Source organism: Paenibacillus sp. MMO-177 (genome assembly GCF_037147795.1).
GTDB lineage: Bacteria > Bacillota > Bacilli > Paenibacillales > Paenibacillaceae > Pristimantibacillus.
Genome location: NZ_JBBCUR010000002.1, coordinates 288,358 through 519,043 on the forward strand (window position 1 = coordinate 288,358; position 230,686 = coordinate 519,043).

A 230,686-nucleotide genomic window follows, 5' to 3' on the forward strand; every position below is an offset into this window, starting at 1 on the left:
CGGCGCCTTTAAACGGTTCAAGCATGAGCATCGCTTTGAAGCGCGTGATGGCGGAACGCTTATGACGGATATTTTCGACTATACATCACCGCTGGGACCGCTTGGAAGAATAGCGGATGTCCTTTTTTTGCGCTCCTATATGAAACGATTTCTAATGAAACGGAACGAATGTATCAAGCTGCAAGCCGAAAAACATATGGCCTAATAATAACTTGAATAGCCTCAACACAGGCTAAATAAGTTACAGAATATATATTATGTAAACTAATTGAGTGGCAGACTTATCTAGATCCAAAAAGGGAGCTAAACAACATGACATCTCATGACCGGATTAAGATCCCGCCAGGATTCTGGATCGGATTACGCGAAATAGGCTTTTCCATGGAAGAGATTGCTGCTAAGTCACAGATGAATTTAGCCGAAATCGAGAGGCCGGAGGGAGTTACGACTTCGCAATATTTTACCATATGGCAGGCGTACTCCGAGCTTGTTGGAAATATATCCGAAGCTGTCGTTAAGCTTTCAACCGCTTACGATCCAAGACAATACCCGCCGTCCATGTTGGCGACATACCATGCCCGAGACTATCGCGATGCATTAAACCGCATGGCGAAGTATAAGCGGCTTTGTCCTCCGGAGAATTTGCGAAAAACGGAAACCGGAGAGAACTGCCACATAGAACTAAGCTGGACAGATCCTGCGCAATCCGGTCCGGCGATGCTTGTCGCCATTACATTTGCAGCGCTTTTGGAGCTTGGCCGCAGAGGTACGGGTCAGCCAATCAAGGCGAAGCTTGTTGAATTTGTCGAACCGCTTGGTGATGGCCAACTGCTTCAAGACTATTTTGGGTGCCCCATCCGGTACGGCGCGGATAATAACCGATTGACGATGAAACGCAGCGACTTGGACCGGCCTTTCCTTTCGCATAACGAAGAATTGCTCGAGATTCTGACGCCTGCGCTGGAGCACGCGTTAGATGAACGGCAAAGCAAATTCTCCATTGTTCAAACCGTCGAAAGGATAATGAAACGTAACCTGGCAGGCAGTCGTCCCGAGATGCTGATTGTCGCTAGGGATCTGGGCATGAGCGAACGGACGCTTCAGCGCAGGCTAACGGAAGAAGGGACAAGCTTTAAGAAAATTTTGTCGCGTGTCAGACATGAGACGGCGCTTGCTTATTTGATGGATCCTTCACTTGAGATACACGAGGTAGCCTTTCTAACCGGATACGAAGATCAGAACTCGTTCTATCGGGCATTCCGTTTATGGGAAGGGGAGACACCGTCGAATTGGCGGATCCGGCAAAAAAGCACGTCTACTTTGGCGCGTTAAGCAAGAAGATTGGCGCTGAGGGCTAGTTACCAACCGAAATAGACAAGGTAGTATATTCTCTATCCCAAGCAACAAAGGAGACAGAGAATATTATGGATATGCGATTAACGAACAAGACTGCCTTAGTGACCGGCTCAACGAGAGGAATCGGCAAAGCCATTGCTATAGAGCTGGCCCGGGAGGGCGTTCATGTGTTGATTAACGGCCGTGACCGGGAGGAGACAGATCGAACCGTACGGGAGATTAAAGCGTTATTCCCGGCGACCTATCCACAAAATGCGGCGGCCGATCTCACGGATAAGAAGCAGCTTGAGGTCCTGTTTGAGACGTACCCCGAAGTAGATATCGTGGTGAACAATGCGGGCATTTATGAAATCATGGCTTATGAAGACGTCGGGCATGAAGTCTGGGAGCGATACTTCCGTATGAATGTGCTTGCAGCCAATGATTTATGCAAACATTATTTGCCCAAAATGCGGAGCAACGGATACGGCCGCATTCTCTTCATTGCAAGCGAAGAAGCATTAATGCCATCAGGCCAAATGCCGCAATACGCGATGACCAAATCCATGCTGCTATCCTTAACCAAGAGCTTATCCAAATTAACGGCAGGTACGGAAGTGACGGTTAATTCCATTTTGCCGGGGCCAACGCTCTCCGAAAACGTTCATCAGATTATCGATCGACTTTATTCGGATGAGGCCATCCCTTTTGCTGAAAAAGAGAAAAGATTTATGGCCGCAAATCTTCCTCAATCGGAAATTCAAAGATTTATCAGGCCAAGCGAGATTGGCAGATTAGCTGCTTTTGTATGCAGCCCGGATGCTTCTGCATTTAAAGGCTCGCCAATCCGGATGGACGGGGGAATGGTGCCAACGATTTTTTAAAATAGCATAAAAAAAGGCTGCCCAAGCGGATGCTTGGGCAGCCTTTTTTTATGCTTTTGGCTCGCTTATATTGTACTTTACCTTCTCTTCATCGCTTAACGTATAGAAATGCGTCACGCTTCGGAGAAACGTTGTCCCGTCTGCAATTTTGACCATATCGTCATTGTAGGCAATGATCGGAAGAGGCGGCCTTAGACGCATTCGGTCCTGGTATACGATAACAGGCTCTTTGGAAGCCATCACCTTCCGGATATCCTCATCCGTTTTTAGCTCATTTGCAGCTGTAATATGAGGGGTTTCGATCATGATTTATCCTCCTGTATAAGTTTGCTTCGTACGCATTCTTCGCAACATTCGCTAAACAGACTTGAATACTAGCATGTCCCTTAGAAGACCGGAACATTCCCGAAGAAGCAAAAAAATGTGAACGAGGGGGGAGGATCAGGAATGGGGACTCTATACTCTATTAGTGAACCGGCCCAAAATGGTATAATAGAGAAATAATTCCTATCTTACTGAGGAGCCTATGAACTGATGCCTAATCTTACAAAGCTATTTATCAGCTCCGTTGCTCAGGATGCGCTGACACCGCTAAGAAACCGGACATTTGAGGAATTTACTCTACTGGGTCATCAACCGGAGATGTATGAGCGAACATTTGGGCCGTGGCCAATGGATGTAAGCGGGGTAGAGCACTGCTTGAACAAGGTCAGGGAATCCGATATCTTTTGTCTGTTCCTCTATAATAAAGGCGGCAGCATGACGGACACCGGATATACAGTCACTCATCGCGAGTTCTTAACCGCCCTGAACGCGGGGAAAACGCTGTTTCTCTATGCCGAGCCAACCATTACGAAGAAATACTTTACGTCGGTTCGCCGGGTTATGCACAGCTTTATTGAGAGGTACAAGCAGAGTCATCGCAGGGAGCCGTCCAATCGCGAGTTAATGGATCATCTCGAGCTGACCGCGGAAGCTCAGCCCTCCGAAATTCCAAGCAAATACGAAACCGACCCGTATGTTTGGGTCATGCTCTATGACATTATCGACCGACACGGCAAATATCTGCTGGACATGCCTATCGGGGTAGGTATTGATTGGAAGCCTGTCCTTAGCGATATTCTAAGGGAAGGGGCTTCGTATTTTCCGAAAAAAGCGGAGTACATGGAAAGCATTGATACCCTTGCGGCTTTAGTGGAGTTCTCCGAATTTGTTCAGAAGGTTGTAAAGGATCATCTGATAATCCGTGAGCTGTCGCAGCTAAGGCTGTTATTGGCGCGTCTCCAAGGCATTATTAAAGGGGCGGAGATCAAGCAGCTGCGCATCCATGACCTTACTCTCGGCAAGCTTAAGAACTGTACGGCGATCTGCCTGTTTCGGCACAGCAACGACGTGTTGACTTGCATCGAGGCGGCAGGAGATACGGCCGGCGGCTATTCGTTTCATGTGAACGATCCTAACTCCTACGTCTCATTTACATACATGACAAGAGAGGAAGGGGAGCCGGTGCTGTTCTATACGGAGGCCAAACGCATGTTTTACCTGCTGTACAAACAGGGAGAGTACGTGATCTCTTATCATTTCCCCGAAGAAACAAAATGGAACCAAAATTTGTACGTGGACTACACGGATGATATAAAAAATGGTATACTGATGGCACATTCCAATGTTATGATTTTTGATTTCATCCATTCCGCCTTGAGGGGGTTGCAAAAATGAGCTTGAATAAAATTAAGATGCGGCGGGTTCAAAATACGAACCATCCCAAATATTCGATTCATCCTGATTTTGCCCCTGCTACCAAGGTCGTTATCGTGAACAAAGGGATTACGATTGGCCTTACGGGAAGCAAATTGCCAGAGCTGCCTAAGGATTCCGTCTTGTTTGTCGATACCAACCGTACAAACACCTACACGTCCCGCAACAAGCTGCAGCGGATGAAAGAACTTAACCAATCCTTAAAGAGCTCAATCCTCGTATCTGAGGCTTAATAGAAGATTTGTCAAAGGACCCGCAGCTTGCGGGTCTTTTGCGTAAAAATCGGAAACAACAATCTGAACAAGGAGGCGGCTAATGATGGCAGAAGTAACCTTTAACCAACAAAACATGTTCGCGCATGTTTTTAATTATGCTCCGATCGGAATCGCATTGATCTCGCTGGATCGCAGGTGGATTGACGTCAATCCGGCCGCATGCAAGATCCTCGGATATAAGCGGGCGGAGTTGATGACGATGGATCCTGCCGAATTGATTTTCTCCTCCAGAGGCGAGCAGCTGGGCGAAAAGTTTAATCAGCTGCTCGAAGGGAAAATTTCCACTTTAAATTTGGAAAAAAAGTATATGCTAATGAACGATGCTACTGTATGGGTGTCCCTTCATATTTCGCTTGTCAGAGACGGTTCTGACGGAGAGCCCTGGTATTATATCGCTCAGATCGTGGATATAACCGCAACCAAGATGACCGAGCAAAAGCTGCAGGAATCGGTGGAACGATATACATCGCTTAAGAAATACAATCATGATACGATCATCTCTTTCGACCTGCAGGGCAGGATTATCGGCGGCAACGTGATGGCCGAGAAGTTAACCGGGCGGCAGGTATCGGAATTAATCGGGACAAGCATTGCCAGCGTAATTGGGGAAGACAATCTGGCCCGCATATTAGCGGACAATGAACCGTATACCGAAATTGAAAGCTCCATTAATCATGTCCCCCATGCGGACGGCTCCTATTTAGAAGTATTGGTTACGATCGCGCCTATTATCGTAAATAACAGAAGCATAGGCTTTTATCTGCTGATCAAGGACATCACCGAGCAGAAAAAGCTATTGATCGAGAAAGAAACGGCCGTTCGCACGAACGAGGTAAAGAGCGAATTTATGGCCATGATGAGCCACGAAATCCGGACTCCGATGAACGGAGTGATCGGGATGACCGATCTGCTTCTTGATACACAGCTAGACGAGGAGCAGAAGGAGTATGTATCGATTATCCGCAAGAGCGGAGATACGCTGCTTGGCATTATTAACGATATTCTCGATTTTTCTAAAGTGGAATCGGGCAATGCGGAATTGACGGAAGAACCGTTTAATTTAAACGAAGCCATTGCGGAAACGTTTGATACGTTGATGCCCAAGGCGATGGAGAAAAATCTGGAGATCAAAATATGCATCAGTCCCGGCATTCCGCAAAATGTGATCGGCGATTCGCTCAAGATTCGCCAGATCATGCTGAACCTGATCGGCAACGCTATTAAATTTACGCCAAGAGGCTCCATAAGCGTCTCCGTAGACAGAGCCGAAGTCGAAGGCGAGAAGGTAAGACTTCATTTTGCGGTTAAGGATACGGGGATCGGAGTTGCCGCGGATAAGCTCCCTTATTTATTTGACCCTTTTTATCAAGCGGATCATTTTATGGTGAGGCAGGAGGGCGGTACCGGATTAGGGCTCGCCATCACGCGCAAGCTGGTTGAACTGATGGATGGCGAGATCTATTGCGAGCCCAACCCTGGCGGCGGAACGATATTCCGCTTTCATATCTTGATTCAATCCGAGTCGCTGCCATCCATTGCCTTACCTGATTTCATTACGGAAAAAGCGCCGCAGCCGGAGGAAGAGCTCTCCATTCTGATCGCCGAAGATAACGATGTGAACCGGCTTGTGCTGATGCGTATGATAGAGAAGCTAGGCTATCGTCCAAAGGCGGTATCCAATGGTGCCGAAGTCGTGGAAGAGGTTTGCAAGAGGAAATACGATATCGTATTTATGGATATTCAGATGCCGGTTATGAACGGAATGGAAGCATCGAGAATTTTGCGTCAGACGCTTAAGCCCGGCGATCTCCCGTATATCGTAGCCGTCACGGCAAACGCGCTTGTAGGAGACCGCGAGCGCTACATGAGCGCGGGGATGAACGAGTATATCAGCAAGCCCCTGCACAGCTCGGCCGTCTTAGCCGTTATTCAGAAATGTCTGGAAGGGAAATTCCTGCGGAAAATAGGAACGAGATAAAGGATAGCTAAGAATGAAGAACCGCGCTGCAGCGCGGTTTTTTGCTGTCTCGTTTAGGAGAGGGGCATCCGCTGAATATTTTCGGTGTAAATCCGCTATGAAAACGTTACTAATTATTGCGGTATTTTAGGCAGACTCCTTGTGCTATAGTTGTCGCATTCAAGCAGATAGGTATGGAGGATGTATAACGATGATCGCAAAAATTAACTTGGAAGGCATTTGGCAGCTTCAACTGGATGAAGAAAAAACAGGCTTGCAGAAGCCGCTTAACGATACCATTGCTTTACCCGGCACTACTTCGTACGCAAGAAAAGGAAAGCGTAATCAATGCGTGAATGTAGACTGCCTTACCGATGAGTATGGATTTGAAGGCTGGGCTTGGTACTCCCGTAAATTCGATATTCCGGCAAATCTGGCCGGAGCTGGAGTCAAGCTGTACCTTGAGCGCACGCGCGTAACGACGGTCTGGATCGACGGAGAAAAGCTGGGAACGCAGAACAGCTTAAGCGCGCCACATCTCTATGAATTAATGAGTCCGCTGACGGAAGGCAGCCATACGATTACGGTCCGGGTCGATAATACCGGTTATCCGACCAAAGGCGGGCATATGACGTCTCGGGATACGCAGACGAATTGGAATGGTATAACAGGACGCATGGAACTGCAGTTTTACGGTGCGGCATTCTTGGAGGATGTGCGGACATATCCCAATATCGCGGACCGCTCGATAACGGTTAAGGCAAGTCTTGTTGGCGCCTCGGCAGGAACGGTCAGGGTTTCGGCGGAAAGCGCAAACGGAACTAGCCGGCATAAAGCGGAAGTCAAAGCTTACGACGTGCCAGGCGGAGAATTCGAGTTTTGTTATCCGGTGGGGGAAGAAGCGCTTCTTTGGAGCGAATGGTCACCGAATCTGTATAAACTGAAGCTGGAATTACAGCAGAATGACGGTAAGATTGACGTGCATGAGTCGACCTTTGGTTTGCGGGCTTTCCGGGCAGAGGGCAGTTCCTTTACGATTAACGGCGCAAAAACCTTTTTGCGAGGCAAGCATGACGGGTTGATATTCCCGCTGACCGGCTTTGCTCCAACCACGGTGGAAGAATGGCTGCAAGTGCTTGATACAGCCAAGTCATATGGGATTAACCATTATCGTTTCCACACGGCCTGTCCTCCTGAAGCAGCCTTTGAAGCCGCGGATTTACTGGGTATTTACATGGAACCGGAGCTGCCGTTCTGGGGTACCGTAACGGATGAGACATACGACAATCACAATGCGGAGGAACAGCAGTACCTGATCGAAGAAGGCTACCGGATGCTGAAGGCGTTCGGCAATCATCCTTCCTTTGTTATGCTGTCGCTTGGCAATGAGCTATGGGGCAGCAAGGAACGCATTGACGAAATCTTGAAAAATTACAAGACGTTTGACAGCCGTCCGTTGTATACGCAAGGTTCGAATAATTTTCAGTTTGTTCCCGTTATCCTGGAGCATGAAGATTTCTATTGCGGCGTGCGCTTCTCGCGCGACCGTCTAATCCGGGGTTCGTACGCGATGTGTGATGCTCCGCAAGGACATGTTCAGCTTGGACTGAAAGGCACGTTGACCGATTATGATGATGCAATCTTGCCGCAAGCAGACAAGGGGATCACACGGAATGTCTCCGGACAGGGAGGCACCATCCAGATCCAATACGGAACGGAAGCGAGAACCGTTGAAGTAGATGCTGCCGAAGGAGAATTCGCATCTCATATTCCGGTCGTCTCCCATGAAATCGGGCAGTACCAAACGTACCCCGATTTTAAGGAGATTGCCAAGTATACCGGCTCTCTTAAAGCACGCAACTTCGAGGTATTCAAGCAACGGCTAGAAGAGAAGGGATTGGACCATCTCGCGGCGAAATACCATGCGGCCTCCGGCAGGCTTGCGGTCGACAGCTACAAGGAAGAGCTGGAGGCCGCATTCCGTACTAAGCAGCTGGCTGGCTTTCAGCTGCTGGACCTTCAGGATTTCAGCGGACAAGGAACCGCGCTTGTTGGCGTGCTGGATGCTTTTATGGAATCCAAAGGACTTGTATCGCCAGAGGAATGGCGGACCTTCTGTTCGGATGCCGTGCTTCTGGCTAGGTTTGCGAAGTATAATTACAAGACGAAGGAATCCTTCGATGCTTCGATTCAGCTTCGTTACCTGAGACCGGAACCGCTCGCCGGCTTCAAGCTGGAATGGACACTGGAAGCCGGGAAAGTTCAATTGACCAGCGGCGAAGCAACCGCTTCGGCAAATGCTTCAGGGGACTATGTGGATATTGGCCGGATCTCGTTCAGCATGCCGGAAGTACGGACGATGACAAAGGTATCTCTCCAGCTTCGTATCGCCGGCACCGATATCCGGAAATCTTATGATCTGTGGATTTACCCGGACGGAATTGAAGCCGACAAGAGCGGATTAAACCTATTTAATGAGTTGACTGCCGAAGCTGCCGCGCTGCTCGAGAAGGGTGAACGCGTTGTCGTTATGCCCAATCCGAAGCAGCTGAAGAATGCCATTAAAGGAACCTATTGCGTGGATTTCTGGTGTTACCCGATGTTCCGGTCTATCTCGGAGAGCATGAATAAGCCGGTGCCCGTTGGCACGATGGGATTGCTGATCGATCATGAGCATCCGCTGTTTAAGCTGTTCCCGTCCGAGATGCATTCCACGGAGCCATGGCGTCAGATTGTGGAAAACTCCCGCTCCATCATTTTGGATGGTACGGACCGGGCTTTGCAGCCTATGGTACAAACGATCGATAACTTCGAGCGCAACCATAAGCTTGGAATGGCGTTCGAATGCAAGGTCGGAGAGGGAAGTTTGCTTGTCTGCGCCGTAGATGCCGAGCAAGCGGGACAAACGGTGGAGGGACGCCAGTTCCTGTTCAGCTTGTACCAGTATGTTAAATCCGAAGACTTTAAGCCGCAAGCAAGCCTCGAGTTGTGTAAACTTCGCGAGCTGCTGCGTTAAAAGAATAGCAAACGTCAAATAAGCCTGCTCTCGGTTATGCCGAGGCAGGCGTATTTAGTATGTCAAAGGCAATGGGTCCTCCGAAATCGGTTCAACGATTATTAGACATACGGATCTATCCATTACCCGGACGAAATGCGGAGAGGATTACTGGCGTGGGGCAAGTAATCCCGGTGGCGCTAAGTAAAATTTGGGAAGAAAGTCCAGTTTTTATTAATCTCTTCTTATTCATGATTCATGGACCAGATTATCGAGTATGATTTGGAAAGAGGATCAGCCGGCTTTCTTGAGGAAGGCAGGGAAAGAAGGCGGCCTTGTTTATGCTGCTTGGAATCTTCCTCGTTATTCCGGTTACGGCCTGGACACTGATGGGCGTACATGCGGTGGCTTGACGGAGATACGCCGGAGCTGTGCGCCGCAGCGGAAAACAGCTTGAACCGGCTGCGTCAGGAGTTTCCGGATTTTACATTCTCAATAAGATTTGGAGTGAAATAGACATGTCGATCAGCGCATTTATACTCGATCCTGAAGATGAATTTGAACGTGCATTTATGCTGCCGGTTGCCACGGAAGCATTTTACAAGCAGTACTGGGAGCCAGCATCGGAGGAGCTGGGGCTCCATTGGACGGCATTATTCCAAGGCGGGACGGATGTTGAGCAAGAGGATGTTCCCGCCATCCTGGAGGAGATCGATAAGTTGAAGGAATGGGTGATGGCCAATATGAACGGAGAAGCACAGGAGCATATGCTGCGCAGGCTAAGGCTGCTGGAGACGGGTCTGCCGAGTGCTTTCCGGCGCGGAGACACGGTTGTGCATATCGGTTAATACGAGAGGGAGAAATCATGGACCCGAAGATAAAAGCTATGTTTTTGGACGAATATGCGGAGGAGGGTGCCGCAAGGTTTGGTGTAGACCCAGAAGAGCTGACGTTTATTGGAGGCTTTCAAAATTTTATTTATTCCTATCAGCGTGAGGAAAGGAAGTACATTCTTCGCTTCACGCCAAGCACGCTTCGCACCAGGGAAGGCGTATCCGCTGAGCTGGATTGGATTCTTAATCTGGCACAGCATGAACTGTCCGTTTCCGTTCCGGTGCTCTCGATAGAAGGGAACCAGATTGAACAAATCGATGGAAACGGAATTACGTTTTACGCAACGTCATTTACTTATGCGCCAGGTCGTAAGATTGGATACCCCGAATGTCTGGGAAATCCCTTTCTGTATGAACAATGCGGGCGTGCTACGGGTCGTCTTCATGAACTGTCCAGATCGTTCAAGCCAACTGCGGCAAGCAAACGGCATACATGGGAAAAGAATGAATATCTGCTGCGAGCAGAGTGCTATTTGCCGCAAGACCATCTACCGATTGTACAGGCGCTTCATGAAATTAAATTAGAGCTAGCAAGATGGCCTGTAACCCCAGAGCAATTCGGTCTTATCCATGGTGATATCCATGTAGGCAATTTTACAGTAGATGAGTCAGGCGAACTGACGCTTTTTGACTTCGACGAATGCCAATATAGCTGGTATACCGAGGATATTGCTATCCAGCTTTATTACTTGCTGTATGTGTTTGGAGAAGATTCGAGGGCGGAGCGAAAGACGCAATACGAGTTGTTTATGATACATTTTGAACGGGGCTATACAGAAGACGGCCGCCAAATGCCGCGCAATTGGAAGGAGCAGCTCGAGCTTTTCCTCCGGCTTCGGGACATTATCGTCCTGGTAGGCATGCATAGAAGCTGGGATTTAAGTCAACCCGATGACTGGACACGGGATTTTCTGCAGGATAGCTGGACGCGGATTACGAGCGGCAAATCGTTGATTGACGGGTTTTGATGAGAGGGTGGGTTCGGGGTTTATTAGAAGAACAAGAAAGACAGTCGGTAGATGCTGACTGTCTCTTTTTTTGTTTTATGAGGTGACCTAAAAATGCCATGGATACATAATACAATACATAATTTTTCAACATAAGTCTATTACTTTTTTGGTATTAATTGTATCGTAATAAGGCGGCCGCAATAAATGGAAGGGAGAAGCCCTGCATGATTACTCTTCGAAAAATTACGTTGGATAACCGTCGTGACATTTTTAATCTGGAGGTATCCGAGGATCAGAAACGTTATGTTGCTTCTAATCTCTCAAGCGTTGCTTCCTGTTATGTACTTGCCACGAATGGGGGAGCTCCGTTTCCGTTTGCTATTTATGCGGATGAGTTGCCTGTTGGTTTCGTCATGATTACGTATAAAATAACCAGCTATGATCTTCCGTCCTTTGCTGAGGACAGCTATTGCATCTTGCGTCTGATGATCGACAAGAAGCATCAAAACAAAGGATACGGGCGGGAAGCCATGGTGAAAATACTGGAGTTTATCCGCACCTTCCCGGCAGGCCCCGCTCGCTATTGCTGGATTCCTTACAAGAAAGAAAACACGCCAGCCAGGAAGCTTTATGAACGCTTTGGCTTCCGCGACAGCGAAGAGGTTCTCTATGACGAGGAGATAACCGTTTTGCAGCTCTAAATGAGGAGGAATACTCGATGGACTACAAGAAGTGTTTGGAAGAAGCTTTACGAGCCTACTCTTTTGATGAACCGGCGTTTGAATTCATTCGTCATAACGAGAATATGACATACAAGATAACGGATAAGCGATCCAGTTACTTGCTCCGGATTCATAAGCCGATTGCCCGCAACATGGAAGGTATTCAGACCACTCCTGAAGCAATCCGCTCGGAGTTGGATTTTCTTCAGGCATGGTCTGTTCATGCGGATCTGCCTGTTCAGACTCCGGTTGCTAACTGTAATGGGGAACTGGTCACGATGATTCGTATCGGTCAAGAAGTGATCCCCTGTACCGTCTTGAAATGGATTGATGGCGATGTCTTGTCAAAGCAAGAGATGAACAGCGAGGAAGAAGCCCGTACCCTGGGTACTCGAATCGCGATGCTCCATCAATTCTCGCAAAGCTATCAGAAGGGTCCGGCTTGTATCCGGCCGGAATACGGAAGGGAATGGATTCATTCAATGATCTTCAAATTGCGACACGGGGAAGAACAGGGGATTCTTTCTGATAGAGACTTTCAAATTCTCGAACAGACGATGCGGAAGATGATCGAATGGATGACTTTATGGGAAGCGACTCCTGAAACCTGGGGATTCATTCATGCGGATATGAACTACAGCAACTTGATACGTTCTCCCAAAGGAATATCAATGATTGATTTCGGTTTGTCGGGATACGGGTATTATGCTATGGATCTCGCGATGGGAGCTTTACTGGTTGAGAGCAAGCATCGGGATGCCTTGCTCGCCGGCTACGGCCGCTGCATGACAGGAAGCATGGACGACCTCGCTCAGCTAGAAGCTTTTATGTTTCTTGCGATCGTTGGCTACTACACCTTTGTATTAAGCCAGCCCGATAAGTTAACTTGGATTGAAGATCATATTTCCGGGCTAATTGATCATATCTGTCTGCCGTTGCTAAGCGGTCAAAGAGTGTTCTACACGATCTAAAATAAAATTACTGATGGGCAAAGCTGTCGAATCCGAATTCGGCAGCTTTGAATTATAGGTATAGCATAGCTATAAATGATTTTTACCAAACAGTATTTGGCTATAAATGGTAGACTATTTAGGAGATTATAAACCTAGGAGCGGATTTATTGTGAATAGAATAACTGACCAAAAATTATTAGAAGCCGATATCTCATCGTTGCAAGCAGCTATGGAAGCGGGCGAGCTAACGTCCGAGGCATGCGTTCGCTGGTATTTGGAACGGATTGAAAAGATAAATCCGACATTAAGAGCCGTGCTTGAAGTCAATCCTGACGCCATTACCATTGCGCGGGAACTAGATAAGGAGAGAGCGGAATTTGGCGCGCGAGGACCGCTTCACGGTATACCGATTTTGCTGAAAGATAATATCGATACGGGAGACGGGATGCATACCAGTGCGGGCTCTGTAGCACTCGCGGAGCATTTTGCCCCTGCAGACTCCGCTGTGGCAGAGCAATTAAGAGCAGCGGGAGCCGTATTTCTCGGGAAGGCAAATATGACGGAATGGGCGAACTTTATGTCTAACTCGATGTGGGCGGGATACAGTTCCAGAGGGGGGCTCACCCTGAATCCTTATGGACCAGGCGAGTTGTTCGTGGGCGGTTCGAGCTCCGGGTCCGGCGTGGCTGCAGCGGCTAATTTGTGTGCGGCTGCAATCGGAACGGAAACTTCAGGCTCCATTATTAGTCCGTCCTCGCAAAACGGCATTGTTGGCATGAAACCGACGATAGGTCTTGTCAGTCGAAGAGGGATCATCCCGATCACCCAAAGCCAAGATTCGGCTGGACCAATGACCCGAACGGTTAGAGATGCCGCGATTCTGTTAGGGGCTATGACAGCCTCTGATCCGGAAGATTCGGCTATGCGCGATGGTGGGCGAACGGCGCATACGGACTATACAAGCTTCCTGGATGTTAACGGCTTGCAAGGCGCGAGGATTGGCATACCGCGGCATTATTATCAGGGACTTGATGCGGCAAGAGCCGAAATTATTGAGCGGGCAATTGCCTTATGTGCCGAACGGGGGGCCGTTATCGTGGATCCCGTGACAATGCCTTGCGAGAATGCCAAGTGGGATTGGGATGTTATGCGCTATGAGTTTAAAAAAGGGCTGCATGATTATTTAGCCAGAGCCGGCAACGGCGCATTTATCCGGACTTTAGACGAGCTTATCGCATACAACGAAGCCCATCGCGATACAGCGCTCAAATATGGGCAGGACGTGTTGATCTGGTCGAATGAAACAAGCGGAACTTTAACCGAGCCGGAATATCTTGAAAGCCTCAGGCTTAACCATGAAATCGCGCGGAAGCAAGGAATCGACCATGCTATAGAGGCGCATAAGCTAGACGCTTTGCTGTTCCTCGGGAACGAAGAAGGGCTCGATATTTCCGCGCGTGCGGGTTATCCGGCCATTACCGTCCCGGGAGGCTACGCAGAGACGGGGATTATCGCCGAAGGAGGCTACACGACCAAAGGTCCGCAGGGAATCACCTTTGTCGGAACCGCCTACAGCGAGCCGGTGCTTCTCAAGTTAGCGTACGCCTATGAGCAGGCAAGCAAGTACCGCCGTGCACCTGTCGATCCGGTCTAACCTTTAGGCCTTCGATTCCTTTAATTGCGCGGAGCGGGCTCGCCGCCAGCTCATCAGTACAAGAGTTACGGCAATCACCGTTAGAATAATCCCGAGTATACGAAACCCGGTGAAGCTGAATTCTCCACCCATAACAATGCCGGTCAATAAGGACGAAATGATGGTGCCGAGATATCGGGAGGTATTAAACAAGCCGGAAGCGACCCCTATGATTTCTTTTGGCGAGCTGTCGAACAAAGCCGTTTGCATGCCCACGCTGTTCAGTCCGTTGCTTATTCCGAAGGCAGCTAAGGCAATACAGACGCTTATAACAGGTGAGCTCTCATTTAATGTCACGATCCATACGGAACCAAACACCATCAAAATTGCGGACACAAACAAAGCGGGCCTCGGGCCGGATTTATCGATCCATTTGCCTGCAAGCGGGGAAGCCGCAAGTGAACACAGGCCTAAACTAAGCATCAGCATGCCGGTGTGGAATTCGCTGACATGCCGAACGATCTGCAAGTAAGACGGTAATCCAAAAAATAATGAGTAGAACAAAATGTTCACAAGTATGAATTGAACATTAACCCAAGTCATCGCAGGGTATTTGCCTATGGTCCGTAACGGGATAAAAGGCGATTTTGCTTTTAGCTCATGTCTGATGAAAGCTCCAAGCGATAAAAGTCCCATCAACCCGATAACGACGTAGCTGAGCGAGACTTGGCCGGAAGACTTTGCGGACAATAATCCAACAAGCAGGGCAACCAGGCCCGCTGTAAATAACAGGATTCCTGTTGCATCGATCAGATCAAGCCATTTGCGGATGGTAAGGCCGCGAACAGGGGATGTCTCCGGTTTATCCTTGGGAATAGTTCTCCACGCCAACAAGTAGCTGGCAATGGCAAACGGGATGTTGACGAAGAAGATCGCCGGCCAATCCCACCAGTGGATAAGCACACCGCCAACAAAAGGACCGATAGCTGCCGCGCCGGATAAAAAGATAGACAAAACGGACAGCGCGGCACCCTGCTTCTCCGTAATATAGATACGGACAATTGCCATGCCTACGGCAACCATCATGCTTGTGCCTATCGATTGGATAATGCGGAACACGATCAGCCAGCCAAAGCTTGGCGATAACGGCGCTAATAGCGACGCTAGAAATGCTATAACAAGACCGTACAGAAAGATATTTCTTCGGCCGAATAAGTCGCTGGCTCTGCCCATCACGGGCTGGGCAACAGCGCTGGCAATATAGAAAGAAAATATAATCCAGGAAACGCCGGTGTAATCAAGTTTGTAATCGTCTTGAAGCCTTGCGATTGCCACGGATATCATCGATGAATTTAAAGGGTTAAGCAGGATCCCTAATCCGACCGCTATCATTAGCCACCTGTTGCGAATATTCAAGCGAGGTCACTCCTCTATTTGTCTTTGAACTCATCGTACGGGAAATGCGTCATTTATTCCAACGCATTTCATGTTATAATTTCATGGACTTGAAGGAATATACGGATGGTGAATTTCATGGAGCTTTTGCAATTGCAATATTTCTTGACGGTAGCCCGGCTGGAGCATGTCACCGAAGCCGCGCGGCATCTGCACGTTACGCAGTCTTCGCTAAGCAAGACGATTCAACGGTTGGAAGAAGACTTAGGCGTGCCTTTGTTTGACCGGATAGGAAGAAAGTTGCGTCTTAACGAGTCGGGAAGCCGATTCCTGCTGCGTGCCGAGAGGGCTTTGTTCGAGCTGGATCAGGGAAAGCAGGAGCTGAATGATATATCGAGCTCGGAACAAGGAACGATAGAGCTCGCGGTGAATACGGCAAGCATGCTGCCTAATATTCTGCGAGAATTCCGTAAGAAGAAGCCCAATATTCAGTTCCACGTGCAGATGCTGACGACGCAGGAGATGGTATCGCATCTTCATCGGGGAGATATTGATTTCTGCCTGTCTTCTCCTCCCCTTGAGGGAGAAGATATCGAATGCCAGATCATGTACAGAGATCCTATCCTTGTAGCGGTTCCGAAGACGCATCGTCTAGCAGGGCGGAGCAGCGTATCCTTACCCGAGCTGAAAGAGGAATGGTTTGTAGGAGTTAAGAAGGGTTACGGTACGCGTGACCTGGTAGACTCCATATGCAAAAAGGCAGGCTTTGAGCCCAAGTTTGTATATGAGGGCGATGAGCCTGCGAGAATTAACGCGCTTGTGGAAGCCGAAATTGGCATTGCGTTTATACCGGGCACGGCCAGAAATTCAAACGGACATCTTGCTTATCTACAGGTAGAAAAAAACGAGCTTGTGCGGGAAATCGCATTGTTATGGCATAAAAGCCGATATGTATCGCGGGCTGCTCAATCATTCCGCGAGGTTGTCGTTAATTACTTTGAGACGATATCGAAAGTAGATAATTAATGCGGCTAATTATTGATTTTTTAGGAGGACAACAAATGCTGAAATTATTCGAATACAACTGGCAAGTACGAAAAGATTGGTTTGAGTGGTGCCGGGACGTTTCCCAAGAAGAGCTGCTGAAGAAGCGGATAGGCGGAGTGGGGGGCATTTTACATACCTTGTTTCATGTCGCGGACGTGGAATACAGTTGGATCTGCGGTCTGCAAGGGAAGCCCGATTTCACGGAACCGTTCGAGTCTTATGCCAGTCTTGAGCAGGTAATCGAGCTATCGGATAGATTCCGCGAAGAAGTCCGGTCATTTGTAACAAATTGGACCGATGACATGGAGATGAAGGTGTTATCCGATGTACACCCGAATGGAGAGCCAATCAACTTCAAGTACGGGGAAATCATGAGGCATGTCATTGCTCATGAAATTCACCATATCGGCCAATTGTCCGTATGGTCGAGAGAACTAGGGAAGGTCCCCGTAACCGCTAATTTTATTCGCCGGGGATTGTTCGGACAGGCAAGAGAAGTATGATCGTCCCGGACCGCCATTCGCTGCAACTAATGGATTTCTTTGGCGTGTTGCCGGAATAACGTCGGTGCCATGCCTGTCTTTTGCTTGAAGAGATTCGAGAAATACTGCGGGTCGTCATAGCCAAGATGTATGGCTATTTCGCCGACTGGCAGTTCCGTGTCTTGAAGCATCATTCTCGCAATGTCCATTTTGCGTGCCAGCACGTATTGATAAATGGTGCTCCCGGTATGCTGCTTGAAGATACGGTTCAGCTGCTTGAAGGATAGGTCCATTTGATGGGCAAAGTCTTCCGAATGGAAAGTCTCGCCGACCAGCTGATCCAGATAAAGCTTCATTCGTCCCATTATTGGCGAGGTATATTCGGCGGCCTGCTTCACGGCTTTGTGCAGAGTAAATATAATCTCCGTACAGCTGAGGATTAACGCCGTCTGCGTGTCCGTGCCGTCTTCGGTTTTATGTTTTACGGCAGCAAAGCCTTTCAAGAACAAAGCTTCGATGCCGGCGTTTGGGATATATGGGGTATGAAGCAAATGGAAGGTTTCAAGAAGCGGCAGGCTATTGCCGTGAAGATTATACCAGTAATATGTCCATGGATCGCTTGAATCCGACAAGGCCGTTACTTCATGCCTGCTGTCTTTCCTCAGAATAAAAGCATCGCCTCTGCCCAGGCGGTGCTTCTCCGAATTAACCCGAATTTCTCCATGTCCGTTTACCACATATCCGAGTACGGTAATATCTGATTTTTTACGGATGTTTTTATAGGTTGGCGCACAAATATTCATACCAATCATCGGAACATATACCGATAGATCAGGGGAATGCGGCAGTGCATGGATATCGCCATGCTTATGCAGCGCCCGGTTTCCATCCCGATAAGCCATGTCCATTTTCCTCACTTAACCTTCCTTTTCCTCTATGTTCATTTCCTTACGAAAACACTATCATGGATATGAAAACTAGTCCATATCCGCCAGGGAAAAATAGGCGGAAGTTGGAAAGCTGAAGGAGAGAATGGCATGAATCAGAGGGCATTTATTACCGTTAATACCGAAGAACCTTCCAAGCACCGCTTAAATCCTTATATTTTCGGCCATTTCGTTGAAGATATCCGCGATCATATGGACGCCATGTTAGCTTTTGCGCTGAAGGACATGGACTTTGAGGACGAAGCCGATACGCGAGGCGTATCCTCAGGGTGGTATGCCGTAACCAATGGCAAGAATACGGAATATGCCCTGGAGCCTGCCGCACCGCGGCATTCCGGCCATAGCCAGCATATCCGGATTTTCAGCGCGGACCGCTGCTACGGCGGAATTGGACAAAAGGTGAGCGTCGAAGGCGGCCTTACTTATCGAGTGAGCATCGTAGCGCGTGCCGCTATGGATCTTCGGGCTGCCGTCTGCGAGATTGCCGATCGCGAGACTGGTGAGGTACTGAGCCGCAAAGAAATCGGGCTTCGGGGACATAAGTGGAATGAATATCAGATTGAGCTGACTCCTAATCGTTCCTGCGAGAGGGCGGAGTTCCGGATTCTGCTCTCCTCGGAGACTGAAACCTGGCGTGACGGCATGGGATCGGGCATGCTCTGGCTGGACCATGTGTCGATGCTTCCTTCGGACAGCATTGGCTATGTAAAACGGGAAGTCGTAGAACTGACCATGCAGCTAAAGCCGGGAATGATGCGTCTGGCGGGTAATTATATCAGCGCGTATCATTTTGAGGACGCCATTGGCCCCGTGCTGGAACGGCCCAACATGATTAACGAAGCTTGGGGCGGCTGGACGAATAAATATTTCGGTACGGATGAATTCTTAGCGTTCTGCCGGGATACGCAAACGGAGCCTTTAATCTGCGTCAATGCGGGAACCGGTTCGCCGGAAGAAGCAGCAGCTTGGCTGGAATACTGCAACGGCAGCGTAGACTCGGAATATGGCGCGCTGCGGGCACGAAATGGCCATCCGGAGCCTTATGGCGTCAAGTATTGGGAAATCGGGAACGAAATTTACGGACCTTGGCAGCATGGGCATTGCACGGCGGAACAATTCGCGCACCGGTATAATCGTTTTGCGGATGCAATGAAAGCGGTAGATCCGGATATTGTGCTTCTGGCATGCGGCGATTGCGATCCTGAATGGAACCGTACGATGCTTAGCATCTCGGCGGGCAAGATGGACATGTTGACTTTGCATATTTATCATGGGTTTGGGACCGTGGGAATTACGCCTAATATGCCAAAAGAAGAACGGTACCCTGCAGTTATGTCGTTCCCTGAGGTAAGCCGTGCCGCTATCCGCAAGACGGAAGAGATCATTACGGGTAATGCTGCTTATTCGCATGTGAAGCTCGCCATCACGGAATACAACACGATGTATTATCCAAATACCATTCGCGAAGGGCGCCCGATGGAGCATACGCTCGAGGCTGCGGTAGCAAATGCCGCGAATCTGAACGAATTTATCCGGCAATCCCATCTGATTGAAATTGGAAGCTACTCGGACCTGGTCAACGGCTGGCTTGGCGGATGTATCCGGGTTGGAGATTGCTATGCGGATCAGTACCGGGGGAAAGAAACAGGCTGGAGCGGCCGCAGCAGAGCAGTATACGGCACGCCAACCTTCCATGTTATGAAGGCCTATGCGAATCGCGATATTTCCCGCGTATTGAAGGCGCAAACAGACTGCCCAACTTTTGATTGGCCATCCGGCTCGAAGCGGTTTGATCTGGAGCCGGGAGCTTTGCCGGTACTTGACGTGGCGGCTGCGCTTGATGAAGCCGGCAGCGCATTAACCTTGTTTGTCGTTAACCGCGGACTTGCGGCGGTTGAGGCTGAGCTTGCTATCGGTTCGTTTGCGGACGATGGAGTTGCAGCAGTATGGCAGTTGTCCGGAGAAGATTGTGAGATAATCAACGATGTCTTTGAGCCGGAAGCCGTAACAGCGGAAGAGTACCTTCTGAAATTCCATGGCGGCAAGCCGATGCTGGCTTTGAAGCCACATTCGGTGTACGTTATTGAAGTACGCAAGTAAATAACGAGTGTTGGGAAGAACCTCCGGTTAATCCGGGGGTTCTTTCATCATTTATTTAGCTGCATTAACGATTCGCTGTCATGCTACAATATTTGGTAATGACAAGCCATTTTCGAGGAGGCCGTATACCGATATGAATGTTCAATTAGCAGAACGAAAAATCGCGGAGTGGGCGGCAGCAAATGCAACAGCGATTGGAATCGGCCCGGATCACATACAGGCAAGCTATATTTATAACCCGGGAGGCTTTGGCAACTTATCTATCCGGTTAACGGATGGACGCTCGCGTCTTCACGTCAAGCTTGCTCCGCCTCCCAAACGCGCCAGGCTCAAGCAATGGGCGAAAGTAAGCGAATATTTAGCCAAGCACTATTCTGCACCTAAGCTTATTCATGAAATCGATGAAGAAATAATGCCGGGTTATCCGTATGGACTTGTATTCGAATACGTGGAAGACGCGGTTACGCTTGCGGAGGTACATAAAGCTGAGGAGACTCGGACAGGTGTACTGAAGATCATTGCAGAGCTTCATCGGGACAAGGAGCTTCGCGGGCTGCTTCCTGTGGCGGCGACCCGGACCTACGCAGAAGCATTCGAAGAGGAATATCTGTCCCGCTTTTCGGAAGATCTAGACGGAATTCGGGAAGCTCGGGAGCTTCTGAAGGATTTTGTGACCGATGAGACGCTATTATGGTTTGGGGAAGAGATCGAGAGACTGAGGGAGATCATTCGTCGGGTTCCCGCTTTTCAACAAGCGGCTATCGATGTTGTTCATAACGATCTGAATGGCAATAACGTATTGGTACGGGAAGATGACTCGTTCCGGATCATCGATTGGGATGATCTATCGGGACAAGGCGACGCAGCGATGGATTATTCCGTGCTCCTCTGGCCGCTTGCCGATGATCCTTCATGGCCGATCTGGAGAGAGAAGGTGCTTTCTGCAGCCGGAGATGCCGTTGTCGAACGGCTTGAGATTTATTTTCGAGCTAAGCTTCTTGATGATGTTATTGATGTTCTTGCCGATTATGTTGAAGCAGAGCAAGTGCCGGAATATAGAGAGGAAGCGCAGCGTAAGTCTAAAGCGATCCATCTGGCCTCTTATCCCAAGTATCTTGCTAAATATGAAGCTAACTCGTAGAAGTCGCGTTTTCGCGGCTTTTTCTTTATTTACTCCAAGAATCCATTTCAAATACACACGTTGGACACACGAACTCCCTATACTTCAACTTGTAGAGCAAATGGAGGTGCAAATGGATGATAAGAATGCCGAATTTCGGGTAAACCTGTGATAGCATAGGGTTAGCGGTTCCAAGCGAAAAGCCGGAAAGAGGCGGGATTCAAATGAAACGAACCATTTTATTAGTGGAAGACGATACGCTCATGCGGGAATTTATAACGGATTATTTCAAAAAAGAGCAGTGGGATGTCCACGAGGCGGAGAACGGAAAGGTTGCGCTTGAGTTGTTCGAGCGAGTCTCCGTCGACCTGGTTGTCTTAGACATTATGATGCCGGAGATGGACGGCTGGTCCGTATGCAGGCGGTTCCGCGAGAAATCGGATGTTCCTATAATTATGATCACAGCAAGAGCCGAGGACGAGGATCAATTGATGGGCTTCGAGCTGGGAGCCGACGAATACGTAACGAAGCCGCTAAGTCCAAGGGTGCTGGTCGCCCGGGCAAACGCCTTAATGAAGAGAACGGAAAGAACGGTGGGGCGGGAAGCGGAGCTGCTTCAATACGGAGAATTGTCGGTGAACCGCGAGGCCCATACGGTTACGGTGGCTGGGGAACTCATTAATCTGTCGCCCAAAGAATACGATCTGCTGCTATTCCTGATCAAGCATGACGGTAAGGTATTGTCCCGAGACTATATTCTGAATGTGGTATGGGGATACGAGTACCTTGGAGATTTGCGAACCGTGGACACTCATATCAAGAAGTTAAGGGCCAAACTCGGGGACGCCGGCAAGCTGATTGCGACCGTCATCCGATCCGGTTACAGGTTTGAATCGGAAGCATGAGAAGACATGGCGTCGTACTCAAGCTGTTTGTCATCACGTCTGCTTTGATCTTGTTTATTTTTACGCTGGTGATGCTGGCCGAAGGGTTGTTCTTTGAACGGTTTTACCGGATGTCCCGGATTCATCAGCTGGAATCGGCTATTAACGGGTTTAGCAATCAGTATAACGAGGTGAAGGGGAATGAACGTGAGCTTTCCAGTCTGCTCGGGACGTTTATGAACCGGAATGATACCAGCTCGGCGGTGCTGAATAAAAGCTTTAATAAGGCCAACCTCAATCCGTATTATGTAAAGCTTCAATCAGGCGGTAAGAGCATTACCGTTCCAATCCCAACCGCAGGTGCTACGATCAATAGCATTCCACGAGGAGTATCAATTGATAGCAACATGATTGTGGACGGGATTTTTATGGACGAGAAGGATACGGTGCTTCACCCGATTACCTTCTGGTCCGATAATGCGGCTCCTCTTGATGAAGGTTTAGTACGGATTGAAGGAAAGGTAACGGAGTTTTTGCTGCCAGAGCAGCGGTCGTTCAACCCGCTTTACCAGGATGCTCTTGTTGATGAAGCCTTACAGGAATGGACGACATCGGCGGAGTCGCGCCTGTCCCGCTTGCATGCGGGAGAGACGGTACGGAGCGAATGGAAGGATCCTTGGAGCGGAGTCGAGTACGCCGTACTCGTAAAATCCCTTACCGGTACAGCTGAGGATGAGCATTATTTTTTCTGCATGGCTTCACTCCAGCCGGTGGGAGAAGCTGTTGATATTTTGAAAAAATACGTCATTTACTTGGCGCCGGTAATACTTGCTCTCGTACTAGCGTTATCGCTGATCTATTCGAGAATTGTATCGCGGCCGCTGCTGACCCTTAATCGATCTGCCGCACGGCTCGCCAAACTTGATTTCACCGATCATCCGGAGATTCGTTCCAAGGACGAATTCGGGGAGTTATCGAGGAATATGAACGCCTTATCCCAAAATCTTGACTCGGCACTTCATGAGCTTAGGCTTGCTAACGAGCAGCTGCAGGAGGATATGAGAGAGAAGCAAAGGTCCGAGCAGCTGCGCAAAGAACTGGTGGCGAATATATCCCACGAGCTCAAAACTCCGCTTGGCATTGTAAAAGGCTTTGCGGAGGGGCTTCAAGATGAGGTGGCAGACGACAAAAGAGAACGCTACCTCGCCTTGATCGTGAACGAGACGGACCGGATGAACGCTCTTATTATGGATATGCTGGAGCTGTCCAAATTCGAGGTGAAAGCCGTCAAGCTAAATATCGAACGGTTCTCCCTGACCAATCTAGTTAGAGAGGTTGCAAGCTCCTTCACGCAGCAGCTGGAGAGCAAGCAGCTGCGGCTAAGAGTTCGGCAGGATGGAGAACGGGAGCTGTTCGTTTATGGGGACCGTAGACGGATCGAACAGGTTCTGCTTAATCTGCTTAGTAATGCGATTCGTCACGCCATTGAGGATAGTGCGATTGTTATTGAAATGGAAAGGGCAGAAGGAGAAACGATAAAAACCATCGTGGAGAATACCGGTCCTTCTATAGCAGAGAAAGACCTGAGCCGGATTTGGGATCAGTTCTACAGGGCAGAACGTTCCCGTGATCGCAAATCCGGTGGAACCGGCTTAGGGCTGGCTATAGTTAAACATATTTTAGAGCTGCACGGCAGTCATTACGGAGCAGCCAATATAGAGAACGGTGTCGCTTTTTCATTCACTTTACAAGAAAACAAGGGAGAGATTTATGATGAATAAAAAATCTTTTAGCGTATTGGCTGCGTCTTTGGCCATTCTGGTTGTAATGAGCGCATGCGGAAATAAAGCGGAAACAGGAAATGCGAATTCGGCCAACGAAGGGACCGTAACGGAAGCTCCGGCATCCAATTCGCCTAGCAGCAATGCCGGAAGTGCGGAGGGGTCCGCATCGCCTGACACCACCTCGTCGTCAGCACCTAACGAAGAATCTGCTGCACCGGACGCAACAAAGTCGTCTGACGCAGCGGGTAACAATGCTAATGAAGAGATTCTGATTATCATCGATCAGACCGAAAAACCAATCGAAGGCAACAGCTTTGACTTCGTAGTCAACAAGCGCCCGGAAGGCTACATGCTGTCCAAGATGGAATGGAAATCCGGCAAAACAAGCATTGTAAACACGACACAAGAAGCGATTGAGCATGGCGGCAACGGAAAAGACGGCTTCTACATCAGCGGGGACGGACAGTTTATGGGCTTCTTCTACCCGGACGACTTGAAGGGGCAAAAAGGTGATGTAAGCTTTACTTTCGTAAACGATGCGGGCAAAGAGCTTACTTGGAAGAAGACGATTACTTTGAAATAATCGCATAAATTGAAGGAAAGCCGCAAGAAGTGCTCGCGGCTTTTTTGCGTTGTATCCTATTCAGAATGATATTGGAACTGTGCGGGAGACTATGTTTGTTATGTTGACACGACACCGTTTGGTGTCTTATAATTTTACTGGACACCAAACGGTGTCGTATAAATTGAAGTTAGTAAAAAGTTACCTTAAATTCTATTGTAACGAAATGAATGGAGCAGCTGCAACCCATGGATCCGAACACCAAATATCATTTTATGAAGTTGAACTCTAGGAGGGGGTGTTGTGAACGATAATCATCCGTCACGGGATGTCTTTGACGCGATTGCGGATCCAACCAGGCGCCGGTTGATTCAGCTATTGTCCGAGACAGCGGAAATCCCGCTTCACGAGTTAACCTCGCAATTCGATATGGGGCGCACGGCCGTATCCAAGCATTTGACCATCCTGAAAGAAGCAGGACTGGTTACGGACCGGAAGGTTGGCAGGGAAACGCGCTTTCGGCTGAATGCCGCTCCGTTGAAAGAAATTCAGGACTGGGTCTCTTACTACGGGAAATTCTGGACGGTTAATATGCTGCGCCTGCAGCAACTATTAGAGGAGGAAGAGGAATGAGTTTGAAATTAGAACTGGATTTTCAATACAATACTTCGGTTGAAAAGGCCTGGGCTGCGTTAACCACTTCCGAAATGCTTGCCAAATGGGTGCTCCCGAACGATTTTAAACCGGAGGTTGGACACAAGTTTCAGTTCCGGGCAGAGCCTAACCAATATTGGGACGGCATTATTGACGGGGAAGTGCTTGCCGTAGACGAAGCAAACCGTTTGTTGTCCTACTCTTGGGCAGTTGGTCCGGAGAAGCATACGGTTACTTGGACGGTGCAGGAGTTGGGAGAAGGCAAGGTTAACCTTCACCTCGAACAAACCGGCTTCTCGAGCGTACCAGCGCTTGAAGGAGCTAGATACGGCTGGACGAATTGGCACAACGAGCTTGCCAAGCTGCTGGCGCAATAATCGCATATTTGAGCCTACTACTCAAAACCACATAAACCGGTTGCAACTGTTTGCAACCGGTTTATGTCTGGTTCGTACAATTGGAAGGATATAAATCTACGACCCGAAAGGATGTAAGGAATGAGCGAAACGGGCCAGGAGTACATCGTCATTACGAATGCCAGGGAAAACAACCTTAAGAACGTTTCTTTGCGTATCCCGAAGCGGAAAATTACGATTTTTACGGGAGTATCGGGATCGGGAAAGTCATCCATCGTCTTCGATACGATTGCTGCTGAATCTACAAGACTGCTAAACGAGAACTTCAGCACGTTCGTTCGGACTTTCCTGCCGAGCTTTCCACAGCCGGATACGGACGGAATCGAAAACCTCAGCATGGCCGTTGTTGTCGACCAGAAAAGGCTTGGCGGCGGCTCCCATTCCACTATGGGCACCATCACCGATATTTCTCCGATTCTCCGCGTGTTGTTCTCGCGGGTGGGGCAGCCGTTTGTTGGATCTGCCAATATGTTTTCCTTTAATGATCCGCAAGGCATGTGTCCGGAATGCAACGGCATCGGCCGCAGACTTGGAGTGGATATGAGCAAAGCCATTGACATGTCCAAGTCGCTTAATGAAGGTGCCATCATGCTTCCGGATTATACGGTAAACGGCTGGGAGATGAATATGCTCTTGCAGTCGGGTGACTTTGATCCGGACAAAAAGTTGCAGGATTATTCGCCGGAAGAGCTGGACCAGCTGCTGTATGCCAAGGCGCGGAAGGTGCAGATGGACTTTGCCGGCAAGGCAACAAACATTACCGTGGAAGGCGTTATCGAGAAGTTCACGAACAAATATATTAAGCAGGACGTAAAGCTCAAATCCGAACGCACGCAAAAAGCGGTTATGCCTTTTATCACGGAAGGCAAATGCGGCAGCTGTCACGGTTCGAGACTCAGTCAAGCTGCGCTGAACTGCCGGATTAACGGGAAAAACATCGCAGAGCTATCCTCAATGGAGGTTGGACACCTCATCCGGGTTATTCAAGAAATCAGCGACGCCAAAGCAGCGCCAATCGTCAAATCGTTGACGGAACGTTTGCAGCATCTGGTGGATATCGGGCTTGACTATTTAACGCTGGACCGGGAGACCGATACGTTATCCGGGGGCGAGTCGCAGCGCGTCAAGATGGTCAAGCATCTGAGCGGCAGCCTGGTCGATGTCACTTATATTTTCGACGAGCCTAGCGTTGGTCTTCATCCCCGGGATGTACACCGGTTGAACGACTTGCTAGTGAAACTGCGGGATAAGGGTAATACCGTTATTGTCGTAGAGCATGACCCGGATGTTATTAAGGTCGCCGATCATATCGTTGACGTTGGTCCGCATGCAGGCAGCCGCGGAGGGAACATCGTGTTCGAAGGCAGCTTCCATGGGTTATTGGAGTCGGGCACCTTAACCGGAACGCACATGAAGAGACCCCTTGAGTTGAAGAAGGATTGCAGGAAGGCTTCCGGCAAGCTGCCCATCCGCAATGCGAATTTGCACAACCTGCAGAACGTGAGCGTAGACATCCCAGCAGGAATATTAACCGTTGTTACAGGCGTTGCGGGTTCGGGGAAAAGCTCGCTTATTAACGATGTATTCCTCAGCCAGCATCCTGACGCAGTCGTCATTGATCAATCGGCGGTTGGCGTATCAACCCGTTCGAATCCGGCAACCTATACGGGGATTATGGATGATGTGCGTAAGGCGTTTGCATCCGCCAATAAGGTTAATCAGGGATTGTTCAGCTTTAACTCCAAAGGGGCTTGCGAGAACTGCCAAGGGCTTGGCGTCGTCTATACGGACCTTTCCTTCTTCGAAAGCGTAAAGATGCCATGCGAGGTGTGCGAAGGCAAACGCTTCAAGGAAGAGGTTCTCGAATATAAGCTGAATGGCAAAAATATCGCGGAAGTGCTGGAGATGACTGTCGAGCAGGCATTGGAGTTTCTCGATCTGAAAGAAGTGAAGAAGAAGCTCCAAGCAATGAGCGACGTCGGCTTGAACTACATTACGCTTGGCCAGCCGCTCAGCACGTTATCCGGCGGGGAATGCCAACGGATCAAGCTGGCAAGCGAGCTTCATAAGAAGGGCAGCATTTACGTCATGGACGAGCCAACAACCGGTCTGCATATGTCGGATATCGGGCATCTCCTGGAGATTATGAACCGGCTCGTGGATACCGGCAATACGGTTATTGTCATTGAACACAACCTCGAGGTTATCAGCCAGGCGGATTGGATTATTGATATGGGACCGGATGGAGGCAGCAGAGGCGGCCAGGTTGTGTTCGAAGGTACTCCATGGCAGATCATTAATGAAGAACAGTCGATAACAGGGAAGTTTTTGAAGTAAGCGATTCGGATCACGCAAAAAGCGAAAGCTGCCGAACTAAGAGGTCGGCAGCTTTTTACGTTAAGGAATTTTGATTTTATCCGTTTGGGAAGTATGCTGTTTCACAAAGGCAGTTCTGACGAGGGTACAATGAAGAGGATAAAGAAGTTTTAGGAGGAGACGATATGGAAGTGTTTGCCGAATTTCTAGCGGGAATTGATAACCTCACACACCGGGAACGAACGGAGGAAGTGTTGAGCTGGGTCACTGATACGTTCCCGGCTTTGACTCCCAAGATCGGATGGAATCAGCCTATGTTCACCGATCACGATACCTATATCATCGGATTTAGCGTAGCCAAACAGCATCTGGCCGTTGCGCCCGAACGGGCAGGGATGATTCGGTTTACGGATGACATAGAGAAGGCCGGTTATGATCAGACCAATCTCTTGCTGCGGATTCGGTGGGAAAGACCGGTGGATTACAGCCTTCTTAAGAAGATGATTGAATTTAATATCACCGACAAAGCGGAATGCACAACGTTCTGGAGGAAATAGTCGTCTCAATAGGCAGGATATTGCATACCCAAGTAGAATAATAGGAATATAATTGCCATGCGGGAGGGCTGCGCATGATCTCATTATTCGAGTATAACTGGCAGGTTCGCAGGGACTGGTTCAGTTGGTGCGGTGAGGTAGACCCGGATGAGTTGTTGAAAAAGCGTACCGGCGGATTAGGATACATACTGCCCACGCTTTATCATTGTCGCCGTCGAATACGGATGGATCGTAATTGATTTTTCAACCCGCTGCCATGATGAAGTTGCGCCATTCGTCTATGGTTGGAATGACAGCATGGAGAACCGCGTGATGATTGATATCACGGATGACGGGAAAGAAGAAGCCCATAAATGCGGCGAAGTGATGAGGCATGTTATTGCGCACGAGATTCATCACAAGGGTCAATTGTCCGTGTGGGCACGCGAGCTCGAAAAGGTACCGGTTAACGCAAATCTGTTCGGCAGAGGGCTATTCGGTTAAGAGGATATGAATCTAAGAGAAAAGGAGTTTGAATAGCATGGATTTAGGAATTAAAGGGAAACGGGCAATCATTACAGGCGGAAGTAAAGGCATTGGGCTTGAAACTGCGATGCTGCTTGCAGCCGAAGGCGCGCAGGTTGCCATTGTAGCCAGAAGCGTAGAGCCGTTAAAGGCTGCAGCAGAAAAAATCGTCGCAAAAACCGGCGTAGAGCCGCTTATTATCTCCGCTGACGTTTCGGTGGAAGCGGATGTGCAGCGTGCGGTTGAGGCAGCAGCAGATCGGTTTGGCGGGATTGACATACTCGTGAATAATGCGGGCACTTCGGCAGCAAAGCCGTTTGAAGCAGTGGATGCTGCGGCTTGGTCGGCCGATCTGGATTTAAAGCTGTTTGGAGCGATCCATTTCACGCGGGCAGCGCTGCCGTTCCTGCGTAAAAGCGAGGGAGGTGCGATCGTTAATGTGACGGCTATAGGCGGCAAGACGCCTTCAGGTTCTTCGCTGCCAACCTCGGTAAGCCGGGCAGCCGGTCTTGCGCTCACGAAAGCAATGAGCAAGGATCTGGCGGCTGACGGGATTCGAGTAAATGCGGTCTGCATCGGCTTAATCCGAAGCGATCAGATCGAGCGGATGTGGCAGGCAACAGCCCCGAATTTAACGTGGGACGAATTTGCCGCGGATCCGCGGCACGATATCCCTCTAAGACGCATTGGCCGTACGGAGGAAGCGGCGAACGTAATCGCGTTTCTCGTATCGGATGCCGCTTCTTACGTGACGGGTACATCCGTTAACATTGATGGCGGCAAAGCAGCTGTACTCTAACCGAACAGATCTATAGGATTGGAAAAGTCGCGTAACCCGCGGCTTTTTTGATTTAATCGCATTAAATAAAAAGGATTTGCCGATTAACCGATTGAGGACTGCATCATACTAACAGTTAATGGCTTGCAAAAATTCTTTACTGTTCGTTCTTAAACCGCTATGATGGGACATAAGGGAGGTATGAACAATGGCTAGACCAAGAGAATTTGACCAAGACGCCGTCCTGCAGAAGGCGATGGAATTATTCTGGGAAAAAGGATACGAACGGACTTCGATTCAAGATTTGGTTGAGCGGACCGGTGTGCACAGAGGCAGCTTATACGATACGTTTGGAGATAAGAGTCAGCTTTTTCTGACTTGTCTCGACCGATTCCGTGAAGGAAACCGGGGCCATGCCTCTAGTATCCTTGAAGAGGACGGACCTGCCAAAGACGTATTATGGCGTTACTTTCAACGGCTGATCGATGTGGCAATGAGCGAGGAGAACGGCCGCCGGGGCTGCATGATCGCCAATACCGCTATGGACATGGGGAAGGTAGACCCTGTTGTTTCATTCCGCATTGAGGCGTACACGCTGGATATGGAAACGAACTTCAAGAATTTTCTCATGCGTGCTCAACAGCAAGGCGAGTTAAAAACGAAGCATACCGTGCAGGAAGCAGCGCGATTCTTGCTAAATACGCGAAACGGGCTTTATGTACTCGCCAAAATTGCAACGGACCGTCAAGTACTGGAAGATGCAGCGAAGGTAGCGATGTCAATCCTTGTCTGACGCGAATTTCACATTATTGTTGACTAATCGTTCTTAAATAAGTATATTAAGACATGTGGAAATCATGTCTTGATGCTAATTAAAGAATGATCATTCCGAAATACATGCGATAGGGAATATCAGTCTCATGTTAGTATGAAACGAAAGGAAATAGGATATTTTTTTTGATAGTTAAAGAACGAACATTCTTTAATTGAATTTTTCAATCCTTGCCATTCGAAAAAAACGAAAAGAGGGATTTCATGATTACGATTTCTTCAAAAGCATCCTTTTGAATTGTGGCTTGGGTACTAACAGTGAGCTTGTGGTCAAGTACGGCGCCATCCATAGAATTTCCGGTGTATGCCTCGCAGTGGCATCTTTCCAAATCGGTAACAACAGGTGTTTTCTCGGTGTATCCAATCGTCCTCATCCTTGTTCTATTCCTGCTGGGCAATCTATCCAACTACATTGGCCGCAGAAATACGTTAATTACCGGACTTCTTTTTCTTCTTGTCAGTGCATTGGTATTCGCGACAGCGCAGAACGTTATCTGGCTGTTTGTCGGCCGGATATTCCAAGGCCTTGGGGTAGGATTAACGGCCGGATCCGGAGCGGCTGCGCTTGTGGAGTTCAATCCGACCTCGAATAAAAAGCTGCCGGGGTCCATTAACACGATCACCCAGGCAGTTGGTCTGTTCCTTGCTACAATTGTAGGAGCGGCATTGATCAAATATGCGCCGGCACCGCTTCATTTCAGCTATTGGGTATTGGCCGTCCTTCTATTGGCCAGCATCATTGTTTGCTTCTTTCTGCCTAAGCAGACCAAAACGCAATCTGCGGCAAGACCAGTCTTCAAGCTTCAGCTTCAAGGGGTAAAAGTTCCAAAAGGACAATGGGGAATCTACTTATTGGCAGCCCTGGCGATTGGAACGGGATTTGCAAACGGGGCGGTATTGCTGTCGCTTGGCGCTCAGATTGCCCGCGACGTCATTGGTACGCAAGATATTCTTGTCATTGGTACCGTATTGTCCGTCTCCTATCTGCTGGCTTCGGTCAGCGCAACAATCGCAGGTCGCTTAAAACCGGTCTTATCCATTCGAATCGGCATGGCTTCAATCGTCGTGGCAGCCGCATTGCTCTTTACCGCGGCGGAGGTTCATTCGTTCCTGCTGTTCATGAGTTCATCCGTTCTGGGGGGACTTGCATACGGGTTCTCCGCATCGGGAGGCATTGGCTTAGCGGCAATCAACTCTCAAGCCCACAACCGCGTTCAATTTTTGTCGGCTGTACTAGTAGCCGCCTATTTGTTCCAAGGGTCCAGCGCATATGGCGGTGGGGTTGCCTCCAGCACGCTTGGCTTTAGCACTTCGATTGGAGTGATGTCGGTCATAATTGCCGCTCTAGCGATATCCACGTTCTTGCTCGCCATAAAGAAGCGCAAAACAACGGAAGCTATAGCCGCAGAGCCTGCAACACCGTAATGGACAATAGGGATACCCTTTCCTGAGGGTATCCTTTTTTTGTTCTGAATAGAGCTCAAGTTTATTAGCCATGATCAATTTTATGAAACGTCAACACGCTTACGACAGTATGTAAGGTAGGTATTTATGCGGCGAGGGGGCACGGACAAGATGACAAATAGAGAAGATCTTCAATACCTAAATCAAGAATTACGGCAAATCGAGCAGTGGGAAAAGGATCAGAAGGATCTGTTCTTTTGGGAAAAGTTAGGCCGCTTGCCATTTGTCATTCTGGACCGGTTAACGCCAAAGTTCATTCAGGACAAAATTGGAGTCGTTCTCGACGAGCTTGGAAGCTACGTGCAGAGCGGCGGCCGTTATTTAATCAGCAAGGAGCAAATGTACCGGAGGATGCTGCCGCATGAAGAACCCGATGCCGATACGGCATTGGAGAGGATTGCGCAGCTTCCGCTTGGCAAAATGGATGAAGTCGCCGAGAACATAAGCAAATCAAGCAGCAACACGGCAACCGTTCAAGGCGCAACGACGGGAATCGGCGGAATCTTTACGCTAGCCATCGATATTCCGCTCCTGCTTGGGATCTCCATTAAAGCGCTGCAGGAAATTGCAATCAGCTACGGTTATGACCCCTCAGAGAAATCCGAGCGTATTTTTATCGTAAAATGCCTGCAGTTTTCCTCCTCCGACATTGTAGGGAAGAAGGCAATTCTTGAGGATCTTGCCGCTTTCCGCTCAGGCGAGCAGAGCAAGCAGGTATTATCTCAGCTGCAAGGCTGGCGCGAGGTCATGTTGTCGTACAGGGATAATTTCGGATGGAAAAAGCTCTTTCAGATGATTCCGATCGCGGGTATTTTGTTTGGCGCTTATCTGAATCGCTCCACCCTGCAGGATGTGACCGAGACTGGCAGGATCATGTACCGGAAGCGCAGAATTATCGAGAAGCTGGAATCTATATCCTGAATAGAGGAGCATCAACAAGGCAATTGTAAATGAAGCGGAAGACTCGAGTATGGACAAAAAGGAGTATATCTTAGTGGAAAATATGGAATGGTACGAGAAGCTGCATGACTATTTTCCGGAGCATGAGATGAAGGATCCTCATCAACTTGTTGACTTGCTTGAAGAGACGGACGTATATCACATTAAAGAAACCGACAGCTATATCGTTTTGTATGCCGAGTTCACAACCTTTATTTTTATCGATTATCTGTTGGTCACGCCGCATTCGAGAAGCAGAGGGATCGGTTCCAGAGTACTTAACTCGTTAAAAACAAAGGGGAAAATGATTCTGCTTGAAGCCGAGCCTAACGATCCCGATAATGAGGATACTCGCAGGCGGCTTGCTTTCTACAAAAAGAATGGATTCAAAAAAGCCGATCGGATCATGTATGCTCCCGAGGATTTCGATGGCCATCCGTATCCCATGCATATTTTATACTGGTCGCCAGTTGAACTGGAGGAAGAGATCATTATGGGCCGCATGGAAAAGGCATGCAAAGAAATTCATAACTTTAAATCAAAGCAATACTATGGACGTGTTTTAGTTGATCCCGATAAAGCTTTGAAATTATTGCACTAGAATGTGGCGGAGATGATAGAGGCAGCCAAAGCAATGGCTGCTTTTTTTGATATCCAGTTTTTTGGTATTGCAAAGGTTTGATAAAATGCTATCCGCTTCTCGTTTCGGGAAAGCGATAGCATTTTTTTTGTATTATTCGCGAAGACCAGATAGATGTATACTTGAAGTTATCAAAAGTAAAGAAATAAAGAAGGAGTGAATCCCGATGCAAGTTACCTTGCACACGGCTATATGCGAACAATTCGGAATCCGGTATCCTCTCTTCTTGGCCGGTATGGCAGGCGGGCCTACAACCCCGGAATTGGTAGCAGCAGTCTCCGAGGCTGGCGGGCTTGGCACTTTAGGGGCAGCTTATATGGCGCCGGAGGATATCCGGATAGCTATCCGCCGCATCAGAGCATTAACCTCGGCACCTTTTGGAGTAAATTTGTTTGTCAATCAGCCCACCGATAATAACACGAGGACGCAAGAGGTACAGAGCAAGCTGAACGCTTTCCGTGCTGGGAATTCCCGATTCGGAAGGAAGCGATATTCATTCCCCTGATTGGTTCGAAAAGCAGTTCGCGGTGCTGCTGGAGGAGAAGGTGCCCGTTATTAGCACGGCATTTGGAGTGCTGCCGGAACCGCAAATGCAGGCGGCAATATCGTCCGGCATCAAGATTATAGCCATGGTGACAACTGTACGGGAAGCGCTGCATGCCGAAGAGACGGGCTGTGATGCAATCGTAGCGCAAGGAAGCGAAGCGGGAGGTCATCGCGGCACCTTTGACGTAGACGTCCATCCGATGGGAGCGAATATTGGTACGATGGCTCTTGTTCCACAGATTGCGGACCGCGTATCTATCCCCGTTATCGCTGCAGGCGGCATTATGGATGGACGCGGGCTTGTAGCCGCTCTGGTGCTTGGTGCGCAAGGCGTACAACTGGGAACCCGCTTTCTGACATCGCTCGAAGCCGGAACAAATGAGACATACCGTACTGCTCTTCTTGACAGCAACGAGGAGAGCACGGTTATTACCAATGCGTTCTCCGGAAGGCCGGCACGCGGCATTAAAAATGGCTTTATCAAGCAATGGGAAGCTAGCGGTACAACGCCACTGCCATTCCCGACACAAAATACCGCCACACGCGATATCCGCAATGCGGCAAGCAAGCAGCAGAAGGCGGATTACTTGTCCTTATGGGCAGGACAGGGAACACGGATGCTGACTGTCGGTCAGTCAGCCGGGCAAATCGTAGAGGAGATCATTAATCAGGCTGCTGCATTAACGAAGTGAAAAAAACGTTCAACAGTAATAGGCTCGAATTTCCGTCCTCTTGATAATATTACCGAGAGAAGAAAGGAACGTAGCGATGATACGAACCAACAAACAGGCTCTTAGGCGATTTTTATTGGAAAAGCAGCTTCTTCTCAAACCGCGAAGCAACCTGGAAGCAAGCAGTGATCTGGTATTGGACTTTATCCGCAAGCTGGAATGCCTGCAAATCGATCCGGTAGCTGCCGTCCGGGCGAATCAGCATTTGGTGATGTCAGCCCGGTTGGCGGGTTACGAACCTAGTCTTCTCAATGACTTATTAAGCGATCATAAGGTATTCGAATATTTTGCTAATGCAGCCTGCATCATTCCGATGGAGGATTACCCGATATTCGAGCCTACCCGGACAAGAATCCGCGAGCGTACCGCTTCTGCGATTGCCGCCTTGCAGCCAGTCCCGGAGCAGGTGATGGACAAGCTTCGCCATGAGGGACCATTGCCGGCTAGAGCGTTCGAATCGGATATTCGGGTGCACGGGTATTGGGAAAATACGAATGCGGCTGCCAAAACAAAAGCAACCTCGCATGCCATCAACCTGTTAACGGATGCAGCGCACATTCGGATTGTCGGCAGGGAAGGCAATCAGAGACTGTTTGATTTGACGGGCAACAGCGTTCCAGCCGATCTCCTTAGAGCTGCCGGCGAGCTCGGGAGAGAAGAAGCGGAGCGGTCCATGCTGTTTAAATATTTCCGCGCTTATCGCGTCTTTGAGCCTTCCGATGCCAGATTTGGCTGGCTGAGGTATACTGCAGCCCAGCGCCGTGACGCGGTTAAGCGGTTGATCCAGTCTGATATCCTAACCGAGGTCGAGGTAGAAGGCCTTAAGCATCCTTATTATGTGCTAACTTCCGATGCGGAGCAGCTGCTGGTACACCATGATTCGGCTGCTGAGGAGCAAGAGCAAGCTAAGGAAGCGGAAGCTTCGGACATTACGTTCTTGCCGCCGCTGGATAATTTGCTTTGGAGCCGAAAGCGTCTGGAGGATTTATTTCATTTCGAATACCGTTGGGAGATTTATACGCCTGCAGTTAAACGGAAGTATGGTTATTATGCGATGCCGATTCTAGCAGGGGACAGACTGATTGGCAGAATGGACCCTCGGCTCGACAGGAAAGAAAATGCACTGAAGGTAGAACTGCTGCATTTTGAACCGGATGTTAAAGTATCTGCCCAGCTGCGCAAAAATGTGAAGAAAGCGGTCAAGGAGTTTGCAAAAGCAAACGGTGTAGTAAAGGTCATTTATAATTAATGACATTAACGAACTATGTCATGTATTTGGACACATTTTGTTGACATCTCCCGAGACTACTTGGACGCAACTTTTAGACGGGGTGCGCGTTAGAAAGTAACAAGAAAAAAGCCGCGATTTCCGCGGCTTATTCTTGTTACTTCATTAATTTAAAGATCAAGTCCAATCATCGATTGAGCAAGAGAAGGGGTATCCGTAATTAAGCCGTCGACTTGATATTTAAGCATTTCCTTCAGGTTGTGACGGCCGTTCACCGTCCAAACCCATACCTCCCGTCCTGAGGCGTGCGCACGATTGACAAGCTGCTTCGTTACCATAACCTGCTCAACCGTATAGAAATCCACGTCCAAAGAGGAAAGATCGCCAACGGCGAAATACATGATCTGCCCGATGCGGATATCCGGGGACAATGCCCGAATTTGCCTCAGCATGCTGCTGTCGAACGACTGGATATACACGTCATTTTCCATCTCATAGGCATGGATCAGACGGATTACTTCGCGCACGAGTGGTTCGCTTGCTCCATGCGGCTTCAAATCAAGCAGCAGCTTGATTCGTCCCTTTGCCTCCATCAATACCTGCTCAAGCGTAGCGACAGGAATCTTTGCACCCTCTGCATCCCGACCGATGGACAGCTTGTTTATTTCCTCATAGGTCAGCTCATTGACGGATTTGTTCAGACCGGCCATCCGGTTAAGAGTAGCGTCGTGATTCAATACGGCAACATTGTCTTTCGTCAGCTGGATGTCGATTTCAACTGACTGGATGCCCTTACTGATCGCGCTCTGAACGCCCGGCAACGAATTTTCTGGAGCATTCTCCGTGTCGCCGCGATGCGCGGAGATAAGGACGCTCCACTTGGCATAAACCAGATGACTGCTTGCTTTTAGACCAACAAATAAGGCAAGGCTAACATAAATAACGGCTAATAAGGCGAACAAGATCCGTTTATGGGCGAAACGCTTTATCATACCGGACAGAGCGTCTTCAAATCGTCCAAGGGAACTGCGGTACAGCCTCAGGTTATCCTGCAAATGCTGTCCGTTTTCCCGTTTGAGCACATAGAATAACCGGGTCAGTACGATTATGTTGAGAGGCATAATCGCCAGCGTCAACATGTACGTAAGAATGGTGGTCAGCGTCAAGGAATAATGATCGGAGAAAGCCTTCAGTATATTATGATTGAGCCAATGCGGCAAAAAGGAAATGGACGATAGCGTCGCAAAGCCCGTACCAATAACAAGCGCATTAATTAGAAATAACGAGGTCAGCACCTTGAAATGCTTGCCTCTCGTCAGATCGAGGCTGCTCCGGATTGCCCGACCGATGGTATGCCCTTCGAGGACGATATAATGCAGCACAAAAATCCATCTCAGTACCAAGTAAATGGCTGCGATCAAGATAAGCAGGTAGACAACCGACATCAGGACGGACAGGTGCATGACGCTGCGCTCCAGCACGATCGGGAGATTAAATAACGCATAGAACGACTCCGACATCGGAGAGTCGACGAACGGGATCAGCACGAGCAGCAATACTAGCAGCTGGACGGTACCAAAGCCTAATAGACTTGGCGTCTGGCGAAGCGCGGTAAAGAGGGCGTCCATGATCGCGATCCGTTTGCCGAAATAGCGCTGCTGAACCAGGATAATAAGAACGCAGAGCTCGATAAATATCGCAAAGGAAGCGACAAGCGCTATTACGGTAAGACCAAACATGCTTTGCCAGCTTATGCCAAGCTGAACGATATCATCGTTCATAAGCGAACCGGATCCAAGAACGGTCAGGATACGGCTGAAGATCAAGGTAATAATAGGGATAATGATAACGCTGGTTACCAGCATAAATAAATATTCAAACAATAATAGCTGCGGATACGCTGCGCGGAAGTCGCGAATGCTTCTACTGAGCAGCTTGAACATGAGATTCATCCTTTCTTGGCGGATCAGCCTAGTTGCTTATCTCGGGTAGCTGTATTAACTTACCATACCGTAACATTAGTGACAATACTAGACGATCTTACGGGGAATGATTGACAAATTTAGACCGGGGGGATGTCAATGGATCGGGGCAATCGCTCAGTGCCATTTGGCCACGTTGAAGAGCTGGACACCCGAAAGGGAACGCTGGTCTTCTACGACACGTTTCAGGACGTATCGGAACAGCAGCTGGAACAAGCGGCAGTACTCGCAAAGGCAAGATCCTTTGTCAAGCTTGTCCTTTACCCGCTCCATGAAGAAACGGCAAGACGCATGTGGAAGCGTCCCATTGAGCCGTATTACAAGCGGGAGGATTTCCTGTTTGACTGGAGAAGGGAACACGGAGACGAAGGTATGATCGCGATTGAAAATTGGGAAGGGAAGCGTAAAAAATATACGCCTATCGAAGCGGCTATCCGTCACTTGATGGAGGCGTATCCGCAGCCGCTCTTCTTGTACGTCTCACCGGAGACGGCTAACGCGTTTGCTTCGTATAGTTCGTTCGAGGAATGGATCGGCAAGATTCGCCTCATCATCACCGAACCGCCGCCGGATGCGCATCCGAATCTGACAAAGTTTAGACATCGTTGGGATGTGGGCTAGAATGGCTCTTCAAAGCAGCTGCCAAGTATTGGCGGCTGCTTTTGCTATATGCACGGTTCCGCATGGGGATACGCATAATTCCCACCATATTGGTAAAACCTGAGAAAGCAAAAAGTCAGATTATGGTGATCAGCAGGTGATGGAATGCCTACAAGAAAAATCAGAAGATTAAATGCGAAGCTGCTTATGCCAAGTCCAAGCAAAACGATGGATAAATACAAAGGACAGCAAGTTTCCGGCAGCATGGCGGACACGATTGCTTTTATAGACGGAATTTTGGGCATGAATGAAGATCTTACGGTACGAAAATTCAACATATTTGGTCAGTTTCCTGCCGCCATCATGTTTTTCTCCTGTATGGTCAATCAAGACAGCGTCAATGCAGACATCATGAGAGCGTTGATGTATACGCCGCCGCATCTCATTGGGAGATCTATCGAGACTGCTCATTTATCCGACGTTATCATGAACGACGCTCTTTATCATAGCAAGAGCAGCCTGCAAGGCGAGCTCACGGCACTCGTGGAGTGTATTTTGCGAGGCGATACGGTCATTGCCGTTGACGGGATGGAGCAATCCATTGTCATTACGACTCGGTCCGTGGAAAAACGTTCCATCGAACAGCCTGCAACCGAACAGGTCATTAGAGGTCCCCGCGAAGGCTTCATTGAGCCAATAGGCACAAATATCTCATTAATCCGGTATCGCCTTCAGTCTCCCGATCTTCGCATACAAACGATGGAGATCGGCCGGAGAACCAAATCGAAGGTAGCCGTCTGTTATATCGAAGGCATAACGAATCCCGCGTTGGTGGAAGAAGTCCATAAACGTCTATCCAAAATCGATACCGATACGGTTCTGGATTCCGGCTATCTGGAGCAGTTTATCGAAGACAATCATTATTCACCGTTCCCGCAAGTTCAATATACCGAGCGTCCCGACAAAGTGGTTGCCAATCTGGCTGAAGGAAGGGTCTCTATTCTTGTAGACGGTTCCCCTCTGGCCTTGGTTGTGCCTACGGTGTTCAGCCAGTTTTATCAGACGGTGGAGGATTATACGGAACGATTCCTTCTGATGAGCTCGATCCGGCTTGCCAGGATGATCGCTCTTGTCTTCTCGTTGGTTTTTCCTGCAATATACGTCTCGATAATCTCCTACAATCCGGAGCTTATTCCAACCGATTTTGCGGTTGCCGTAGCCGGAGGAAGGGCGGGTGTACCATTCCCGGCTGTTATCGAGGTCATTATTATCGAAGTCTCCATGGAAGTTCTCAGGGAGGCTACGATCCGCTTGCCGCAGCAAGTTGGCGGAGCGCTCTCGATTGTAGGCGTATTGGTTATTGGTCAAGCAGCCGTGGCGGCCGGGTTTGCAAGTCCTATTACGGTTGTAATTATTGCCTTAACGACAATTGGATCATTTGCAACTCCGGCCTACAATGCGGCGCTTGCGCTGCGGCTGCTTCGTTTTCCGCTCATTATTTTAGCCGGAACCTTTGGGCTTTACGGAGTTATGATAGGATTGATTTTTATTGCGAATCATCTTCTGTCCCTGAAGTCTTTTGGCGTTCCGTACCTTAGCCCGTTTATTCCGCTTGACTTTCAAGGTTTGAAGGATCTACTGGTCAGAGGGCCGTTATGGCTGATGAACAAAAGACCTGCGTTTCTGGATCCGGTCGAAGAAACAAGGGTATCGAAATCGAAGTTTGAAGAGCTCAAAAAAACGTCAAAAAACGTGTTGGATCCTTTAAATGATAAGAGTCAGTAGGAGGAATCGATAGATGGAGACCCGTCAGATTACAGTCATACAGGCAGCCGCCGTTCTTGTTAGCACCATAATTGGAGTAGGCGTGCTCGCACTGCCTCTGTTTGCGGTACGCGCTGCCGATTCTGGTGGGCCTTTTGTAACCTTTCTGGCTATGCTGCTTGCATTTGTTGGGCTATTTCTGATTACCCGGCTCGGCATACGGTTTCCGGACGAGACGATTATCCATTACAGCGAGAAGATTATAGGCAAATGGCTGGCCTGGATTGGCAGCCTGTTTATCATCCTGTTTTTTGCTGTACTCACCTCGTTAACTGCCCGGGAATTCGGCGAAGTCGTCGTTACATCGGTCTTAAAGTCGACTCCGGTTGAAGTTACGGTAATCGCCATGCTGCTTCTCGCCGCTATCTCTACGCGCCACGGAATTACCACCTTCGCGCATATTCATACGTTTTACTTTCCGTTTTTGTTAATCCCTGCTCTTGTCATTGTCGCCTTGTCTTTAAAAAATGCGGAAGCGATTAATCTGCTGCCCATTATGGGCAATGAACCGGGCGGAATGCTGAAAGGTACGCTAACCATTGCCGCACTCTTCCAAGGAGCATTCGTATTGACCGCCGTAATTCCGAATATGAAGCATCCGGAGAAGGCCATGAAGGCTAGCTTCTGGGGGATGATGATAGCCGGAGGCCTCTATGTTATTATCGTTGCGGCTACAATAAGCGTGTTTGGATCAGAGGAGATTAAACAGCTGCTCTGGCCGACTTTGGAGCTGGCTAAAGCAACATCCCTGCCTGCCAACATATTGGAACGGCTGGACGCTTCCTTTCTCGCTGTATGGGTGACTGCCGTATTTACAACGCTCTTCTCCAGTTACTTCTTTACGATTTATTCGATGAGTCATCTATTTCGATTGCAAGAGCATAAGCTGTTTTCCTATTTTATTTTGCCGTTTGTTTTCGTAATGGCCATGCTGCCTAAAAGCATTATTCAAATGTATGAAATCATTGAAAACGTCGGCCGCATCGGATTAGTCCTTACAATCGCCTATCCTGGCTTATTGCTTATCGTTTCGATTCTTCGCAAGAAGAGAGGGAACCCTGTTGCAGACAATAAGAAAGTGGATCAAACTCATTAAAATGGTTTGCGTGCTTATAATGGTCACGCCATTTCTCACCGGCTGTTGGGACAGGCTGGAGATTGAGGAACGGGCAGTTGTGCTCGGGGTATCTATTGATAAGGCAAATACGGAAAAAGCGGAAAAGGAAGAAGATGAAATCTCCCATTTGCACGGAACCTTTCCAACTCCTGATAAAGGTATGATCCGTGTTGCCGTGCAGATTGCTCTTCCTGGAAGAATTCCGTTAGGTCCAGGTGAAAGCGGAGGAGGAGGAGGAGGCTCCGTTGGAAAAACGGTTTGGGTGATTGACGTTGTTGGCCATAGCTTGAATGACGCTTTTATGAATTTGCAGCAGCAGGTATCCAGCAAGCTTTTTTTTGGACATCTGCGCGTCATTGTCATTTCTGAAGCCGTGGCAAGAAACGGCCTCGATAACATTAATGATTACTTCCGTCGCAACTCTGAAGTCCGGCGAATGGCATGGATGATGGTTGCGAAAGGACAAGCACGGAAACTTATGCTGGCTGCTCCGCCTCTGGAACGGGTTCCTACGCTTTATTTGATGTCAACGCTGGATCAAGGCATACGGATGGGGAAATTCCCGAAAGACTACATCGGCATTTTCTGGAGCAATGTATCTAAAAAAGGGCAGGAAGGCTTCTTACCGTATGTTGATATAAAGAAAGAACAAAATGTGGAAATCAAAGGTCTGGCTTACTTTGTCGGTGACCAAATGGTTGGAGTGACCAAGCCGTTAGAAATTGCGGGTTATTTGGGGATTAAAGGGATTAATCCCGCAGGCTACAGAGTATTCGTACAATTGGGCAATAAAGGACAGACCGTTATGACAACCGCAACGCATCGCCGGGCAAAAATACGAGTGCAAATCAAGGACGATATTCCTCATTTCACCATTGATATGGGAATTGAGCTTAACGTAGAAGGAAAGTTTAGCGACGAAGTTCAGATCAATAATCCGGATGTTTTGAGAATGATTGAGGAGAAGCAAAGAGAAGATGCCGTCAAATCTTATTCCAAGGTCATTAAGGATTCACAAGCAAAAGGCTCGGATTATTTCGGATTTGGCGAAATCGTACGGGCAAAAAAACCCCATTATTGGAATAAACGAATCAAGACGGCGGAGGAATGGAGCAAAATGTATCAGAACTGTACCTTTGAAGTCAAAGTAGCATTGAAGGTACGCAGGGTCGGAATGAAGGCAGTATAGTATCCTGATTTGTTAAGGATGGGATTGCGAATGTTTGGCGGTTATACGATGGGATACCTGTATTACGCGATTACATTGTTTATTGTAAGCGGGTTGCTTGTCATTTACATCGATGTCAGAGATCTAGGCAAAGATAAAAAACAAAAGAAAGAATGGAAGGTTTCACGGTTTATGGGATGGTTCAATATCGCTACGGGCGTACTCTTGTGGATTGGCGATTTGATTTTACGTTAGTCCAAATTTAGGTTTATAGCAGCAAAGACCATTTGATTTCGGAGGAATACACTCCGGATTCGGATGGTCTTTTTTTTTAGCAAAAGAAGCTAAGATTCATGGAGAGAGAATTGCGTCTCTAGCTGGCTTGAGCTATTCAGACTGATTGATATCTACGGTGGAACCTTTTATATTAAGTAATGTTCTGTTTATATTGATTTGGTTATAATTAGATATAAAAGAAGTGGAGGAGAAAGTTGATTAGCGCTCATGATTTTTGGCTTCCTATCCGATTATCCTTATTAGTAGCCCTGTTCTCAAGCCTAATTGTGCTATTTCTTGGAGTAGCTGCAGCATGGTGGATATCCCGTACAAAACGAAAAGGCAAAGTTCTTATTGAAACCGTATTTATGCTGCCGCTGGTCCTTCCGCCAACAGTAGTTGGTTTTTTATTGCTCGTGTTATTGGGAAGGAGAAGCTGGATCGGTCAGGCTATCGAATGGCTGTTCTCCGCTCCGGTTATATTTACATGGTGGGCTGCGGTTATTGCTGCAGTCGTAGTATCTTTTCCGCTGGTGTACCAGACCATGAAAGTTGGCTTTCAATCCGTTGATAAAAGATTAGAAGAGGCTGGGCGGTCAATCGGAGCGAGCGAACGGCAGGTTTTCTGGTACATTACGCTGCCGTTGACCTTCCGTTCGCTTATTTCGGCGTATATTCTAGGCTTTGCACGCGGACTGGGCGAATTTGGTGCCACGCTGATGATCGCGGGCAACATTCCGGGCAAGACGCAAACGATACCCACCGCCATCTATGTAGCCGTTGATTCCGGCAATACCACGCTGGCCTGGGCATGGACAGGCTCCATTATCGTGATTTCTTTTATCTTGCTTTTGATAAGCAGGCGATAACGCGAAGCAGCTCTGGCAGCTGCTTTTTTTTGTAATGAAATATTCACTATTCCTTCAATGAACAGCCACATGGTTGGCAATAATAATGGATACGAAGGTGTATAATCATCCTAAGGAAAGGAGTACATCCTATGAAAACCAGCATATTCAAATCCCCAACCATGTGGCTTGTTTCTGCAATTATACTTATATGCGCTTTATTTTTTGCTTTCTTCTCCTCGCCGAACACGAAGACCAATGCGGAAGCACCCGCGGTTACGATGCAGGATGGTTACCAGGTGGTTACGATCCAAGCCAAGAAAGACGGTTTTTACCCTTCTAAAGTGGAAGTTAAAGCCGGAGTTCCCGTAAAGCTGAACTTTGTTAAGAATACGTCTTTTACCTGCATAACAAGCGTAGATTCGGATGATCTCGGGTTTGATCTTTATTTGAAAAAAGGGGAGAATGTGACGACACTGGACAATTTAAAGCCCGGTTCATATCAATTTGATTGCGGAATGTACATGTACCACGGAACGATAACGGTTGTTGCCTGAGTGAAAATAAAATGAATCATCGTCAAAAATCTGCAGAACAATGATCTGCGGATTCTTTGCGTTATTCTTCTCCATATCCCCTACATAATGACTTTATTTCGGGTAACGATATAGGATGGCAGCGCATTGCGACATCTATGGTTAGGAGAATAAACATTATGAACAGCGAAAATGTAGTGAAACAAATAAAAGAATCCTCCATTCCGTTGAATAGCATGGATGATCTTGACGCATTAGTCCAAGCCATTGGAGATGCGGATTTTGTATTATTGGGCGAGGCTTCTCACGGTACATCCGAGTTTTATGTCTGGAGAGCGGAGTTATCCAAAAAGCTGATTGCCAAGAAAGGTTTTTCCTTTATAGCGGTAGAAGGGGATTGGCCTTCCTGTTATACGCTGAATCGCTTTGTCAAACAATATGACGGCGCTGCTCCCAATCCGAGAGAAGCACTCCGCGACTATAACCGTTGGCCAACCTGGATGTGGGCTAACGATGAGATTTTGCAGTTTACGGAATGGCTTCATGATTACAATCGTTCTCAAGCCTTGAATACGAAGGTTGGCTTTTACGGCATCGACGTATACAGCTTATGGGAATCCATGGATGAGATATTGAAGCATTTGGAGAAGACGGGCTCGCCTGAACTGGAGACCGCACGCAAAGCGTTTGCCTGCTTTGATCCTTATAACCGCGAACCGCAAAACTACGGTGTTTCCGCTGCGTTTTTATCCGAAAGCTGCGAAGGAGAAGTGCTGCAGCTGTTGAAAGACCTTCAAAACAAAAGACAGGAAAGCGATAACCGGGATGAAGCGCTCCTCAGCGATGAGCTGAACGCGCTCGTAGCCGTAAACGCCGAACGTTACTACCAGTCAATGGTGCGGGGAGGACCCGAATCCTGGAATATCCGGGATCAGCACATGGTAGAAGCGCTGGATAGAATTAAGACCTATCACGGCCAAGGAGCCAAGGCAATTGTGTGGGAGCATAATACTCATATAGGTGATGCGCGGGCAACGGATATGGCCGAGGACGGAATGGTAAACGTCGGTCAGCTTGTCCGCGAGAAATACGGGGAGGACCGGGTATTTGCAATTGGTTTCGGAACGCACAGGGGAACCGTTATTGCTTCGGATCAATGGGGCGGCGAGATTAAGTCAATGACCGTTCCGGAAGCGCAGAAGAATAGCTGGGAGGATCTGATGCACCGCGCGGGCGCCTTTGATAAGATCCTGATATTCGATGGGCAAGTCGATTCGTTTGCGGAACCGATTGGCCACCGGGCGATTGGCGTTGTCTACAACCCTCGGCGAGAGCGGGGGAACTACGTTCCTTCTGTTCTGCCGCAAAGATACGATGCGTTTGTTCATATCGAGGAGTCGAATGCGCTGTCGCCGTTGAAACAGGAAGTTCTGCACATTTAAATAGGAAAAAAGGGATATTCCTTATCAGGAACATCCCTTTTCTGCTCTTTATACAAGGGCGCCAGCTTTCTCTATGATCGCCATCGCCTTGGCAAAATCATCTTCCTCAATAACTACCGTCAGAAGGATATCGCGCCCTGCAGTTTCATCTTTTTCTGCTCCTGCGCTCATACCGCTCGCGTCAACGCTTGTCGCGGCAAGGATGGCGGCATCCCGATCCGGGAAATCCCCGCCTAAAGTCAAATAGCCAAGTCCGGGGAAATCACTTGTTATCGGGTTGAGGATTCGGTCCGATCCGTCACCCGGATAGCCGTCGAATCGGTTTATTGAGCTGTCAATAAGCTTTAACGGCTTTAATTGCTCGAGTGCTTTCTCAGCTTGCTCGGGACTCTTGAAATATGCGAGAATATTCTTTTCCTCCATGGCAATCCCCCCGGTTCTACGAATATCATTAGTCAGTTTCCAAGGTGTATGTTGCACGTATAGCCGGAGATCTATTCACAACGGCTTTCGTATGAAATTGATGATTTCGTCCACCCTAAAGTTGATGCGAAATAAATTCTATAAGCGGGGTGAGCCGATTTGTCAAATTCCACCGGGTTATTGACTCCACCGGCGCGAGATACGAAGGTATTCGTTCCGGAGCTCGTTTATTTTGAACCGGATGCGCTGAATTATCCGAAAGGCAAACGAATACATGAATGGGCTATGGAGCAGGGGCTTCCGATTCATATGACGACCTCCCATAACCGGATTACCAATCTTCCGGGAGAAAGCGATCTGGAGAAGTACAGGATTGCCAAGAGAACTCTGGTTGTCGGTATCCGCAAAACATTAAAATTCGACCAATCAAAGCCTTCGGCCGAGTATGCCATTCCTATTGCGACGGGCTGTATGGGACATTGCCATTATTGCTATCTGCAAACAACGCTTGGTGCTAAACCGTACATCCGCGTCTACGTAAATACCGACGATATTCTTAACCAGGCTAAACAATATATCGAGGAACGCGCTCCGGAGATTACTCGATTCGAAGCAGCTTGTACCTCGGATCCCGTTGGCCTTGAGCATATTTCCGGTTCACTGAAAGAGTACATTGAATTTATGGGGCAGCAGCCTCTTGGACGGCTCCGTTTTGTCACGAAGTATCACCATGTTGAGCCGCTCCTGGATGCGAAGCATAACAAGCACACCCGTTTCCGCTTCAGTGTTAATGCCGATTACGTCATCAAGCATTTCGAACCCGGTACGTCGAAGTTTTACGAGCGAATTACTGCAGCCGGCAAAGTGGCTCATGCGGGTTATCCACTTGGATTTATTATTGCTCCAATCATTTGGCATGAAGGATGGGAAGACGGTTACGCCGAACTTATTAGTCAATTGAAAAAAGCGCTTCCGCCTGAAGCGTGCGCCGATCTGACTTTCGAGTTGATTCAACATCGGTTCACGAAAACAGCGAAAAATATAATCCAGCAACGCTATCCCAAATCCAAGCTGGAGATGGACGAGGAGAACCGGAAATACAAATGGGGGCGCTGGGGGCAGGGGAAATATGTATACCCTGATGAGCAAGCTAACGCATTGAAGGAATTTATTTATAAGCAGATCAATGATTATTTCCCTGAAGCCAAGATCGAATATTTTACTTGAAGGATAGCGGGAGAACTCGTGCCCGGCAAACGGCTATGATCTAATCGGGTGAGGCTAAGTTGTACGTATCGTGTCAACTTAGCTTTTCTCTTTTATCCATACACTGTACATAATTGAAATCCTTCAAGAAGGAGGTTTCCATGCGATATCTTCGAAACTTTACGGTTTACGCGTCAATTCTCGTACTCCTTGTGCTAACCGGATGCGGAACGGCGGAGCAGCAGCAACCGGTGATCAGCGAGACGCCAAAGCCCGTCGATCCGATAGCCGATCTTGTTGGATCCATGAGCTTGCCGGAAAAAATCGGGCAAATGATACTGGTTGGGATGGACGGCACGGAAGTGCAGCCTGAAATAAGCAAGCTTATAAGAGATAGCCATGTAGGCGGAGTTATTTTATACAGCGATAATATCGCATCCGCGTCGCAGACAATTAAGCTGGTTAATGATCTCAAGCAAATCAATCAAGATAATGGCGCAAAGCTTCCGCTTCTCTTAAGTACGGATCAGGAGGGAGGCCGAGTTTCCCGTTTGCCGAAGCAAATCAAAGCATTCCCGGCCAGCAGGATAATCGGCAACACCAATAATCCCCAATATGCTTATCAGGTGGGCACAGCTCTTGGCGAAGCCATGAAAGCGATTGGGTTGAATACCGACTTTGCACCGGTGCTTGATATCAATACAAACCCCAAAAACCCGGTGATCGGCAATCGCGCCTTTGGTACCACAGCGGAATTGGTCAGCAGCATGGGGGTACAGGAGATGCTTGGCATTAGTTCACAAGGGGTTATCCCGGTGGTTAAGCATTTTCCCGGACATGGCGATACCTCCGTCGACTCCCATCTCGGGCTGCCTGTTGTCGATCATGATCTGAACCGGCTCCGCTCCATTGAGTTTGTGCCATTCAGCTCGGCAATAAAGGAAGGAGCGCCTATGGTGATGGTGGCGCATATCTTGATGACCAAGCTTGACCCGGACGTGCCTTCCTCGATGTCAAGCAAAGTGATCCAGAACTATTTGAGAGGGGAGCTTAAGTTCAGCGGGGTTGTGATTACGGATGACATGACTATGGGGGCCGTAGGAAAGGTTAAAGCCATTGGGCCTGCAACGGTTCAATCCGTACTGGCCGGTGCGGATATCATCCTTGTCGGTCATGATCCGGTGCAGCAGCAAACCGTTATCGATGCTCTTACCGCAGCGGCGCAAAGCGGTGATATCCCTTCCTCTGTTCTGGATGCCAGCGTGTATCGCATCATCAAGCTCAAGCAAAGCTTCAAGTTATCGGATCAACCAACCTCTTCTATCGATATTGCAACACTGAACCAACATATTCAAGCAGCACTGAATAGAGAGTAAACAACGTAAAAAACCATCGGCAGGATAAACATCCCGTTTGATGGTTTTTTTAGTTGCACGGATTGTTATTCGTTTTTCCGCCGGATTAATCGTCAACTTAGAGGACGCATATGCAAATACGAATAGAATCTTCAATGATACGATAAACGAAAGGGCTGCTCATGCCCGTGACAATGAAGTGCGCGGAAAAGGTATTTATAGGATAATGGACAGTAGTGCGTGTAAGCGCTGCCAACAAATAAGGAAGGGGGGCGCGGATGAAGAAGTTTTCCAGCGTATTCAGGAGATTCCTCGTGTCGTACATCGTTATTCTGATTATTCCAAGCATAGCCGGCTTCCTTTCCTATCATACTTCCATTTCGGTTACGGAGAAGCTGTCCATCGAGAACAGCGTGATGCAGCTGCAGAAGAGCAAGGAGCTGCTGGAGCGCAGAATGGCTGAGGTTGAAGGGTTTACGAGACAGCTTGCGATCAATCCGGATTTAAATGTACTGATGAACGAGAAGAGCTCCGGAGAGCAGACGAATGTATACGGCATCTGGCGGATATTGCGCAGTGTGCTGACGTTTGGACAAACCAATGACTTTCTGCAGCAATTTTATATCTATCTGGGCAATTACAACGTTATTCTAACACCGGGCTCCGCTTACGTAAGACCCGAGCATTTCTACGAAAGCTTCCGCTATGAAGACCAGTCCTTAGCAGAATGGAGGCAGTCCATTCTCGGGCAAACGCACCGGAGCGAAATTATGCCGCTGCGCCAATACAATAACAGGGGAACCCTTACATCGGTCGTCACCTACATGCAGTCTTTTCCGCTGGACAGCTTCAGCGGTTCTTCTCCGGCCGTAGTGGTTGTTACGATCGACGAGAAGACGATTACCAATCTATTAACGGGCATTACGGACAAATACGGCGGCTGGACGCAAATCAGCGATGCCAGCGGCCGCACGATCGCTTCGCTTGGTAACGGCGTGCCGGATATGCAAGCGTTAGCCAAGGATGCGGGTTTTGACGCAGACAAAACCAGCCAATTCTACAAGGACGATCTTGTCATCACGATTCATTCCGATACGAACGGCTGGGTATACCGCTCCGGCATTCCGAGACACGCATTGCTTGAGTATGCAAACCAGATCAAATTCATCACCTGGACGATTACCGGCATTGCCATCGCGGTTGGTCTATTCGTTGGTTTGATGCTGGCTTACCGCAACAGCATGCCAATTCATAGGCTGGTGTCTGTCGTCAAGGAACAGTTCGGAAAAGACGAGACGACGGAAAGGAACGAATACGACTTCCTGCACGGGAACATCGCGGAGATGATTCGCAGCAGCAATCAGCTGGAGTCCGAACTGAGGAGGCAGCTTCCGCTCATTCGAGATGCGTTCCTGAAAAGGCTCCTTTCCGGAGAACTGCAGACGCGCGAAGAAATATTCGCGGCCGCGTCACAGGCGAATACGGGCATTTACGGGCATTCCGGATTCGTCTGCATTTTGCAGGTGCAAGGCTATACGGGCATGGACAGCGTGGAGGTGCTGAATGAGCTTCACGCCGCAAGGCTGCTGCTGAAGCAGGCGCTTCTCGACATCGCCGGTTTTACGTTGACCACCGATTGGGGATCCGACCGGATTGTGATTGTATTCGCGTCCAAGGAAGCGGAAACAGGCAATGCGATTGGACGGGGCGAGATCTCCAGCCTGCTCGATCAGTTGTCTAGGCATGCGTTCGCCGAATACCGGATTACCTTTATCGCTGCGCTTGGCGAAGCGTTCGCTTCGGAAACGGAAGTTAGCGCCTCTTATGAGCAGGCAAAGCAGACGATGGATCATGCGCTGCATGCCGACCGCAAAGGCATTGTCTGGTTTGAGGAAACCAGGCTCGAGAGCGCAACTTATTATTATCCGCTTGAGATGGAGCTGCGGTTGATCGGTACGATTCGGGCAGGAGAATTGGAGGAAACCAGAAGAATCGTCCGTACCGTAATGTCGCTCAACACCGAGCAGCGCGAGCTGTCCGTGGAAATGTGGCAGCAGCTGGCGGGAGAGTTAAAGGGAACCCTGCTCAAGCTGCTCGATCAGAAGTCCTTTACGGAATCCGGCATGTTCGAACAGTTAAAAGACCGGATTATTGCGCTCCACGCTTCTGACAAACGATCCTTCCAAGCTGAAATCGAAGATATCACGGGCGTGATGTGCTCTATTGTCGTCAGCCGCAAGAATGACGGACATATAAGGATTATTGAAGCTATTAAAACGTATATATCCGGTCATTACTCGGATTCCGACCTGACCTTATACAGGGTAGCCGAAGCCGTCGAGAGGCCTGAAAAATATATTTCCCAGCTATTTAAGGAAGTGACGGGCTCGAATTTGTCCGATTATTTGGAGCAGGTACGGATGGAGAACGCTATTGCGCTGCTGTGCGAAAATCGCTATACGGTTGACGAAATATCGTCCCGAGTCGGCTACAACAGCTCCCATTCATTCCGTCGGGCATTCAAACGCGTGACCGGCGTCTCGCCGAGCTCTTATAGGCAAACGGTGGAAGGATGAAGGGAGGAAATGCGTTGAACAAGCTTATTCGAGTGGCCTGCACCGTTCTCTGCGTTTGCTCGGTTCTGCTGGCACTCTCCTCTTGCAATAAGGCGGAGCAGCACGGTGCCGAAGCGGATAAACCGCTTCGGATCAGCATATTTGCGCAGCAAGACGCCGGCCAGAACCTGAAAACCAACGAATTCTCGCGATTGCTGGAGCAGAAGTTTAACGTAACCTTTGACTGGCAGACGATTCCGTACGAAGGAGCCAAGGAGAAACGGCAAATCTCGCTGGCTAACGGTCATTATCCCGACGCTTATATTCTGACGAGCTACATTGACCAATTCTCGCAAGCAGACGTTATCCGCTATGGCAAGGAAGGGATCTTTTATCCGCTTAACGATCTTATTGAACAGTACGCGCCTCATATTAAGGCGGCATTCGAACAAGAGCCCGGACTGCGCGCGCTTAATACGGCTCCGGACGGCAATATTTACGGCCTTGGAGCATTTAGCGACTGCTTCCATTGCTCGTATCCGTACAAGCTGTGGATGAACGACAAGTGGCTTAAGAAGCTTGGACTCGAGATGCCAACAACGACGGAGCAATTGCGCGAGGTGCTTCAAGCATTCAAGAATGGCGATCCGAATGGCAACGGTTTGCCGGATGAAATACCGCTCAGCGGTTCAACCGAGGAGTTTGGCGTACGCGTGCTTCCGTACTTGATGAACGGATTCGTGTATGATGACGACCGGACCTATTTAAACGTAGCGGACGGCAAAGTCAGTTTGGCGGCAGTCAAGCCCGAATGGCGGGAGGGACTAAAGTACGTGAAGTCCTTGTATGATCAAGGGCTTATCGATATAGGCGCCTTTACGCAAAATTCCGACGCGTTCTACAAGCTTGGCGAGAATGCAGAAGCTCAGATCTTAGGAGCGGGCACGGCCATGCATCCCGCGATATTCGTTAATACAGGGCCGGGCAATAAGAGAGGGAGCGATTACGTGCCGGTTCCGCCTTTAGAGGGGCCACATGCTTCCTATGCGGTTTATTATCCGTCGGGCATCATGCCCGGCGTCAAATTCGTCATTACGGACAAAGCCAGCCCCGAAGCACGGATCGCGCTCATCCGCATGGCCGACTATCTCTTCACGCCGGAAGGTCAGGCAAATGCGGAGATTGGCAAGGAAGGCGTCGATTGGAGAAAACCCGTGCAAGGGGAGCAGGCGCTGGATCCGGATACCCCGGCTGCGTTCGCCAGTATTGCGCCCAAAGAAGGGGATCCCCCGCATAATACGAGATGGAGCGGGATGGGGCATTTCTATATGCCGAAGTCCTACCGGAACAGTTGGGTGCAGGACATGGACATTTACGCTCCCGGCGGGTATGAGAGAAGACTGTTTCAAGCTACGAAATTATACGAAGGGCATGAACCTAAGGAATACTTCCCGATGTGGTCCGTCTGGATGGACCCGGGCAGCGCGGATGAAGCAAGTCTCTTGCAATCCAATCTTAAAAACGAGATCGACGAGAGCGCCATGGAGTTCATCACCGGCCAGATTGATCTGGACAAAGACTGGACATCCTACGTAACCCGATTGGAATCACTCGGATCTGACCGTTATGTCGAGATTATGCAGCAAGCGTACAATAGATGGCTGCAAGAGAAAAATACAAAATAGAGCTTGAGGCCGGCCGCGGCATACGCGGCCGGCCTTTTTGCTGGAGATGTACGGCGCCGCAGGGCCAAAATGGCCGTTCCATGCGGAATTGTCCCTATTATTTCGGGAGATTTGTACGTTGAAAGACGCAATTGTACCTATTCCGGCACCCTTGAAATCCCCTATGATCGAACCTGTAGAAAGCGCTGTCATTCATCAAGACGCGGTTTACTCAATTTCATAGGGGGGATTCGTTTGGAAGCCGCTGGCAAACGTCTCAGCGCAAGAAAGAGCTTCGCTAGACATTGGCAATTGTATCTTATCGTAGCACCGCCGCTGTTGTTTTTTATCATTTTCAAATACTATCCGATGCTGAACGCGGTGCTGGCCTTCAAAGACTATTATGTCACGAAAGGCATATGGGGGAGCCCCTGGGTCGGATTCCACAACTTCAGGTTGTTCTTCGAGAATCCGATATTCGGCTCGCTCGTGAAAAACACGCTGATGCTCAGCTTCTATCTGCTGCTAGCCGGATTTCCGATTCCGATTCTGCTCGCTTTGATGCTGAACGAAGTACGGGCGCAGAAATTCAAGCGCTTCGTACAGCTCGTGACCTTCGCGCCGTACTTTATCTCTACGGTAGTCATGGTGTCGATTATCATGCTGTTCCTGGCGCCCAGGCTCGGATTCGTAAACGTGCTTATGAATCATCTGGGAATGGAATCGGTTAATTTTCTTGGCAGTCCCGGCATGTTCTCATCGATTTATGTATGGTCCGACATCTGGCAGACGGCCGGCTATTCTGCCGTCATTTATTTGGCCGCTCTGTCGGGGATTGATCCAACCCTGTATGAAGCCGCAAGAGTGGACGGCGCTTCGCGTTACCAGAAGATTTGGAATGTGGATCTGCCGGGTATTCTGCCTACGATCTCCATCATTCTTATTCTGAACGTCGGGAACGTCATGGCGATCGGCTTTGAGAAAGTGTATTTGCTCCAGAACAAGCTGAATATCGCGAACTCCGAGATTATCGCTACTTACGTGTACAAGATCGGCTTGCTGAACGCTAACTACAGCTTCGCAACGGCAGTTGGCTTGTTCAATTCGGTTATCAATCTTGTTCTCCTTTTTACGGTTAACGCACTGGCACGTCGTTTTTTGAAATCCAGCATCTGGTAATGAAGAGGTGTTTGCATGGCTAATGTGGCGAAAGTAAGGAATAAAATCAGAGAATCATCGGGCGATAAAGTATTTCTTGTCACTATCTATATCATTCTTGCGCTTGTGCTTGTCGCCGTACTCTATCCGCTGATCTATATCTTAAGCAGCTCGTTCAGCAGTCCGTCCGCCGTTTCGGCAGGCAAGGTCTGGTTGTGGCCGGTTGACGTCTCGCTGAAGGGTTACGAAGCGTTGTTCAAAAACTCGCAGGTGCTTACCGGTTACGGCAACTCGCTGCTGTATACGGTATCGGGCACGCTCGTCAGCGTCACGTTAACTATCATGCTGGCATACCCGCTGTCACGGTCAACCTTCTTTGGCCGAAACGTCATTATGATGATCATCACGTTCACGATGCTGTTCAGCGGAGGTTTGATTCCAACCTACATGGTTGTGAAGAGCCTGGGCCTCATTGATACAAGATGGGCGCTTATTATCCCGAATGCGGTCTGGGTGTGGCAGGTTATTATCGCAAGGTCGTTCTTCCAGCAATCGATTCCGTCCGAGCTTGTTGAGGCAAGCGAAATCGACGGCTGCAGCGATCTGCGCTTCATGCGCAGCGTCGTGTTGTCGCTGTCCAAGCCGATTATCGCGGTACTTATCATCATGTACGCGGTAGGGCAGTGGAACGCTTACTTTGACGCCTTGATTTATTTGAAGTCGGACAGCAAGTACCCGCTGCAGCTCATTTTGCGCAGCATCATTATCCAGAACAACAGCGGCAGTGCCAATATGGACGCCCTGAAGCAGGTTGAGCGCCAGCAGCTGGCGGAGCTTCTTAAATACTCGCTGATTGTAGTGGCAACGCTGCCCGTGCTCATTATCTATCCGTTTGTGCAGCGGTATTTCGTGCAAGGGATGCTTGTAGGTTCCGTCAAGGGCTAAACCGATGGAGACAAGGTGAAAGGGGGAATGCCGTTTAAAGCGCAGCATGAAGCACGAATTCAATACAGCTAAGCAATATCTAATGGAATTCATTAAAAGGGAGCGATTGCACGTGTTAAAACAGAGAATGGTCATTCTGCTCGTGACAGTCTTAATGGTCAGCTTGGTCGTGTCGGCTTGCTCGAAAAACAATGCAGGCAGCAATGCGTCAGCCAGCAACAAACCCGCTAACAGCGCTTCAACAAACACCGAAACCGAAAAACCGGCCGCGCCGGTAGATATTAAGCTGTTCGCGGTACAAGAGCCTAACATCGACCTGGCAACCAACAAATTTACGAAGTTTGTAGAAGAGAAATTCAACATCAAATTCAATTTTGAAGCCATCCCTTCGGACGGCGCCAAGGAAAAACGCCAAATTTCCCTCGCGAGCGGCGATTTCCCGGATGCCTATATGCTGACAGCCTATATCGATCAGTTCTCGCAAGCGGACCTGATCAAATACGGCAAGCAAGGCGTACTTATTCCGCTTAACGACTTGATCGATAAATATGCGCCAAACATCAAGCAAGCCCTTGAAACCAACGCGGACTTCAAAGCATTCAGCGTAGCGCCGGACGGCAATATTTACGGTCTTCCAGCTTACTCGCAATGCTTCCACTGTTCGTATCCGAACAAATTGTGGATGAATACGGGCTGGCTGGAAAAGCTGAACCTAGAAATGCCCAAAACAACCGAAGATTTCAAAAAAGTGCTCGAAGCGTTTAAAAACCAGGATCCAAACGGCAACGGCAAAAAAGACGAAGTTCCTCTGAGCGGTTCGACCGAAGAGTTCGGCGTGCATGTCGTTCCTTACCTGATGAACGCTTTCGTCTACGACGACGACCGCAACCATCTGATGATGCAAGACGGCAAAGTCAGCTCCGCCGCGGTAACGGACGAATGGAAGCAAGGCCTGGCCTACATTAAATCGTTGTATGACGAAGGCTTGATTGATCCGGGCGCGTTTACGCAAAATGCCGAAGCGTTCAAAAAAATCGGCGAGAACGGAGATGCCCAAATTCTTGGCGCCGGTGCAGGCATGCACCCTGCGATCTTCCTGAACATTGACCATGGCAACAAAAACTCGAAGGACTACAACCCGGTTCCTCCGCTTACCGGTCCTAACGGCGTATCGCTGGCAACGCATGACGGAGGCGGCGTAGCTCCCGGAGCCAAGTTCGCGATCACTAGCAAAGCAAGCGAAGAAAAACAAATCGCACTCATTAAGCTGGTTGACTACATGTTTACGCCTGAAGGTCAAACGAACGGCGCATCCGGCATGAAAGGCATTGACTGGACAGATCCGAAGGAAGGCGATCTTGCTCTTGGAGAGAACGTCAAGCCAATGGTAGCCCCAATTCCGACGACGGAAGGCGAAGCACCGCGCAACGCGGGCTGGAGCGGCATGGCTCACTTCTATATGCCGAAGGAATACCGCGACAGCTGGGTACAAGGCTCGGACATCTACGATTCCGCGAACTACGAACGCCGTCTGTATCAAGCAACGCTGCTCTACCAAGGCCATGAGCCAAAAGAATTGTTCCCGCTGTGGGCGATCTGGCTTGATCCAGCTGAAGTAGACGAAGCAACGATGCTTCAAACCAACATCAAAACCTACATTGACGAGAACGAGCTTCAATTCATCACCGGACATAAGAGCCTCGACAAGGACTGGGACAGCTACTTGAAAGGTCTCAAAGACTTGAAGCTCGACCGTTACCTGGAAATTTTGCAGAAAGCATTCGACGCTTCGACGTTCAAGAAATAAGAAGTTTATGTTAAGAAAAAGCGGTTCTCCCGGGGAGACCGCTTTTCTAAATTTTAGGCAAAACCCGGTAGTTCCAGAGACTCATTTCTTCTGTTCATTGCTTTGACTATAATGAGCTTGCAGGTGACTGGATAACGTTACCAGCCAATCCAATTCCGAAAAGGGGTTATTTATGTTATTAAGAGAGCCGACAGTCAGAAATCTCAATGTCCATTATGATCTCCGTTTTTTGGGTGACCACAATCAAGACGAGCCTCTCCTTCTAAGGGCAGGAGGACAATCGTATCCGCTTGTACGGCATAACGCAGATTCTTTAAGCACCCACGGTTTTTTAACGGATTCTTATCCCACGCATTATTGCGCCTCCGTTCCCCAAGACAGCTCAAAGGTTCAATTCATCCGAGTCTTTGGTCCCCCGGACCATCAAGGCATTCCCACTCTTATGGCAGCCGCAATTTCCACAGCTGCAGACGGGAAAGTGTTCACTGCGGCCGATACCGCCAAATCCATCCTGTTCCTCAACCCAAGCATTACCGTTCTAACTCCCGACCACTCCGATACCGTATTAAATCACATGGAAGATTCCGATGAGCTCCGCCAAATGGTTTATATGATCGAACAGCTTCAGGACGGCTGGAATACGCCAACGATCATCACAGACGAGAAGGGACAGCCCGTTCTGGACAAAGAAGGAAAGCCATTCTACACCTATGAGCTTCATCCGATCCTGCTTAATCTTGCCGCATCCGCCGCAGCTGGAATAAAGAGCGGGATTTACAGCGACGCGACCTTGCGAGGCGTCCGCTATAATGTCCAGCCGGGCATCAGCCACATTGCAGTAAATCAAGGGAACACAGCCCTGACGGCCGTTAACCAAGGCGGGTACCACTATAATCTGAAGGATGGCGGGCCTCAGTTTGGGGTTTCCGTAGCGGTTGAGAAGCTGACTAATGCATTCGAGCTTGATCTGAAGGTGACCAATTCCTACATCCGGCACATGTCCGTCTTTGCGACCTTCTATAAAGGCGATGGCGTAACCCCCATTGAAATGGATACCGACGCTTTGCTTTCCTTGCTGCGGGGAGAGAATCTTCTTGACGTGAAAGAATGGATGGAAGCATTGGAAGAGTCGGAGCAGCTGTTGCTAGGCACCAAATCGCTCAAATTCATCGGTACCGTAAGCGCGGAAGGGACCTTCCTCGGCGTACCTGTAACGGATACGTCTTCCTTGTTCTCGTTCCAATTGCCAACGGGTGATCCAATCGGCAAGCTTCGTTTATCCGTAGGCAGCCTGGGCAACGGCAACTCGCATACCGAAGCGGATCCCACTGCGGCATGGATCGGAATTGGGGCAACGTCTCTGATGGATTTGGTCATTCCGACTGTTGCGTTAATCATGACGGTTGGCACCGAGAGCAGCAAGATGTTCGACACCCTCTTCAAAAAAGTGAAATTTATCGCCCCAACCGTCTACTCGATCTATACAGTCGTTAAAGATATCATTAATGATTCCAGCAATACAGGCAACGACGTCAAGAACATGATCGCCTCGCTTGCGGACCGGATTGTCTCCAAGCTGCTTACCGGATCGGAATTTATAGAAGAACTTGCTGCGATATTGGCAGCCGAAGAGGTGGAGGAAGCCATTCCTGTCGTAGGATGGGGACTCAAAGCCATAGCGCTGGAAGGGACTGTCGCTCAATTGGCTCAAACGGTTGCTGAGGTTATTGCTTCTCCGCGGGTGGTCGATTTTGAGATGACCGTTACGATGGATGCTTCCATCTCGCTTCTTGCCGAAGCAAACAGCGGGGAACAGCCGGAATTTGCGGCTACCGCGGCCTACTATATCGTTACGGCGCAATATAGCGACAACACAACACGCACTTATAGAGATGTCATACCCGATCCCAAGGTAAGCCGTCTGACGTTCGAGCTAAAAGACGTGCCGGTTGGCGGAAAAGTGACTTTCCTTGCTGCCATTTACTCCAAAGAGGGCTGGCTTGTTGGCGGCGGCAAATCGGAAATGCTGGATAATCTGCTCACGCCGGGCAAAGACCGTTTGGTTGCCTCCGTAAATGTGAAGCAAATGCTGTATCCGCTGAACGAACAGACGACCTACCAGCATAGCCAACTCCTGGTCCAGCAAGGCGGCCAATACGAGTGGAAGCATACGGCCGTACCTCCTGCGGAAACGGCAGAAGACCTGGGAACAGGCGGAGGAGGACATGTGCTGGAAAGTCTGGCGGGAATAACTTTGAATTCGAATAGGGGACTGCTAGGCTATGCATGGCAGGCATCCGGTTTGAACATTCCGCCAGTTGACGGAGAAAACGGAGACAATCTCGAGCTCTACGCTTTCAAAAATATTTCCTATGGCCCAAATCCGAATGCCGGAGTAATGAATACGCCAAAAGGCTACAACAAAGCCCCGCTGCTCGCTTACCCGCAGCTTGGCGCGGAAAGCGGAGAAGCGGACTATTTTTACCTGGATCCAACTGGGGATGAAACAAACGGGTTTCTCCTTCGCCGAATCAAACCCGTCAATGACGCTTCGATTCCGCAGAGCAGCCCGGAGCGTCAATTCGATCTATCCGCGGGGGAGAGCTGGGGAAGGTTCAACCTGCTTCCGGCCTCGATGGCTTACCACTCCAACGGGTATGTGATTGCAGTCAATCCTGAGTATCCCGTTATGCAGATTCTGCAGATCCCTTCAAGCAGCAAACCGGATGATCAAGCACCTTGGGCATTGATCACGCTTGGTCCCGGTACGAGGGAGGGTCTGGTACAGCAGCCCGAGCTGGTAGCTGTCGCACCTAATCAGACGGTGTACGTATTAGAGAAAGGCAACCAGCGGATCCAGGCCTTTAGCCGCGGAGGCCACCCCGTAGCGGCTTTTGCCGATCCGGATTCTCCGTATTGGATAAACCTGGTCAACCACGATGCCACTCAGGATGTGAAGTACCTTGCCATGAGCGTGGAAATTCAAGGCCACATTTATGTGCTTAGCCAATATGGCAACGGTTATGAGGCAGATCAATATTTCCTCGATATTTACACGCCTGCCGGAAGCCACCTCGTTGCGCAGAGAGGACTGGTTGCCGCCTCGATGGCCGTCGATCTCTGGAGGAACCTATACACCTTGAATTTCCAGCAAATCCTCTCTCCTGAGGGACGTACGGAGCCTTCGGTCAGTGAATGGACGCCAAGCACGCCAAGAAAGGATGGATTTCAATGAATCCAATTACAAAATGGTCTTTCAACTCCAAGACGCTCGGTTATGCGGAATCTTTTTATTATGAGTATTACTATGCCGGGGGATTGGCAGTCGTTTGCGTTGGCGGAGGCGGTCAAACGTCAGATTTTAATGTTTATAATCTGGGCGGCGGTTTGGTTGCCATCCAGGATCCATTCGCGAATTGGTATTGGAGCAGCCGTTATGAAGACAACCTGATGCTCTGGGATTATAACGATCATAACTATGTTTCCGATCACATCGGTGACGAACAAAAATTTCGGCTTATCAACCGCGGTTACGGACAGATTTCCTTACAAGCGGCAGCGGGGCCGCATAACGGCAAATACTTGCAAGCCGTCAGCGGCGGCTGGTATCCCGTTAACTTTGGTTTTGGGAACGGTACTCTAAAATGGACGGGGGAAGGCTCCTTATTTAAAGTAGGGGGCGATTTACTGCCCATTCTAATCATTACCAATTCGGCGCGGGATCTCGACCTATCCGGTGCTGATTTATCCGGTTTGAATTTGGATAACGCTGATCTTACGAACGCCATCTTCAAGAACGCAAATTTTACCAAAGTACAATCCTTCCATAATGCGCAATTCGTTAATGCCAATCTGCAGCAAGCCAAGTTTGACGGACAGTGCCTGAGCGGCGCTAACTTCACGCAGGCTGATTTCACAGGTACGGATCTCACGAGGATTCTGACGTCTCCAGCGCAGTTCTCCCATGCCAAACTCATTAAAGCCAATCTAAAAGGCGTTGATCTATCCAAGTCCAATTTGACGTACGCAAACCTGACGGGCGCGATATTGGACGGAGCCAATCTAAGCGGGGCGGACCTGACGGGAGCGGTATTTACCGGCGCATCGCTTGCGGGCACCAAGCTTGATGGCGCAATTATGCATAACACGGTGTTCGACCAATGCGATTTGACGCATGCATCTTTTGCGTATCCTCCTGATTTCTCGAGAACGGAGCAAGCCCGCACTTCCTTCGTTCAGGCTGTTGTGCCCTTCAAGGTACTTGGTTCCAACTGGTCTTATTTGGAGCTCTCCGAAGCTAGAATCACTGATATCCCGGATGCCGTAACCGCCTTGAATGCGAATTATGCGCTTTTGCCGGATGGATTGGATTTAAGCAAAAAGGATCTTCGCAGCGCTACGTTTGTCGGCACCCGGATGTATGAAATACAGCTCCAGAACGCGAACCTGGAGAAGGCGCAGCTTGCGCATGCCAGATTAAAAGGTGCCAAGTTGACCGGCGCGAACCTGGCGATGGCTAATTTGGACAGTGCCTACCTCATATCCGAGAACGCCCTAACGTCGGGAGATCCGGTTAAGCATGAATCGGCAGTCGCAGACGATGCTTTCCTCATCAATACGAATCTTACCGGTTCGTTTTGCGATGGAGTGGACTTCTCGGGATCGCTCTTCATGAGTTACGCAGGTCTTGATCCGGATGGCAAAGCAAGCGCGAACGGAGCTGCGATGAATTTGGCTAAATTCAATAATGCCGTGCTGATCCAAGCTGTCTTCGACAATGCTCAATTAGGGGGCAGTGACTTCAGCGATGCAAACATGGTAGGGGCAAGCTTTAAGCAAGCGCAGCTGATTCCGTCCACGCAGCCGCCTAACCCGGATGCCAGCTTCCATGGAGCGGACATACGCGGGACGGACTGCACCGGAGCCAATATGGATGGTCTGGATATGCGGTCAGCTAAGGTATCTACGGATCAGGGCGAATTTTCGCAAGTGTACAAGGATTATTATGGAAATCCTATTCCTGTTATGCTGTCATATTCGGCTACCATACTGGGGAACACAACTTCCGGCACGACATGTCCGGACGGTTCCAGAGGACCTTGCCATCTGAAGCTTCAGTAACTTGGGAAGAAATCTAATCAGCGATAGTAAAGAACAGACCAAACAGGATGGATCGCGAGTTCCTGTACGGTCTGTTCTTTTTTGTCTACTACCTGCACTTTTTAGCAGAGTTGTTCCTTCCGGTGCTTTACGACCCCGTCGAGCGGTAATGCCGAACGCCAATTTGCCATAGAAGCAGGCAGGGGAGGATAAAAAACACGCCGGCGAGCGGAGACAGCATATATAGGAGATGATGCCCGTCCGTTCGGCCAAGCACGTAGAGCAGCGGCAAATAATTGACGCACCCAAGCGGGATGACAAAGGTGAAAAAATTCGTTACCCATTTCTCGTAGATCGACAAGGGGTATTTGGCCATTTCTCGGCCACCGTCGGTAAAGACGTTGGCTACCTCGAGACCTTGAATCGTCCAGAAGCTGAGCGAGGCGGTGGCGACGAACAGCCCCGTGAAGATCAGCACCCCGCAAACAATCATCAGCATTAGCGTAAAAAGCTTCGGCAGAGTCAGCTCAACCGGCAGCTTGCTCAGCGACCAGACCAAGACGATCAAGCTCTGCAGCATGCGGCCCACCCTGGCGAATTCGAATTTGGATCCAAGCACCTGCAGGATGGTGCTTCTGGGCCGGACAAGCAGACGGTCGAAGTCACCGCTGCCGACCAGGCTTGAGAACATATCGAAACCGCGGGCGAACGTCTCGCTAAGGGCATAGCTAAGCCCGATAATCGCATAACATAAGGCCGCTTCGTAGAAGGTCCAGCCTTTTACCTGTCCAAACTGCGCGAACATAAAGTATAACCCGGCGAGCACGGTTAGCGGAGTAAGCGCCTGCCCCAAAGTCAACAGCCAGAAGGAGAGGCGATATTGCGCCTGCGATTTGAACAAGATGGATATATATTTCAGATAAAGATACATGCGGGTTAACCTCCTTGAACAACGACTTGGCGAAGCGCATGCTTCAAGCACCATCGGCCAAACAGGACTAATACAGCCAGCCATATGAATTGAACGAGAATGCCCCAAACCGCATCGGATTGCGGGATTTGCCCGGAATAGACGCGAAACGGAAAATCGGCAGTCCAGCGGAAGGGCAGCGCATAAGTAACAGTCTGCATCCACTTCGGCATCAGGGGAACCGGAATAATCATCCCAGCCAGGAACTCTCCCAGCACTGCGATAACAAGGGTGGAGCCAACTGGGGACATCGTCCAAAAGACGGAAATGTAGATAAACATGGAGATGGCGATATTGACGGCGAGTCCTAACAGCAGCGTCACCGCAAACAGGGCAAAGGTTGTTCCCGAGGGCGGCACGGATAAATTATAGGGTTTAGGCAGCAGGATTGCGACGAGTAAAATAGGGACGCAACGCAAAATAGCGCTCGATAAACGCTGGGCAAGCAGCTTGGCATACCAGAAGGAGTAGATCCCGCATGGCCTGCACAATTCATAAGCGATATTGCCGCTTGTGATAAGGTTAAAGATCTCGTTCTCTCTGAACCAGAGCATGACAAAGGCTAGGAAAATTTGCTGCAGCCATATATAAGTAGCTAACTGCTCCAGCGACATAGGGGGCTGAGCCGAGCTGTGTTGATAGAAAGCGACATACACCATGATAAAGATAAAGCCAAAGAACAATTGGGTAGCCATGCCTGCGATTGCGGCAGTCCGATACTGAAGGCCGCTTACAAAACGCAGCTTCCAGACCGATAAGTAAGTATTCATATCCGGTGCTCCTTATAGAGCTCGAGCACAAGCTCCTCTACAGGCGTTGTGCCAACCTCGAGGTCTACGACTTCAACTTGCTCGGATAGTCTGGCAATAACGCTGGCGACCGGCGTGGCGTCGATATCCATGCTGTAAACGGCACGCTCCGGCGACCACGATAGACAACGAACCCCGTCGATATGTACCGGCTCGTTATGCTCGCGGTAATCGACCGTAACAATCCGATTCGATCCGAATCGGCCGCGTAGATCGTTAAGCGTGCCGTCATAGAGGAGGGTGCCTTTACCGATCATAAGGATCCGGTCGGCTAACGCTTCGATATCGTTCATGTCATGCGTGGTTAAGATAACAGTAACGCCACGTTCCTTATTGATTCGTTTGATAAACTGGCGGACGGCGATTTTGCTGGCGGCATCGAGGCCAATCGTTGGTTCGTCGAGGAATAGTATCTTAGGATCGTGAAGAAGGGAAGCGGCGATTTCGCATCGCATTCGCTGGCCTAGACTAAGCTGCCTGACAGGCGTCTGAAGAATGTCCGTTAGCGATAGCGATTCGGTCAGCATGTCAAGGTTCGTTCTGTATGCATCGGCGGGAATTTTATAAATATCTCGCAGGAGCCCGAAGGAATCGATAACGGGAACGTCCCACCACAGTTGAGTTCGCTGGCCGAAGACAACGCCGATATTCCGGACATAAGCTGCGCGGTCTTGCCAAGGCGTGTAGCCTAGAATCTTGCAACTTCCGTTGTCAGGTACAAGAATGCCGCTCATGACTTTAATGGTAGTCGATTTTCCCGCTCCGTTTGGACCGATATAGCCAACGATCTCGCCGGGGGAGATGTCAAACGAGATATTGTGGAGCGCCTCGACAATCGTATGCTCCCGGGTGAAGAGGGCTTTTACCGCTTGCCGGACCCCGGCCGTCCGCCGAGCAACCTTAAATGACTTATTAATACCTTGCAGCGCAATCATGGAATGATGCCTCCTTATGAATCGTTTTTAGTCCAGAAAAAAAATATACCGATATTTTCTAATAAAGTATAGACTTATAATAAAAGCCGGGTTATAATACTATTATAGAGCTCGAGGATATCTACGAATTGGAAAATATTAATTTTTATTTTTTTAGGGACGAAAGTTGTTGTTTTGTTTCTTAATTTAAATACATTGACCGTACATAAGACTTGCATATTGCCCCGCGCAAATGCAGGCTTTTTTTATTACACCCTCATACTCATCAAAAAGGGCGCTTCCTCTTTAGGAATGTGCCCTTTTGACTTTCCATGAAATTATTTCCTGAATTTATCGTCTATATAGGGCTTCCAGGGGTAGGAAAATCCATTGTTGCCAATCCATATAAAACTTTTAGAGAAGTTAACAAGGATTTCGAACGTTCGCATAGTATTCATTTACGCAGTAGGTTTTTTTGGCAAGAAGGAAGGCAATAGCAAGTCTACGGGGCGCAGGTGATTCTTAATTGTTAATTTATGATTATATCGTGAATCTGTCGATTTTTTCTCTGATGGTCAGTATACCGTTCGTGCTCCGTTCCTTTATAAATCTCAAGCCGCTGAAGCATCCGCTTTGGGTTGGCCTCTATGCGGGCGTTGTTTCGGTCATCCTCGTACTATTAGCCGTGAAGCAGGAAGGTTATGTATACGATATCCGGTATTCTCCCGTCATTTTGATGTTTGCCTATCTTGGCCCCATTCCAGGCTTAATCACCGGGTTATTCGCGTTGTCCGTCCGATTGCTCTCAGGCAGCAATTGGTTGCCCGCCATCGAAGGCTGGGCTTTCATTATGCTGGTCTTTTCCATTCTTCACGTTTACTTCTCCCGCAGGCAGCTGCCGCCTTTCAAGAGGAGCATTATTTTTTCTGGTGCCTATGTTGTGCTATATGCTTGCGTGGTATTTACCTTCCGTATTTTGATGAACGAACCTCTCTTTCATTTGCAATATGTCTGTTTTGTCCTGTTAGGAGTCTTTGCAGGCTCATTGTTGATTGAATCTCATGAACGTCTGCGCCGCACCATTGACGAACGCAACGAAATGGAAATGTCCTTGCACGAAAGCGAATATCAGTACCGGCTGATTGCCGAAAATACGTCCGATCTCATTGTGGTGATGGATCCCGATCACTCGATCAGATATTTTTCGCCTTCGCATGCGTTCGTCCTCGGATATTCAAGTCTGTCTCTGAACCGCGCGGAGCTGGACCGGATCATAAGTCCCGATGATGCGAAGGTATTCAACCAGACCGTACGGACGATAATGGAGCAGAAAAAATCGCTCTCCATGGAAATTCGGTTCCGGCATCTGGACGGCCGATTGATACCGTTTGATTCCCTCTGTAAGCCGGTCGAGGGGGCGAGAGGCCAGATCGAGCATATTGTCATTATCAGCAGGGATATTTCCGAGCGCAAAAAAGCGGAGGAGTTTCTTTTGCAATCCGAAAAGCTCTCGATTGTCGGAGAATTGGCTGCAGGCGTAGCCCATGAAATTCGCAATCCGCTGACTACTATCAAAGGTTTTCTCCAATTATATAAGTTAGAAAATCCTACAATGAAGTACGGCGATCTGCTTCAAGATGAACTGGAACGCATCGAAATCATTACAAGCGAGCTCCTGTCGATGGCTAAGCCGCAGGCCGCCATGTATACCATCGCAAACGTAAAAGACGTCATCGAGCAAACGCTGGATTTTTTGACGCCGCAGTCATTGATGAACAATATCGAATTCAAACGCGAGTACGAAGGAGATTATTTTCCGGTTACATGCGCCAAGCATCAATTAAAGCAAGTGTTTCTCAACATTATTAAAAATGCCGTAGAATCCATGTCTGCAGGAGGAGAAATTCGCATCAGCCTTCAAATGAACGCTCTCGGGGAATGTCTCATTATCATTCAAGACCAAGGCTGCGGGATTCCGGAAGAGCATCTTCACCGTTTGGGACAGCCCTTTTACAGCTTGAAAGAGAAGGGGACGGGACTTGGGCTCATGATCAGTCATAAAATCATTAAGCAATACCATGGCCGTATTGTTTATCACAGCAAGGTTGACGAAGGCACGCGGATTGAAATCAGGCTGCCGGTTCATGACGGCGCAAGTAATGAGGGGCTTAGTAGCGATTAAGAATCAGAAGAGAGGTTTATTATGATAATGGAAGTCATTGCCACCTGCATGGACGATGCCTTGACGGCGGAGGCGAATGGAGCGGACCGTCTCGAACTAATAACAGCCATTACCGAAGGCGGATTAACCCCTGGAATCGGTCTGATCGAACAAGCGGTACAAGCCGTGCGGATACCGGTATTTGTTATGGTGCGTCCGCATAGCCGTTCATTCGCATACGCAAAGCATGATATCGATACAATGGCTTTAGACATCCAAGCGATTGTAAAAGCCGGGGCCTCAGGCATCGTGCTTGGCGCTTTAACGCCGGAGGGGAAAATCGACGAGCAGGCGCTGGAGCGGCTCCTGCCGCTGACTGGCGGTTTGCAAGTGACCTTTCACCGCGCTTTTGACGAGCTTGAGGATCAACAGGAAGGTCTCCAGACCTTGTTGAAGTACCCGCAAATTACGCGCGTATTAACGTCCGCCGGGCGTAGACCGGCGATTGAATCGGTGCGGGAGATGGCAGGGCTGGTTGCTGCGGCAGGAGATAAGAGATTGACGATTCTGGCTGGAAGCGGACTTATGACGGAAGGCATAACGGATTTTATTGCGGACACCGGCGTAAAAGAAGTACATTTCGGATCAGCCGTTCGTTATGGCAAATCCAACCTGTCGCCGATTGATCCCTCAGCGCTTCGAACGCTCGCTGACAAGGTACACCAAATGAAGTGAGATAAAAAAAGAACCTGGGCAAATGGCTCAGGTTCTTTATATTGCTTATAAATAAACACGATGATATAATCGGTTTACGACTGGTTACAAGTAAATGGACATAATTATCTTATCTTACAATTTAATTGTAGCATGTCGATTGAAACCCTGTCAACTGTTTTCTCAAATTTATGATCAGGAGAGATGCGGAATGAATTCATTGGTTCTTGGTTTTAAGGAAATGGATAATAAGCAGCTTTCCCTCGTTGGCGGAAAAGGATTAAATCTTGGCGAATTATCAAAAATGAATGGCATACGCGTACCCGATGGATTTTGCGTGACCACCGAAGGATTTCGAAAAGCGATGGAACCAAACCAATCGTTTCATGCTCTGGTGAACCGGCTAGCGGTACTTACGCCTGGGGATCGAGAACTAATCGCCGAGATCAGTAGCGAGATACGCCAGACCATTAGGCGGACCGAAATTCCCGCGGATGTTGTGACAGCCGTTACTCATTTCCTTTCGCAGTATGGCGAGGAGGCTGCCTTTGCCGTACGATCCAGCGCAACAGCGGAAGATCTGCCTCATGCCTCTTTTGCCGGTCAACAGGACACCTATCTCAATATTGTCGGAAGAGAAGCGGTCTTAACGCATATCGGCAAATGCTGGGCGTCTTTATTTACGGACCGCGCGGTTATCTACCGGATGCAAAATGGTTTCGACCACAGTCAGGTTTATTTATCTGTTATCGTGCAGAAAATGGTTTTCCCATACGCATCGGGGATCTTATTTACCGCCGATCCCGTTACGTCGAGCCGCAAGCTGTTGTCCATTGATGCCGGGTTTGGACTCGGTGAAGCTCTGGTCTCCGGTTTGGTATCTGCCGATTGTTATAAAGTGCAAGATGGTATCGTTGTCGACAAGAGAATATCAGCCAAAAAAATCGCGATCCATGCGCAGGAAAATGGCGGAACCGTAACGCAGGAAGTTGCGCCTGATGAACAGAAAAAACAAGTCCTCGCGGAGGAGCAAATTTTGCAATTAGCTCGGATCGGAAGACAGATTGAAGCTTATTTCGGCTGTCCGCAAGATATCGAATGGTGTCTGGCGCAGGATACATTCTATATCGTTCAGAGCCGGCCAATCACAACCTTGTACCCGATTCCCGAAGCGAATGATCAAGAAAACCATGTTTACGTCTCTGTTGGCCATCAACAAATGATGACCGATCCGATCAAACCGCTGGGGCTGTCTTTCTACCTGTTAACGACTCCTGCGCCAATGCGGAGGGCGGGCGGAAGGTTGTTTGTTGACGTTACCCGAATGCTTGCTTCAGCGGATAGCAGAGAAAGGCTTTTAAATACAATCGGACAATCCGAACCGCTGATCAAGGACGCCTTAACAACCGTAATCAAACGAGGAGATTATATCCGGCCCATATCCATGGATGCTTGTGAACCCCATCCCGGCCAAAGCCAAAAAGCTGCTCCGCCTGCAAATGCTCAAGGAGAACCAAAGCTTGATCCCGGCATCGTAGCTGAGCTGATTAAAAACAGTGAAGCGTCGATCGAAGAATTAAAACAAACGATCCAAACGAAATCCGGCGCGGAGCTATTTGATTTTATTAAGGAAGACATTCAGCAGTTGAAGAAGGTGTTATTTAACCCGCAGAGCATTCAGGTGATTATGGCTTCCATGAACGCTTTGACCTGGATTAATGAGAACCTATATAAATGGTTAGGCGAAAAGAATGCAGCGGATACGCTTTCCCAATCGGTTCCGAACAATATTACTTCGGAAATGGGTCTGGCGCTTATGGATGTCGCGGATGTTATTCGTCCTTATCCGCAAGTCATCGAATACTTACAGACGGCTAAAGATGATTTGGAAGGATTGGTTAAGGTTGAGGGAGGACGGGAAGCTCAAGCGGCCATTGACAATTATCTCGCCAAATACGGCATGCGGTGTCCCGGAGAAATCGATCTAACGAGAACCCGTTGGAGCGAGAATCCGGCAGCGCTTATTCCCATCATTCTGACGAACATTAAAAACTTCGAGCCAAATGCCAGCAGCCGTAAATTTGAGCAAGGAAGGCAGGAAGCTTTAAGGAAGGAACATGAGATATTAGAACGATTGAGGCAATTGCCGGATGGCGAGTTTAAAGCGAACGAAACCAAGCTGAGGATTGATCTGATCCGGAATTATGCCGGTTACCGGGAATATCCGAAATACGGAATGGTCAGCCGTTATTTTGTATATAAGCAGGCCATTCTGAAGGAAGCGGCACAACTCGCGCAAAAGAATGTCATCCAACAAAAAGAAGATGTCTACTATCTCGCTTTTGAAGAGCTTATAGAGGTTATACGCACAAATCAACTGGATGATCAGCTCATCAGCAAACGGAAAGACGATTATAAGCTGTACGAAAAGCTAACTCCGCCGCGCGTGATTACCTCTGACGGCGAAATCATTGCGGGTGAATACAAACGCGAAAATCTGCCGGCAGGCGCTATTGCAGGTTTAGCTGTCTCCTCCGGCGTTATAGAGGGCCGGGCACGCGTCATCCTGAACATGGAGGAAGCGGAGCTCGAGGACGGGGATATATTGGTTACTTCTTTCACGGACCCTAGCTGGACCCCTTTATTTGTATCCATCAAAGGTCTGGTCACTGAAGTGGGCGGACTTATGACGCATGGAGCGGTTATCGCGCGCGAATACGGTTTACCCGCGGTAGTAGCCGTTGAGAATGCCACTTCTTTGATTAAGGACGGGCAACGAATACGCGTGCATGGAACGGAAGGGTATATCGAAATATTGTGATGACCAGCGAACCGCATAAATCTGATCGGAAATACACATTCTAGGTTTAGCTTTTGCAGAAAGGATGAGCCCTGAAATGTCAAATAACAAAAATTACAACCATAACCAGCATGATCATACCGATAATAATGATCAGCGGCAAAATAGCGTTCATGGCGGCGAATACCGCAATGGACGTCTAAGCCAAATTAAAAATAGCAATCCGAAAGGCGAAGAAGTACAAAATGAGTTCTTGAGCGATAAAGAATTATAGGCAACGAGAAAATACGAGGAATAGCAGCCAGTTGGCTGCTGTTTTTTGTTGCAGGCAGCTTTGTTGCTGCACCCGAACGGAATAGGCGCGTAAATTATTCCATTTTACTTGAGATCTTGCATCAGGAACGTATGTTTGGTATATATTAATAAGAACAAATGTTCCTGGTGGGGTGAAGGCGGATGGAAAGGTTTATCGGCAAAGTGGTTCAGCTGATCTATATTGATCGGAAGCGCGAGGTAAGCATACGCGATGTTCGCGTTATATCGGTTAAAGCTGGACGGCTGAAGGCGTATTGTTTCCAGGCGCAAGCCATTCGTATTTTCACTCTCGATGGAATCGTTGATGTGGAGATCGCGCGAAAGAAAGAAGGGGCTTAACCTGTTAAACGATACGGAACGGAAGCTGCTCAGGATTCTTTATAATCGAAACGGCCATCAGAACACGCATATTTTTATTCCGGAATTAGCGCGTTTCGCTCAAAGGGAAGTTGGCCAAATCCGAAAGGCTCTTGAGAATTTGCGCGAGGAACGCTTCATCGAATGGGAAGATTCGATGGATTACGTAAGGGTTATTCCCGGATGGCTGCAATTTCGTTAAATCTAAAGAGCCCGCTTGTATTGAAGCGGGCTCTTGTTATTTGGGCAAACTTCTTATTTACCGTTAAACGCGCTAAGCATCCAAACATGCTTTTCGAGCTTGGTATGGATGGCAAGCAGCATGTCCGCCGTTGTTTCGTCGCCGGCTTCCTCTGCATCCTCCATTCCTTCCTTAAGCTCATCTATCACTAACGAGAAATCTTTAATCAACTGGTCTACCATCTGTTCGGCTGTCTCCTTGCCGCTTGCTTCCTTAAGGGTGGACTCTTTCAGATGTTCGGTCATTGTGGCGATCGGCTGGCCTTTTACCGCAAGCAGGCGTTCCGCGATCTCGTCGACATGCAGCGCCGCTTCTTCATAGAGCTCCTGGAACTTAATGTGCAGCGTAAAGAACTGCGAACCTTTGACATACCAGTGATAGTTGTGAAGCTTCGTATAGAGAACACTCCAGTTGGCGATCTGGCGGTTCAAGTGTTGTTGGACGGTTTTGGTTGTTTTTGTAGTCATATTCGATTCATTCCTCTCGAGATTAATAAAGAACTCTGGTTAATAAATAAACAGGAAAACAATCGTTGAAACAGATACGCTCTATTTACTCCCGAACATCCGTTTGGTATAGTCGATTCAATAAGGTATCGTGAACGGTGAAGAGCGAGGAGAACGTTATGACAAATACTGTGCAATTATCCGTGCGTGCGCTCGTTGAATACGCTTATAGGAGCGGGGATATCGATACGGCTTTCCGATCTGCCGTTGCGCTTACGGAAGGAACGAAGGCGCATCAGCAAATTCAGCGGCAATATGGCGAGCTGGATGCCAAAGAGGTATATGTATCGACAGAAATGGCTTTCCAAGATCTGCTGTTTGTCGTTGACGGACGTTGCGACGGTCTACTTCAGACGGAAAGTAGGCTAACGATCGACGAGATCAAATCCACCTCCGGCAGGCTGCCCGCACATATGGAAGAGACGTACGCCGTTCATTGGGCGCAAGCATATTGTTATGCCTATATGGTGGCAAAGGAGCGGGAGCTTGATACGATCAACGTTCAGCTCACTTACCTGCATATAGAGAGCGATGAATGCCGCCGTTTCGTGCGTCCGATGACCTTTACGGAACTCGAACGGTTTATTCTCGATACGGTTAGCCGGTATTATCCGTTTGCCTCAATGAAACATCATCATGCTACAAACCGTGATGCAAGCATCAAGAAACTGGCTTTCCCGTTTCCTTCGTATCGTGCTGGCCAGCGAAAACTGGCGGCTTCCGTGTACCAGACGATTGCGGATGGGCGTAAATTATTTGCGAAGGCGCCAACCGGAACAGGCAAGACCATGTCGACACTGTTTCCGGCAGTGAAAGCAATCGGGGAAGAACGGCTGCAGCGGCTCTTTTATTTGACAGCCCGTACGACTACGCGCACGGCTGCGGAAGAGGCGCTTAAGATGCTGAGCGAAGGCGGGCTGCATTTGCATGCCGTTACGCTGACCGCAAAGGAAAAGGTTTGCTTGAAAGATGAAGTTCGGTGTGATCCCGAGTACTGCGAATTTGCAAAAGGGTATTACGATCGCGTAAATGGCGCTATTCTTGACATGTTAGGAAACGAAACAGGTATGACGCGCGAAGTTATTGAACGGTACGCTTATAAACACCGGGTCTGCCCGTTCGAATTTTCGCTGGATGCCGCTTATGCGGCGGATGCGGTCATTTGCGATTACAACTATATCTTTGATCCCCGCGTAAACCTGAAGAGGCTGTTCGAGGAGCAGAAGCGGAAGACGGCCTTGCTGGTGGACGAAGCGCATAACCTTGTCGACCGGGCACGCGAAATGTATTCCGCTGAGCTTCGAAAAGCCGATTTTCTTGCTTTGCAGCGAGCAAGCAAAACTATTCGTCCGCATGTGTACCAATCGGCGAAAGCGGTAAACCAATATTTTATCGCTTTGCGCAAATCGATCGAGGAAGGCGGCAATGAAGCAACCGGCAAAAACATGGAGCGTTACCTGCCGGAGCAATTGCTTGAACAACTGGAATCGCTTGTCCAAGCGGCAGAAGAGCAATTGGCACAAGGGGACCAAGATCCGTTATTGCTGGATGTCTATTTCGGTTGCCAGCAGTTCTTGCGCATAGCCAAGCTGTATGACGAGCGATTCGTTACCTATGCGGAGAAGGAAAGGAATGACGTACGCATTAAGCTGTTCTGCCTCGATCCATCGAATCTGCTTCGACAATATGCAAAAGGCTACAAGGCGCAGATTCTGTTTTCCGCTACGTTGTCTCCTCTTCATTACTTTATGGACATGCTTGGCGGAGACGCAGAAACGGATTACGCCGTCGCCATTCCCTCGCCATTCTCGTCCGAACAGCTTGATGTCCGGATCGAACGGCTGTCAACCCGTTATCAGGACCGCGAAAGGACAATGGGCAGGGTTGCCGGATTGCTGTTTACGATGGCTGAGCGGCATCAAGGCAATATTCTGGTATTTTTCCCGTCCTATGCCTATCTGAATGGCGTGTATGAAAGGTTTGCGGAACTTCCACGATCATCGGAAGAGGCTGCAGCTTTTACAGCGATGGTCCAAAGACCAAATATGTCCGAGGAGGAGCGGGATTCCTTTTTGGCTGCTTTTGCACCGGATAATGACGGCAAGCTGGTCGGCTTCGCCGTTATGGGGGGCATTTTCTCGGAAGGGATCGATTTGGTGGGGGATCGGCTTACCGGCGTGGCCATCGTTGGAGTAGGATTGCCTCAGGTCGGGCTGGAGAGGAACATTATCAAAGACTACTTTGATCGCCAAGGGAAAAACGGCTTTGAATATGCTTACGTCTTTCCCGGCATGAACAAGGTGCTGCAGGCTGGCGGCCGGCTTATCCGTTCGGAAAGCGATCGCGGAACACTATTGTTGATCGACGACCGATATACGCATCCCCAATATGCCAGGCTTCTGCCGCCGGAATGGAGTACGAACGCAATTAAGGTGGACTGAATTGTGCTGTATTAAAAGGACGAACCTCAAGTACAAGTGGGGGACGTCCTTTTTTTGATGGAAACAGTTCCCTATAAAACTCTTGCAATAAATATATGTATGCGATATATTGCATATAAGATTAATAATCGATAATAAAGAGTAAGGATGATTAAAACCATGCCCGTACCTAAAAATTTCGTCTCGCCTGTGCGGATGTCCGCAAAAGAAAGAGCTTTCTCCCAAATTCAACGATGGATTATCGACGGTACCTTGCAGCCCGGGGAAAAACTGATCGACGCCGAACTGGCTGAGTCGCTTGGCGTAAGCCGCACGCCAATTCGAGAGGCTTTTCAATTGCTCGAAGTACAAGGGCTTGTGTCCACGCATCCGGGCAAAGAAACAAAAGTAACGGAGATCGAGAAGGAAGATATTTTCAAGATGTATTCCACAATGGCCGTTCTTCAGGCATTAGCAGCCGAAGTTACAGCAAAAAACATTGTTCCCGATCAAATCGAGCAGCTGCGGGCGATTAATCTGGATTTCGCAAATTCCATTAAGAGCGGTCAAGCTTATCAGGCCATGGAGGCGGATGAACAGTTCCACAATCTGATCGTGGAGCTTTCGGACAATCCTTATATCGCTTCCTTCAGCGCATCCCTTCAGATTCATATCCGTCGATTTAAGTATGTGTTTCTCAAGCAGCCGAATACCGCGACGCATACTTCAGTCGAAGAACATGAGCAAATTATTTCGGCCTTTGAGAAAAATGACGGTGAGCTTGCCCATACCCTGATGAAGCAAAATTTCATTCGTCCCATGCAGGAATTGCATCAGTTACTTTAGGAGATAGGAGCGAGGAACATGGCAAATGGAAAAGATCTTCGAATTCGCAGCAAGGTAATTAGTGAAGGAGTTAATCGGGTACCCAACAGGGCGATGCTGCGCGCCGTAGGTTTTACCGATGAGGATTTCAAGAAACCGATGATTGGCGTAGCCAGTACCTGGAGTGAAGTCACCCCGTGCAATATGCATATCAACGACTTGGCAGCTGAGGCTAAGCAAGGAGTTCGCAATCATGGCGGCGCTCCGCTGATTTTTAATACGATTACGGTATCAGACGGCATATCCATGGGACATGGAGGCATGCTGTTCTCGCTGCCAAGCCGGGAAGTTATTGCGGATTCGATTGAAATTGTAACCGGAGCCGAGCGGTTTGACGGTATAGTGGCAATTGGCGGCTGCGATAAAAACACACCGGCTTGTCTGATGGCCATCGGACGTATGAATCTTCCAGCCGTTTACGTGTATGGAGGTACCATTCAACCCGGTAATCTGGATGGGAAGAAAGTCGATATTGTTACGGCTTTTGAAGCGGTAGGTCAATATCATGACGGAAGAATGACGGATGAGCAGCTCCATAAGGTGGAATGCAGCGTGTGTCCGGGACCGGGTTCATGCGGCGGTATGTATACCGCCAATACAATGGCTGCGGCGGCGGAAGCAATGGGCATGTGTCTTCCGGGTTCTTCATCCACGCCAGCTATTTCGCCTGACAAAGCTGCGGAATGCGCTGCAGCCGGTAAACAGGTTATTTCATTGTTGGAACAGGAGATTTACCCTAAGGACATTATGACAAGGAAAGCGTTCGAGAATGCGATCACGGTTGTTATGGCCTTGGGAGGTTCAACCAATGCATTTCTGCATTTACTCGCTATTGCGCATTCGGTAGGCGTTGATCTAACATTGGATGATTTTGAGCAGATTCGCCTACGCGTACCTCATTTGGCCGATCTGAAACCTAGCGGCCGATACGCCATGCAGGATTTAAACGATATTGGCGGAGTTCCGGGCGTTATGAAGTTATTGCTTGCCGAAGGTCTTCTTCATGGGGATTGCCTAACCGTTACCGGAAAGACGCTGGCTGAAAATCTTGCCGAAATAGCTCCGCTGCAACAGGACCAGGACGTTATTCGTCCATTGGACAATCCGCTGAAGCCAAACGGACCACTTGTCGTACTTAAAGGAAACCTTGCTCCGGAAGGGGCCGTTGCCAAAATGTCAGGCATGAAAAATCTGCGGTTTGTTGGACCAGCAAAGGTGTATGACAGCGAGGAAGAAGCAACTGAAGCCATCTTGAGGAATGAAATTCACAAAGGGGACGTATTGGTAATTCGTTATTGCGGACCTAAGGGTGGACCGGGCATGCCGGAGATGTTATCCGTTACCGCGCTAATTGTAGGCAAAGGTCTTGGCGGGGAGGTTGCTCTGCTAACGGACGGACGGTTCTCTGGCGGTTCGCACGGATTTGTAGTTGGCCATGTGTCGCCGGAAGCGCAGGTAGGCGGACCAATCGCGCTGCTAAGGAATGGGGATATCGTCACGATTGACAGTGAAACCCAACAGATCATGTTCCAAGTGACAGAAGAGGAATTGGCCGCTCGGACACAAGCATGGGTGCAGCCTCCGCTCAAAGTAAGTTCAGGTGTATTGGTCAAGTATGCCAGATTGGTTTCCTCCGCTTCTAAAGGCGCGGTTACTGATCTTTAATGCTTCAATATCGGCTTAAGCTTGAGAGCGTGTTTCATATCCGCTTTAGTGGTCTAAGAGAAGATAGCGACGCTAAAGGAGGAATAGACATGCCCTGGAATAAAGACAACTATCCGGATTCTCTTAAAAACTTCATGGCGCCAGTCCGCAACAAAGCAATTGATATAGCCAACGAGCTGCTGAAGGAAGGCTATTCAGAAGGCCGCGCGATTTCCATCGCAACCGCCAAAGCCAAAGAATGGGGAGAACATCACGATAAGCAGATCCGGAAGAAAGGCCATTGAGGAAATAAAGCTTCATTCGTTAATCACATTAATTAATGTGTTCCTTAATTGAATATCTGATGCCGCGTAAATCGCGGCTTTTTTTTATTTTGGGGAACCGCGCTTCATAATCGTAGGAGCTGGGTATATATCATAAAATTCACATGGAGTAGAATGCGAGTGTGATTTTCTATGGATTACGAAATGATAACGGTTAAGCTGATCACTGGTTTCTTTGGTCTCTGGCTCATGACCAAGCTGCTCGGCAAGAAGGAAATTTCCCAATTAACACCGTTCGACTTCGTCTCATCGCTTATGTTAAGCGAGCTTGTAGGAAATACGGTCTATGACCGCGATGCGCACTACTCGATGCTCCTATACGCCCTCGCTTTATGGATGGCGCTATCGCTTACTCTTGAAAAGGCGATACAGCTTATGCCATGGCTCTCGGTCCCGCTAAATGGCAGACCGGATATCGTAATCCGCAACGGCGTGATCGATGTCAAGGCGATGAAACGGAATCGGTTGGATATGCATCAGGTCGGAATGCTGCTGAGGGAACAGGGGGTATTCACCGTTAAGGAAGTCGCGTTTGCGGTATTTGAACCAAACGGCAGCCTTAGCGTGATGAAAAAGCCGGACCAAGAGCCTCCGACTCGGGCAGAGTTGCAAATGAAGGAGCCGGTGGCCGGTCTTTCGCGAATTCTTATCGAGCAAGGTCAAATGCAGCGCGGCGAACTTATAGATATTGGCCGCAACGAGGAATGGCTGCTATCTCAGCTGGAGAAACAAGGCATTGATCGCATTCAGGCCGTCTATTACGCCGAATGGTCGGAGGAGGAGGGTCTGCATATTCAACTCAAGAAGAGTAGTGGATAAGGGGTGGCTTTTATTAAAACGAAGAAGGCATTTGTACGATAACAAAGAATAGTATTATCGTATGGACAAGTTAACGGACAAGGGGAGCGAAGACATGAGGATTGATCTATCCGGAAAAGTAGCCTTGGTAACGGGAGCGACGGGCGAACTGGGCCGCGTCATCGCACGTACGCTCGCGGAGTGCGGAGCAGATGTAGCATTGCATTATCATAGCAATGAAGCCAAAGCTGTCGAATTAATGGGCGCAATCGAAGCGCTCGGAAGACGAGCTATCTCTATTAAAGCAGATGTGACGAAGCAAGATTCCGTCGCAGCGCTGCAGAAATCCGTCGAATCGAGCTTGGGTCACGCGGATATCGTTGTAGCGAATGCGGTCGTGCAGTACAAGTGGACTTCCGTACTGGAGCAGCCGGCCGAGGACTATGCGAGCCAATTTGAGTCCTGCGTCATGCAAAGCGTATATCTGGCAAAAGCCTTCATTCCTTCCATGATCGAGAAAAAGTCCGGACGATTCATCGGCATTAACACGGAGTGTTCTATGCAGAACTTCCCGACGCAATCGGCTTATGTAGCAGGCAAAAGGGGCATGGATGGCGTATACCGGGTGCTCGCGAAGGAAGTCGGCGAACATCAAATTACGGTCAATCAAGTCGCTCCGGGCTGGACGATCAGTGAGCGCGAGCGCGCGAATGGCATGGATGAGAGTGACAATTATATCAAGAACGTTCCGCTTAAGAGACGCGGTACTGACCAGGAGATTGCTAATGCGGTCGCGTTCCTTGCTTCGGATTTGGCCAGCTTCATCACGGGGGCTTATATCCCGGTCAGCGGCGGCAATGTGATGCCAACGATATAAATTCGGATTCCCAAATAAAGATGAGACTTAAACAAACCGGCCGTACATATTGTACGGCCGGTTTGTTTAAGTAATATATATTATGCTTGCTGAGTCAACGGCAGCGTGATGAAATACGTCGTGCCCGCGCCTTTTTTGCTGGTGACCTCGATCTTGCCGTTCATGCCCCGAAAGACGCTGAAGATAACCATGGTCCCGAGGCCGGTACCCTTATCTTTGGTTGTATAATAGGGCGCTCCTAGCCGGTTAATCTGTTCCTGGCTCATGCCAATGCCGGTATCGGCAATCGAGATAATGACGGTTTGGTTAGGCTCGTTGACCGTGTAAGTCAAGGTGAGTAACCCGCCTTCGGGCATTGCCTCGATGCCGTTCTTGCCGATATTAATGATGGCCTGCATGAACTTTGACTTGCTGCCGTATACCGTTGCCGGGAGCATAATGTCCGTGATGATCTCGACGTTTTGCATATTCGCGTAGGAACTCAGGATTTGAGATGCTTTCGCGAGAGCCTCCTCCAGAACGATAGGTTCTAGCCTCTCGACCTGAGGCTTGGCGAGCGATAAGTAATCGGAAATGATCGATTCCGCCCGGTCCAGCTCTTCGAGCGTAATGGCGGAAAATTCTCGACGCTTCCGTTCGTCTAATGCCGGATCGGACAACAGCTGGATGAAGCCGCGCACGGACGTTAACGGGTTGCGGACTTCATGCGCAACGGACGCCGCGATTTCGCTGACGATCTTCATTTTTTCCGCTTGAATGATTTCCTCTTGCATCCGATTTTGCGAGCGGATCATTTCTATCATGAACACCAGCATTACCGCCATGATGCACTGCATAATGATGACAGGAAGACTCGGAACGAATGAAGATATAAAAAAGGTATCTTCGCCTTCGAACATAGCGTATAAATTGACGACCGTGACGCGCAAAAAGAAACACATTCCGCAAACAAGCAGCATTCTTTTCCTGGCGCTGGCTTTCTCATAGATTTTGAAGAGAAACAACAAGAGAACGATCGTTGGCACCAGCGAGAGGAGGTAATGAAATAGATCGATACCTCCCAAGATCTGCCTGTACGCTAGCATGCTGCCAAATAAGAGCAACGTAGTATAAATGCCGCCGTAGAGAGAACCGATCACGAGAGGAATTGCTCTGAGGTCGAGCACCGAATCGAAGAGTTTGACCGGAAAGGTCATTGTAATGATCAGGGGAATCAAAAATGAAACGTAAACGAAGAGCGGATTCTTGCTTTTATGGAAAGGCCGGTAAAAAATCAAAGGCAGGAAAATGATGAATGCATTGAGGATGAAGTCGGAATGAGGGATCATGTGATGTTCCTTTCGTGAGAGCTTGCCTTTATTTTCGAGAAAGAACCTTCATTTCCTTCAAACCTGGAGAGTTAATTTTATATGAACGATAGGAACATGCGGAGGAGAGAAAGGACTTTACGTCTTCTGTATAGAATCTTTCGTTTAAGACATAACATACTAATATAAATTCGAAAAGAGGTAATTCCCTGTGATTACGGTAACAACTGAAAACATTCAAGGCTATAAAGTGGTTGAAGTAAAAGGACCTGTATTTGGTCTTATTGTTAGAAGCAGAGGAATTGGCGGTGACATCATGGCTGGTTTGAAATCCCTTGTTGGCGGGGAAATCAAACAATACACGGCAATGCTTGAAGATTCCAGGAAAGAAGCCATGGACCGCATGATTAAAAATGCCGCTCAAATGGGCGCGAACGCCATAGTCATGATGAGATACGATTCTGGAGAGATTGGCAAGAACATGAGTGAAATCGTGGCTTACGGAACGGCTGTCGTTGTGGAGAAGATCTAATGAAATGGGTAGTTGGTTACTATGTAATAGAAGGTATAATTGTTCTAATATGCATTTTGCTAGGTTACTTTATCTATGACAAACGATTTAATCGCAACCATGGCACAAGGGTTCCCAATGGGTATCATGAGACGGATGAAATCAATATCGATCCTGTCACAAATGAAAAAACCAGGGTTTATTATAATCCGGACACGGGAGATCGTTTTTATCGAAAGTTATAACGAAAGGGGACCCGCGTCATGCGCGTGCTTTATGAAGCAGCTTCCGAAGAAGGTCGCGACGGATTTGTCGTGGGCGACGTCAACGAACTCTTCGGCAAGAAGGGGAACTTTCGGGTACTGCAATTTTCGGATACGCTCGTGCAGGGAGCGCTCGATCTAGACGATCCGCAGCGGATCGTGTTCGAATACCCTCGCGCGATCATTCATCTTCTGGAGCACAACCATTCGAGGCTGGAACGCGTTTTCCAGATTGGACACGGGATTGGAACAATCGCCCGGCATTTCCCTGGCGCGCGGTTCAAGACGGCAGAGCTCGATAAGCGGATCGTCCTAGCTAGCGAACGATATTTTGAATCCGCCGTTTAATCCGTCGCAATTGGCGACGGCCGCAAAATTTTGGAGGACGAGGAAGCGGAAACATACGATGGCATCATTGTGGACGCCTTCACGGACAGCGGCGTACCCCGGCATTTGACCACGGACCGTTTCTTTGCGGCAGCGGCGGACAAGCTCGAAGCCGGAGGGACGATTGTGCTGAACGTGACAGGCAAAGGACCAAGCGACCGGCTGATCGGTGCCCTTCATGCGACGCTGCGAGAGTCTTTCTCTCACGTATCGGCCTCCATGCTGCCAGCGGACCGGGCTTCCGAGGCACGGAACGTGCTTCTTGCAGGTAGGAATGGACGAATCGATTACCGGGTCCGGGATATGGCCGGCTTTGTTTCGTTTGATCCTGCCCCGGGCCATGTCATCATGGATAACGGTTGACCATAAAATTATAGAGGGCACCCAATCGGGTGCCCTTGATTTTATTAGACAACAGAAGATTGTTTATTCATTTCTTGGCATAAGATGTGCGGCCCGCCACTCGCTGGGAGTAATGCCGGTAACTTTTTTAAACACGGTGCTGAAATGCTGGCTTGTCTTGAAGTCAAGACTTAAAGCAAGGCTGGTAATGGGAGTATCGGTATGCATTAACAGCTGTGCGGCATATTCTACACGCAAACGTTCCACGAATGAAGAAGGCGACTGACCGAAACATTGCCGGAACAAGCGGTAAAAATGGGACTCGCTTACCCCAATTGAGGCAGCAATGTCCCTGTTGCTCCAATGCTTCTCAGGGTTTCGCCTTATGTTTTCTACAATAGAACGCAAACCGGCTTGCAGATCTTCTGGAACATGCAAATCAGGAGGAGGCTCGGTCATGTTTAGTATCAGGTCTAGCACAAAATGACGGACTTTCAGCTTAAGCCAAGGCTGCGCCTCCGTTTGAAGAGCATGCTGAAGCCTTCGGAAGCTTATTTTCAATTGAGCATTGGCCCGCAAAACCCTAGGCAGACTATGCAGTTTCCCTATAACAGCATCGGCTTCGTTTTCGCTTAGACCAAGCCAAGAGGAATCCGCTGAAGGCATTTTTACAATCATCCACCAGATCGAGCAGGGCTCCATGTAGTCCATACGCGCACGGTGAGGCTCATTCGGTCGGGTATGGAACATCTCTCCAGCCCTTGTTTCATAATGTTGACCGTTAACCTCCCAAGTTACTTTACCGCTTTCTATTAACACAAATTCAAAGGCTCCGTCATGCTCATGATGAGACAATCTAAGCGCTTCGGTGAAATGATCATAGCCAAGCATAAGAAGCTCTGGAACCTGTACGACATTGGGATTGGCTTTGGCCTCTTCATATTCCCAGCGTCCCGAACGGTCTTTCCCGGTTGTCATGGGCAAGTCTCCTTGTATCAAATCATATCCATGTATAAAATCCTATTCGATAGTTTCCGGGACGTCAAAGCCTAAAAAAGTTGATATCTTAAATGGGAATCAACATTATAGGCGAAGAGGTGGAATGATGGGTTTTATTCCTTATGAAGTGACTGCGCAAGACAAACAGGATTTCGAACGTGACGGGTATTGGATCAGCCCTAAGCTTATTGACGACGAGACGATTGAAAAGCTTCGACTGGCACATGAACGGATATGGGCATCCGATTTCGACGGTGATGGTTACCCCATGCATGATATTCGTATTCCGGAGAATAATACGGCGCTGCGAAAACACGATAACGGCTGGTGGATTAATGACGAGGTTAAAAACCTTGTAACTCATCCGGATTTAGGACGTATGTCCGCTGATTTAATCGGTGAAACCTCTATTAGACTATGGCATGATCAGATCATCTACAAACCTAGTGCCTCGGGCCAAGAAACGATGCTGGGCAATGTAGGATGGCATCAGGACTATGGCTTTTGGAGATGCAGCAGTACAACTAATATGGTAACGGTCTGGATTGCCTTGCAAGATACCGATCTAAGCAATGGGGGAATGAGAACGATATTGGGTTCTCACAAGTGGGGAGTCGTAGAAGGCAGTGCTGCTTTTTTTGACCAGGATTTGGATGGTCTTAAACAGAAATTTTCCAAACTGGGGGAATGGAAGGATGAGCCGTGCATTTTGAAAGCCGGCCAGGCAAGCTTCCACCATGGATTAACGTTCCACGGCTCCGGTCCAAATCTGTCAGAGCAACCGCGGCTTTCCATTGTCGCGCATTTGATGCCCGGGGATACGGTTTATAAATCAGGCAGGGGTAGACATGACAACGTTCGTCTAATTGGTCCTCGTCCGTACGACGGCCAGCCTTTCGACAATGAATACTTTCCTTTGCTTTACAGTAAATAAAGCACTGCAAGTAACGATGCTAGAGGATGCATCGATGAGCTAATGAACGGGAGTTTACCTAGGGAAGATAATAGCTAGAATGCTCGTTGCAGCCGGTCAATTCGATCGGCTGTTTTTATTCAAATAATAATTTCGATAAAAATAGTAGGAATATGATTGTACTCCTGAATATTCCATGTTATTATCTCATTGTGATAATAACTTACTTATATATGATATTAACAAAGGAGGCTTAAAGCATGAGCACAAACACGAAGAAGGTTATCAAAATCGACGCAAATCCGAGACGGGTCCGCGTAAAGTTTGCCGGAGAAACGATTGCCGACAGCAAACGGGTTCTGACGCTGCATGAACGCGGTCATTTGCCAGTCTATTATTTCCCGATCGAGGACGTTAGAACTGACTTGCTCGTCGCAACCGATCATACGACCTATTGTCCATTTAAAGGCGATGCGTCGTACTGGACTATCGAGGCCAACGGCCGCGTCTCCGAAAATGCGGTGTGGGGGTATCAAGAAGCCATTTCTCCATCCGAAGCGATTAAAGGTTATGTATCTTTCTATTGGAACAAGGTCGACGCCTGGTTTGAGGAAGAAGAAGAAATCTTCGTGCACCCTCGCGATCCATACAAACGCGTGGATGCCCTGCAAAGCTCCCGTCATATTCGCATCGTTATCGACGGTATTACCGTCGCGGAGAGCCAGCGTCCTGTCATCGTATTTGAGACCGGCCTTCCGGTGCGTTATTATTTGCCAGTGGAAGATGTTCGGCAGGATTTGCTTACGGGAACGGAACATCGGACACGCTGCCCTTACAAAGGGGAAGCTTCTTATTGGACTGCGAGTATCGGCAATAAAACGCATGAGAATATCGTATGGAGTTATGAGAACCCGATTCCCGAAATCCCGAAAATCAAAGGGCTCCTGTCCTTCTATAATGAACGCGTTGAGACGTATATTGACGGCGAACGGGAAGGCGATATAACGTGGCATCTCTCGGCCCTCGATTTTTTTAACGCGAACGAAATTAAACCGGTGCTTGCTTAAAGCAAGTGAATAGAACAGTTGAAAGAAGGTTTACGGGACTGACCTGATTGCAGGAAGTCTTTTTTTTATTTTGAGGGCATGTACCTACTATCGTACTGGAACAAGGGGGTTCATCATGAACGGAACGCAGACATTGAATAGAGCGCTTGATATTTTGTTTGCATTATCGGAGGCAAACGATACGCTGACGGTAAGCGAGATTGCCGAGAAAGTATCCATACCAGAGAGCACAACGTATCGTTTTTTACAGACGCTTGAACAGAACGGCATCGTAGAACGGCGCGGGAAGAGCCAAGTTGGCCTTGGCTTAAGGATCTTAGACTTGGCACGGAGTCTCAGCCAGCAGATGCATCGTGAGTTATTGCCGCTCGCTCTGCCAATTATGGAGGAATTGACTGCACAAACCCAGGAAACGTCCGTACTGTTTGTGCGGACAGGACTGAACTGCGTATGTATTCAAAACGTGAGGAGTCAAGGCCTGCTGCAATTCGCTGTGGAAAATGGCCGCGTATTGCCGCTCGCTTCAGGCGCGTCGGGAAAAAGTATACTTGCCTATGAGAACGAAAGAACGATTGGACGTGTATTTGACACACTTGGTTCCAAGGCGGAACAGTCAAAGCTTGCTGCGGATCTTGAAATCATCAGAACCAATGGTTTCTGTATCACGCACGGTGAAGTCGATCCCGACATCTTCGCTATAGCAGCACCGATTTTCGATGCGCATGGGCTTATTGTCGCGAGTTTATCCATAGCGGGTCCAAACTTTCGCAGTAATGCCGAATACGATAAGGAAATGTCAGGCTATTTGCTCGATGCATCCGATCGGTTGTCGCGCAGGCTAGGGAGTGGATAGCTTTTAATCCCGATAAGTTTACTAGAAAATATTTCATTGACAGGACCATAATTCCATAATAATATTGAATTATAAGATGTGCTTATCACATTGTAATAATTAAGAGGCTCACCTGGCGATAGGAGGTCTCATTTTCCCGGTAGGGAAGATGAGGCCTTTTTTGTTTACTGGGAGCGGAAGAATTATTTCTTGCAATCCTAATCGGGCACTTCAAAAAGGAGGGAAAGGGACTCATTTTTCAATTTTAAATCTGACTAAAAAGATAAGTTTAATATGCAATCCAAGAAGGGAGAACGCCATGAACAACGGTAAGGCGGTGGAATTCAGGAAAGTGACGAAAAACTACGGCTCGGGCAATGTGCTAGACGAGTTCGATCTAATTATACCGGCCGGCAAAATTGTTACGATCATTGGCCCGTCAGGCTGCGGAAAGACGACGCTTCTTAAGATGATCAACCGGTTGATCGAGCCAGAGTCGGGCAGCGTATTCGTGGAAGGGGAAGATATCTCCAAGCTGGACCCCGTCTCCCTGCGGCGCAAAATCGGCTATGTCATTCAACAAATCGGACTGTTCCCGCATATGACAATCGCGGAGAATATATCTATCGTGCCACGGTTAAAAGGGGAAAAGAAGCAGCGATACAATGTTCGTTCGGACGAACTGCTTGAGCTGATCGGACTTGATCCTATGCGTTTCCGGGGCCGATATCCGCACGAACTAAGCGGCGGGCAGCAGCAGCGTGTAGGAGTTGCTCGCGCCCTCGCCGCCGATCCCTCCATTATTCTTATGGATGAGCCTTTCAGTGCACTGGATCCAATCAGCCGCGTGCAGCTGCAGAAGGAGCTGATCAAGCTGAACGAACGGGTTCAGAAAACAATCGTATTCGTGACACACGATATCGACGAGGCTCTGAAGATTGCTGACTTGGTCGTGCTCCTCCGGGAAGGACGCATTATCCAAATGGGGACGCCGGCCCAATTGCTAGATCAGCCAGCGGGGCAATTCGTTCGCGAATTTCTGGGTACCGAACGGTATGGCGAATACAGTATTTAAGTATTTGAAAGGAGCAATCCGCTTATGGATCAAGTATGGAACACCTTGCAAGCCGATTGGCCGCTTATCGTGCAGAAAACCGGCGAACATTTTCGGCTATCGTTCCTATCGGTACTAATTGCGTGCCTTATCGCCATTCCGGCCGGCATTACATTGACCGCGTATCGAAGAGTGGCAAACGCCGTTATTACTGTTGTCTCGGTTATTCAGACAATCCCGAGTCTGGCACTGTTCGGTTTCATGATCCCGTTTGTTGGCATCGGAACGAAACCGGCGATTATCGCGTTGACGTTATATTCGCTTCTGCCCATTTTGCAAAATACCTACGTCGGCATTGGCGGAGTTAATCCTGCTCTCATCGAGGCGGGAACGGGGATGGGGATGACGCGCTGGCAAATTTTATGGATGGTTCAGCTGCCCATAGCGCGCAGCGTCATCATGGCGGGCGTCAGGCTTGTGGCCGTGCAGACGATTAGTTTGGCGACCATCGCCACCTACATCGCTGCCGGCGGACTCGGCGATATCATTACACGGGGTATTTCCATGATTAATACGACTACCATCATGGAAGGCGCAATACCGGTATCGCTGCTCGTCATCGTTGTTAATGTCTTGCTGCTGGGGTTAAATCGGGTTTTAACGCCGAAGGGCTTGCGTCACTATACCAAACAATAAGCAGGAAAAATCGAGAGGAGATATGAAATGGTGAACATGAATGAGAACGGAAAAGGAAGATCTTGGCGCAATATTGCATTCACTGGAGGGCTGGCACTCCTTGTAGTCTTTGGAACAGCGGGTTGCGGGAAGTCGGAGTCCGCTTCGTCTTCGGCAAAGGATACGATTACCATCGCAACCAAAGGCTTCGCGGAATCCGATATCCTGGCCAATGCGATTAAGTTGCTGATCGAGGATAATACGAAGCTGAAAACGAACGTGACGACTCTAGACAATAACCTGCTGTGGAAAGCGATCGATGCGGGGGACGTCGATACCTATGTTGAATATACCGGCACGGCGCTGCTGAATATTCTGAAGGCCAAGCCCGAATATGATCCGCAGAAAGCCTACGACGTCGTCAAGCAGCAACTTAAAGAGAAGAACCACATTGATGTGCTTGACCAAATTGGCTTTAACGATACGTATGCACTTGTGCTTCGCAAAGAGATCGCGAATAAGCTGAACATCAAAACCACTTCGGAACTGGCGGCGCACGCGGGTGAAATCGTCTTCGGCACGAGCCAGGAATTTTTGAAGCGCGAAGATACTTGGCCTCTCTTAGAGAAGGTATACGATCTAAAATTCAAAGAGATCAAAACGATTCAAAACAATTCACTTGGCTACAAGGCGATTGAGCAAGGGATTATCGACGTCACGGACGTATATACGACCGACAGCAAGATTCCTACAGCAGATTTCATCGTACTCGATGACGATAAGCATGTTTTCGTGCCGTATTATGCCATTCCGGTCATTCGCGAGGCGACTTTGGAGAAACATCCCGAATTGAAGGACATTATTAATAAGCTTGCTGGAACGATCGATGATGCAAAGATGCAGAAGCTGAACGGTGAAGTGGAGCTGAAGAAGCGTCCAGCCAATGATGTAGCGAAGGAATGGCTGCAGAGCGAAGGTTTGCTCAAAAAATAAAAGGGGGGCAGAATGCATGAGCAAGAAACAACGTCAAATGGCGCTTGGCGCCATGATGTATTTCCCGGCTGGCGAGCATATCTCCAGCTGGCGACATCCGGAAGCGGACGCCGCCGGCCTGATGGATTTCAACTATTATAAACACATCGTACAGACGGCGGAGCGCGGCAAATTCGATATGTTCTTTTACGCGGATGAGTTATACGTGTGGGATCGTTTCGAATCCGGCGTTGCGCAATCGAACAGCATTCGGCCGGAACCGTTTACGCTGCTCTCGGCACTAGCAGCGGTCACAAGCCGGATTGGGCTGGCTGCAACGGTATCGACGACCTACAACGAACCTTATCATGTTGCCAGAAAGCTGGCTACGCTGGACCACTTGAGCGGAGGCCGTGCGGGATGGAATATCGTCACCTCGCAAACTGACGAAGAAGCTCGTAATTTTGGGAGGGAACAGCATCCGCAGCATCAAGATCGTTATGGACGTGCCGGGGAATTTGTGGACGTAACCCAAGGATTATGGGACAGCTGGGACGACGATGCGCTGCTATTCGACAAGGCAGGAGGAACATTCGCTGATCCAGCCAAGCTGCACACGCTTCACCATCAATCGGCGAATTTCGCAGTGCGCGGTCCTTTGAATGTATCTCGTCCACCGCAGGGTTATCCGGTTCTGATTCAAGCCGGCGCGTCGGAAGCAGGCAAAGAACTGGCAGCCGCTTCGGCTGAGGTCGTCTTTGCGCCGGGCTCCGCCTTTGGACCGTTCGGCACGGTCGAAGACGGAAAAGCCCTGTATGACGACATCAAGGGCCGCATGGCTAAATATGGACGTTCACGGGATGATCTAAAGATTTTACCGGGTGTGCTGCCGATTATCGGCAGAACGGAAGAAGAAGCAAAAGAAAGACTCGCTGCCGTTGACGAGTTGACGCCGGAGCGCCTTGGTGTGGATCTGCTCTCGCACTACTTAGGACGCGATATCTCCGGCTATCCGCTGGACGAACCGCTCCCTTACGTACCCCAATTGGAAGGCTTTAATCAAAGCAAGAGTAATTTGACACGTATCCTGCAGCTGCTGGAACGCGAAGAGCTGACGATCCGCCAGCTTTATAAGCGGGTTAACTCCCGCGGCATAGCAGGCACGCCTTCGCAGATTGCCGATCAACTTGAAGCCTGGTTCCTTGCCGGGGCAGCTGACGGCTTTAACGTCATGTTCCCGCACCTGCCAGGCGGCTTGGACGATTTCGTCGATCTCGTCGTGCCGGAACTTCAGCGGCGTGGCCTGTACCGACTTGACTATACGGGCACGACGCTCCGTGACCATCTTGGGCTGAAGCGTCCCGAAAGCCGATACGCCAATGTCCGATCCCAATCAAAGAGGTGAACCCCCAATGACGGTACATGCAAACGAGAATCGAATCGAGGCTGCACGAGGAAATAAACTGCGCTGCAAAGGATGGCGCCAAGAGGCGCTGTTGCGCATGCTTGAGAACGTGCTGGAAAATGGGGAGAACCAGAGGGAGTTGATCGTGTATGCTTCGCTTGGCAAAGCGGCCCGCGACTGGCCGGCTTACCATGCGATTGTGGACACGCTGAAGCAACTGGAGGAGGGGGAAACTCTCGTCATCCAATCCGGCAAGCCAATCGGCATCTTTCGCACGCACAAACTGGCGCCGCTCGTCGTTATGGCCAACTGCAACCTAGTCGGCCGCTGGGCGACAAGCGAGCATTTTTATGAACTGCAGGAGAAGGGCTTGATCGTCTGGGGAGGCCTTACCGCAGCCGCCTGGCAGTATATCGGGTCGCAAGGTGTTATACAGGGCACTTATGAAATCTTTCAAAGCATTGCCAGGCTGCATTTCGACGGCAGCTTGCGCGGCAAGTTTATCTTGACGGCGGGACTAGGAGGCATGGGCGGTGCACAGCCGCTAGCAGGAACAATGGCCGAAGCTGCCATTCTATGCGTGGAAGCGGACGAAGCGCGTATCGACAAACGCCTTGCGAGCGGATATTTGCAGCGCAAAACGTCCAATCTCGATGAGGCGCTGCTCTGGATCGGCGAAGCGGTGACTCATGGCGTCAGCCTGTCGGTCGGCTTGCTTGGCAATGCCGCTGACGTTTATCCGGAACTGCTTCATAGAGGCATTGTGCCGGATATTGCGTCGGATCAAACCTCTGCGCATGATTTGCTTTACGGATATATTCCGAGCGGTTATACACCTGAGCAGACGGCGACCGTTCGAACTAATAACCCCGAAAGACTGAAGGACGACGCTGGCCGGTCCATTGCCGCGGAAGTCCGCGCTTTGCTGGGATTTAAGGAACGGGGGGCCATTGTTTTCGATAACGGCAACAACCTTCGTACCCAGGCAAAGCTGTACGGCGTCGAAAATGCCTTTGACATTGATATTTTCACGGAAGCATTCCTGCGCCCGTTGTTCGCGCGAGCGATCGGGCCTTTCCGTTGGATTGCCTTAAGCGGTGATCAGGGCGATATCGCAAAAATTGATGATTATATTCTTCAAGCCTTCGGCAACAACGAAATCGTTGCAAATTGGATCCGGTTGGCGAAAGTCCATGTTCCAGTGGAGGGATTGCCCGCCCGCATCGGTTGGTTCGGCCACGGGGACCGGACGAAGCTTGCCCTTGCTGTAAATACGATGGTTCGGGAAGGCAAGCTATCGGGCCAGTCGCTTTCTCGCGTGATCATTTGGACGCCGGGGCGATGGCGCATCCCAATATTATGACGGAACGAATGAAGGACGGCAGTGACGCAATCGCTGATTGGCCGCTGCTAAATGCCATGATGAGCTGTTCATCCATGGCTGATCTGGTCGCGATTCATTCCGGCGGCGGTGGATACGCTGGTTATATGACGAGCGCGGGCATCACGGTCGTCGCTGACGGTTCCGAATTCGCGGACGAGCGGCTTCGTACTTCGTTGACTAACGATACGACTCTTGGGGTGCTTCGATACGCGGACGCCGGCTACTCGGAATCCAATGACGAAATTCAAAACAAAGGCATCCGTCGCATCGCGACGGAGCAATATGGAGGTTATCTGAATGCGTGAATTGACACATGAAGACGTCGTGGCGGCGGTAAGAGGCGGTTCCGTCTTTGCCTCCGGCGGCGGAGGTTGGGTGGATCATGGTCTTGAAATTGGCGGGGCTGCCGTCGCCCTTGGCAGGCCTAAGCTTGTATCGGTCGACGAGCTGCCGGAGGACGCCATCGTGCTGACCTGCACGGCAATCGGCGCTCCGGCCGGCACGGATTGGCAGATGCTCGGAAAGGATTATATTAAAGCCGTTCAACTGGTTCAGGAGCGTTACGAAGGCAAAATCGTCGGCGTCATGACTCCGCAAAACGGCATGTCCAGCAGCATTAACGGATGGCTCCCCGCAGCGGCGCTTGGCCTCGTCGTTGTCGACGCGACCGGTGACATCCGTGCCCATCCTACGGGTAAGATGGGTTCTCTCGGACTTGCGTCCCGAATCGACTTCGAAACGATTCAAGCCGTAGCTGGCGGTAAGCCGGATAGCGGGACGTACATCGAGCTGGTGACGACCGGAACCCCGGCTAAAACCTCCAATATCCTGCGAACGGCAGCTGATATGGCAGGCGGGTTCATCGCCGCAGCCCGTCATCCGTTGCCGGCTAGCTATATTAAGGAACACGCGGCTATCGGCGGCATTTCCATCGCAATCGAATTGGGCCGCAGGATTCTGGATGCCGAAGCAAGCGGCGCGGATGCCGACGGCATCCTGAAGACGATTGAAACGCATACGGGCGGCTTGTTCATTGGCCGGGGTAAGGTATCCCGGAAGAACGTCCGCTATTCAGGCGCGTTCGATATAGGCACGATCGAGATCGACGTGCAGAATGAGGGCGGATTGACGCTGCATGTCATGAACGAATATATGGCAGTCGTCGATAACCAAGGGATTCGAAAGAGCACGTTCCCCGATGTTATCACGACCTTCTCACTGGAGACCGGCAGACCTGTCAGCGTCGGCCATATTGAAGAAGGCAAGGATATCGGCGTCTTCGTTATCGACAAGTCGCTCATCCCGCTAAGCTCCAGTGTCAAAGACCCTAGCGTCTATCCAGAAGTAGAACTGGCGCTTGGTATCGAGCTGTACCGCCATGCATTCCCGGAGACGGAGAAGGCGCATGTCTGACGTACTGCGCCTGGATGGTAGCAGCCTTTCGATAGCAGACGTTTATCAGGTTGCATACGGCGGGAGGAAAATCGACATCGCCGCGTCTGCTTGGGAACGAGTGAGCGCGGCGCGTCGACTAATCTTTGAATTAGCCGATCGGGATGTCCCCGTGTACGGATTGAACCGAGGCGTGGGCTGGAACAAAGATAAAACCATCGAAGCGGTTTTCTTCGAGCGCTTCAACCGCAATTTAATTCGTTCCCACTCCGCGGGAATCGCGCCTTATGCTTCCGAGCCCGAGGTCCGGGCAGTTCTGCTCGCAAGATTGAATGCTTTATTGGTTGGTTGCTCTGGCGCGGATCCAACCGTCGTGTTACGGTATGCGGAATGTCTGAATCGACGCATTCATCCGGTACTCCCGCTGCGCGGATCCGTTGGTGCAGCGGATATCACGACGCTTGCCCATATCGGGCTTGCATTCATAGGGGAAGGGGAAGCCGATTACGAAGGCCGCCGACTTCCCGCGTTGGAGGCGCTGTCTGCTGCGGGATTGACGCCGCTTACACTCGGGCCGAGGGACGGGCTCGCTATCGTCAGTTCCAATGCGCACGCGGCTGGAACGGGGGCACTCGTCTTGCATGAGATCGGCGAATTGTTGGAGCTGGCGGATATCGTATATGCCTTATCGCTAGAAGGTTTACGCGGTAATGTCAGTCCTCTGGAGGAAGGCGTTCATCGCGTTCGACCGTATCCCGGTCAGCTGCGAAGCGTCGCCCGCTTGCGGTCGGCACTGCAAGAAAGCGATATATGGCAGCACTATAATCCCGAATCGCTGCAGGATCCGCTGAGCTTCCGCGATGCTTGCCATATCCATGGCGCAGCATACGATGCGCTTGACTACACATCCAAGCAGTTGGAAATCCAGTTAAACGGCTCGGATGATAATCCGTGCGTGCTTGTGGACGAGGGCCGCATCGTCTCCTGCGCGAATTTCGAAGCGGTCTCATGGACGCTCGGCTTCGAGATGCTTGGCAGTGCCCTGCATCATGTATCCCGGGCCGCGTGTTATCGGATCATCAAGCTCGGTACGCCTTCCTTTACCGGCTTAACCCGGTTTCTGACACCAAACGAAGCTTCCTCAATCGGCTATTGCACCGCGCAAAAAACCGCAACATCCCTCGACGCGGAAATCCGACATCTATCCAATCCGGCATCTGCCGATTATTTTGCGCTTGCAGGCGAAATCGAAGATCACGCGGCCAATTCGCCTTTCGTCGTGGCAAAGACGAGGGAGATCCTCGACCGGATGCGTTGGATTATCAGCATCGAGGTGCTGCATGCCGCGCAGGCGGTTGATCTGCGCAATGCCGCCTCCGGTAAGTCTGTGCTTGGCAGGGGGACACGCGCGATTCATGCAGCTCTTCGAGAACAAGTATCGTTTCTCGCGGAAGACCGCAACATCAGTAAAGATATAGAAACCGCCTACGCTATGATTAAAAACGGAGAAATGCTTGAAGCGGCAAGAGAGGCATTCGCTGCTAGTATATAAAGGAGATGTGAACAATGGTACATTTTGATCCGCAATGGTCGCTTCGGGATATCGGAGGCGAAGATTGGCAAATTCGGGCGGAGCGGAGCCCACGTTGGATCCGTGTGAAGTTCGGCGATATTTTTATCGCCGATAGTAAGCGTGTACTGGTCGTAACGGAAACCGGCAAGCTGCCGGTCTATTATTTCCCGAAATCCGACGTGCGAACGGATCTGCTGCTGGAATCGCCGGAGCGCGAATTGGACCCCAATAAAGGAGAAGCGACGTATTTGCATGTTGATACGGGTCATGACTTCATCGAACGGGCTGCCTGGACATATTCGACACCGACAACGAAAAGCTTGCTGCTGGCCGACTATATCGCTTTTGTTTGGAAGAAAGCCGACGCCTGGTATGAGGAAGAAGAGGAGATATTCGTCCACGCTAGGGATCCGTATACACGTATTGATGCTTTACCGAGCTCTCGCCATGTGCAAGTATGGGTGGGAGGGCAAATCATTGCGGATAGCCGTAATTCGGTCATTCTCCTAGAGACTGGACTGACGCCACGCTATTATTTGCCCAAGGAGGACATCGCCTTCGAATATCTTATCCCGTCAGAGACGATCACACGATGTCCATACAAAGGTCTCGCCACCTACCACACAGTAAGCGTCGGCGACAATGTCTACAAGGACGTTGTCTGGCAATACGAGAATCCACTGCCCGAAGTGCATGAAATTGCCGGCAGGTACAGCTTCTATAATGAGGCCGTCGATGCGATCATCATCGATGGCGAGACATGGGTTCTGCGTGGAGAAGATCGTCTTGCTTACGGAAACATTGGCAAGACCAATGCGTAACCGTTTATCACGAGGGATGGCGGAATGATGAGAAATGAGCGTCGTTCGGCAGTACTGGCATTGCTCGGCACATCCATCTCGTGGGGGTTCAGTTACGTAATTAGTGCCCAACTACTTCAATCCTTCTCTCCGATGGGGCTGTCTTTCCTTCGAATGGCGCTAACCTGGTTTTGGATCGTGATGATCCTCTACCGTAAAGACGGAGCAACGCGATTATCTCTTCAAACAGGGCTGCTCTTGCTGATGTCTTCGGCATTCGGAACGTTGCTTCAACAGCCGCTCTATTTTGAGGGACTTCGTTTGTCCACGGCTGCAAATGCTTCATTGATCTATGCTGCGGCTCCTCTAGCTGCTATTTTCCTTGAGAGACTGACGCTGAAGACGCGTCTGACTTCTATTAAGCTGATTGGCGGAATCATCGGCTTGGCGGGGGTTGCGATCATTGTTGGTATCGGGGATGATCGTCTACGTCTTACCGCTGGAGACGGGCTGTTATTTTTTGCAATGCTAGGGATGACCGCCGGCATGATGTTTACGCCTGTTCTAGCAAAAAAGATGTCGCTAAGCACCATAAACCTGTATTCGGGTGGTATCGGCATGCTTATGATGGCTCCTGTTGCGGGGAGCGAAGCCTATGCGGGAAGATTGTTCGTTTCAAGCCAATCGACATCTTGGATACTATTGATTCTGCTTGCCTTTATTACAGCCATTTCCGGCATTTGGTGGACAAAGGGAGTGGCGGAGGCTGACCGGGAACAGCTGCAATATTTATGAATTTACCTCCATTTATCTCGCTCATCGCGGGCCATTGGATTATCGGTGATCCGATCCGACACGTCCAACTGTGGGGAGGGGCTTTGGTCTTGCTAGGAGTATTCACTTCAACTGGCTTGCCGCTGCTTAAGCCGGATTTGAGTAAAACCACTGATCTGTAAATAGAGATCCTAATCGCGAACATTTGTAATCTGCCGGTGAAAATATACATCGGCAGATTTTTTGCTTTAGGCATTGTTCTTGGAAAAGAGAATCGAAAGTCGCACAGAACACTTTACAAAATAAGGAATTGACATTAATATCTCAAGAATAAGGAAATCAAAGATATAAGTGAATGAGGAGGTACTACCGATGATCGAAGAAGAAACGCTGCTCTGTGCAAAGTCTACACTATAAACAACGGCGGTTGTTTGTATAGAGCAAGAGATATGAATTTAATAAACCGCCAATGTATTAGGTAGCAAGAACGTTTATAGTGATAGGCTTTGCCCCTTGTGTAATGAAATCTATTACGAAGGAGTGCAGCGACTATCATGAAATATGTTAAAGCAGAAACGGTCTTGCCGGAGCAGCTGCTGCGGGAAGTTCAGAAATATATGAATGGCGTCATGATGTATGTACCAAAGCCAGAGGGCGACCGTATAGGCTGGGGCGTCAAATCCGGCGGAAAGCGGAAGCTTGATCAACGTAATGGTAAGATTCGGGAGTTATTCTCGCAAGGAGTGACGATTGACCAGCTCACCGAGCGTTTTTATCTATCCTGCGACACGATTAAGAAAATCGTATATGCAAGAACGAAATAGAAGATAACGTTAAGCCGCATTGGACCTGCTCCGAAGCGGCTTTCATTTTAGGTCAAGAATGGGTTGAACGGTTTGTTGCCTATTCTTAGGCGGGAACGGTCGGTAGAATAACAAATGTTCCCCGTTAATTCGTTGAACTTCAGTGTAAAAAGGAGGGGAGAAGGATCAAACAACATGAATTTAAACGGAGCAATCGTCAACGTGCCGGGGTTGTCTGGTTTACCGGTTTGTCCGGTTCTGGCAAGACAACAGTTTGTCATCATGTGGAGAAGTTATTAATAGATCGCGGGTATCATTGCGCTCTGCTCGATGGAGATAAACTGCGGGCAGGACTAAATACTGATCTTGGTTATACGGAAGCGGATCGCACTGAAAACTTGCGACGTGCAGCAGAGGTAACCGCGATGTTCTTAGATGTTGGCTTTATCGTGCTGGTGCCGATGATTACTCCGACAGAGGCAATGCGAACGCGAATTCGTAAGCGTTTCCATGCGGAGTCTTACGCTGAAGTGTATGTGCGATGCTCGCTTGATACATGTGAACAGCGGGATCCGAAAGGGCTGTACCGTAAAGCTCGGGAAGGACTAATCCATGATTTTACGGGGATTGATTCACGTTATGAACCGCCGAAGAAGCCGGAGCTAATCCTTGATACTGAGCATTGGTCAATCGAGCAATGCGCACAGCAGCTCGTCGAATTTATTGAACGAAAGTATTCCATTTACAAGAAGGAGTAAAGAATCCGATGAAAAAACCAACGCAAAGCTATACGATTTGGTTCTCACAGCGTACGGGCAGTACGCTTCTTAATAATGCGCTTGCTTCGACAGGCGTAGCGGGTAATCCGGCAGAATGGCTGCATTATGAATGGAATGATCCTGCATCGTATAATCGAGAAAAGCTAGAGAATATATGGCAGCATGGTATGACGCCAAATGGTATCTTCGGTATCAAAATCGGCTATGAACAGCCATGGATCGATGCGTTCCGTAAAATGTTCAACTTGTCATCCGAAGCATCAAGCGCAGAGGTGTGGAGTGCTGCTTTCCCGAACTGCAGCAAACATATTTTCATGACCCGCCGCAACAAAGTAAGGCTTGCCGTATCATGGTGGAGAGCCATCGTTTCCGATGAATGGCATCGAAGCGCTGGCACACAGCCGAAGGAATGTAACCTGGCAGACCAATATAATTATGACGCGATTCATCATCTCATTCAGGAAAGTGTCATGCTGGAAGCCGCACTTGAAGACTTCTTCACGAAGAACGGGATCTCGCCAATGACAGTTGTATACGAGGACTTCATTCAGGATTATGAAGGTACGGTCTTGAAAGTGCTTGCGTATCTCGGAGTTCAGACTGAAGGCGTAAAGGTAGTGCCGCCAGCTTTGGATAAGCTCGCGGATGAGTATGCAGAGCAGTGGGTACAGCGTTACCGTTCAGAAAGCCAGAAGGGTTGGACGAATATAAGATGGTAGTTGGCAAAGGGAAATGTTCGTTTCAATGATTGACTTGGTTAGAGCGCTAACGTAAAATTTTAATATGTTAATTTCAGGGAATACACTTCCTTCAAAGTAAGGGGATGATTTATCAATGAATCATCAGCTTGAATGTCCAGTTGAGACACTTATTCATGTTTTAGGCGGTAAATGGAAGCCCTTGATTTTATGGCATTTGATTGAATCCAAGAAGAGATTCAATGATCTGGAAAAACTTATACCCGATGCTTCCCAAAAAATGCTCTCGCAACATCTCCGTGACTTGGAACAAGAAGGCATAGTCGATAGAACGGTCTACCCAGCCGTCCCTCCAAAAGTAGAATATTCCCTTAGTGAATATGGCAAAACATTGATTCCTGTAGCAGAAGTTATGTGTGCTTGGGGAGAAAATCATAATAAGCGGAAATATGAAGAGTCCGCGTCATAAAGCTGTTTACATCCAAACAAAAGCTGCCACAGGATTCCGGGCGGCTTTTTTGTCTGCTTTCAGTCGTACTCCTCATGCTTACTTTTATGTAAGTACCCTACTTTAAAGTGGGTTCTTAACATCATTTTGAATCGATGCTAAGCTTGAGTTATCCAAATATTGGGCCTATTCAAGAGGAGGAACGAACAATGAAAATTATTGTTTTTGGTGCGACAGGGAATACAGGGAAGAGATTGTTGGCACAAGGGATAAAAATGGGGCATGAAATGACAGCGTTTGTGCGAAATTCTGAGAAGCTCTATGCTCAACTAAGTGAACATTCCGCAATGCATGTGAAAGTGATCGTGGACGATATTATGGATCCGGTGAGCGTCGCTAAGGCGCTTGCGCATCAAGACGCGGCTATTATTGCAGCCGGCCATGCTGGCCAGGGAGATGAGTTTGTTCGTATCGTTGATAACATTATAAGCCAATGTGAAATCCAGCCTAGTTTCTCTGGGCGGGTATGGATAATGGGAGGAGCTGGCCTCTTGGATATTCCATATACAGAATTTATCGGCAACAATTTACCCGGTTTTCCACCTGAGTATAGGAATCACAACCGGAATTTCGAAAGGCTGCAACAGACTCATCTCGACTGGTCCATTATGTGCCCGGGAACAATGATTAATTCGATAGAGCAACCGGATGAGGTTCGTCTATATGCAACGGCGGAAACTTTGCCCATCCCAATTCCGGAGACGATCAAGGACTTTTCCGAAGCAGATATAGCCGGTTACTTGTTCAGCCGGTTCCAGGAGCTCAATGTTGCTTATGAAGATGTTGCAGCATTCATGCTGGACCATCTTGAGCTCGAAGGAGCTTTTGCAAGGAAAAGGGTCGGTCTAGCCTATGATCATGATCATAAAGATCGTTAAACCCTATTAGAAAGATATAATGTATGCACTAAATTGCAGGTTTATAATAATAGCTATACAATGGAAGTCGCATGCAATGCGGCTTTTTTGTTTTGTGTAGAAGTTCTTAAATCTACAGTTAAACTACAGATTACTTTGTTATCTTTTTCAGGAGGAAGATTTATGGACATAAGAATTCTACTCGTCGAGGATAATGAGCACTCGGACGGCGTTCTGTTTTGGTTGAACTTGTCAAAGATGTAATAAAGGAGACTTTTATGATTACGCGAAAACGAATAGAAACCGTATTTTTCCACGGTGTTTTCATCTGTTACATCATTTTATTAATGAAAATATTGTTCTTATCGAGAGTTTCGATTTGGGAGATATTTAATAGCCAAAGGACTATAGTTAGGTCAGTCAATCTCATTCCTTTCTATAGCATAAGTGAATTCATCTCGGGCAGTACTGCCAATTTAAAAAGATTTGCTTTTGCTAATGTGGTTGGCAATATACTTCTTTTCATTCCGCTTGGCGTATATTTGCCATTATTCAAGAGCAACAAAAGAGGGACAATCATTCTGTTGTTTATATTTTTAATCAGTTTATTTGCCGAAATCATTCAGGGGCTGCTAGGCATTGGAATTGCAGATATAGATGATATCATTCTAAATACTTTAGGCGGATGGATTGGTATTCTGTGGTTCAAGTTGTTACTACTTCTATTACGAGATAAAAAGAGAGTTCGAACTGTAATCGCAGTGCTAGCCGCCATCGTAGGAATACCGGTCACATACTATTTATTGTTCATGATAAAAATTAAACTTTGAATGATTTCGCTTTGGAATCATTATACGGAAGGTTGCAAATATATTTTTTTTCAAGAAGAAGCCGGCAGCTAGCGCTTTAGCTGCGGGCTTCTTCTTGCAATAATCGAGTTAAGCGCGCTTACGCGCTGATCTTTCTTGCGCGAGCCTCCTTAGCTGCCCGGGAAGCCGCGCCGATGCGGAAGTAACCAAAGGCCGCAGCCGACATAAGCGCGGCGATGGCGACGCCGGCGGCGCCGATCCAGGTGACGGCAGTCAGCGAAGCGCCTTCTACGACAACGCCGCCGATACCCGCTCCGGCAGCCATGGCCAGCTGCACGACGGAGCTGTTTAGGCTAAGCATGATGCTGGTTGCTTCGGGAGCGAGCGAGATCAGGTGATACTGCTGCGTAGGGCCCGACGACCAGGCAGAAAAGGACCAGAGCATAAGCAGCGGGAACATCAGCAACGGCGAATGCGCGGCGAACGAAATCACGACCAGCCAGGCTGCGTGGAACAGCATGCCAGTCACAAGAGTGCGTTTGAATCCCCAACGGTCGGTGCCGAAGCCGCCCAGCTTGGATCCAATCAGACTGGCGATACCGAATGCGAGCAAAGCGATGCTGACATATTTCTCGCTCATGCCCGTAATATCAAGCAGGAAGGGGGAAATATACGTGTAGGTGATGGAATAGCCTCCGAGCCAGAAGAACGTAATGCCAAGCGCGATGACGATTTTCGGATTCTTAAGCAGCTTCAGCTGATCGCGCAGCGGTACCGGCTGTTCGCCATCCGTTTGCGGAATCGCGAAGGCGATGAGCAGCAGCGCCAGCAGTCCGAGCAGTCCAATGCCTCCGAAAACCACCTTCCAGTCATAGGCCGAAGCAACCAGCCGACCAAGCGGTACTCCGACGATCAAGGCCGTACTAAAGCCCATGACAAGCGTCGCGATGGCACTGCCCCGCTTCTCCTCGGGTGCGAGCTTCGCGGCGACCGTTAGCGCCGTGACGACGAATACGCCGCTGCTGAGCGCTACGATAACGCGGGAAACAATGAGGGCGCCGAATCCGGAGAACAAGTAGGCCGCGACGTTGCCAACGATAAATACCGAGAGCGCATAGAGCATCAGCCTTTTGCGGTCGACTTTGGCGGCGGCTGCCATCAGGAATGGCGTCCCGAACCCGTAAGCCAGGGAGAACACGGTAATCAGCTGGCCTGCTGCTGCGACCGAGACGCCGATATCGTCGGATACTTTATCTAGAATGCCGGCAATGATGAATTCGGATGTACCGACAAGAAAGCTGACTAAAGCCAGCATATATATTTTCAAATTATAAGACAAACGTTCCAGCTCCTTATCCGTATCTCTCTATATAATAATTTTATATTTCTAAATATATCGAAACAATGGGCAAAAAAATACTACCCCAGAAGATACGGGGCGTACTTCAGCGCGACTTCTTTATTAATACTGTAATAAATGTAAGTGCCGTCTTTGCGCAACGTGAGCAGGCCGCATTCCGTAAGCTGCTTCAAGTGATGAGACAACGTGGAACCGGCAACGGACTCCAGTTTGCTGCTGATATCGGAGCAGCAGAGATTCATCTCTTCCGTAAGAAGCATCGCTATTTTGATCCGGGTCGGCTCTCCGAGTGCTTTGTAGACTTTCACTGCCTGTTTGACTTCCTCGTTATCCTCGACCATGGGTTTTCACCGCCTTTGCAAATGTATTTCGAAAACTATGGAAACAACAATAACATAATCCGGCATCCGTTGTAAATGGCCGATTCGAGTTTCCGTCATCTTTTTTTATTCCGATTCGCGCAAAAACTGTTCAAATTTTGGACATCGCTTTGTTCATTTAGCTCTTTCTAGGAGATTGTCCCCGTGCTAGACTGAAATACTAGAAGAGAGGAGCTAACGTCACGATGAAGTATAAACGAATGAAACGATACGCAGCGGCGATCATCGCTATGTTGGTCATCCTGTTGGCAGGCTGCAGTCTTGGAACAAAGCCATCATCAAGTCCATTCCTGAATGATCTGACTGTCTCGATTGAGGACACTCCAAACAGCGGCGACACCACCGCCCACGAATACAAATTGGAGATTAAAAATTCGGACGGCAACTTGGTAGATGTCGACCGTGTTCGAATTCATCTTTCCATGTCGATGCAAGGCATGAATCATAAAATGAAAGAGCAAATGGAGAGAAGCGGATTAGGAGAATACCATACCAAGGTTTATCTCCCAATGAACGGAGAGTGGAAGGCGATTATTTCGCTGAAGAAAGACAACCATGAGAGAAAGATTGGCCTACAGCTATAAAGTCCATTACTGATGATCGGATGAACATAATAGAATAACATCAAAAAAAACCGCATAGATTGCGGTTTTTTTGATGTCGGATGACAAGAATCGTCCTGCCCGCCGAAAAACATAAATTCCAGTTTTGCTGGTCAAGCTATCAGAAAAGTTAAAAAAGGTGGATAGCAATGACTCGATACCGATTTCAAGTTTGGGTCGCACTGATCATTTTAATTTTCGCCCAAACATTCATGCCGATACATATCCAAGCAAGCCCAGCGCTGCCAATCGTCAAAGAGATCGGTCTTATTACGATTGAAGTATTCCCGCAGCGACATCGGCTTGTCGTTTATTTGGACCATATACCTTACAAAAGCTTTCAAGTGGCAGTTGGCAATCCTTCCACGCCAACTCCCGTAGGAGAATATATCGTCACCTATAAAGGAAAAAATTGGGGACCTTCATTTGGTACCCGTTGGATCGGATTGAATGTACCTTGGGGAGCGTACGGAATCCATGGCACCAACAAGCCATATTCCATAGGCCAACATGCCAGCCACGGCTGTATTCGAATGCGAAACCGGGATGTCGAGGAATTATATGAAATAGTCCCTGTCGGTACGAAAGTAACCATATTCGGCCATGTGCTTGGAGAAGCCAATGAGGAACCGAGATGGATAAGCGAAGGGGACGTTGGTGCTGACGTACAGCTCGTTCAAAACAGATTGCAAAGCGCGGGATATTTCCACGGTCAATGTGACGGAAAGTTCCGAGCTTCGACCACATCAGCGCTTAAAAAATTTCAACGCGAGAACGGTCTAATCCCGAATGGTGTCGTAACTCCGAAAGAGTACGAAAAACTCGGCCTGTTAGAATGAAGTTAACCCGCATTTATTTGCTAGTATCCTGACTAAAGCTTAATCGAGCGCGGCTTCTGCTTGCCGCTGCCGTTCGGCTGCGAGCTTGCAACAGAGGGCTGCGCTTGCCCGCCTGCAAGCGCAGCGTTAACCTCTCCGCCTAAAATGATAATATTGGAGCTAATGTACAGCCAGATCAACAGGATGATTATACCGCCGATGCTTCCGTACGTTTTGGAATAGTTGCCAAAGTTGTTAATATAAAATTGGAATAGCAGCGAGGATGCAATCCAGCCAAAGGTCGCAAACAGAGCTCCCGGAACGGCGGTTTTGAAACGAATTTTGCGGTTGGGCACAATCCAGTAGAGCAGCGAGAAAACAACAATCATGAAGGAAATGGGGACGACGTATTTCAATATACCCCAGATGAGCTCGAAGCCTACGGGAGAATCGAACCAATCGAATAGAAATTCACCGATTACCTCTCCGAAAATAAGCAAAACGATCGCCAGCAAAATGGTAAGGGCTAACAGAACCGTCGCCGCGAGCGAGATCGCTCTCAACTTCCAGAAGGGGCGGTTCTCTTCGACATCATAGGCTTTATTAATACCTTTGATGACCGCATTAACACCATTGGACGCTGACCAAAGCGTTGTGATCATACCGATTGATAACAGCGTGCCCCTGCTGTTGTTCGTTACCTCCTGCAAAATGCCTTGAATCGCTTCTTTCGTTTGCTCCGGCATCAGGCGAATTAGCTCAAGGGCGACACTGTCTCCGGACAACTGGACAAAACTCATCAAGCTCACCACAAATATAAGAAACGGAAAAAATGACAAAATAAAATAATACGTAAGCTGCGCTCCTAGAGCAGGAACATCGTCATCACGAAAACGGCTGTACACATTTTTGAAAAATGGGATAATAGTCGAAACTCGCTTCATTGTTCTCACTCCTCTTATTTAGAAGGTAAACAAGAGAAGCCTACCTTTAAACAGGAGTTAGTGCCTAAAGCATGGCCAGAGAATGCTCGAGGATACGCTTGTGATATTTGCCAGATGACGTCGTTATGAGGTCTCTGGTTTTTTGTCGTTGGCGAAAAAGTCGAAATATTTTATAAAACCCCTTGAAGATGGAAATAATTAGATGGTCCAAGATTTCTGCACAAACCGGACGAAAGATCATGATCGCTGCATAACCTTAATTTCTCCGGAGGAACCATTTATGCCTACCACAACCGAACAACTTAGAGAGCGCGCGCACGAGCTAGCGCTCCAGCAACAGATCAAGGCCACAGCCGGCAGGTCCGGTTATATAAAAAAACAATTCGATGCCGACATCGCAAGTATCCGAGCTTTCGTCGCTTTGCTGCAGGACGAACCGGCCGGCTGCGGCCAGCAAGCCGAGGAATGGCTGCTCGACAATGCGGAGTTTATCGAGGAACAAGCACTTAACATGAAGATGCATTTGTCCGAGTCATCTCTTATCCATTTGCCAGGGCTGCGCGGAAAAGAACGATTGCGTATCCACGCGCTCTGTTTGGCGTATCTAGATCAAGTGGATGGTATCCTCGACGAGGGAACGCTTCTGGCTTTCCTAGGAGCTTACCAGGAAATATCCGTGCTGACGCTGGCTGAGACCCGATTGATACCGATCATGCTCAAGGTCTCGCTTATTGGGAAAATTGCCGAAACCATGGCATTGGTACGGGAAAGGCGGGAAGTGTGCAGTCAGGTTCTACAGCTGCTGAGGCAGATAGAACCGGCTGGACTAAGTGCCGAAACGATTGGCACGACGATGGAGCAAGCAGGCCAAACCATCCCATTGTCCGGCCCATGGGTTGCGCATCTCATCTGCCATTTAAGGGAATGGTCAGGCGATTCGGCTGTTGTACGGGAATGGCTCGTTTGTACGTACGAGAACGGGTCGGACGATCTTGACCGAATCGTCACGTACGAAGCCAAGCTCCAAGCCGCCTATCAGTTAAGGGCAGGCAACCTTATTACGAGCCTGCGCAGCAACGAGCGCAAGGACTGGGTGGAGCTGTTCGAGGCGATCAGTCTGCTCGATCGCACGATGCGAGAGGATGCGACGGGGCTTTATCCCCGCCTGGATACATCCAGCAGGAATGAGATCTTGAACCGCATTGAGGATATCGCAAGACGCCTGCGAGTGCCTGAGAGTCTAGTCGCGCAGCAATCGCTCGAGCTTGCCAAGCAAGCGTATGAAAGCGGCCATGCGAATCCGTCACTTATAACGGAGAATACGTCTCCGGGAAGCGAGCATCCGAACGAAGGACTGACGCGTCAAGCGTTTGCCGCGTTTTACGTCTTCGAACCGGCAGGAGTAAAGCGCTTGGTTCAAGCGTTAAAGCATTGCAGCAAGCCGCGGAATATACCGTTCAACGGCGTAACCAGAAATGCGCCCAGGAACTATGTTTCCACCATGCTGGCACTGTTCGTTCTGTTTCTGGTCGCCGCTGCGGCTTGGGTCATCGATTGGCATTCGATAACGAACATCGGCGTTGCTGCGGTATTTCTTGCCCTACTATTTCCGGTAAGCGAGTGGGTCATGACCAGCCTGAATTTCGGAATCGAGCGTATCTGCCGGACCAAGCCGCTGCTGCGTTTCGACTATTCGAGCGGGATTGAGGCCGAAGCTGCGACAATGGTTGTCATACCGGCCATATGGTCTACGGTCCAAGAGGTGGAGGAGCTTGCCGACCGGCTCGAGATTCACTTTTTAGGAAATCGGGACCCGAATATTCATTACGCATTGTTGGGCGATTTCGCCGATGCCAGAGAAGAACGCCTCCCCTCGGACGAGTTGCTTATCGCCGCGGCCAAAGCCCGTATCGACCGTCTGAATCGCATGTACGGGGATAACGGCACGACCTTCCATTACTACCAGCGAGTAAGACAGTGGAACCCCGGCGAAAGCAGGTTCATGGGCTGGGAGAGAAAACGGGGCAAGCTGGTCGAATTCGTTGAATTGCTGCGGGGCAGCGGAAATACCAGCTACGAAATCGCGCACGGCGACCAAAAGGTGCTGCCCGATATTCGGTATATCATTACCTTAGACGCCGACACCCAGCTACCGCTCGGAAGCGCGCAGCGGCTGATCGGTACGCTTCATTTTCCATATAACCGGCCTCGCTTAAACAAGGAGGGCACAAGGGTCGTGGAAGGCTATGGCGTCCTGCAACCGCGGATTGGCACCAGCCACGAATCTGCCATGCGTTCCCGGCTAGCCCATTTCTGGTCCGATCCGGGCATCGATCCTTATGCGTTCACCGTCTCCGATCCTTACCAAGACGTGTTCGATACCGGCATCTTTACGGGGAAAGGGATTTTCGACATCAATGTATTCGCACAATTGCTTGGCGAACGCATCCCGGACAATACCGTGCTTAGCCACGATTTGCTTGAAGGCGGATTTCTGCGGGCAGGGCTCGTATCCGACATTGAGCTCATTGAAGAGCATCCGTCCACATTTCTGTCTTTCCAAAAACGGATGCATCGATGGGTACGGGGGGACTGGCAGCTGCTGTGCTGGCTCCGGGTCAAGCTGTGCGACCGGCGCGGAGAGCTGCGGCCAATCGATCTGTCTCTGCTCACCCGGTGGCAGATCATAGATAACCTGCGGCGCAGCCTTCTGCCTATCGCGCTGTTCGTGCTGTTTGCGCTGGCCGTGACCGTTTTGCCCGGATATCCGGTACGCTGGATGGTTTTCTTGTTTCTTACCATGCTGCTTCCCTTAATCAGGCAGCTAGCCAACATGAATCCGGAAGGTACGCAGCCAAAGCACGTGTTGTCGACATTGGTGATTGCCGGCATTGGATTCTGGACGCTTCCGTTTCAGACGGCCGTGTTGATGGATGCGGTCTTCAAAACGTTATATCGCATGACCATAAGCAAGCGCGGGATGCTGGAATGGACCAGCTTCTCGCAGACGGAACGCAGCCAAGACCAGACGCAGCGCAGCATGATTCTCGGCGGCAGGGGAGGCTTCTTATTAATTCTGCTATTCGCGGCCTTGGCCGTCGTCCAGCCGAGCAGACCTCTTATGTGGTTCGGACTGGCCCTTTGCCTCTTCTGGGCGCTTGCTCCGCTAGCCGTGCGCTGGCTGGATCAACCCGTGTTCAAACCGGAGCTGCCGCTTGAAGCGGCCGACTCGGAAAAGCTTCGCAGCCTGGCGAAGGAAATCTGGCAGTTCTACGAGGACTTTGCGGGGAAAGAAGATCACTTCCTTCCGCCGGACAACGTGCAGATCGAGCCTCCGAATGGCGTTGCTCACCGAACGTCACCTACCAATATCGGTTTCCTTTTAACCGCAGCCTTAGCAGCGAGAGAGCTCGGTTTCATCACAACGACAATGCTCGTGGAACGGCTGGAACGTACGGTCGGGGTGATTGAGCGGATGGAGAAGTGGAACGGCCATTTATACAATTGGTACGACACCTCGACGCTGGAGCTGCTTCGTCCGGCTTATGTCTCTACGGTAGATTCCGGCAATTTCGTGGCCAGCCTGATGACCGTCAAGCAGGGGCTGATTCGCTGGCTCCAAGAGGACGGGTGGGGCAAAGGTTCCCGACGGCGGGCGCCAGCCCAAGCAGCTGCCGGTGGGACGGAGTTCGCCATGGAACTGGATCGCATCCAACCGGAGGACATTTACGATGCGCGGCAAGAAGCGCAGCATGCCAAGCAGGATGAACCAGCGACGGCGATGAACGCTTGGATCGGCCAAGGTTATGAGCTTGTCGATCGTTTGGAACGGCTAATCGTTTCAACGGATTTTAGGCAGCTTTACGACGACAAGGCTAAACTGTTCGTGCTAGGCTTTCATGCAGATTCGGGTCAACGGGAAAAGATTCTCTACGATTTGCTCGCATCGGAAGCCAGGCAGACGAGCTTCGTCGCCATTGCGCTCGGTCAAATTTCGGTCTCCCACTGGCTGGCGCTTGGCCGCACGGCCAAGAAGCAGGGCGGCCAAGCCACGCTGATCTCCTGGTCCGGCACCATGTTTGAATACATGATGCCTTGGCTGATCATGCGAACGTATCCGGGCACGGTCTGGGACAGTACCTACCGCGGTGTCGTGCAGCGTCAGATCGAATTCGCCGAAGGACGCAGCGTGCCATTCGGCATCTCGGAATCAGGGTATTACGCGTTCGACTATCAGTTGAATTACCAATATCGCGCCTTTGGCGTGCCGGGGCTAGGTTTTAAACGCGGGCTCGAGGAGGACACGGTCGTGGCGCCATATGCGACAATCATGGCGCTTCCGTTCGCGCTGCGCCAAGGCTTGCAAAACTTGGCGCGTTTGGATCAGCTCGGCATGCGAGGGCAATACGGTTATTACGAGGCGATCGACTTCACCGCAAGACGCATGCCGCAAGGAGAATCCCACAAGATTATCCGCAGTTTCATGGCGCATCACCAAGGCATGAGCCTGCTGACGCTGGCGAACATGCTGGTACCGTCTTGCATGATCAACTATTTTCACGCGGATAAACGCATTCAGGCTGCCGAATTGCTGCTAATCGAACGGATTCCTCCCAAGTCGGCGATCCTGAGTCGAGAGCTGCCGGGCAAGTCGCGCAGCGGCAGCGAAACCAAATCGTCCCAAAACGACCCGCTCCGCGAATTCGCGGCCGTGCCGGCGCCATTGCCTGAGGCGAATGTCCACGGGAACGGTTCGCTAACGACGGTACTGACCGAAACCGGCGGCGGCTTTATCCGGTATAACGGGCTGGATCTGACTCGCTGGCGGGAAGACCCGGTGACGGATCCCTGGGGCAGCTTCATCTATGTTCGCGACGTGGAGAAGAATGTCAGCTGGTCCCCGTCTTATCTGCCATGCCGCAAAAAGACGGAACGCGCAAGCGTGCAGTTTCGGAAAGAGCGCACGACGTTCCTCCGGGAGGATGACGGTCTGTCGACGAAGCTAGAAGTGACGGTATCGGCCGAACATAATGCGGAGCTCCGCCGATTAACGTTAACCAACGCGACGCAGGAAGCGCGAATTATCGAAATAACGACGTATATGGAGCTTGCTATGGCCGCGCACAACGCGGATAAGGCGCATCCCTCGTTCACCAAGCTTTTCGTCCAAACGGAATTTGCCGCGGAAGCACAATGCCTGCTCGCCCGCAAACGCCCGCGCAATGATGGCGAGTCGGCCTTATGGGCATTTCACACGCTTCGGGTTGACGAGGATCAAGGAGAAGCTGAATTTGAGACCGACCGTGCTGCCTTCATTGGCAGGGGACATACGCTTGCCAATCCACGCGGGCTGGATGCCCGGCTAGGAGGCACCTACGGTGCCGTTGCGGATCCGGCGTTTATTATGCGCAGGCGAGTGCATCTAGAGCCTGGAAGGCAGATCAGCCTGATAGCCGTAACGGGTGCGGCCGAGAGCAAAGAACAGGCGCTTGAAATGGTCCGGCAGCTGTCGTCGGCCCATCAAGCAGAACGTACTTTCCAGATGGCATGGACGCGAAGCCAAATCGATCTGCAGCATTTTCACATGAACGAACAGGATGCGTCCGCTTACCAGCTGCTGGCTGGACGGATCCTGATTGCATCGCCGCTGCAACCAGAGCAGGAAGTAAGCATCGCCGCGAACAAAAAAGGCCAGCCGGGATTATGGGCGCATGGCGTCTCCGGCGACAGGCCGATCGTACTTGTGAGCATCGCGGACACGTCGAGCCTGCCGTTCATGAATAAGCTTCTGGTCGGCTATGAATATTTGAGCCGGAAAGGATTGAGCTTCGATCTCGTAATTTGGAACGAGTCCCCAGGGGGCTATCAGCAGGAGCTTCGCGATGCGCTGCAGCGGATTATCGAACGGTACGTGCATAACGGTGGCGCCGGCGTACATATCGTCGCGGCATCCGAGCAATCCAATGAGGACAGGCATCTGTTGTTCGCGGCGGCGCGGCTGCTGCTGCATGCGGAAGGACCAAGCCTGAGAGCCCAACTCCTGCCTCGCGAACCGGAAAGCGCCGAGCTATTACCGAAACTGGCCCCCATTGCTCAACCAAGCAGCTTTTCCGACAAGCCTGCGCGGAACGAGAGCGCGGGTCTGTTCTTCAACGGGTATGGTGAATTTTCGCCGGATGGCAGCGAATACCGGATTGCGCTGCGTAACGGACAGCATCTGCCCGCGCCATGGATCAATGTGATTGCGAACCCGAATTTCGGCTTCCTGGCTTCGGAGCTGTATACCGGACAAACCTGGTGGAGAAACAGCCGGGAATGCAAATTGACGCCGTGGTCCAACGATCCCGCCCTGGATCCGCCAGGCGAAGCTGTCTATATACGGGATGAAAGGAGCGGCGAATATTGGGGCATGACGCCTTCACGGAAGTTGGAATCGAAGACGGTGTATAACGTATCGCACGGACAAGGCTATTCCCGCTACGAGCACGAGAGTCATGGTCTATCGCATGAGATGACGGTGTTTGTTCCTCTGGACGATCCCGTTAAGATTATTCGGCTGCGCTTGACTAATGATACGCACGACGTACGGAAACTGTCCGTAACCTACTACGCCGAGTGGGTTATCGGCGTGAATCGCGAAGAGAATGCCTCCAATATCGTTACGGAATGGGACCCGCAGCATCGTATCCTGCTTGCTCGCAACTCCTATCAGGACACGTTCCGTAACGCGACACCGTTCCTTGCCATGCATCCGCGGGTCTCAGAGCCGACCCAGTCTTGGACGGGAAGCCGTTTATCATTCATCGGGAGGGAAGGCGACCTCGAAGATCCGGCCGCCATGCGCAAAGCCCATCTTTCGGGAGAAACGGGACCGGTGCATGATGCATGCGGAGCCGTTCAAAGCGTTATTTCGCTCGAACCCGGCGAGGATCGAGTCGTCTATATCCTGCTTGGCTGCGGCGATTCCCGCGATTCCGCCACTCGGCTGGCCGGAAAGTACGGAGAGGCGGATGCATGCGAACAGGCTTATCAGGACGCTCGCGCCTTCTGGAAAGACGTGAACGGCACGATCAAAGTGGCAACGCCTTCTGCCGAAACGGATATTATGTTGAACAACTGGCTGCTCTATCAATCGTTGTCCTGCCGAATGTGGGCGCGTACGGCGTTCTATCAGGCGGGAGGCGCATTCGGGTTCCGCGATCAGCTTCAGGATTCGCTGTCCATGCTTCATGCCCGGCCGGACATGACGAGGGCGCAGATCATTCTCCATGCGTCGCACCAGTACCGAGAAGGGGATGTGCAGCATTGGTGGCACGAAGAGACGCACCGCGGTATCCGCACGCGATTTTCGGACGATCTGCTCTGGCTGCCGTATGCGGTTATCCGTTATCTGGAGCATACGGAGGATGAGAGCATTTTAGCGGAAATTGCCCCTTATCTGCAGAGTGAGCCATTGAATGAAGACGAGCATGAACGCTATGAGGAGACGGTGCTGTCGCAGGAGAACGGTTCGATACTCGAGCATTGCTTCCGTGCGATTGATCGCGCGCTTCGCTTCGGCGAACATGGGCTGCCGCTTATGGGCATCGGAGATTGGAACGACGGAATGAGCAATATCGGACCGAAAGGACGCGGCGAGAGCGTATGGCTTGGTTGGTTTCTGGGCGAAGTGCTGCGCGGCGTTGCCGGAATCTGCGAGAGGCATGGCGAACGGGAACGCGCGGAACTTTATCGGATCGCGCGAAGCAAACTGGAGACGGACATTCAGGAAGCAGCCTGGGACGGAAATTGGTACCGCCGTGCGTTCACCGACGACGGCGAGTGGCTCGGTTCCGTACGCAACGCGGAATGCCGGATCGATGCCATCGCCCAATCCTGGTCGGTCATCTCCGGCATGGCGCCGAAGGAGTCCGCGCAGCAGGCGATGAGATCCTTCGACCGGGAGCTGGTCGACCGGCATCTTGCCGTCGCGCATATTTTGACGCCGCCATTTGACAAGACCAAGCCCAGCCCGGGTTATATCCAGGCCTATCCGCCGGGCATTCGGGAGAATGGGGGCCAATACACGCATGGCGTCATCTGGAGCATTGTAGCATGGAGCATACTCGGGGACGGGGACAAGGCATTCGAGCTATTCCATATGTTTAACCCGATCACGCATACCAAATCCTCATTTGACGCCCGCACTTACGTAGGGGAGCCTTACGCTATGACGGCTGACGTCTATACGGAACAGCCGCACCGCGGACATGCGGGTTGGACGTGGTATACCGGTGCTGCGGGCTGGATGTATCAAGCGGGTATCGAGTGGATATTAGGACTGAAGAGAAGGGGACGCAAGCTTCTTATTCAGCCCTGCATCCCTGCGGAATGGCCGGAGTTTACCGTTACGTATACGTACAAGCGCACAGCCTACCGGATCATCGTCCGCAATCCGTTGCACAAATCCGGCGGCTGCACAGCATTATGGATCGACGGAAAACAAGCCGATCTCAGCAAGAATCTTTTGGACGAAAGTCCGTTTATCATGCTGGAGGACGACCAATTGGAACACGTGGTCGAACTGACTCTATAGTCCGCTGCAGGGAACATGCGCATTGCGCATCCGTAACGAATGATGTCCCGAAGAGGCCGTAAACTTGCGGCCTTTTCGGTATTTCTTTTGTTAATCCAGCCTTATTATTTAAACGAGGAGAGACCACCCAGATGAGATCGTTATCCTCTCGAAACTTATGGAAAATAATCGGCATTTCCGCCGTTTTGTCGACTCTGCTGCTTATCGCGGGGTTTGGTATCGCCGTAAAGGACATGCTTTATCCTAAAGGAGAGGCGTTCACGGGGAGCACGAACATGCCGTCGCTGCCGGCGGGAGGCAGGCTGAGCGAAGGCAAGGAAATTGCGATCACCTCCATCGGAGACTCGCTGACGAAAGGAACCGGCGACGCGTCTGGCGAGGGTTACGTCAAACAGATGGTCGCGCTGCTGAAGCAGAAATACCCGGATACTTCCGTCCGGCTCAACAACAATTTGGCCGTCAACGGGTTGAAGGCTTATCGGCTGGAGCAGCTTCTGAAAACCGATAGCGGCTATAGCTTCGCGCTCAAACAGGCGGACGTAATCGTGTTTACCATCGGCGGAAACGATCTGTTCCAGATCGCCTCGGGCACAAGTTCGAGCAAGGCGGCGGGCGAATTAAACCTCGATAAGCTGAAGGCCGAATTGCCGCAGGGCTTGAACCGGCTGTCGAATGTCGTGAAGCGGCTGCATGCGATCAATCCCAATGCGCAGGTCGTGTATGTCGGCTTGTACAATCCGTTCTACGATATCCCGGAATATCGGAGCGGCTCGCTTCAGATTCAGCAGTGGAACGAACGGGCATATGCGCTTCTTCACCAATACCCCAATATGACAATGGTCCCCACGTTTGATTTGTTCGAGAACGCAATCGGCAGGTACCTGTCGTCGGATCATTTTCATCCCAATCATAACGGGTACGCTCAAATCGCTGCCCGCATCGTTCAAACATTGGAATAGGAGGGAACGTTCATGCAACACGCGAGACAGGAGGAGAGGCAGACGGCCCATCAGGACGTCGTGCTGTTCGTCCGCAACGTCAAGAAACAAATCGGCGGCAAGCCGATCATCAAAGACGTAACTTTCGAGGTTCGCGCCGGCGAAATCTTCGGGTTTCTAGGGCCGAACGGCGCCGGAAAAACGACGATGATCCGCATGCTCGTCGATCTGATCAAGCCGTCATCGGGAGAAATTCTAATCTGCGGCGATGACATCGGCCGCCATCCCGAAGCCGCGCTGCGCCACGTCGGCTGCATCGTCGAAAATCCCGAAGCCTATTCCTACCTGACGGGCTGGGAAAATCTCGAGCATTTCGCGCGCATGCAGCGCGGCATCGATAACGCGCGCATTCGCGAGGTCGTTGCTATAGTCGGCCTCGACGCTCGCATCCACGATAAAGTAAAAACGTATTCGCTCGGCATGCGGCAGCGGCTCGGCATCGCGCAGGCGCTGCTCGGCCGGCCGAAGCTGCTCATCCTGGACGAACCGACAAACGGGCTTGATCCGAAGGGTATCAAGGAGCTGCGGGAATTCGTCCGCATGCTTGCGAATCAGGGCATGAGCCTGTTCATTTCAAGCCACCTGCTGAGCGAGATTCAGCTGATGTGCGACCGCGTCGCGATCATTAGCCACGGCAAGGTGCTGGCCGTCGGCACGGTGGACGAGCTTATCCACGGCGCGGACAATTACGTGGTCTGGCAATTCGAACAGCCGGACGCGGGGCGGCGCCTGCTCGCGGGCGAGAGCGACGTTGAACTCGTTCCGGAGCACGAGCACCGGATCGACGAGAGCTTGCTCGCGGGAATGAGAGAGGCGCTCATCACGGCGATGAACCCGGATCGGATCGCTACGCTGGTCGAGAAGGCTGTGGGCGCAGGCATCGGCATCTTGTCGGTGCACAGCGTCGCGCCGACGCTGGAGCAGTTATTTTTACGAATGACGGAAGGTGAAAGCATTGGATAGACTACTGCCGCTCATTCAAAACGAGACGCTCAAAGTCTGGAAAAAAAAGCGGTTTTTCGTCATCGTGCTCGTGCTGCTGATCCTCATTCCGATCTTTACGTACGCGCAGCTTCGCATTACCGAGACGAACAAGAAAAATTTTAAGGATTGGCGCAATCAGCTCATCCAACAAATCAACGAGTACCAGAATATGCTTTCGAGCGACAGAATCCCGGACGAATGGAAAAATTCGCGGCGGGTTGCCGTGCAGCAGCTACAGTATTACCTGGATCACGACGTCAATCCGAACTCGCCGGACGGCGTTACGTTCACTCGAAGCTTCCTGTCGAACGCGGTAACGCTTTTCTTCCCATTGCTCGTACTTGCCCTCGCTTCCGATCTCGTATCGGGCGAACGTACCACGGGCACGATCAAGATGTTGTTGACACGGCCCGTGCGCCGATGGAAGATCCTGTTCAGCAAACTCGTGGCGCTCAGCCTCTACGTATCGTTAATCATTGTGGTCAGCGCCATCCTTTGTTATCTTATTTCTGGCGCGGTATTCGGTTATAATGGGTGGGGCATTCCTGTATTTACAGGCTTTGTAATCAAGGGATCTTCGGTCGATAGCAGCTTCGCGCACGCGATTCCTCAATGGCTATATCTGCTGATGGAAGCAGGTTTAATCTGGGTGTCGTCCATGACGGTGGCCTTGCTTGCGTTAATGGTGTCCGTGCTCGTGCGCAGCACGGCCGCGAGTATCGTGACAATGATGGCGGCCGTCATTTCCGGAACGCTCTTATCGAACATGTCTTCTTCCTGGCACAGCGCCAAATTCATCTTCTCCGTGAATCTGCAGCTGACGGATTACTTGGCGGGTTCGCCTCCGCCGATCACGGGCATGACGCTAGGCTTTTCTCTTGTCATATTGGCCTGCTGGGGGATTGCTTCCTTGGCTGTTTCATTCTCCGTCTTCATGAAACAGGACATCTTGAATTAGAATAGTGCGTCAATAACCGTTATACTGAATAAATTAAATTACGGAGGTGATCTAATGGATATGTTGAAAGGCATTGGAAAGCTGGCGGGCGATTTTACGGGCAGAGTGCTTGGTGGTACGGTGCGCGTTGCCGGGGAACTTGTTCATAGCGATTACATTAAGGAGATCGGTAATGATGTGGAAAGAGTGACGGCAAAGACAGGCGAACTTGCCGGCCAAGCGGCGAGCGGCGTATGGGATGTTGGCGCAGGTCTAATAACGGCAGATAATCAGCAGGCCAAGAGTGGAATCGATGATCTTGGAGATGCGGTTGCGACTGCGGTCAGAGGGGCTGGCCAAGGAATCGAATACGTTGTCGAAAGCGGAAAAGACGTTGTGACAGGCATTAAGGAAAATGATAAGCAGCTGATTAAAGATGGCGCCAAGAAACTGGGTAAAGCGGCTGCAGTATCCATAATCGCTGTCGGTGTAATCGACATAGTGGATGGTCCGGATGGCATGGAGACATAAGAGACAGCCTAATAACCTATATAACATCAAAACGACAGCTGACGGCTGCCGTTTTTTTATTTAATCGAATGTAGGACATGTAACGATCGGCGAAAGACGGCCGGCTTGCGCTTGGGAGCTTTCTTTTTTGGCCATACTGGCTAGTAGTGTGAGACAAACAGCGGGAGGCGCAAAGAGCATGACAATTTTGCCGATACATGAACGACTAGCGGAGTTGTGGATCATTCGCGGTAGCCGCCATCTGACCGGGGAAGAGCAGGCTGACTTCGACCATTGTCTAGCCGTAAATGCTATGCATATTAGACAAATGGCCAATTTGTACAATCTATCGCTGGCCGCGTCCATGTCCGGGGATGTTGAATGGCAGCACGAGATATGCCAAAGGCTGGAGAAGCTGGGCGGCCGGCTGCCGGGCTCTCCCCATTTATAGCGGATGCCCGTCGCTCCGCCAACGGACAGAGTTATTTCAAATTCACTAAAAGCCGCGAATTTCGCGGTTTTTAGTTTTTTAATTTCTACATGGTGTTTCAAACTTCCTTATAGAGGTTATATCTTGAAAAGAAGCAGCATTCATCTTTTAATGCCAGCCTCCATATAGGTCTTGTTGAACACTTGCTCCTTTTGTTGGCCCATGGAGCAAGTGTTTATTTTGTTGGGATACACTAATTAACATAAGGGGGAATTTTCGATGAATAAACAATCGTTGGATTTCATAAAACAAACACTTGAAGGGTTAAAGCATAGGACAGCTTCTGTACTGGAGGAGGGACTGATCGAGCATGTTATTCTGATGCTGGACAGAAAGTACCCAGCGCATCTGTTGGAAGACAAATCAAATCTTCATACATAATTGCGCATTCTTTAATCCAGCCTAATATGAAGGATGGTGAAATGGAATGGAATCAAAATTAAACAATGAACCGACCCACTTCAATAATAATATCGAATTGGATTCGGATGCGAATGAGGACCCTGGGCGTGAGCGGCAATTGGATTCTTCTTTCGAAGAGTGGTACCGGAATATCGGGCATTGGGAAAAACAAAAATTAGAAATAACACAGGTTCCGAAATCTAATGTATTTGATGTCGCAGCCAATATGGATCAAGAAGATGAATAAAAACAGCGCGCTGCCTGCGAAGGAGGGGGACCATGAAGGAACAAGAAGCATCTTCGCAACAAGAACAGAATCAGAAACTCAATGGTAAATTCACCGAAAACTACGAATTTAACCACCGGAATAATGAAGTTGCCAAAGCTCAAAAACAAATCGCATCCCAAGAAACTGCGGGAGTAATAGAACAACCCTAAAATCCTTGTGGGATGACAGAGCATGGAAAGCGAGGAACGTAATTTATGTCCAATAAAAAGAACTACTATTCATTCGAAGATCCATCCGGAACTACTATTGAGTATCGGGCCACCAGTCTACAGCAAGCTATGGTGATCAAGAAAAAGTTGGCCTTAGATTTGGGTATTTCCAAGGATGACTTTGAATTAACGAATATTAGCAAAAAACGAAGTGCGAATAGCGATCATTCAAACGAATGACAAAGAAGTAATGTAATCCGACAAGCACATAGATGCATTCCAAACCGCGTTTTACGCGGTTTTTTTATTATATGGATACAACTGATCGTCCTTTCCAAAAGACAAGATAAGGATTATTTTTCGAACACAAACCTATCATTCGTTCTCTGCTTTCTAACGTTTTTTGACTATTTTACAGAACGGGCTTGAAGTAAAATATTCCTGCACATCAGTAAGATTGTTATAAATTAAAAAACCGAGGACGGGAGGGTTGCGGAGCGTTTGTGAACCGGCAGTTGAACAAAGCAGGCATAAGCAAGAAGCTTATGCGAATAAATGAAAGCGTTTTATTAATCGAGGATGGAAAGGACGGATGAGATTGTATTTAATACGAAGAATGTTCGCTTTAGTGGCCGTATTTATTGCCTCCTGCATGTTTTGGCACGCGTCCGCGCATGCGGAGCAGCCATATTCCTCTTACTGGTTTCCGAAGGACCTGCTGAAATGGTCTCCCGAGACGGACAAGGACGCCGCGTTCAACAAGTCGGGAATACCGCTGGCCAGCCGGTATACGGGCTATCAGGTAAATCCGAACGTTACTTTAAATCCTAAGCTGGTAGCGCTTTCATCAATGGCCGATCATACGAGCGGGACGCCATCGCAAGGCTCGGATCAATTTAATGCGTACGCTTTTCAATATTGGCAGTATACCGACATGCTCGTCGATTGGGCAGGCTCCTCAGGAGAGGGGATTATCGTGCCTCCGAGCGCCGACGCGACAGACGCCGCGCACAAGAACGGCGTTCCGATTCTTGGCACGATTTTCTATCCTCCGACCGCATACGGCGGAACAATCAATTGGGTGAACGACTCCTTGGTGCAAAATCCGGACGGCTCGTTCCCTTTTGCGGACAAACTGATCGAAGTTGCGAATTATTACGGGTTCGACGGCTGGTTCATCAATCAGGAGACGGCCGGAGGGAATACGGCAACCGCAACCAAAATGCAGCAAATGCTCAAATACTTGCAGGCCAAAAAGCCCGAAAACATGAAAATCATGTGGTACGACGCCATGATCAACAGCGGATCCGTTTCGTGGCAAGGCGCGCTTAACGCAAGCAACAAAATGTTTTTCCAGGATAACGAAAAAGTTTCCGACAGCATGTTTCTCGATTTCAGATGGAGTACGAACAGTTTGAGTTCTTCGAACTTGGCGGCGACGAGCCTGGGCAGAAGTCCGTACGACTTGTATGCCGGCATCGATGTGGAAGCAAACGGATACAATTCCTCCCCTAGATGGAGCTCCATCTTCCCATCAGGAGGTCCGGCAGTTACTTCACTCGGCTTGTATCGCCCCGATTGGGCATACAAATCGTCAACCGGGCAGGCGGACTACTATGCAAGAGAGAACCGGTTCTGGGTCGGACCGAACGGAGATCCGCGGCGTACGGCTCCCGGAACATCATGGCCGGGAATCGCGAATTATATCTCGGACAAAACACCTGTTACGAGTCTGCCGTTCGTAACGAATTTCAATACGGGGCAGGGGCATATGTTTGCGGTTAACGGCGAAGTGCTGCGAAGCACGGACTGGAACAACCGCAGCCTGCAGGACGTAATGCCGACTTGGCGCTGGATCGCGGACAGCGCGGGCACGGCGCTGAAGCCGGATATCGATTTCGCAACCGCTTATTACGGCGGAAGCTCCCTTAAGGTATCGGGCAACCTTAGCCCGGCAAACGCCACGCAGATCAAGCTGTACAAGACCGATCTGCCGGTAGATTCAAACACGAAGCTGGGCATTGCGTTCAAATTGGCGGACCCGAGCCTTACCGCATCGCATATGCAAGTTGGAATATCTTTTTCGGATGATCCGAATCAGTTCGTATACCTAGATGCGGGAGACGCTCCGGGAGGAGCGTGGACCACGACGTCGATACCAATCGGACAATATGCCGGTAAACGGATTGCCGGCATCGGGCTCGGCTTCGCGAGCGACATGGTTATCAGCGGCTACGCCGTCAATATCGGGCAGCTGTCCGTATCGGGCGAAGCCGGGCAGCCTTCGCAAGCTCCCAAGCCGAGTGCGCCTGCGATGGAGAACGAGTTTACCGGAGGCATTATCGCGGATGCCCGGTTGACATGGACAAAGTCGGACCCGGATGCCGCGTTGTACGAAATCTATCGTCTGAAGCCGGACGGTACGCGCGAATTTCTCGGCGCAACGCCAAACGACGCTTATTACGTATCCAAAATTAATCGGATCGGCAAAGAAATGCAAACGACGCTGCAAATCGTCGGGATCGATCGCGAATACAGGCACGGCGCTCCGGCGACCGTCACTCTGAACTGGCCGGAATATCCGAAGCCGGTGGCGGACTTCACCGTAAGCCAGCGGTATGCCGCTCCGGGTCAGCCGATCGACTTGATCAATCAATCGTCGGAAACGGCTGAATCGGTCAGCTGGGATGTACCGGGAGGCCATGTAGATAACAGCTCGGGACATCCGGTAGTCACCTATGACCAAGAGGGGACTTATACGATTACACTGACCGCCTCGAACAGCTCGGGCGAAGACGTGCATTCGGAGCAAGTTCACGTGACATGGGCGGTATCGGGCGGCTTGTCCAATCTCGCGCTGAACAAGACGGCAACTGCCAGTTCAACGTGCGCATCGTCCGAAGCCGCGAAATTCGCTTTTGACGGCAATTTGAAAACCAAATGGTGCGCCAACGTCGGCAGCGGGCCGCACTGGGTAGTGAGCGATTTAGGCGCCAATTTTGCAATAACCGACTTTGCGCTCTCACATGCCGAGCTTGGCGGCGAAGCGGTCAGTATGAATACGTACGATTATAAAATCCAGCTCAGCGACGACAAAGTGAAATGGAGGGACGTCGTCGACGTACACGGGAATACGAAGGGGCTGACCAAGCATTCGATTGACCTGTCGGGAGCAAGGTATATCCGGCTGTGGGTGACGAAACCGACCAGCACGAGCGACATTGCGGCCAGGATCTACGAATTTGAGATCGACGGGTATTCGATCAATCCAGCGTTTTTAAGCCTCAATAATGCGTCAAATGCCGGGGATGTGCTGAGTCTGCTCAGCTCTCCTGCATCACCGGGGCTCCATTTGGATTTGACAAAGATGAATCTGCTAAGCAGCGACGGCAAACTCGCCGTTGCCGAGGCGATCGTGAGCGGCAAGCCGGTAAACGGTTATTTCAGCAGCGCCGCGATTCAGCGGGTAATCAATCAAGCGGTGGCAGGACTGGATAAGACGGCTCCCGTAACGAAGGTTACAACGGTTCCTTCCGATCCGGACGGGCAAAACGGCTGGTATGTACACCCGGTCGAGCTACAATTGACGGCTTTGGACGATTTGTCGGGCGTAGTAAAAATGGAATACAGCGTTGACGGCGGGGTGACCTGGTTGACTTATTACAGACCGGTCAAGCTCAATGAAGACGCGGCGACCACCATCGTCTACCGCTCAACGGACGCCGCGGGAAACATTGAAACAGCCAAAGAAAGCCTTATTAAATTGGATATGACAGCGCCAGCGGTAACCGCTTCGATTAATGACGGAGAAGTGTTCACGGATGACCAAGTGATTATACCGCAAGTTATCGTCGCGGATGCGGGTTCCGGCGTGGATGCGAACAAAACGATCGTTACGCTGGACGGCGTGCAGCTTCAGCCGGGAGAAACGTTGGAGCTCAGCAGGCTCAAGCTCGGAACCCACGTCCTGATTGTGGAGGCAAGAGACATTGCGGGTAATGTCGGTACTTTTACAGTTCATTTTCAAACGAAGGCAAGCATCGATTCCTTGCATGCTCTGGTAGACAGATTCAGAGCGGACGGATCGATTGACAACGAGGGTATCGCAAACAGCTTGCTGAAGAAGCTTGAGAATGGGAAATTAAACAGCTTCGTGAACGAGGTAAGCGCACAAAGCGGAAAGCATATTTCAAGTGAAGCGGCGGCATGCTTGCTTCGGGATGCTGCTTTCCTCATCAATCAGCAGCAGTAAGTTCAAAATGGAACCGGCTCTATGCTTCATCGCCGGTTCCTTTTTCATCATGATCAGCTTCCTTTTCCCAAATAACTTGCAGGAAAGCGAAACAATAATTTCCAGACAGCGTCTATATCTTCGACTATACAAACTGTGATGGGGTAACCAGTTTGACGGTTTTCTCAATCCAATCGAAAGAGGTGCCGCATGAAGACAATCCGTAACCCGTGGTTGAAACTTAGAGAGGGAATCTACCCCGAAGACTATGAGTTGATTAACAGACTTCAAGAACGATACATTCGCGAAGATAAGACGACGCTGAAGCTCGAGTTGGATTACAAGCTTGGCGTATATTCAGGGACAAACTGCGAGGGGATCCGCCATATCAATGAATTCATGTACTTTGATGGCCATGAGTTAGTTGGCTATATGGGGATTTGCGATTTCGGCGGCGCAGATACACCGCTCGAAGTGAATGGCATGGTGCATCCGGAATACAGGCGGCAAGGGGTTTTTGGAACGCTGAGCAGGCTAGTTATGGCAGAGTGGAAGCGCAGAACTTCCAAACGTATGCTTTTCTTAAGCGATCGGAAATCAGAAGCCGGACAAGCGTTCATTCAAGGAACCGGCGCACAGTACCATCATTATGAGCATGAGATGTATCTTCGGGTGCCTCGACGGGAGATACACGTTGACTCAGAGCACATTATATTTCGGAAGGCGACAAATGCCGATGCGCGGGAGATTCACCGGCAGAATTCGATTTACTTTGGCGGCAATCTGGCAGAAGAGGAGACAAGCGCATTTACGGAAGGGATGATCCTTCCTGAGGAGGAAGAAAAGAGGGGCATGACCATTTATCTTGCAGAAGCCGACCAACAGGTCATCGGGAAAGTCCATATTCAGTTATCACCAGGTATCGGGGGCATCTATGGTCTGGGCGTTCTTCCCGAGTATCGTGGTAAGGGATACGGAAGAGCGATTCTCTTGAAAGCGATAGATAAGTTGAATGAAGCGAACGCAGGGGATATAATGCTGCAAGTTGCCGTGGAGAACGCCAATGCACTCCGGCTCTATCAATCCTGCGGTTTCGAGGAAACCTCGACGATGGATTATTATGAGTTAAAATAACGTTATTTGAAAGATACGCAAATCTTATATGTGAGGATGATTCGTTTGAAGCAAGGACTAATAGTGTTCTTGAACGGAACTTCAAGTGCAGGAAAGACGAGTATTTCCATGGAACTGATCAAACAGAAAGAGATTCTTTTTCATCATTTAGCCATAGATGATTTTTTTTATAATTTCAATGATCTTATTAATAACAAATTTCCGGATTTAAAACCTGTTAAAGAATTGGATGATGGAGTTATCGGACAAATAATATTTGATCCCTTAATCTCCATGTACTACGCGACAATTAAACTGTTCTTAGAAATGGGTTTGAATGTTATCGTCGATACCGTAATCGATAACGACAAGTGGTTTAACGATTATCTCGATGTACTTTCTGATTACCTTACAATATTTATAGGTGTACGATGCTCGAAAGAAGAACTCGCAAGAAGAGAGCAAATAAGAGGAGACCGAAAGATTGGACTAGCAAATTCCCAGTTCGACATAGTATATGGCTTTAATGAATATGATCTTGAAGTCAATACCGAAGAGTTGAATCCATCAGAATGCGCCGAAAAGATATTAAGTTTTATTAAATCCGACAAGGATTATTCGGCATTCAAGAAATTAAGCAAAAGAGATATTAATAGCGTTTGATTAAAAGGCGTATCCGTCAGATAGCACCATATTCTTATGCCTAAAATGAAGTCCCCCGTGTAATTGCCAATGCACGGAGGACGATGCCGGGCTACCTTCTTTAAAAGTAATCATGCACAGGAAATTCAAAGCAAATTCAACGCTCTTCTGACTTTTCTGGCGAAAATGAGCGGATTTTTTACCGCTTCGATGTTGACATAGATCAATCTGGGGCGATCGAACAACCATTCGTTATGAATGGACGACACGATGATACCCTGTTTAATAAGGCTTGCAATAAACCGTTCCGTTTCCTCTTGCAACAAGGCAACCCTTCCCAAACAAAGCGCTTTGCCGGTCGCAGCATTTAACGATTCAAACGAGAAAGAAGAGGTTACCATAAACCTTTTCCTTAAAATGGTTGCCTTTACTCGATTCCGCGAAATGGTCGTGACACATTTTCCGCCTGCAAATCCGGGTGTTCCGCCTATGATTTCGGCAAACCTTCGACAAAGGCGTTCATTGTGGCTCATGATTCGGCGATCTCCTTTTTTAAAAGTGAAGAAGCACTGATTTAGTCTAATGCCGCATCAGAGGAATGCGATACGTACAGCTGCCCACAGATTCCCATTATTTTATTCCTTCCTTTTTTCAAATGTCGGACTGAAGAATTTTAGATTTAAAAACCCCAGAATGCCTAGGAAAGTCGCTGCAGCTGCCAAGTAGAATGAATGGCGTGAGCCTATCCATATATCATGAGCGGGGGATCGTAGAAATCCGGCTGTAACTACAGTGAACAATGAAATTCCAATGTTCTGCGCAAGTCTTTGTACAGAGCCAATCGTTGCTTGATGCGAGGGCCCAACGGCTTCCATGATAGCCGCAATGTTTGACGGTTGGAATAGCCCGGCACCTACGCCATAAACAAAAAGCAATGAGCAAACGATAGGTAATTGCCCGTTCGGAAGCAAAAAAGAAAGAATCAGAAGTGGCACTAACATACAGCAAAGTCCGACTGTCATTAATCGGAACGTGCCCCAACTCCTGATCAGTCGGCCGGCTATATTAGAGGTCAATACAAGGCCCAAGGGTAATATTAAATTTACCAACCCGGATTTCCAAGGGGCATAATAGCGTGCATGTTCCAAATAGAAAGGTACGACAACCATACAAAGGCGTGTAACACCTCCATATGCAAAAATTGTATATAAAGAGACTGTGAAGAAACCATTCTGAAATAACGATAATGGAACAATGGGATTAGCCGTCCTTTTTTCTCTTCGGATAAACAGGAATATAAGGATTGTAAAAATCAGAATATTGATATACATTCCGGAACGAGTAGAACCTAGACGAGAGCAGCCATAGACTAATGAAAATATAGAGGCTGAAAGCAAAAGGCTGCCGGACAAATTTAAAGGCGGTTTTTTGCTTACCGGTACTACTTTTCCTTTTAAGACATAGTGGCATGCAAGTAAACAAAGGAGACAAATAGGGATATTAATTATAAATAGCCAATTCCAGCCTATTGTGGATAAGATGATTCCGCTCGCCACAGGTCCGAGGACATGCCCGAGTCCAAAGAATGCGGCTAAAGCCCCCAGTGCTTCTCCTTTTTTGACAGGGGACACTAAGGTTGTTATTAGAGCAGCAGATGTTGCCTGAAGCATGGCAGCTCCTATCCCTTGTAAGATTCGAAAAGAAATTAGCTGTGTCACAGTTTCTGATAACGCACAAAACAGGGAGGCAAGCGCAAATAACGTTAATCCCATTGAATAAATTTTTAAACGTCCATAACGGTCACTTAGCCTACCGAAGACTACAATACAGCTGCATATGACAATGGTATAAAGAGATATGGTCCAGGCTACAGTCGTGACAGAGGAATGGAACTCTTGAACAAGAGAAGAGATCGCAACGTTAAGAATTCCTGAGTCTAAGGTCGTGAGAAACATACCTACCCCAGCAACAAGTACTATGGCGAGATAAGAGTCAGCTTGATCTAAGCGTTTATTTGCCGAAATCTTCATACTTCTCCCCCCATTCGGATGTATGGCACCATTCAAGATCTATTGTTAGCTGTATTTTAAAGCAGAAGGATTTATAGTTCTAATATATAAAATTTATTATGATTATAGGCTGTAACTATAAATTTCGAGTGTTGTTACCTTACGTGGAACTTTAGTTCATCAATCGAGGAGCAGTTTGCCGCCGGCTTAAACAAAAGGGAGTTTAGCTTAATTATATATATTCTTTACGTCCCAAAATCTGGGGTTTAATGGTAAACTCAAGTTACTATCTATAGCATGGTTGAGAGAGTGATCAGCGTGGAATTACATAGCGGAGCAGAGCATGTAATTAATAAATATTCTGCTCAGAAAGGAAAACACTTTCGATGATAATACATAGTTATGACTACAAAAACCATGACGAGTACCGAGCAAGCTTCAATAGACTTGCCAAACTAGTATTTGGGATTGATTTCGAAGCTTGGTACCAAAAGGGAGCCTGGGGAGAACGCTATATTTGCCATTCAATTATTACAGATGACCAAATAATCGCTAATGTTTCGGTAAGTAAAATGAATTTGGTTATTAATGGTGAAATCAAAAGCGCACTACAAATTGGAACGGTAATGACTCATCCCGAGCATCGGGGTAAGGGATTGTCCAGACAACTGATGGAGTATGTATTGGAAACCTACGAAGGGACAAGCGATTTGCTTTTCTTATTTGCGAACAGCTCCGTGCTTGAATTTTACACCAAGTTTGGATTTACGGCCTTACCTGAACATCAATTTTATTTAAACATAGCTGTTCAGCCCGATAGTGAACCAATTTTACTGGAAAAACTGGATGTTTTGAAGGAAGAGCATTGGGATTTAATTAAACAAATGCTTATCTCCCGTAGACCCATTTCAGGACATGTTGGTGTCACAGACAGCGAAGGTTTATTTCAATTTTATGCTTTGAACATCTTTCACGAATGCCTATACTACTCGCCAACTGACAATGCCATTATCGTTTTTGAGCATGAAGGCGATTTGCTGCATTTGTATGAGGTGATCAGCGATAAACAGGTGAACATGGAAACGTTGGTTTCGCGGATTACAACGAAACAAACAAGGAAAGTTCGGTTTCACTTCACTCCCGATCAACTCCTCAACAAAGTTTATGTAGAACCCTATGGTGAGCATGAAGATGTCTTGTTTATTAGACCGCTTTCTGATTTGGGAGAGCTGCCCGTGTTTTGTATACCTACGCTGGCTCATGCTTAAAGTAAACAAATAAACCAAACTAGCGATAGTTCGGTAGTGTGTTACGCTAACGCCGTAAGGAATTAAGAGGAGAGAAACCTGGTACTATTATTGAAGATGAACGTATGGTTACAATGGAAGTCGCATAAACTGCGGCTTTTTTATTTTTGTATAGAAGTTCTTTCGTAAGCTTCAGGATGAAACTGAACAGGGGAGCAATACCCGTTTTTTACCGTATCCGCAATATCTGCAATGACATGAGCATCTTTATGATCGCTTTTAGACGGTGTGGAAAGTTCCTATTAATGACAATATTTATCAATATTTCAAATCCTACTATAGGAATTATTGATAAGGATTGCGATTGACACCCCGAGAGAGTCAATGCTACGATATGTTAAATTAAAGCATGTCAGTTGGAATTATCGGATTTATAATCAACCAGATAACTCGACGGATTGAACGAGTGGAGGGTGTTCTTCTCCATAGCGCTTCCGCTGATGTAGCCGGCACTAGCGATGAATCATTCAAGGCATCGCTTTAAGCGGGATGAAGTGAAGGAGGGGCAATCGTATGATCCCATTTTTGAAAAAATATGACGTTATCGTGGTAGGCGCCGGTTCGATGGGAATGAGCTCGGGGTACGAGCTGGCCCGTCGAGGGGTTGAAACGCTGCTGATCGATGCTTTCGACCCGCCGCACGGGGAAGGGAGCCATCATGGAGAGCCGAGGCTTATTCGGCATGCGTACAGCGGAGGCCCCGCTTACATCAACCTTGCTATCCGAGCCGACGAGAAATGGCTGCAACTGGAGGAAACCACCGGGCTGAAGCTGCTTGAGAGAGCGGGCGTGTTGAACATAGCGGATACGGACGTCTATGATTTTCGGGAGCGTCAGAATGATGCCGAAAGCCAAGGAGTGACGGTGGAATGGCTGACCGGGGAGCAAATCCGAAAGCGATGGCCTAACGTAAAGGTATCAGATAACTTCCACGGAATGTATGAACCTTACGCCGGATACTTATACAGCGAAAAAGTCGTTGCGGCCTACAAACAAGAAGCGTTAAGAGCCGGCGCGCAATTCATCGCAAACACCTTCGTCACGGGACTTCGGACGGAAAAGGATGGAAGTGTGACAGTACATACGAAAGGAGGAAGCTACCATGCCGAACGAGTGATCCTAAGCGCGGGTGCCTGGTTCAAGATGCTTCAGTCGTTCCTGTCCCTTCCGATTCGTTCCGTACGTAAAGTCGTCGGATGGTTCGAAACGACCGATTCGACATTCGACAGCAACGTCTTTCCTGGATTTACGATAGGCACCAAGAACGGCGGCTTCTACGGGTTCCCGAGCATCGACGGCGCTGGCGTTAAGATCGGGCGCCACGATGGCGGCGTTCCATGGGAGCCGGGCAAACCGCTGGCACCGTTCGGAGCCTATCCGGAAGACGAAGAGGATCTTCGGCAAGCGTTGGAGACTTATTTGCCCGGCGCGGCAGGCAAGCTGCTTCGCGGCGCGGTATGCAAGTACGAATTGACGCCGGACGAAGACTTTATCATCGACCACCATCCGCTTTACAAGAACGTTGTCATCGCCGGCGGGTTCTCGGGCCACGGTTTCAAGTTCGCCAGCGCGATCGGCGAGGTCTTGGCAGACTTGGCTCTGAACGAGAGCACTTCATGGGATATCTCTCCGTTTCGCCTATCCCGTTTTGCCAGATAAGAAATAGAATCGAAAAATTTAAGAGTAGCTTAAAAAAACGAATAGAGGCCAATTCCTAAACGGAAGCATTTGGTCCTATAAATAATAAAACGTAGAGGAGTGTTTCATTTGAGCAAGTCCCTTCTGGTGATTGTAGGCGCTGGTCCGGGTGTTAGCGCAGCCGTCGCACGTAAATTCGGTGCCAATTCGTTTAAGGTCGTTCTCGTTGCACGTAATCAAACTTCGCTCGATGTACTGGCCAGAGAGCTCAGAGACCAATCTATCGAAGTGTTCACCGTCTCGGCGGATGCTTCGAAATCAGAGTCGGTCGCCCAAGCTTTCCGGGTCATTCGCGAGCAATACGGCACGCCGGATGTCCTGCTCTACAATGCGGCTGTCATCTCCAGATCGACGGTATCCGTTTTGGATGAGGAACAATTGATCGAGGATTTCAAAGTGAATGTCGTGGGCGCCCTCTCAAGCGTCAAACAAGTCGTGCCGGACTTCATTAAACGGAGGGAAGGGGCCATTCTAATCACGGGCGGAGGCTTGGCCATCTATCCGAACTCAGAATACTCCTCGTTATCGATCGGCAAGGCAGGTGTCCGTTCGCTTGCCTATTCATTAGCACAGGAGTTAAAGCCCCATAACGTTTATGTAGGAACCGTCACTATCGGCGGTTATGTATCCAAGGGGACATTCTACGATCCGGACGATATCGCGGAGAAGTATTGGCAGTTGTATCAGGCTCGTGATGAAGTGGAATATATCTTCGCGGAATCTTGATCGATAAGCATGAGGGAGCGTAGATGAAAGTTACACATTTATTGAGAAACAAATTGGAAAAGATTTAAAAAGACCAGGATACCAGGCTGTATTGAAGCAAGGAGCAAGAATAGGAGAAGGCGCCCGCACCGGGCGCCTTTTTTCATGACAAATCTGTTATTGTCGGAATACTTAAGTTATCACGAGGAGAGAGACCGGTTACGTCCGGCTACAATTAAGGAAGAAGTTATATTGGTCATCGCATGTGACACAATAATCACCCTAATAATCCATCAAACCATAAGGGATCCGTCAGCTCAAGACAAGAACTTCTTTACAGCCCCGAGCCCCCTGAAAAATGCACGATTTTTTTAAGCTAACTATAGTTCAACCAGAACAGGGAGCAGGTCGCCGCGGCGCTGCTCCCTGTTCCATTGAAGTAAAGGGCAGTTTAGCGTAACGTATGCCACGAAATAAATAGTGAGAAATATTCCTTTTTGAACAAGATACCAAAAAGAAGTACTGTTCCATTTTGGAGGTGCGTAACAACGCTAAAGCAGCCGACGTATGCCGTTCGGTTGTTTTTTTGTTGAGCTTAAGGGATTATTGACTACAATAGAGTGTCAAATATATTCATTAGGGTATGCCCTTTAATAATTTCCTGTAGGCAAGAGGACTGAGACGCGTCTTCTTTTTGAAAGATTTAATAAAATAGCTCTGGCTGCTGAATCCAACTGTTTCAGAGATTTCAGAGATGGATATATCTGTGGATTTAAGAAGTTCAATTGCTTTTGAAACCCGATATTCCATGAGATAATCAGAGATTGTCATGTGCATCATTTTCTTAAAGTAGCGGCAGCACTCCCCTCGGCTTACATTGGATTGTGTCGCCATATCAGTTAACGAGAACTTTGAAGAGTAATTAGTATGTAAGTATTCGATCATCTTCAAGATTCGCGCATTGTGTTGCTTGCGTTCCCCTTCTTCTTCCTTGAACAAAAGATTGTTCCATAAAATAATCCAAATGTCCTGTAAGATTCGCTGCACGTTTAATTGGAACGCAGGGCTATCTTCAACTTCTTGGTCATAGACCCATTTCATCTGCTCATATATTGGGTGTGTCCATTTATCCTGAATATTGAACTTATAAAAGGCTTTTTTCTTACTTAATGCTGGAGAATAAAAGGCATGTTCAAAAAAACTGCCCTTAAATCCGGTTAATAAGACGGGTTCAAAAATGAAGGTAAAGTATCTTGCAGCTTTAGCATCTTTGCTAGGCTTTAAGGTGTGCAAACGTTCGGGCAAGATTAGAAATCCATCCCCAACTTCCATTGTTTCTTCGCGTTCTAGGACTGTCACATTTATACTTCCCTCTAAGACAATAGCAATCTCTAAAGCAGTTTGCTTATGCCAGTTCACGAATCCGCCTACATAGTCACTTAAATCATCTCGGGAAAGTACAAAAGGAAATACCGGATTCAATTTAAAGGTGCTGTTCAGATCCTTATCAACAGGAACAATACGATTCTTCATTAGACTCACCACTTCAGTGAATATATTTATGCTTTCAATCAATAATTATATATATACTGTCAACTCACATCAATAAAATAGAATTTAACGAAAGGTGGTTTTTCAAATGACACAGCGGGAAAATATAAAGAATGGCTTGTTGTTCACGGATATGGGAGAAGGCTTGCCCGAAGAACGACTTAGAGGAAAAGAGCTCGTCTTTGATTTTAACAAAACAAGACCATCCGAGGAGGCCAAAAGAGAAGAACTTGCTAAACAGCTTTTCGGAAGTTGGGGCAACAATTGCTGGATCGAACCTCCGATTCACTTTGCCTATGGCTCGAATACGTTTATTGGTAATAATGTCTACGCGAATTTCAATCTTACAATCGTGGATGACACAACGGTCAAAATCGGGAATGGAGTCTTATTTGCTCCTAATGTTACGATTTCGACTACTGGACATCCCATTGACGCTGAATTGCGTGCAACTGGCCAAATGTATGCATTCCCAGTTGTCATTGAGGACAATGTATGGATTGGGAGCGGCGCTGTCATTAATCCCGGCGTTACCATAGGCAAGAACAGTGTAATAGGTGCAGGAAGTATTGTCACAAAGGATATTCCACCAAATGTGGTCGCTGTGGGCAATCCTTGTAAAGTGCTGCGGGAAATTACGGAAGAAGATAAAGTTTACTACTATAAGAACCGGAAGGTGCAACCCTAATTCCAATTAGAAGGAGCCATTCTTAATGTATCCACATCATAAAACAGCCATTGATAGGATTACAAACAAGCTCAAGGAAAAGGAAGAAATTTTGGCTGTCATTGTCGGGGGTTCCGTTGCGCATGGATTTGCAAAAGAAGATTCGGATATCGACCTTATGCTTGTCGTATCGGATGAGGTTTATCTTTCTTTATTAGAGAGCGGGGATATTCATTACCATGAAACGGAGTCCACGCCTTATGAGGGCGGGTATGTGGATGGAAAATATACCTCGGTTTCGTACATTAAAAAAGTAGCCGAATACGGCAGCGAGCCCGCTAGGTTTGCCTTCAAGGACGCAATAGTAAGTTATAGTGAAATATATGGTCTGCAAGAGATGGTGCAAGCGGCATCATGCTATCCCACTGAACGGAAAAATGAGACATTGGAAAAATTTCATGCTCAATTTGAAGGTTGGCGTTGGATGTTCTATGAAGGCTTAAAGAAGAACGAGCGCTACGTTATTGAATTCTCTACGACTAATTTCGTTTTATTCGCAGGGCGGCTTATTTTGGCATATAATGAAGTTCTTTATCCCTATCATAAATGGTTTATGAAAGTGCTGGAAGGGGTTACTTGCAAACCGAATAATCTTGTTCTGATGATGAATAATGTATTGCAAAATAAATCGAAGGAAAGCGTTGAAGCTCTGTATGAATGCGTGACGCAATTTCATCAGTGGCCTAAGTCAGAGAAAGGATGGCACGTTCGATTCATGCTTGATAGTGAATTGAACTGGATGACAGGCCATGTGCCAGTAGCTGATTTATAATTAGTACTACAGGAATTCGACGGGAAACGCACTGAGATCAAGGGTGGATCTGTTGCCTACATCTATAGTGAACCGAAGAGTTTGGGCACTTGGAAATGATTTCTACAAAGGTACAAAAGACGCCACGCCAATAAAGTATTCAAGGTGTAAGGTAGAAATTAATATCACCTAGGAATAGTAAACGGCAGCCGATATCGGCTGCTTTTTTTGTTACGGGATACGTTTGTTGAGAATATAAAATATCGCCTGATCTGAGTTCAGTGCCATTTCGAAGTATATGGCAGTTTCAACAATCGAAGGAGTGTTCAAATAAAGGAATCGCATTGCACATAAAATCAATCAGCCGGCGTAAGTCAGAGCGGAGATTCTGGCCGGCCGCGAGAACTGGTTTCGTTCAATTTCATCAAGCAGCTCGAGCCAGGTTTGCTCCAGCATCGTGAAATCATTCATATACCATATGGACGGTTCGCGAAATCCTCTCTCCAGCAAAAAATCTGCGAGTCCTTTTCCGTTAAACTGCAGCCAATAGATTTCCCAACGATCGTCTTCGGAGGTGTAGTAGCGCATTTTCTGCTGCGGACAATGGAGGAAGACGTCGCCCTTTTTCAATGCATGGACAGTGTCGTCCAGCTCGATTGTCAAACGGGAGCTTTTAGATCACGAGGGGAGGGTCTGTGACTGGCAGTTGTAATTTAGGTTCATAGTTATTTATGGACTGCTGAAAGAACTCTTGATCTCTCCATTGCGTGGGAGTCATATTAAAGTATTTTTTAAACAGCTTCGAGAATTCCATCTGATTTCCGTATCCGACACTATTGGCAACCTCTTTAACGGTCATACTGCTTTTTTTGAGTAATTGTGAAGCCATCTCCATTTTAAGAGAAATAATAAACTGCTGTGTGCTTATGCCACAAATGCTTTTGAAGATACGTGCCAGATGACTGCGGTCTATGTTTAAAAAATGTGCAATTTCAGAAACGGATATTCTTTTGTGAATATTACTCCTTATAAAGTTTTTTGCATTAGAGACATAGGTTTCTGCTGTATTCTCATCTTTCTTTAATAATTTGCCCTTCGTAAGAGCCGCAATAAATGACCAAAAATGGCTCATGATGGTTTCAAAGTCAGACCAGCCTAAATCTATTATATTTTTAAGTGCGTTTCCAACGCCATGATCATCATTTATAACGTGGTTATCGTGCGAGAAGCCTGTCACAGTCATAAGCTTTTCCGAAAAACTGCCGTCAAACTCAATCCAGCGATAAAGCCACGGCTCATTGTCATCTGCCTTATAGTACGCTGTTTGTTTCGGATAAATCAGAAAAAACTGTCCAGCATGTACTTTATAAGTTTTTTTATTAATATGCAGTTCGCCTTGCCCGCTATAAACGTAATGGATTAAATAGAAGTTGCGCACTGCAGGTCCGAAGGAATATCCGTGATCGCACTGCTGTTCACCATATTGCATGGGATAAATATCAGACGACATAAAAGGGCTTTTTGCATAATATAGTTTCATTGAATTCAGCTCCTGAAATCAATATATCACATTTCCCCATAATCACTCGATAAAAACACATTTATATCCCCATTTATTTGTCCTATCATAACAATGTAAATGCAAGTTTAAGCGAATGCTTACGAAGTAAAAATTATCACAAGCGGCCAAAATTATGGCCACTAGTGGTGACAATTTTTTTGAGGAGGATTTCTTATGGACAAGTTTATGAATTTAAATTCACTATCTACCCCTGTACCGGCTAGAGTTACATCAAGGACTGCGCCTGACGAGATCACGGATCCTGACTATATGTTTCCGGCTTTCTCAAACGGCAAGGTTCTTTTGGATAAAAAGCAGGGACGCCTTCCTGCAATGGGCTGGAACAGCTGGAATGCCTTTGGCAGTAAGAACAACGAGGTACTCACAAAGGCAATGGCAGACGCGATTGTTGATTTGGGACTTGTGGATATGGGATATAAGTATGTAGTGCTCGATGACGGTTGTTATAAGTCCGAACGCGTAAACGGCTTACTTTCAAATGAAACGATAAAATTTCCAAGCGGCTTTAAGGCATTGTCTGATTATATACACAGCAAGCAACTTAAATTCGGTATGTACAATGATATAGGTACGAATCTTTGTGCAGGCTCTGCTGTAGGAACGTGTGGCTTTGAGGATGTCGACACAAGGTCTTATATGGACTGGGGGGTTGACTTTATTAAGGTAGATAACTGCTACTATCTATGGGACAATGCAACGTTCTCAGACTCAACAAATTCAAAATACTCCTATGCTCCGAATATTAGAAGCATAACGGTTACGGGTGAAAGCCTGAAAATAACTTTAAATGCAGTTAACGACGGAGTGCTATTAGGACAAGGTGCTTCAAAAAACAGTGGCGACTACGTAACAAATATCGGTACATTCGATGGAACAAACGTGGGTACAACGCCTGTGGGCGACCGCTGGAGCGAGCTACAGTTCACTGTGAACGCGCCGGCTAGCGGAAAATACGCCATAACCATAAATTTTGCAAGCGGCGAGGAGGATGGCACTGGACGCTGGCTTCAGCTTGCAGTAGGAAACGCAGATCATGAAACTAGATATTTTGATAATTTGCTTCCTCTTACCCAAAGTACAGCTGCCTTTGAAGATTCGGAAGAAATTACAGTATCCTTAAATGAAGGAGAAAATATCATTCGTCTAATGAATCACAGAAGGCAGGAAAACACCCTTAATTCATATGCGGCTCTGCTTGAAGGTTTGAACAAGGCCGATCCTGACCATGATGTTGTATTCTCTATCTGTGAATGGGGTAAAACACAACCGCATAACTGGGGATATAAGGTTGGAGACTCATGGCGTATTCTTAATGATATAACCTTCTCTGTCGGCTCTGAAGGCAATCCGGGCTCCGCCGAATGGAGTTCAAACAATACCGCAAGTATAACCTCGCAGTACAGTAAGGCGGTTATTATGGACGAATTTTCCGGACTTGACAAGGGGTGGAACGATCCCGATATGCTTGTAATCGGTATGAACGGAATTACAAATCTCATGAATAAAACTCATATGACGATGTGGTGTATGATGAATTCTCCGATTATGCTTGGAATGGATTTAAGGCGCGTTACAAAGGGGGACGAGTTATGGATGATTATTGCGAACAAAGACGTAATCGCATTGAATCAGGATACCCTCGGCATTCAGGCAAAAAGAATTTACTGCTCTATCGATAATACCAATCCCGATACGGCATATATTACGAATAACAACCGAGTTGATATTCTTGTAAAGCCTCTTGCGAACGGAGATATAGCTTTGTCCTTTATAAATCTCAGCGACTCAAGAGATACGAAGGAGCATTCCGTTGATGTAAGCCGCATTATCGAATATATTGGGCATAAAATGATTGATGCTGGAAAATTCAAAAATGCTGCAAGCTATTATCAAACGGATTTATGGACAGGGGAGGTTACAACGAATATTTCAAGGACCTTCTCTGTTACAGGAATTGACGCCTATGACAATGTTACGATAAGAGTTACTCCTGTTTAATATGCTGATGATGAAAATGATTGATATTGCTAATCATTGGGCTGAAGCATCTATTTTAAAACTTATTGAACGTGGCATTATACCAGGGATGAATGGTGGTTTATTTTATCCCGAGGATAATGTTACGACCGAGCAGTTTGTGACAATGGTAATTAGAAGCAGTAAAGGCAATATAGAGCCAACGAGTGGGTGTTGGTCATCGGGATATATGGATTACGCGTTGTATAAGGGAATAATAGAGGATTATGATATAACAAACATAAGCAAACCCATTGAGCGTCGTTCCGCTGCAAGAATAGTTCATGAGGCTCTTTTAACAGAATTCGGAGAAAGAGATGAGTACGAATGGTCGGCGGCCGAAAATCTTAGAGACCTATATTCCTGCCATACCTGCGTTATGCATATAGCGCAGGTGTATGTTAAAGGTATAATGCACGGGCGTGACAATAACGTGTTCGACGCTGTTGGCAGCTTAACTCGCGCGGAAGCTGCAGCAGTTATTGTAAGAATGCTTGATAGGGACCAGCGTATTCCTCAGATTGGGAGAAGAGAATTTCAAATTAATAATCTGTCCCCCGATGAAGCATGGCAGCTGATGTTAAATGATAAAACTGCAATGCTTGTTGATGTCCGAACTCATGAGGATTATAAGATAGGACATATACAGGAAAGCATTTGTATGCCATTACAGGATATATCAAATAACCCGTTCTCGGTATGTGATAGAAAGGATACTCCATTAATCCTTTACTGTCAAAAGGGGTATAAGAGTTCTTTAGCTGCACAAGCACTTATAAAAGCAGGCTATAGCAGAATCTACACAATTCCGGGTATAGAGCAGTACAAGTATAATTTATTATAAGTGAGATCTTTGATGATATTATCGTATGGTTATGTTTTCTAAGACAGATGCCTCATATGACATCAATACTTTCCTCTCAAGCTACGTTGAGACGGTCGTGAGAACATTACTTCATTAATTGCCGCGTAAATCGCGGCTTTTTTCATTCCCGATTTTGACAATAAAGGTAATTCGATTCAAACAGATCAGTCGATAAATAACGTAATCCTGAGTCAGGCAGAATTTTTGATCCGAGAATCTGTGTATGCCTTTTATCTCGATAAGCTCTGGATTCTCCAGTGTAGCAATTGAGGTAACGCATGTACTCGTTTTATCATAGAAATACATGTACATATAGATTTTTTAGTAGTGCTTATTAAGAATTTCTATCGATTGGAGTATTGTGATATAACTCATGGAATGCTAGCATAAACCTAATAACATATAATCCCTATGAGAAAAGTGTTCTTTAAAAATAAAAATTAATGAATAGGAGAGGTCGTCCTGGCTAAATTATTGCTTGTAAAGACATCGCTTCATGAAACAGAAACAGGATGCTTCATGAAACAGGATTTTGTAGAAATAGAGGCAAGAGGACACAAAGTAATATCGGATACTGGGACTGAAATTGGAGGGACTGACAAAGGCCTGGCGCCAGGCGAACTGTAAATTGGCTCTTATGGAGCCGCCACGGCATCGTCGTCGCGTTTCGGATTCGCATGGCCAAAAAAGCGAACGAAGTGACGGCGGAGGGATTCCTCGAGGAAAGGACGTGACGGTCACGAACCCGCTGATCGCCCGCGGGTTCGTCTCCCACGTGCAACATCACCTCGGCCAAATCGCTCGTATCAAGCATGGGAATACCGAGGCGGCGCAAGGCTCGAGCTGCTCCGTTTAACGTATCCATCCCGATCAATAGCCGACTATTCGATAGAAAGCAGGTGGATCTCATGACGCAAAAACAAGTGCTCGTTCGCGAAGCGACGGCGGAAGACCGCGACGCGGTCCGGGACGTGCTGCTGGACGCCTACGGGCAATACGCGAATACGTTATCCGAAGAACGCTGGGAGCAATATAAAGAAAACATCGTCGCCGCCGCGAGCGCCGGGGCAACAAAAAACCGGCTCGTCGCCGAATTAGACGGCCGCATCGTCGGCAGTGTGTTCCTGTTCGAATCGTCGGAACAAGCATACGGTTACGTCGGCATCCACACGCCAATCATCCGTCTGCTCGCCGTCTCACAGGAAGCCCGCGGCCATGGCGTCGCGACGCAGCTCATCCGCGAGAGCGCCGGTATCGCGCTCGCGTCCGGTGCCGAGCTTCTTCATTTGCACACGTCCGACATGATGGATTCTGCGGTTCGTCTATACGAGCGTCTCGGCTTCGAACGGGCGAAGGAGTTCGACGTGAAGAACGGGGAGACGCTCGTCAAAAGCTATCGGCTTCGCCTACGGGAATCCGCGATATTGAACGCCCGCTAAACAAGCGAGCATTTTGTCCTGAAGGGCATATGCCTTTTGACAAGTAAAAAGCGCTTTGCTTAATGAACGTCATGTGATTGAACTAAACGAGGAACGTTAGTTCAATAAGCAACCAGGATGAAGCTGCCGGCACAAATCGGCAGCTTCATTGCGTTAACAGGTAGGTATGTATAGAAGTTCTTGTCGTTTTTGTATAGAAGTACTTGTCATCCGACAGTCGTCCGACGAGTACTGAGGCAGCATCTATTAATCTTTCTATCTTTTAACAAAATGTCTGTATAGGAGAATGTTCGTATACCTTTAGTTCAAAATAATAAACCGGCAGCAGATCAGAGATCCGCTGCCGGTTTATTTATTTAACTTATTTTTTAATGTGGAGAAATAAAGGATTAATAACGATATATAATGGCACACATTATTATTATAAATGTCGGAAGTCAAAAACATTGTCCCATTAAAATTCGCGGCATTCGCGGCCTTTTGGTTTTATGGATCAAGTTCTTGATCCCATCCCGACTACTTCAGTAACGCGGATAACCAAATTTACAATCGAGAGTCATGGTATTGCACCTTTTTTATGCGGGTATGGAAAGTCTCGAGAATGTTTGGGGAATAGTAATTCATTATGAACAGTAATGGAGCGTAGAGGAATGAAAGTATTATCCATGATTCAACCATGGGCGACTCTGCTTGTCCAAGGCGAGACTCTCTATGAAACAAGATCCTGGAAGACCCGGTATCGCGGACCGTTGGCCATTCATGCAAGCCAGAAAGTCGATAAGAAGGCCTGCAAATATGAACCCATACGTTCTTTACTCGCCAAGAATGGCTATACGGAACAAAACCTCCCTACGGGGGTTATCCTTGCAACTTGCGAGCTTACAAATTGTTATCAAGTTATCGACGCTAATCATACGTCAGCCATTCTGGATTGCGGGAAAGTTGTGACGGGTGAGGACTTCCTGTTAGGTGATTACAGTCCAGGTTATTTTGCGTGGGAAATAGCGAATTTCCGTCTGCTGAAGCCCTATATTCCAGTGAAGGGAAAACTGGGATTATGGGAATATCCGATAGACGAAGAGTTAATGATATGACCTATGTAAACAATTAATTAGGGAGGTTCTGACTTCAATCACTTATTTTCTCCTTATGAAATTAAAGGTTTATAATTCGTCATGCACCGTAAAAGAGATCATCCGGATTTATGCGACGCGCTGGGACATTGAGAACTTCTTCAAGTGCACCAAATCGCTGCTTCACCTGCAAAAAGAGTTTCAAGGCCGTCCTGTGATTTGCTGACCAGCCACACGACGATTGTGTTTTCCCTATACATACTGCCGACGACTATGGCTAATCGACGGCAAGGTTGGGCTTGTTGATACAGCATGTCCGAGGAGAGCAACAATGTGGGGAGACAGGAACAAGATAAAAAAGCCGCATAAATTGCGGCTTTTTTATCTTGTGTTATCAAGTTATTGTCAAAATGAAATGACAAGAACTAACCGCAACAAATCTAGGTAATCATCGTCTAAAATATGGAACTTATTTCTAAAACTCATAGGGGATACGAAAATGTCAAAAAAACCAGTCGGAGCAGCTGCTGTGATTATGGATTCAGAAGGGCGAATTCTTCTAGTAAAACATAACTACGGAAAATACAATTGGGAACTACCAGGGGGGTTATCAGAACTTAATGAATCCGCAGAGGACACTGCAAAGCGAGAAGTGTTTGAAGAAACTGGTCTTGAAGTTACCGTAGGTCGCTTAACTGGCGTGTATTATGAACCCACTCACGATATGCATCATTTTGCATTCATGTGTAAGATTGTCGATAATCAACAACCACAGCCTGATGCTGCGGAGGTAACAGAATGTAAATATTACAACGTAGATGATTTGCCTAGACCGATTAGTGACTTCACTATTGCACGTATACAGGAAGCTTTGAATACTGACAGTAATCAATTATTCCACATCATCGGACCAAGACAGTGGTTTGAATAGTCTAGGAGCCATCATTTACTCTATTCAACTATTAGGAAACGATAGTTTCAAGACAGCACGACGGCAGCTAATCATATGAGCTGCCGTTTTCTCAACTAAAGAGCGGTATAGTTCCATTAAGTGGTATAATATATTTAATAATGTTAGCTCGTAAGGAGCGTCAGAAGTGAACGCGAGACCTGCATCAAGCGGCACAGCCATTAGAAATAGGCTATCCGAAAAGATAAAAATTGTATTTAATAAACTACATTTAACAGGAGAGGTAGAAGTTTATGAATATCTTTATCACAGGTGGGACGGGGTACATAGGAAGCAGCACGGTAAACGTAGCGCTTCGCCAAGGTCATCAAGTTACGGTCTTGACACGAAGCAAGGAAAAGGCAAAAGAGCTTGAAGATACAGGGGTGAGGGCTATTATTGGCGATCTGCTCACAGATGGCGACTGGCAAAGCGCCCTTTCGGAAGCGGACTATGTTATTCATTTGGCGGCCCCTCCAACCTGGGGTAAGAAAGTAACTTTGAAAGTCGCGAACGCCTATCAAAAAGGGCACTATCAAATGACCGTCCGTCTGCTTGACAACATCAATCCGCAGAAGCTAAAGAAGCTCGTATATGTGGCAGGCACCAGCTATTTCGGCGATAGCGGCGACAATGAGCCGGTCACGGAATCATACCGCTCGCAGCCAAAAGGATGGGGACCTTACATCGCTCCTTCCGTCGACGTGCTTTCTGCTTATGTGGATAAAGGCATGCCCGTTGTGATAACTTTCCCGGGACAAGTGTACGGCGCGAAGTCGTGGTTTCCGCAGTTGTTCCTGAAGCCACTCTCTCAAAACAAGCCGGTTACCGGCCTCAAGGGGCATAATCCAATATTTTCTCCTATTCACGTAGAAGACTGCGCCCGAGCTTTCTTGTTCTTGCTGGAGCAGGGCCAGACAGGGGAACGATATTTACTGGTCGACGATCAGCCGATCAGAAGTGCAGACATTACGACGCTCAGCGCCCAGGCGCTCCATAGACAGGATAAAAAACGTTACGTGCCAACTTGGTTATGCCGGATGCTGCTTGGTCCCGTGTTAACCGAATACGCCACGGCGCATACAAATTTCTCGAACAGCAAGCTTAAGGCGTCCGGCTTCACCTATTTGTACCCGACGATACAGTTAGGTATAGAGGATGTCGTAAAGGAATGGAAGGGACTCTCAACATCTAAGGTACGGATCGAATAAAATATGAAATAGAGCAAGGCTGAATTATTCAAACGACGAGGAACAATAGCGTAATAGCCAGGGAGCAGATCGCCGTTGCGGCAACTGCTCCTTCTGTCGTTAAGCAAAAGAATAGGTTAGTGCAGTACCCCCGTTCAAGGTCTGGGCTTCAAGACACGAGAAATTCGTATTCGTAAATCGCTTGAATCCTTTCCAAAACGTTCATCGCCTGGTCTGTAAACTTTAATTCCGCAACCCGCCCTTTCAGCAAAAATACGCCGCTCTCATGATGGTGTTCCCCGAGAGCTCCTTCGTACAGCTTGTTGGCGCCGAGGCTAGGAGGCGAGAAAAATAGCTTCATCAATACTTCAACCAAGAAGGGCAGTCCGGATTGTTTCCCTTTTCTTATCGTATTGTTGCCACCCGGGTCAACGCTGCGGATCCTGATATCGTCCTTAGCGAGCTGCGATGCGATGGCCTCAGTCCATAGCGAAAGAGCTAGCTTTGAGGTCGCGTAAGGTCCAAGCAACTTACGAAAGGTTTTGGGATGCTCTAGGAGTTCGATCGAAAACTCCTTTGTAAATTTTAGAGCTGAAGATGAGGTATTGATTACCGTTTTAAAATGACTAATTTTTAGGAGTTCCTTCAATTCCATCAGAATAATATAAGGAACGACCGTCATCAACTCAAAATGCTTCTCCCGTCCTTGTTTCGAATAGCTCAGCTCGGGAAAGGACCCTCCGGCGTTATTGAATAAAATATCGATCCGCCGTTCCTTGCTTTTGATCTCTTCCAAAGTAAGTTTCAAGCTGGCAAAGTCGGTAAGATCATCTGTTTTATAAATACGAAGCGATCCGTTCTTGACCGCATTGTGGATGCTCATATCGTCGGCAGGAAAGTCAGAACGGTTTACAGCAACCACATGCCAGTTCTCCGACAGTAATTTCCGTGTTAGTTCCAACCCGATCCCGGCGCTTGCGCCTGTAATCAATGCGATATGTTCACGTTGGTACTTGTTCATTGTGCATCTCCTTTTTATATCGGGATATTTGAATCGATAGCGCACATTCTATAACTTGAAGTCGACTCCAAGTCAAGACGAGAAAACAAAGTTTTTCTCCAAGGTTAAGAGGTTTGACTTGGAGCCAGCTTCAAGATGTATAATGTACAAAAATCAATCAATCTTAGGGAGGGAACAGGATGAAGGAGGAGCAATGCTTTACGATAAAACAGACCGCCCAGCAAACCGGAATTACTGAGGATACAATCCGTTATTACGAAAAGATCGCGCTACTGCCTCGCGTAGAGCGGAAGGATAACGGGCACCGCATCTACCGGCAGGAGGACATCAATACGATTCGGCTGATAGCATGCTTGAAAAAAACAGGGATGCCGTTAGAGGAAATTCGGCCTTTTTTGGCGGTCTCAGCCGATACTGATCCCGCGGAATATCCGGAGCTTGTGGAACTCCTAAGAAGTCATCGTGAAAATATTGTCAGCCAGATCACTTCACTGCAGCAAGTTGTTGATTTTATCGACATGAAGTTGGAGGAAGGTAGATATAGAAGGGACTGCTCGAATGAAGGTCTAGACGGCGTACCAGAGAAAATATTGGGGGAACCCAAACCAAAGCCTGTCTCACCCGGTGAGATGAGGTATTTTTCCGTATCGGCCAAAGCGGGCAAGTCGAGGAGAGTTTATTAAGTTAGAGAGAATTAGAATGGAAAATAAGAAAGAGTTTTGAGTTGGACAGTTGAACTATCGAGGAACGATAGCTCAATAAAAACAGTGCAGCAGCCGGTCGATATGACCGGCTGTTACATTTCACAACTAACGGGCAGCTTAAGTATAAGTATTTTTTACGCCCCAAAATTTGGTGTTTAATGGTAAACTAAAGCTATTATCTATAGCTTGGGAGTTCAGGCACAAACTTTATTTTTGAAAGGTGATCACATTGAACCTCAGAAATTTATACGCTAATGAAGAGTATCCTTTGAACCTTTTACTATTAGCAGATCCCTCCCAAAAGCTTGTTGAGGAATATGTTAAAAGAGGAGATTGTTGGGTTGCTGAAGTTGAAAATCAAATAATTGGAGTATATGTACTCCTGCCCACTAGACCAGAGACAGTTGAACTAGTGAATGTGGCTGTCGCAGAAAATCTACATGGCAAAGGTATCGGCAAACAATTGGTACTACATGCAATTCATACATCAAAAATTCAGGGCTACAAAACAATCGAGATTGGCACTGGTAACTCTAGCATAGGACAATTAGCGTTGTATCAAAAATGTGGGTTTAGAATTATCGGTGTTGATATTGATTTCTTTACTCGACATTATCCTGATGATATATACGAAAACGGGATTCAGTGCAGAGATATGATCCGACTTTCTCAAGATCTTATTGAACGTAACAACTTTTAAAAAGCTGATGTTAATAAACTATTATCAATGATACAGCAGGGGCGTAGGCACAATGTGCTTGCGCCCTTTGTCATCATTCAACTTAATATTTAAGTATGGGGGAAGTAAATGAACTCAAAATTAGGTTTTGAAGAGTCGGATCGAATATTAATTATAAATGCAGATGATTTCGGAATTACTGAGGGAACAAACGAAGCAATTCTAGAATTATTCAAACTGGCTGCTATTACTTCAACTTCAATTATGATTCCTTGTCCATCAGCTAGAGCTGTATTAAATAGTGTGGAAATAACCACTATGGAACATGCCGGGATTCATCTCACATTAACAAGTGAAGAGAAACAAGGGTTGAAACCCGTGTACCAGGAGGATACGCTTCACAGCCTAGTAAATTCGGATTTTGAGTTCTTTACAGATATTGCATACATTGAGTCCAATGCTGACCTCAATGAGGTTATGCTTGAATTAGAAGCTCAAATTAACTATGCGATCTCCAGAGGGCTCGATCCAACTCATCTTGACAGTCATGCGGGGAGTATCATGGGCTTGTATACCGGACGTGATTTCTTAGAAGTTGCATTGGATTTGTGTTATAAGTATCAACTGCCTTTAAATTTACCTAGAAGGATAGTGGTACAACCATTTATAAATGAAGTACAAAGGGAGAGGTTTACGCAAGTAATTACTGCGGCGGAAAGACGAGGTATTTTACTCATAGATGATATGATTTCCCTCCCGTACTGTCAAAGCACGAATGCAAACTATGATACAGTGAAGGCACAATTTATAACAACAATTGAAAACCTAAAGCCTGGCATCACTCAATTAACAGTGCACCCCTCAAAAATTACTGAAGAATTAAAGGGAATAACCAGCTGTTATTTGGAGCGTGAAATTGAGTTTCGCTTACTTTGCGACTTAGATATTATGCTGTTGTTTAAAAAAGAAAACATTAAACTCGTTTCATGGAAGGACGTTCGTGACTTACAGCGTTGCAGTTTCTAAACGACATCTTCGTTGAGCTATACGGAGACTTTAGCATAATAAGACAGGGAAACAGTCGTTTACGTTAATGAACCTTTTGTAAGGCCAGTTTTAGCGTACCGCCAAATTGATGAATTAGCCGTGCCCTGCTCTGGATTCCGTTCATATCCTACAAAGAATGACCTATGGAAGACACTTACCTAAGGAGCTGGGGATAATTGAGAATTGCTCTAATCTCGACGAATACGATTCCAGTCCCGCCGAAGGATTACGGGGGCACGCAGCGCGAGGTTCATTATTTAACGGAAGAATTGGTCAAAAGGGGACACACGGTGTTTCTGTTCGCCAAGAAAGGGTCGAGCTCGAACGCGACCCGAACGTTCGAATACGAATCAAACGATCCGAAAGAACAGCTCGACTTCATCATTAAAAACCTCCCGCCCGACGTGGACATCATACATGATCATTACGGCATCGTCGCCAAGGCGAATCCGCCGATTCCCACCATCGGCCAGTCGCATTCAAAAGGAGTAAATAGCAATGTTCAGATTCCGGTCTACGTCAGTAAATTCATCCTGCGCAAATATGGGAAACGAAGAGGCTACGCCGTCCACAACGGCATTCGCATGGACGATTACACGTTCAGGACCACCAAGCAGAACTACATGCTCTTCCTGGGAAGACTGATTGAGAAAAAGGGCGTTCACCTGGCCATCAAGGTAGCCAAGAAAACAGGAAAGAGGCTCTTGATCGCCGGAACGCTGAACGACAAGGAATATTATAACTCCAAAATTAAGCCGCATCTGGGCAAAAAAATCCGCTATGTCGGCATCGTCGGCGGTGACCGCAAACGTCAGCTGCTCGCAAATGCCAGCTTCGTCCTGTTCACCTCGACGTGGGATGAACCTTTTGGACTAGTCCTAGTCGAGTCGATGGCGAGTGGCACGCCCGTGCTTGGCTTCCGGAAAGGCGGCGTCGCCGAGGTGCTTCGGGGCATGCCGCAGCTACTGTGCCGCACGACCTCAGATATGGCGGCGAAGGTCAAGAACCGCAAGAGACTGCCTTCAGCCCGAATGCTCCGGCGTTATGCCAGAACACGCTACTCCGATATCATCTTGACGGACTCGGTTCTGAAGCTGTACCAAAAGGTTCTCGACAACAACTTGTACAAAATCAGGAAGAATACGTTGTGGAACCGGCGAAAGGCCAAGCTTCAAGGACTAAAATAGAGGCGTTGTTGTTATTGATTCGTAAGGGCGAAAATAACGGGACACATTAGACTAAAGTTAGAAGGAATTATTGGGTAATGTTATCAAGTTCTTGTCATCCGACAATTGCATACAAGACATCCATACTTATACTGTCGGATGACAAGAACACAATCTCATTAAAGGCCGCGAAAATCGCGGCTTTTTTGTTATGGGATAATGTTGTTGTCAAATCATAAGAACTTTGTCCCATTCCCGACAGAATTGATTTCCGGTCCCCAGGCTGCAGCTGTTCGCGCGGAATATAAGTTCCTGCCGTCGCTTGCTTATATCGTGCTGCAGGGATCGCTAATACCGTTTACCCTGGTTGCATGCGGTTCAACGATCATGCTGTCGGAGAAAGCGACGGAAAGACTGTGAGCCCATCAATATTGCCGGTGACGTAATCGCCCGACAACACCAATGTATCACATCAGAAAATTCCGATTATTCCCAAGGAGAGCCGCACCCGTTGCTGCTCGTGATGATTAAAGGAATATTCAATGAGAAACTGCACTTGAAGTGGTTTCAAAAATTCTCATCAATTTCTAATCTTGATCTAAACGCATTCTCATGTTGACTTGCTATAGTTGTAAACGTTATAAGACAAACCCAATACAGGAGGTAATAAAATGAAGAAAAAAACATGGATTGTTGCCGCAGCTCTTTTTGCGGTGGTAGCTGCTGGATCGGGGTCTTTGCTGCATTCAACGTATGCGGCTTCGGGTAACAACAAGTCGTCGGTGGAACTAACCCCAATGACAACGAATTCCGACAACACCGCTGTCTCGTCTACTCAAGAGAAGTCCGATGGCGATGGCGAGGTTGCCGACGATCAAGTGAAATCCAGCTCTGTTAAAGCGACCAACCAAGAGAAGTCCGACGGGGACGGCGAGATTGCCGACGACCAAGTGAAATCAAGCTCTGTTAAAGCGACCAACCAAGAGAAGTCCGACGGGGACGGCGAGATTGCCGACGATCAAGGGCAATCCGATAAAGACAGCGCGAATGGCGTAGACCTTCAAGACGATGGAGAAACGAATGAGGATTAATCCAATTCAGGCATAAAAGATCAACGGGCAGGAATCCTATTACAGGGGTTCTTGCCCTTTTGAATATATTCGGAAAGGAATCCGCGATGAGAAAATTGCTCCTTATTGAAGATGAACCGAACTTTGCCCGTTTTGTTGAACTCGAGTTAGAGCATGAGGGCTTCGAAGTCACCGCTGTTCATAACGGGCGGGAGGGATTCTTGTTAGCCAGCGGACAGGAATGGGATTTGATCCTGTTGGATCTTATGCTCCCGGGTCTTAGCGGAATCGAAATTTGCAGACGGCTTCGAAGTCAGAGAAACAAGACCCCGATCATCATGCTCACGGCTCGCAATAGCGTGATGGATCGAGTTTCAGGCCTCGACAGCGGCGCTGACGATTATTTGCCCAAGCCTTTCGAAATCGAAGAATTGCTTGCCCGAATACGGGCGTTGTTTAGAAGAGTGGATCCGTCGGAGGATGAAGAAAACGAAAAGATAGAGTTCCTTGATCTTCAAGTATATGTCGGTTCGCGAACGGTCAAGCGCGATGGAGAGGAGCTGTCGTTCACCAAACGGGAATTCGATCTGTTGGTTGTCCTTCTTCGAAATGCGAACAACGTGCTTAGCAGAGATCAACTGCTCGACCTGGTATGGGGATTTGAGTCCGAAGCGGAGACTAACGTAGTGGATGTTTATGTCCGATATATTCGGCAAAAATTGGGCGGCGGAGATAAATACATTCAGACCGTACGCGGCGTAGGTTACGTCATGAAAGGGTGAGCACATGCCCATCAAGTACAAATTGGCCTTATGGACAACATCGCTGATTCTAATATTGTTTATCGTGTATACCATTGCTCAATACAACGCAGTGACGCAATGGATGTTGAATTCCCAGAAAGACTCGATGAGAAGGACGGCTGCCGAAATCACCGGTTACTTCTCAGAACAAGAGGAACCACTGGATAAGGAAGGATTGGAAGAGAGCAGAGGGTTTCTGCAGCAGTTCGTTCAAAACAATCAGTTGCTCAGGCTGTTAGACCCCGCCGGCAGGGAAGTGATGATTCTCACCCGTGAGCTTCCTTCCGACTGGGTTCCAGTTCAAACGGCGGAAAGCGAATCGATCGTATCCCTTCGCCATGGACAGGACCGATTGATGGTCGTTCGCGCTCCGATCAAAACGACTTCATTCAAAGGCACTTTGGAGTTAGCGGCAAACTTGGAAAACGAAGATGCGATGAAGGATCGATTGAGAGGTCTCATGCTGGAGCTTGGGGCACTTGGGATAATCTTTAGCACGATTGGAGGTTTAGTTGTCGCTTGGCAGTTGCTGAAACCGTTGAACCGCATGGCTTCCGCTATGAATGACATCAAGCGAACAGGGGTGAGCGGACGAGTAAGATATCGAAACAATGGGGATGAAATTTCCCGACTTTCTTCTATCTTCAATGAGATGATGGAGGAGTTGGAACGTTCCTTCAATCGACAGCGCCAATTCATTGAAGATGCTTCGCATGAAATCCGAACACCCATCGCCATCATAGAAGGACATATGAAATTATTAAATCGATGGGGAAAGAATAATCCGGCGATTCAAGAGGAATCCATAGCCGCGGTAATCGAAGAGATCGTACGTTTACGCCAATTAACTAATCAATTATTAGATTTATCTGGCGACCTGCATCATCCTGCAGAGGAAATTTCCGATCCGATCGATCCTTCGAGTGTCGTGATGGAATTGATACAAAACTACCGATTGCTTTATCCGCATTTCACGATCGAAAGCGATTTGAAAGAAGGGATGCGCATTCGAATAGACGAGCATCGGTTACATCAGGTCTTGATCATCCTGTTAGATAACGCCGTTCGGTATTCCAGTCAGAACCCTGTGTTGCGAATAAGCCTTCAAGTGGTTGGAGAAAATATCCATATATCTGTCGAGGATAAAGGAATCGGCATTCATACGAAGGACATACCTTACATTTTTGACCGCTTCTTCCGTGTAGATAAGGGAAGGGGACGGAAGGAAGGAGGAAATGGCCTCGGATTGTCGATCGCGAAAAAAATCACGGAGAAATATGGGGGGGAAATCCGGATCATAAGCGAAATGGGAATCGGAACTACGGTGACCTTGATTTTCCCGCATGCATAACTTTTCGTGGAGTTTTTCAGTGACAAGAACATTGGTCATTTACCGCTGAGATGAATCGTTAATAAGTAGATAATATGAACTTATTAGAATTTTAAGATTTAACGTCTATGATATTGTCGAGCAAAGAGCGAAAGCATTTTCGATATCTTCTATACTAGTACAAGGTGGGTGCGATTTCATGTCGGAACAACCAAACAAACCGAAAATACTGCTTAGCAAGGTACCTGAAGTTACGATTTACTTCTGGATCATCAAAGTCCTATGCACAACGGTCGGGGAAACATTTGCGGATTTTCTCAATTTCAACTTGGGATTCGGTTTAACGAACACAACAATTATAATGGGAATCGCTTTTTTCATTTTATTGTTTCTTCAATTCAGGACAACGAAATATGTACCCGCTATATATTGGCTGACCGTCGTATTAATAAGCGTTTTCGGAACGTTGGTTACAGATAATTTGACGGACGGGATCGGAGTTCCGCTGGAGAAAAGCACGACCGTATTCAGCATACTGCTGGGACTGACTTTCCTGGTTTGGTATTTAAGCGAAAAGACGCTTTCTATTCACTCGATCTACACGAGGAAACGCGAAGTTTATTATTGGCTAACCATTCTATTCACGTTCGCCCTTGGAACAGCTGTCGGCGATCTGTATTCCGAACAACTCGGACTTGGATACTTTAACACAGGTCTCACGGTCGTTATTATCATCGCGATTATGTATTTGGCTTGGAAATGGCTTCGTCTAGACGCGGTATTAGCTTTCTGGGTCGTTTATATTCTGACTCGTCCGCTTGGGGCGTCCTTAGGTGACTACTTGTCCCAAACCAAAGTAAATGGCGGATTAGGCTTAGGTACAACGATAACAAGCGTCATTTTTCTAGTTGCGATTTTGGCTGTCATCATTTTCTTGGCTGTTACCAAAATCGATACAGTTCCGAACAGCGGAACCGCAGAGTCGGAGCAAAGAAAAAGAAACGTCCTCATTCAAACCGTATCCGTACTTTGTGTTTTCTTAGCTGTCGGCATCGGCGGATATGTTCAGTTGAGCAATAAAATCGCATCGCAAATCGATTCTTCCGGATCGTCTTCAACGTCCAATCCGGCTTCACTAGCCGGACAGTTGACGGATTTCGTGAATATAGAAAATGATATGTCGAAAGCCGTGAACGCAAAAGACTTTGCTGCCGCGAAAAAGGGTGCTGACATTTTGGAACATAAATGGGATACGTCGGAGCCAAAGCTTAGAAAAATAGACGGCTCCACATGGACGCAAATCGATGGGACGATCGACGTGGTATTGGCCGCAGTCCGCAATGGAAAACCCGATGCGAATCAATGCAATAACGCCCTTCAAGAGTCGCTGAAGGTATTGAACGAAGCCAACAAAACAGCGGCTTCACAAGCTCCTGCGTCGTCGCAATCTGAGTCTTCTCAAGCCCCGGCATCGTCTTCGGAAGCCGGAACAGCTACGCCGCATGCGAAATTGGCCGGACGATTAACGGATTTTGTAAATATTGAAAACGAGATGTTGAATGCAGTAAACACAAAGGATTTTGCTGCCGCCAAAAAAGGCGCTGACAATTTGGAACATCAGTGGGACAATTCCGAGCCTAAGCTTAGGAAAATCGACGGTTCCACTTGGACAAAGATCGATGGTACGATTGACGTTGTATTGGCTAACGTTCGTAAAGGCAAACCTATTGCCAGCCAATGCATCACTGCGCTTAATGACTCGCTTAATATCATGAGTGTAGTAAATCAATAAAAATAGAGGATAAGAATTTTTTCTGACGGGTAGATATGCTTAGAAGCTTATTTTAGTTTGTCACTATTTTGGGATTCGCGTCTTCTTTTCAATAATCCTGCTTCTCTTAAAATGCTTCGTAATATATTCATCTGATAACTTATTCGCAATTTAAGTGGTAAACCGATTCCAGTTTCTACTGTTATTGCATTGGAATGCAGCAGATGGTAAGCGGCTGAACGTCCCGATCCAGGTAATTCTCGCTGAAGGAGCGAAAAACGTATCGAAGCCTTCTCGATAGATGTATTCAATCGTCGAATCATCCTTTTTGCAGCAGGGATAGCCTTGCTTCTAGGGTTAACGATCAAGGTTTGTCCCAGTGACCTTGGATGGATACCGGATAATCCATTCGCCTCATGCAGATCCACGTACCATACCGGTTGCTGTTCCCTGGCAAGCTCGAATACTGCTCTTGAAAGGGGGTGACTAGCTGATTTGAAATTGTGTTTTGGGAACGTCCGGTTCAGATCGGGAACCCCTCTTATTTTTTTTCTAACCGCAACCTGATTGACTATAGGAATAATTATTAACCTTCCGCTGTGGACATGAATAATATCCCTTTGAAGCAATTCAACTAGTTTTTTTGCTGATAGAAACCCTGCCCGTTCTGTCCCGTGAATACCCGCCGTTACCATAACTGTACTCCCCTGAGAAACTCCATTAACAATATAATATGGCGTCTCGTGCTCGCTGCTCTTGGCCAGTAGCTGTTTTGTGATTTGCATATTTCTCACCCCCAGATAGTTCTAAAATACGTTGTTATCGAAATCGTTGAAACGGACAAATGAATTAATTTGTAACTTCTATTTCAAAAATGTGTATATCAAAAGTCACGATGCCTAGTGTAATAATGGCAACAGGCCACTCCGAGCCGATCACTGTAAAAAACATCATTATCTTCGTTAAAGGGGCATATTCTGTGCTACCGATAAGACTCGTAATCCGAGTATCAAATGAGGCAAATTCGATGCTCGCCAATTAGAACTGCAATGGAGATGAAGCCGCACGTATTGTATTGTACCGGGACACTAGGGACCTTATACAAGCGGTACAACAACAGCCTAACCATATTGTAATCGTTGTGGAAGAAAACCATTCATATAAGGAATTAAGGGCAACTCATCTGCCCCCTATATGAATCAGTTGCTAAAATCCGGTGCGAGCTTGACGAATCATTATGCGACCCGTCATCCAAGCCAGCCGGATTATCTTGATTTGTTCTCAGGATCTTCAGAAGGCGTAAAAAGCGATGGCACCCCCAGAATACATTCAACACCGATAATTTAGAAGCTGAATTAATACGACATGGGTACACCTTTGCCGGTTATTCAGAAGGGCTGCCCAATACCGGATATAATGGGCCGTACAATCTGAAGACAGGATATGCTCGAAAGCATAACCCTTGGGTTAATTTCACGAATGTTCCTGCTTCATTGAATAAGCCCTTTACCGATTTCCCGAGCGATTTCAGCATGCTGCCGACTGTCTCCTTTGTCATTCCAAACCTTGAGATGGGCTCGAATATGCGGGACTGAGCAAGTATTCGAAGAGCTTGCCCGTGTACAAAGCCTAGACTGAATGAAAACCTGACTTCTTATACAAAAACTCCGGCTCTAAAAATTGGCCGGAGTTTTTGCTGTGTTTAACTTTTACTAAAGCGGGACAATACGGGAATGACGCGCAGGATTTGATTATAGAGAGAGATAAATAGCCTGGAAATTGGGTCGATCTGCTTTCTCAAGGCAAATACCGTCAAGGCTATTAAGAATGACAGTACGACAGCTCCTAAAATATCAGCAGGGTAGTGTACGCCCACATAGATACGCGAGATCCCCGTCAAGACGGCAAAAACCAACATGAGTACCCCTGTTTGTCGCTTCATAAACAGTATTACAAATGCAAACGAAAACGCCAATGTCGCATGATCACTCGGGAACGAGGCATCGGCTGCATGCGAGATTAATTGATGCACGGTATGATCGACGAACGGACGAGGATGATTCACGAGCGGCGATATGACCCAAGCAGCCAGTAAGAGAGAGACTGCTGCGGTTAGGCATGCAAAGAATACAGCCCGTTGATTCTCTTTACTTCCGCTGCACCACAGGAAAACGAGTATAGCCAGCATCAGCCACACGATATCTTGCGCAAATATTTCCATGAGATCATCTATCCAATCAAAACGGCCGGCAAAGTTATTGATGATATGGAACAGTTGTTCGTTCAATGATGTTTCCTCCCTTCAAATTTCAACTCGATAATGATATCAAAAATAACTTAAAAATCTCTTAATTTTTGTCCCTAAAAAAGATTCCCATTATGGTATTCACCAAAAGTCAGTGGGATTCTCTTGAACGAGAAGAATATTTTATTGGTTCAGCAGCTATCAAACCGAGCGAAATTAGGTCAAAACGATAGTTATGTTTTTGCAATACCTGCACGTTACAATTTTAAAAACGAAGTATAACCTGGAGTGCCGGTTCTCTATCGTGATAATTATGGAACATGGTTACACACCGGGTTTGCACCTTGATAACGAAGCAGCCGTCTGAAACAAAGAGTTAATTGTTGATCTACAGCATCTATTATGTACTTCTATTAATTTCCGATGTATGATTATGTTGGTAAAAGTTTAATAATGAGGTTAAAATTGGACATCTAAAATTAAAGGTTAGAATTTATCCTGTTTTGTAGGTTCAAAGGAGAGATTCCATGGCAGATTACACGGAGCATTATTTACAAGACTCTAGTCCCTGGCAGACCGGTGTGTCCCCTACGACTGGTTGTTACTTCAACGATCATGCGTACTTATTCTTCATGCAGCGCATCGCGCAGCGAGCCGGTCATGAGACGAGGATTGCCTGCACGAAAGCGCGATCAACCGGATCAGACATCGAAATCATTTGGTCGAACAAACCTGTTATTCCGAATCAGCCAGTCTCGTGGCAGGGGAACGCAGACGTAATGTCGATTGCCGCATGCACGCACGCCGGTGTCATGTATGTCTTTTTCTCGAATCGTGGCGGACAAGTCTCGTTCACATGTACGATCGATGGTGAGAAGTGGACCGAGCCGGTTTACTTAGACAAATTAACGGTTCACGGCGACCGTCAGATTTCGGCTGCGTCCATCGGTGAGCGCATGTTCATCTTCGGCAGCTATCAGCAGGACGGCGAGGATAGGGCAATCGTATCCTGGACAGATGATGGTCATACATGGGGCAGTGAAATTCGCACGGACTGGACGAAAGTCGGCAATATCAGTGTATGTGCGTTCGTTGACGCAGCAGGCGAACCGCGATTGATGTATGCTATGGCTACGAAATATTGGAATGTATGGACAGGCATCTACAGCTACGAATCAGGTGAAACTGGATCTGGTCTGCACGTGACGGACATCGTCGAACACACAGAGTTCCACGGATCGGCTGAGTTCGTAGCCGTCGCCGCGGGTTCCGCCAAAGGCGGAAACCACGGGCAGATTCTGCAGATGATTGTCAATGGCTGGCATGGCCCTACGTGGGTCGGCTGGAAGCCACAACAGAAGAAGGAGTACGGCATAGCGTCTAACACTTGGTACTCTACCAAGACACTCGGCGAGGGCTACACGCGTTACCCGCTGTGGGCGCACTTTGGCGCGTTCACGTACGTACGTGCCGTCTCGGCAACGGAGCTACGCCAGGAAATTTGGTACGTTTACAACTACAACAACGTGCAGTCATCACTCTACGTTGCGCGCTGGGAGTCGGACCAGCTCGTGCGTGATGATTCCTCGACATTACAGCAGCCGGTGAGTCGCGAATTCCGCTCGCTCCTAGGCGTTGTGGAGGGACCGCCGCCCTATGTCCTCAACGGCCAGCCGTTCCGCGATAGCGTGTCGCGCTTCCAGTTCGGCTACACTACGTCTCTTCAGACGTCCGTATCGGCGACGATTAAGATTGGCGTACAACTGAAGATTGGCGGCAAGTTCAAAGATAAAAAGTTTCCGCTCTTTGGCTCATTCCAACTCGGCACTGAACTAACGCGCAAGACGCAGACGGCTAACGAGGTCTCTCAAACGTTCGAGAAGACGATCGCGCCTATTCCGGGCAAGAACGAAACGACGTACATCTACCTCAGGCCCGTTATCACGCGTTATGCTTTCAAGCTGAAAGACTGGTCGGGACAGGAGATCCCTGGCGTCGTCGTTTATACCTTTACCACCTCCGACACCGGCATCGACTTTGACGTGAAAAAGAATCTAAGTTCGTTCCCCGGCAATCCTGATACGAACAATTATCAGACCTGGATTGGTCGCTTCAGCGGCACACCTGAGTACGCCGTCAGCATGGTGAATGTACCAATCGAATGGACGGAGAGCGGAGAGACGAAATACACGCTAAAAACAGCAACGTCCGAGCTTCAATCTCGCGAGGACACAGTAAAAGCCGAGGTGAAAGGCGGCATCGATAATATCTTCGACGTCGGTGGAAATTCATCGTTCTCGTACACGGTAGAGAAGAAGACGACTAAGACGGAGTCGATTGCGCTTTCACTCGCGTTCCCGCGCGGCAAGGGTGAGCCCAACGACATTGTGAAAGTCGGCCTACGCGTGTTCGCCTGGTCACCACGCGAAGGCTTCGTTGACAAATGTTACTGGATTCCTGAGAATGCCCGAGACCAGCGGCCGTGGATTATCGCCTGGTCGATAGATTCGATCGAGACGGAATCGCAAAAGCAGGCCGCGACCCGCAGTTCACCTGAAGAGCTTGTGTAGAGATTCTAAGAAAGTGGACCTATTTTACTATAAGTTAACTTTATTGAACTCTAACGGGTAACGATAGTTGAATTGCCAAACTGATGAAGTTGCCGGCGCACGATTGACAGTATTCACGCTGATATTACTGCGTAATATGATTAGCGGTCTGATTTCCGAATTCTAACGCTCTATAATTCCAACAAGAAAGGGGAGGGATGCATAATTTATGCATCCCTCCCCTTTCTTGTTAATTAACATGGAAAGTCTATTTATATGTAGCACCCTCATACTCAAAGGATAAGATTTACCTGTGTATAGATGTGGAAACGCTAGACTAGAGATAGGGAGCGTATTATTCGCACACTTGAAACGGGCATGCGTGCGTTAGACGAAATGGTAAAAAAATGATAACGATCTAAAAAAGTGAAAGCATAGGGAAATGACATGGAGTAAAGAGATGATAATGAAGTAACAAATTGAAAATATACGATTAGTAAAAAATAACATAGAATTTATAATGTGTTTAGTATTCACACTATATGAGAGGGGTTTTTAAGTGAAGAAAAATCAACCGTCTTCAAAAGCAGTACTTCTTCTGATATCGCTGACGCTTACAACTGGCTTTATTTCAGCATGCAGCTCCAACTCACCCGAGAAACAAACGAATAATCCAGCTCAAAGTCCTGCAAACAACAGTAGTAAGGGCAACAATGAACAGAAGGAAGCGGTTTCCGGAGATGCTGATCCGTTCGGCAAGTATGAAACGCCGCTTACGATTCGCTTTACTCGTGATGTTGACAATGACACCCAAGATAATATCATTCCTAAAACTCCCGGAGAAACGATTGAAAACAATAGATGGCTGAAAGCGTTTTCTGAGAAGCTGGGCATTAATGTTAAGTATGACTGGACAGTTAGCTCCGGCGATGCTTATACCCAAAAAATGAATGTTACTCTAACATCCGGTGACCTGCCAGATATGCTCCGCGTAACGCCAGCGCAAATGAAGCAGCTCGCCGAAGCGGATTTAATCGAGGATTTAACGCCATATTGGGAGCAGTACGCATCGGATGATCTAAAGAAACTTTACGCTGAACAAGGACCTGCAGTGCTTAATTCCGCTGCAGTTAACGGAAAGATTGTGGGGCTTGGTAAGGCTGACGTTTACGGTGATGGGGTTTATTTATGGATCCGCAAGGATTGGTTAGACAAATTACAGCTTCCTGAGCCAACCTCCCTGCAGGATGTGCTGAAAATATCCGAAGCGTTTACAACACAGGATCCAGACGGGAACAAGATAAATGATACGTATGGCTTAGCATTAACAAAAGATTTATACGGCGGCGCAATGGGCTTGGAAGGATTTTTTGCAGGCTACCATGCTTATCCGAATATGTGGATTGATGACGGCTCAGGAAAGTTAGTTTGGGGCAGCACTCTCCCTGAAGTTAAGGAATCATTGAAAGCGCTTTCCGATATGTATAAGGCAGGTCAGCTTGATAAAGAGTTCGGGGTTAAAGACGGTGGCAAAGTAGCCGAGAGTATTGCAGCCGGTAAAATTGGCATTGATTTTGGCGCTCAATGGAATCCCATGTATCCGCTCATCAGCAATTATCAAAATGATCCAAATGCCAACTGGGTAGGTTATGCTCTTGTTTCCGTAGACGGCAAACCGGCCCTTTCTCCGCAAAGATTCCAAGCGGACAGCTATTGGGTAGTAAGAAAGGGATTCTCTAACCCTGAGGCGCTTATCAAAATGTTCAATTTACACGTGGAGCTTAACTGGGGCAAAACAGGAGATTTTGACTACTATTACATGCCGGCGGCCAATGATAGCGTAGGGGTGTGGAAGTATTCCCCGGTTCAGCCGGCGTCAGCATTTAAAAACATTCGAGCCTTCCAAGAAATCGAAAAGGCTAGAAAAAATAATAGCTTTGACAGCTTAACGGGTGAAGCATTAGCTATTTATCGCAATATTAAAGCTTTCGAAGACGGGGATGTTTCGCAATGGGGCTGGCCAAAGATCTACGGAGCAGAAGGCGTTTACAGGCATGGGGTTAATTATATGGATAATGAACGATTCAAGTATGAAGCGTTTGCCGGTCCGCCGACAGAAACGATGGCTGAAAGAAAATCTACATTAGAGGCATTGGAGAAAGAAACATTCGTCAAAATTATTATGGGTGCGGTGCCTTTGGATGATTTCGATAAATTCGTAGACAACTGGTATAAAGTTGGCGGAACAGACATCACGAAAGAAGTCAATGAGTGGTACGCATCAAACAAATAACACGTTATGGAAAGCAAGGAGCATCCTTGCTTTCCATTTTCTTAATCCATAGGAGAAGGTGATTGAGCTGAATTTAAAAAAATTGAAAAGAGAATTGCCGTTAAATCTCATGATCTTGCCGGGGTTTCTATTCGTCATCCTATTTAGCTATGTTCCTATGGCTGGCATTATCATAGCGTTTCAACGCTTTATTCCGGCTAAAAGGCTCTTTGGCGATCAACAATGGGTCGGTTTGAAAAATTTTAAATATGTGATGAGCCTGCCCAATTTCGACAATATTTTGTGGAATACCTTTTATATTGCGTCTTTGAAGGTCATCTTGGGCTTAGTTGTTCCCATCGTGATTGCGTTGCTGTTAAACGAAATGAAGCATGTCCTATTGAAGCGCAGCATTCAAACGGCGATATACCTGCCGCACTTCCTCTCCTGGGTCGTATTGGGCGGCATTTTTATCGACATCCTGTCCCCTACAAATGGACTTATTAATACGTTGATTAATAAGCTTGGCTTTGATTCCATATTCTTTTTGGGTGACAATAAGTGGTTCCCGTATACGATGATACTAACGGATACGTGGAAAGATTTCGGGTACGGAACGATTATTTATCTTGCTGCTTTAACCGGGATTAATCCGAATCTGTACGAGGCGGCTCAAATGGATGGGGCGAATCGTTGGAAGCAGACGATACACATTAGCTTACCCGGCATTCAGATGGTTATCGTATTATTGATGGTCTTGAGCTTAGGGAATCTTCTGAATGCAGGCTTTGACCAAATCTTTAATATGTACAGCCCGATGGTCTATGAGAGTGGAGACATACTCGACACTTTCGTCTATCGGATCGGTTTGTTGGATGCGCAGTTTGGCGTAGCTACGGCAGTCGGTTTGTTTAAATCCGTCATTGCATTGATCCTTGTCTCAACCTCTTATTTTTTTGCTTATAAATTTGCTGATTATCGAATCTTTTAGGAGGTATAGGAATGCGAATCAAAAAAAAACTAGACTGGTTTTTAGTCATTAACAATATCTTTCTCCTTCTGGTCGCTGCGGTTTGCGTGCTTCCGATGATTCATATTTTAGCGATATCCTTATCGTCAAGTGCAATTGCTTCTACCGGTACGGTAACCTTTTGGCCAAAAGAGTTTTCATTAACCTCCTATGAATTTGTTGCTCAGCGTAAAGCATTTTGGGACTCCATGCTTGTATCCCTGCAGCGCATCGCTCTTGGCGGCGCAATTAATGTGGTGTTAGCGACAACGATTGCCTATCCTTTATCCAAGGAAAAGAAAGACTTTAGTTTTCGAGCCTTCTATGCATGGACCTTTTTCATCACGATGATTTTTGGTGCCGGTTTAATCCCAACCTACATGCTGGTCAAGGAATTAGGACTTATCGATACGGTTTGGGCATTAATATTGCCTGGTGCGGTACCTGTATTTAGCGTAATCGTCCTTTTGAATTTCTTTAGGCTAACCCCAAAGGAATTAAGCGAATCCGCATTTATAGACGGAGCAGGCCATTGGAGAACGTTATGGAGCATTTATGTTCCGGTATCCATGCCGGCTATTGCAACGATTTTATTGTTTTCATTGGTTGGTCATTGGAATAGCTGGTTTGATGGGCTCATTTATATGAACAATCCAAGCAATTATCCGCTGCAAAGCTATATGCAAACGGTTGTTGTGCAAAAATCATTTACGACATTAACACCTGAGGAAGCGAAAGTAATGGCTAAAATTTCCGATAAAACGTTAAAGTCCGCACAGATCTTTTTAGGTGCTCTGCCGATCATTTGCGCTTATCCATTTTTACAGAAGTATTTCGTAAAAGGTATGGTTCTAGGCAGTGTTAAAGGCTGATCGCGATCAGCCGTCAAAAGAGGCCGCTAGCGATGAAACAAATAGTCATGTTTTGTGCTATGATTTTTTGTTAATATGTAGGAAAAGAAATAGAAGGAGGGGGTGGCAATTAAATCTAGCATTTTTGTTAGATTAATGGCTACATTTTTAGCCGCAATCTTGGTCATTGTCGCTTTAGGTATTTATATGTACAACTGGAGCTTAAAGACGGTTAAAGATGAAATTTACAAATCAACGACGGCTCAGGTTACCTTTTATTTAGAGGGGCTGGAGGCAGAAATCGATCGAATAAAAATATTGCAATATGATGTTTTAAATGATGAGGATTTAAATAAGCTTGCGATTCGATATACGATTATGGACGATTACGAAAAGATGGAGAGTATGAGAAAGCTGCATCATCGCCTGGTATCCATACAAAATAGCAATGCTTATATTTCAAATGTTAGCGCCCATATTTACCCTATACAAAAGACCATTTCCTCCAAAAAATCAGTGGGCGCTTTGAATAGGGACAAATTTGCAGCATTAAGAATTCCGGAAGGGATGAAGGGCGCTCAATTATTAATGTATAATGGGAACCTTCATCTCAGTACATTTCTATCGGGCAACATGGGGTTAAGCCCTTTGTTTATGATCGAAATCGAACTAAATACGGAAGTATTCCGGGAAGCGTTAAAGCAGTTCGATACTTATCCCGACAGTCGGTCGATTTTGCTGGATCTAACAAACGGGTTAACGATATATAGCGACGAGGATCACATGTTCGACGATGTCGTTCATTCGTTCGCAAGAAATGAAAGCGAATTCAAAATTGGCGAAGTGATTAGTCATGGCGACACGTTCATCATCGCGGAGAAATCCGAATACTTAAATATGGTGCTGTTCCGATTCATACCTAAAGATGCTGTACTAGTTCCGACAAAAGGATTTTACGTGTGGCTATGGGTGTTTACGGGTGTAGTACTCATCCTTGTCACGTTTATCTATGCTTACACCTACCAGTTAATTCAACGTCCGATGAAGGAGCTTGTGAAATCGTTCCGCAGTGTTGAAAAGGGTAATTTCAATGTCAAAGTGGAAGTGAATCACAACAATGAATTTGATTACTTAAACAAGGGCTTTAATTCCATGGTTCAAAACGTCTCGAATCTCATTGATCAAGTGTATAAACACAAAATTCTTGAACAAAAAGCCGAGTTAAAGCATCTTCAATCTCAAATCAGCCCCCACTTCTTATACAATAGCTTTTTCTTAATGAACATGATGGCGAAAGTAAAGGATGAGAATTTGATTCCTTTCACCAAGCTTTTAGGGGAGTATTTTCAGTTTATTACGAAAAATGATTCCGACTTTATTTCTTTGTATGAGGAAATTGAGCATGCAAGAACCTATGCCGATATTCAGTTAATGCGTTATCCAAGCAAGCTGACGATAGAATTTGAAGACTGTCCGCCTTCCTTTAAGGAAATCAGCGTCCCTAGATTAATCGTGCAGCCAATTATCGAAAATGCTTTTAAATATGCGGTAGAGCATTCAAAAGGTCCCGTCACCATTCGGGTTTATTTCCAAACGACAGATGATAAGCTATCGATTTTTGTCGAGGATAATGGAAAGCAATTAACCGATGAAAAATTGCTGGATCTAGAAAAACAATTCATGGAAGCACACAGCAGCGAATCGTCTGGGCTAAACAATATTCATCGAAGATTGCAACTGATCTATGGTGAGGAGTATGGGCTGCAGGTAGCAAGAAGTGAGCTGGGCGGATTATTAGTCAGATTGCAAATTCATGCTAAGCTGAGGGAGTAGCCATGTTAAGACTTTTGATTGTAGATAACGAGGAAATTATAGTTAATCATTTATTTGAGGTATTTAGAGGGATGGACCACTTATCGCTTGACGTGTATAAGGCATATAGCGGTGAAGAAGCGATAGAGTGGCTGCATCGCACCCGTATGGATATTGTGTTAACGGATATCGATATGCCGAATATTAACGGGCTGCAACTGATGGATGAAATATTTAAGCAGTGGCCGCAATGCAAAATCATCTTTTTAACGGGTCACAGCGAGTTTAGCTATATCTATAAAGCGATCCAGCATCCCGATGTAAGCTATATTCTGAAACTGGAGGATATCGATAAGATCATACAAGTTGTTGAGGAGACGGTGTTCAAAATCCGTAAGGAAATCAAAACCGGTGATCTCATCAGAGAAGCCAAAGAAAAAATTCACATCGCATTGGAACTGTTTCAGGAAGGTTATCTGCTTAACTTATTAAAGGGGAGCTCCATGGTAAAGGCAACGAAGGAGCAATTTGACCAGCTTTCTCTGCCCATTACGGATGAAGCCCCGGTTATCCTTGTTGTAGGTAAATTAGATGATCTATCACTCCAAGACGATAACTATTTAGAGAAAATACAGCAAATTTACTCTGTTCGACAAATGATAAAGCGGTATCTTACCTCTAATTTGAAATGCGTCATCATTTTAGACGATCATTTTAGATTTACGATCCTTATACAACCGAAGGAAAACGTAAACCCGGCTACGGAGGATTATGTCCATACTTTACACTACATCAAGGGAATGCTTGAGTCCGTCCAGCAAAGCTGCCAGGATAAGCTCAATCATTCTATTAGCTTTACCGTTGGCAGTAAACCGACGACATGGAATGATATCTCGCAGCAATATCATGCCTTGCATTCCCTTTTGAATTACCGAATTGGAACAGAGAATACGGTATTGTTAGTAGATGATGAAGTGCCCTCGACTGCTGCAGCGGAGAATAAAGCGGAATGCTCTAACGATGAGGAATTTGAAGCAGAGCAAAAATTACTGTCACTTACAACTACGAATTTGTTTACTTTCATAGAGCAATATTTAGAATCAGGGCTGAAGGATAAGTATTTTGAAGAGCTGGAGCAAATTTTGCTGCCTTTAAGCTTGATAAAAAATAAAAATAATCTAGTTGCCCAGCAAGTGTATTGCTCTATTTCAATGTGCTTATTGTCTTATATGAATCGTTGGGGATTGCGTGACAAGGTTATCAGCAAAATAGGTGAAATCCGGTTTGTTAATACGGTTAGTTTTTGTAGTTGGGGCGATGCAGTCACTTATATAAGAAAGCTTTCCGTATGCGTTTTTGAACTTCAAAAGCTAGAGCAAAAAAGAAGGGCTGATAATGTAATCTCGTTTATTCAAAATTTTATAGTTTCACATCTCGGTGAGGATTTGTCTCTTGTTCGATTATCCGAGCAAGTGTATTTAAACCCCTCTTATTTATCAAGAATATTTAAGCAAGAAACGAAAAAAAATTTAACGGAATTCATTGATGCAGCTAGAATTCAAAGAGCCAAAGAATTGTTAGTGAATGAAAACATTAAAATACATGAGATTGCCAGACAAGTAGGTTATGAATCAGCGACCTCCTTTACAAGGTTCTTCAAAAGCTCAACAGGCTGCTCACCGCAAGAATATAGAGATTCATACGTGATGAGGGTTAAGTGAGCGAATCCGCCATATCCGCGCTCCGTTATTGCCGCGTCACGGATTTTAGTGAGGAATATCACAAAATGGTAACGGAGAAAGCCCTGGAACCTGTCAATCATTTATGGAATGGAAATCAGGTGACTTATTTATTGAAGAAGGGCATGATAGCGTGGAAACTATCTTAAATAAATGATTAATAAATACTCAGTTCATTTCAGTGAATTCCCGAAGTAACTCATTGAACTTGTCGCGCTCTTCGTAGAACGAACCGTGGCCGCTGTACATGAACGGCACGAGCCGTGAACCTAGGACAGGATAGATTGAATTAATCTATATACAAGACGATCGCATCATCATTCGGTGCATCGAATAAAAATAGAAGATGACAGTGATTATAAATATTTTGAGTTGTGGTGGAGAGAATCGTCAAACAAAAGTAGTAGACAGAACCAAGAAAAAATAGGTAAAATTAATATTACAGAACATCGTTCTATAATATCAAACTCGAAGGAAGAAAGTACTCATGCCAATCATCCAGTCGCTCGATCGGGCCCTGTCCATACTGGACCTGTTCGACGAGCGAAACAGAGAGCTGAAAATCACCGAGATCAGCGCAAAAATGCAGCTTCACAAGAGCACCGTTCATTCCCTGCTCAAGACTCTTCAACTGCACCGGTATATCGAGCAGGACGCAGAGTCGGGCAAATATCGGCTGGGCATGCGTCTGCTTGAGAAGGGGCAGCTGCTGCTTCAGGGCTTCGACATCCGTGAGATTGCGCGCCCCCATCTGATAAAGCTGTCGCAGGAAACGGGGCAAACCGCGCATCTTGTCGTCCTGGACGGCTCGGAAGGCGTATATATCGACAAGGTGGAAGGGGCGAAAGCCGCCATCCGTTATTCCCGAATCGGCAGACGCGTCCCGCTTCACAGCAGTGCGGTCGGCAAAGTACTTGCTGCCTATTTGCCTGAGCCCGAACTAGATCGTATCCTTGCCAATTATCACTACCATGTCCAGACATCGCATACGATTACGAACGAAGCCGATTTGCGCGCCGAGCTTGAGCTCGTGCGCTACAAGGGAGTTGCATACGACCGCGAGGAGAACGAGCAGGGAGTGCGCTGCACAGCCGCCCCGGTATACGACCACAGCGGTCAAGTATCCGCGGCCGTCAGCATCTCCACCATGGTGTCCACTGTAAACGATGAGGAATTCGCCGGGTTCTCCGCGCTTGTCGTTCGGACGGCGGACAGTATTTCCAAATCGCTTGGCCGATTGTAAGACCGCGTTCTCAAGCACATGCCGTATGGCATGTGCGGATTTTCGACCTAATATGAGAACCGCGTTTTATAATATAAAACAATGATGGAGTTGAGTGTATGCGTATCGTTCGTTACATGGAATCATCGTTATCCCGATTAGGCGCTTTGACAGATGATGGGGCCGTCTATCGACTGGAAACGTCGGACCTCATGGAATTGGTAGCCGAGGCGAGAGCAAGAGGCTTGACTCCCTCCGAGCATGTATCCAACCAGATCGCTGGGAATACGGCAATCGCTTTCTCCCTCGAAGAGCTCGAGCTGCTGGCGCCCGTTGACGCGCCGGAAGTATGGGCAGCTGGCGTTACTTATTTGCGAAGCAAAGAAGCGCGGAATTATGAGGCAACGGGAGGAAAGCTGGATGCCACGACGTTCTATGACAAAGTGTATGACGCAGAAAGGCCGGAGCTGTTCCTCAAATCGACCCTTGCGCGCACTGTAGGACCAGGACAGCGGGTATGTCTCCGCAGCGACTCTAATTGGCAGGTCCCTGAGGCCGAGCTGGGTCTCGTGCTGGACCGCGAAGGGACGATCATCGGTTATACAGCCGGCAACGACATGAGCTGCAGAGACATTGAAGGCGAGAATCCGCTGTACTTGCCGCAGGCCAAAGTATGGAGCCGTTCCTGCTCGATTGGACCAACGGTCAGACTGGCCGAAACGGTGACGGATCCCTACGCACTGCAGATCGTGTGCCGAATTTACCGCAACGGCGAGAAGCTTGTTGACGAGCAGGCAAGCACGGGCTTGCTGAAGCGCAAGTTAGAGGAATTGGTATCGTTCCTGAAGCGAGACAACGAGCTCTATGACGGAACGGTGCTTCTTACCGGTACCTGCCTTGTTCCTCCCAATCAATTTACCCTCGATTCGGGTGACCGCATCGAGATCGAAATCGAAGGTATCGGCATCCTGGCCAATACGGCTGTCTATAAACATGAGCTGACGCAGCAGTCCTATCAGACCAATTAGGAAAGGGAGAGAGTTCATGAACGAACAATCCAGAACAATTGACAATTATATCAACGGAAAATGGACGGCTCCACTGTCCGGCAAACGGATTCCGAGCATCAACCCCGCAAAGAAACAAGAAGTGGTGGGCCACGTGTCCGATTCGAATGAGGCCGATCTGGACAATGCCGTAGCCGCTGCCGAAGCCGCTCGAGCTTCTTGGCGGAAGCTGACCGGCGCGCAACGGGGAGCCTTGCTATTCAAGGCGGCGGATCTGCTCGAGGCCAGACAGGAGGAGATCGGAAGAATGATGACGCGCGAAATGGGAAAGACGTTGCCTGAAGCCAAAGGCGAATCGGTGCGCGGCGCGGCGATCCTGCGCTATTATGCCGGCGAAGGCATGCGTAAGATCGGGGACGTCATCCCTTCAACCGACGCCGAGGCTCTCATGTTCACCACACGGGTGCCGCTTGGCGTCGTTGGGGTCATCTCCCCCTGGAACTTTCCGGTCGCTATTCCCGTCTGGAAAATGGCTCCCGCGCTTATTTACGGCAACACGGTGGTCTGGAAACCGGCTACGGAAACCGCCGTCACGGCGTCACTTATTATGCAATGCTTCCATGATGCCGGATTCCCGCCAGGCGCGGTGAACATGATTGTTGGCAGCGGCAGCGTTATCGGCAGCGGTATCGCGTCGCACAACGGAGTTCACGGCGTCACGTTCACCGGGTCCAACGCGGTTGGCAAGCGGGTCGGTCAGGCAGCGCTCGCGCGCGGAGCGAAATACCAGCTCGAGATGGGGGGGAAGAACCCTGTCATCGTGGCTGCGGATGCCGACCTTGAGCTTGCCGCGGAAGCTACGATCAGCGGCGGACTGCGCTCCACCGGCCAGAAGTGCACGGCGACCAGCCGCGTTATTGTCGTTAGCGACGTTTATGAAGCTTTCAGGGAAAAGCTGGTAGCCAAGGTAGCGGAGCTGCGGGTCGGTGACGGACTTGCCGAAGGCACCTGGCTCGGTCCGTGCGCTAACGAGAACCAGCTCGATACGGTCATGTCCTATATCGGCAAAGGGAAAGAAGAAGGAGCTCGGCTTCTTATCGGCGGTGAACGGCCGAGCCAGCCGGAGCTCGCTCACGGTTTCTATGTAACGCCTGCTGTATTCGACGAAGTGAAACCGGATATGGCTATTGCAAAAGACGAGATCTTTGGCCCCGTACTGTCGCTCATCCGGGTAGACAGTCTGGAAGAAGCCATCCGGGTCGCCAACGATACCGAATTCGGTCTCAGTGCCTCAATCTATACGCGCAATATAGGCAATTTACTGACTTTCGTTCAGGATATGGAAGCTGGGCTGGTCAGGGTCAATGCCGAAACGGCTGGCGTGGAGCTTCAGGCTCCGTTCGGCGGGATGAAGCAGTCCAGCTCTCATTCACGCGAGCAGGGGCAGGCTGCGATTGAATTCTTCACCTCCATCAAGACCGTATTCATTAAACCATAGGCCTTCGAGAGGGGCAATTCGGAATGAACGAGCAGATACGAACCATAATGGGCGGAGAAGAAGGGACCTTTTTCTCCCTGAAGACACATGCGCCTGGGCCGGAAGGCAAGCTCCCGCTGACGCCAGACCTATTGCTTCATGCACCGAGCGGTGATCTCTTCGGATTGACACAAAATGTCGGCATGGGCTGGAGCCCAAACCGGCTTGGCGGGAAACAGGTTCTGATCATGGGAACGATGGGAGGCATTCGGAACGAGGATGGAAGTCCCGCGGCGCTGGGCTATCATACCGGGCATTGGGAAATCGGGATGCTGATGAAGGCAGCCGCGGACGAACTGACACGTGCTGGGCATATCCCGTTCGCCGGCTATGTCAGCGATCCTTGCGACGGGCGCAGCCAGGGAACGACAGGCATGTTTGACTCGCTCCCCTATCGAAACGATGCGGCGATCGTGGTTCGGAGACTGGTGCGATCGTTGCCTACCCGCTCCGCGGTTATCGGAGTGGCTACCTGCGACAAGGGACTGCCGGCCATGATGCAGGCGCTGTCCAGCATGCGAGATCTTCCCGTTATCATCGTACCCGGCGGCGTAACGCTGCCGCCGACATCCGGGGAGGATGCGGGCAAGATTCAGACGATCGGCGCCCGGTATGCCCATGGGGAACTCAGCCTGGAGGAAGCGGCGGACCTCGGCTGCCGCGCCTGTGCTACACCGGGCGGCGGCTGCCAATTCCTCGGAACCGCGGGAACGGCGCAGGTGGTAGCCGAGGCGCTGGGCTTGACGGTGCCCCACGCGGCACTCGCTCCTTCCGGCCAACCCGTCTGGGAAGAGATGGCGCGCCAATCCGCGCGCGCGGCTGCAGCAATGGCGGAGCAGGGCATCACGTCGGCACATGTGTTGACCGATGCTTCTGTTCGGAATGCGATGGCGGTCCACGCCGCATTTGGCGGTTCCACGAATCTGCTGCTCCATATTCCTGCTATCGCGCATGCCGCGGGCCTGAAGATTCCGGACGCAGATGATTGGACCGCGATCAACCGCAGCGTACCTCGGCTTGTCAGCGTGCTGCCAAACGGGCCGATCCCCCATCCGACAGTCCGCGTGTTTCTGGCAGGCGGCGTTCCGGAAGTCATGCTGCATCTAAGAAGGCTCGGTGTCATTGACGATCGGGTACTCACAGTAACGGGATCAACGCTAGGCGAGGTACTGGATTGGTGGGAGAGCTCGGAGCGCCGCCGTCGGATGCGGAGTTATCTGCTGGAGCAGGACGGAATCGATCCGGACAGTGTCATCTACAGTCCGGAGCTCGCCAAAAAGGCGGGACTGAACTCAACGGTAACGTTCCCGACCGGCAATCTGGCGCCGGAAGGGGCGGTTATCAAATCAACGGCCATTGACCCGTCCGTCATCGACGAGAACGGCATTTTCCGACATGTCGGGCGTGCCAAAGTATTCACAACCGAGCGCTCGGCCATCCGCGCCATCAAGATAGGCGGGATCGCAGCCGGCGACGTGCTGGTACTGATCGGCCGCGGACCGTCCGGTACGGGCATGGAAGAAACTTACCAGCTGACATCGGCGCTGAAGCATCTGCCTTATGGCAAGCAGGTATCCTTGCTGACCGATGCCAGGTTCTCTGGTGTATCGACAGGCGCTTGTATCGGTCATATTGGACCTGAGGCTCTGGCCGGAGGACCGGTAGGTCGCTTGCGCACCGGTGACTGGATCGACATCCGGATTGATACGCGTCGGCTGGACGGCACCATTCATATGGTCGGATGCGGCGACACGCCGGAGAACGAGCTGACAGGAAGTCTGATACTGGCCAGCAGGCCGCAGCACCCCGAATTGGAGGAGGATCCTTCGTTGCCGGATGATACCCGGTTGTGGGCTGCGCTTCAGGCTGTAAGCGGAGGTACCTGGAAGGGCTGCGTATATGATGTGGACCGGATTCTTGAGGTCCTCTCTGCCGGAATGAATGCGCTTACCGGGAATAAGTCGGCGCCGATTGCAGATTGACGCCATAGTCGACGATGAAGACTGCCGTAGCGGAAACTCATTACCTCAATAAGAAAATGCAGTGGCCTATCACTATGCCCGGTTGCTGCATTATCAACTATGGCAATGTTGGTTGGTGCAAGGCTGCGGATATCCGAATCAAATAATCGCCTCAGAGCTGCCCCCGAAATAATAGTAGACGGGCCCGGTTACAAAGAAGCATCGTTGTTGGACGATGGCTAAGAGGGCGTTATAAAAACGTCAATCAGGGTGGTAACGCGGAGTAACTCCGTCCCAAATGGGATGGAGTTTACTGGTTTCTGCAAGTGCAATGAGCAGTTCAGCACGTTTAAGACCAGCGAGACGCTTTACATATTGCTGCCAGCCGGCAAGGACCTATTCCGTATCTAGCCGACTAATTTCTTTCGGTAGAGGGAAGAGTCTAAGTGTTGCAATTGCACCGGTGCAATTAAGGATTTTTGTTGGATGACAAGAACAAGGTAACATTGAAAGCCGCATAAATTGCGGCTTTTTTATCTTATGTTATCAAGTTCTTGTCAAAATGAAATGACAAGAACTTGATAACATTGCCGATAGGTGACAAGAACTTCGTAAAATTCCCGATAAGATCCTTCTTTGGTCACACTGCTTACAACATTTTAGCACCAGTCTTTATTAAGCTAACGGCAGGTTAGCGCAACAAATGGAAATTCATGACGTCTAAAATATTGCAATTTATTTTCGTGAGAATTTTCCACCAGATTCAGAACTGAATTAAAGGAGCCATATGTATTGAATAAAAAATTACTAAGCACACTATTATTATTTAGTCTTTTTCTTAACGTTTTAGCTGGTTTTAGTATCTATAAGCTAGATAAAAAGAAAGATGAAATGACTGAAAACTTTTATGAAAGATCTACTAATTTTGTTGGTAATTTAAAGGCTGCAGTTGCTTCGCTTGAATCAGTGACAAAGGATACAGATATGGAAGATAATATATCTTCGATGCTAACTACATATTCCAGCCTAGTGGCATCATCAAGCTCAAGTGTCTTTTTTGATTTAAGTGTTCAAGAGAAGTATGGGTTAAATAGTCACTTCTCTACAACTGTCGGTATTTATGAACAAGAGATGCATGATATTTATATTAAGGCATTAGAAAATAGGCTTACTAATGAAGACTGGGAACGAACTAAAAATATCTATGAAAAAATGAGTATTCTAGTTCAAAGATTAGATATAGACTCGCTAATAAAAGCAAATAAAAAGTATTTAGTAGAAACTCTTTCTGCAACTTCTTAGGACTGTCGTTTTTTCATTAAGCGAAGACTATAGCTTATTAAGTCAGTGTGGTAACCAGCAATTTTAACCAGACTCCGTTTAACGGGAACGATAGTTCAGCCATTCAGGGGCAGTTTGCCATAACGGAAGCTGTTCCTTTTTTATTAAGATAATGGGCAGTTTAGCGTGGAGTCTTTGTACAATATATAAAAACAAGTCCTGGAGATGAAAGGCCAAAAAACGATTAGAATGTAGGGTTGTTATGAAAAAACAATTTAAGAATGGACACCGTATGTTAGAGAGTTTTGGATATGAATTTATTGTACACTGTCCTAATTGTAACGATAAATCTAAGGTTATATCACCTGAAGCACCTTATTATAGAGATGCAATAAAAAGGTTCATTTGTACGTCTTGCGGGCTGGTCAAGGAATTGATTCCAGGTAAAAATTGTTTTAACGAAAACGTTATTTCTTATGGAAATTCCTGGCGTGATGGGGTTATTAATATAGGCGGGAATTATGACTGGTATTTTGGTTATCCTCTGTACTTACAAGCACCTTGTTGTGGACATACTCTTTGGGCGTATAATATTGAACATTTATCTTATCTAGAAAAGTACGTAGAAGCTGAATTAAGAGGACCATCTCCTTACTATTTAAGTGTGGAAAGCAGGCTTCCAATTTGGATGAAAACAGCTAAAAATCGTGATGCTGTCTTAAAAGCTATAAATAAAATAAAACAGATAGCGGAAATAAGTTAAACTTCCCCCGATTTTCAGCACCTGTATTTTAGTTGAAGATCGGGATATAGGGAACTTGGGATTTGCGGGTCTTTTAAAAGTGCACTCATAAGGTGATATAGTTAAGCTATCGAGGAACGATAGTTCCGCCATCCAGGAGCAGTTTGCCACACGGTAGCTGCTCCTTTTTATTAAGCTAAAGGACAGATTACGTTAATGAAGGATCGAAGTAAGTTGGTTTAACTTTTAAAAGTAATTGCGCAAAGGAACATGTTATAATTAATCAAAATATGTGCTATATAGCTGGGGTAGCAACTAGCGGTGATAAGAGTTGAAAAGACGAGTCAGCAAAAAACAACATTTAAAATATTTAGCGGATATCACATATGAAATTAGCCTTGAACCAAAGTGGAGGGAAATGCTGCTTGCAACTCCCTTTAGTAAAAAGTTTCGGATTAATTCCTCTTCGTATAATGGTTTAAGCGTTTATTTAGTAAGAGAAATTCGAAAAAGGGACTTAAGGTATTTTGTTTCTGTTGTTCCTCATTCAGAAACAATCGGTTGGGAAGATTGGGATCCTTCGTTGGTCTATTTTAAATTTGAAGCAGAAGGTTTTCCTGAAATGGTTTCCTTTTCTGCAAACACACCGAGCTCCAAGTAAGCATTCAGCTCCCTCGAAATGATTCAGTTTCCTCACTCAGACTCATGAATTCGCAGGATTTCATCCTGTAGTTAAGATGAAGATAAGGATGATGGGGGAGCCGGTAGCTGGGAGTGGGGAAAAAGGGCGTGCGGAAATAAGGGTACATATACATTACCCACATTGTTCCATTATATGCACGTCTCCACTTCGCCCTAGTGATTCTCGCTCCCATGTCTCAACGGGTCATAGCCCTTCATTCCTTCGTCACATCTTAACTAAGGGGTGGAGGTCGGTCTTTCTAACGGAACGGGTCAAAGCCCTTTTGCGTAACGTATCCCGATACTCCGTGCTTCTTGTTATCCTGCGAATGCTTGAGCCGGTGAGGTACAGCCAATCTCTTATGCAGCCTGTGGGAAAACTCTGGTTGAATCATAGGCTTCGTTGCTTTTTGCAAGACCGACAAGCATACGTGCCACTTTACCACACAATTTCATGATGGATTTCATCTTCTTAAGCTTCTTTTCCTTCACGTTATAATGATGTAGAGCTTGAACTTCTGGATTTGTCATCACCATACACATTGTCATAAGGTAGAGGAAATGCCTTAGTCGTGGACGGCCGCGTTTGCTTAACACCATCTTACCTTTCCATTTCCCTGAGCTTGCTTCGGCTATATTTAGACCAGCATGTCGCAGCAAGGCATTTCCGTGCGCGTAACCACTTAGATCACCGGCTTCACCGAGAATACCAGCAAGACTCGTAGCACTAACACCTTGTATCTCAAGCAGTTTTTGCGCATACGGAATACGCATGAGAATGAGCTGGAGTTCATCCTTAATCTTTTCAAGCTGACGCTGCGCCAGATCGTATTCTTCGAGTAAGTGCTGCAGATGAAGCTTGTAAGCATGGAGTGCCTGAGTCGTACCAACGCTGCACTTAGCGAGTGCAATGAGCAGATCCGCTCGCTTAACCCCGGCATGACGTTTCATAAATTGCTTCCACCCGGAAATGACTCGCTCCCTCGTTAACCGACGGGCTTCACTAGGCAAGGGAAAGAGTCTGAGCGTTGCAATTGCACCGGCACAAGTAAGGATTTTAAAAACTTGACGAAGCTCAGGAAAAACAATGTCTACCCAGCGATGAATCTGGTTAACTGCAGCGTTGAGGCGCTTAGTAATGGTTTCTCGGTTTGCCATGAGAATACGCAGTTCCTCGTAGGCTTCCGGCTGGAAACGAATGGGGGAGTAATACCCGTTTTTAATCATATCTGCAATGACTAAAGCGTCTTTATGATCGCTTTTAGATGGTGTATTATCTCGGTTTTCTTTGTTCTTCTTAACGAGATGTGGATTAACCAGAACAGCCTCAATGCCTTGATCGATAAGCCAGCGTGCTAGGCTAAACCAGTAATGGCCCGTAGGTTCCATCCCGACAATGACTTTATTAAGCTTGTAGGATTTGAGTAAATCCTGAATCCAGCGGCCTAACTGTTTGAACCCTTAAAGATGGCTGCCAAACTCCAGTGGATGGCCTAAAGCTATTCCTCGAAAGCTGACAGCGCGTGCGACGTGAGCTTCCTGAGCGATATCTACGCCAACGACTAGATGATGAACGGTAATGTTTTCAATGAGTTGATTTTGCTTGTCTTGTGCCTTAAACTTCATAGTAGAGCGACCTCCTGATGTGGATTTAAAGGGCTTTTGACCCGTTGCATAATCCCATCGTACCGAGGCGCTCGTTTTTGTTCAAACGCCAAATTATTCGTTTTACAGGAATTCTAACGGGAAACTATAGTTCAATCATAAAAGCTGCAGCGGATCGGAGGATCTACTGCAGCTTTTGTTGAACTAAAGGGCTGGATAAGGCAACATTACACATATTGAAACGTCTAGATTATTAAGCTGAATTATTTGTGGTGGGGTGTGATGAAGGTCAAACTCATTCTATTATTCATATGCGTTTTGGTTCTGGGGGCTTGCTCGAATGATGACAAGATACAAAAGATGGAGAACTATCATCCAACTAAAATAATTATTGAGCGGAAGGGAAAACTCAAATCGGTAACGCATCAGCCTCCTGCTTAGTACCAAGTAGATACGATGAAAATGGTAACCTCAATATACGAATCCTTGTTGAACTTAGAAGCTGTACCGAAAGATGTCATTATTCATTGTCCTGCTGATTTTGGCATATCGTATGATTTGGCTTTTTATGAAGATGGAAATCAATTATTTACAGCGGATGTAGAGGCTGGGGGTTGCCGTTATGTTCAATTTCAAGGAAAAGAAGCATACCAATCAACTGAATCATTTTGGAAACTGATGAAAGAAGCAACGGGAATGACCGAAAGTCAGCTTTGGGGAACTCCGGGCTCATTTTGAATTTATTGACTACCAACAGCCCGTTGCTGCGGGTCACTTTTTCTGTTCAACTAAAGATATCGAAGTTAATCTGTAAGGTGAAGAAGGAATGAAAGGAAAGTGATGCGGAAGTGTTTCTCTTGGACGGTGTATCCGGATTCTATGTCGATGATATACCAGAGGTTGATTTGTTACAATTCAAGAGGCTATGTTACACGATTGCAAACTATTCTAATGGGAAGCTTTTAGCCTTAGAAGAACCACATGTATCACAGAGCTTTTATAAAGCAGAACTTGGATGGGAAGACAAGAGTACAAGCATCTTCATCTTGTTAAATAGCTCCTATCCCTTCGTTGCATTTGCTTCTTCAGTTCAATACTTCGATATTAAATATGCTGATGACTCACCTTTTAATAATGTGAACGCCTTTGGTACTAGATTTAGGGTGCTGACTACTGAGGTACTTAATCAACCATTAATAGTCGATGAAAGAACTCATACCTTGCTAAATGAAAACAGCTTAAATAAGATTGAATTAAACCATATCTTTCATTGGAAACCTAAAACAGTCGGGGAAGTTATCTTTAATTTTTGGGATTGAGATTTAATTAAGGCATTGAGCTAACGGGAAACTACAGCACAACAACGACAGTACGGCAGCTCACACTTGATGAGCTGCCGTTTGTTCAACGGGAGGTTAGTTCCAATGACTAATGTTGGACAATGAAATCCCAGTATAGTATAAATATACTATATAGTGAATTTATATGCGAATCGGGTGATTGAATGAACCTACTAGACATTAAGGAATTGTCGTACGGTGACATCTTTAACATCTTCCGCTTAACAGATGAAATAAAAACTGGCATGCATAAGAATTTTTTGATAGGAAAAACATTTATCTTATTCTTCCCTGAATCAAGTCTAAGGACAAGAATCTCTTTTGAGAGAGGAATAAAGGATCAGGGAGGGGAATGCATAATATTTCCGCCAGAGGCCTTGGACAAAAAGGAACAATTGAAAGATGTGATTAAATACATCGAAAATTGGGCTCACGGGGTGATTGTAAGGCATGCTGATTTTTTAAAAATTACTGAATTAGCTCGCCACTCCAATATTCCTGTAATTAATGCAATGACGACTGTTAATCATCCATGTGAGATCTTATCTGACTTATACGCTATACATAAAAGAAGGGAACAATTCCAGAATATCACATACACTTTTGTTGGACCTGCTGGAAATATTTGAAGGTCATGGTTGACCGCAGCAGAAGTGATGGATTTAAAGTTTAATCACGTTTTTTTGAAGGGCCACGAAATGAGATGCGATTCAAAAAATTATAAGTTTTATACTGACCTCAACGAAGTAATTAAGTTTAGTGATGTTGTTTTAACAGATTCATTACCTGATGAACTTCGAAATGAACAGTACATAGCAAAGTACCAGATCACTCTCGAGAGAATGAAACTGGCCCCAAATGGAGCGATGTTGAATCCGTGTCCGCCTTTTTTTCGGGGGGAGGAAGTAAGTGAGGAAGCCATATCTTCAGAATACTTCGTTGGTTATACATTCAAAGAGGATTTACTTTTCGTACAACAAGCGGTTATTATGCAATGCTTATTAACCTCCCTCGGAGAACGTTAGTTCAAAAAAACAGCAGCAGTCTAGGACTTTATTTTCACGTCCTTGACTGCTGCTGTTCTTTGTTTAATGCCAATTTCGGAAATCCACCGAAAAAGTAATTCATTGTAGGAATATATATAACCGACTATCTAGTAAACCTTGTTACGTTGAAAAGACCAGATAGTCGGTTATTTCCATTCATTTTCTTAGTCAGCTCCAACCTGTAATCTTCCAAATGCCATTTTCTTTAGCGAGTTCGTAACTAGTTTGCGTATACATCAATTCTGCTGCCGGTGACTCCGTAAAGTAAACGTCTACTTTAACGGAAGCATTGTCCAAAGTTACATTTTCGAAAATATAATGATTAACGATCTTGATCTTGTACTCTGGCATTTTAGGGAAGTTTGTCTGTGCTTGTTTAGTAAAGTGAGAAAAGTAGGAAGTAGTGTTCTTTTCATTGATCGCGACAGAAAGTTCATTAATAAGATTAACAAATTCATTTTCAGGCATTCCATATTCTGACTCGTTAAGCAGAAAGGTATCGCTATTTATCTCGATTTGCTTCTTTGAAGAATTCCACTTAACGTTTGCACCTAGTAAATTACCGACTTCACGCAAAGGCACATACGTATTATCTTTGTAACTCAGAATAGGCAGATCTGTTTTGCTGTACTTTTGATTATCAACGATGATTGGGGAAGTAAAGGTTGTAAGAACGATTTTTTTTATGTCGGAAGCAAAAACCGTTGTAGCTCCAATCAGTGCTAATGTAGTAACTAGGATAAAAACTTTTTTCTTCATTAAATTATCCATCCTTTCGCTACTAGAAAATTTTACGTATGTGACTTACAAAGGTATACGTTCTTATTATCGAATAGTCGGTTTCTCTCCAGGATTCAACTCTAACTGTAGCTGAAGTATTGGTAATAGGTCCAAATTCCTTAAAGATCATTTTAGTAATTAACTTAGGATTTAACTGAGTAATAAGAGAGTCCTTTGAGGTTAGTGCGAGGTAATTCTTTTCATCTCTTGCATTAAGATATCGCGTTGAAGTATTAATAACCTTAACAAGTTCTAGTTCTTCACCGGTATAATTACTTTCATCCAAATGTACATCTACCGTTGGACTTGACACTGGCCCTTCGATAGAGGAGAGACTAGCTGGATTAAGCGACATAGTGATTTGGGCGACCTTTTCATTTTCAATGGAAAACTGAATAGAATATTGCCCATCAGCAGACTTTAAGATATAAGAATCCCCTTTCTTAATATCTGGATACACCTCTAATATTTCCTCTGTAGTATCTCCTATAGAAATACCACTTGATGTACTTCCTTCAAAAGGAGAAGTGACTGTTATTTGCCATATTGGTCCACCAAAATCTATCGCGATTCCTTGTTCTTTAAAGATCCAGTATGCTGTACCTACCCCATGCGAAACCGTTTTTTCACTAGGTTGGCCATATGCTTTAACTACATCATCAATTGATCCTCCAATTCGAATCCCCTCAATACTCAGGTCAGCTGCAGAAAGCTTGCTCTTCACGCTCGATGTATTTTCAGACGATTCATGTATTTTAGGCGGTGCCTCAGTTGATACGATTGGCGTGAACTCGTTATTTTTATTAACGACAGTGTTCGAGCAACTCGTTAGAAGAGTGGCTACGAGTAAAGACATTATTATTTTCATAAAGCAGATCCTCCCCCGATTTTCTAGATAATAAGTTAACGCAAATTATCAGGAAAAGGTTACCATAATTATTTCTGTATTTAAACGAAAAAACAGATCTGTTCAATTAGGAATTAATGCAATCAATCAGCTTGTAAAAGAATATAAGTCCGTATCTTATCGCACTGTTTCGGATCTGTCGAGGGAATTGGATCCGGATGGTGAAGGTATTCACCCAAGCACGATTCGTAGGAATAGCGAACTCCAGGCATATTTCACTCAACACCAAACTGCCAAGCCATACAAGCTGCGTAAAAGGACCGTAAAGCAGCTTATGGACGATATGGAATCATTCAAACAGATCAAGCTTAACCGAGACCTAGAACGCGTTAGACAACGTTATTTGCAGTCCACAAAGTCTGAACTAGTAGAACATATCATCCGGTTAGAACAATATGTAGCACTACAAAATCAGATCTGGATAAAAAATGAGTTTGAGAAATTTCAATGATAAAATAGAGGCAATAAAAAGTGTCGTTTTATATTTTTCTAAACGACACTTTTTTAATTTTAATGAATACTAAAGAGCTGACTGTAGTGGATAACGGGAAACAATAGATGTATTATTTATTTTCTTTGTTATTGAAACCTTTTCCATTTTAATGTGTCTTTATTGTAAGAGAGAAGGTGAGGTTATTGGAGCAAGAGGAGTTACTTAAACAATGGATACATACATATTATGATCGGTTAACGTATATAGCGTTTACCTACTTACATGACCAAAATATGGCAGAAGACTTGGTGCAACAATCATTTATAAATGCATATCTTTCGTTAGCTCAACTTAAAGAACCAAATCGTCCATATCCATGGTTAGTCCGAATTGTAATCAATCTATGTCATAATGTAACCAGGAAAACCCGACGTGAGCAACCAGTTGAATTTCTGCCAGAGCAAAGAAGCATGAGCGCTGAAGACGTCTACATGCAAAAAACTAGGAACAAAGAAGTTTATATAACAGTCATATCATTGCCTGAAAAATTACGAACTCCTATTATCCTTTATTACTTTGAAGAGTTATCAATTCGGGAAATAGCGGAAGCACTAAGTCTTAGCGAAGGCGCGGTAAAAACACGCCTCAGCAGGGGCAGAGACCAATTGAAAAATAAACTAAGAGGAGTTGATGCAGGTGGATTTGGAGTCACTTTTACGTCAAGCTAAACCAGATTATCCTAACTCTGATTCGAACAAAGTAACATCCGCCATTCTGCAAAGATTACAGGAAACACCTAAGATACAGCGATGTAAAAGATCTGTAATGTTAAAAGTAGTCTCCGCGGTAATAATTGCGATGATGTTATCAGCAATTACCGTTAATGCAGCTTCTGGTGGCAAGCTATTTGGTGCAATAATACTAAATAAGGAAAATAAACATATCGCTAACGAACCCAATTATGCTACTTATGAACCCGTCGGAACTGAAATAGAATCAAATAAAGAACCACTTTTGAAAAACAAAATTATTAATAAAGATCAGCTTCCAACAATCAGTGCATCATCAATTACCAATATTGCGGTTAAGGAAGAACACGGAAAGTATTTAATACCCACGCTACTTCTGACGAATAATGCTGATCTTGTTATTTTCACCAAACAGAATGAATCAGGATGGAATTTGAAAAAAGGCGAGAAGCTCACATTAAGATTTACTCTTGATCTAAAAACGAGTAAGTATTCAGATCAAGAAGGAGAATGGATACAGAGTGGATATATAAAAAACGGTGAATTAATCGCAATTAATGAAAAAAAAGATAAAGAATTTAGCAGCACGATTACTGCAGATGAAGCAGGAGAATTCTATTTCTATATAGAGAATTTTTCTGCTGGCAAGGTCATTATTGAATCTGGATTAATTGAGTGAAGGGAATGCTGTTTATCATAACTATGGGTAAAATAATGCAACAATAAGTATTATTCCAAAAACAGGAATATTAGTGAGGGAGATGAATTAGTGAAAATTAAATCTATGTTAGGATTTATGATTCTAGTATGTATTACCGTCTTAGTTGGTTGCTCAAATGCTAAAGTGGGAAAGGGAAAAGAATATAGTTATCAAGATTTTGTTAACGCTTTTGAAGCTAAAAATCTTATATTGACACCTTACGGAATTACAGGTATTATTCCCACATTATATAATGTTGAACCACAAATGGATTCAATCGAAAGCGGAGCAACTATTGGTGACTCTAAACCGGAGTATGTTTATTTTTATATATTCAAAACAGAGGCAGCCCGAAAATCTGGTGTCGAAGAGTTTAATGAAAAGATGAAACATGCCAAGTTTACAACATATCCATTCTTATATGAGAAAGGAAATGTTCTCACTATATACTGGGCTAGTTCAAAGGAAAAGCCAATCTTAAATGAATTAATCAAATCAGCAATTGAAAGCCTGTAAATATTACAAACGTTTAACTCTTTAACGGTAAGATATAGTTCAGCAATTATTAAGGCAGCCGGTCACATAATGACCGGCTTTCGTTTTTTAACTAATGGACGACATTAAGGAAGTAAAAACTTTCAATGAAGAGAAGAGGAGCTTAGTTAATAAGAAAAATGACCGGGATAGCTAGTGCTCATCCGGTCATTTTTTTCATCTGATGATCACGTAGCGATGAAGGAGAACTCGATCCGGTTCGTAGACTCCGCCGCTTCGTGCCATGGCAACCAGAAGGCGAGCCAGCTTGTGATTCTACTAATTAGTTACATGTATTCTAACTCACTCTTTGTAACTCGAAAAAGGCTGCCACTTTTTTGAGAGCAAGCGTCAGTCACAAACATAATGTTTAAAGAACAATAAACGAGCATGCATACTCACGGATACAAACGGAATGTTAAACAAATCTGTTCCAAAAACATCTCGGGGGAATAGCCGCGCTCGTTTTTTTGAAAGGAGTAAGAATCGTTGCTTAAAGCCATCATTAGCATATCCGCCTTAAAGACGCAGTTCGGTTGGGGCTGCCCGGATACTGCCATTTCGTCGAATAGTTCGACCAACAGCTGATGCAGTTCGACATATAGAGGGCTCTGCGTTCGAGATCTAGATCGATTGGTTGACGCGGATTCCTCGACTCCTGCAAGCAACTGGGACTTTTTTTCCCTAAAACGGATAAATAAGTCGAGAAGTCCTCTCAATCGTTGACTTGGCGGAGATGTCCGGTTTTGTTTCAAGTACTCCTCGATATTCTCGAAGTGGAGAACGATGTTTTCTTTCATTAAATCCAGACATAGTTCGCTTTTATTGCGATAGCGGCGATAAAGCGTTCCTGGACCGATCTGCGCCTCCGCGGCAATTTGGTTCATGCTGACTTGTTCGACGCCATTCTGTTCGAATAGTCGAAGCGCCGCATCCAATATACGTTGACGATTCTCCGCCGCATCTCGGCGTTCGGAACGGGCGGGGGAGACATCTGTATCCTTCAAGGGTTATCACTTCCTCCAATTCGTTAGCGAACTGTTATTGACAAACGGAGATATCTCCGTTTAGTATTAAGTGGAGATATCTCCGTTTATCATACTATCATAAGATTAAGGAGTGTCCATTCAGAATAACCCCGCGCTGCTCGTCATGGACTTGCAGAACGGTATCGCCAAGCATCTTGGCGATACCGAGAAAGTGCTGCTCCCATACAGGAAGGCAGTGGAGGCCGCGCGCAAGCACGAGATCCCAGTCATCTTTGTACGAGTCGCCTTTCGTCAATTGTCGCAGCAGGAATCATTTTCATACCGCAAGTCTTTGTGAATAATCCGTGGCAGTTAATGATCCTTCGATTCTTATTAGGGCTAACAGCGGCTGGGTTTACCCCATCAGTCAATATCTTGATCAAAAAGATTACGCCGTCTGCTATTACAGGACGAGTTTTTGGTTTTATCATGTCGGCAGGGTATTTAGGCGTATTTGGAGGTTCCGTCTTAGGCGGGCAGGTGGCGGCCTTGCTAGGCAGTAAATACGTATTTATAGTTACGGGCGCGCTGCTGCTGATCAATGCGGCGTGGGTTTATTTTAAAGTGTTTAAGAAACTGGATGGCAAATGGCTGTCATTCTAATAACTGAAGGGAGTATGTTACTTTGCAGATTAAATGGTATGGCCATTCTTCTTTTCTGCTGACTTCGGATGCTGGAACGAGGATTCTCATCGATCCCTACTTTAAGTTTCTTGGCTACCGCATGCCGGTTCCGGTTGAATCGGATATTGTTGTAGTTACGCATAATCATGGCGATCACAATAAAGTTAAAGCCGCATCGGGCGATTACTTGCTTGTAAACGAGCCGAAAGCATACAGCCGCGGCGATGTGAGCATTAGCGGGTTCAAGACTTTCCACGATAAGGTGAACGGCAAGAAAAGAGGACCCAATATTATTTTCCGCTTCCGGATGGACGGACTGACGATCTGTCACTGCGGGGATCTGGGGCATCTGCTTACAGAGGAACAAGTCAATGCAATCGGCAAAGTTGACGTTCTCATCGTGCCCGTAGGAGGAAGGGCGACGCTCGATGGGACAGAGGCCGCTCAAGTGATGCGTCAATTGCAAGCGACTGTAGCGATTCCGATGCATTATAGTACGAAGGCATTAGGAATTCTCGGAAGGATAATCTTCGCTAAGGTGAACAAATTCCTCGAGGCTGCCGGGACACGGACGACAGACGTGAAGACATTGAACGTGTCCAAGGAAAGCCTTGACCAATATGCAGGCATCGTTACTATGCAGTATGAATAGAAGAGTAAGGTGTAAGCGGCGCGCTCCGATGGGCGCTGCGGGATATCGAGCTGACTATTGAACCCGGCGAGACTGTGGCGCTTGCCGGCCCAACCAGCCCCGGCAAGACGACGCTGCTAAATTTGATTCCGCGGTTCTCCGATCTTGCTAACGGTCATCTCTACTTGGATGGCATGGACACGAGATCGTTGACGCGGCATGCGCTTCGCGCTCAGATGGGTCTTGTCCCGCAGGACCCATTCTTCTTCCATGATACGGTCGCGAGCAATTTGCGTCTGGCGAAAGAAACGGCAACGGCGGAAGAGATGGAGGCTGCGTGCCGCGCAGCGCAAATCCACGACACGATCATTTCATAATTCTGATTCATTGAAAGAGGAGGTGGCCATGAACCTGCTTGTTGCGTTCAGAGATGAGCAGCTGGGGATTGGCAAATCGCATGAAAATAGCTGACGGTATTGCAATGTTAGAGCTTGATTTGGGGAGAATGGTGCTTTGTCCCACCGTTTTGTTTAATCAGGACACTTGGATTTTGGTGGATACAGGGATGCCGGGGAATGCACCGGCAATAATTGAGCTTGCTAAGCAAGAGGGAATTGGCAACCAGAAGCTGGATACGATTTTGTTGACGCATCAGGATATTGACCATATCGGAGGACTTCCGGCATTTATAGGAAATCCTGTTGTCTATGCACACGAAGATGATAAGGAAGTCATTAACGGCAAACAGCCTTTGCTGAAGGTTCCAGCCGAACGAATGACCCGCTTACTTGCGTCAATGTCGGTGGAATTGCGCAGCCAGTTTGAGGCGGCATTCATTCACCCGACCCGTGCTAATGTCGATCGTACGATGGAAGACGGAGAGACTTTACCTTTTGCCGGCGGTGTAAAGGTCATCCATACTCCAGGTCATACACCAGGCCACGTCAGTCTGTACCATATGGCGAGCAAAACGCTGATTGCCGGTGATTCTATGGTGATCAAGGACGGCGAGTTGAGAGTTCCACGAGAGGAAGTTACGCCAAATATGAAACAAGCCCTTCAGTCATTGAAGAAGTATAAGGATTTTGATATCGCGAATGTCATTTGCTATCATGGCGGTTTGCTGCAAGGCGATATTAACAGCATGATTGCCGCTTTGACTGAACAGGGATAATTGGGACAGATTTAACGCGCAAAGCCGCTTCTTTGAAGAGGTGGCATTGCGCGTTTTTTTGTGGGGTGGGGGGATGGCGTTCGATTTATAACATTCCCGATGAGTGACAAGAACTTTGTAACATTCGCGATAAGATCCTTCATTACGCTAGCTGTAGATTACAAAATCAGCGACAGTGTTTATTAAGCTAACGGGCAGTTTAGTTCCAATATGTGGTACTATATTCTAAATAGACTGGATGCGAAAGTTAATATATGGTTTTGAATTAATCAATGAGGGGGATGGTGTATGAATAGTCAGCCAAATGCCAGAGAATTAACCCAAACTGGAATTAATCTAGGTATAGACACGATATTATTAAATAAGATTGAATCAGAGCAATACATAAAAAAGGTAATTGAATTCTTTAGACCTTCTAAAACTACCGGCCACGTATCAATTGGCACGGATGAGTCCCTAATAATACCATTGGAAGAGAACGAATTCACTTTTTCAGTTCACCTAAAAAGCGAACCAGCTTTCGTTTTCTTTGACCAAGAAGGATTAGATAAAAATACCGTTATTGTAATAAATGATGCTAAATTGATTGGACAATTGATGGAAAACTCATATGGAATGGAGTATTTTGTATCGAATGAGAAAGTAGACTTCTTGGTTTCAGTTAATTGGTATGTAATCAATGTGGCAGGGACAGCAATTGATTCCTTTAAGAAACTAATGGTGAGTGATACATAGGGATGAACAAGCTTAGAATAAGATTTGAGGACATGCAAAGGGATGAGTATTGATGGAATTTAGTATTAAAACAATGGAAATACTGCACTCCTCAGGATGGTCTGCTACTTATAAGGTAGATGTGAGCGAGTATATAAAGGCTTTGAAGGAAGAGTTTTATCTTGTAAATGAACTAATCATTAACTTTCTAACTCAGTATGGTGGAATGGTAATAGAACATCCTGCATATAGAGTTCCGAATAAAACCACTAGTTTTCATTTTAATCCCAATAAAGCGATAAATCATATTAATAAAGAACGAGTTGAAACCTATGAGGAACGTATAAACTCTGCATTGGTAGTTATTGGTGAGGCCTATAATGAACATCTATTTTTAATGATGACTCCTTCAGGGGAGATTTATGGAGCTCTCGACGATTATCTGACTTTTCTAGGTAATAACCCAATAGAAGCTATTGAAGCTTTATGTGAAGGTAAGGAAACCCCTGAGATTCTTTAGACTTTATATATGCTTCTTATTAAGCTAAATGGGAACGATAGTTAAATAAGTAACGTACGAAGCTGCCGAGCAATCGGTGGCTTCATTGTGTTAACGGGCAGATTGTTGTGTGCCCATTCGAATGTGTTTAATTAGTGGTTGTCCAGTAAGATTGTCTGTTGTCGTTGTGTTCATTAAGGATTTTATCGAGCGGTAGCAGGGTTGGGGCACCATGATCATCTATACGTCTCTGGAAGTGGAGTAGGGGATAACAGGGAGGGGGCAATTGCCCAAGCCAACGCCAGCACGCTAACATATACATGTTAGAGAAGCACCCATATGAAAATGCAGAAACGAGTGTATTATACAAAAGAGGATGAAGCATATGGCGAGGATCCCTAACTTCCCACAAAGGCTTATGGATGAGCATGCCCGATGGCATATGAGCCATATGAATCGGGACGTGCGTTCGGGCGACGGCATTTCGTTCCTTCGGTTTCATCGAAGGTTTTTAAGAAAAGCCCTGCGATGGTATAAGGATCAAGGGCTCGATCACCAAAGACTGACTGCGTGGTCCCGGATCCCATCGGCTATCAAAGCCACTCCCGGCTGGGACAGCCAGCTGCAGGAAGCCGAGGATCGTATGGTGAAGCGTCTGGTCTCGTTCAAGTCCTCGGATGAACTGGGCCGTTTTCTTCTGACGTCCTCTCTCCACGACTCTATTCATGTCCTCGGCTCGGAGGTTTACGGAGACCCAGATTTCGGAGTGATCCTTAGATCCCCTCGAAGCACCCTATTCTATCGCTGGCATGGCCTGATCGACCGATGGTGGAGGAAGTACCAGCAGCTGAACAAGAGCAAAGAAACAAAGACTAAGACAAAGACCGTGAAGCCAGCTCGGTGAGCGGGCTTCACGGTCTGTTTAAGCTGATTTGTGGGGGCAATTCCGCTTCACAAGGAGTTGGTAAGATCAAGTTACGTTTGATGAATTTGCTCAAGGCAGTTGATTCAAATAACGGAGAACGATAGTTGAAACATTAAACGAAAGTAAAAAACAGCTGCAAAAATCACTCAGCAGCTGTCATTTCTCAAGACTTGATTAACCTTAATTGCCTCGATTCTATATTCACACAGGTCAAGAAACGACCCTAGACTAAAGAGGAAGTACTTAATTTCGTCGTATCTCTGACTCTTACGTATAGTAAGGAATTCAAGGAAAATTCGCGTACCACCGATTTGATGTTCTTTAAGTTTAAATGCTTTAATTCTTCTATCTTCTCCCCAAGTCCAAGAAGAAGCTAAAGAGAAAATCATGTTAGAATCAGTTTCATCAAGCCGTTTATCAATCTTTACTTCGAGATTAAATATGGTTCCCTTCTTATGTATGAAGTTGGGGGATTGGTAATATTCCAGTATCCCTGTCCATTCGAATTCCTCGTCTGTATAGTAGTCAAAATTGTCTTTAGTCACCTTTTTGCCCCTTCAATTAGCCCATTTATCAGACGGTGTAAGTCATTACCTCCTCTAACACCTTCAATTTAGCATGCATTTTATTGCTTTTGTACTGGAAATTTTTATTATTTGAGTTTTCAACTACCGGGGAACGATAGCTCAATAAGAACAGCGCAGCAGCAGGTCATTAATGACCTGCTGCTGACGTTCTCAACTAAGGGCAGGATAACGTGGGAAATAGTGGAATAATTAACTAATATCAATGAATGGAGTGATAGAATGATCGGGAGGACTATAAGAGTTCTTGAAGGGAACCCAAGCCTCGTTATTAGCATTTTTTATCCAACTATCGGGGGAGACCCTGTAAGTGGGTTAGACCTATACGCACCTTGTCAAACGGAAGTAGCTACGGTCTTAATGGAAATGGGAGTCAATCTTGAAAACCTAAACATTACCGATAATTTAATGACAAGTGAGTCAACAACTGTAAAGAAAGGCATTTATCCCGTCATACTCTTTTCACCTGGATTCGGTGTAGAACGCGATATGTACCTTGGAATTATCTCGAAAATTGTACCAAAGGGATACATGGTTGTTACTATTAGCGCTCCACATGAATCCGTGTTTACCGTATATCCTGACGGTAGCTATATTAAGCAGGCACTAGAAATGGCGGAAATAGAAAGTACCGACTATGCTAGCTGGGACCGTCTCTTAGAAAGTCGGGCTCAGTCAATAACTGAGGTTATAAAATATCTTGAAACTCTAAACCAATTCGATACTGAGTTGGAAGGGCTGTTCGATCTAGATAAAGTTGCTGCAATTGGCCACTCACTTGGTGGTGCAGCAGTCCTAGAAGTTACCAAGCTGGATAATTTAATCAAGGCTGCTATTCTTCTCGATCCAAGTTTTCACCTTATACGTCGGGATAACGAATTATCATCTGTTCCAGTTTTACTGTTGCGGCAAGAGGCTTCAACTTATAGAGAAATGGCAGCATCTATGAATGAGAAAATCGCATACGATTATATCGATGGGCAACGTTATGCTTTTAAGTCTCTAACGAGTGCCACTTTCTATAGGGTAAGTGGAGCTCAACATATGTCGTTTTCCGATGTGCCGCTCCATTACAGTGATCATCATGCATTACATATTCATACTGTAACGGTAGAAGCTACAACCGCGTTCATTGATGCTGTCTTTCATAGTGGTCATATGCAATCAAATGTAGCATTACAACTTAGTGAAACCATCGTTCCGATTAGCTCAGACGGTGATCCTATACTGACTGAGAGATAATGTACAGGGCATGTTGCGCTAACTGGGAACTATAGTTTAATACATCGTGACAGCAGCGGGCGTTTTACGTTGGCTGCTTTTTTGTTACGAACGGGCAGGATAGAGGAACAGACGGTAAGGTTGTTCTCGAACAGAAGAACAAATTAATGATATGATGTTGTAAATGGAACAGGCTAGTCGAGCCTATTTTCTATTTTAGTGAGGGAGTCGATAAATGGGTATGGGAAGTACGAATCAATGGGATGCGGAATGGGAAGTATCAGAAGAATTGGCTCATAAATTAATAACCAGTCAGTTTCCGCAGTTAGCTTCACAAAGCGTACAAAAACTTGGATACGGCTGGGATAACACTGTTTTTCTTGTCGGGATCGAATATGTATTTCGCTTTCCAAGAAGAGAAGTTGCAATTAATCGTTTAAGGATGGAAGGAAAGATACTACCTAAGCTTAAAGATTATTGTTCCATTGCATATTCGTTACCTCTATTTTTTGGGGAAGGGGATTATAATTATCCTGCACCTTTCCTAGGCTACCCCTATTTATCAGGAGAGTTTCCAATCGGATTAACTGACCAGCAACGTGCGTTATCAGCAACAACGCTCGCGCAATTTTTAAAAAGCTTACATGCATTCCCTGTTCAAATTGCACAAGAAAATGGAGTTCAACATGACCATAGAAATTTGATTGATATTGTAATGCGTAAAGAAAAGTTGCATAAATTCATTTCCGACCTTGCCCTTCATTTTAGTGAAGAAGAGTATCGTGAAATATTGAACTATTTGGAACAGCTTGGAACTGAAAAAGTGAAACCCAAAAACGTATTCCTCCATGGAGACCTTCATTTTAAAAATATGCTGGTAGACGAAAATGGAATAGTTTCAGGGATTATCGACTGGGGAGATATCAATATTGGACATCCTGCTTGCGACTTGAATGTCGCGTATAGCTTTTTGCCTCCGGATGCGCGTTCAGACTTTTTCAAAGAATATGGGGATGTAGATGAAGAAACGAAGATATTAGCTCGATTGATAGCCATATACATTCCCATTTTGATCATGATGCAGGCAATTGATTATAAAGATGAAAAGTTGGTTGCTGAAGCAAAAGCGATCATAAAACGTGCTCTTGTTGATTAAGAAATGTCATACCGCTAACGGGAGACTATAGTTCAATCAATAAAAGCTGCAGCAGATCGAGGATCAGCTGCAGCTTTTATTGAGCTAAAGGGCAGGTTAACGTGGAAATTGAATAGAAATCTAGACATACAGATAATTCTTCTGGAGGAGGCATTAAATGAACATACCTGCTCAATTGGACGGTGCAAGAGTGATAATGTATATAGAAAATGATGCGAACCATACCTTCACTAGAATGTTGTATGAAGAAGAAGATGGCTCATCAAATGAAGTATTAATTACAAGGTTGGCGATAGTAAAATATGAACAATCCAATGAATTTTATCTGTTCTTATGTGATACCAATTGGGAAGTCCATCAAGATTTTGATATGGAATCAATTGAAGAAGCAATTAACTGTTCTATTACAACTTTTAGTCTGAACGACAGTGACTGGAAGTTCTTATGATTGGTTTGATTGAGCTATCGAGGGACAATAGCTCAATACAGATTGCAGCAGCCGACCATGTAGAGCAGCTACTTTTTCGTTGCGGGAGGATAACGTAATTACTGCGTAGAAATTGTAGAATGACGAAATGGAAGAAGATGGTGGGAGAGTGAGTGTAGAATGGACCCTCGTCAAATTGAGTCTCTATTTAATGAATTAGGACTTGGTGATATAGTAATTGGTCCTACTGCGTTATCAGGCGGTTTATTACATCGTATGTATGCAGTACAAACCACCTTGGGGAGATACGTAGTCAAAGCTTTAAACCCTGAAATTATGGCCAGACCAACAGCCATGCAAAACTTCATCAGATCAGAACTTATTGCTAATCGTGCTATAAACTATGTACCTTCTCTTCCGGCTAAGACTTTTAATGGTGCTTCGATTCAGCAAGTGGGTGAGCAATTCTGTCTCATATTTGAATGGCTGGATGGAAAAAGCCTTAAGCCCAGTGAAATAAATTCAGGTCATTGCAAAATAATGGGCAGCATTCTTTCTTCACTACATACGGGGGATTTCTCTGACCTTGGGATAGTTAATCATTCCTCTGAAGATCGGGGACTAACTGACTGGAACTTCTATTTGAAAAAAGGGCAAGAGAGTAATGCCGAATGGACGAGTTTATTATTTGAAAACAGCCAAATGCTTAACGATTGGAATATCGAAGCTATAAATTCAGCTAAGCAAATTTCAACGGATATGGTCATCAGCCATGGAGACCTAGACCCTAAGAATGTTTTATGGAATGATAAACCTGCACTGATTGATTGGGAATGTGCGGGTTATAGAAACCCTAAACTTGACTTAATTGAAACGGCTATTTATTGGTCTGAAAATGAGTCGGGCGAGATCGACCAGGAAAAGTTCTTATCTTTCATAGAAGGCTATAAAGGAACAACACAAAACCATATCCATGCAAACTGGAGAATGATTTTGGCAAGTGGCTTTTTAGGTAAGTTGGACTGGTTAGAATATTGTCTAAAGCGGTCTTTATGGATTGATTGCACGGATCAAGATGAACAGAAAGCCGGGACCGAACAGGTTGCTGGGACAATATTAAATATTAAGCGTTACGACAGAGTTCATACTTGCTTATAGACATATGTATAAAATACGGGTTTTGTGAAAAAGCTAGTAAGGAAAATGAGACATCAAAGGATTTCTCTGATTCTTTAGTTTTGTCTGGATTGATTGATTGATTGTGGTTAATCAAATGACATTACAATCATTGATTTCATGAACTCAATGCTTATGGAATCATCTCTGCTACAACTACATCCTAGCCTTCACTATGTAAGCGTTTACATCCCTTCTTTATTTTTATCCCATTTTTTTCTTATCGCCGTTCACATAATGACTTATATAGTCTCCCCTATGCGGAAAGTCAATGCATAAAAAAGGAACGATCCCACAAGAGATCGTTCCTTTTTTACCTTATCGCCCATTACCGAGTATTTGCCCCATTGTATTTGTCTTTTTCTTACTGACGTATACACTGCGATACAGAAGAAGCAAGCCAATATGAATAAGAGCCAGTACAAGGTATAGATTGCTGAACACATAGGTAGCTGCGTTTGAATGCCAGGGTATCCAGCTCGATCTAGCGCCGTGATCCATGACTTTGCCGTAAATCCCCGTAGAAACAGCACCGGAAAGAAAATTAAACAGCGTTAACAATCCCATTCCAACGCCAATTTGATCCTTAAGGATGCTGCGCGAGATCGTATTGGAAAGTGCGATTTGCATAAACATCTGACCCACATTGCCAAGGGTGAAAATCAATCCAATCAGAACGGCCGAACTCCCTACAAATAACGATAATAGGAGAAAACAGCTGAATAATAATAATGATGCCGTATGATAAACAAAGGAATTGCCTTTTGAATCGGCCAATTTCCCTGCTTTTCGCCCCAAATATGCGGACAAGCATGCTCCGGGTACCATGACAAAGCCAATTATACCAGGCTCCAACCGATTGATATCCGACAGCAATTGAGGCGTTAGAAACGGCAAAGCATAACCGATGCTCATTACAATCGCCGCAATCATTAATCCTATTAAATAAATCCGGTCCATCATAAGCTGCCTGGAAATAAACGGATCAGTCGCAGTACGAATACGCCATAAGAAACCGATTGCCATCAATGCACTCCCGGCTCCTAGCCACAAGTTTTCTTGAGTAATAGAAAGCAACAGCAGTGCTACCGTCCCCGTAAGAAGTCCTCCGCCAAACCAATCAATCTGGCCGCCTTCCTTTATATCCGAGCTCAAATGCTTACGGTAGTACGGCAAGATAATTAGAATAAGCAAAGGAATCGCGAACAACCATCTCCAATGGAGAAATGATATTAATAGCGATGAGATAATGGGCCCAATCGCATTGCCAAGCGCTAGTCCCGTAGCCGATATTCCCAGTGCGTGCCCCCTTCTTTCCGGCGGAAAATAGCGGACTGGAATTAACATAGCCAATGCCGGAATAACGGATGCGCCAACCGCTTGCAGAATTCTGGCCATCAGTACAAAGGAAAACGATCCCGCTAGCAGCCCCAGCAAAGAGCCTGAGGCAAATACGAGTAGTCCAAAGGTTATCAGATTGCGGGCATGATAGCGATCAAACAGCTTGCCGTAAATAACGGAACCAACTGCGTAGATCAATAAATAGGCAGTGGACACCCAACTGACTTGGGAGACGGACAATTCAAATTCGGCTCGGATCTCGGGAAGAACAATATTGAACATCGTTGCGCTCATGGAAGATAAAATCAGGGTGAACGCAAGAAGCTTAATAAGTACGTTTCCTATAGCTGGTTGCGTGACATCAGGTTGTTCTGACGGCATTGTGAATTCCCTCCTGCTTCTCTTTATACTTACCAATATACCCCTTACAATCAATAAAGGATAATATATATTATTGTATGTTATTATATACTCGGGTATATGGAACCGATGAGATTAAGGACTTGGAGGTTTACTTGATGGAACTGCTACAGCTTCATTATTTCCGCACGGTCGCGAAATACGAGCACATGACAAAAGCTGCCGAAGTGCTTCGCATTGCTCAGCCTGCGCTTAGCAAGACGATATCACGTCTTGAGGAAGACGTTGGCGTGCCGCTATTTGACCGAAATAACCGGCAAATCCGGTTGAATCGCTTCGGCAGAGCATTCCTGCAGCAAGTTGAAATTGCGCTGGGAGCGCTGGACGAAGGACGACGGGAATTGGCGGATATGCTGGGCACGGAGCAAGGAACCATACGGCTCGCTACTCCAACGCTTAACCGACTCTCTTCTACAATAAGTGAATTCCGTAAAGAGAATCCGGATATTATTTTTCGAGTGACCCAGATCCCTCCTGCATCGTCAAGCAATATGATCGGATTGCTGGAGCGCGGCGATGTAGACCTTTGCTTCATTGCCGCTCCGCTGAATCAATCCTGGATCAAAGAGCAAATCGTATTAAAGGCTGAAGTTTGCCTAGCCGTACCGATCACTCATCCTCTTGCAAGCAGAGACACGATTACCTTGATTGAGACAGCCAATGAGGCCTATATCGAATATCATACGGGGCATCCATTCCGTCAAATTAACGAAGCTTATTGCGAAGCCGCGGGTATCTCCAGAAATATCATATGCGAGGTGGATGAGCCTTCAGCGTTATGGAGTCTTGTTCAAGCGGGGCTTGGAATTGCCTTTGTGCCACGCAATACGAATGATGATCCCCATGTTAAGTTGCTGAGCATTCAATCACCGGTCTGTGAACGCGAATTCTCCATTGCCTGGAACGAAAAGCGATACTTGTCCCGAGCTTCGAGACAGTACCTGGAATTCTTGGAGTCCTACAAGCAAGATGATCTAATAGGAAAATGAAAAAAACCGGATCGTTCTCCATCAGAGAATCGATCCGGTTTCGCATGAGTCCTTCTTAATTGCTTATGTCCGCCGTCTGCGCCAGCCAAAGATCTTAACATGAACGATTGCTTTGGTCGACCAGTGAGCAATGAGATGAAAGATAATAAAGGCAAAGACCAGCGGCTTGAATAATATCCAGCATACCGCCCACATCACAAAAATTTGCCAAGGCTTCATTTTACGAAATAATTTATTAGGCCACAAACAGATCCGGTAGAGTACATATTGATTCTGAAGCGACTCCAGGTATTCGTCCTGGTACTGCTTCTCGTCCGGATTTAACCGCACCGCGCTTCGCATATAGGTCTCATGCAGCTTGTAATCCCCTCGTCTGGCAGCAGACCAGGCGCAGTACATTAGCACAATCGGTTCCTCAGCGCCATACCTTAGCGCCTCGCGTTCCGTCTCTCTGGATACGGCGTCATTTCCAAGCAGAGCTTCCGTGTAGCTAAGAATGGACAAATACTGCGGATTCTCGGGTTCCAGCTCCAGAGCAATCTGGATTTGTTCCTTCGCTTCCTTGAATTTGCCCTTCTTGTTCAACTGGTTAGCCTGCAAGTAATAATAATGAGCCTCGTAAGGGTCAATTCGCAGCGCTTCCCTGACCGCTTCATGAAAGGCAGCCTCGTTGCCGGTCTCATAAAACAACGAAACGCGGACATACCAGCCTAGATGATGCTCGGGATCCCGTTTTAACGCCTCGTCCACCCAATGCCGGGCTTTTTCGTAATCTCCCATTAACAAGCAGATTTGCGCGTATAAGGCGTAAGGATCCGGATTATGGGGATCTTCCCTCAGAAGCTTCTCTGTTTCAATCAAGGCTTCCTTATATTTCTTCCAAGACATCAGCTGGTATACGTTGGTGTAGCCTGTAGGAGAGGATGGGGTTAATGTCTCTTCTTCCATAACTTTATCCTCCTGCAGAATCGTCTATTTAATCCCATGCTTCTTCGAATAGTCAAGCACAATCTTGTAATCTCCGTTCACGTCGCTGAAGGTCGCGTAGTTTCTGGCTGTCGCAAACCATTCGATCGTTGTCGCTTTCCTCTCCTTCAGCGCTTTCCGGAGATCATCCTGAGTAATCGGCTGAATATCGCCCGTCTCGAAGGTTCTCTCCATGGCCGAGGTAACGGCATCATTCACAACCTGCTCCAGGTCGGCCCCCGAGAATAGCTTCGTCTCTGCGGCCAGCTTGCCAAGATTCAGCGAGCTTGTAGGCTTGCCTGCAAGCTTCAGCTGCAAAATGGTGGAACGTTCTTCCTCCTCCGGAGGCGGTACAAACACAAGATGATTGAACCGGCCAGGGCGGCGCAAGGCGGAATCCAGATACCAAGGCGTATTGGTTGCCCCAATGACGAATACTTGGTCGTTGCCCGATTGCAGCCCGTCCAGCTCCGTCAGAAGCTGATTGACGAGCATGCGCTCATGATGCTGCCTCATCTGATGACGGCTGCCGCCCATTGCGTCCAGCTCATCGATAAAGATGACGCATGGCTTATTTTCCCGGGCTTTCTGGAATACATCGTGCAGGTTATGCTCGCTTTGACCGACATACATCGACAGGATCGCCTGCAGCTCGATATGAATGAAATTCGCGTCAATCTCGCCGGCTACCGCCCGGGCCAAGAACGTCTTGCCGCATCCGGGTGGTCCGAATAATAGAAGACTGCCTCCGGCCTCTTTGCCATAAGCTTTAAAGATTTCCGGCTGCTGCAGAGGTAAAATAAAGTTCATGCGGATCTTCTTCTTCACTTCTTCCAGTCCGCCAACATCCTCGAAGGTTTCCTTCGGCTTGTCCGACTCGACCAAGGAATGCTCATCCTTATCGAACTGCATAAGCTTCAGCTTGTTTCTTCGTCTTTCCGAAAGTTCATCATAATCCGACATTCTGGGGTTCCTCCTTCTCCGCTATATAGAAAATAGTATCATATTCATTTCGCGGTTTGTTTTACTTTCTCGTGAAGCAGCTCAAATGCCTGCTGTAACCGGTCCTTCGGAATCCCCGGATAACGGTCTCCCAAGCTTACTTCATAGTAGCAGGCGCCTTCCGCGGCATCACGGACATTGCCCGTCAGACCAATCCCGGTCTCTTCGTATACGGCGATCAAGATCTTCTCGAAGGTTTCTTTCGGTAAGGCTGCGTGAACATGGAACATATTCGACACCGGCACCAACGGGCGAGTCGATATACCTTCAATCCCATTGTACAGGCCAGCTAATTCTACGGCAGAACGGTAATACTGCTCCATCTTCGGAAGCCGTTCGTCAAACGCTTGATCCGCATTCAGAATATAAGGATAGAGACTGATCAGATCGCCGCCATGGCGCCTTTTCCAGATCTTCGATTGCTTCGCGAACTCTTCCCCGCCGGCAAGAATAGCTCCGGCAATTCCGCCGATGCCTTTGTAAAAGGACACATAAACACTATCAAACAAGCTGCATACTTCCGCCGCCGTCTTCCCGTAATAAGGCAAAATCTCATAAAGTCTGGCGCCGTCAAGATGGAGCCTAATTCCTTTTGTACGGCAATAACCCGCAATTGCCTCCAGCTCTTCAAAGGCAGGCAGCTGTCCTCCGATTTCCCTCTGAGGCAGTTCAAGCAGGAGACAGGCAATGTCATCATTCATGCTCTTCACATCATCAAGCGTGATTAACCGGTCTTTATCCGCCAGCAGCACAGGCTCGATATGATGAAGCTCCTTCAGGCCGTCCTGCTCATGAATCTCCAAATGGCATAACGGATGATAAGCAACCTTGCGGCTGCCCTTCTCCTCGCACCATAGCCGCAGCGCGATTTGTTGGGCCATCGTTCCGCTAGGAAAAAAGACTGCAGAAGGTTTTCCTAGATAAGCCGCTATTTTTGTTTGAAAGTTTTCGATAACGGTTCCCGTACCGTATATATCGCTATCTATTTCGCCGTCCAAGTGATCAAAGGTATCCTTAAGAACCTGAACATTGCGTTTACCGTGTCCGACTACCGGGTATTCCACAGAGCTAAAAGCTTCTAGAAGTGTCTTTACCAATTTAATTTCCTACCTTCATAATCTACGTATTCGCATTCCATTTCAGCCGCATCCCTAGTTAATGCCGACTGGATAACCTTCGTAATCCCTGCCGCAGACTGCTCGGGAGTCAGTTCAGCCGATTCATCCAGCTTACCCTGCATATGCGTCTTCACCCAGCCCGGATGAATGACCAGCACGCGTCCTCCCCGCGGCTTGAGACCGTTATGTATAAGCTTCGACTGCATGTTTACCGCCGATTTGGACATGCAGTACGCATACCAGGCATCACGCCAACAATCGGTAATGCTGCCTGCTTCCGAGGAAATATTGGCAATCAGCTTGGAATCGCTTCGCAGCAGAAGCGGCGTAAACATTTGGCTCATGCGCAGGCTGCCTAAGGCATTCACGTTAAATACGCTCAGCATTTCTTCGTACTGAAGCTCTCCGAGAATGGTATTTCTAATGTCTCCCAATATCGCTGCGTTATTTATAAGAACATCAAGCTTATCCGTCCGGGACCGTACCCATTCATAAGCCTGCATCACGCTTGCATCGCTTGCCACATCCAGCGGGAACACCGTCAGCTGCTCGCCGTATTGCTGCTGCAGCTCTTGCAGTCCGGGGCTGTCCGCGTATTGTCCCGCGAATACGCGGTTGCCGTCCTCAAGCCATTGGGCGGCAAGCGCTAAGCCAACCCCGCGATCCGCTCCTGTCACTAGCATAGTTCTGATCATCTGCATCCCGTCTCCTCTCCCTGTCTGCTCGTGCGTATAACAATCCGCCTTGAGCAGTTGTACGTACTAAGTATAGCATACAACCATCCGCATGAAATCGTTTACGCAATCCTGCAAGGTGAAATCGCTGATCGTCGTCCTTAGCGGAGCGAGTTTCAATCCGGAGAATTCCAAGCCATGTTTACAATAAGAGACTTATAAATTCTTAGAATACATGAAAAACCGCTGCCGGGGTCCGACAGCGGTTTTTCGCCTTACTCTTCAAGCTGCTTGTTGCTTTGCTCCAATTCTTCCTGGCTGTTTTCTGCTTCCGCCTCATGGGCGGCAGCGATCTTAAGCCGGTAGAGGTCTCTGTAATTTTGCAGCAGAGTTGCCTCTTGTTCATGAATAAGAGCCGTAAGCTGCTCAATGCGCAATTCCAAAGACATGCCTTGTTCCAGTATCTCTTCCTCTTCAAGAGGAGGCTCGTAGATTAGGGTCCTGCTGCAGCCGAAGGTTGATTCCGCCCATTCGTTGGCGTCATCCTTGCTGCTATGCTTATAGATTTCCACATACGTATCAAATAGCGCATTAACGGCTTTTCGGCAATCCCAGCCTAAAATAACAAGACCTTCTTTGGCTTTGTTCACCGCACGCATGAGCTGGAAGTCGTTTAATCTTCCGCGTTCGGCTTCTACACGGTCAATCTCCGCGACGAATACTGGATATGCGCGGCAAAATAATGCGGCAGCAGCGAAAAATTCCTCCTGCGGAATGTTGGTGGCATCCTGCTGCGGTTTGGAAGCTTGCTCCATTTTGTCGTCATTCCCCTCTTGCCAGACTTCCTTAAGCCAGGTTAAGCATAACCCGATTCTAAAAGTATATGTAACATCGCGGAATGAAGCAAGACCGACTCGCCATGACTTTACTACCATATTCGTATATAATAGACCCAAGATCGATGTACATGGAAAGCTGGTGCTTAAATGAATGGACGTAAAGCAGTATTTATTATCATAGGACTATGCGTGGTTTTAGCCTTATTCGTATACGGCTGTATCCACTATGTAGTAAATGCGCATTCGAGCTGAATGCGCATTTTTTCCGTTATCTATTAATCCCAAGGATGGGCTACCGTCAAATAATCCGCAAACTTCTTGCTCTCCTCGCGGCGGATCCGTCGCATCTCCGCGCGATGCGAAGCCGTCTCGTACAGCTTGATTTCCTCTTCGGACTCCGGAATGACCTTGGGCACCGGTACCGGGTGCTTGTTCTGGTCCAGGGCGACAAAGGTCAGGAAAGAGGTTGCCGCAACGATGCGCTCCCCGGTTAACAGATCTTCTTTAATGACCTTAACAAATACCTCCACGGACGTACGGCCCGTCCAAGTAACGAACGACTCCAGGCAGACGGAATCCGAAGGCCGGATCGGCTGCAGAAAATCGACGGAGTCGGTTGAAGCCGTTACGACGGCACGACGGCAATGCTTGGTTGCGGCGATGGACGCAATATCGTCGATATAAGCCATCAGCTTGCCGCCAAATAACGTATTGTGGTTATTCACATCCGTCGGGAAAATTCGGGACGTTTTGTAGCATCTGGATTCGCGGGAATAACGTTGTTCCATATCAGCCATCCTCTTTCCTTGTCTATTTCAACCTTCATGCATGTCCTTAAGGCGCAAGAAACACGGACAGCATTTGCCGCAGAGCCCGTTCCGCATCTACCTCCAGGCAGAACGTAATCTCTCTTCCGACTGTCGGAATGACGCGGCGGTCCGTGATGATCATGCCTGCCGTCAAGTCATGTCCGCAGTCAATATCCGCATGCATGACTCTTGTGTTCACAAGAGAAGGGTTAACCGCTACCAGCACCGCAAGAGGATCATGCATCGGACATTCGCCCAAGTATTGATTGGTTTGAAGATAGAAATCGAAATACTTTTCAAGCGACGTATGTAAAAAATCGACGATCGGCTGTTTGTTATCCGGCGCAAGCTGACGAAGCTGAGCCAGATGACCTTTGGACAATCTTGTTTCCAGCGTAACATCCAGACCTACAATCGTAAGCGGCACGTCGGAACGGAATACTTGCTGAGCCGCCTCCGGGTCGCCCCATAGATTCGCTTCGCTCACCGGAGTAACGTTACCCGGAGCAAATACGGTTCCGCCCATCACGACAACTTGGCGGATCTTGCCCGCAATGGATGGATCCAGAGACAAAGCCAAGGCCAGGTTAGTCATGCGGCCTACGGTAATAACAACCAGTTCGCCAGGGAGTTCATGGGCTTTGCGGACGATAAATTCCGCTGCCGATTCCTTCAAAGGCTGCTGCTCCGTTGGCGGGATCTCCGCGTCGCCAATTCCGTTATAGCCGTGAATATGCGGCACGGGACCGGCATATTCCCGTTTAAGCGGACCGGAAGCACCAGCCGCTACCGGCACCTCGTATCCGCAGTTCGCCAGCTTAATGAGCCGAAGCGTGTTTTCCGTAGCTTGCTCCACATTAATATTTCCAAAGCCGGTTGTTAATCCTTCAACGTGAATATCCGGCGAGAGCAAGGCATACAAAATGGCTAATGCATCGTCAATCCCCGTGTCTACATCCAAAATAATGCGTGTTTTTGTGTTCATATAGCTATTCCTCCTGTCCGAATACCTCTATTGTAATCGAATTCGACAAATTTTGCCTGCCCTAAGTGAAACGGCTAGAATTTAAAAGAGCCAAGACTTCTTTATAAGTCCTGGCTCTTTTACACCTTATTTATATAATCTTCTTCTGCGCTGTCTTACATACATGATTCTTCCTGCGAGCAGCATGAATAAAAGCATGAAACACCACGTAATAACAACCCCCAGATTCCACCCGGAGGATTTAGCGGATTGTCCGCTGCCCCGAAGCGAATTCGATTGGGTAACCGAGGCAATCTGAACCTCCGCCTGTTCGGCAAGCGGAACGATCGGGACTAATGCCCCCGCCGTTTCGGCCGGATTATAGACCTCCGAGGATTGAACATAAGCTTTGCCGCTCGAATCAACCGCTACGGTTGGAACAACTCCGTCCTTAATCGTCACGTAAAACGGCTTATCGGCTACAAACTCCGCCGGTTTCCCCGTATCCCGCGTAACAAAGGTCCGCTTCTCGTCGGCAGCCATAACCTGCATGCTTGTAAAATGGGCAAAGCCATAATCGAGCAGCTGCGTCATATCCTTATAAACGCCCGAATCGCTAGCGCCTTTGAGAATAACGCCGATAAGCTCCATGTCGCCGCGCTGCGCCGCGGATACCAAGGTATACCCTGCAGCCTGCGTAAAACCGTTTTTCACGCCGATAGCGCCATTGTAGCTCCCGAGCAGCTTGTTATGATTTTCGAGCTTGGAAACCCATTCCTGTCCGACCCACGGCCTCGATTTGGTTGCGACAACCTGCCGGAATTGCTCGTTTTGCATGGCATATTGCGCAATCTTGGCCATATCTCTGGCCGTCGTATATTGATTCTCATCCGGCAAGCCGCTTGGATTCACGAAATTCGTATCCCAAAGCCCGAGTTTGCGCACAAATTCATTCATTCGCTTGGCAAATTGTTCTTTGGTACCGTCGATATGCTCCGCTATGGCGGTTGCCGCGTCATTCCCGGAGTTAATGAGCATACCTTCGATAAGATCCAGCATCGGCTTCTGCTCGCCTTCGGCCAGATAGATCCGGGTTCCGTCTTCGCCCCGAGCGTTCTTGGAGACGGTTACGATGTCGGATGGATCGGACTGCTCCAACGCAATGATGCCGGTTACAATTTTGGTTATGCTGGCCGGGTACAGCCGCTCCGTTTCATTCTTGGCGAACAATACGGCGCCGGATTTGGCATCGATCAAGATCGCCGCTTCGGAATGAGGCGTTTCCGGCAGCTGCTCAATCGTCTGGTCTGCGGGCTGCTCGGATTGCCCGGGTGTCTGGAGGGCTTCTTCAGCAAAAACAGGTAAGGGTGTTAGTAAAACGAGAAAAATGAACATCATTGCAATCAAGCCAGGAAGTCTTCTCATAATTCCCCTCTTTATTCACAAATAGTTAAACGAGACCGTTCTACTGCTATATAACGGGCGACCGCATCCTCATTACTGGTGGCGACGATGCGATCCGCCAATTGGATGATTTGTTCGTGCGCATCCGCGACAGCTATTCGGGTTCCTGCCGCTCGGAACATGCCTAGATCATTCAAGTTGTCTCCAAATACCGTTACGTCTGCTAACTCCGCTCCAACGAGCTTTGCCCATAACCTCGCCCCTTCGCCTTTATTGGCCAAGGGATGACTCAATTCAAGAAAATAATGATCTTTAATATATGCGTCTTTTATGAACTCCATGTGAACAAGTCCGTCAAACAGCTGCTCGGCCGTTCGCTTCAATGGCTCAAGCTCTTCATAAAGCCCGATATATGAAAGCATGAGCGAACGGGATGAATCATGAATTTGAAGGTACTCTACTTCGGTAAAACGCGGGTCATTCGGTCTGCTCTCATAAAAAGCGAGGTCTCCCGCCCGGGTCAGCTTCTCATGCAGCACCTTCTCCTGATCGTCTTCATTCAGCGCAAATACCAGCGGAGCAAGTCCGTGCTGCCGTCCCGCTTCCAGAATATCATTCGATAATTGAGGGCTAAGCCAATGACCGCCTAACACCCGCTTCCCTTCAGGATCGAAAATGACGGCGCCGTTATAAAGCACAACCGGATAACGCCATGGAATGGATGAAGTAACCTTATTAGAGCTCGCATAACTTCTTGCCGTTGCATAGCTGATAATTGTGCCCGCTTCCAGCGCTTCCTTAAGCTGAGCTATCGTATAATCCGATAAAGACTGATCCGAACGAAGCAGCGTGCCGTCCAAATCCGTTAAATAGCAGGAAGGCATAATAGTTTCCTCCATTAGATTCGATTCGTTCGTCCGCAAAATCATGAGCCATTATGGCAAAATAGGCAATTGTATTCTGGCTGCTTTCATATTACAATCCGTCTATTATGAATAATTTTTCGTAAATTATATTACCGTCTTAAAGGAGAAATAGCAATGAATTCAAAAGAAATGGAACAGATTATCATAGAAAGATATAAACGGGACGAAGATACGATGATTCTTGTGTTCGCCCAGTGGTGCGTTAATCATGGCCTGGATGCGGTAGAACTCTATTCCCGGGCTTATCCGCAGCAGGGCGGCAACAGCCGTCTGCTTGAAGCTTTACCTTTAACGGCGCCTAAGGAAGAAGCCGGCGATATTGACGATGCTACGGTTATGCAGGTGCTGTCGCTGTTTGGCAATGAAGAGCTCGCCTTTGTTGTGTCCGAAGAGATTGACCGCCGTCCGCGCAAGAACCGTTAGCATTCGAATATACAGCTGCATCCAAATAAAGGAGGTTGTTATATGGAAAAGTATACAAAACCAAACTTTAACCGCTGTGCAGTCATCACCATTGATACGCAAAATGATTTCAGTCTGCCCGGAGCGGTTGCCGAAATTAAAGGAACCTATGAAGTCATACCAAGAATGAAGCTTATATTGGATGCCGCAAGAGCTTCCGGGATTCCGATTATTCATGTAGTGAGGCTCTATATGGAAAATGGCTCAAACGTCGACCTTTGCCGCAAAGAGCTGATTGAATCCGGCGTTGCTATTGTCCGTCCGGGCACTAAAGGCGCTGAGCTTGTGGCGGAAATCATGCCGGCTGATGCCAAAGATGCTGATGCGCAGGATCTGCTCGAAGGCGGCCTTCCTCTTATTGGGCCTTCCGAATGGATGATGTACAAACCGCGCTGGGGTGCTTTTTACCAAACGGAGCTTGAAGCCTTTCTACGGGATAAAGATATCGATACGTTAATTTTTATCGGCTGCAACTTTCCCAACTGCCCGCGAACCAGTATATATCAAGCAAGCGAACGGGACTTCAAGTTAATCCTCGTGGAAGATTCCGTCTCCGGCGTTTATGAACAAGGAATAACCGAAATGAAGAACATTGGCGTCCGAATCTATCAGACCCAACAACTCCTTAACGAACTGCAACAATAAAAGCCCTATTGGACTAAAAATCGGCTGAGTTAACGTATAAGTATTTATGTTAACTAATGTGGCAATAACCGAACATATGCGCTATAATAAATAAACGAACATATGTTTGATCACTGCAAATCAGTCACAGGAGGTCCAATGAAAGGCACGACTCATCTTACTATCGGCGTTGCGATTGGCTCAGCCGCTGCGGCTCATTATCCGTTTACTCTCGTCAATGCAGCAACCTATATTGCCGTCGCCGCATTTTCCGCCTTAAGCGCCGATCTTGACGGGCCTAGCCTATTAAGCTCGAAAGCAAGCAAAATCTCCAAATGGCTGCATGGCCTGCTTCTCGGAAGCGGCTGGCTGCTAACCGCCGTTACGGCGTATTTGTACATCAGCGATCATTACATAAACATCCCGCTTGGCATTGCCTGCGCCGCTCTTCTGCTCCTGGGTCTTGTCGTACGCAGCGGTACGATTCGGAACGCATTGGTTAGCGCGGTCGGCGCTGCGCTCATCTATGGCGGATTAACAATGAGCATGACCTGGTTAATCGGCTTTGGCGTGTTTGTCGCTTGGGTGCCTTGGCTTAAGCATCGCGGCTTAACCCACACGATATGGGCGGTTGTTGCATGGGGAGCCATGGCTTGGGGTCTAGAGCAACAGCTGCAGTTAGAAGGCATTATGCAGATTGCCGTCGCCGGCTACTTATCGCATTTAGTTGCCGATACGTTAACGCCAAGCGGAGTGAAATGGCTGTATCCGCTCGTTAAGAAATCATTCAAGCTGCCTTTCCTATAACGATTGCGGCATACGGCAGCATCATGAAGAAAAGACGCTTCAAGACCATGTGATGACAAGGTTGAAGCGTCTTTCTTTGTATCTTTATGCGGGATATTAACGAAGAAACACGATATTGTCATTGCGGCAGTCGATGGTAAGATCCTTCCCTTCCATATACCACGCATCATTTTCCTCCATGTAGAACGTAATGCCGTCTTCCACCGTCGATACGGCCGGATAACGGGCGGTATCCTTCATAATGCCAAATGCGAAGGCGTCCTCTCCGCCGCCGCTGTACCGGACAAAGATGCGCACGCTGTCGTTGTTCTTGAAACCCCATTCTTGTTTGAAAAGTGCCGTTGCGGCAGAAGTAACGCTCATTTTCATCGCTCTTTCACCTCCTCATCCCGTATTTTCACCCAGACTGTCCCGCTCCAGCTCACCCGATCGCCAAGAACTAAGTATTGCGTTGTCTTGCTTCTTGGGACATTCACGGGCTTTCCTTCTATTTCGAGCCGCACCTGATCGTCCGTAATGGCTACGACCAATCCGATGCGTTCGATTCTGCACGCTTTCGATTGTTGATCCTGATCAGCCACAGCATCCCGCTCCCCGCCTGCTACAATTGATGGATGGTAACCTCGCTTCGAATGAGAAACCGGGCATTTGTGCCGGTCTGGCTGATTCCTTTCGAGATATAAATCATGCCGTTCTCCATCCGATGCATCCCTTTATAGATTCCTGCCGCAGGCAATGCGCCCTTCTTCAAATACTTGAACAGGAACGGAAGATGAAACTGCATCCCGTGAAAATGACCCGCCATCAGGTACGCGAACGAATCCTTGATATGCAAAACAACATTGGGATCATGCGTCAGTACGATGGATGGCTTGCTCAAATCCGCCTTGGCGAACGCATGTTCGGGATTGCTTTTTTTGCTGGTCCAATCATCAATGCCAATAAACTGATAATGCCCTTGATCCAGAACTTCGTTATGCAGCAGACGGACCCCGGCGCCTTCCAGCATCTTCGTCAATTGTTTCAGAGCGTCGGGTGGCAGATGATGATCATGATTCCCGTAAACCGCCAGAATCGGTACGCCTGCCGACGCCAGCTCTTTTATGTAACGCTGCACCTTGTGAAGATACGGGGCAAGCTCCGTAAAATCTCCCGTTATCACAATATACGAGGGCCGCTCCGTCTTTATTAACCGGGTTAGCCGGCTCGCCGGAATACGAATATGCTCGATATGAATATCGCTGATTTGCAGAACTTTTATACCCGCTCCCGTCTTATAATGGACTCTCTCGACCTTCAGCCATTGCGTTGGGAGAATAAACAACCCGTAGATCAGCGCCATTAGGGCTGCCAGTCCGATTAGGATATAGACGATTATACCAGCCTCCCTTGCAGGTCTTCAGACTTTATTATCGTAATAGATATGCCTGGCCTTCAGTTCGCCTTCCATAAGGCTCATAATGCCAAACGAATATTGGGGCTGCTTGCGCTTGGCTGTCGCCGAGCCGGGGTTAAAAAGCAGCACTCCGTTCTGTTCCTTCAGGAACGGAACATGGGAGTGGCCAAATACGATTGCATCCACCTGTCCCGCGGTAAAAGACAAGGCTGCGTTCTGTTCCGCCTTCTTGCTGGCGTAAGGAAGATGGCCGTGCACAAGGCCAATCCGCTTCCCGCCGGCGTTAACGATTTTCTTAAAGCCCAGCTTCTTGACGATCGTTTCTCCGTCATTGTTGCCGGCGACGCCTTTAACCGGGGCGAACTTTGACAGCTCTCTGTATACGTCAGAGCTGGTCCAGTCGCCCGCATGCAGGATCAGATCCGCGTTAGCAAGCTCGGCAAGAAGTCTGGGCGGAAGGGCCTTCGCCATACGCGGCATATGGGTATCCGAGACAACTACGATTTTCACCTTGCGCAACACTCCTTTGGCCTTCCGGATTTCGGGTTAATCAGGAATAATGCTGCACGTGCTGAAGCGTCTGAATAAAGATTTCCTTCACATGATCATCGTCGAGCGAATAATAGACCGTCTTGCCGGCCTTTCGCCGTTTGACAATCCTGACGTTGCGCAAATACCGCAGCTGATGGGAAACGGCCGACTGCGCCATGTCGAGCACCTGGCATAAATCATGCACGCAGAGCTCGCGGTCCAGCAGCGCGTAAATCATTTTTACCCGCGTCGGATCGCCAAGCGCCCTGAACAGCTCCGCCAGATCAATGGCCGTTGGCTCTTCCATTCTGGCATTTGCCAAATTATCGCTATGAAGCTCCGTTCCGTGACACGTATCGTCACATTGATCATCGATCATCTTTTCCATTACGAGCACCACCTTATGTACATACCGACATTATAGCAGAAAAAGAAGAAGCTCCTCTATAGAAGGAGCTTAATCGCGGGTATGCGGTTTTATGCCCGTGCGCACCAGCGGACGCAGGCTTCAACCAATTGCTTCATCTCAGGCAGAATAAGAGAGTGATGGTTATGGGCCGGGGTTAGGCAGCATACCCGTCCATTGCCGTATGGATGCGACCAGCCGCCGATAGATTCTCCGTCCTCCGAGTATGTACGCATGAACACATCGGTGTTAGCTGCGTCGCAATAGACGAAATAGTGTTCTTCTACCGATTCAAAGCCTAACGCAGGGTTCACGACTAAATGGTCCGATGAATCCGCGCTTTGGCTGGCTACAGGTTCGAATCGAACCAGCTTCTGCTCGGGATGATACTTGAAATACCCTCGCGTCATCGAGATGTACGCGCCGTCTTCCGGGTAGGACGCTAATCCGGAATGCCAAGAGAACCAGCCGCCGCCTTCATACACATACTGAAGCATTGCTTGTTCCGTCTCGGAATCGAGCCAATGCGCGGGGTTCTCGTCCGCCGGATTGATTTTATCGTCCTTAAAGAGGATGACCGCGTCCGGCTTATCTTCAAGCACTTTCGCAAGATGATCGACCGTCGTATAAGCAAGACTGACGTTACCGCTTGCCAGCCAGGAAGCGAGACTTTCTTCAAGTCCTTCCTTAATGACCGACTCCGGGTGATAATAATCCCCGATTACCGCTAAAAGTCTATGCATGACGATGTCCTCCCCCGTTGTTATTTATCGTTCTCCAGCAGTTCGATTAATACTTTAAGCTGCGGGATGGAATCGAAATAGGCGTAACGCCCGCCGGTATATTCGCCTTTCTGCTGCAGCTTCATGCCCTTGCTTTCCATGATGGCGATTTTCTCTTTCATGCCTTCAACCACAAACGCGATATGATGCGGTCCTTCTCCATGCTCCTCCAGATGATTCCGCCAGGTGCTTGGGTGCAAGTCCGGTTCGATCAGCTCGAGCTGAAGGGAATCCATATCGAAAAAAGCCAGCTTGGCCCGTGCCTGCGAAGGCTCGCCTTGAAACTCGGTTTGGGCTTTGTCCGGCGTATCCGTCCAGTTCCACCCCGGCTTCTCTACTCCGAAGAAATTCGCATACGCTTCGCTTACCGCCTCGATATCATGCACGAGAATCCCGATTTGGGTAATCATTTTTGTTCCGATTGCCGATTGGCTCATCTTAATACCCCTTTCTTTCCGGACGCTGTAATGGTTAGGAGTTAAGCGAATAGAAAACGTTTTCTCCCTATATTGGGAGGTTCGCCATTCTTTCTATGATCCCTGCCGATAAGCGCAAAAAAGATTAGAGGGTGTAGCCAAGCTTTTGCAAAGCGTTATGAACGGCCGCTTTGAGCTCTTCCTTTTCCTCGCCTTGAAGGAAAGCTGCTTCGGCGCTATTAACCGTCAGCTGTGCAAGCTCTTCAATCGTAAAGCCGCAATGCTCCGCCAGCATCTCGAATTCGAGATTCATCGTCGTGCCGGATACCGTCATGTTATCCGTATTCACCGTAACCAGAAGCCCTTCTTCCAGGAAACTTCGGATCGGATAGGTATCCCAGCCCGTTACCGCTTTGGTCTGAATATTGCTGACCGGGCACATTTCAAGCGGAGTTTGGGTTGTTCTTGCCAATTCAATGACCGACGGGTCTTCGGTCATGCGAACGCCATGGCCAATCCGGCGCGCACCTAGTCTAGTAATCGATTCTCTTACATTAGCGGCGCCGCCCGCTTCTCCGGCATGAATCGTGATTGGCAGCCCGTAGCGGTTCGCCAGCTCGAACACTTCTTGATGGAGGGCCGGAGGGAATCCCGCTTCGTCGCCAGCCAGATCGACGGCAACAACGCCTTTTCCGTCATACTCGCGGGCGGCTTCGATAACCCCGAGGTTTCTCTCAACCGAATCATGGCGCATACAGATAACGATGACTCTAGCTTTGACGCCAAACATTTGTTCGCCCTTCTGCAATCCGGCAATCGTATGCAATATCGCTTCTCCTGCCGTTAAACCTTCAAGGGTATGCAGTAAAGGGGCGAAGCGGACTTCGATATAAAGACAGCCGGAAGCCGCCGCTTGCTCGACAACCTCCTCCGCGATGCGTTCAAGCGATTCGGCCGTCTGCATAAACGGCAGCACGAAACTAAACTTGCTCAAATACTCGACCAGGCTGGTACAGGTCTCGTCAATTTGCATCCATGGCGTCAGATCGCCGTCCGCGCCCGCGGGAAGCGATTTTCCTTGTTCCTTCGCGAGCTCCCGGATTGTATCCGGCTTTACGCTGCCGTCCAGATGCACATGCAGATCGATCTTGGGAAGCTCTTTAATTTGTTCGGTTAGTAGTTGATTCATGTTGCACACACCTTCCTTCCGGGACGATTATGGATATCGGCAAGTAGTGAAAACGGCATCTCCCTTTCTGCGGCAAGCAAAAAGGTGGACACCGTTTCTCAACATATACAAATCGTTCAGCTCTCGAAACTTATGTTGTTCCGTCATTTTACTATGTTTGATCGTAAACATCCAGCGCAGCCTGCAAGCCCGCTCCGGCATGAAGCTTCGCCCCGTGACGAATTAACACGGCCTCAAGCGCGCCTAGCAATTGAAGGACGTTTTGCCGGCGGCAGCTATAGCCCATTGTGCCAATCCGCCATATTTTCCCTTTCAAGCTGCCAAAGGAGCTCGCGATTTCGATGCCAAAGGCGTTCAGCAGCATGCCGCGTACGGATTCCCCGTCGATACCATCCGGAATCGAAATGCAGGTGACAACCGGCAGCTTGCAGGACGGATCGCCGTACAAAGCAAGACCCATCGCTTCAAGCCCGATTACAAGAGCGGATTCGTTCAGCCGGTGGCGGGCGAAACGCTCCTCCAGACCTTCCTCCAGCACCAGGCGCAGACCCTCGCGCAGCGCATACAGCATGGAGGTCATCTCGGTGTGGTGGTTAAGCCGGGCAGGACTCCAGTAATCCTGCAGCTGGGCAAGATCGAAGTAGTTGCTCTGAATGACGGGCCGGCGTGCAGACATGTTATTGAGACTGAGCTCTTGCGTTGTCCGCAGCCCCCGTTCAATAGATTTGCGGGCATTAATCTTGGCTGCCGCGATGTCATTGTACGTAATCGGAGCCATCCCGGAAGGTACGGACAGGCATTTTTGCGTTCCTCCGATTACCGCGTCAATAAACCATTCATCCGTATTCACCGGAACGCCGCCGATCGTAGCAACCGCATCTACCACAAAGAGAATGCCCAGCTCGCGGCATGCCTTGCCAATCTCGGCAAGCGGCTGCATCCGTCCGGTCGAGGTTTCCCCGTGAACCATCAGCACAAGCGCCGGCTTCTCCCGGTGAATGGCGCTTATTACGTCCTGAGGATCAAAGACCGTCCCCCATTCCGTCTCGATAAAAGCGACTTCGGCGCCAACCCGCTCCGCAATTTCGTAGAGAAGATTGCCGAACCGGCCGTAGATCGGAATAAGCACCTTATCTCCGGGCTCGATCAGACTGGTAAGTACCGCTTCTATCCCTGAGCGGGAGGTTCCGTCGATCGGGAAGGCCCAATGATTCGTTGTACGGAACAAGGAGCGAAGCATTTCCATCGTATCGTTCATATAAGACGTAAATTCAGGATCGAATTGACCAAGAATCGGATAGGAAAGCGCTCGAAGCACTCTTGGATCCACTTCTACCGGACCGGGGGTCATAATCGTCCGCTGGGATGGGGCTAGTTCGGCGTATCGTTTCATGGCAATATCCCCTCATAAGCTAACTCGTATAGTAAAGCGGCCAATACGGATACCCCTTCGGCCAGCTCTTCAGGCGATGTATATTCCTGCGGCGAATGGCTGATCCCGGATTGGCTTGGCACAAACAGCATCGCGGTTGGGCAATTGGCAGTGAACATCTGAGCATCATGACCGGCACCGCTTACCATCCGGCGGTAAGGAAGAGACAAGTCATTGGAGATCCGTTCAAGCTTATCACTGAGCTCCTTGTTCATCGGCGCAGGCCTTGCTTCCAGCCAGGGAACTATCGAGAGCTCGAGTCCCCGCCATTTGGCAATTTCATTAAACTTGGCGATCGCGTGATCGCAGAATTTCGCAATGACGTCTTCATCGATATGGCGGACATCTACTGTAAAGCTTACTTCGCCCGGCACGACATTTGGCGTATTCGGGATGCATTCAATCCGCCCGACCGTAGCGACAAGCGGTTCCCCGAACACGAGAGCATCGGCTTCAAGCTGAAGAATCATCTCCGCCGCTCCAACGAGCGCATCATGGCGCATCGACATTGGCGTTGTACCGGCGTGATTCGTTTCTCCCCTCACCGTTACGACATACCGGTGCTGCCCGACTATCGCTTCGACAATACCGATTCGTTTGCGCTGACGCTCCAGCACCGGACCTTGCTCGATATGAATCTCGACAAAGGCTCCGATATCTTCACGCTTGCTTGCATCCTGCTCCGGCTTGCCGAAGCCCGCGGCTTCCATCGCTTCCTGGAGGCTGACGCCTTCCGAATCAAACACGATCCCGCCGCTCTGCCAATCGTAGACGCCGGTCATATTGCCGGAGCCCCAATAGGTAAGCGGAAATCGGCTCCCTTCTTCCTCGCAGAAAGAGACAATCTCCAGCGTGTTAACCGGCTGGCCGTACGTATCCTTCAGATAGGTTACAGCCGCTATTCCCGCCGCTATGCCGTACGCACCGTCATAATGGCCACCGGAACGCACCGTATCGATATGCGAGCCGGTCAGAACAACCGGTGCTTCTTTGCTGCTTCCTTCAAGCCGACCGAACAGATTTCCTACCCGGTCGAACCTTACCTCCATGCCGAGCGATTTCATCTTCTCAGCCAGGAAGAGCTGCGCCTGCAGCCATTCCGGCGTATATAACAGCCGCGTAACGCCTCCTTGTTCATCGGCCCCAAATGTGGCAAGCTCATCAAGAAGGCGGGATACAAAAGAGGCCGCTTCTTGTTCCATCGGAATCCTCATCGTAACAGCCTCCTGTTATGGGGTTTGTTGAGGCGCATGAACACGCTGCAGCAACAGTTGACCGTGCTTCACCGGGTTTACGCCTAGTTCATCGGTATAGACCGGAATGCCTCGTACAAGCGTGGTTGTCACCTTGCAGGCAATTTCCCTTCCGAGGTAAGGGCTGACTTTATGTCTTTGCCATAATTGATCTTCCGTCAGCGTATAGGAACGGCTTGCATCCACGAGAACCAGATCCGCATCAGCGCCAACGGCTATTTGACCTTTTTGCGGGTATAGTCCAAACCGTTTCGCAGGTCCTAGAGACAAGAGATCAGCCAGCTTGTGAAGCGGAATTCCTCTCTTTATAAAGCCTTCGTCCAGCATGAGTTCGAGGCTGCTTTGCGCGCCGGCAATACCGCCCCAAGCTTCGAAGAAAGAAAGGGATTCGTCGAGCTTGAGCTCCGGCGGGCAAGGGGAATGATCGGAAGCGACGACATCCAGCTTGCCTTCCGCAATCTGCCGCCACAATCCTTCCTTCTGTTCTTTACTTCGAAGAGGAGGCGCGCACTTGGCGGCAGGTCCTATATCCGCCATATCCTCATCCGTCAGCAAGAGATAATGAGGGCAAGTCTCCACGGTGACCGAAATGCCTCGTTTTTTCGCCCGGTCAATCAGCTCCACCGCTTCCACGCTGCTAATATGGACAAAATGGACCTCGCAGCCCGTCTGCTCGGAGAACAGGATCGCTTTATTGACCGCCTCCAGCTCGGCGATAACCGGACGGGAGGCTGCAAATGCGCGCGCATCCGTCCGTCCTTCCAGAATGGCTTGTTCCGCCAGCGCAGAGGTAATGGAGTCACTCTCCGCATGGAGGGCAACAAACCCTCCCAATGCCGCGATCTTCTTCATTCCTTCATATAGCGTTAGATCGTCGACCTCGCGGAAGCGGCCTTCGCCTTCTCCGCCGGGATTGGACATAAAGGCTTTGAAGCCGCGGACGCCTTCCGCCGCGAGCTTTTCCAACTGATCCAGCTTGCCCGGAACGAGACCTCCCCAGAACGTATAATCGACGGCCGAGTTTCCTTCGGCCAGCTGTCCTTTTAAGGCAAGAGCCTCCGGGGTAACCGTCGGCGGGTTGCCGTTCAGCGGCATATCGGCATAAGTGGTGCAGCCGCCGGCGGCAAGTGCGGAAGAACCGGTCGCGAAGCCTTCCCAATGGCCGAAATTGGGTTCATTGAAATGAACATGGATATCGATCATGCCGGGAAGGACGTATTTGCCCTCTGCATCCAGCATTTCATCTGCTGCGGAATCTGCCAGCGATTCGGAGATTGCCGCGATTTTTCCACCGATAATGCCTATGTCCAATCGATAAGTACCGTCCGGGAGAACAATCTGCCCGTTTCGTATGATGCGATCATATGCCTGGTTCATCCTCCAGCCTCCTTTTGTTCAGCTTCCCCTGTAGGTGCTATAGCCGCCCGGAGCGACAAGCAGCGGGATATGATAGTGGGAACTGGCATCCGTTACGGAGAATCGGATCGGAATCCGGTCGAATACCGGTTCAGAATCGAGAATATGGCGTCTCTTCTCATCGCGGAAGTAGTCCCCGGCGCAGAAGACGATTTCATAGACGGCGGCAAGCATCTCCTCGCTGCCTAGCAGCGGAGCATCCAGCCGTCCGTCTTCATTGGTGGCTGCCGTCCGCAATAAGGTGCGTCCTTCGGTCAACGAAGAGTTTTCGGTTGCCTCGATCAGGTAGAGTTCAACCTTTATGCCTACGGCGGGCTTGCCTTTCGATGTGTCCAGCACATGGGTTGTAATGCGTCCTCCGCTCATAGGCTTCTTCACTCTCCGTCCGATATCAGATCTTCTTGCGTCATCGTAAAGCCTTGGAAGCCAAACGGCGGGCGAGGCTCGGTATAGACACCGGCCGGATCGCTCTCGGTGTTGTCCACGATGGTCTCCCAGGTCCGATTATTCGACTCGAATCGGACTTCGGCGAGCTGCGGGAAGCGGGTTAGAATCCGGCGGCCCACTTGATAGATCAGGAACTGAATGGACGGAGACTTCATTTCGTGAAAGACGTTATGGGTGATGTCCCGGATTTGCTCGGCGGGAACATAATTTCCTAATCCGGCATCAACGGCATCGTCTGCTCGATCATATTTCCAGAAGATGTCCAGGAAGATAAAGAGCGGCCGGTCGTAGCTCTCGGGCAGCGTCGTATATTCGTCGCGGACAAAGCCGTAGAACGAGCTCCCGCTTACCTTAATCAGCTGCAGGTCGGTAATGGCACATTCATGAGATTCAATGATTGGAGCTCCGTCCTTCCGAACCAGCTTCATCGAAGCGCTGGCATGATCGTTATGCGAGCGGCGGTAGACGAGGGGGCTTGGCTCCAGTCCTTCGCCTGCTTGGGAGGCAACCTCCAGCGTATGGAACGGGATCCGGTCCGCGCTCAGCTCCACGGCATCGATATGAGGGTAACGGTCCATAAATTTCCGGCTGATAAAAGCAAGCAAACCTTCCGTTGTGCTCCCTTCGTAAGCGGCCGTGTTGCGCAGAATGAAGTTTTTCATCGAGTCGGTAGCCACGACAAGCGAGTTGTCGCCTTCTGTAAACGAAGTGAGGAGCTGCTCGCCGCTAACGGCAAACGTCACGTTATGGGCAAAGATGACATTGCTGTCACCGGTATAGGAGGATTCGGGAACGGCAGCTACGGATAACGGTTTAGCATAAGTGCGGTAAGTGAGAACATCGCCTTTTCCATAATAAAGAGTACGACCGCTGCGGAGTTTAAGCATGAATACCAATCCCTTCTATTCTGTAATAAGGTCCTGCAACCGGAATTTCGTAATGCGGGCGATTTGCCATAGAGCCTCGTCGGCCTCTTCATCAAAGCTGTTGTTGATTCTTGCTTCCATTGCGGCCAAAATATCGGATTTATCCTTGCCGCGGACAGCCAGGATAAAAGGAAAGCCAAACTTGCCTGTATATTCGCGGTTCCTTGCCGTAAACTCCTCGAACTCTTCCGGCGTCAGCCTGTCGAGTCCCGCTCCCTGCTGCTCCTTCGTCGAATAATCGCCGATCTTGATTCGGGTGGCCAGATCGGGATGCTCGCGGAACAGCTTAAGCTTCTTCTCTTCCGAAGAATGAACAACCGCCTTTACCATTGCGTCATGCAGCTCATCCACCGAGCGAAAGGGACGGGCATCAAAAGCTAACTCGGCGACCCAAGGCGAATGCTCGAAAATAGCGCCCAGCGCTTCGATAAATGGCTCTCTCGGCATCTCGTTAATCGCGGATAGATTCAGATTCATAGGCTTCCTTCCTCCACTCTATCGCTTTTTGTACGGCTCTCTTAATGCCTCCGTAGCCGGTGCAGCGGCATATATTGCCGGATAACGCTTCTTCGATCTCCAGCGGCGTCGGGTCCGGATTATGGTCGAGCAGCGCTTTGACCGATATAATCATTCCCGGCGTGCAATAGCCGCATTGGAACCCGCCTTCCTCGAGAAATGCCTTCTGGATCGGGTCGATGCCGCCGGCTGCCGCCGAGATACCTTCAATGGTTGTGATAGATTTGCCCGAGCATTGATAGGCCATCGCGAGACAGGAGTTAACGGGAACTCCGTTCACCATAACCATGCATGCGCCGCATCGGCCGATATCGCAGGAACGTTTGGTTCCCGTCATCTCCAGGTCATCGCGCAGCACATGAAGCAGCCTCTTGGCAGGCGGTACGTTCAAGCTGACTTCATGACCGTTAATCATGCACGGAATCGTGCTTGCCGCAAGCGGTGTAACAGACTTAGCCGAATCTTTCATTCTCCGCTCACCGCCTTGTCTAGGAATGAATCAAAAGATTGCGCGAGCAACTGCTCCGAATCTATCGGAAGCTTAGTTACACGAACGCCAGTTGCGTCATAGATGGCTGCGGCGATGGCCGGTGCCAGCGTTACCGATCCTACCTCGCCAATGCCGCGGGGGCCGTAATTGTCCTCTTCCGGCAGTTCTTCAATGGGATGAACGTCAATCGTTCCGCGATGCTCCGCTATCGTTGGGACCAGGTACGTATCCAGGTTTTTCGTCAAATATTGCCCGCCGCTCATCACCGCGTCTTCCGTAAGGGCGAAGCCGATGGCCATGCTGCTGCCGCCTTCGATCTGCCCCAGAAATCCTTGCGGGTTGATCACCGGTCCGGCTGCTACCGCATGGTATTGATGAAGCACCCGGACCCGGCCGGTCAGCTGGTTCACTTCTACCTTTACGGCAACCGCCGAATACGTATAGAGGAAATGGGCTCCCACCTTCTGCGTTGCGGAGGTAGGGAAATGAAATTGCGTTGTGCTGGTGATTGGTTCCCCGCAAGCCGCCGCGAGTGCCGGATAGGTCATGAGGCAATGAGAGTTACCAGACTCGGAACTGGCTTCAATGGCGTAAACGCCGCCTTCTCCAAACCTCAACCGGCTTGCGGGAAGCTTCAAAATAACGGCGGCTTTGCCGAGTACCGCTTCCTCGAACAGCGGACGCAGATTTTGCAGCGACTTCCACATCATGCTTGTGGCGCGGGATGCGGTGGTTGATCCGCTGTCCGGCACGACATCCGTATCGCCGATAACGATTCGGATGTCTTCGGCTGCGAAGCCGAACTGCTCAATCAGCATTTGCTCCAGGGAAGCGATCAGGCCTTGCCCGAATTCCTCGTAGCCGAATACCGCTTCAATCTTGCCGTCCGAGGCGAGCGTCAAACGTCCGCCGGCCGGATCGGGAATCCCGAAGCCTAGGCCCGCTCCATGCATCGTAAATGCCGCTCCGATTCCCGTACGGATCCACGGTTCTTCTTGTTCGGCCCTGGCTGAGGGATTGCTGCGCTCCTGCCATAGCTGGCTGGACGTCATCGCGGCCGAGACTTGTTTTGCGCCTTCCGTCAGGGCAATGGGCTGATCAAACGGGCCGGGATCATCGGCTCTTCGCATATTCCTTAGACGGAGCTCCCATGGATCCATGCCAAGCTTTTCCGCCAACCGGTCGAACTGCCCTTCCAGGGCAAATATCGCCTGATTGCCGCCAAAGCCCCGGAATTCGCCTGACATTCCGTTGTTCGTGTAGACCGAGAAGCCTTCCACGTCCAGATGCTCGTACCGGTATGGACCAATTACATGCTCTACCGCGAAGTTAAGTACTTCCGCGCCAAGCGTGGCATAAGGACCGGTATCCGCGATAATTCGGACTTGGTGGGCAATCAACCGGCCGTTATTGTCAACGCCGGTCTTCATCGTAATTTTCATCGGATGCCGCTTAAGGCCGGCCCGAACCGATTCCCACCTGGAGTTATGAAGCTTAACCGGGCGTTTGGTTATCCGGGCGAGCAGCGCTCCGTACGGCTGAACGTTAAGCTCGTCTTTTCCGCCGAAGGAACCGCCGATTGGGCTGGACACGATCCGAATCTCGCTTTGCGGAATCGCTAGAATGCGAGCTAGCTGCATGCGGTCCATAAAGCCATGCTGGGTTGGCGAATAAACGGTAAGCCGTCCGTCCTCTCCCGGGAGAAACAGGCCGCCTTCAGTCTCCATGTACGTATGCATCTGCCGCGGCGTATAATAGGTTTCTTCTACGACATGGGCGCAGCTCTCAAAGCCTGTAGCCACGTCGCCGCGCTGAAATCCGTTCCGGTGAAGCAGATTGCCTTGCGGATGAAGCTGCGGTGCCTCGTCCGCAAGGGCATATTCCGCATCCTCCACAATCGGCAGCAGCTCGTAATCGACTTCGATTAACCGAAGCGCATGCTCCGCAATCTCAAGGGTATCGGCCGCTACGGCTGCAACCGCATCTCCGACATACCGCACGCGGTCCTCGCATAGAACCGGCTGATCGGGATGCGCGATTCCAAACCGGTTAAGTCCCGGTACGTCTTTATGAGTAATAACGGCATGCACGCCATCCAAAGCCGCAGCCTGTTCGGTTCGGATGGCCGTTATCCGCGCATGCGCATGAGGGCTTCGCAGTACACGGCCAATCAGCATATCCGGAGCCGTCATATCGGTCAGATAAGCCAGCTTGCCGGTTACTTTATCCGGCCCGTCGGGACGAACTCGCCAGCGAGCCCCGCTTCCTTTTTTGTTCAAGAGCATAGTTGACCACCCGTCCTCTCTTTAGCCGCGGCATCACTTTGCCGCTTTCCACAACTCCGAAGCAATCAGATTCGCCGCCGCTTTCTTCCGGTAGCTGACCGGGACAAAAGCATCTCCTTTGGGCTCATAATGCTCGAGAATCATGGAATAAACCTCCGTAATAGTCTTCTTGTCGGCCGGCTTCCCGGTCAAAAATCGTTCTACCGTCTCCAGGCGATGCGGGATGGTCTGCCCGCCTCCAAGCGCGAGCCGAACGTCTCTCAGCCGATTGTCCGAATCGAGCTGTATGCTGAATGCGGCGGTTACGACGGAAGGGGTAAAAGCATCCCTTCTGCCGACTTTATGGTAAGCGACGAATCGCTTCGTATTCGAATCCAAATTTGGCTGTGCCAGCTCAACGGCGAGGAGCAGCCGCTCCTTCCATGCCGGATGCACCGCTGCGGTGGTCATCCAATCCGATAATGGCTCCTCAAACCCGCTTGCGCCGTCATGCCAATGCAGAACCGGATCGTAGATAAGCAAGGCCGGTATGGAGTCGCCAACCATAGACAGCACATTGCCGCCGATCGTTGCCAGATTGCGGATAGACGGAGCGGCGATGCTGCGCGCTGCTTCCGTCAGAAGCGGAAAACTCGTATTTACAAGAGAGCTGGTCCGTATGCTTGATAGAGTCATCATGGCTCCGAAGGAGACTGTTCCGGTCTCGCTGTCCGTTTGAAGTCCATGCAGTTCTTCAATTGCCCCGATATTGATCAGATGGTTCGGCATGGCCGCCAGCCCCGATTCCCATTGCGTCCGCAGCAGCGTGCCTCCTGCGGTAAACACGCCTTCCGAGCCAAGCGTTGACTTAAGCTGCCAGGCCTCCTCGGCGGTTGCCGGATGCCAGACGAAAGGTGCTTCCGCCACTCCTTGTGCATTTGCAGCCATAACGCCATCCCCTTCCGTTAAAATCTTTGTTCGCGAATATACGGTGTACCTAGCGACTCCGGCGAGCCCGATGGCTTATTGCGATTGCGCCAGCCAAGGAACATCAGAACCAGAATCGTTACAATGTAAGGAATCATCTTCAGGAAATAGGATGGAATCTCGCTGCCGATCAATTGGATGCGGAAGCCGATGGTATCCAGCGCGCCGAAGAAATAAGCGCAGAACAAAGCTCGGATTGGATTCCATCTTGCAAAAATAATGAGTGCCACGGCGATCCAGCCTCTGCCTGCCGTCATCCCTTCAATCCAGGTTGGCGAATACACCATCAGCAGATCCGCGCCCGCGAGGCCGATCAGCATGGAGCCAACGATGATATAGCCATAACGGAACGTCTGTACCCGGATGCCCATTACATCGGCCGTTGGCGGATTATCGCCGATCGCCCTGAGGTGAAGTCCCCATGAGGTACGGTGAATATAGAAGTGCAAGACGATAACGAGAATAAAGCTGAACCAGGTTAAAATATCGAGATGCGCGAAAATTCCGCCAATTACAGGCACATCTTCAAGCCAATTCAGGTTCACCTTCGGAACCGCGCCTGCTACCGGCTGTCCGGTAATGCTTTTGCCAAGATAGGCGCTGAGACCAGTGCCAAATAACGTTAAAGCGAGGCCGCTGACAATCTGATTGGCCCGAAGCGTCACGCACATGAAGGCGTGCACGATACCGAGCACCGCGCTAATTGCGCAGGCGGCCAGCAAGGTTAATGCCAGGCTGCCGGTATGCAGGTATGTCATACAGGCTATGACGGCTCCCATCAGCATTAGACCTTCCGCGCCCAGCTGGATAATGCCTGACCGTTCGATCAGAATGCCTCCAAGCGTGGCGAATAAGAGCGGTGTGCCGGAAGAGATGGCAGCTACTATGATTTGTACGAATAAATCCATGGTCTACACCATCCCTTCTATGCATTTCTACGGATACGGAATTTACTGGCCATGCTGCCTGCAATGAGGAAGAACAGGATCGCCCCTTGGATCATCGAAGAGATGGAGGATGGAAGGCCAATGGTTTGAACGCTGAAGCCTCCCACGATCAGTCCGCCAAACAGAAACGATGAAATGACAAGACCAAGCGGATTCAGCTTCGCAAGCCAAGCAACGATAATCGCCGTATACCCATAGCCCGGAGATATTCCGTACATGAGCCGGTGAGTAACGCCCGATACTTCCGCCATTCCGGCGAGTCCGGCCATACCGCCGCTGATCAGCATAACGAGCAGAATATGACGGCTGATCTTGATGCCTGCGTTTTTCGCCGCTTCCGGGTTAGCGCCAATCAAGCGAAGCTCGTAACCCCATCGGGTATATTTCATCAGGAAGGCGTACAGCAGAACGCCAACAATGGCAAATATCAGTCCAAGATGCAGCCTTGTATCCCCAAGCACCGGAAGCGACTGCGCATCCGTAAATACCGGAGTACCCGGAAAATTAAAGCCCTTTGGATCCTTCCAGGGACCAAAGACGAAGTAGTTCAAAGCCAGGAGTGCCACGTAGTTAAGCATAAGTGACGTAATCAGCTCGTTGACCTGGAAATACGTCCTCGGGATTGCCGTTAACAACCCCCATATCCCGCCGCCTAGTATACTGAACACGATCATCGCTGGGATCACGAGGTACACGGGCATATCCGGAAAATAGACCGTTACCGCCGTCGCCGCCATCGCTCCGGCGAGAAATTGCCCCTCCGCTCCGATATTCCAGACCGATATGCGGTAAGCAATCGCAACCCCGATACCGCACAACAGAAGCGGGATTGACTTCACGAGCGTTTCCGTAATGCCAAACGAGGTCCCAAACGCCCCGGTGATCATTTTCGAATAGACCGTAATCGGGTTCATGCCGTTAGCGGCGATAAAGATGCCGCAGAAGACTAAAGCAAGCAGGATAGAGACGATGGTCATCCACCATGGGCTTTCTTTTCTGGATGGATCCAGCTCGATTCGAAGAGACAACAGCTTGCTGCGACGCGTTGCTGTATCCGGTTGTTCGATGGCTAAAGTGCTTTGTACCGGCTGCTTGCTCATACGACTTTCTCCTCCTCCGAGTCATCCGCATCCCGAACGCCGGCCATGTATAAGCCGATCTGCTCGCGGGTCGCTTCTCCTCGCGCCAATTCGCCGACCATTCGGCCGTTATAGATTACTAATATGCGGTCGGACAGCTGCATAACCTCATCCAGGTCCTCCGATATTAGAAGGATGCTCTTTCCTTGTCCGCGCATCTCCGTCAGAAGCCGGTGAACGCCTTCCGTTGCTCCGACATCCAGCCCTTGCGTGGGATGAACGGCCACCATAAAGAGCGGGTCCTGCTCGACTTCCCTAGCAAAAAGCAGCTTCTGCTGATTGCCGCCGGATAGTTGCCTTACGGGAGCATCCAGCCCGGGAGTCTTTACGTCGAACTGCTCCACAAGCGATTGCGACCAGCTGCGATTCGCATGCGAACGTAGGAAGCCGAAGCGGGAGCGATCGCTCGTGCGGTAGGATTTGAACAGCAGATTGTCGACAATGCCCAGGCTTCCGGCAAGGCCGCTCTTCATCCGATTCTCCGGCACATGGGCAATACGGGCTTCGATCGCTCCGCGTACCGAAGCGTTCTTCAGCGGACTGCCGTTAAAGGTAATACTGCCTTTGCGCCATGGGCGAAGCCCCGTCAGCACCTCCGCCAGCTCCTTTTGCCCGTTGCCCGCTACGCCGGCAACCCCCACGATCTCGCCTTCATGCACCTGGAACTCCATCTGATCCAAAGCTTTTCGTCCATGATCCGCAAATACGTCCAGTTGATCGACGGTAAGGAGCGGCTTGCCTTTCGGACGGCTAGCAAGCGGCTTTTGAACGGTCAGCTCTTTGCCAACCATTAACCTTGCAAGCTCGCGTTCGTTCGTTTCGGTTTTCATCATCGTATGAGTGAGTTTACCTTTCCTCATGATCGAGATGCTGTCGGAGATCGCCATGACTTCCTTTAATTTATGAGTCGTAATAATAACGGTCTTGCCCTCCGCCTTCATTTGCGCAAGCGTTGCGAACAGCTGCTCCGCTTCGCCTGGCGTAAGCACTGAAGTGGGTTCATCCAGAATAATCAGATCGGCGCCGCGATACAGCGTCTTGACGATCTCCACCCGCTGCTGCTCGCCGACGGACAGCTGCCAGATCGGACGGTCAATCGGGAAGGTTAACCCGAATTTAACCGCAATCGTTTCAATCTCTTCCTGCTTCTTCTTCATCCAGCCCGGGCCGCGCCAGAAAGAGGATTGTTCGCCTAAAATAATGTTCTCGGCAGCCGTTAAGGTCTGAACGAGACGGAAGTTTTGAAATACCATTCCGATGCCCAGCTTCATGGCATCCTTGGGCGAGCGGATCTTTGCTTTCTCGCCGTGAATATAGATCTCGCCGCTTGTTGGACGATAGACGCCGGAGAGCATGCACATCATCGTGCTTTTGCCGGCTCCGTTCTCCCCTAGCAAGGCGTGAATCTCTCCTGCCTTCGCCTTGAAATCGACTTGGTCATTCGCGACAACGGAGCCGAACTGCTTGACGATACGCTGCATTTCCACGGAGTAGGTTTCGAGCATTCCGCTTCCTCCTCAAAAGAATTGTCACACAAGTAGGCTTGTTCCCAGCCGCTAGTGATGATTCTTGCTTCGTAAGCATTTGGCTTAAAGAATGATCACACAAGTAGGCTTGTTCCCAGCCGCTTGTGATAATTCTTGCTTCGTAAGCATTTGGCTTAAAGAATTATGATGGTGGCCAATAAATCAACAAATCCCTTAAGCAAGGGATTTGTTGATCGGCCGTTTTGGCTGGCTCAAGGCTATTTTGGAATCGTTCCGTCTACGCCTTTGACGAACCAGTTCATCTCCAGAATTTGCTCCAGGCTCATCGTTTGGCCGGCTTCCTGCTTGGAAGCGCCGGATGCATCCGTTATCGGACCGCTGAATACGTTCAGCTCGCCGCTGATGATTTTCGCTTTTGCATCCTCTACCAGCTTCTTCACATCCTCCGGAATGCTAGGTCCAAGCGGAGCAAGACCAACCATGCCGTCTACCATATCGCCGGAATATTGCTCGCTCTTCCACGTTCCGTCGATCACGGATTGCACGACTTTCGTATAATAAGGACCCCAGTTCCAAGTTGGGTTCGTTAAGTATGCATCCGGTGCGTAACGGGTCATGTCGGAGTCATTGCCGCCTGCCAGCGCGCCGCGTTCGGCAGCCGCCTGCAGGGTTGCAGGAGAATCCTGATAAGCGAGCAGGACATCCGCGCCTTTATCCAGGAGGCTGATTGCCGCTTGGCGCTCTGCCGTCGGATCGTACCAGGTGTTGCTCCATACGACGTCTACCTTCGCGTCCGGATTAACGCTTTGAATGCCAAGCGCAAACGCATTGATGTTGTAAATAACTTCAGGAATCGGGAATGCGCCTACGTAACCAATGACATTCGACTTCGTCATTTTCCCTGCCGCAATACCGGTCAGGTAGCTGGCTTCATAGTTCTTGCCGAAGTAAGTGCTCATGTTGTTCGCTGTTTTGTAGCCGGCCGTGTGCATGAACTTCACATTCGGGAACTTCTTCGCTACATTTAACGTCGGATCCATGTAACCAAAGCTTGTCGTGAAAATAATGTCATGATTTTGAGCCAGCTCCGTTATGACGCGTTCTGCGTCCGCGCTTTCCGGTACGTTTTCTACCGTGTCAGCTTTAATGCCAAGCTTCTCTTCCATGTACTTCCTGCCGTTGTCATGCTCGAAGGTCCAACCGCCGTCACCAGGAGGTCCGATATAAACGAATGCGACCCGCGGCAGCTTCTTGCCGCTGTCTGTTGCTGCCGGTTCCGACGATGTCTGCGTATTTCCGCCGCTTGCGGATTCGTTTGCTTTGTTGTTGCTGTTACTGGAACAAGCGGACAAAATAACGACCATGAATACGAGTAATGCCAACCCCACTTTGCGTGCTTTTGCAAGATGTGTCATATCGTTCCTCCCCAACTCTCTATCATCACCATGACCGTAACGGGTGATGTAGTCTCAATATACTTCCGCGTCATTACCACGTCAATATATCTAACATTAGATTGGAAAGACTTATAAAATAACAAAAACTCATTGTGCACGATGCACGTCTAGCGTCATTTATGTAACAATAGATTACATTTTATCTCCGGTCACGAATTTGGCGGTATCGCCTGATCGCCTGTCCAAGACTGTCTTCATCATCTACATCAAGCAGCAGCTCCTCACCCTCTTCCCCGAATTCAATGATTTCTCCCGCGTAATCCGGCGACCCAAACAGCTTGCGCGCCCCCGTATCCCCCTTCAAACCGCGGAGCGCCTTATACATGGTATGGCGGACAACGGCAGGAGGCATGACGATCCCCCGCATGGAAGATGCAGCGAAATCCAAAGCCGGGTTTTCCTCCATTACAACAAGAAGACGCCGCACCATAGCAGCCGTGACAAAAGGTTGGTCACCAAGCCCGATCACGATAGCATCGGGAACCGGAAGGCTGGATAGCGCGGCGTCTACACCGGCACGAATAGAATAAGACATGCCAAGACTTGCTTCTTCGCAGACGACGATATTTAATTGAGAATCGTATAGTGAATCTCTCCTTATATCCCGCAGCCAAGCAAGCGGATCATCCGGACGGACCACAATGTGAATCCGTCCGATCCCGCTAGTGAGCAGAGCACGAAGCGCCATACTGCCGAGCGCTACGCCCGAAGAAAGCTCCAGCGGCAGCTTCGGCTTGCCCATTCGGCTGCTCTGTCCCGCCGCCAAATAAATTGCGGATAGGTTCATGCCGTACCTCCTTTTGCTTATTCCGCCATTGATTGCGCAAAGCGATTAATTCCGCGGCAATGCTTACAGCAATCTCATAAGGGCCTTCAGCCCCAATGGATAAACCGATAGGAGCCTTCACCGTAGCAGGCGGGACTTCCCCGTTAAACAGCATGCCAATCCGCTTAGTCGAACCCATAACCCCTATATACTTTGGCCGAGAAGTCAATGACCACTTAATCATTTCCCGGTCGTAATGGAGATGATGACTGCAGACGACAACAGCATCTTCGGCGCTCAGCTGCAGTTTCTCTTTGAGCTGTTCGGGCGTGCCGAGATAATGCTCGGCATCCGGATATGCAGCCAGCAAACGCGGACGCCAGTCTGCGACAATGACATGAAAGCTGCTTTGCATCAACAGTTGATAGATAGGGACCGCATCCGGACCGGCACCAAACAAGATGACCCGCTGCCTATTCGTCAGGCGGATACTAAACTGCCAATCATAGGACTCATCGGAAGGGAACCGAACCGTCTCCTCCGTCGCAAGCTCATAGAAAAGCTCTTCTCCCTTCAGCCCGCGCATAAACCTTACCTCCTTGCCTGCATCAAGCAGATCCAGGGCATCCATCAGAATCCCCCGAAGCGCTCCTTCTATTGGCTCCAGAAGAACGCGGATAACTCCGCCGCAACCCACGGCTTCTCCCCAGATGGGATCGTCTTCCGGGTCCATGTTATATTCCGCAACCTCATACCGGCTTGCTTCCCAAATGGAGGGAACCCGCTCCAAGAGATCGGATTCGATGCAGCCGGGACTAACCGTGCCGACGGTATCTCCGTTTAACGGGAGCAGCATGGCCGCTCCCGCCTTACGGTACGCGTGTCCTTCAACCCCGATAATGGTTGCCAGGACTGCCGGCCGATCAAGCTGCCGGATCGTTCGCAAGATGTTAATCATATCCATCGGCAACCCCTCCTGAAAGCTTAAAGTTTTGCGAAGCCACTTAGTCCGTAAGCATTGGCTAAAAAAAACAATCTCATAACCAGCTAATTACAGTCTTGCAAGCAGCTCCTTCAACGTCCGGTCCGCTTCGCGCAACACAAGCGGTTTGTCAACCGTCTTCATGATTCTGCTTTCCATCACGATCTGCCCGTCAATCATCACGGTATCCACATCGCCGCGCGTGGCCGCATAGACCACTCTGGAATACCAGTCCGCATCAAAGGAAGGATAGACATGGAAGTCTTCCAGATCAAGCAGCTGCAGATCCGCTAGCTTTCCAACTTCAATGCTGCCGATTTTGTCCTCCAGACCTAGCACTTGAGCTCCGCCCATTGTCGCCATGCGAAGCACGGTCTTTGCGTTCATGACGGTTGGACCATGCTTCACCTTTTGGATAAAGGCCGTAAGCCGCATTTCCTGGAACATATCCAGATTGTTATTGCAAGGCGCTCCGTCTGCTCCAATGCCAATGTTAATCCCCTCCTGCAGCAGCTCGGGAATCTGCGCAACGCCGGATGCCAGCTTCAGGTTCGAGCCCGGGCAATGCGTAACCTTTACGCCCCGTTCCTTGATAATTCGTTTTTCCTCTTCATCCAGCCAAATGCTGTGCGCCAATATTAGGTTCGGACGTGCTAAACCGATATGATCGAGATAAATTACGTTGCGCATGCCGCGTTCGGACTCGACGATTGAAATTTCTTCCCTGTTTTCCGACGCATGGGTATGTACCTTTACGCCGTATTGCTCGGACAAATCTCTCACGCCGATCAGAAGCTCTTCTGTACAGGAGACAACAAACCGCGGGCAAAAAGCGTATTCGATTCGTCCGCCGGCAGCACCGTGCCACTTCTCCAGCAGATCTACGCTTTCCTTCAGCGACTGCTCGGTCCTCTCCTGCAGCGGAAGCGGAACCTCTGTTCCGTAATCCATCATCACCTTGCCGGAGACAGCCCGGATTCCGCTCTCGAGAATGGCCTGGAAAGCCGATTCCGTATGATTAACGGTCTCCATATCGAGAATGGTCGTTGTGCCGCTCCGGATTAGCTCCCCAATGCCCAGCAGCGCCGAATAATAGACGGACTCCTCATTATGCGCGGCTTCAAGCGGCCAAATCCGTTGTCTCAGCCAATCAATCAATTCCAGATCATCCGCTCTTCCGCGGAACAGAGTCTGGCACAAGTGAATATGCGTCTGAATAAAACCGGGCAGCAGCACCTTACCGCCAGCGTCTATGACGCGGTTAACTTCATTTTTCTGAATATTCGGACCTATTTGAGCGATTTTATTGTCTTTCACAAGCACATCGCCAATTAATATGTCATCTGATGCATTCATCGTCATAATGACGGCATTGCGGATCAAAGTCGAACTCATGCGTACCGCTCCTTTGTTATAGCACAGTGGATTGATGATGGCTGTTTATGATTGTTCGTTTATTAACAGCTTACGGAATAAGAAAGCGATCTTGAGCCTAAGAAGATCATTCATTTTCTTGAAATCCACCCCTAAAATTTCGCTTAACTTCTCAATCCGGTAAGTTGCCGTGTTCCGGTGGATATACAGCTTCTTCGCCGTTTCGTTTAATTGGCCGTCCTGCTCCAAATACGTCTCAAGCGTACGAAGCATTTCGTTGGCATAATCCGGATCCTTATTTACAAGTCCGCCCAGCCAACGGTTGCAAAAGGCTTCCATCCGATCCCTCGATACATGCTCGAATACGATTGCCAAGTCCATTGTATCAAAGGAAGTAATCGATTGCCCGACTCCCCATTCGGAAGCAAGCCTTTGGGTCTGCCTGCATTCGTCAAAAGCCTCGTAAAGCTGGTCTGCCCGTTTCTTCCGGCTGCTGACCGCCGCCCGCGGACTTTCGCCGCTCTCCCGCAGGATAGACGCAAAGCATACGTTTAATGCGGATTCCACACTACCCTCTACCTGTCCTTCACCCACCGGAAAAACGGATAAAAGACCCTCTTCCATTACAATATGCATGCCCTTCAATTCTTGAAGTTTCGCATGGCTTAAAAAATCCGATTTCAGCTTTTCGAGCTTCTCGCTCCTTTGCAGAGCGGAAGCATGAGAAATATCGCTCAACACGCAGACATAATGGCTTTGGAACACTTCAAGCTCCCACCGATCCGCATATTCGACGACCTTATCAATCGGCAGGCCGTTCCTGAGGTAACGTTTGATCAGCACGCCAAAATCCTTTTGCACCGACAGTTCGAAATAATCCTCGTAATTAAAATTCATTTGATAGGACAATAGCTCCGCGGCCTGCAGATAGAGACTTTCTTCAATGGTAGACAGAAATAGCTGCGGGTTAAAAAACAAAACAAATCCCGTGCAGCGTGATTGCTTCATAAGAGGGATCCGGAACGCCTGCCACTGCTTGCTCTTCATCCACTTCTGCTGCTGCGGCCATGGCCAGCTGCCCGTTAATTCGGTATCAGCCACGAGCGAGCTGTTGTATACGATCTGGCCTCTCGACCCGACAATCGCCATTGGGAATCCGATAATATCCGCAACCGCATCAAACAATTCGTTAATATGATCGGTCTTGAGTGCCATCCTCATCAGCCGGACCTGCTTATCGAATATATCCTGCAGCACCCCCGTATTGCGCCTAAGCTCCTCCTTAAACAAGCCGCTCATCTGATCGGAGAACGTGAATTGATAAGGAAGCTCAATAAGAGGAAAACCAAGCTCATTGGCAAAAGCAATCAACTGCTCGGGAATCGCGTCCCAGAAACGGCCCAGCTTGATCCCGAGACCCGACGAGCCGCGCTGGTTCAGCTTGGCCAGCAGCTCCGTCGCATCCTGCGGGTGGTCCTTGATCAGGTAGGCGGTCGTAAACAGCATTTCCCCTTCCTTGATCCAATCGGTAATATCCGGAGCATCCATCACATTGACGGATTTCACGATCCGATTGCGCCCTGCTGTTCCGGCAACCAGCTTCCCTTCCGATAAGGGAAACACGTTTAGCGCCTGTTCCACTGTCAAATGCATAGCGCACCTCCGCTCACCATGTAAACACCCATTGGTGTAACTTTATATAACATCATAAATCAGAGATTTCCTTTAATCAATAGTTATGTGAATATAATTAACCATATAAACTCTTAATCTTGCAATACAATCCTATTTTCTGGTTGATCACTTCGAATACCTAACATGTATTTAACGTAATTGAACGCAAAAAAGCCGATAAAAGCAAATTTGCTCTTATCGGCATTTCATTTTACATCCAATTATTATTTCGCTTGAGGCAATGGCAGGAACAGAAGGTTAATCGGCAGGTTGCTTCCGGATGCCGGCGTAAACACGATCGATACCGACTCTTCGGAATCGCCCGTCCGGTAAAGGACGCCCGCTTCGTTCGCATTGCTCAGAATAGTTGTGTTTGTAGCGTAGACCAGCTTATTGTTAATCAGGAATGCGCCGCCGTAATGACCGCCGCGCGGATTCAAGGCAATAAGCGTATGTGGCTGCACGTGCCACAGATTCAGAACGTACAAAGCACCGTTGTTGCCGTCATTGGACATCGCGTCACCTGTCAGTACGTCATAACCGGACAAGCGGGTATCTACCACTTTGTCGGCCAGAATCATACGGGAAGGAACATCGCCAATCGTCTGCAGAACGTTAATGCTGCGGTTCGCTTGCTCGAAGGTACCGCGTACGTGCTTGCCGTCGCGAGGCAGAATCGGAAGCTGCGCAAGTGCCTGCAGCACGTCTTTGCTTGCGTCTACCACGATAACGCTGAATTTGATCGGCGCGGAAGTCGTTACATCCGCATACATCGTAATGACGCGGCCGTTCACAACTTCCTTGCTGCTTAACGGGCTAAGTACAACACGGCTTTGTCCCGCGGGAATGGTAGTCACCGTTCCAACCGGATTAACGGTTCTCGACAACAGGTAGTTCGCCGTAGCGGCTTTGCCTGACTGTGTTACGTAAGGTGCCGGACCGCCAAGCCCGATACGCTCATCGGTTACGGTAGCTGCCGTGGAATTTTCATTTGTTGCTACAATATAAACCTTAACCGGATTAGGACGGTTATTCTGGTTGTGAATCAAGAAACGGACATTTCCGTTTGCCGTATCCTGGTAATAAATCCCCTCGTCGTTAATCATCTCGGGGCTGTTGCTGCGGATGAACGTTTGCTGGCCGTTCGAAACAACGGTGTATGGCTGTGTAGGAAGCTTAAGCACGCTTGCGCCGTCAATCGAGAATTTCTCGCCTTGATCGGTGTAAAGCTGATCGAACTCCTGCTTGGTATACAGCGTTTCGTTAGTAATCGTAATCGTCTGCGAGAACTCGCTTGTTAGTCCATGCGCATCGGTTACTTTCAACGTTACCGTCTGTTCGCCTGGTTCGAAGAAAGCCTTAGCGTTATTGACCCATTCGCGCTTTGTGATCTTGTTCTCGTCATCGGTGCTGATATCATTGTATTGAATGAGTTCGCCCATTTTGTAATAGGACTTGTCCGTTGCAAAACGTGCTTCCGGCGGAAGATTCGGAGGGAGTACGTTAATCGTCACCGAATAAGGATCGCTCCATACGCCGTTTGCATCTTGGACCCATTTTGTTACCGTATACGTACCTGCTGCCTCGAACACGGTTTGTTTGCCTTGCCAGCGTTCGCCCACGATGGCTGCGCCGCTTGGCGAATAGGACAAATCGCCGTAGGTCACTTCGGTCTGGCCGGCATACACAACTCCAGTCGCGATGTTAAACTTGGCTACCGGCTTAGTTGTCCAAGTCAAGACGATCTTCTTTTGTGCCGGAATCGTAGACAACGACATTCCGAACGGCTGAAGCACCGAACGAAGCGGGATCATCAGACTTCCGTTTTGAACAAAAGGCACACCTGTAAACGTTGCGCGGGTACCATTTACCGTATAGGATGACTTGTTTACCGCATAACGGAGCTCGCTCATTGCGCTGCGAAGTACATACTCCTTCTTGTTCGCGTCATAAAGCACGGATCCCCCGAGTCTGCCTGCAATGGCAGTAGCGGAAATATAAGTCGTGCCTTTCAATTCGGTAAGCGGCTGTGCAGCCATGTAAAGCTTGCCGTTATGGTACATTTGCTTTGTTTTTTGAAGAAGAATTAATTGATTCTGACCATTGGAAGCGCCTTGCGCCGCTACTGGTATAGCGAACAGCATCAATGCCGCAAGGACAACTAAGCTGACTTTCTTAAACATTGGATTCTCCTTTTCTCTTTGGGATGGTTTGAACAGACATAGATTAAACGCATCCCAGAGCAAAAGGTTGCACCTGACAGCCTACTTTTTTAAGGCTCCCGCAATATGTTCAAATATAAGGTTGCGGGATTTGACGGCTTCGTTCCGTCCCGCCAATGCTTTTCGCAGTACAATAACCAGTCGTTCTTCAGGCGCAATAAGCAAATATTGACCGCCGTGTCCAAAAGCAAAATAGCAGTCAAACGCTCCGTTATGCTCGGCCGGCGATTGCCACCAATGGTACCCGTAAGCCCCGTAAATCGGCGGATCATAGTGAAGAAGTCCTCTGTGATGCCTCTTCGTCGACTCTTGAACCCATGAAGATGGCAGCAGCCTCTTGCCGAACCAATCCCCTTCCCTTAAATGCAAAAGCCCCAGCTTCGCCAAGTCCCTGCCGAATAATTGAAGACCGGTACCCCCTTCATTAATTCCTTTATGCGAGGTCCATTTCGCTTGCCGGAACCCCATTGGCCGGAACAGCCGGCTTGTGGCATATTCAAGCGCGGTTTGGCCTGTTGCTGCCGTCAGAATAGCGGATAAGAGATGGGAGCCTCCGGAATTGTAGAGATAGGCGTTCCCCGGTTCGCTTATCATCGATCTCCCGAGAACAAACCGGATAGGATCTGCCGCTTTTTTCATCGCTTTGTAGGGCTTATCGA

Annotated in this window: 213 protein-coding genes and 5 pseudogenes (2 of these 218 running past the window's edge); 154 read left to right on the forward strand and 64 right to left on the reverse strand. The window is 48.2% G+C overall.

Annotated elements, in window-relative coordinates:
- From WFK81_RS06945 to WFK81_RS06955, 3 genes are all read left to right on the forward strand, one after another.
- Window positions 1-205: the final stretch of an SRPBCC family protein gene (locus WFK81_RS06945; protein WP_336785729.1), read on the forward strand. The gene continues 254 nt to the left of window position 1, outside the view; 205 of the gene's 459 nt are visible here — the last part of the coding sequence; its start codon lies off the left edge, out of view; the stop codon is at window positions 203-205.
- A gap of 107 nt (window positions 206-312) precedes the next feature.
- Window positions 313-1,332, forward strand: coding sequence for an AraC family transcriptional regulator (locus tag WFK81_RS06950; protein ID WP_336785730.1), 1,020 nt, complete (start codon window positions 313-315; stop codon window positions 1,330-1,332).
- Between the two features lie 92 nt (window positions 1,333-1,424).
- Complete coding sequence (locus WFK81_RS06955) at window positions 1,425-2,219, forward strand: SDR family NAD(P)-dependent oxidoreductase (protein WP_336785731.1); 795 nt, start codon at window positions 1,425-1,427, stop codon at window positions 2,217-2,219.
- A 48-nt stretch (window positions 2,220-2,267) separates the two neighbouring features.
- Here the strand turns inward: WFK81_RS06955 and WFK81_RS06960 are convergent, their stop codons facing one another.
- Window positions 2,268-2,525 carry a hypothetical protein gene (locus WFK81_RS06960; RefSeq protein WP_336785732.1) on the reverse strand — a complete coding sequence of 86 codons (258 nt, stop codon included), beginning with the start codon at window positions 2,523-2,525 and terminating at the stop codon, window positions 2,268-2,270.
- 228 nt (window positions 2,526-2,753) lie between these two features.
- Between WFK81_RS06960 and WFK81_RS06965 the strand changes: the two genes are divergently transcribed.
- The 9 genes from WFK81_RS06965 to WFK81_RS07005 all read left to right on the forward strand — a co-directional run bounded on the left by WFK81_RS06965 (window position 2,754) and on the right by WFK81_RS07005 (window position 14,376).
- Complete coding sequence (locus tag WFK81_RS06965; RefSeq protein WP_336785733.1) at window positions 2,754-3,938, forward strand: DUF4062 domain-containing protein; 1,185 nt, start codon at window positions 2,754-2,756, stop codon at window positions 3,936-3,938.
- Window positions 3,935-4,210, forward strand: a complete 276-nt coding sequence (locus WFK81_RS06970) for a hypothetical protein (protein ID WP_336785734.1) — start codon at window positions 3,935-3,937, stop codon at window positions 4,208-4,210. Before WFK81_RS06965 ends, WFK81_RS06970 begins: the two co-directional genes overlap by 4 nt.
- A gap of 85 nt (window positions 4,211-4,295) precedes the next feature.
- Window positions 4,296-6,230, forward strand: coding sequence for a PAS domain S-box protein (locus WFK81_RS06975; RefSeq protein WP_336785735.1), 1,935 nt, complete (start codon window positions 4,296-4,298; stop codon window positions 6,228-6,230).
- 190 nt (window positions 6,231-6,420) lie between these two features.
- Entirely contained in the window at window positions 6,421-9,225 is a 2,805-nt protein-coding gene (locus tag WFK81_RS06980) for a glycoside hydrolase family 2 TIM barrel-domain containing protein (RefSeq protein WP_336785736.1), read from the forward strand.
- A gap of 497 nt (window positions 9,226-9,722) precedes the next feature.
- Complete coding sequence (locus tag WFK81_RS06985; protein ID WP_336785737.1) at window positions 9,723-10,052, forward strand: hypothetical protein; 330 nt, start codon at window positions 9,723-9,725, stop codon at window positions 10,050-10,052.
- A gap of 17 nt (window positions 10,053-10,069) precedes the next feature.
- Window positions 10,070-11,065, forward strand: coding sequence for a phosphotransferase enzyme family protein (locus WFK81_RS06990; protein WP_336785738.1), 996 nt, complete (start codon window positions 10,070-10,072; stop codon window positions 11,063-11,065).
- 206 nt (window positions 11,066-11,271) lie between these two features.
- On the forward strand, window positions 11,272-11,748 hold the full coding sequence (locus WFK81_RS06995; protein WP_336785739.1) for a GNAT family N-acetyltransferase: 477 nt from the start codon (window positions 11,272-11,274) through the stop codon (window positions 11,746-11,748).
- Between the two features lie 17 nt (window positions 11,749-11,765).
- Window positions 11,766-12,740 (forward strand): phosphotransferase enzyme family protein, encoded by a 975-nt coding sequence (locus WFK81_RS07000; protein ID WP_336785740.1) that lies wholly within the window; start codon window positions 11,766-11,768, stop codon window positions 12,738-12,740.
- A 151-nt stretch (window positions 12,741-12,891) separates the two neighbouring features.
- Window positions 12,892-14,376, forward strand: coding sequence for an amidase family protein (locus WFK81_RS07005; protein WP_442956028.1), 1,485 nt, complete (start codon window positions 12,892-12,894; stop codon window positions 14,374-14,376).
- Between the two features lie 3 nt (window positions 14,377-14,379).
- Here WFK81_RS07005 and WFK81_RS07010 read toward each other — a convergent pair whose 3' ends face one another.
- Entirely contained in the window at window positions 14,380-15,771 is a 1,392-nt protein-coding gene (locus WFK81_RS07010; RefSeq protein WP_336785742.1) for an MFS transporter, read from the reverse strand.
- Between the two features lie 117 nt (window positions 15,772-15,888).
- On the opposite strand from WFK81_RS07010, the gene WFK81_RS07015 reads away from it, so the two are divergent.
- Window positions 15,889-16,776 (forward strand): LysR family transcriptional regulator, encoded by an 888-nt coding sequence (locus WFK81_RS07015; protein ID WP_336785743.1) that lies wholly within the window; start codon window positions 15,889-15,891, stop codon window positions 16,774-16,776.
- A gap of 35 nt (window positions 16,777-16,811) precedes the next feature.
- Window positions 16,812-17,300 (forward strand): DinB family protein, encoded by a 489-nt coding sequence (locus WFK81_RS07020; RefSeq protein WP_336785744.1) that lies wholly within the window; start codon window positions 16,812-16,814, stop codon window positions 17,298-17,300.
- A 26-nt stretch (window positions 17,301-17,326) separates the two neighbouring features.
- On the opposite strand, the gene WFK81_RS07025 is transcribed toward WFK81_RS07020, so the two are convergent.
- The gene (locus WFK81_RS07025) at window positions 17,327-18,181 is read right to left on the reverse strand and encodes an AraC family transcriptional regulator (protein WP_336785745.1); all 855 of its coding nucleotides are present in this window, start codon (window positions 18,179-18,181) and stop codon (window positions 17,327-17,329) included.
- A 135-nt stretch (window positions 18,182-18,316) separates the two neighbouring features.
- Between WFK81_RS07025 and WFK81_RS07030 the strand changes: the two genes are divergently transcribed.
- The 18 genes and pseudogenes from WFK81_RS07030 to WFK81_RS07110 all read left to right on the forward strand — a co-directional run bounded on the left by WFK81_RS07030 (window position 18,317) and on the right by WFK81_RS07110 (window position 36,301).
- Window positions 18,317-20,326 (forward strand): alpha-L-arabinofuranosidase C-terminal domain-containing protein, encoded by a 2,010-nt coding sequence (locus WFK81_RS07030; protein WP_336785746.1) that lies wholly within the window; start codon window positions 18,317-18,319, stop codon window positions 20,324-20,326.
- A 133-nt stretch (window positions 20,327-20,459) separates the two neighbouring features.
- Window positions 20,460-21,467 (forward strand): aminoglycoside phosphotransferase family protein, encoded by a 1,008-nt coding sequence (locus tag WFK81_RS07035; protein WP_336785747.1) that lies wholly within the window; start codon window positions 20,460-20,462, stop codon window positions 21,465-21,467.
- A 203-nt stretch (window positions 21,468-21,670) separates the two neighbouring features.
- The gene (locus WFK81_RS07040) at window positions 21,671-22,351 is read left to right on the forward strand and encodes a response regulator transcription factor (protein ID WP_336785748.1); all 681 of its coding nucleotides are present in this window, start codon (window positions 21,671-21,673) and stop codon (window positions 22,349-22,351) included.
- The gene (locus WFK81_RS07045; protein ID WP_336785749.1) at window positions 22,348-24,111 is read left to right on the forward strand and encodes a sensor histidine kinase; all 1,764 of its coding nucleotides are present in this window, start codon (window positions 22,348-22,350) and stop codon (window positions 24,109-24,111) included. Before WFK81_RS07040 ends, WFK81_RS07045 begins: the two co-directional genes overlap by 4 nt.
- Window positions 24,104-24,697, forward strand: coding sequence for a hypothetical protein (locus WFK81_RS07050; protein WP_336785750.1), 594 nt, complete (start codon window positions 24,104-24,106; stop codon window positions 24,695-24,697). Before WFK81_RS07045 ends, WFK81_RS07050 begins: the two co-directional genes overlap by 8 nt.
- Window positions 24,698-24,979: 282 nt before the next feature.
- Complete coding sequence (locus WFK81_RS07055) at window positions 24,980-25,309, forward strand: ArsR/SmtB family transcription factor (RefSeq protein ID WP_336785751.1); 330 nt, start codon at window positions 24,980-24,982, stop codon at window positions 25,307-25,309.
- Window positions 25,306-25,707 carry an SRPBCC family protein gene (locus WFK81_RS07060; RefSeq protein WP_336785752.1) on the forward strand — a complete coding sequence of 134 codons (402 nt, stop codon included), beginning with the start codon at window positions 25,306-25,308 and terminating at the stop codon, window positions 25,705-25,707. The genes WFK81_RS07055 and WFK81_RS07060 overlap by 4 nt, the downstream gene beginning before the upstream one ends.
- Before the next feature lie 120 nt (window positions 25,708-25,827).
- The gene (locus WFK81_RS07065; RefSeq protein WP_336785753.1) at window positions 25,828-28,083 is read left to right on the forward strand and encodes an excinuclease ABC subunit UvrA; all 2,256 of its coding nucleotides are present in this window, start codon (window positions 25,828-25,830) and stop codon (window positions 28,081-28,083) included.
- A 164-nt stretch (window positions 28,084-28,247) separates the two neighbouring features.
- A complete protein-coding gene (locus WFK81_RS07070; protein ID WP_336785754.1) occupies window positions 28,248-28,619 on the forward strand; it encodes an iron chaperone in 372 nt (123 codons plus the stop codon).
- Window positions 28,620-28,693: 74 nt separating this feature from the next.
- Window positions 28,694-29,102: pseudogene (locus WFK81_RS07075) on the forward strand (DinB family protein).
- Window positions 29,103-29,139: 37 nt separating this feature from the next.
- Window positions 29,140-29,922, forward strand: coding sequence for an SDR family NAD(P)-dependent oxidoreductase (locus tag WFK81_RS07080; RefSeq protein WP_336785755.1), 783 nt, complete (start codon window positions 29,140-29,142; stop codon window positions 29,920-29,922).
- Window positions 29,923-30,109: 187 nt separating this feature from the next.
- Window positions 30,110-30,694 carry a TetR/AcrR family transcriptional regulator gene (locus tag WFK81_RS07085; RefSeq protein WP_336785756.1) on the forward strand — a complete coding sequence of 195 codons (585 nt, stop codon included), beginning with the start codon at window positions 30,110-30,112 and terminating at the stop codon, window positions 30,692-30,694.
- A gap of 296 nt (window positions 30,695-30,990) precedes the next feature.
- On the forward strand, window positions 30,991-32,157 hold the full coding sequence (locus WFK81_RS07090) for an MFS transporter (RefSeq protein WP_336785757.1): 1,167 nt from the start codon (window positions 30,991-30,993) through the stop codon (window positions 32,155-32,157).
- Window positions 32,158-32,307: 150 nt separating this feature from the next.
- A complete protein-coding gene (locus tag WFK81_RS07095) occupies window positions 32,308-33,117 on the forward strand; it encodes an EcsC family protein (protein WP_336785758.1) in 810 nt (269 codons plus the stop codon).
- 49 nt (window positions 33,118-33,166) lie between these two features.
- Window positions 33,167-33,736: a GNAT family N-acetyltransferase gene (locus tag WFK81_RS07100; RefSeq protein ID WP_336785759.1), complete on the forward strand. Its 570-nt coding sequence runs from the start codon at window positions 33,167-33,169 to the stop codon at window positions 33,734-33,736.
- Between the two features lie 205 nt (window positions 33,737-33,941).
- Window positions 33,942-34,280 carry a nitronate monooxygenase gene (locus WFK81_RS30940; RefSeq protein WP_442956029.1) on the forward strand — a complete coding sequence of 113 codons (339 nt, stop codon included), beginning with the start codon at window positions 33,942-33,944 and terminating at the stop codon, window positions 34,278-34,280.
- Window positions 34,234-35,013, forward strand: coding sequence for an NAD(P)H-dependent flavin oxidoreductase (locus WFK81_RS07105; RefSeq protein WP_442956030.1), 780 nt, complete (start codon window positions 34,234-34,236; stop codon window positions 35,011-35,013). Before WFK81_RS30940 ends, WFK81_RS07105 begins: the two co-directional genes overlap by 47 nt.
- A 115-nt stretch (window positions 35,014-35,128) precedes the next feature.
- Window positions 35,129-36,301 carry a winged helix-turn-helix domain-containing protein gene (locus tag WFK81_RS07110; protein WP_336785760.1) on the forward strand — a complete coding sequence of 391 codons (1,173 nt, stop codon included), beginning with the start codon at window positions 35,129-35,131 and terminating at the stop codon, window positions 36,299-36,301.
- 149 nt (window positions 36,302-36,450) lie between these two features.
- Here the strand turns inward: WFK81_RS07110 and WFK81_RS07115 are convergent, their stop codons facing one another.
- A complete protein-coding gene (locus tag WFK81_RS07115) occupies window positions 36,451-38,223 on the reverse strand; it encodes a glycerophosphodiester phosphodiesterase (RefSeq protein WP_336785761.1) in 1,773 nt (590 codons plus the stop codon).
- 138 nt (window positions 38,224-38,361) lie between these two features.
- Here WFK81_RS07115 and WFK81_RS07120 point away from each other — a divergent pair, with 138 nt between their 5' ends.
- From WFK81_RS07120 to WFK81_RS07155, 8 genes are all read left to right on the forward strand, one after another.
- A complete protein-coding gene (locus WFK81_RS07120; protein ID WP_336785762.1) occupies window positions 38,362-38,883 on the forward strand; it encodes a hypothetical protein in 522 nt (173 codons plus the stop codon).
- 144 nt (window positions 38,884-39,027) lie between these two features.
- Window positions 39,028-40,647 carry a spore germination protein gene (locus tag WFK81_RS07125; RefSeq protein ID WP_336785763.1) on the forward strand — a complete coding sequence of 540 codons (1,620 nt, stop codon included), beginning with the start codon at window positions 39,028-39,030 and terminating at the stop codon, window positions 40,645-40,647.
- A 13-nt stretch (window positions 40,648-40,660) separates the two neighbouring features.
- A complete protein-coding gene (locus tag WFK81_RS07130) occupies window positions 40,661-41,782 on the forward strand; it encodes a GerAB/ArcD/ProY family transporter (RefSeq protein WP_336785764.1) in 1,122 nt (373 codons plus the stop codon).
- Window positions 41,748-42,992 (forward strand): Ger(x)C family spore germination protein, encoded by a 1,245-nt coding sequence (locus WFK81_RS07135; RefSeq protein WP_336785765.1) that lies wholly within the window; start codon window positions 41,748-41,750, stop codon window positions 42,990-42,992. The genes WFK81_RS07130 and WFK81_RS07135 overlap by 35 nt, the downstream gene beginning before the upstream one ends.
- Window positions 42,993-43,022: 30 nt before the next feature.
- Complete coding sequence (locus tag WFK81_RS07140; protein WP_336785766.1) at window positions 43,023-43,226, forward strand: CLC_0170 family protein; 204 nt, start codon at window positions 43,023-43,025, stop codon at window positions 43,224-43,226.
- A gap of 236 nt (window positions 43,227-43,462) precedes the next feature.
- Window positions 43,463-44,116, forward strand: a complete 654-nt coding sequence (gene modB / locus WFK81_RS07145) for a molybdate ABC transporter permease subunit (RefSeq protein ID WP_336785767.1) — start codon at window positions 43,463-43,465, stop codon at window positions 44,114-44,116.
- A 131-nt stretch (window positions 44,117-44,247) separates the two neighbouring features.
- On the forward strand, window positions 44,248-44,652 hold the full coding sequence (locus WFK81_RS07150) for a cupredoxin domain-containing protein (protein ID WP_336785768.1): 405 nt from the start codon (window positions 44,248-44,250) through the stop codon (window positions 44,650-44,652).
- 158 nt (window positions 44,653-44,810) lie between these two features.
- A complete protein-coding gene (locus WFK81_RS07155) occupies window positions 44,811-46,073 on the forward strand; it encodes an erythromycin esterase family protein (RefSeq protein ID WP_336785769.1) in 1,263 nt (420 codons plus the stop codon).
- Window positions 46,074-46,121: 48 nt separating this feature from the next.
- Here the strand turns inward: WFK81_RS07155 and WFK81_RS07160 are convergent, their stop codons facing one another.
- Window positions 46,122-46,496 (reverse strand): hypothetical protein, encoded by a 375-nt coding sequence (locus WFK81_RS07160; protein ID WP_336785770.1) that lies wholly within the window; start codon window positions 46,494-46,496, stop codon window positions 46,122-46,124.
- Window positions 46,497-46,655: 159 nt separating this feature from the next.
- On the opposite strand from WFK81_RS07160, the gene splB reads away from it, so the two are divergent.
- The 9 genes from splB to WFK81_RS07205 all read left to right on the forward strand — a co-directional run bounded on the left by splB (window position 46,656) and on the right by WFK81_RS07205 (window position 62,307).
- Window positions 46,656-47,723 (forward strand): spore photoproduct lyase, encoded by a 1,068-nt coding sequence (gene splB / locus WFK81_RS07165; RefSeq protein ID WP_442956031.1) that lies wholly within the window; start codon window positions 46,656-46,658, stop codon window positions 47,721-47,723.
- 140 nt (window positions 47,724-47,863) lie between these two features.
- Window positions 47,864-49,078: a beta-N-acetylhexosaminidase gene (nagZ, locus tag WFK81_RS07170; protein WP_336785772.1), complete on the forward strand. Its 1,215-nt coding sequence runs from the start codon at window positions 47,864-47,866 to the stop codon at window positions 49,076-49,078.
- A gap of 257 nt (window positions 49,079-49,335) precedes the next feature.
- Window positions 49,336-51,633 carry a helix-turn-helix domain-containing protein gene (locus tag WFK81_RS07175; RefSeq protein ID WP_336785773.1) on the forward strand — a complete coding sequence of 766 codons (2,298 nt, stop codon included), beginning with the start codon at window positions 49,336-49,338 and terminating at the stop codon, window positions 51,631-51,633.
- Entirely contained in the window at window positions 51,630-53,297 is a 1,668-nt protein-coding gene (locus WFK81_RS07180; protein WP_442956032.1) for an extracellular solute-binding protein, read from the forward strand. Before WFK81_RS07175 ends, WFK81_RS07180 begins: the two co-directional genes overlap by 4 nt.
- 234 nt (window positions 53,298-53,531) lie before the next feature.
- Window positions 53,532-54,455: an ABC transporter permease gene (locus WFK81_RS07185; RefSeq protein WP_336785775.1), complete on the forward strand. Its 924-nt coding sequence runs from the start codon at window positions 53,532-53,534 to the stop codon at window positions 54,453-54,455.
- 15 nt (window positions 54,456-54,470) lie between these two features.
- The gene (locus WFK81_RS07190; RefSeq protein ID WP_336785776.1) at window positions 54,471-55,379 is read left to right on the forward strand and encodes a carbohydrate ABC transporter permease; all 909 of its coding nucleotides are present in this window, start codon (window positions 54,471-54,473) and stop codon (window positions 55,377-55,379) included.
- Window positions 55,380-55,461: 82 nt separating this feature from the next.
- Complete coding sequence (locus tag WFK81_RS07195; protein WP_442956033.1) at window positions 55,462-57,186, forward strand: extracellular solute-binding protein; 1,725 nt, start codon at window positions 55,462-55,464, stop codon at window positions 57,184-57,186.
- A 442-nt stretch (window positions 57,187-57,628) separates the two neighbouring features.
- A complete protein-coding gene (locus WFK81_RS07200) occupies window positions 57,629-60,421 on the forward strand; it encodes a hypothetical protein (protein ID WP_336785777.1) in 2,793 nt (930 codons plus the stop codon).
- Window positions 60,418-62,307 (forward strand): pentapeptide repeat-containing protein, encoded by a 1,890-nt coding sequence (locus tag WFK81_RS07205; RefSeq protein WP_336785778.1) that lies wholly within the window; start codon window positions 60,418-60,420, stop codon window positions 62,305-62,307. The genes WFK81_RS07200 and WFK81_RS07205 overlap by 4 nt, the downstream gene beginning before the upstream one ends.
- A gap of 127 nt (window positions 62,308-62,434) precedes the next feature.
- On the opposite strand, the gene WFK81_RS07210 is transcribed toward WFK81_RS07205, so the two are convergent.
- Genes WFK81_RS07210 through WFK81_RS07220 form a run of 3 tightly spaced genes read right to left on the reverse strand, consistent with a single transcriptional unit; the run spans window position 62,435 to window position 65,000 of the window.
- On the reverse strand, window positions 62,435-63,217 hold the full coding sequence (locus tag WFK81_RS07210) for an ABC transporter permease (RefSeq protein WP_336785779.1): 783 nt from the start codon (window positions 63,215-63,217) through the stop codon (window positions 62,435-62,437).
- A gap of 5 nt (window positions 63,218-63,222) precedes the next feature.
- Window positions 63,223-64,026 carry an ABC transporter permease gene (locus WFK81_RS07215; RefSeq protein ID WP_336785780.1) on the reverse strand — a complete coding sequence of 268 codons (804 nt, stop codon included), beginning with the start codon at window positions 64,024-64,026 and terminating at the stop codon, window positions 63,223-63,225.
- The gene (locus tag WFK81_RS07220; RefSeq protein ID WP_336785781.1) at window positions 64,023-65,000 is read right to left on the reverse strand and encodes an ABC transporter ATP-binding protein; all 978 of its coding nucleotides are present in this window, start codon (window positions 64,998-65,000) and stop codon (window positions 64,023-64,025) included. The genes WFK81_RS07215 and WFK81_RS07220 overlap by 4 nt, the downstream gene beginning before the upstream one ends.
- A gap of 505 nt (window positions 65,001-65,505) precedes the next feature.
- Here WFK81_RS07220 and WFK81_RS07225 point away from each other — a divergent pair.
- From WFK81_RS07225 to WFK81_RS07250, 6 genes are all read left to right on the forward strand, one after another.
- Complete coding sequence (locus WFK81_RS07225; RefSeq protein ID WP_336785782.1) at window positions 65,506-67,161, forward strand: ATP-binding protein; 1,656 nt, start codon at window positions 65,506-65,508, stop codon at window positions 67,159-67,161.
- A 21-nt stretch (window positions 67,162-67,182) separates the two neighbouring features.
- Window positions 67,183-67,875: a copper homeostasis protein CutC gene (locus WFK81_RS07230; RefSeq protein ID WP_336785783.1), complete on the forward strand. Its 693-nt coding sequence runs from the start codon at window positions 67,183-67,185 to the stop codon at window positions 67,873-67,875.
- 190 nt (window positions 67,876-68,065) lie between these two features.
- Complete coding sequence (gene ppsA, locus WFK81_RS07235) at window positions 68,066-70,675, forward strand: phosphoenolpyruvate synthase (RefSeq protein ID WP_336785784.1); 2,610 nt, start codon at window positions 68,066-68,068, stop codon at window positions 70,673-70,675.
- Between the two features lie 76 nt (window positions 70,676-70,751).
- Window positions 70,752-70,928, forward strand: coding sequence for a hypothetical protein (locus WFK81_RS07240; protein ID WP_336785785.1), 177 nt, complete (start codon window positions 70,752-70,754; stop codon window positions 70,926-70,928).
- Window positions 70,929-71,110: 182 nt separating this feature from the next.
- Window positions 71,111-71,308: a hypothetical protein gene (locus WFK81_RS07245; protein ID WP_336785786.1), complete on the forward strand. Its 198-nt coding sequence runs from the start codon at window positions 71,111-71,113 to the stop codon at window positions 71,306-71,308.
- The gene (locus WFK81_RS07250) at window positions 71,262-71,528 is read left to right on the forward strand and encodes a hypothetical protein (RefSeq protein ID WP_336785787.1); all 267 of its coding nucleotides are present in this window, start codon (window positions 71,262-71,264) and stop codon (window positions 71,526-71,528) included. Before WFK81_RS07245 ends, WFK81_RS07250 begins: the two co-directional genes overlap by 47 nt.
- A 53-nt stretch (window positions 71,529-71,581) precedes the next feature.
- On the opposite strand, the gene WFK81_RS07255 is transcribed toward WFK81_RS07250, so the two are convergent.
- On the reverse strand, window positions 71,582-72,034 hold the full coding sequence (locus WFK81_RS07255) for a Dps family protein (protein ID WP_336785788.1): 453 nt from the start codon (window positions 72,032-72,034) through the stop codon (window positions 71,582-71,584).
- A 158-nt stretch (window positions 72,035-72,192) separates the two neighbouring features.
- Here WFK81_RS07255 and WFK81_RS07260 point away from each other — a divergent pair, with 158 nt between their 5' ends.
- The 6 genes from WFK81_RS07260 to WFK81_RS07285 all read left to right on the forward strand — a co-directional run bounded on the left by WFK81_RS07260 (window position 72,193) and on the right by WFK81_RS07285 (window position 79,041).
- Window positions 72,193-74,514, forward strand: coding sequence for an ATP-dependent DNA helicase (locus tag WFK81_RS07260; protein ID WP_336785789.1), 2,322 nt, complete (start codon window positions 72,193-72,195; stop codon window positions 74,512-74,514).
- Window positions 74,515-74,673: 159 nt separating this feature from the next.
- The gene (locus WFK81_RS07265) at window positions 74,674-75,339 is read left to right on the forward strand and encodes a GntR family transcriptional regulator (protein ID WP_336785790.1); all 666 of its coding nucleotides are present in this window, start codon (window positions 74,674-74,676) and stop codon (window positions 75,337-75,339) included.
- Between the two features lie 18 nt (window positions 75,340-75,357).
- The gene (gene ilvD, locus WFK81_RS07270; RefSeq protein WP_336785791.1) at window positions 75,358-77,043 is read left to right on the forward strand and encodes a dihydroxy-acid dehydratase; all 1,686 of its coding nucleotides are present in this window, start codon (window positions 75,358-75,360) and stop codon (window positions 77,041-77,043) included.
- 89 nt (window positions 77,044-77,132) lie between these two features.
- Window positions 77,133-77,327, forward strand: a complete 195-nt coding sequence (locus tag WFK81_RS07275) for a DUF2188 domain-containing protein (RefSeq protein WP_336785792.1) — start codon at window positions 77,133-77,135, stop codon at window positions 77,325-77,327.
- A gap of 171 nt (window positions 77,328-77,498) precedes the next feature.
- Window positions 77,499-78,185 carry a DUF421 domain-containing protein gene (locus WFK81_RS07280; RefSeq protein ID WP_336785793.1) on the forward strand — a complete coding sequence of 229 codons (687 nt, stop codon included), beginning with the start codon at window positions 77,499-77,501 and terminating at the stop codon, window positions 78,183-78,185.
- Window positions 78,186-78,279: 94 nt separating this feature from the next.
- The gene (locus WFK81_RS07285; protein ID WP_336786434.1) at window positions 78,280-79,041 is read left to right on the forward strand and encodes an SDR family NAD(P)-dependent oxidoreductase; all 762 of its coding nucleotides are present in this window, start codon (window positions 78,280-78,282) and stop codon (window positions 79,039-79,041) included.
- 80 nt (window positions 79,042-79,121) lie between these two features.
- Here WFK81_RS07285 and WFK81_RS07290 read toward each other — a convergent pair whose 3' ends face one another.
- Complete coding sequence (locus WFK81_RS07290) at window positions 79,122-80,369, reverse strand: ATP-binding protein (RefSeq protein WP_336785794.1); 1,248 nt, start codon at window positions 80,367-80,369, stop codon at window positions 79,122-79,124.
- Window positions 80,370-80,559: 190 nt separating this feature from the next.
- On the opposite strand from WFK81_RS07290, the gene WFK81_RS07295 reads away from it, so the two are divergent.
- The 3 genes from WFK81_RS07295 (at window position 80,560) to WFK81_RS07305 (ending at window position 81,872) form a co-directional block, all read left to right on the forward strand.
- Window positions 80,560-80,880: a YbjQ family protein gene (locus tag WFK81_RS07295; RefSeq protein WP_336785795.1), complete on the forward strand. Its 321-nt coding sequence runs from the start codon at window positions 80,560-80,562 to the stop codon at window positions 80,878-80,880.
- Window positions 80,881-81,122: 242 nt separating this feature from the next.
- Window positions 81,123-81,470 carry a hypothetical protein gene (locus WFK81_RS07300; RefSeq protein WP_336785796.1) on the forward strand — a complete coding sequence of 116 codons (348 nt, stop codon included), beginning with the start codon at window positions 81,123-81,125 and terminating at the stop codon, window positions 81,468-81,470.
- A gap of 9 nt (window positions 81,471-81,479) precedes the next feature.
- Window positions 81,480-81,872 (forward strand): fused MFS/spermidine synthase, encoded by a 393-nt coding sequence (locus WFK81_RS07305; protein WP_336786435.1) that lies wholly within the window; start codon window positions 81,480-81,482, stop codon window positions 81,870-81,872.
- Between the two features lie 63 nt (window positions 81,873-81,935).
- Here the strand turns inward: WFK81_RS07305 and WFK81_RS07310 are convergent, their stop codons facing one another.
- Window positions 81,936-82,829 (reverse strand): AraC family transcriptional regulator, encoded by an 894-nt coding sequence (locus WFK81_RS07310; protein ID WP_336785797.1) that lies wholly within the window; start codon window positions 82,827-82,829, stop codon window positions 81,936-81,938.
- Window positions 82,830-82,956: 127 nt separating this feature from the next.
- On the opposite strand from WFK81_RS07310, the gene WFK81_RS07315 reads away from it, so the two are divergent.
- The 18 genes and pseudogenes from WFK81_RS07315 to WFK81_RS07400 all read left to right on the forward strand — a co-directional run bounded on the left by WFK81_RS07315 (window position 82,957) and on the right by WFK81_RS07400 (window position 100,166).
- Entirely contained in the window at window positions 82,957-83,784 is an 828-nt protein-coding gene (locus WFK81_RS07315; protein WP_336785798.1) for a phytanoyl-CoA dioxygenase family protein, read from the forward strand.
- A 239-nt stretch (window positions 83,785-84,023) separates the two neighbouring features.
- Window positions 84,024-84,830, forward strand: a complete 807-nt coding sequence (locus tag WFK81_RS07320) for a DUF427 domain-containing protein (RefSeq protein WP_336785799.1) — start codon at window positions 84,024-84,026, stop codon at window positions 84,828-84,830.
- Window positions 84,831-84,945: 115 nt separating this feature from the next.
- Window positions 84,946-85,683: an IclR family transcriptional regulator gene (locus WFK81_RS07325; RefSeq protein WP_336785800.1), complete on the forward strand. Its 738-nt coding sequence runs from the start codon at window positions 84,946-84,948 to the stop codon at window positions 85,681-85,683.
- Window positions 85,684-85,981: 298 nt separating this feature from the next.
- Window positions 85,982-86,716: pseudogene (locus tag WFK81_RS07330) on the forward strand (ABC transporter ATP-binding protein); the annotation flags it as partial.
- 45 nt (window positions 86,717-86,761) lie between these two features.
- Window positions 86,762-87,412 (forward strand): ABC transporter permease, encoded by a 651-nt coding sequence (locus tag WFK81_RS07335; RefSeq protein WP_336785801.1) that lies wholly within the window; start codon window positions 86,762-86,764, stop codon window positions 87,410-87,412.
- A gap of 27 nt (window positions 87,413-87,439) precedes the next feature.
- Window positions 87,440-88,384, forward strand: coding sequence for an ABC transporter substrate-binding protein (locus WFK81_RS07340; RefSeq protein ID WP_336785802.1), 945 nt, complete (start codon window positions 87,440-87,442; stop codon window positions 88,382-88,384).
- 16 nt (window positions 88,385-88,400) lie between these two features.
- On the forward strand, window positions 88,401-89,768 hold the full coding sequence (locus WFK81_RS07345) for an LLM class flavin-dependent oxidoreductase (protein ID WP_336785803.1): 1,368 nt from the start codon (window positions 88,401-88,403) through the stop codon (window positions 89,766-89,768).
- Window positions 89,769-89,775: 7 nt separating this feature from the next.
- Window positions 89,776-91,457, forward strand: a pseudogene (locus WFK81_RS07350) (urocanate hydratase).
- The gene (locus WFK81_RS07355; protein ID WP_336785804.1) at window positions 91,450-92,565 is read left to right on the forward strand and encodes a DUF917 domain-containing protein; all 1,116 of its coding nucleotides are present in this window, start codon (window positions 91,450-91,452) and stop codon (window positions 92,563-92,565) included. Before WFK81_RS07350 ends, WFK81_RS07355 begins: the two are co-directional and overlap by 8 nt.
- Complete coding sequence (locus WFK81_RS07360) at window positions 92,558-94,096, forward strand: HAL/PAL/TAL family ammonia-lyase (RefSeq protein ID WP_336785805.1); 1,539 nt, start codon at window positions 92,558-92,560, stop codon at window positions 94,094-94,096. The genes WFK81_RS07355 and WFK81_RS07360 overlap by 8 nt, the downstream gene beginning before the upstream one ends.
- A 14-nt stretch (window positions 94,097-94,110) precedes the next feature.
- Window positions 94,111-94,938: a DUF427 domain-containing protein gene (locus tag WFK81_RS07365; RefSeq protein WP_336785806.1), complete on the forward strand. Its 828-nt coding sequence runs from the start codon at window positions 94,111-94,113 to the stop codon at window positions 94,936-94,938.
- 27 nt (window positions 94,939-94,965) lie between these two features.
- On the forward strand, window positions 94,966-95,712 hold the full coding sequence (locus WFK81_RS07370) for a DMT family transporter (RefSeq protein WP_336785807.1): 747 nt from the start codon (window positions 94,966-94,968) through the stop codon (window positions 95,710-95,712).
- Between the two features lie 533 nt (window positions 95,713-96,245).
- Entirely contained in the window at window positions 96,246-96,515 is a 270-nt protein-coding gene (locus WFK81_RS07375) for a CD3324 family protein (protein WP_336785808.1), read from the forward strand.
- 164 nt (window positions 96,516-96,679) lie between these two features.
- On the forward strand, window positions 96,680-97,252 hold the full coding sequence (gene cysC, locus WFK81_RS07380) for an adenylyl-sulfate kinase (protein WP_336786436.1): 573 nt from the start codon (window positions 96,680-96,682) through the stop codon (window positions 97,250-97,252).
- An 8-nt stretch (window positions 97,253-97,260) separates the two neighbouring features.
- Complete coding sequence (locus WFK81_RS07385) at window positions 97,261-97,992, forward strand: Stf0 family sulfotransferase (RefSeq protein ID WP_336785809.1); 732 nt, start codon at window positions 97,261-97,263, stop codon at window positions 97,990-97,992.
- 115 nt (window positions 97,993-98,107) lie between these two features.
- A complete protein-coding gene (locus WFK81_RS07390; RefSeq protein ID WP_336785810.1) occupies window positions 98,108-98,440 on the forward strand; it encodes a winged helix-turn-helix transcriptional regulator in 333 nt (110 codons plus the stop codon).
- A gap of 188 nt (window positions 98,441-98,628) precedes the next feature.
- Window positions 98,629-99,357, forward strand: a complete 729-nt coding sequence (locus WFK81_RS07395; protein WP_336785811.1) for an NAD(P)-dependent oxidoreductase — start codon at window positions 98,629-98,631, stop codon at window positions 99,355-99,357.
- Between the two features lie 257 nt (window positions 99,358-99,614).
- Window positions 99,615-100,166, forward strand: coding sequence for a VanZ family protein (locus WFK81_RS07400; protein WP_336785812.1), 552 nt, complete (start codon window positions 99,615-99,617; stop codon window positions 100,164-100,166).
- A 118-nt stretch (window positions 100,167-100,284) separates the two neighbouring features.
- Here the strand turns inward: WFK81_RS07400 and WFK81_RS07405 are convergent, their stop codons facing one another.
- Window positions 100,285-101,484, reverse strand: coding sequence for an MFS transporter (locus tag WFK81_RS07405; RefSeq protein WP_336785813.1), 1,200 nt, complete (start codon window positions 101,482-101,484; stop codon window positions 100,285-100,287).
- A gap of 80 nt (window positions 101,485-101,564) precedes the next feature.
- Window positions 101,565-101,846: an ArsR/SmtB family transcription factor gene (locus tag WFK81_RS07410; protein WP_336785814.1), complete on the reverse strand. Its 282-nt coding sequence runs from the start codon at window positions 101,844-101,846 to the stop codon at window positions 101,565-101,567.
- Window positions 101,847-102,070: 224 nt separating this feature from the next.
- Between WFK81_RS07410 and WFK81_RS07415 the strand changes: the two genes are divergently transcribed.
- Together WFK81_RS07415 and WFK81_RS07420 are read left to right on the forward strand one after the other, a co-directional pair.
- The gene (locus WFK81_RS07415) at window positions 102,071-102,469 is read left to right on the forward strand and encodes a FixH family protein (protein ID WP_336785815.1); all 399 of its coding nucleotides are present in this window, start codon (window positions 102,071-102,073) and stop codon (window positions 102,467-102,469) included.
- 230 nt (window positions 102,470-102,699) lie between these two features.
- Window positions 102,700-103,326: a L,D-transpeptidase family protein gene (locus WFK81_RS07420; RefSeq protein ID WP_336785816.1), complete on the forward strand. Its 627-nt coding sequence runs from the start codon at window positions 102,700-102,702 to the stop codon at window positions 103,324-103,326.
- Between the two features lie 32 nt (window positions 103,327-103,358).
- Here the strand turns inward: WFK81_RS07420 and WFK81_RS07425 are convergent, their stop codons facing one another.
- On the reverse strand, window positions 103,359-104,249 hold the full coding sequence (locus tag WFK81_RS07425; protein WP_336785817.1) for a YihY/virulence factor BrkB family protein: 891 nt from the start codon (window positions 104,247-104,249) through the stop codon (window positions 103,359-103,361).
- A 280-nt stretch (window positions 104,250-104,529) separates the two neighbouring features.
- On the opposite strand from WFK81_RS07425, the gene WFK81_RS07430 reads away from it, so the two are divergent.
- The 12 genes from WFK81_RS07430 (at window position 104,530) to WFK81_RS07485 (ending at window position 123,590) form a co-directional block, all read left to right on the forward strand.
- Window positions 104,530-112,824, forward strand: a complete 8,295-nt coding sequence (locus WFK81_RS07430) for a GH36-type glycosyl hydrolase domain-containing protein (RefSeq protein WP_336785818.1) — start codon at window positions 104,530-104,532, stop codon at window positions 112,822-112,824.
- 131 nt (window positions 112,825-112,955) lie between these two features.
- Window positions 112,956-113,783 (forward strand): GDSL-type esterase/lipase family protein, encoded by an 828-nt coding sequence (locus WFK81_RS07435; RefSeq protein ID WP_336785819.1) that lies wholly within the window; start codon window positions 112,956-112,958, stop codon window positions 113,781-113,783.
- Between the two features lie 12 nt (window positions 113,784-113,795).
- Window positions 113,796-114,785, forward strand: coding sequence for an ABC transporter ATP-binding protein (locus WFK81_RS07440; RefSeq protein ID WP_336785820.1), 990 nt, complete (start codon window positions 113,796-113,798; stop codon window positions 114,783-114,785).
- A complete protein-coding gene (locus WFK81_RS07445; RefSeq protein ID WP_336786437.1) occupies window positions 114,778-115,764 on the forward strand; it encodes an ABC transporter permease in 987 nt (328 codons plus the stop codon). Before WFK81_RS07440 ends, WFK81_RS07445 begins: the two co-directional genes overlap by 8 nt.
- A gap of 54 nt (window positions 115,765-115,818) precedes the next feature.
- Window positions 115,819-116,274, forward strand: coding sequence for a hypothetical protein (locus tag WFK81_RS07450; protein ID WP_336785821.1), 456 nt, complete (start codon window positions 115,819-115,821; stop codon window positions 116,272-116,274).
- A 178-nt stretch (window positions 116,275-116,452) separates the two neighbouring features.
- Entirely contained in the window at window positions 116,453-116,704 is a 252-nt protein-coding gene (locus WFK81_RS07455) for a DUF7667 family protein (protein WP_336785822.1), read from the forward strand.
- Between the two features lie 258 nt (window positions 116,705-116,962).
- Window positions 116,963-117,124 (forward strand): hypothetical protein, encoded by a 162-nt coding sequence (locus tag WFK81_RS07460; protein ID WP_336785823.1) that lies wholly within the window; start codon window positions 116,963-116,965, stop codon window positions 117,122-117,124.
- Window positions 117,125-117,170: 46 nt separating this feature from the next.
- Complete coding sequence (locus tag WFK81_RS07465) at window positions 117,171-117,392, forward strand: hypothetical protein (RefSeq protein WP_336785824.1); 222 nt, start codon at window positions 117,171-117,173, stop codon at window positions 117,390-117,392.
- Between the two features lie 32 nt (window positions 117,393-117,424).
- Window positions 117,425-117,583, forward strand: a complete 159-nt coding sequence (locus tag WFK81_RS07470; RefSeq protein WP_336785825.1) for a hypothetical protein — start codon at window positions 117,425-117,427, stop codon at window positions 117,581-117,583.
- 616 nt (window positions 117,584-118,199) lie between these two features.
- On the forward strand, window positions 118,200-121,835 hold the full coding sequence (locus WFK81_RS07475) for an endo-beta-N-acetylglucosaminidase (protein WP_336785826.1): 3,636 nt from the start codon (window positions 118,200-118,202) through the stop codon (window positions 121,833-121,835).
- A gap of 189 nt (window positions 121,836-122,024) precedes the next feature.
- A complete protein-coding gene (locus WFK81_RS07480) occupies window positions 122,025-122,948 on the forward strand; it encodes a GNAT family N-acetyltransferase (RefSeq protein WP_336785827.1) in 924 nt (307 codons plus the stop codon).
- A gap of 45 nt (window positions 122,949-122,993) precedes the next feature.
- A complete protein-coding gene (locus WFK81_RS07485; protein ID WP_336786438.1) occupies window positions 122,994-123,590 on the forward strand; it encodes a chloramphenicol phosphotransferase CPT family protein in 597 nt (198 codons plus the stop codon).
- 125 nt (window positions 123,591-123,715) lie between these two features.
- Here WFK81_RS07485 and WFK81_RS07490 read toward each other — a convergent pair whose 3' ends face one another.
- Both WFK81_RS07490 and WFK81_RS07495 read right to left on the reverse strand, forming a co-directional pair.
- Complete coding sequence (locus WFK81_RS07490; protein WP_442956034.1) at window positions 123,716-124,102, reverse strand: DUF1259 domain-containing protein; 387 nt, start codon at window positions 124,100-124,102, stop codon at window positions 123,716-123,718.
- A gap of 102 nt (window positions 124,103-124,204) precedes the next feature.
- Entirely contained in the window at window positions 124,205-125,599 is a 1,395-nt protein-coding gene (locus WFK81_RS07495; protein ID WP_336785828.1) for an MFS transporter, read from the reverse strand.
- Window positions 125,600-125,964: 365 nt separating this feature from the next.
- Here WFK81_RS07495 and WFK81_RS07500 point away from each other — a divergent pair, with 365 nt between their 5' ends.
- From WFK81_RS07500 to WFK81_RS07510, 3 genes are all read left to right on the forward strand, one after another.
- Entirely contained in the window at window positions 125,965-126,846 is an 882-nt protein-coding gene (locus WFK81_RS07500; protein WP_336785829.1) for a GNAT family N-acetyltransferase, read from the forward strand.
- A 552-nt stretch (window positions 126,847-127,398) separates the two neighbouring features.
- Window positions 127,399-128,544 (forward strand): N-methyl-L-tryptophan oxidase, encoded by a 1,146-nt coding sequence (gene solA, locus WFK81_RS07505; RefSeq protein WP_336785830.1) that lies wholly within the window; start codon window positions 127,399-127,401, stop codon window positions 128,542-128,544.
- 108 nt (window positions 128,545-128,652) lie between these two features.
- Window positions 128,653-129,309, forward strand: a complete 657-nt coding sequence (locus tag WFK81_RS07510) for an SDR family NAD(P)-dependent oxidoreductase (RefSeq protein WP_336785831.1) — start codon at window positions 128,653-128,655, stop codon at window positions 129,307-129,309.
- A 615-nt stretch (window positions 129,310-129,924) separates the two neighbouring features.
- Here the strand turns inward: WFK81_RS07510 and WFK81_RS07515 are convergent.
- Complete coding sequence (locus WFK81_RS07515) at window positions 129,925-130,821, reverse strand: AraC family transcriptional regulator (protein WP_336785832.1); 897 nt, start codon at window positions 130,819-130,821, stop codon at window positions 129,925-129,927.
- A gap of 106 nt (window positions 130,822-130,927) precedes the next feature.
- On the opposite strand from WFK81_RS07515, the gene WFK81_RS07520 reads away from it, so the two are divergent.
- Both WFK81_RS07520 and WFK81_RS07525 read left to right on the forward strand, forming a co-directional pair.
- On the forward strand, window positions 130,928-131,527 hold the full coding sequence (locus WFK81_RS07520) for a maltose acetyltransferase domain-containing protein (protein WP_336785833.1): 600 nt from the start codon (window positions 130,928-130,930) through the stop codon (window positions 131,525-131,527).
- 25 nt (window positions 131,528-131,552) lie between these two features.
- Window positions 131,553-132,338, forward strand: a complete 786-nt coding sequence (locus WFK81_RS07525; RefSeq protein ID WP_336785834.1) for a nucleotidyltransferase domain-containing protein — start codon at window positions 131,553-131,555, stop codon at window positions 132,336-132,338.
- Window positions 132,339-132,677: 339 nt separating this feature from the next.
- Here the strand turns inward: WFK81_RS07525 and WFK81_RS07530 are convergent, their stop codons facing one another.
- Both WFK81_RS07530 and WFK81_RS07535 read right to left on the reverse strand, forming a co-directional pair.
- The gene (locus tag WFK81_RS07530) at window positions 132,678-132,980 is read right to left on the reverse strand and encodes an AraC family ligand binding domain-containing protein (RefSeq protein ID WP_336785835.1); all 303 of its coding nucleotides are present in this window, start codon (window positions 132,978-132,980) and stop codon (window positions 132,678-132,680) included.
- Between the two features lie 10 nt (window positions 132,981-132,990).
- Window positions 132,991-133,857 carry an AraC family transcriptional regulator gene (locus tag WFK81_RS07535; RefSeq protein ID WP_336785836.1) on the reverse strand — a complete coding sequence of 289 codons (867 nt, stop codon included), beginning with the start codon at window positions 133,855-133,857 and terminating at the stop codon, window positions 132,991-132,993.
- Window positions 133,858-134,052: 195 nt separating this feature from the next.
- Between WFK81_RS07535 and WFK81_RS07540 the strand changes: the two genes are divergently transcribed.
- From WFK81_RS07540 to WFK81_RS07570, 7 genes and pseudogenes are all read left to right on the forward strand, one after another.
- On the forward strand, window positions 134,053-135,897 hold the full coding sequence (locus WFK81_RS07540) for an alpha-galactosidase (protein ID WP_336785837.1): 1,845 nt from the start codon (window positions 134,053-134,055) through the stop codon (window positions 135,895-135,897).
- 10 nt (window positions 135,898-135,907) lie between these two features.
- Entirely contained in the window at window positions 135,908-136,759 is an 852-nt protein-coding gene (locus WFK81_RS07545; RefSeq protein WP_336785838.1) for an S-layer homology domain-containing protein, read from the forward strand.
- A 929-nt stretch (window positions 136,760-137,688) separates the two neighbouring features.
- Window positions 137,689-138,219 carry a GNAT family N-acetyltransferase gene (locus WFK81_RS07550; RefSeq protein WP_442956046.1) on the forward strand — a complete coding sequence of 177 codons (531 nt, stop codon included), beginning with the start codon at window positions 137,689-137,691 and terminating at the stop codon, window positions 138,217-138,219.
- Window positions 138,220-138,869: 650 nt separating this feature from the next.
- Entirely contained in the window at window positions 138,870-139,313 is a 444-nt protein-coding gene (locus WFK81_RS07555) for an ASCH domain-containing protein (protein ID WP_336785840.1), read from the forward strand.
- 91 nt (window positions 139,314-139,404) lie between these two features.
- Window positions 139,405-139,556 (forward strand): annotated as a pseudogene (locus tag WFK81_RS07560) (IS4 family transposase); the annotation flags it as partial.
- 235 nt (window positions 139,557-139,791) lie between these two features.
- The gene (locus WFK81_RS07565; RefSeq protein ID WP_336785841.1) at window positions 139,792-140,223 is read left to right on the forward strand and encodes an NUDIX hydrolase; all 432 of its coding nucleotides are present in this window, start codon (window positions 139,792-139,794) and stop codon (window positions 140,221-140,223) included.
- Between the two features lie 272 nt (window positions 140,224-140,495).
- Window positions 140,496-141,452 carry an NAD-dependent epimerase/dehydratase family protein gene (locus WFK81_RS07570; protein ID WP_336785842.1) on the forward strand — a complete coding sequence of 319 codons (957 nt, stop codon included), beginning with the start codon at window positions 140,496-140,498 and terminating at the stop codon, window positions 141,450-141,452.
- 148 nt (window positions 141,453-141,600) lie between these two features.
- Here WFK81_RS07570 and WFK81_RS07575 read toward each other — a convergent pair whose 3' ends face one another.
- A complete protein-coding gene (locus WFK81_RS07575) occupies window positions 141,601-142,452 on the reverse strand; it encodes an SDR family NAD(P)-dependent oxidoreductase (RefSeq protein WP_336785843.1) in 852 nt (283 codons plus the stop codon).
- A gap of 179 nt (window positions 142,453-142,631) precedes the next feature.
- Here WFK81_RS07575 and WFK81_RS07580 point away from each other — a divergent pair, with 179 nt between their 5' ends.
- The 9 genes from WFK81_RS07580 (at window position 142,632) to WFK81_RS07620 (ending at window position 151,043) form a co-directional block, all read left to right on the forward strand.
- A complete protein-coding gene (locus WFK81_RS07580) occupies window positions 142,632-143,135 on the forward strand; it encodes a MerR family transcriptional regulator (RefSeq protein WP_336785844.1) in 504 nt (167 codons plus the stop codon).
- 250 nt (window positions 143,136-143,385) lie between these two features.
- Window positions 143,386-143,856 (forward strand): GNAT family N-acetyltransferase, encoded by a 471-nt coding sequence (locus tag WFK81_RS07585; RefSeq protein WP_336786440.1) that lies wholly within the window; start codon window positions 143,386-143,388, stop codon window positions 143,854-143,856.
- A 108-nt stretch (window positions 143,857-143,964) separates the two neighbouring features.
- Complete coding sequence (locus WFK81_RS07590; protein ID WP_336785845.1) at window positions 143,965-144,861, forward strand: polysaccharide deacetylase family protein; 897 nt, start codon at window positions 143,965-143,967, stop codon at window positions 144,859-144,861.
- A 197-nt stretch (window positions 144,862-145,058) separates the two neighbouring features.
- A complete protein-coding gene (locus tag WFK81_RS07595) occupies window positions 145,059-146,069 on the forward strand; it encodes a glycosyltransferase (RefSeq protein WP_336785846.1) in 1,011 nt (336 codons plus the stop codon).
- Window positions 146,070-146,273: 204 nt separating this feature from the next.
- On the forward strand, window positions 146,274-146,468 hold the full coding sequence (locus WFK81_RS07600; RefSeq protein ID WP_336785847.1) for a hypothetical protein: 195 nt from the start codon (window positions 146,274-146,276) through the stop codon (window positions 146,466-146,468).
- 251 nt (window positions 146,469-146,719) lie between these two features.
- On the forward strand, window positions 146,720-147,139 hold the full coding sequence (locus tag WFK81_RS07605) for a hypothetical protein (protein ID WP_336785848.1): 420 nt from the start codon (window positions 146,720-146,722) through the stop codon (window positions 147,137-147,139).
- A gap of 86 nt (window positions 147,140-147,225) precedes the next feature.
- On the forward strand, window positions 147,226-147,900 hold the full coding sequence (locus WFK81_RS07610; RefSeq protein WP_336785849.1) for a response regulator transcription factor: 675 nt from the start codon (window positions 147,226-147,228) through the stop codon (window positions 147,898-147,900).
- 4 nt (window positions 147,901-147,904) lie between these two features.
- The gene (locus WFK81_RS07615; protein ID WP_336785850.1) at window positions 147,905-149,272 is read left to right on the forward strand and encodes a sensor histidine kinase; all 1,368 of its coding nucleotides are present in this window, start codon (window positions 147,905-147,907) and stop codon (window positions 149,270-149,272) included.
- A gap of 178 nt (window positions 149,273-149,450) precedes the next feature.
- Window positions 149,451-151,043 (forward strand): COG4705 family protein, encoded by a 1,593-nt coding sequence (locus WFK81_RS07620; RefSeq protein WP_336785851.1) that lies wholly within the window; start codon window positions 149,451-149,453, stop codon window positions 151,041-151,043.
- Window positions 151,044-151,090: 47 nt separating this feature from the next.
- On the opposite strand, the gene WFK81_RS07625 is transcribed toward WFK81_RS07620, so the two are convergent.
- Entirely contained in the window at window positions 151,091-151,807 is a 717-nt protein-coding gene (locus WFK81_RS07625; RefSeq protein ID WP_336785852.1) for a succinylglutamate desuccinylase/aspartoacylase domain-containing protein, read from the reverse strand.
- Window positions 151,808-152,380: 573 nt separating this feature from the next.
- On the opposite strand from WFK81_RS07625, the gene WFK81_RS07630 reads away from it, so the two are divergent.
- Entirely contained in the window at window positions 152,381-152,617 is a 237-nt protein-coding gene (locus WFK81_RS07630; protein ID WP_336786441.1) for an alkaline phosphatase family protein, read from the forward strand.
- A gap of 107 nt (window positions 152,618-152,724) precedes the next feature.
- On the opposite strand, the gene WFK81_RS07635 is transcribed toward WFK81_RS07630, so the two are convergent.
- Complete coding sequence (locus WFK81_RS07635; protein ID WP_336785853.1) at window positions 152,725-153,309, reverse strand: undecaprenyl-diphosphatase; 585 nt, start codon at window positions 153,307-153,309, stop codon at window positions 152,725-152,727.
- A gap of 485 nt (window positions 153,310-153,794) precedes the next feature.
- Here WFK81_RS07635 and WFK81_RS07640 point away from each other — a divergent pair, with 485 nt between their 5' ends.
- The 13 genes from WFK81_RS07640 to WFK81_RS07700 all read left to right on the forward strand — a co-directional run bounded on the left by WFK81_RS07640 (window position 153,795) and on the right by WFK81_RS07700 (window position 171,910).
- Window positions 153,795-155,837: a hypothetical protein gene (locus tag WFK81_RS07640; protein ID WP_336785854.1), complete on the forward strand. Its 2,043-nt coding sequence runs from the start codon at window positions 153,795-153,797 to the stop codon at window positions 155,835-155,837.
- A gap of 538 nt (window positions 155,838-156,375) precedes the next feature.
- Window positions 156,376-158,109: an extracellular solute-binding protein gene (locus tag WFK81_RS07645; RefSeq protein WP_336785855.1), complete on the forward strand. Its 1,734-nt coding sequence runs from the start codon at window positions 156,376-156,378 to the stop codon at window positions 158,107-158,109.
- A 109-nt stretch (window positions 158,110-158,218) separates the two neighbouring features.
- Window positions 158,219-159,079, forward strand: coding sequence for an ABC transporter permease (locus tag WFK81_RS07650; RefSeq protein WP_201003924.1), 861 nt, complete (start codon window positions 158,219-158,221; stop codon window positions 159,077-159,079).
- An 11-nt stretch (window positions 159,080-159,090) separates the two neighbouring features.
- Complete coding sequence (locus WFK81_RS07655; protein ID WP_201003926.1) at window positions 159,091-159,969, forward strand: carbohydrate ABC transporter permease; 879 nt, start codon at window positions 159,091-159,093, stop codon at window positions 159,967-159,969.
- Window positions 159,970-160,104: 135 nt separating this feature from the next.
- Window positions 160,105-161,781: a sensor histidine kinase gene (locus WFK81_RS07660; RefSeq protein ID WP_336785856.1), complete on the forward strand. Its 1,677-nt coding sequence runs from the start codon at window positions 160,105-160,107 to the stop codon at window positions 161,779-161,781.
- Window positions 161,782-161,783: 2 nt separating this feature from the next.
- Entirely contained in the window at window positions 161,784-163,481 is a 1,698-nt protein-coding gene (locus WFK81_RS07665) for a response regulator transcription factor (RefSeq protein ID WP_336785857.1), read from the forward strand.
- Window positions 163,482-163,986: 505 nt separating this feature from the next.
- Window positions 163,987-164,742 (forward strand): IclR family transcriptional regulator, encoded by a 756-nt coding sequence (locus tag WFK81_RS07670; RefSeq protein WP_336785858.1) that lies wholly within the window; start codon window positions 163,987-163,989, stop codon window positions 164,740-164,742.
- Window positions 164,743-164,840: 98 nt separating this feature from the next.
- A complete protein-coding gene (locus WFK81_RS07675) occupies window positions 164,841-165,749 on the forward strand; it encodes a fumarylacetoacetate hydrolase family protein (protein ID WP_336785859.1) in 909 nt (302 codons plus the stop codon).
- A 16-nt stretch (window positions 165,750-165,765) separates the two neighbouring features.
- On the forward strand, window positions 165,766-167,226 hold the full coding sequence (gucD, locus tag WFK81_RS07680; RefSeq protein ID WP_336785860.1) for an alpha-ketoglutaric semialdehyde dehydrogenase GucD: 1,461 nt from the start codon (window positions 165,766-165,768) through the stop codon (window positions 167,224-167,226).
- A 23-nt stretch (window positions 167,227-167,249) separates the two neighbouring features.
- Window positions 167,250-169,247, forward strand: coding sequence for a YjhG/YagF family D-xylonate dehydratase (locus tag WFK81_RS07685; protein WP_336785861.1), 1,998 nt, complete (start codon window positions 167,250-167,252; stop codon window positions 169,245-169,247).
- A gap of 771 nt (window positions 169,248-170,018) precedes the next feature.
- On the forward strand, window positions 170,019-170,528 hold the full coding sequence (locus tag WFK81_RS07690; RefSeq protein ID WP_336785862.1) for a hypothetical protein: 510 nt from the start codon (window positions 170,019-170,021) through the stop codon (window positions 170,526-170,528).
- Between the two features lie 241 nt (window positions 170,529-170,769).
- Complete coding sequence (locus WFK81_RS07695) at window positions 170,770-171,270, forward strand: hypothetical protein (RefSeq protein ID WP_336785863.1); 501 nt, start codon at window positions 170,770-170,772, stop codon at window positions 171,268-171,270.
- A 310-nt stretch (window positions 171,271-171,580) separates the two neighbouring features.
- A complete protein-coding gene (locus WFK81_RS07700) occupies window positions 171,581-171,910 on the forward strand; it encodes a hypothetical protein (RefSeq protein ID WP_336785864.1) in 330 nt (109 codons plus the stop codon).
- Between the two features lie 380 nt (window positions 171,911-172,290).
- Here the strand turns inward: WFK81_RS07700 and WFK81_RS07705 are convergent.
- Window positions 172,291-173,556: pseudogene (locus WFK81_RS07705) on the reverse strand (IS110 family transposase).
- Window positions 173,557-174,021: 465 nt separating this feature from the next.
- Here WFK81_RS07705 and WFK81_RS07715 point away from each other — a divergent pair.
- The 4 genes from WFK81_RS07715 to WFK81_RS07730 all read left to right on the forward strand — a co-directional run bounded on the left by WFK81_RS07715 (window position 174,022) and on the right by WFK81_RS07730 (window position 175,900).
- Complete coding sequence (locus WFK81_RS07715) at window positions 174,022-174,273, forward strand: hypothetical protein (protein WP_336785866.1); 252 nt, start codon at window positions 174,022-174,024, stop codon at window positions 174,271-174,273.
- A 119-nt stretch (window positions 174,274-174,392) separates the two neighbouring features.
- Window positions 174,393-174,854, forward strand: coding sequence for a hypothetical protein (locus WFK81_RS07720; protein ID WP_336785867.1), 462 nt, complete (start codon window positions 174,393-174,395; stop codon window positions 174,852-174,854).
- A gap of 185 nt (window positions 174,855-175,039) precedes the next feature.
- Entirely contained in the window at window positions 175,040-175,504 is a 465-nt protein-coding gene (locus WFK81_RS07725; RefSeq protein WP_336785868.1) for a hypothetical protein, read from the forward strand.
- Between the two features lie 9 nt (window positions 175,505-175,513).
- Window positions 175,514-175,900 carry a hypothetical protein gene (locus tag WFK81_RS07730; RefSeq protein ID WP_336785869.1) on the forward strand — a complete coding sequence of 129 codons (387 nt, stop codon included), beginning with the start codon at window positions 175,514-175,516 and terminating at the stop codon, window positions 175,898-175,900.
- Window positions 175,901-176,089: 189 nt separating this feature from the next.
- On the opposite strand, the gene WFK81_RS07735 is transcribed toward WFK81_RS07730, so the two are convergent.
- Both WFK81_RS07735 and WFK81_RS07740 read right to left on the reverse strand, forming a co-directional pair.
- Entirely contained in the window at window positions 176,090-176,680 is a 591-nt protein-coding gene (locus tag WFK81_RS07735) for a stalk domain-containing protein (RefSeq protein WP_336785870.1), read from the reverse strand.
- A 22-nt stretch (window positions 176,681-176,702) separates the two neighbouring features.
- The gene (locus WFK81_RS07740; RefSeq protein ID WP_336785871.1) at window positions 176,703-177,569 is read right to left on the reverse strand and encodes a hypothetical protein; all 867 of its coding nucleotides are present in this window, start codon (window positions 177,567-177,569) and stop codon (window positions 176,703-176,705) included.
- 675 nt (window positions 177,570-178,244) lie between these two features.
- On the opposite strand from WFK81_RS07740, the gene WFK81_RS07745 reads away from it, so the two are divergent.
- From WFK81_RS07745 to WFK81_RS07755, 3 genes are all read left to right on the forward strand, one after another.
- The gene (locus tag WFK81_RS07745) at window positions 178,245-178,769 is read left to right on the forward strand and encodes an RNA polymerase sigma factor (RefSeq protein WP_336785872.1); all 525 of its coding nucleotides are present in this window, start codon (window positions 178,245-178,247) and stop codon (window positions 178,767-178,769) included.
- The gene (locus tag WFK81_RS07750; protein WP_336785873.1) at window positions 178,738-179,469 is read left to right on the forward strand and encodes a hypothetical protein; all 732 of its coding nucleotides are present in this window, start codon (window positions 178,738-178,740) and stop codon (window positions 179,467-179,469) included. The genes WFK81_RS07745 and WFK81_RS07750 overlap by 32 nt, the downstream gene beginning before the upstream one ends.
- A gap of 90 nt (window positions 179,470-179,559) precedes the next feature.
- Complete coding sequence (locus WFK81_RS07755) at window positions 179,560-180,006, forward strand: hypothetical protein (RefSeq protein WP_336785874.1); 447 nt, start codon at window positions 179,560-179,562, stop codon at window positions 180,004-180,006.
- A gap of 416 nt (window positions 180,007-180,422) precedes the next feature.
- Here WFK81_RS07755 and WFK81_RS07760 read toward each other — a convergent pair whose 3' ends face one another.
- Entirely contained in the window at window positions 180,423-181,031 is a 609-nt protein-coding gene (locus tag WFK81_RS07760) for a TetR/AcrR family transcriptional regulator (protein ID WP_336785875.1), read from the reverse strand.
- A gap of 112 nt (window positions 181,032-181,143) precedes the next feature.
- On the opposite strand from WFK81_RS07760, the gene WFK81_RS07765 reads away from it, so the two are divergent.
- The 8 genes from WFK81_RS07765 (at window position 181,144) to WFK81_RS07800 (ending at window position 185,598) form a co-directional block, all read left to right on the forward strand.
- Window positions 181,144-181,350, forward strand: coding sequence for an isochorismatase family protein (locus WFK81_RS07765; protein ID WP_336785876.1), 207 nt, complete (start codon window positions 181,144-181,146; stop codon window positions 181,348-181,350).
- Window positions 181,347-181,655, forward strand: coding sequence for an MFS transporter (locus WFK81_RS07770; protein ID WP_336785877.1), 309 nt, complete (start codon window positions 181,347-181,349; stop codon window positions 181,653-181,655). Before WFK81_RS07765 ends, WFK81_RS07770 begins: the two co-directional genes overlap by 4 nt.
- Window positions 181,656-181,677: 22 nt before the next feature.
- On the forward strand, window positions 181,678-182,328 hold the full coding sequence (locus tag WFK81_RS07775; protein WP_336785878.1) for an MBL fold metallo-hydrolase: 651 nt from the start codon (window positions 181,678-181,680) through the stop codon (window positions 182,326-182,328).
- Window positions 182,329-182,372: 44 nt separating this feature from the next.
- Window positions 182,373-182,684 carry an ATP-binding cassette domain-containing protein gene (locus tag WFK81_RS07780; RefSeq protein WP_336786443.1) on the forward strand — a complete coding sequence of 104 codons (312 nt, stop codon included), beginning with the start codon at window positions 182,373-182,375 and terminating at the stop codon, window positions 182,682-182,684.
- Between the two features lie 53 nt (window positions 182,685-182,737).
- Window positions 182,738-183,481, forward strand: coding sequence for an MBL fold metallo-hydrolase (locus WFK81_RS07785; protein ID WP_336785879.1), 744 nt, complete (start codon window positions 182,738-182,740; stop codon window positions 183,479-183,481).
- Window positions 183,482-183,769: 288 nt separating this feature from the next.
- Entirely contained in the window at window positions 183,770-184,216 is a 447-nt protein-coding gene (locus WFK81_RS07790; protein ID WP_336785880.1) for a hypothetical protein, read from the forward strand.
- Window positions 184,217-184,268: 52 nt separating this feature from the next.
- Complete coding sequence (locus WFK81_RS07795; RefSeq protein WP_336785881.1) at window positions 184,269-184,715, forward strand: SUKH-3 domain-containing protein; 447 nt, start codon at window positions 184,269-184,271, stop codon at window positions 184,713-184,715.
- 397 nt (window positions 184,716-185,112) lie between these two features.
- Window positions 185,113-185,598 (forward strand): hypothetical protein, encoded by a 486-nt coding sequence (locus WFK81_RS07800; protein ID WP_336785882.1) that lies wholly within the window; start codon window positions 185,113-185,115, stop codon window positions 185,596-185,598.
- 167 nt (window positions 185,599-185,765) lie between these two features.
- Here WFK81_RS07800 and WFK81_RS07805 read toward each other — a convergent pair whose 3' ends face one another.
- Window positions 185,766-186,164 carry a hypothetical protein gene (locus tag WFK81_RS07805; RefSeq protein WP_336785883.1) on the reverse strand — a complete coding sequence of 133 codons (399 nt, stop codon included), beginning with the start codon at window positions 186,162-186,164 and terminating at the stop codon, window positions 185,766-185,768.
- 261 nt (window positions 186,165-186,425) lie between these two features.
- Here WFK81_RS07805 and WFK81_RS07810 point away from each other — a divergent pair, with 261 nt between their 5' ends.
- The 4 genes from WFK81_RS07810 (at window position 186,426) to WFK81_RS07825 (ending at window position 190,165) form a co-directional block, all read left to right on the forward strand.
- Window positions 186,426-187,445, forward strand: coding sequence for an alpha/beta hydrolase family protein (locus WFK81_RS07810; RefSeq protein WP_336785884.1), 1,020 nt, complete (start codon window positions 186,426-186,428; stop codon window positions 187,443-187,445).
- Between the two features lie 220 nt (window positions 187,446-187,665).
- Entirely contained in the window at window positions 187,666-188,580 is a 915-nt protein-coding gene (locus WFK81_RS07815; protein WP_336786444.1) for a phosphotransferase, read from the forward strand.
- Window positions 188,581-188,737: 157 nt separating this feature from the next.
- Entirely contained in the window at window positions 188,738-189,028 is a 291-nt protein-coding gene (locus tag WFK81_RS07820; RefSeq protein WP_336785885.1) for a hypothetical protein, read from the forward strand.
- Between the two features lie 159 nt (window positions 189,029-189,187).
- Entirely contained in the window at window positions 189,188-190,165 is a 978-nt protein-coding gene (locus WFK81_RS07825; RefSeq protein WP_336785886.1) for a phosphotransferase, read from the forward strand.
- A gap of 336 nt (window positions 190,166-190,501) precedes the next feature.
- Here WFK81_RS07825 and WFK81_RS07830 read toward each other — a convergent pair whose 3' ends face one another.
- Window positions 190,502-191,905: an MFS transporter gene (locus WFK81_RS07830; RefSeq protein ID WP_336785887.1), complete on the reverse strand. Its 1,404-nt coding sequence runs from the start codon at window positions 191,903-191,905 to the stop codon at window positions 190,502-190,504.
- A gap of 137 nt (window positions 191,906-192,042) precedes the next feature.
- On the opposite strand from WFK81_RS07830, the gene WFK81_RS07835 reads away from it, so the two are divergent.
- On the forward strand, window positions 192,043-192,933 hold the full coding sequence (locus WFK81_RS07835; RefSeq protein ID WP_336785888.1) for a LysR family transcriptional regulator: 891 nt from the start codon (window positions 192,043-192,045) through the stop codon (window positions 192,931-192,933).
- 63 nt (window positions 192,934-192,996) lie between these two features.
- Here WFK81_RS07835 and WFK81_RS07840 read toward each other — a convergent pair whose 3' ends face one another.
- From WFK81_RS07840 to WFK81_RS07880, 9 genes are all read right to left on the reverse strand, one after another.
- Window positions 192,997-193,881, reverse strand: a complete 885-nt coding sequence (locus WFK81_RS07840; protein WP_336785889.1) for a tetratricopeptide repeat protein — start codon at window positions 193,879-193,881, stop codon at window positions 192,997-192,999.
- 24 nt (window positions 193,882-193,905) lie between these two features.
- Window positions 193,906-194,862: an ATP-binding protein gene (locus tag WFK81_RS07845; RefSeq protein ID WP_336785890.1), complete on the reverse strand. Its 957-nt coding sequence runs from the start codon at window positions 194,860-194,862 to the stop codon at window positions 193,906-193,908.
- 44 nt (window positions 194,863-194,906) lie between these two features.
- Entirely contained in the window at window positions 194,907-196,004 is a 1,098-nt protein-coding gene (locus WFK81_RS07850) for a threonine aldolase family protein (protein WP_336786445.1), read from the reverse strand.
- Window positions 195,992-196,714 (reverse strand): SDR family oxidoreductase, encoded by a 723-nt coding sequence (locus WFK81_RS07855; RefSeq protein WP_336785891.1) that lies wholly within the window; start codon window positions 196,712-196,714, stop codon window positions 195,992-195,994. The genes WFK81_RS07850 and WFK81_RS07855 overlap by 13 nt, the downstream gene beginning before the upstream one ends.
- Before the next feature lie 254 nt (window positions 196,715-196,968).
- Window positions 196,969-197,508, reverse strand: a complete 540-nt coding sequence (locus tag WFK81_RS07860) for a hypothetical protein (RefSeq protein ID WP_336785892.1) — start codon at window positions 197,506-197,508, stop codon at window positions 196,969-196,971.
- Window positions 197,509-197,807: 299 nt separating this feature from the next.
- Window positions 197,808-198,320: an acyl-CoA thioesterase gene (locus tag WFK81_RS07865; RefSeq protein ID WP_336785893.1), complete on the reverse strand. Its 513-nt coding sequence runs from the start codon at window positions 198,318-198,320 to the stop codon at window positions 197,808-197,810.
- A gap of 46 nt (window positions 198,321-198,366) precedes the next feature.
- On the reverse strand, window positions 198,367-199,326 hold the full coding sequence (locus WFK81_RS07870) for a nucleoside hydrolase (RefSeq protein ID WP_336785894.1): 960 nt from the start codon (window positions 199,324-199,326) through the stop codon (window positions 198,367-198,369).
- Between the two features lie 126 nt (window positions 199,327-199,452).
- Entirely contained in the window at window positions 199,453-200,730 is a 1,278-nt protein-coding gene (locus tag WFK81_RS07875) for a D-alanyl-D-alanine carboxypeptidase family protein (protein WP_336785895.1), read from the reverse strand.
- An 11-nt stretch (window positions 200,731-200,741) separates the two neighbouring features.
- A complete protein-coding gene (locus WFK81_RS07880) occupies window positions 200,742-201,638 on the reverse strand; it encodes an HAD hydrolase family protein (protein WP_336785896.1) in 897 nt (298 codons plus the stop codon).
- A 111-nt stretch (window positions 201,639-201,749) separates the two neighbouring features.
- Between WFK81_RS07880 and WFK81_RS07885 the strand changes: the two genes are divergently transcribed.
- The 3 genes from WFK81_RS07885 (at window position 201,750) to WFK81_RS07895 (ending at window position 203,528) form a co-directional block, all read left to right on the forward strand.
- Window positions 201,750-202,058 carry a hypothetical protein gene (locus WFK81_RS07885; protein ID WP_336785897.1) on the forward strand — a complete coding sequence of 103 codons (309 nt, stop codon included), beginning with the start codon at window positions 201,750-201,752 and terminating at the stop codon, window positions 202,056-202,058.
- A gap of 42 nt (window positions 202,059-202,100) precedes the next feature.
- Window positions 202,101-202,742 (forward strand): cysteine hydrolase family protein, encoded by a 642-nt coding sequence (locus WFK81_RS07890; RefSeq protein ID WP_336785898.1) that lies wholly within the window; start codon window positions 202,101-202,103, stop codon window positions 202,740-202,742.
- A 138-nt stretch (window positions 202,743-202,880) separates the two neighbouring features.
- Entirely contained in the window at window positions 202,881-203,528 is a 648-nt protein-coding gene (locus WFK81_RS07895; RefSeq protein WP_336785899.1) for a metal-dependent hydrolase, read from the forward strand.
- A gap of 96 nt (window positions 203,529-203,624) precedes the next feature.
- Here the strand turns inward: WFK81_RS07895 and WFK81_RS07900 are convergent, their stop codons facing one another.
- From WFK81_RS07900 to WFK81_RS08030, 27 genes are all read right to left on the reverse strand, one after another.
- Window positions 203,625-203,897 carry a HesB/YadR/YfhF family protein gene (locus WFK81_RS07900; protein ID WP_336785900.1) on the reverse strand — a complete coding sequence of 91 codons (273 nt, stop codon included), beginning with the start codon at window positions 203,895-203,897 and terminating at the stop codon, window positions 203,625-203,627.
- The gene (locus WFK81_RS07905) at window positions 203,894-204,109 is read right to left on the reverse strand and encodes a hypothetical protein (protein ID WP_336785901.1); all 216 of its coding nucleotides are present in this window, start codon (window positions 204,107-204,109) and stop codon (window positions 203,894-203,896) included. Before WFK81_RS07905 ends, WFK81_RS07900 begins: the two co-directional genes overlap by 4 nt.
- A 20-nt stretch (window positions 204,110-204,129) precedes the next feature.
- Window positions 204,130-204,870, reverse strand: a complete 741-nt coding sequence (locus WFK81_RS07910) for a metallophosphoesterase (protein ID WP_336785902.1) — start codon at window positions 204,868-204,870, stop codon at window positions 204,130-204,132.
- Between the two features lie 57 nt (window positions 204,871-204,927).
- The gene (locus WFK81_RS07915) at window positions 204,928-205,434 is read right to left on the reverse strand and encodes a metallophosphoesterase family protein (protein ID WP_336785903.1); all 507 of its coding nucleotides are present in this window, start codon (window positions 205,432-205,434) and stop codon (window positions 204,928-204,930) included.
- A 40-nt stretch (window positions 205,435-205,474) separates the two neighbouring features.
- Window positions 205,475-205,843: an ArsR/SmtB family transcription factor gene (locus tag WFK81_RS07920; protein WP_336785904.1), complete on the reverse strand. Its 369-nt coding sequence runs from the start codon at window positions 205,841-205,843 to the stop codon at window positions 205,475-205,477.
- A gap of 89 nt (window positions 205,844-205,932) precedes the next feature.
- Window positions 205,933-206,604: a ThuA domain-containing protein gene (locus tag WFK81_RS07925; protein ID WP_336785905.1), complete on the reverse strand. Its 672-nt coding sequence runs from the start codon at window positions 206,602-206,604 to the stop codon at window positions 205,933-205,935.
- A gap of 20 nt (window positions 206,605-206,624) precedes the next feature.
- Complete coding sequence (locus tag WFK81_RS07930) at window positions 206,625-207,080, reverse strand: VOC family protein (RefSeq protein WP_336785906.1); 456 nt, start codon at window positions 207,078-207,080, stop codon at window positions 206,625-206,627.
- A gap of 124 nt (window positions 207,081-207,204) precedes the next feature.
- The gene (gene add, locus WFK81_RS07935) at window positions 207,205-208,248 is read right to left on the reverse strand and encodes an adenosine deaminase (RefSeq protein ID WP_336785907.1); all 1,044 of its coding nucleotides are present in this window, start codon (window positions 208,246-208,248) and stop codon (window positions 207,205-207,207) included.
- Window positions 208,249-208,399: 151 nt separating this feature from the next.
- Entirely contained in the window at window positions 208,400-209,641 is a 1,242-nt protein-coding gene (locus WFK81_RS07940) for a pyridoxal-phosphate-dependent aminotransferase family protein (RefSeq protein WP_336785908.1), read from the reverse strand.
- Window positions 209,638-210,894 carry an allantoate deiminase gene (gene allC, locus WFK81_RS07945; protein WP_336785909.1) on the reverse strand — a complete coding sequence of 419 codons (1,257 nt, stop codon included), beginning with the start codon at window positions 210,892-210,894 and terminating at the stop codon, window positions 209,638-209,640. Before allC ends, WFK81_RS07940 begins: the two co-directional genes overlap by 4 nt.
- A gap of 15 nt (window positions 210,895-210,909) precedes the next feature.
- Window positions 210,910-212,310, reverse strand: coding sequence for an allantoinase (locus tag WFK81_RS07950; RefSeq protein WP_336785910.1), 1,401 nt, complete (start codon window positions 212,308-212,310; stop codon window positions 210,910-210,912).
- An 18-nt stretch (window positions 212,311-212,328) separates the two neighbouring features.
- Window positions 212,329-212,715 (reverse strand): hydroxyisourate hydrolase, encoded by a 387-nt coding sequence (gene uraH / locus WFK81_RS07955; protein WP_336786446.1) that lies wholly within the window; start codon window positions 212,713-212,715, stop codon window positions 212,329-212,331.
- Between the two features lie 8 nt (window positions 212,716-212,723).
- On the reverse strand, window positions 212,724-213,683 hold the full coding sequence (pucL, locus tag WFK81_RS07960) for a factor-independent urate hydroxylase (protein ID WP_336785911.1): 960 nt from the start codon (window positions 213,681-213,683) through the stop codon (window positions 212,724-212,726).
- A gap of 15 nt (window positions 213,684-213,698) precedes the next feature.
- Entirely contained in the window at window positions 213,699-214,199 is a 501-nt protein-coding gene (gene uraD / locus WFK81_RS07965) for a 2-oxo-4-hydroxy-4-carboxy-5-ureidoimidazoline decarboxylase (protein ID WP_336785912.1), read from the reverse strand.
- On the reverse strand, window positions 214,174-214,707 hold the full coding sequence (locus tag WFK81_RS07970; RefSeq protein WP_336785913.1) for a (2Fe-2S)-binding protein: 534 nt from the start codon (window positions 214,705-214,707) through the stop codon (window positions 214,174-214,176). The genes uraD and WFK81_RS07970 overlap by 26 nt, the downstream gene beginning before the upstream one ends.
- The gene (pucD, locus tag WFK81_RS07975; RefSeq protein ID WP_336785914.1) at window positions 214,704-217,013 is read right to left on the reverse strand and encodes a xanthine dehydrogenase subunit D; all 2,310 of its coding nucleotides are present in this window, start codon (window positions 217,011-217,013) and stop codon (window positions 214,704-214,706) included. The genes WFK81_RS07970 and pucD overlap by 4 nt, the downstream gene beginning before the upstream one ends.
- 33 nt (window positions 217,014-217,046) lie before the next feature.
- On the reverse strand, window positions 217,047-217,940 hold the full coding sequence (locus tag WFK81_RS07980) for an FAD binding domain-containing protein (protein WP_336785915.1): 894 nt from the start codon (window positions 217,938-217,940) through the stop codon (window positions 217,047-217,049).
- Between the two features lie 17 nt (window positions 217,941-217,957).
- Entirely contained in the window at window positions 217,958-218,887 is a 930-nt protein-coding gene (locus WFK81_RS07985) for an ABC transporter permease (protein WP_336785916.1), read from the reverse strand.
- A 17-nt stretch (window positions 218,888-218,904) separates the two neighbouring features.
- Window positions 218,905-220,026: an ABC transporter permease gene (locus tag WFK81_RS07990; protein ID WP_336785917.1), complete on the reverse strand. Its 1,122-nt coding sequence runs from the start codon at window positions 220,024-220,026 to the stop codon at window positions 218,905-218,907.
- Window positions 220,023-221,570, reverse strand: coding sequence for an ABC transporter ATP-binding protein (locus tag WFK81_RS07995; RefSeq protein WP_336785918.1), 1,548 nt, complete (start codon window positions 221,568-221,570; stop codon window positions 220,023-220,025). The genes WFK81_RS07990 and WFK81_RS07995 overlap by 4 nt, the downstream gene beginning before the upstream one ends.
- A gap of 239 nt (window positions 221,571-221,809) precedes the next feature.
- Window positions 221,810-222,967 carry a BMP family ABC transporter substrate-binding protein gene (locus tag WFK81_RS08000; RefSeq protein ID WP_336785919.1) on the reverse strand — a complete coding sequence of 386 codons (1,158 nt, stop codon included), beginning with the start codon at window positions 222,965-222,967 and terminating at the stop codon, window positions 221,810-221,812.
- A 181-nt stretch (window positions 222,968-223,148) separates the two neighbouring features.
- A complete protein-coding gene (locus WFK81_RS08005; protein WP_336786447.1) occupies window positions 223,149-223,751 on the reverse strand; it encodes a nucleotidyltransferase family protein in 603 nt (200 codons plus the stop codon).
- The gene (locus WFK81_RS08010) at window positions 223,672-224,739 is read right to left on the reverse strand and encodes an XdhC family protein (protein ID WP_336785920.1); all 1,068 of its coding nucleotides are present in this window, start codon (window positions 224,737-224,739) and stop codon (window positions 223,672-223,674) included. The genes WFK81_RS08005 and WFK81_RS08010 overlap by 80 nt, the downstream gene beginning before the upstream one ends.
- An 87-nt stretch (window positions 224,740-224,826) precedes the next feature.
- Complete coding sequence (locus WFK81_RS08015) at window positions 224,827-226,152, reverse strand: 5'-deoxyadenosine deaminase (RefSeq protein WP_336785921.1); 1,326 nt, start codon at window positions 226,150-226,152, stop codon at window positions 224,827-224,829.
- A gap of 45 nt (window positions 226,153-226,197) precedes the next feature.
- A complete protein-coding gene (locus WFK81_RS08020; RefSeq protein WP_336785922.1) occupies window positions 226,198-227,784 on the reverse strand; it encodes a PucR family transcriptional regulator in 1,587 nt (528 codons plus the stop codon).
- 245 nt (window positions 227,785-228,029) lie between these two features.
- Entirely contained in the window at window positions 228,030-229,988 is a 1,959-nt protein-coding gene (locus WFK81_RS08025) for a stalk domain-containing protein (RefSeq protein WP_336785923.1), read from the reverse strand.
- A gap of 81 nt (window positions 229,989-230,069) precedes the next feature.
- Window positions 230,070-230,686: the 3' portion of a serine hydrolase domain-containing protein gene (locus WFK81_RS08030; RefSeq protein WP_336785924.1), read on the reverse strand. 358 nt of this gene lie beyond the right edge of the window; only the last 617 of its 975 coding nucleotides appear in the window; its start codon lies off the right edge, out of view; the stop codon is at window positions 230,070-230,072.

Excerpts from the sequence above, each read along its gene's own strand:
- ppsA (WP_336785784.1), top strand. The coding sequence starts at position 68,066 with ATGAATTCATTGGTTCTTGGTTTTAAGGAAATGGATAATAAGCAGCTT.
- WFK81_RS07475 (WP_336785826.1), top strand. The coding sequence starts at position 118,200 with ATGTTCGCTTTAGTGGCCGTATTTATTGCCTCCTGCATGTTTTGGCAC.
- WFK81_RS07220 (WP_336785781.1), bottom strand. The coding sequence starts at position 65,000 with ATGATTGCGCTGCAAGGTATTAATAAGTCATTTAAGGTTGCTCGGCGG.
- WFK81_RS07265 (WP_336785790.1), top strand. The coding sequence starts at position 74,674 with ATGCCCGTACCTAAAAATTTCGTCTCGCCTGTGCGGATGTCCGCAAAA.
- WFK81_RS07895 (WP_336785899.1), top strand. The coding sequence starts at position 202,881 with ATGAAAGGCACGACTCATCTTACTATCGGCGTTGCGATTGGCTCAGCC.
- WFK81_RS07035 (WP_336785747.1), top strand. The coding sequence starts at position 20,460 with ATGAATGTTCAATTAGCAGAACGAAAAATCGCGGAGTGGGCGGCAGCA.
- WFK81_RS07040 (WP_336785748.1), top strand. The coding sequence starts at position 21,671 with ATGAAACGAACCATTTTATTAGTGGAAGACGATACGCTCATGCGGGAA.
- WFK81_RS06990 (WP_336785738.1), top strand. The coding sequence starts at position 10,070 with ATGGACCCGAAGATAAAAGCTATGTTTTTGGACGAATATGCGGAGGAG.
- WFK81_RS07880 (WP_336785896.1), bottom strand. The coding sequence starts at position 201,638 with ATGATTTTGCGGACGAACGAATCGAATCTAATGGAGGAAACTATTATG.
- WFK81_RS06975 (WP_336785735.1), top strand. The coding sequence starts at position 4,296 with ATGGCAGAAGTAACCTTTAACCAACAAAACATGTTCGCGCATGTTTTT.
- WFK81_RS06955 (WP_336785731.1), top strand. The coding sequence starts at position 1,425 with ATGGATATGCGATTAACGAACAAGACTGCCTTAGTGACCGGCTCAACG.
- pucL (WP_336785911.1), bottom strand. The coding sequence starts at position 213,683 with ATGCTTAAACTCCGCAGCGGTCGTACTCTTTATTATGGAAAAGGCGAT.
- WFK81_RS07275 (WP_336785792.1), top strand. The coding sequence starts at position 77,133 with ATGCCCTGGAATAAAGACAACTATCCGGATTCTCTTAAAAACTTCATG.
- WFK81_RS07920 (WP_336785904.1), bottom strand. The coding sequence starts at position 205,843 with ATGGAAAAGATGATCGATGATCAATGTGACGATACGTGTCACGGAACG.
- nagZ (WP_336785772.1), top strand. The coding sequence starts at position 47,864 with ATGCGATATCTTCGAAACTTTACGGTTTACGCGTCAATTCTCGTACTC.
- WFK81_RS07415 (WP_336785815.1), top strand. The coding sequence starts at position 102,071 with ATGAAGTATAAACGAATGAAACGATACGCAGCGGCGATCATCGCTATG.
- WFK81_RS07665 (WP_336785857.1), top strand. The coding sequence starts at position 161,784 with ATGTTAAGACTTTTGATTGTAGATAACGAGGAAATTATAGTTAATCAT.
- WFK81_RS07460 (WP_336785823.1), top strand. The coding sequence starts at position 116,963 with ATGAATAAACAATCGTTGGATTTCATAAAACAAACACTTGAAGGGTTA.
- WFK81_RS07390 (WP_336785810.1), top strand. The coding sequence starts at position 98,108 with ATGAATCATCAGCTTGAATGTCCAGTTGAGACACTTATTCATGTTTTA.
- WFK81_RS07565 (WP_336785841.1), top strand. The coding sequence starts at position 139,792 with ATGTCAAAAAAACCAGTCGGAGCAGCTGCTGTGATTATGGATTCAGAA.
- WFK81_RS07985 (WP_336785916.1), bottom strand. The coding sequence starts at position 218,887 with ATGGATTTATTCGTACAAATCATAGTAGCTGCCATCTCTTCCGGCACA.
- WFK81_RS07175 (WP_336785773.1), top strand. The coding sequence starts at position 49,336 with ATGAAGAAGTTTTCCAGCGTATTCAGGAGATTCCTCGTGTCGTACATC.
- WFK81_RS07230 (WP_336785783.1), top strand. The coding sequence starts at position 67,183 with ATGATAATGGAAGTCATTGCCACCTGCATGGACGATGCCTTGACGGCG.
- WFK81_RS07060 (WP_336785752.1), top strand. The coding sequence starts at position 25,306 with ATGAGTTTGAAATTAGAACTGGATTTTCAATACAATACTTCGGTTGAA.
- WFK81_RS07495 (WP_336785828.1), bottom strand. The coding sequence starts at position 125,599 with ATGAAGATTTCGGCAAATAAACGCTTAGATCAAGCTGACTCTTATCTC.
- WFK81_RS07535 (WP_336785836.1), bottom strand. The coding sequence starts at position 133,857 with ATGAAACTATATTATGCAAAAAGCCCTTTTATGTCGTCTGATATTTAT.
- WFK81_RS07360 (WP_336785805.1), top strand. The coding sequence starts at position 92,558 with ATGTCTGACGTACTGCGCCTGGATGGTAGCAGCCTTTCGATAGCAGAC.
- WFK81_RS08000 (WP_336785919.1), bottom strand. The coding sequence starts at position 222,967 with ATGACACATCTTGCAAAAGCACGCAAAGTGGGGTTGGCATTACTCGTA.
- WFK81_RS07870 (WP_336785894.1), bottom strand. The coding sequence starts at position 199,326 with ATGAACACAAAAACACGCATTATTTTGGATGTAGACACGGGGATTGAC.
- WFK81_RS07215 (WP_336785780.1), bottom strand. The coding sequence starts at position 64,026 with ATGAATACTTACTTATCGGTCTGGAAGCTGCGTTTTGTAAGCGGCCTT.
- WFK81_RS07620 (WP_336785851.1), top strand. The coding sequence starts at position 149,451 with ATGTCGGAACAACCAAACAAACCGAAAATACTGCTTAGCAAGGTACCT.
- WFK81_RS07385 (WP_336785809.1), top strand. The coding sequence starts at position 97,261 with ATGAAAAAACCAACGCAAAGCTATACGATTTGGTTCTCACAGCGTACG.
- WFK81_RS07615 (WP_336785850.1), top strand. The coding sequence starts at position 147,905 with ATGCCCATCAAGTACAAATTGGCCTTATGGACAACATCGCTGATTCTA.
- WFK81_RS07260 (WP_336785789.1), top strand. The coding sequence starts at position 72,193 with ATGACAAATACTGTGCAATTATCCGTGCGTGCGCTCGTTGAATACGCT.
- WFK81_RS07625 (WP_336785852.1), bottom strand. The coding sequence starts at position 151,807 with ATGCAAATCACAAAACAGCTACTGGCCAAGAGCAGCGAGCACGAGACG.
- WFK81_RS07365 (WP_336785806.1), top strand. The coding sequence starts at position 94,111 with ATGGTACATTTTGATCCGCAATGGTCGCTTCGGGATATCGGAGGCGAA.
- WFK81_RS07465 (WP_336785824.1), top strand. The coding sequence starts at position 117,171 with ATGGAATCAAAATTAAACAATGAACCGACCCACTTCAATAATAATATC.
- WFK81_RS07930 (WP_336785906.1), bottom strand. The coding sequence starts at position 207,080 with ATGAGCCAATCGGCAATCGGAACAAAAATGATTACCCAAATCGGGATT.
- WFK81_RS07545 (WP_336785838.1), top strand. The coding sequence starts at position 135,908 with ATGAAAATGATTGATATTGCTAATCATTGGGCTGAAGCATCTATTTTA.
- WFK81_RS07480 (WP_336785827.1), top strand. The coding sequence starts at position 122,025 with ATGAAGACAATCCGTAACCCGTGGTTGAAACTTAGAGAGGGAATCTAC.
- WFK81_RS07555 (WP_336785840.1), top strand. The coding sequence starts at position 138,870 with ATGAAAGTATTATCCATGATTCAACCATGGGCGACTCTGCTTGTCCAA.
- WFK81_RS07440 (WP_336785820.1), top strand. The coding sequence starts at position 113,796 with ATGCAACACGCGAGACAGGAGGAGAGGCAGACGGCCCATCAGGACGTC.
- WFK81_RS07900 (WP_336785900.1), bottom strand. The coding sequence starts at position 203,897 with ATGAAAATGAGCGTTACTTCTGCCGCAACGGCACTTTTCAAACAAGAA.
- WFK81_RS07980 (WP_336785915.1), bottom strand. The coding sequence starts at position 217,940 with ATGGCTGCAAATGCACAAGGAGTGGCGGAAGCACCTTTCGTCTGGCAT.
- WFK81_RS07590 (WP_336785845.1), top strand. The coding sequence starts at position 143,965 with ATGAACTCAAAATTAGGTTTTGAAGAGTCGGATCGAATATTAATTATA.
- WFK81_RS07085 (WP_336785756.1), top strand. The coding sequence starts at position 30,110 with ATGGCTAGACCAAGAGAATTTGACCAAGACGCCGTCCTGCAGAAGGCG.
- WFK81_RS07885 (WP_336785897.1), top strand. The coding sequence starts at position 201,750 with ATGAATTCAAAAGAAATGGAACAGATTATCATAGAAAGATATAAACGG.
- WFK81_RS07890 (WP_336785898.1), top strand. The coding sequence starts at position 202,101 with ATGGAAAAGTATACAAAACCAAACTTTAACCGCTGTGCAGTCATCACC.
- WFK81_RS07970 (WP_336785913.1), bottom strand. The coding sequence starts at position 214,707 with ATGAAAGATTCGGCTAAGTCTGTTACACCGCTTGCGGCAAGCACGATT.
- WFK81_RS07525 (WP_336785834.1), top strand. The coding sequence starts at position 131,553 with ATGTATCCACATCATAAAACAGCCATTGATAGGATTACAAACAAGCTC.
- WFK81_RS07685 (WP_336785861.1), top strand. The coding sequence starts at position 167,250 with ATGAACGAGCAGATACGAACCATAATGGGCGGAGAAGAAGGGACCTTT.
- WFK81_RS07410 (WP_336785814.1), bottom strand. The coding sequence starts at position 101,846 with ATGGTCGAGGATAACGAGGAAGTCAAACAGGCAGTGAAAGTCTACAAA.
- WFK81_RS07670 (WP_336785858.1), top strand. The coding sequence starts at position 163,987 with ATGCCAATCATCCAGTCGCTCGATCGGGCCCTGTCCATACTGGACCTG.
- WFK81_RS07150 (WP_336785768.1), top strand. The coding sequence starts at position 44,248 with ATGAAAACCAGCATATTCAAATCCCCAACCATGTGGCTTGTTTCTGCA.
- WFK81_RS06995 (WP_336785739.1), top strand. The coding sequence starts at position 11,272 with ATGATTACTCTTCGAAAAATTACGTTGGATAACCGTCGTGACATTTTT.
- WFK81_RS07320 (WP_336785799.1), top strand. The coding sequence starts at position 84,024 with ATGAGCACAAACACGAAGAAGGTTATCAAAATCGACGCAAATCCGAGA.
- WFK81_RS07285 (WP_336786434.1), top strand. The coding sequence starts at position 78,280 with ATGAGGATTGATCTATCCGGAAAAGTAGCCTTGGTAACGGGAGCGACG.
- WFK81_RS07610 (WP_336785849.1), top strand. The coding sequence starts at position 147,226 with ATGAGAAAATTGCTCCTTATTGAAGATGAACCGAACTTTGCCCGTTTT.
- WFK81_RS07940 (WP_336785908.1), bottom strand. The coding sequence starts at position 209,641 with ATGAAACGATACGCCGAACTAGCCCCATCCCAGCGGACGATTATGACC.
- WFK81_RS07950 (WP_336785910.1), bottom strand. The coding sequence starts at position 212,310 with ATGAACCAGGCATATGATCGCATCATACGAAACGGGCAGATTGTTCTC.
- WFK81_RS07115 (WP_336785761.1), bottom strand. The coding sequence starts at position 38,223 with ATGTTCAAGCTGCTCAGTAGAAGCATTCGCGACTTCCGCGCAGCGTAT.
- WFK81_RS06950 (WP_336785730.1), top strand. The coding sequence starts at position 313 with ATGACATCTCATGACCGGATTAAGATCCCGCCAGGATTCTGGATCGGA.
- WFK81_RS07310 (WP_336785797.1), bottom strand. The coding sequence starts at position 82,829 with ATGACAACCGGGAAAGACCGTTCGGGACGCTGGGAATATGAAGAGGCC.
- WFK81_RS07790 (WP_336785880.1), top strand. The coding sequence starts at position 183,770 with ATGAATAGTCAGCCAAATGCCAGAGAATTAACCCAAACTGGAATTAAT.
- WFK81_RS07540 (WP_336785837.1), top strand. The coding sequence starts at position 134,053 with ATGGACAAGTTTATGAATTTAAATTCACTATCTACCCCTGTACCGGCT.
- WFK81_RS07650 (WP_201003924.1), top strand. The coding sequence starts at position 158,219 with ATGATCTTGCCGGGGTTTCTATTCGTCATCCTATTTAGCTATGTTCCT.
- WFK81_RS07255 (WP_336785788.1), bottom strand. The coding sequence starts at position 72,034 with ATGACTACAAAAACAACCAAAACCGTCCAACAACACTTGAACCGCCAG.
- WFK81_RS07100 (WP_336785759.1), top strand. The coding sequence starts at position 33,167 with ATGGACAAAAAGGAGTATATCTTAGTGGAAAATATGGAATGGTACGAG.
- WFK81_RS07925 (WP_336785905.1), bottom strand. The coding sequence starts at position 206,604 with ATGCATAGACTTTTAGCGGTAATCGGGGATTATTATCACCCGGAGTCG.
- WFK81_RS07450 (WP_336785821.1), top strand. The coding sequence starts at position 115,819 with ATGGATATGTTGAAAGGCATTGGAAAGCTGGCGGGCGATTTTACGGGC.
- WFK81_RS07795 (WP_336785881.1), top strand. The coding sequence starts at position 184,269 with ATGGAATTTAGTATTAAAACAATGGAAATACTGCACTCCTCAGGATGG.
- WFK81_RS07325 (WP_336785800.1), top strand. The coding sequence starts at position 84,946 with ATGAACGGAACGCAGACATTGAATAGAGCGCTTGATATTTTGTTTGCA.
- WFK81_RS07810 (WP_336785884.1), top strand. The coding sequence starts at position 186,426 with ATGATCGGGAGGACTATAAGAGTTCTTGAAGGGAACCCAAGCCTCGTT.
- WFK81_RS08020 (WP_336785922.1), bottom strand. The coding sequence starts at position 227,784 with ATGCATTTGACAGTGGAACAGGCGCTAAACGTGTTTCCCTTATCGGAA.
- WFK81_RS07910 (WP_336785902.1), bottom strand. The coding sequence starts at position 204,870 with ATGGCGCTGATCTACGGGTTGTTTATTCTCCCAACGCAATGGCTGAAG.
- WFK81_RS07845 (WP_336785890.1), bottom strand. The coding sequence starts at position 194,862 with ATGTCGGATTATGATGAACTTTCGGAAAGACGAAGAAACAAGCTGAAG.
- WFK81_RS07300 (WP_336785796.1), top strand. The coding sequence starts at position 81,123 with ATGCGCGTGCTTTATGAAGCAGCTTCCGAAGAAGGTCGCGACGGATTT.
- WFK81_RS07355 (WP_336785804.1), top strand. The coding sequence starts at position 91,450 with ATGCGTGAATTGACACATGAAGACGTCGTGGCGGCGGTAAGAGGCGGT.
- WFK81_RS08010 (WP_336785920.1), bottom strand. The coding sequence starts at position 224,739 with ATGGATATGATTAACATCTTGCGAACGATCCGGCAGCTTGATCGGCCG.
- WFK81_RS07370 (WP_336785807.1), top strand. The coding sequence starts at position 94,966 with ATGAGAAATGAGCGTCGTTCGGCAGTACTGGCATTGCTCGGCACATCC.
- WFK81_RS07080 (WP_336785755.1), top strand. The coding sequence starts at position 29,140 with ATGGATTTAGGAATTAAAGGGAAACGGGCAATCATTACAGGCGGAAGT.
- WFK81_RS07290 (WP_336785794.1), bottom strand. The coding sequence starts at position 80,369 with ATGATCCCTCATTCCGACTTCATCCTCAATGCATTCATCATTTTCCTG.
- gucD (WP_336785860.1), top strand. The coding sequence starts at position 165,766 with ATGAACGAACAATCCAGAACAATTGACAATTATATCAACGGAAAATGG.
- WFK81_RS07840 (WP_336785889.1), bottom strand. The coding sequence starts at position 193,881 with ATGGAAGAAGAGACATTAACCCCATCCTCTCCTACAGGCTACACCAAC.
- WFK81_RS06970 (WP_336785734.1), top strand. The coding sequence starts at position 3,935 with ATGAGCTTGAATAAAATTAAGATGCGGCGGGTTCAAAATACGAACCAT.
- WFK81_RS07825 (WP_336785886.1), top strand. The coding sequence starts at position 189,188 with ATGGACCCTCGTCAAATTGAGTCTCTATTTAATGAATTAGGACTTGGT.
- WFK81_RS07205 (WP_336785778.1), top strand. The coding sequence starts at position 60,418 with ATGAATCCAATTACAAAATGGTCTTTCAACTCCAAGACGCTCGGTTAT.
- allC (WP_336785909.1), bottom strand. The coding sequence starts at position 210,894 with ATGAGGATTCCGATGGAACAAGAAGCGGCCTCTTTTGTATCCCGCCTT.
- ilvD (WP_336785791.1), top strand. The coding sequence starts at position 75,358 with ATGGCAAATGGAAAAGATCTTCGAATTCGCAGCAAGGTAATTAGTGAA.
- WFK81_RS07400 (WP_336785812.1), top strand. The coding sequence starts at position 99,615 with ATGATTACGCGAAAACGAATAGAAACCGTATTTTTCCACGGTGTTTTC.
- WFK81_RS07725 (WP_336785868.1), top strand. The coding sequence starts at position 175,040 with ATGAACCTACTAGACATTAAGGAATTGTCGTACGGTGACATCTTTAAC.
- WFK81_RS30940 (WP_442956029.1), top strand. The coding sequence starts at position 33,942 with ATGCAAGTTACCTTGCACACGGCTATATGCGAACAATTCGGAATCCGG.
- add (WP_336785907.1), bottom strand. The coding sequence starts at position 208,248 with ATGAATCAACTACTAACCGAACAAATTAAAGAGCTTCCCAAGATCGAT.
- WFK81_RS07785 (WP_336785879.1), top strand. The coding sequence starts at position 182,738 with ATGAGCAGCTGGGGATTGGCAAATCGCATGAAAATAGCTGACGGTATT.
- WFK81_RS07070 (WP_336785754.1), top strand. The coding sequence starts at position 28,248 with ATGGAAGTGTTTGCCGAATTTCTAGCGGGAATTGATAACCTCACACAC.
- WFK81_RS07815 (WP_336786444.1), top strand. The coding sequence starts at position 187,666 with ATGGGAAGTACGAATCAATGGGATGCGGAATGGGAAGTATCAGAAGAA.
- WFK81_RS07195 (WP_442956033.1), top strand. The coding sequence starts at position 55,462 with ATGGAATTCATTAAAAGGGAGCGATTGCACGTGTTAAAACAGAGAATG.
- WFK81_RS07865 (WP_336785893.1), bottom strand. The coding sequence starts at position 198,320 with ATGGAACAACGTTATTCCCGCGAATCCAGATGCTACAAAACGTCCCGA.
- WFK81_RS07735 (WP_336785870.1), bottom strand. The coding sequence starts at position 176,680 with ATGAAGAAAAAAGTTTTTATCCTAGTTACTACATTAGCACTGATTGGA.
- WFK81_RS07515 (WP_336785832.1), bottom strand. The coding sequence starts at position 130,821 with ATGAAGAATCGTATTGTTCCTGTTGATAAGGATCTGAACAGCACCTTT.
- WFK81_RS07990 (WP_336785917.1), bottom strand. The coding sequence starts at position 220,026 with ATGAGCAAGCAGCCGGTACAAAGCACTTTAGCCATCGAACAACCGGAT.
- WFK81_RS07315 (WP_336785798.1), top strand. The coding sequence starts at position 82,957 with ATGGGTTTTATTCCTTATGAAGTGACTGCGCAAGACAAACAGGATTTC.
- WFK81_RS07820 (WP_336785885.1), top strand. The coding sequence starts at position 188,738 with ATGAACATACCTGCTCAATTGGACGGTGCAAGAGTGATAATGTATATA.
- WFK81_RS07210 (WP_336785779.1), bottom strand. The coding sequence starts at position 63,217 with ATGTATCTTTATCTGAAATATATATCCATCTTGTTCAAATCGCAGGCG.
- WFK81_RS07860 (WP_336785892.1), bottom strand. The coding sequence starts at position 197,508 with ATGGAGCAAGCTTCCAAACCGCAGCAGGATGCCACCAACATTCCGCAG.
- WFK81_RS07500 (WP_336785829.1), top strand. The coding sequence starts at position 125,965 with ATGATAATACATAGTTATGACTACAAAAACCATGACGAGTACCGAGCA.
- WFK81_RS07520 (WP_336785833.1), top strand. The coding sequence starts at position 130,928 with ATGACACAGCGGGAAAATATAAAGAATGGCTTGTTGTTCACGGATATG.
- WFK81_RS07045 (WP_336785749.1), top strand. The coding sequence starts at position 22,348 with ATGAGAAGACATGGCGTCGTACTCAAGCTGTTTGTCATCACGTCTGCT.
- WFK81_RS07675 (WP_336785859.1), top strand. The coding sequence starts at position 164,841 with ATGCGTATCGTTCGTTACATGGAATCATCGTTATCCCGATTAGGCGCT.
- WFK81_RS07025 (WP_336785745.1), bottom strand. The coding sequence starts at position 18,181 with ATGGCTTATCGGGATGGAAACCGGGCGCTGCATAAGCATGGCGATATC.
- WFK81_RS07190 (WP_336785776.1), top strand. The coding sequence starts at position 54,471 with ATGGCTAATGTGGCGAAAGTAAGGAATAAAATCAGAGAATCATCGGGC.
- WFK81_RS06985 (WP_336785737.1), top strand. The coding sequence starts at position 9,723 with ATGTCGATCAGCGCATTTATACTCGATCCTGAAGATGAATTTGAACGT.
- WFK81_RS07335 (WP_336785801.1), top strand. The coding sequence starts at position 86,762 with ATGGATCAAGTATGGAACACCTTGCAAGCCGATTGGCCGCTTATCGTG.
- WFK81_RS07835 (WP_336785888.1), top strand. The coding sequence starts at position 192,043 with ATGGAACTGCTACAGCTTCATTATTTCCGCACGGTCGCGAAATACGAG.
- WFK81_RS07340 (WP_336785802.1), top strand. The coding sequence starts at position 87,440 with ATGGTGAACATGAATGAGAACGGAAAAGGAAGATCTTGGCGCAATATT.
- WFK81_RS07200 (WP_336785777.1), top strand. The coding sequence starts at position 57,629 with ATGGCAGCCGCAATTTCCACAGCTGCAGACGGGAAAGTGTTCACTGCG.
- WFK81_RS07160 (WP_336785770.1), bottom strand. The coding sequence starts at position 46,496 with ATGGAGGAAAAGAATATTCTCGCATATTTCAAGAGTCCCGAGCAAGCT.
- WFK81_RS07065 (WP_336785753.1), top strand. The coding sequence starts at position 25,828 with ATGAGCGAAACGGGCCAGGAGTACATCGTCATTACGAATGCCAGGGAA.
- WFK81_RS07130 (WP_336785764.1), top strand. The coding sequence starts at position 40,661 with ATGGAGACCCGTCAGATTACAGTCATACAGGCAGCCGCCGTTCTTGTT.
- solA (WP_336785830.1), top strand. The coding sequence starts at position 127,399 with ATGATCCCATTTTTGAAAAAATATGACGTTATCGTGGTAGGCGCCGGT.
- WFK81_RS07605 (WP_336785848.1), top strand. The coding sequence starts at position 146,720 with ATGAAGAAAAAAACATGGATTGTTGCCGCAGCTCTTTTTGCGGTGGTA.
- WFK81_RS07800 (WP_336785882.1), top strand. The coding sequence starts at position 185,113 with ATGGATGAGCATGCCCGATGGCATATGAGCCATATGAATCGGGACGTG.
- WFK81_RS07575 (WP_336785843.1), bottom strand. The coding sequence starts at position 142,452 with ATGAACAAGTACCAACGTGAACATATCGCATTGATTACAGGCGCAAGC.
- WFK81_RS07570 (WP_336785842.1), top strand. The coding sequence starts at position 140,496 with ATGAATATCTTTATCACAGGTGGGACGGGGTACATAGGAAGCAGCACG.
- WFK81_RS07695 (WP_336785863.1), top strand. The coding sequence starts at position 170,770 with ATGAAAAAACAATTTAAGAATGGACACCGTATGTTAGAGAGTTTTGGA.
- WFK81_RS07140 (WP_336785766.1), top strand. The coding sequence starts at position 43,023 with ATGTTTGGCGGTTATACGATGGGATACCTGTATTACGCGATTACATTG.
- WFK81_RS07425 (WP_336785817.1), bottom strand. The coding sequence starts at position 104,249 with ATGAAGCGAGTTTCGACTATTATCCCATTTTTCAAAAATGTGTACAGC.
- WFK81_RS06980 (WP_336785736.1), top strand. The coding sequence starts at position 6,421 with ATGATCGCAAAAATTAACTTGGAAGGCATTTGGCAGCTTCAACTGGAT.
- WFK81_RS07020 (WP_336785744.1), top strand. The coding sequence starts at position 16,812 with ATGCTGAAATTATTCGAATACAACTGGCAAGTACGAAAAGATTGGTTT.
- WFK81_RS07430 (WP_336785818.1), top strand. The coding sequence starts at position 104,530 with ATGCCTACCACAACCGAACAACTTAGAGAGCGCGCGCACGAGCTAGCG.
- WFK81_RS07740 (WP_336785871.1), bottom strand. The coding sequence starts at position 177,569 with ATGAAAATAATAATGTCTTTACTCGTAGCCACTCTTCTAACGAGTTGC.
- WFK81_RS07155 (WP_336785769.1), top strand. The coding sequence starts at position 44,811 with ATGAACAGCGAAAATGTAGTGAAACAAATAAAAGAATCCTCCATTCCG.
- WFK81_RS06965 (WP_336785733.1), top strand. The coding sequence starts at position 2,754 with ATGCCTAATCTTACAAAGCTATTTATCAGCTCCGTTGCTCAGGATGCG.
- WFK81_RS07050 (WP_336785750.1), top strand. The coding sequence starts at position 24,104 with ATGAATAAAAAATCTTTTAGCGTATTGGCTGCGTCTTTGGCCATTCTG.
- WFK81_RS07660 (WP_336785856.1), top strand. The coding sequence starts at position 160,105 with ATGGCTACATTTTTAGCCGCAATCTTGGTCATTGTCGCTTTAGGTATT.
- WFK81_RS07995 (WP_336785918.1), bottom strand. The coding sequence starts at position 221,570 with ATGCTCGAAACCTACTCCGTGGAAATGCAGCGTATCGTCAAGCAGTTC.
- WFK81_RS08025 (WP_336785923.1), bottom strand. The coding sequence starts at position 229,988 with ATGTTTAAGAAAGTCAGCTTAGTTGTCCTTGCGGCATTGATGCTGTTC.
- WFK81_RS07550 (WP_442956046.1), top strand. The coding sequence starts at position 137,689 with ATGACGCAAAAACAAGTGCTCGTTCGCGAAGCGACGGCGGAAGACCGC.
- WFK81_RS07240 (WP_336785785.1), top strand. The coding sequence starts at position 70,752 with ATGTCAAATAACAAAAATTACAACCATAACCAGCATGATCATACCGAT.
- WFK81_RS07875 (WP_336785895.1), bottom strand. The coding sequence starts at position 200,730 with ATGAGAAGACTTCCTGGCTTGATTGCAATGATGTTCATTTTTCTCGTT.
- WFK81_RS08015 (WP_336785921.1), bottom strand. The coding sequence starts at position 226,152 with ATGAGTTCGACTTTGATCCGCAATGCCGTCATTATGACGATGAATGCA.
- WFK81_RS07015 (WP_336785743.1), top strand. The coding sequence starts at position 15,889 with ATGGAGCTTTTGCAATTGCAATATTTCTTGACGGTAGCCCGGCTGGAG.
- pucD (WP_336785914.1), bottom strand. The coding sequence starts at position 217,013 with ATGCTCTTGAACAAAAAAGGAAGCGGGGCTCGCTGGCGAGTTCGTCCC.
- WFK81_RS07395 (WP_336785811.1), top strand. The coding sequence starts at position 98,629 with ATGAAAATTATTGTTTTTGGTGCGACAGGGAATACAGGGAAGAGATTG.
- WFK81_RS07120 (WP_336785762.1), top strand. The coding sequence starts at position 38,362 with ATGGATCGGGGCAATCGCTCAGTGCCATTTGGCCACGTTGAAGAGCTG.
- WFK81_RS07420 (WP_336785816.1), top strand. The coding sequence starts at position 102,700 with ATGCCGATACATATCCAAGCAAGCCCAGCGCTGCCAATCGTCAAAGAG.
- WFK81_RS07655 (WP_201003926.1), top strand. The coding sequence starts at position 159,091 with ATGCGAATCAAAAAAAAACTAGACTGGTTTTTAGTCATTAACAATATC.
- WFK81_RS07830 (WP_336785887.1), bottom strand. The coding sequence starts at position 191,905 with ATGCCGTCAGAACAACCTGATGTCACGCAACCAGCTATAGGAAACGTA.
- WFK81_RS07030 (WP_336785746.1), top strand. The coding sequence starts at position 18,317 with ATGAATCAGAGGGCATTTATTACCGTTAATACCGAAGAACCTTCCAAG.
- WFK81_RS07345 (WP_336785803.1), top strand. The coding sequence starts at position 88,401 with ATGAGCAAGAAACAACGTCAAATGGCGCTTGGCGCCATGATGTATTTC.
- WFK81_RS08005 (WP_336786447.1), bottom strand. The coding sequence starts at position 223,751 with ATGGGCAAGCCGAAGCTGCCGCTGGAGCTTTCTTCGGGCGTAGCGCTC.
- WFK81_RS07280 (WP_336785793.1), top strand. The coding sequence starts at position 77,499 with ATGGATTACGAAATGATAACGGTTAAGCTGATCACTGGTTTCTTTGGT.
- WFK81_RS07470 (WP_336785825.1), top strand. The coding sequence starts at position 117,425 with ATGAAGGAACAAGAAGCATCTTCGCAACAAGAACAGAATCAGAAACTC.
- WFK81_RS07580 (WP_336785844.1), top strand. The coding sequence starts at position 142,632 with ATGAAGGAGGAGCAATGCTTTACGATAAAACAGACCGCCCAGCAAACC.
- uraH (WP_336786446.1), bottom strand. The coding sequence starts at position 212,715 with ATGAGCGGAGGACGCATTACAACCCATGTGCTGGACACATCGAAAGGC.
- WFK81_RS07180 (WP_442956032.1), top strand. The coding sequence starts at position 51,630 with ATGAAGGGAGGAAATGCGTTGAACAAGCTTATTCGAGTGGCCTGCACC.
- WFK81_RS07250 (WP_336785787.1), top strand. The coding sequence starts at position 71,262 with ATGGAATCGTTGATGTGGAGATCGCGCGAAAGAAAGAAGGGGCTTAAC.
- WFK81_RS07490 (WP_442956034.1), bottom strand. The coding sequence starts at position 124,102 with ATGAGCCACAATGAACGCCTTTGTCGAAGGTTTGCCGAAATCATAGGC.
- WFK81_RS06960 (WP_336785732.1), bottom strand. The coding sequence starts at position 2,525 with ATGATCGAAACCCCTCATATTACAGCTGCAAATGAGCTAAAAACGGAT.
- WFK81_RS07000 (WP_336785740.1), top strand. The coding sequence starts at position 11,766 with ATGGACTACAAGAAGTGTTTGGAAGAAGCTTTACGAGCCTACTCTTTT.
- uraD (WP_336785912.1), bottom strand. The coding sequence starts at position 214,199 with ATGAATCTGAATCTATCCGCGATTAACGAGATGCCGAGAGAGCCATTT.
- WFK81_RS07855 (WP_336785891.1), bottom strand. The coding sequence starts at position 196,714 with ATGATCAGAACTATGCTAGTGACAGGAGCGGATCGCGGGGTTGGCTTA.
- WFK81_RS07095 (WP_336785758.1), top strand. The coding sequence starts at position 32,308 with ATGACAAATAGAGAAGATCTTCAATACCTAAATCAAGAATTACGGCAA.
- WFK81_RS07640 (WP_336785854.1), top strand. The coding sequence starts at position 153,795 with ATGGCAGATTACACGGAGCATTATTTACAAGACTCTAGTCCCTGGCAG.
- WFK81_RS07455 (WP_336785822.1), top strand. The coding sequence starts at position 116,453 with ATGACAATTTTGCCGATACATGAACGACTAGCGGAGTTGTGGATCATT.
- WFK81_RS07435 (WP_336785819.1), top strand. The coding sequence starts at position 112,956 with ATGAGATCGTTATCCTCTCGAAACTTATGGAAAATAATCGGCATTTCC.
- WFK81_RS07375 (WP_336785808.1), top strand. The coding sequence starts at position 96,246 with ATGAAATATGTTAAAGCAGAAACGGTCTTGCCGGAGCAGCTGCTGCGG.
- WFK81_RS07125 (WP_336785763.1), top strand. The coding sequence starts at position 39,028 with ATGCCTACAAGAAAAATCAGAAGATTAAATGCGAAGCTGCTTATGCCA.
- WFK81_RS07245 (WP_336785786.1), top strand. The coding sequence starts at position 71,111 with ATGGAAAGGTTTATCGGCAAAGTGGTTCAGCTGATCTATATTGATCGG.